Raw genomic sequence first — 230,686 nt, 5'->3', positions numbered from 1 at the left:
GTAAAAGTCGGTCTGTTACAACAAGTGGATACCCGTGTAAAAGGCTCCATTGTGGAAAAATACTATCAGCCAATTGCAAAAGTCATCAGGGCTAATTTGCACCTCGTTGTGGAGGAAAATGCTCAGCAATTAAGTGAAATCATGTTCTCTCCGTTACATGCGACTGAACAAGAGCTGCTTTATACCATGAATCATCTGGCTGCCTCTGACATCGATAAACGAAAGGACTATCAAGACACCTTTGCATACAACTTTGGGAATTTACATTTGACAAAGGAAGAACGTAATCAGCTTTTTAGTGAAATGAAGGATCTCTACCAGCGTTATAAAGACAACAAGCCGTCAGCCGATCGTCTAAACTTTCATTACCTAAATCTGCTTTTCCCGACTTCACCGCGTCAAGATGATCCAGATAACGCTGAATTCGTAGACGATGATGAATAAGTAGCCCACCCTATCCAGAAAGGAGCTGCTATGCATGCATAAGTCCGAAGTATATACCGTACTGTTTGATTTTGATGGAACGATTGCTGATACATTACCAGCCATTTTTACAGCCATTCGCCATACCTTTTATACGTTTCTGCAAGAGGAGTATTCTGATCAGCAGATTATGGAATTATTCGGGCCGCCGGAAGCTGGAATTATCAAAAACAAGATTCCGTCTGAGAGATATGAGGAAGCTCTTCAGTGCTTTTATGACAAATATGTAGATGAACACCGCGGGCTAGTAACCCCTGCACCGCTGCTCACTATGCTGGAAGCTTTAAAGCAAGCGGGTATTCAGATGGGAATTATTACGGGGAAAGGCAGAAGGAGTGCCGATCTTTCGCTTGAGGCATTAAAACTGACCGATTATTTTCAAATTGTCATAGCAGGCGACGAAGTCACAAATCATAAGCCGCATCCTGAAGGCATTCTTCATGCAATGCAACAGCTCCAAGCCTACCCGGAACATACTCTTTATGTAGGAGACAGCCAAGCTGATGTCACCGCGGCTAGAGCTGCCGGCATTTGTGCGGTTGGTGTAAATTGGTTCTCTGCATCGCAAAGCAATGGGATTTTTGATCCTTCTCCCGATGTATTATTTACAGAGCCTGCGATGATGATGGAATGGCTGTTAAAAAGATGGAATATAGGCAGTAACTAAGCTCAAAGAAAAAAGAGGCCTCCCTTATCTAGCTGGGTGGTATTATCCCCTTACGGTAGACAGTAAAAAAAGAGTTCATGATATCATGGATTCATTACTGTTAACCGGAGGGGTTTTTTCATGCCACCAAAAAAAGGACAAGTCTTTACTCGCTATAGCGAAGAAATTAAAAAGGAAGCTGTGCGCCTACGGGTCGAAGACCAGTGGAGCTATGCCATGATCAGAAAAAAACTGGGAATTAAAAGTGATGCCCAAATCATCGCGTGGGTTCAGAAGCACCAAAACGGAGAATCATTTGTGGACTATCGGGGGCGCTGGAATAAGAAGCATTTCAGCAGCGTAGAAGAGGAAAACGCCTACCTGAAAGCGCAGGTGGAATATCTAAAAAAGCTCAATCCAAATCTTCATGGGGAGGGAAGTTGGATAAGCAAGCCCGATTTAGGACCATCGAAAAAATGAGTCAGACCTACTCCATCACGACACTATGTAAAATTGCGGAAGTATCACGTGCTGGTTACTACAAGTGGAAATCGGCTTTAGGATATCGACAGATTCAATTTGAGCTGGAAGCCAATCTAAAAGAACATATTCTTGCTATTCATCGACTTCGTCCTATTTTCGGCTATAAACGCATGCGAACAGCCCTTCTCAAAGAAGGGTTCTTGGTTAACCACAAAAAGGTGCGTAGGCTTATGCGAGAGCTGGAGATTCGCTCTGTCATCCGTAAGAAACGCCCCTTTGCGGGGCGAAAACCATCCGTTGTCTTTCCGAATGTTCTCAACCGAGAATTTACAGCAGAAACGATTTTGAAGAAATTTGTAACAGACATTACCTATATTCGAGTTGGTCATGATTTTGTCTATTTATCAGTCGTTTTAGACCTTTATAACAACGAAGTTGTCGCATGGGACATGTCATCTCGCAACGATCTACAACTCGTTTTGGACACGATAAAGCATTTGAATGCACAAGGGGCCATTTTGCATTCTGATCAGGGATTCCAATACACAACAAAGTCTTACAAGATATTACTTGAAGAGAAACAGCTCATTGGAAGCCATTCAAGAAGGGGAAATTGTTTTGATAACGCCTGCGTGGAATCGTTCTTCTCACATTTGAAAACAGAGAAACTTTACCTTGAAAAACCAGCAAGTCAAATGGAGGCTCGAAAACTGATCACGGAATATATCAATTTTTATAACCAAGAACGTTTTCAGAAAAAACTTGGCGATCTCTCCCCGGTAGAGTACCGTGAAGCGATCGCCGCATAACGAACTTACTCTTTTTTCATTGTCTACTTGACGGGGCTACTACCAGGGAGCAACCTCTTTTTTTCTTTTTGTTTTATGCAAAATTCGTCTAAGCTTACGAAATAACTGGTTTACTTGGCGAAGCAGGATTGGTGACTAGTAAGCCAAGTCGTGCAGACATTTTGACAAATACCGGGTAAGCAATCAACGACAGCAAGACACCTTTGATAATGTTAAAAGGTACAATACCAAGCAAGATCATGCTCCACAGACTTTCCATATGGAACATCTGCAGTAATTGCTCTATCGAAATTGAGTAGAGTACCGCATAGAAAGGTAACAATAAAAAGTAGTTTGCCATAGCCATAATCACTGTCATAACAAGCGTACCTGCCGATAGCCCCAAAACAAAACCGACTTTATTTTTATATAAACGCTGTGTATAAACAGCCAAAAACACAAAGCTACCGCCTGCCAGCGTATTCGCAATTTCTCCAATAATAAAACCATCTGTGTTTTTTAGCAGAAGATGCAAGCCATTCTTTAAGACTTCAATGAGTACTCCCGCTGCTGGGCCAAAGACAAGCCCGCCAATAATGGCTGGCACCGTACTAAAATCAAGCTTTAAAAAAGTCGGCATCAACGGCACATGAAACTCCAGATAGTACAAAAGAAACGCAATGGCTGAAAGCATAGGGATTGTAACTAGCTTTCTCAGACGCTGTCTTTGAATCGTGTGACTTGTTTTTCCTTGCATGTTGACCATCCTCTCTTTTTCTTTCTCCTTCTTGAGAGATGGCAACAGCAATCCGCAACCACGTGTTATTTTTTCACTCTACTGCCAAACAAACTTACGACGACTGTTCCGCTCTTAGAAAAGAATAAAAAAGCCCCTAAAAAAGCATCATGCTTCTTCAGGGGCATACTGACGATCTTTACCATAATCCAGAGGGTATAGGGAAACAAAGGTCTGTTTATCGAGCAGTCCTCTCCCTCAGCCGACACAACAAAATAAGCACGTGTGCATCGTACTGTCGTCATCCTTCTCCCATCCAGACTGTACTGTCGGCTCTGGATTCTCACCAGATCCTGCACACTTCTGCCTCATTTCAGCAAAAGTGGCTCGCGGGCTAACGCTCGATATGCGCATCACCGCCGGTCGGGAATTTCACCCTGCCCCGAAGGAATTGTGAAATTTTTCTCACGCAATTATTATACTCTGAAATTCCACGTATGACAATATCATTTTATGAAGCTATTCCTCACGAGCCTGCACCGCTATATTTTTTAACCCCTTGGTTCCAGATTAAAATCCCTAAGGTAAAAAAGATGATTCCCATCACAGGCGTTAGCATTGTGTACCCATATAAATCCTCTTTTTTCAAAAAATAAGCTGAAGGATAGAAGCCTACAAATGCGAATGGCAAAATCCATTTCAATAAAATTGCGATTGCATTGTTGTAAATGTCTACTGGATATCGCCCATAGTTTTGAATATTCCAGATCATAGGAGCAATTCCCGTACGTGAGTCGCTATAAAAGCTCACGGATGCTATTGCAGTATAAACACCTCCGTAGATCAAGGTACTACTCAATACTAACAGGATAAAGATAATGGGATCGTACCAGGAGATTGTAAGCTGTAGCTTCCATCCTGCATACAGCATAATTAACAGCCCCGTCAGAACTCCAAATATACGATCTGGTGAAATGGATTCCAACGAAATTTGCGCCAAATGATTGACTGGCCGCGTCAAGATGCGATCCATCTCTCCTCTGATAATATAGCGCTCATTAAAATCCCAAAAACCAAAAAACATCGTAAACAAGGCATATGGAACTAAAAAGTATCCATAAATAAAAATAATCTCATACATCGTCCAGCCCTGAATGTTTGGAACATGTGTAAATACAACTAAAATGAATACCAGATTTAACAGTTCACTTACGATATTGGACAGCAATTCAACGATGAAGTTGGCCCGATACGACAGTTTTACTTTAAAATACTGGCTGAGATAATCTTGAAACAAACGTATAACTTGCCCCATCTGGCTATCCTCCTTGCACGACCAAATTTCGTTTTGCACGTTGCCACAACAGAATAATTGGTATAAATAATAACGCGATCCAAATAACCTGTGTGCTAATTGCTATCCAGGCTTTTTCACCATGGAGTGCCCCTGTAAAAATCATACTAGGCGTAAAATTGATAGCCTGAAACGGCAGATATTGTAAGATCGTTTGGGTGACTCCAGGAAAAAAGCTAATCGGAATAACAACACCTGACAGCAAATCTACCACCATGCGTTTTGCCATAATCATTCCTTCATTTCTCATGAAGAAAAATGTTAGTAGGCCTGTGAGCAAATTAATTTGGGTATTTACCACAAAACCAAGTAACAAACTTACACTGTACATCCCCCATATTTCCCCACTGTTTGGAAACTCGAACGGAATGAACAACCGAACAATGAGAAGTCCCGGAAAAGCAAAAAACACAAGGCGAAAAATCCCTTCTCCCAAGGCTTGTGCTGTTTTGACTGACAGGTAATTATAAGGACGAATTAGCTCAATAGCTACTTTCCCTTCTCTGACATCCTGACCTATTTCTTGGTCGATATTGTTAAAGTAGAATGCACGAGACATCCAAGCAATTGCTACATAAGAGGTCATTTGAACCAAAGACATACCAACGAGATTGTCCTGCCCGGAATAGATTGCCCCCCACAAGAAGTAATAAGCTCCGATATTAATCGCATAAATGATGATCCCGCTGTAGTAATTTACCCGGTAAGCAAGCAGGGTCAGAAAGCGAATTCGTATCAGCTCTTGATAAAGTTTCCACATGCTAAAATCCCCCGCTTGTCGTCGAGTAAATGTTACGTACAATCTCTTCCGTGGAGGTTTCTTTGATTGTTACATCGGTTAGTTCAAAGCTAGCCATCACTTGCGTCAAAATGGCCGGTAGCTTTTCATGTTGAAAAGAAACAGATAGGGAGTATGCATTAATCCCCTCAATACTGCATTCAAACTCAGATAAAGTAGCCCGCAGATTCTCGGTAGTCATTTTTTGTTTAAATTGGAATACTACTTCGGTTTTATTCCCCCAGCGTTCCTTCAAATCAGTTAAGAGTCCGTCAAAAATCAACTTGCCGCTGTCCATCACTAAGACACGTTTACACAATGCCTCAATATCAGATACATCGTGTGTAGTAAGCAAAACGGTGGTATTTTCCGTTTCGTTTAGACTTTTTAGGAAGTCACGAATCTTTTGTTTTACCAGTACATCTAAGCCTACTGTTGGCTCATCAAGGAACAGCAGCTTCGGTTTATGAATAAGAGCAGCAGCGATTTCACAGCGCATTCTCTGTCCAAGACTTAATTTACGAACAGGCTGCTGAATAAATGAGCCCATGTCTAATTCTTCTATTAACCGATCCTGCCACGCCTGTCCTGCTACCTCATCTACCTTATAGACCCGGCGCAATAGACGAAACGACTCTAATGGAGACAAGTCCCACCACAGTTGTGAACGTTGCCCAAAAACAACCCCGATGGACTCAACATATTTTTCTCGATCCCGGTGCGGATGATAACCATTAATTAAAATCTCTCCGCTAGAAGGGGTTAAAATGCCTGTCAGCATTTTGATAGTTGTTGATTTACCGGCTCCATTTTCACCAATTAAGGCAAACATCTCACCTGCTTGTACCTCGAAGCTAAGCTCATGAACAGCACGAACTGTTTTATATTCTCGTTGAAAGAGATCGCGAAAAGCACCAGACAAGCCATTGCGAGCTTGGTGAATGCGAAATACTTTCTCTAATTGCGTAACATTTATCATATTTCTCGCGTTCCTTCCTCTCCTGCTTTATGGTGTAACTGCCACGATAGATAGTGTATATGAGCCAAAGACAACTTGCAAAAAGAAACTTGCCCCAAATACACTTGGTATCCTATGTTATGATAAAAGGGTTGAAAAAGGAGTGAAAGAAATCATGAATCGTGAACAATCAACTAAACTGCATGAACAAGCTTACGGTGTTATTGTCGGGGGCGTAAACAGCCCTTCCCGTTCGTTTAAGGCCGTTGGTGGCGGTTCTCCTGTCGTCATGGCAAAAGCACAAGGAGCTTATTTTTGGGACGTAGATGGAAATAAATACATAGATTATCTGGCAGCGTACGGTCCCATCATTACTGGGCATGCTCATCCACACGTTACAAAGGCAATCGTGGACGCGGCACAAAATGGCACACTGTATGGTACGCCAACTCCTTGGGAGATTACCTTTGCTGAGATGATTCGGGAAGCAATTCCTTCCATGGAGCGTATTCGTTTTAATAACTCAGGTACAGAATCTGTTATGACGTGCATTCGTGTAGCTCGTGCCTATACCAATCGCACAAAAATCATTAAATTCGCTGGTTGCTACCACGGCCATTCTGATTTAGTCCTAGTAGCTGCCGGTTCTGGTCCTTCCACACTAGGTATTCCAGATAGCGCTGGTATCCCACAAAGCATTGCTAACGAGGTTATTACTGTTCCATTTAATAATGTTGACGCATATAAAGATGCGCTAGAAAAATGGGGACATGAAATTGCTGCTGTTTTAGTCGAGCCAATTGTTGGTAACTTCGGTATCGTAATGCCTCAAAAAGGCTTCCTGGAAGAAGTTAATCGCCTGACTCACGAGGCCGGAGCCCTTGTGGTGTATGACGAGGTAATCACTGCCTTCCGCTTCTGCTATGGTGGAGCACAGAACTTATTGGGAGTAGAGCCTGATTTGACTGCCTTAGGTAAAATTATTGGCGGCGGGTTGCCAATTGGGGCATATGGCGGTCGTCGTGAAATCATGGAACAAGTAGCACCTCTTGGACCTGCTTATCAAGCTGGTACACATGCAGGAAACCCTGCCTCCATTAAAGCGGGTATCGCATGCTTAGAAGTGCTCAAACAACCAGGCGTATACGACGAGCTCGATCGTCTCGGTATGCTCTTGGAAGCTGGGATTAGTAAAGCCGCAGAAAGCCACGGCATAACCATTCGCATTAATCGCGTAAAAGGTGCTTTAGCTGTTTATTTTACCGATGCAACCGTTACGGATTATGATGGAGCCCAAAGTGCTGATGGAGAACAGTTTGCCCAATTCTTCCGTTTGTTATTGGACGAAGGAATTTGTCTGGCTCCTTCTAAATATGAGGCTTGGTTTATCACAACAGCTCATACTGAGTCAGATATTAAACAAACCATCGAAGCAGTAGACCGTTGCTTTGCGAAAATGGCACAGAAATAAAAGATCAAAATGGCCTCCAAACGTGTAAAAGTATGGAGGCCTTTCTTATTTTCCATTTGGAAAAAAACGATCGGGCAAACTTCTGGCTTTCGGGGAAAACTACTGGTGTCTTCACTCAAAAAGCGTAATACAGGAGGGCTAGTCAATGTCCAGAGGTAAAAACGACTTTCCACAAGCACCAGAGCAAACCTTTACTGATCCCAAGATGAGTGCAAAACCACTGGAATTTTTAAGCTTCCAGAATCCACGTAAAACAGAACATCACAAAACGAAGCAGCACAAAACAGAAAATCGGGACGAATAGTCATGACAGCCCCCATTATAGGGGGTTGTTTATTTGTATAATTTATACAATTTTATACCAAAAAATTGCTTATCAATTCAATAAACACACAAATATCAGAAAAAAGTTTGCATAAAAACGCTTACATTTGTATAATTAATTGTTTTGATATTGTTTTGCTTGCCTCTTTCGTGTTATTCTCAATGGTAACTAACGATATGCTTCCCCTGTTTGCACAATGAGCATCCACATTGAGTCCAATCTTCTATAAAAAGGACTTATACTCAACTGTCTTAGAAGAACGAAGGAGGTGGAGGTCAGACCTACTGACCGTTACTATGCAAAAGAGAAATGAAAAGCATATGCACACTAGTAACTTTCGGAATTATCACACAACAGAACATGATAGCTGCGGAATTATCTGTATCATCGAAAAAACAGGAACACCTACAAGGAAAAATGTAGATGAAACAATTCGGACCCTAGTACAAATGGAGCATCGCTCTGGATTTATTGATGGAGAAGGTGACGGATGTGGTGTATTAACGGATATCCCTCGCTATCTTTGGGAGAAATATTTAGAAAACTCACTCTTCGAAAGTGATTTGGCTTATGATTCTTCCTTTGCAGTTGCTCATATTTTTGTTCCCCGCAAAGGACATGAGGTAAAAAAAGTCCAGGAAGAAATCGGCCTGCTTATAAAAAAACACGGCTTAACTATTTTAGCTGAGCGTGAAAATCAAGTTCATTCAAACGTGTTAGGAAAAAACGCACAGCAGGATGAACCACTCTTTTGGCAAATCGCTTTCATGCCAAACCAAGCCATCCACCCAACCACATTAACGCCTGAACAATACGCCAGATTATTATTTGAACTCCATGTTGAAATTGAAGATACCTATCATGTACATGTTGCTTCCCTCAGCAATCACACCGTTTCTTATAAATTGATGGGTGCAGCGAACATCTTACCCCGCTATTTCGTAGATTTAGCTGATCCATCCTTCGCCTCTACTGTTACAATCGGTCATAATCGCTACTCAACCAACACATTATCTAATTTTTTCCGAGTCCAGCCCTTTTCTTTATTAGGTCATAATGGAGAAATTAATACCATTAGTAAACTTGAAGAAGAGGCCCGCATGCTACACGTACCGTTAGTCGAAGGTGGCAGTGACTCTCAAAATCTAAATCGTACCATCGAAACCTTTATTCACCGCTATGGATTGACCCTATTTGAATCCTTAGAGGTTATTTTTCCACCTATCCACAATGAAATAAAATTATTTTCTCATGATTTACAGGATTTATACACGTATCTCCGACAGGCTTGGGGGCACTTTGCTCAAGGTCCCGCTGGTATCGTTTCTCGCTACGCCGATCAATGCGTCTTTAGTGTGGACTCCTTGGGATTGCGCCCCGTCTGGATGGTAGAAAGTGAAGAATCCCTTTATTTCTCCTCCGAGCAAGGCATTATTCCTGTGTCTGAAATGGTAAGCGAGCCAAAATCATTAGCCCCTGGCGAGAAAATTGGTGTTCAGCTAAGCCAACAAGGTATCAAAATCTTTAGTCATTCAAAGCTGCAAGAGCTTGTTAAGGCCAGCTTTCAGACGAAAATTTCCTGTCAACACTTCCGCCAGCATTTACATTACGCCTATCAAAGCGAAATGGTCGCTCCTTCTTATGATTATGAAGCGCCTACTGCTCAAGCATTTAGTGCATTTGGTTGGGATCGAGAGCAAATCCAGCTTATTGAGCAAATGGCTTCTAATGGTGCAGAGCCGATTCGTTCGCTTGGCTATGACGGACCACTCGCTGCCTTGTCCAAAGAACGCCAAAATATCAGCGATTACATTAAAGAAAGCGTGGCAGTCGTAACTAATCCAGCAATCGACAGAGATCGAGAAATTGAACATTTTTCAACGCGTGTAGTTTTAGGAAAAAGAACATTCCTATCACAAAAGGAAACTGAACCGCATACTCGCATGGAGATCGCTTCACCGCTGCTCGTGGAAGGACAATCGTTCCAAGAGCTTGCATCTCCTCAAAGTATGATGACTTTAGAACAAATTATTTCTTGCTTCCACACAAATCCGCATAGTGTAGTCGTCTTGCCAACCGTATTTCGAGAAACTGAACGTTTATCGGAAGCATTGGATCGCCTTGCTCAAGAGGCTTGTCAAGCTGTGGAAAAGGGAGCCGCTTTATTAATTCTTGATGACTCAATGGTTCATATTGAAAATCAATATTTTATCGATCCTTTGCTGATAACAGCCCATATTGACAGAGCGCTCAAGCAAGCTGAATCCCCTAGTCATAATCTACGCAGACAAGTAAGCATCATCGTTCGATCCGGTGCTATTCGTTCCTTGCATGATATCGCTCTTCTACTGGGAAGCGGTGCAGAGGCAGTGGCTCCACACTTATTGTTTGCCACTGTATTTGCAAAGGGAGGAACAGAAGCAGTTCACAATCTATTTACTGCTTTAACAAAAGGGCTCGAAAAAGTAACATCAACAATCGGTATTCATGAGCTACGTGGCTATGGGCGCCTTTTTTCTGCAATAGGTCTGCATGAGGAAGTAGCTAATATTCTACAAATCCCAACCTTCTGTGGTTCAGATAAGGCCGGCCTATCACTTGACCAGTTAGAAGAAGAAAGTCGTCAGCGCTACGAATTATATAAGGACGAAAAAGCACGTGAGGCACGAACCTTCCACCTATTCCCACGGTTATGGAAGGCCATCGGGCAAATTGCCAGCGCTGAAATTCCTTATGCAGATTACGCATTAAAATTAGAAGAAAATGAGCAGGAAAACCCGATCTCCATCCGTCACTTAACCGATATCGCCTATGAGAAAAGAGGCACTCAGCAGAATACGGCTCGAATGGAACCGGAGCAAGTGGACAACAGCGTAGGGGAGCATTCATTGCCGTTCATGATTTCTTCTATGTCATTTGGCTCACAGAACGAGACAGCCTTCCGTGCCTATGCAGAAGCCGCTGATCGCCTCAATATGATTTCCATGAACGGTGAAGGCGGAGAAATTAAAGATATGCTGGGCAAATACCCACGCACCCGCGGTCAGCAGATAGCGTCGGGACGATTTGGCGTAAATGTTGAGTTAGCTAACTCTTCAAACCTATTGGAAATCAAAATTGGTCAAGGGGCAAAACCAGGTGAGGGCGGACATTTACCCGGCTCGAAGGTTACAGAAAAGATTGCTGCTGCCCGAAATGCTACCGTAGGGTCCGACCTAATTTCACCTTCCAACAATCATGATATCTACTCCATTGAAGATTTGGCTCAAATGATTACAGAATTAAAAACAGCCAATCATCAAGCAAAAGTATGCGTTAAGGTGCCTATCGTGCCTAATATTGGAACCATTGCTGTGGGAATAGCCAAAGCTGGTGCTGATTATATTACCTTGTCAGGATTTGATGGTGGCACAGGAGCTGCCCGTGTGCATGCTCTACAACACGTCGGGCTTCCCGCTGAGATTGGTGTAAAGGCGGCTCATAATGCCTTACTGGAGGCCGGTCTACGCAATCAGGTAGAGATTTGGGCAGATGGTGGCGTCAAAAGCGCACTGGATGTGGCTAAATTAATGATGCTGGGGGCTAATCGCATTGGCTTTGCCACGTTAGCTATGATTGCCGTGGGATGTACTACCTGTCGCGGCTGCCACTTAGATACCTGTCATGTTGGAATAGCCACGCAAATTGATAATTTGGAAGAAGCCCACGAAAAGGGCTTACGCCGTTTTGTTCCCCGTCAATTTGATTTGGCCGTATCTGGGCTTACTAATCTGTTCACCCAATTGGGGCAAGAACTACAGCGAATTACTGCCAAACTTGGATTTACCCATTCGCAGGACCTCGTAGGTCGATCCGATTTGCTAGTGCAGGCTCGCGGCTTAAACCAAATGGATTTGGAGTCACTGCTCTGTGTCCATCCCTTATTTACTACTCCCAAGCATCGCGGGGCTAGTTATGAATCCACAGCCGCGAAAGTCTTGATAGCCGCAGGAGCAATAGAAAACGCAGAGCAAGTTCAAGAAAGGGATCACTATGTAAGCCTCGATCAACCGATTCAGCAAAATTTTTCAGCCATTTTATCAGGAGAGCGAGTATTGGGAAGTCGTTGGTCAGGATCACGTGTGAAGCCTTATTTAGACGGAAGCTATATGTCATTACCAGAGGTATCCTTGCATTTTGATCACGGCAGTGTTCCAGGAAACGGGCTTGCGGCCTACAATGCAGAGGGTGTGAGAATTCGCGTACAAGGCGGAGCACAAGATGGTGTTGGTAAAACGAGCTTTGGAGGTGTTGTCTCCATTCTCAAGTCTAAAGGAGCCCACGGGCACTATATCAATGGTTCTGTCGGAAAAAGCTTTTGCTACGGAGCACAGAAGGGACTATTTATTGTTCAAGGAAATGCTGATTCTCGTGCCTGCATTCGCCTCTCCGGTGCAGACGTTGTATTTGGCGGCGCTATTACAGAGCCACTTCAAGATCATTTAGGAGGACTAGGGGCCCGTGCCAATCTAAAAGGCTTCGCTTTTGAATACATGACAAATGGCCGCGCCGTCGTGCTTGGTGATCCAGGTCCATGGATTTGTGCTGGAATGACGGGTGGTACTGTATATGTTCGACTACAACCAGAACTAGGCTTTGATGAGGATGCCCTGAAACGTCGTATCGCCAAAGGGGCCAAAGTGTTCATTTACAAGCTTGATGCCAAAGGTATTTCTGATGTATCCGAGCTAGTAGCAAAATATAAAGAAGAGCTATTGGCCACAGAACAATATGAAGAAGCAGGGCTCATTCAAAAATTATTGGAGCATCCAGAAGCTCATTTTGTACAAATTACACCTAAAAGAGAGCAAGCCGATCCTTCTGTATCAACTGAGTAAGAACAGTAGCGAAGAAGAGAAGAAGAAAAGCAAGCCCCGGTGTGGGCTTGTTTTTTTATTTGAATTTTTTGTGGTAATATCAAAATAAATGAAACCTTTTTTAAGTTAATACGTATGTAAATTAACTGGCAAGCTGAAATAACGAGCTACCAACGATTTATTTTCATAATAAAGATGTATTTTTGTGTCTTCTCACCATTTTTCGTGCACAATGAACATAGGATGAGAAGAGGACAAGGAGAATCATCATAGATAGGAGTGATTTTACATGCTTTTTACCCCATGGACGATATTAATTTTGGCGGCATTCGGTCTAACGATGTGGGCACAATTCCGTGTAAAAGGAACGTTTAGCAAATACTCGGAGGTACCTGTTTCTTCTGGAATGACCGGGGCTGAGGCAGCTAGACATTTACTGGATTCTAACGGTTTATCCCATATTCCAGTCGAACATATACCAGGTACTCTTACAGACCACTACGACCCAATGTCTAAAACGGTACGCTTGTCAGATCCTGTGTATTTTAGCGACTCCATCTCAGCAGTATCTGTAGCCTGTCATGAAGTAGGTCACGCGATTCAGCACAAGGTTGATTATCCAATGCTAGTTGCTAGACATCGTATTTTCCCATTGGTCAACCTTACTTCGGGAGTAGCCCCTTTCTTGTTATTAGGTGGTCTGTTCTTGAAAATCAGTGGTCTCTTCCTGCTTGGGATCATTGCTTTTAGCGTAGCCGTGCTATTTCAAGTCATTACCTTGCCAGTCGAGTTCAACGCTAGTAGCCGTGCCAGAGATTTAATGATTAAAATGGGCTATATTCGCAACTCAGAAGAACGTGAGGTTAAAGCCGTACTTGGTGCTGCAGCCCTTACCTATGTAGCCGCAGCTCTCATGTCTGTACTACAGTTGCTTGAGTATATTTGGTTGTTTAAACGAGACAGCGACGACTAAAAATTCTTTTTATAAATCTAAAAAAAGGCGTCCCATCAGGGGCGCCTTTCCTTTATGGTTGATGCAACTTACTCCTTCACACCAGGAATGGTATCAAGCTTCCATGCCCCATCCTCTTGCTTCATACGAACAGAATAGCCTTTAAAATCAACTTCATTGCCTTCTCCGACAGGAACTTTAATTTCATACTCTCTGCCATTTTGATCTTCTGTAATCATTTCTGCCTGCCCACCTTCCCATTGAAGCACACTGCTTTTATCTACGGTTGGTTGAGCCAGCTTTCCTTCTTTTTCAATTAGCTTAAGATTGTCTATGACTTTATCTCTTGCAGCTTTGGTATAGATATTCTCCAGGTATTTCATCAGCTTTTCTTTCGTATCTATATCGCTACCTACAAAGCGATAGTCTTTTCCATCATGAGAAAAGCTCTTACTTTTATCTGGATCTATTTTTCCTCCGCGTAAGACATACTCATAAGCATTTGCTCCCTCGGCTGCCAACGCGACAGCTTCTTTTTCATCCATATTGGTATGCTTACTTCCAGCCGGTTTTGTTATCTCCGCAGCTGGTTGAGCAGTTTCTGTCGTTGGAGTTGTAGGCTTCTGTTCGGGCTGATTGCCTGTACAACCTGCCAATGCTACAACCAAAGCTGATAAAATCAGAAAGCCTGTCCATTTTTTCATATTGTTTCACTCCTTTTTCAGTATGACGCCAAAACATGGTGGCACGTTACGCTTATTCACTCGATACTGCCTCAAAACCATGTCGAACCGCATACAAGAACCATATAAAGTTTAAAAACAGGAGAATGCTCGTCATTAAGAATACACCGTTTAAGCCTACAAATCCAGCTAGAAAGCCTCCCGTCACCGGTCCAAGCATATTGCCAAGACATAAAAAGCTGTTATTATAGCCAAATACTCGACTTACCATATGACTTGGGGTAGCTTTTCGTAACAAGGAATTAACAGCCGGCAATAGTCCACCTACACATAATCCTGCCATGAAACGCAAAATAAGTAATTGCCAGAGCGTTTGCACCATCGCCGTTGGAATATAGATAATAGCAGATGCAAGCAAGCAGCCGAGCAATACTTTATGCGAACCAATCCTATCTCCCAATTTGCCTAACTGAGGGGAAGCAATAACATTAGCTATTCCTGTCATAGCTGTCACCAATCCTGCAAAAAAGGCCACTCTCTCGCTACTACCAATCAGCTCTTTCACAAAGATCGGGAGGATCGGAACAATTCCATTTAGGGCAAATTGAACAATTACCGTTACACCAAACAGAACCGGCAGTGTTTTGCTTGCAAACACCATTTTAAAGTCCTCTCGCAAACTTGTCTGTTCTGTTTTTGACAAAGGTGTAAAGTCTTCCTTTACGGTAAACGTAATGATAAGCGTTGCTATAAATAATAAACTGCCTGTTACCATAAACACAGCACGGTATCCAACTAAATCTGCAAGCAATCCTCCAAAGAAAGGCCCCATTATCGAGCCAGATACAACACAGGATTGCAAAATGCCTAAGGCCCATCCCGAACGCTCCTGAGGCACACTGGAGGCTACTAAAGCATTGCTGGCAGGAATGATTCCACTAATCGTTCCGTTTAATAAACGCAGAAATAATAAATGCCATACATTGCCTGCCAGTCCAGTTAGCCCAATCGTAATTGACATTAAAAAACCAGAGCGGAGTATCATTATTTTACGTCCATACTTATCTGCCAAGTTCCCCCAAACAGGTGACACTAATCCAGCCGTTAAAAAGTTGGCTCCAAATATGATCCCAGACCACAACGTTGCGTCGTGAGTGTTCGTGATATGTAATTCTTCCTGAATAAAGAGCGGGAGAAATGGCATTACCATACTCATTCCTACCATAACGATAAACAAAGCACCACAGAGAACAAATAAATTACGTTTCCAGGTCTCCATACCCTCACTCCTTATTTTAAGCCAGTGAAAAAGTCAGAGGCTGTTTTTCTAGGTTGGATGTTTATCTACTCATCCATTCGACGAAATAGCTTCTTGATCTATGTTCCCAAAGTCCTGAACGTTCCATAGGGTATGATAAGCCCCTTGCTGCAAAAGAAGCTCTTCATGTTTCCCCATTTCCACAATGCGTCCATCCTTTAACACAACAATCTTATCTGCATGTGTAATGGTAGACAGACGATGGGCTACAATAATAGTCGTTCTGCCCTTTGCCAGATGAGCTAAGGATTCTTGAATCATGTGCTCTGATTCCAAATCCAATGCGGAAGTGGCTTCATCCAAAATTAAAATGGCGGGGTCCTTCAAAAAGACGCGAGCAATAGCAATTCGTTGCTTCTGACCTCCCGAAAGCTTGACCCCTCGCTCACCTAATTCAGTATCGTAGCCCTCTGGCAGTTCACTAATGAATTCATGTGCATTCGCCGCCTTGGCTGCTGCTATTATCTCTTCTTCTGTCGCTTGCGGATTCCCCATTGAAATATTCATTCTGGCTGACTCGCTAAACAAAATGTTATCCTGCATGACAATTCCGATTTGCTCACGCAGGCTTTTTTGAGTAACGTCCCGTACATCGATGCCATCAATGAGGATTCGTCCATCCGTCACATCCCAAAATCGTGGAATTAAACTAATAAGAGAAGACTTTCCACCTCCTGACATACCGACTAATGCTACCGTTTCACCCGGTTCAATCCGTAATTGTACATCATGTAGAACTGGTTCATCTTTCTCGCTATAACCAAAAGTAACCTTATCAAATTCTACACGCCCGCTAATCCTTTTTGTTTCAGGATTCACGGGCAACGTACAAGCTCCCGGTCTATCCACGATATCATATTGCTCATCAATAAAATCAAACATACGATCCATAGAAGCGATCGCTTGCGTCAATGTAGTCGATGAATTAACCACCCGTCTGAGTGGCGTATATAGTCGCTCCAAATAAGCGTAAAAAGCCATGAGCGTTCCAATGGTTAGCATACCTTGGATGACTTGATAGCCTGCAAAGCCAATAACTAAAAGCGGTGCAATATCCGTAATCGTATTAACCACAGAAAAGGTATAGGCATTCCAGCTAGTTTGCTCTAAAGCCTTATGTAAGAATCTTTGATTTTTCTTTTCAAATTGCTTTGCCTCATACTCCTCTAAAGCAAAACTACGAGTAACGGAAATTCCATTAACTCGTTCGTGGAGATGACCTTGTAATTCAGCTAGCTTCTGCGATCGCTCCCTCATTAGTTGGCGCAATCTCTTATAAAAATACTTAATCGAAAATCCATACAAAGGAAACACAACAATAGCAATCAAAGTTAGCTTTACATCCATAAAAAGCATAATAGAAAGCGTAATAAAAATCGTCACTAAATCCAACCAAATATTCATAAGTCCCGTTTCAATAAAGCTTTTTGTCTGCTCTACATCATTTACAACCCGTGAAATAATTTCTCCTACCTTATGATTGTTGTAAAATCGCATGGATAATTTCTGTAGGTGGCTAAATAATTGGTTACGAATGTCAAATAGAACACGACTGGAAATCCATTGAGCATAATATTGGCGATAATACTCTACAGGGGCTCGCACGATTGTAAACAGAAAAAAAGCTGCAAACATTAACCAAAACAATTGATATAGCTTATCTTCCTTAGGCATTGTTCCTGTAACTAAGGTGTCTATCACATATTTGAGAATTAATGGCATTAATAATGGGATCCCAAATTTTACAATACCAATACCAATGGTTAAAATAATTTTCACTTTATAAGGTCCCACATAACGTAAGTATCTGCGTATGCTATTCATAGCACCACTCCTGCTGTTAGTATGAAAGATGAATGCGTCGCTTTCATTCCCTGAAGTCTAAGTCTCCGTGAAACCGATTTTACAACAGATAGACGGTTATGTCTTGTTGTCAAGTATACGGTAACAGCCCATTTACCTCCAATAAATTCACTTTTCTTTTTCTTTTTAGCTGGTTTTCTCTGTTTTCTAACGATTGAACGCGTATGGGATTCAAAAATACCCCTGTTATCGTTGCCAAATTTCGCTTGACCGATAACAGGGGTGTGTATCCGTGACATGTAATTGACTACTCTTCATCATTGTGCTTTAGCAGTTGGTACCGTTCATACCATCTTTGAACAAATCCACTTTGGAAAGGCCCACGTTTTGCTTTAATCCATTCCAAAACCTCGTCCAACGCCAAGTGAACCCGTTCCTTCACATATGGAGGGTAATTCATTTGCGCGCTATGTAGAGCATATTCTTCTTCATCTAATACCGTATACGTCATATCCGGATAGACTTTCACATCCAGATCATAATCGATATAGCTAAGTAAATTTCCTTTTAAACTGAAAGGAGAACCGATGTTACAGTAATAGTAAATCCCGTCATCACGGATCATGGCGAGTATATTAAACCATTGTCCTCGTCCAAATGTACAGATTGCAGGCTCTCTTGTACGCCATTCACGCCCATCAGACTCTGTGACTTTGACACGATCATTACCGGCTATCACTACTGTATCGCTCGTATGAATGAGCGTAGTGCGATCCCAAGTACGGTGTAAGGACTGATTATGTTTGAAGCTTTCAATGCGTATAATAGAACCTGGTACTTGCGACGACATGACTCTCTCCTTTCTTCCATTTTCATCTTTTAAAGAAATATTTCCTTAGGAGGAAATTTTTTTAGAAAGCGTAATATACTGTTGCAATTCATAACCCATGGCTTGGTAAAAAGGTAACACCTGTTCATTCGCCTGATTGACCATAATGAGAATTTGATTGACACCACGCTGGTGAAAACGATTCTCTAGGGCTTCTACTAAATTACGGCCGATGCCCCTGCCTTGGGAAGAACGTGAAACAGCTAACCGATAAAAATAAGCACGAGTTCCATCTATCGTGCCGACAATAACTCCTACAACTTCTCCATCTTCCTCAGCAACCATAACCAAGTCGCTGTCCCAAGCTAATTGTTTAGCAAGAGAATCCATCGTTTCCGTATCAGTTCGATTTAATTCTGTTTCTTGCCAAATACGAGTAATTGCCGCATAATCGCCCAGACGAAACGTCCGAATAATCATAATAGGCGCCTCCCTTAGACGGCTTCATTTTTCTATTGTACACTACTGAGGAAAGTTTGTCCCCTTAAACACAACTTACATTGTAGCAGTTTTCTAACAGGAACTAAACTAGTAAAGAAATACCGCCATCCACAATAATCGTTTGACCGCAAATCATTTTTGCTTGGTCAGATAACAAAAACATAACCGTATTAGCTAAATCCTCTTCTTCGACCATACGCCCTACCGGAGTTCGATTAGCAGATGCTTCCAATAATTCTTCGCGGTTTGGGAAATGCTTTAATGCTCCTGTATCAACAACGCCTCCAGACACAGCATTTACAGAGATGTTATACGGAGCTAATTCTACAGCAAGATAACGAGTTAAAGCTTCTACAGCAGCCTTAGATACTCCCACTGTTGTGTAATTTTCAATGACACGAATAGAGCCCAAACTGGACAAGCTTACGATTTTACCGCCATCATTGGTTTTTTGCATTAATTTTGCTGCTTCTTGCGCACAGAATAATAAAGCCTTGCTGTTAATTTCCATAGTCCAGTCCCAGTGACTCTCTTCTAACTCCATTAAAGGGCGTAGCACACCAGAAGCTGCATTGTTCACCAGTATATCTAAACGGCCGAATTCCTCATCAATCTCTTTAAACATCTCTTTAATTTTTGCAACATCTCCAACATTGGTTTTTACCAAATGAACGCGAACACCCTTCGCTTCTAATTCAGATGCTGCTTCTCTTGCTGCTGTACGATTACGCAGATAGTTAATGACTAAATCATAGCCTTGGTCAGCTAATTGGTGAGCAATCGCCTTCCCAATACCTCTGGTTCCACCTGTAACTAATGCTACTTTTCCATTTCTACTCATATATTTCTTCCCTTCCTTCCTAAAATGTAAAAAAGAAACGTTCCATCTACCAGCTATTAACATCTGGTACTAATTAACTTCTATATTATACAAGCTATAACATTGCATCGCTACGTGCAAATGTAGATCAGGTGCAGTCTTTATAACCAATTATTGCCTTCATATGAAAAAGACTTCAATCTTTTTATTTTCTTTTACAAATCATTAATTTTATACTTTACAAATTGAAAATAATACCATACTATTAAGGAATAATGCTAACACTTGGAAAGGAGGTTCAGAAAAATGATGGTTATGGGAATCTTTACTCAATTAGCTGGCAACAATAAGGCTATGCATAATTTCATAACATCTTCTCTCCTCGCTTCCAGACAGGTGATGGTTGTTTAGCTGTTCTTTATACCTGATAAGCAGATCGTAGGAGAGGTATCTCTTGCGGTGCATATTTTCTTTTACACGCTCAGACCGTGAGATATCCATATCTTACGGTCTTTTTATGCTCTTTTTTCATAGAAATTGAAAGGGGGTGACACAAGTCATGGTATTTCATTTTTTCATGTTTTCTGTTCAGATCAAGCGCAACAAACCGCCTGTTGAACAGCAAACACAGCTTTATTTCCAGGAGCAATGGATTAAAGAACGCGATGAAAAGCGCTACATGTTGGACGCGCAATCGCCGTATATTATGTAGGTATTCTTCATTTTGATGGGAGGAATGTTGAGATGAGAAGTGTTAAACGTAAGCAACGCATGAAGTATATAGGTGTAAAGGCGCTAGATGGGACCTGACTGAATGAACAAAAAATAAAAGGAGGATGTGCACTGTGCATATTCCAATGATCTTTTTTACCATTATTATTGAACGTAAAAAGAAATCACCAGAGAAAACATACCGAGATTATATACAGTATAAACGCATTGAAAAAATCCGTGAAGAAAACCAACAAAGATGCATGGAACATCATTATTTAATGAATCGTTTCTAAGTGTCTATCATAAAGCTGCAAAAAAGCCCCCTCTGTATGAAGGGGCTTTTTGCGTTACCATTTTTCTTCCTTCGCCGTTATTTCAGCAATGATTTTATTGTGTAAGACGGGGAATGTATATTGTGACATTTCCTCTGATGTGACAAACACAGCATTCTCCTTGAGTGGCTCACCTGAGATGTGCTGCATTACATACACATCAACATTCCAATGCAAATGCGAGAAGGTATGCTGTACATTCATCAGGTAATCCCCCAAATCGACTTGTAGTCCATATTCCTTTTCCAAAAGCCGGAGCAATTGTTCTTCGTCATCTTTCGTCCCTGCATCCTCTACCATGGGAAACTCCCATAAACTTGCTAATAATCCCTGTTCAGGACGCTTTTGAATCAGATATTGGTTTCCACGCTTTACTACCGCTGTCAGTAATTGAACGGGACGCGGCGGCTTTGCCTTTCCTTTAACAGGCAGCGTATCCTGCACGCCTTCCCTTCGAGCTAAACAGTAATCAAAGACGGGACAGGTTAGGCATTGCGGATTTTTAGGCAGACAAACAAGTGCCCCTAATTCCATAATGGCCTGATTAAAATCCCCTGCTCGTCCGATTGGGATCGTTTGTTTAACCAATTGTTCCATTTTGATCCGTGTAGCTGGTTTAGCAATATCATCATCCATCAGTAGAAGTCTGGAAAACACACGCATCACATTACCGTCTACTGCAGGTACAGGAACCTCGTAAGCAATGCTTAAAATAGCACCCGCTGTATAGGGTCCTACACCCTTTAGCTTGGAAATTTCTTCAGGAGTATCTGGAACCACGCCACCATACGATACCGTGACCTCGCGTGCTGCTGCTTGCAAGTTACGTGCTCGGGAATAATAACCTAGTCCTTCCCATGCTTTTAAAACCTCTTCCTCAGGAGCCGTTGCCAGCGCTTCCACTGTAGGGAACTTTTGCATAAAATTTTGATAGTAGGGTTTAACGGTTTCGACACGGGTCTGCTGTAGCATAATTTCTGAGACCCAGACACGATAAGGATCTCGATTTATTCGCCATGGTAAATCTCGCTTTTGGGCATCATACCAATATAAGAGATCCTGAGCAAAATCAAACGCTTGAAATTCATCGGGCAGTGTATAAATAGTTGGTTGTTTTTTTCTCGTCATGCTTTTCCTTTGTTTCCCCTTTGTTCTTTTCAGGTTTACATCCAATTTTATATAACAGTTCGTGCAAAGATCATCTACTTCCATCTTGCCAAAAAAAACAGGTTTGAACAAGTTTCTCCTACATTTACCGTCCTGATTTAATGGCTTGGCTACTTGTAAAAGAAAATGGTACCCAACGAAGCAATCTTTTTGAAGAATGCATACTTTTTTTTAGAAAGGATTGAAGAATTAAGTAAGTTGTGCCATAATTTTTCCACCATCCCCGTGCGAAAGGAGAAATCTTCTAGTGGATACTGCCACGCATTTTGCCATCGGTTTTGGTTTAGCTGCCCTTGCTCATCTAGATCCTGTAGTAGCAAACGATCCGGGTTTAGCTGAAGCGGTAATGATTGGAACAGTCATCGGTCAACAAGCACCCGATTTTGATGGATTTACTCGTCTACTGGGTAATGCAACATATATCCGCAACCATCGGGGAGCTTCTCATTCGATTCCCGCTATTTTCATTTGGACACTCTCCATTTGTGGACTTATCCAATATTTCATTCCGCAAGTGCACTGGGGGCATTTACTCGGTTGGACATTCTTCGCTGTCTTTTTACACGTTTTTGTCGATATATTTAACGCCTATGGAACACAAGCACTACGTCCCTTTAATCGAAAATGGGTAGCCCTTTGCACCATGTTTATCTTTGATCCGCTAATTTTTGCCTTGCACATCATCGGGTTGCTATTGTGGGCGGCTGGTGCTGAGCCTGGTAAGCTGTTCTTGGTTATCTATCTATTTATTGCCCTTTATTATGTAAAAAGGTATCGGGTACATGCTCGTGAGCTAGCCTATCTGCAATCCTCATTGGGGCTAAAAGGAGAGTATACGCTAATCCCTACTTATTCGTGGAGTAACTGGACATTTGTAGTTAAAACCACGCAGCAATGGTATGTAGGAGAGATGCATCAGGGCTCCGAACCATTGGTGCTTGATATCTTCCCGATTCCAAAAGAAGAACCTGAGCTGATTACCATCACGAGACAGGATAAAAAAGTGCAAGCATTTCTTTCCTTTACCCACCATGTTCATGCAGAAGTCATACAACGCTCTTTTGGCTATGAAGTCAAATGGAAAGATTTGCGTTATCGAGCCAAGCATATGGGCAAATCCCACTACATGCTGGTAGCTGTCGTCTATCTAGATCAAAATAAACAAATTCGTGATTCGTTCGTAGGCTGGATTCACCACAGTGAAGACCAGTTAACCAAAAAATTAAATCCCCAAAAAGAGATTCAAGTCAATTAAAAAGAAAAAAAGCTCCTTTTTCGTGAGGAGCTTTTTCCTTTTGACACATTTTATGTTCGAGATTTATTCGGTCTACACGAAGCTGGTTCTACATGAATCAGCATTCGTTCAATTCCATTAAAGCCTTTCAAATGCTCTTCAATTCTATCCGTAACATCATGACTTTCTTCTACAGTTAATGATGAAGGCACTTCAATAATGCAATCAACATGAACAGCGCTTCCATGATAACGGGCCCGTAAATCAGTCACACGGCTAACGCCATTCACTTCCATAATACGATCATGAATTTCCTGCCATTTCTCTTCTTCAAAGGCATCCATCAGGCTATCGACAGCCTGTTTTCCTACCACATATGCCGTCTTGATTATGAGTAAGCCGACGATGAGTGCCACTAAAGCATCTGCCCATAGCCAGCCCAACCGAGCTGTACCAATACCAATTAATGTTCCAATGCTGATAATCGCATCACTTCGATTATCATAAGCAGCAGCCATAACTGCCAGATTATCTGTTTCTTTACCAACCGCCATATTGTAAAGAGATAAGAGATATAGAATCAGGGCACCGCCAATAGCTACATACATTGATAAAGGATCGGGAGCCATTACTTGTGCTTCTGGTCTCCATAATTTCATAAAAGCACCCTTTAACACATCTATCCCTACCACTGCCATCATAAAAGCGGCTAATAGGGCTGCTGTCGTTTCTGCACGAAAATGTCCATATCGATGATTGTGATCAGCTGGTTTCTGGGAAATATACATACCGATCATCAGGGTAATAGACGCCAACACATCTGATACGTTATTCCATCCATCTGCTGTCAATGCCTCAGACTGAGCAAACATACCAGCCATAATCTTGCTTACAGACAGGATCAAATAAAGAAAGATGCTAATCTTAATGGCTCTGCTTCCCTTTTTGTATTTCAGGAGCTTGGAGCTCCCTTCTATACTTTCCACAGTAAATTTCCTCCTCATACCGAACTTTCTATTCTAATGGTAACGATCCAAAAGCGTGTTAGTCCAGAGAAACGTTTTTGCAAAAAGGCAGGATTGCATCTATAAGGAAAAAGATTTGCATGAAGGAAACCCTATGTAAGCTAAATACAATTGGGCTTGTAGGAATGCAAGGCTCTGATTTTTGGGAAAGCCTTTTAACCGTTTCTTTATTAAAATTTGTATGTCAGTTCTTTCTGAGGGTGTTACACACTACTTACATGCTATTGGATCACCTAAAAAATTCGTCATACTAGGACGAGGAAACAAAACCCAACCTCTAGATTTATTTATATCTTAAAGATACGAAAAATGTGAGCAGAACAAAGAATTTAATGGGTTTATGTGGAAATTTTTCAGTCAATGATTGACAATCCGCACATGCTTAATAACTAACGCGTAAGCCGTCTTTCTTTATAGCATCACAACAAAAAAGGGTAAGCATACCTATTAGATGTGACTAATAGGAGCCTACCCTTTGTCTTTATTCCATATATTAGCGAGCTGCTGCGAAACGTTTGTTTACTTCATCCCAGTTAATCAAGTTCCAGAAAGCATTGATGTAGTCTGGGCGTTTGTTTTGGTAGTTCAGGTAATAAGCATGCTCCCAAACGTCTAAGCCAAGAACAGGAGTTTTCCCTTCCATAATTGGGCTATCTTGGTTAGGGGTGGAAGTGATTGCTACTTTATCACCGTCTACAATTAGCCAAGCCCAACCAGAACCGAAACGGCCTGTAGCTGCTTTTGTAAACTCAGCTTTAAAGTTATCGTAGCTACCGAATGCAGCATTGATTGCATCAGCAATAGCACCTGTTGGGTTTCCACCGCCATTTGGGCTTAAGATTTCCCAGAATAAGCTATGGTTCGCATGTCCGCCACCATTGTTGCGTACGGCTGTGCGAATAGCTTCTGGAAGTGCATCCAGATTAGAAATTAATTCCTCTACGCTTTTACCTTGAAGATCAGCATTTCCTTCTAGGGCAGCATTTAAATTGTTAACGTAAGTAGCATGATGACGATCATGGTGGATTTCCATTGTTAATGCGTCAAAATGTGGTTCCAATGCATTGTTCGCATATGGTAGTGCAGGTAGTTGATGTGCCATTACAAAAACTCCTCCTTTATGTAAGTAAAAAGTCCTTTATGCTTGCTTTACTCCTTAATTATAGCGTAAACGACCGGATTAATGCAACTAAAATGTATTGAAAGTATAGTAAGGTATTTTACCCTACATTTACTGAACGCAGAACTCTTGCAAACCCGATCACTCATGATAAACTGTACATTATCAAATATTTCGCAATTAAATAAAGGAGTCTGACTTTCAAATGGAACTCGACATATCAACCATTGTTTTACTTGCTTTAATCGGATTTTTAGCTGCGTTTATTGATAGTTGCGTTGGTGGAGGCGGATTAATTTCTCTTCCTGCTTTACTGGGGTTAGGCCTTCCTCCTCATCTTGCGTTGGGAACAAATAAGCTCGCTGGCACCCTTTCATCCCTAACCAGCTCGATCACCTTCATTAGCATGGGGAAATTCGATAAGAAGCTAATGTTGATTCTCACACCCTTTTCCTTAATTGGTGCTTGGTTAGGTGCCCTAACGGTTCTAGATATTCCACAAGGCTTTCTCAACACGCTAGTTATTATTATGATGGGTCTTATCTTTGTTTATACTCTGCTAAACAAAAAGTTTGGCCATGAAGCAAATTTTAAAGGGTACACAACCTTTACGATTAGCTGGGGCATTTTATTTGCCTTTTTGATTGGTTTCTACGATGGTTTTTTCGGTCCCGGCACAGGCTCCTTCTTGATTTTCCTAATGGTGTTACTGTTCGGCTATGACTTTGTAATCGCTGCTGGCAACGGTCGTGTCCTCAATCTAGCCAGCAATATCTCGTCACTTGCTGTATTCATCTGGAATGGAAAGGTTCTTTTTTCTACTGGATTGGTTATGGGCTTGGCCATGATTTTAGGCGCAACTATTGGTGCCCGTGTGGCCGTTATGACTGGTGTTCGCTATGTGCGCCCGCTGTTTCTTCTCGTGTCAGTCTCTCTTATTACCAAAATGGTATATGAATTAATAATCAAATAAGAGCAAGCAAAACGGCGTGTACCACTCAGTGGTTACACGCCGTAATTTTTTACTAAAACAGGTTAACTTTCTCCTGTTTAATCGCTGAAGCATTTTTAGCTAATTGGGCACCAGTTCTCCCCGTTATTTTCCGTCCCTATGCTGCTTTATACGGGCAATGATTCCGTCTGTTAATAGGCCAATACCTGCACCGTAAAAAGGTGCTGCCATTCGAAATCCTGTCGGTAAATCTTTTAGAAAAAACAGTATGACTCCAATGATAAAGCCTAACATCATAAAGCGAATACGCGTGGAGCCCAAGCTACTTCCCTCCTATTTTGATTTAGGTTTAGGGAATTTGTTCGGCATCTTCATGTTTTTCATGTTGCGGCTCATTTGTTTTAGCTGCTTTTGATTTAAATTCATACCCATAGAACGTGCCATGGTTTGAATTTGCTTTTCATCCATTTGCATGTTGGCTACTTGCTTTTTAAGATAGTGAACTCCACCATAGAACCCACCAGCTAAACCTAAGAGTAGCGTAACAATTGGAATAACCCAGTTGTACCACATGTTCCATTACCATCCTTTTTTAATATCTTATCCCGTCCATTTTACCATAAGAAGCTTTCCTGTCCATGTAGATTTGTGTCGTATGGTATGAAATGAGGCTAACTTTTTATGATAGGACTTGCATATACTGTGCTGAGGTGAAGAAAAATGACTGCTTTCGTCGTGATCGATCCTGGACATGGTGGCATTGATCCAGGAGGGGGAACCAACAGCTTGTTTAAAGAAAAGGACCTCGTTTTAAAAATTTCCCTTTATCAGCACCAACGCTTTTTAGAATTAAATGTTCCAGCTTTACTTACTCGCTCTACAGATGTAACGCTTGAAAGCGACCAGCGTGCATCATCGGTTCGCAACAGCGGCGCACGTTATTGTCTTTGTAATCATATTAATTCAGGCGGCGGTCGAGGTGCAGAAGGAATCTATTCTATTCACGCCTCCTCAGCCATGTCGCGTACTCTTTTCGAGGAAATTGAGACAGCCGGCATGCCTGTAAGGCGTATCTATACGCGTACTCTTCCCAATAATCCCCAACTTGATTACTATTTTATGCATCGAGACACAGGAAATGTGGAAACGGTCATAATCGAATATGGATTCGCAGACAATCCAATAGATGCTGAGTTTTTAAATACGAAGTGGAAGGAGCTAGCAGAAGCCATTGTTCGTGGCTTTTGTGAGTTCACCAATCTACCTTATACTCCCCCATCGACCACTTCACCAAAGCCTGAACCACCTGATGACTGGAAACAAGAGGCCGTTAACTGGCTTTATCAGGAAGGTATTTTGACCAATGAGGAATGGCGGCAAAACATTGATAAACCTTTGCCGTTATGGGCAGAAGCCATCGTGCTGCGCCGTTTATACGAAAAGGTAATGAATAAATGATGATAGCTTTCACATGATCAAATAAAAGGAGACATTCCCATGAGCTTAGACATTGGTGCAATTATAGCCATCTCTATGGCGGCAACCTCTACGCTATCCGACTGGTTACGTATTCCTGTGAAGTTAAGAGCTTGGACAACGCTAGGTTTTATTTTGCTACTAAAACTGGGCTATGATTGGTTATACGGCCCTGTACCATTTATCTGGAAGGATTCACTCATGCATGGAATTACAGCTGGACTAGCTGCCGTAGGAATTTATTCCACCACGAAAAACACCCAACAGCATATGAAACAACTCAAAAATGATTGGAGCAATAATGAGCAAAACGCTAAAATGTTGTCGAATAATATTGATCTTACAAAGCCTGTCCTCGCGTCAGAAGATCAGGAAGCATTTCAGCCTTCTGTGCAGCCATTCACTCCATCCCAATCACAGGTTGCGCTCTTACAAGCACAGGGTCCAATAGATAAGCCTAGCACAGAACAGCAAACATCAGTAGAAATCGCATTGAACCAGCCTCTGCACTCCACCTCCGCCCCTTCTTCTAGCCTCTCCTCCGATCCAGACAGCCTGTCTTCTACTAGCTTCAAATCGTCCAGTGAAGCATCTTTTACCGTATCTGCTCAGCCATCTCATGATTCCTCCGATAAAAAATCTTCCTACGAAGACTATGTCTAAAAGCGAGCCAAAGTTGACTGGCTCGCTTTTAGATACAGCTATTCCTTTTTCACATACCGTGTAAGAGGAGTATCCTCCAACCCGGAATAATTGGTTTTGGCCAAAACGCTGACAAGCTCATCTTCTGGAAAACGATAAGCGGTTAATTTCCCTCCAAACACACATCCTTGATCAATATTAATCGCATTCTGCCTCTTACTTCGTTCTGGCTCTGGGCGAGGGTCATGCCCCCAAATAACTACCATATCCGATAAATGATCTACCGTCCAATCTTTGCGGATGGGCCTTCCATCTGGACCTAAGCCTGCAACATCTCCATATCGGCAAAAGTTCTGGATAGCAGGTGAATCCTCCCCAATATAACTGTCCTTAATACCGGCATGTACGGCAACCAGGGCCTTTTTACCTCGATATTTCACAATAATATGAGATGGTGCTGACATGAGTAATTGCAAGCTAGCATAGCGAAATTGAGCAGTGCGTCGGGCACCGTGCTCCACCTCGTAACGTGCAAATTGCTGTTCCACCAGCTCATCACCATGCGCCAGCGTGACCCTTCTCCCATCTAGCCAACGTGCAATTTTCCATCCATGATTGCTGTCTACCATCTCAGCTAGCCCTTCTTTAATATGCCTGATAAAAAAATCAAGCAGCTTAAGTGATTCAGGCCCTCTACTCGTAATATCCCCTAGTGACAATATCTTTCTTCCCATAGGATGTTTATATAGCTGATCCTTTGCATCGAACGTGTAACCGAGCACCGACAACAGTTCAATAAATTCTTCATAGCAACCATGTATATCTCCAATGACATCTACGCCGCTATTTGCTGTGAAGAATTTGGATCGCTTCGGTATAAACTTTTTCACGCGACCAACCCCACTATTTTCCATATTCTTATAGTATTACCCTAAGTAGTCCTTTTTGATAAGTAATATAAAGAAAAACCCGAAGACTCGCTCCGGATTTTGGTGGGTTGCTATTTTTATTATTGTAGTTGGTGCTTATGGACATATATTGCCGCTTGTGTTCGATCTTCTACACCTAGCTTTGATAAAACATTACTCACATGTGTCTTTACCGTTTTAATACCAATAATTAATTCATCCGCGATCTCTTGATTCGATTTTCCCTGCCCAATTAACAACAGTACCTCCAACTCACGGGGTGTCAATTGCTGATGAGCCGGCGTCTGCGCGCCTGTACGGAACCTTGCCATGATCTTACTGGCTACCCGTGACTCTAATACAGGCTCACCGTCTACTGCGGAACGAATAGCTTTTACGATTTCAGATGCACGGGAGGTTTTTAACAGATAACTAAATGCTCCTGCTTCAATAACCGGATATACCTTCTCATCGTCAATAAAGCTGGTAAGTACAATAACCTTCGTCTGCGGCAACACTTCCCGAACTTTCCTTGTTGCCTCAATGCCTCCCATGCCCTCCATAACTAAATCCATGAGTACGACATCCGGTTGCATTTCCTCAACCAGACGCACCCCTTCTTCCCCGCTTGAAGCCTCCCCTACTACTTCTATATCATCTTCTGTGGATAAATAAGAAGCGAGTCCCATACGCACCATCTCATGATCATCTACTAACAATACCCGGATCATTCTCTCCATCTACTCCTTTTGGGTGTACGTCCAGCAGTAACGGGACGCGTATTTCGATCTGTGTGCCATTGCCTGGGGATGAGTAAATCTCCATTGCACCACCAATTTCATCAACCCTCTCACGCATGGACACCAATCCATAGGAGGTCATTTTTTCTCCTTCTGGATCAAAGCCAATACCATCATCCGCAATGCGTAAACGTACATGCCCTTGCAGCGTGAATAATTTTACTGTAATGCTATGTGCCCTGGAATGACGCAAGGAGTTGGATAGTGCTTCCTGAAGAATGCGAAACAGTTGATCTTCAATACCATTCGGGATATTGGCAATGTTACTGATTTCCCAATTAATATCCAACGTATGCTTGATCTTCAGCTCTTCTAATAGCTCCTCAACCGCTTCACCCAGTGATTTGTTTTGTAATGTAGCCGGACGCAAATGCAACAGTAATGCTCTCATCTCTGCCTGAGCTCCTGCTGCCATTTCCTCTACCAGTTCAATCTGCTGTGCCGCTCGACTCGGATTTTTATCAATTAACCGTTTGATAGCAGCAGTGGTCATCGCAATAGCAAACAACTGCTGACTGACAGCATCATGCAATTCACGTGCAAGCCGCTGGCGCTCCTCTGTCACCGCGGCAGCTTTAACCTGATCATGCAATTCTGCATTATGCGTGGAGAGTCGCTGTAACGATGCCACTTGCCCCTCCCATTTAGCTGCAAGTCGATTTAACTGCCAGCCCAATTCGCCAATCTCATCCGAGCCTAATTCCGGTACCCGATAAGATAACATACCGCGTTCTAAATTCATCGTCGCCTCCCATAAGGAATGCAAACGCTTTTTTAACAGATTGCCAGCGATATAACCGCTGACTAGCCCAACAACTGTAGCCACTACTAATCCTACAATCAATTGAAAAAAGAAAATACGCCAGCTAAATTCAACGGTCACTGATACATGTAGATATTTAGCCAACCACTCATTGACCTCCGGACGATCCTTACTAAAATGACCGATCCATAGGAAAATACCAAACATCGTCAATACCGTGCTGTTTGTCCAGAACAGCGCTTGTTGAACCGCCTGCCACTGAATACTTTTTAATGTCGAATAGGATTGTTTCATATGTCTGTACACCCTCTCATCAGATGTACTTGACATCAATATCGCCCACCCAGAGCGAAATGATGATTTTTACTTTTTCAGTAGCTTCTGCGTAGTTATGAGTGGACAGCATCACCTTACGCGTAATCCCATTTTGACGATGGCCTAGTACTTCCAATTCTCCAATAGTCACCTCTGCCATCACCTGTACTGGCATATCGACCGGAACATAGATCGTGACATCTCCAATCCAGCCGTTGATGACTAGTGTGCCTTCCTTTTCAGGAATGACAGCACGGGACAGATCAATAACCACATCGCCGATCCCCTGCCAAATCCGCATATTTTTTAGCTCAAAACGACCAGAAATCAATTTATAATCACCAATTAACGAGCTACGTGTATCCTGTGGATTATGAATGTGAACGTGATCGTAAAACGTCTTATCAAAGCTTTTATGAAAGGATTTATCGCTAGATTTGTGCTGTTCTCTATGCGTGCCTTCTTGAGCCGAAATTGGTTCATCAGGCCCCGTATCAGAATAATAAGAACCAGAATAGCATTCGCCTTCAATTTTAGGCCCAAACTTTGAATAGGACTCCTTCTTTGTCTTTTGATCATTCTGCTCGCCTGTATAAAAGCTTTGACTCGTAGGCTGTGTCTGAATATCAGCCTGCATTTTTTCTTGTGCCTTTTTCCGCTGACTCTCCTTAAGTAACGCATCCATTTCAAGATCGAGATCATCTTGCTTAGCTGTTTCTGCTGATTGAGAATAAGCGGTTGTTTCTTGCAGCTTCTCTTCTGTATAAGTAAAGTCTTGGCCAAAATCATTCTGATTTCGACCTTTACGACGTATTAATCGAATGCCATAGTAAATAAAGAACATGGAAAAAATAAAGCCGAACAAATTATGAATGGCAATACCAAACCATTCCTGAAAAATATTAAGAATACCAATGGTTAATAAGATACCACCGGTAATTTTTCTTCCTCTTTTCCAAAATCGATACCCCCAAAAAATAAAGAGCAGAGGCCATAAGGAAAAAATGCTGAAAAAAATCAGCCCTAAATTATTGAGGAAGAGGCCTAAACCGACAAAGATGATAATGGTACCTGCCACCATTTTTTCTACGCGAGAAAATTTCAAACGAAGCCTACTCCTCTCTCAACTGATTTTTATCTTTTCTTACATACATATACAAAAGCTGGTGGGATATTAAACGGGGTAAATTTAATATCTACCGTAGAAAATCGCGATTCCAGTTCATTCTTCAGTTGCAAGGAGTACTGAAAGGTAACAAAAACCCCATCCGGTTCAAGGGATTCTACCACACAATCTAAGATATCACTGCGTAGCTTTTCAGGGAAAACAGCAAATGGCAGTCCAGAAACAATAGCATCCAGTGAAGGAATATTTAATTCATTCATATACTCTGATAATCTGACCGCTTCCGAGCAAATTGGTACCTGAGGAAAACGATGATGCAGCATTTGCTGGAATTGTGGATCACGCTCCACGATAAAAAACCGTGCATCCTTCTTCATCTGAGTAAGAATAGCACGTGTAAAAACACCGGTTCCTGGCCCCAATTCGGCAATATGTCCTACTTGCTCCCATGGAACATTTTTCATCATTAGACTACTTAAAAAACGCGAACTGGGGATCACGCTCCCTACTTGTCCCGGTCGCGAGACAAAGCGTCTCAGAAACACAAGTAAATCTGACATCTAGTAAACCCTCCTAGGGGAAAAGCAGCCCTAAACAGGGCTGCTGTGTGTAATAATATCTAGTTCTTTGTTGTTGACTCTATTTCTTCCCTATTTTCAGTGGATTTTCCTGCCAACTTCTCCTTTAATTTTGCTAATTCATAATCTAACTCGTCTTTTTTGTCCAGCTTTTTCAATGAACGGTGGTATTCAGAGTCCTCATACATACCACTCATGCTAGCTTCCGCTTCCATCTGCATTACTTTTTCCTCCATACGATGAAAACCGCGAGCCGCATTTTCAACACCTATGCCTGTTACATAAGAGTTTACTTGCTTTTGTGTACGGGCTACTTGAGCTCTGGACATTAACATATACTTTTTCGCACGCATTTTATAGAACTCTTCTTTTAGTTCAGCTAATTTTTCACGCATTTGCTGGGCAGCATTACTAGACGAATCCAATAATTCTTTTAATTCGAGTGCACGTGATTCGTATGTCTTCTGATCCAATAAAGCACGTCTAGCCAATTCGTCCTCGCCTTCAGTAAGAGCAAGCATCACTTGGCGCTCGCGTTTAGTTGCTAAAGTATTCGCCTCTTCATATTGTTGGCGGAATTTCTTCTCCTGAGCCACCTGACGAGCTACCGCTACTTCTACTCGACCAATCTCCGCTTCCATATCACGCATGTATTGTGTAAGCATAACAACCGGATCTTCTATGGAATCAATCGCATTATTTACGGAAGCCACCGTTACATCACGCAGTCTTTTAAAAATACTCATTTTAGAATTCCTCCTTAGAGTTTATCATTTTTTGGTTTTTGTAATCAAAACAAATCCTTATGTTGACGTTTCTTTAACTCGTTTTCCCAACAATCTAGCTTATCTTCACGCAATACACTTTGGGCCCATTCTCTCTCCCACATCGATGGAGTTGATTCATACGGAGCCGTATGTCGTTGGCCTTTCATAAGCTTACATCCAAAGTAGATGATCGCAATTGCTAGCAAGCAACCAAATAGCAAGCTCAATTTATTTAAGAGCATTAATAGCCCGAAGAGGAAAACAAATATTCCCCATCCTTTATTTCCTGTTGAGCCAGCGCTTAACACCTTTTTGCAACCATAGACCATTAACAGTCCTGCGATAAACATGGGGATTAACCTGTCGATTCCTAGCCCTAGTTTGTCAAGCAATACCAGTACCCCTACGACAATCAGCGTAAGCCCCAGAAATAATTTTCCGGATTGCCCTTGCAAGTGTTTTCCCTCCTTTTTTCATTCGCTTGTTGTTCATGACCTTATTGTAGTCGACCCTGAAATAATCTATAACGGGCGAGCGGATGGTTTTCGACTCAGCCCTGAGTCGGAGAGAATGTCCATCCTTGAAAGGAAAGATAGATTACCCTATTACATGGATAGGAAAATTAGATAAAGCAACAGGAAACGACAGAAATTTTCACCTTGTTTCTACTAATAGAAAATAGAAGAGAAATGTCACTCTTATCAAAAATAGATAAGACGGGTATTCTCCAAAAAGATTACTTAAAAATATGTCAAAATGGTGAACTTTAATATAAAAAAAAGGGAAATCGCGACGAAAGTAGAATTTAATCTCTCTGTGTAAAAAAAAATCGAAAATTAGCCGAATTCCAGACAATGGAAACGGGGGAACCAAACTTTGGGGTGAATAGCTGTTCTTTCAAAACAGCTTAGGGAAACCTTTCGACCGAACCCATCAGCTAACCTCGGAGGCTTAAAAGGAAGGGGCTCTTTCGTTGCGTAAGTTTGTGTGTTCCATACTAACGACTGCATTACTAGCCGTGGGTGGAGGTTCTGTATTCGCATCCTCCGACTCATTAGACAAGACCATCAATCCTTTGTATGGCGTACCTTACAAAGCAGCCGGTAAATCTACTTACGGTTTTGATTGCTCCGGATTTACTGGATACGTGTTTGGGGCTTTAGGTGCAAAACTTCCAGCTTCTTCTTCTGCCCAATTTGAAATCGGGGAATCAGTAGATCGAGAAGACCTGAAACCAGGAGATTTAGTGTTTTTTAACACGAATGGAAGAAGCATCTCACACGTAGGCATCTATATTGGAAACAATATGTTTGCTCACTCGGAAACAGGAATTGGAGTAACGAAGACAAGCCTTGATGATCCCTACTATTGGAGCAAAAAATACGTAGGCGCTAAACGTGTAGCAATTCCAGAAATGGAAGACTAAAATCTTTTTCACGGAAGCTGAAAAAGAAGCACAACCTTTTTATACAAAAGCCAGGGACATGAGTCTCTGGCTTTTTCTGACTATAATTAGTACCAGCTCACATGATAAGACTATATCTTTCCTTATATTTAATTGTGCCATACACCCTTATCCATGATATGATGAAATTAACTGCATTTCGTAGAAACTAGGAGGGTCTCCCTTGAAAGATCATATTTTTGTCGTGGACGATAACCAAGAGATTGTCGATCTGCTCCAAGATATTCTTGAGAATGAAGGTTTTGACGTTTCTCATGCTAATAGTGGAGAAGAAGCACTTGCAAAGCTAGATAGCGGGCTAACCCCCAACCTCATTTTACTTGATATCATGATGCCACATATGAGCGGATATGAACTATGCGCGCAAATTCGCCGTGAACGGGAAATGCCTATCATTTTCTTAAGTGCAAAAGGTAAACCAGTAGATAAAGTTGTAGGACTAGAAATCGGTGCTGATGACTATATCACCAAGCCTTTTGATACGGAAGAATTGTTGGCTCGCATCCGTGCTCATCTTCGCCGCTATGACCGTTTGAGAAAATTAACTGCCCAGAATGAACAACTAGACAAGGAAGCTGGAAATTCAGCTCTCACCATCTTAAAATTCAAAGGGTTGGAAATTCATAAGGAAACTTACTCTGTCTATGTAGGGGAAAATAAAATTGATTTATCTACAAAAGAATTTCAATTATTAACCTTTCTAGCAGAGAATCCAGGTATTGTTTTTACCCGAGAGCAAATCTATGATCGCGTATGGGGCTATGGTTATGGCTCACTTAATACTGTTACGGTACATATTAAGAACCTGCGCGAAAAGCTAGAAACTGAACGCACATTTATTAAAACACAATGGGGAACTGGTTACGTCTTTATTGGGGAGCGTATCTAATTCGTGAAAATCAGCAATAAAATACTGCTCGCCTTTTTAGCTGTCATCGTGATTCATATTTTGGCCTATCGCTTTGTTTTTCAAAACATTATTGTGGATCAGCTTAAAACAGATCGCCACGAGCAGTTTTTGCTGGGAAAAGAAGTGGCTGAGAGAGTCAGCTTTAATGAAGTGATTCGTCGTTCCTTGTTTAAAGATCCCAATGAATTAAAAGAATTAACGAAACAGTTACCAGAAGACCTGATGTATACGATTGTGGTAGAGGATGAGAATGGACATGCCATTACCACGAAAACCTCCGAAGCCTATAATGCAAAAGGCAAAGGATTAAAAAAGGTAATAGCAGAGTATTCCATTGATCGTAGTGCTCCTGTACAAGGTAGGACTGTTGTTCGATTTTATACAGATGATTATGATATTCTCTCTTCTAAAGGAGTTACCATGATCATTGTGTATATTTATGTCAGCTTAATTTTCATAGGTATTATTCTATTTATTGTGGTCATTCGTTGGATACTCCGCCCTGTTAATGAGCTTTCTCGTGTTACTCAGGAAATTAAGCTAGGCAAACGAGATGTTGCCTTTTCTTATCAATCTACCGATGAATTTGGGCAACTATTCCGCTATTTCGATGACATGGTGGAAGAGCTCAATTTTGTCGAGGAACGACAACAAGAATTGATGGCTGCAATTGCGCATGATTTTCGTACGCCTTTAACTACAATCAAGGGGTATGCCTCTTATATTGCTTCAGGTCGGGTTACCGATCTTGAGCGAATACAGAAGCAAATGGCAAAAATAGAAGACAAGGCTCTTGATTTGGAAAACCTATTGGATGAGCTACAGGATCATAATCAATTGATGGGTCGTTTTCCACTCAACCTAACTCGTATTCATATCCGAACATTCGCTAGCAACATCGCTGAGGAATACGCCACCCGTCTGGAGCAAAGCCCCATCAGCTTTTCCAGTAAATTCCGCGTTTCTGATTCCTTACATATGGAGGCGGATGAGCAAAAGCTACGACGTGTTTTAGAAAACCTACTAAATAACGCGATACATTATAATAAACCTGATGGAAGTATCCTGTTTACCTGTGATATGGGAAACAATGAGGTGAGCTTCTCTGTCATTGATAAAGGGGACGGTATCGCAGAAGAAGATTTATCGAAAATCTTCACCAAATTCTACCGTGCGGAAAAATCACGTAATCGCAATAGTGGTGGTACAGGATTAGGCTTAACAATTTGCCAGCGACTTGTTGAACGGCATTCTGGAAAAATCACGGTAAGCAGTCAGGTAGGTATAGGAAGCGCCTTTACCGTAACCATTCCGCTTAAACAGAAAAAAACAGCGCCTGATATACCTGTACCACAGGATTAGGAGAACCAACCGTTTTTCCCACAGGATAATCAACTAAGAAGGTCACTATAAAAAATACCGCATCCGAGCTACTTGGATGCGGTATTTTTTTATGGCCGTGTTATCGTTTCCTTACTGCCATACAGACGGTATCCCCGGATTATGCCTCTCGTTCCTCAAGTAATCGCAAGGATTCAATACAATACTCCACAATTTCATTTATATCAGGGATATTTCCTTCATCGATTTTCCGATGAAAATCCAGTTTAATTCGTACCTGAAATTGTTCAGGCGGCCATCTAAATTCCTGATGCTCATCTACAGTAAACATGACCTGTTGTGTGATATGCGGTCGATGTCCCCAAATTTCATTTAACAAATCAATTACTTGAACAGATTCGTAGCGTACATCCCTCATGGATACATCGAAATGAATGCATATCCGACAGCCCATCGGTACAGCAAGTGTTTGCTCTAACTGCTCACTTGCGATATCCGCTAGTTCTGTTGAGAGCTGAATTTCGGCAGTAACCTTATGCTTGCTATCGTCTTCCTTGGAAGACAATAAATGAAATTGAATATGAAAATAACGTCCAAATTTAGCCATATCAACAGCATCTACTCGATTTATTACCAAAATATCGCCATCCAAATCATGATCATAAACAGCGCCTTCTAATACAACCTTTATATTGTCATAAATAATTGGATGAAACATCAAATAGCTCCTCTCCATATTCTGTTCTTAGAATGCCCTGTTTTTTTGGCTGGTGCAAGTAAAACGAAAAGAAAAATGAATGACTTCAATCCTTTTCTCATTAACAGCTACATTCATACACAAAATGTATACCGATAAAAAAAAACCACTCTGCTTGACTGGCAGAATGGCTTAAGAAAGGGTGTGTATAGGGAGAAAAGAAAGGGTTCCATAAAAGAGTATTTTATTGCAAATTGATTAAGCTTCTACGATGATGTACTTCTTCTCGGAGCACTCCAAGCATTCGGACATATAGGATTCGGCTTGTTCTGCAATCGGTTGACCACAGCATTCACATTGTTTTGGTCCCAATGTAGCAAAGAAATGAGTCAATTTCTCCATGTTAATCGCCTCCGTATGTTTTCGTGCTTCAATTGTCATTTGTTGATCTTATTGTACTACAACAGTATCTAAATAAAAAATCTTGTTATATCACATTTTACAGCGATTATCTGGTATTTGGTTACCCTATCTCTCGAATACTCTTTATTTCTCTGTATTAATACTATTTTTACTAAATAACACTGTTATAATACAAGAAATAATATCCAGCGCTGAAAAGGACTGGGTAAACAACAGGTTACTACACCTAGAAGGAAAGGAAAAATGAATTCGTGTTTCTAATTTTTTGTGTAGCGTCTAAATGAAAACATGCTTGAACCTGCCCTCTTCTCCCGTCATGACGTAATAGATTAATATGGATGCCTTTGATTTTTTGACATTATAGTAAGGTTTCTATATAATGAATGATAGTCATTCATTTTTGAAAGGGAGGTAATCAACATAGCTAACACTTCTGATGATAAATACAATAAAATTTTAAAAGCTGCCATTGACGTCATTTCAGAAAAAGGACTCGATAAGACTTCCATTTCAAATATCGTACAAAAAGCAGGAGTTGCACAAGGAACCTTCTATTTATATTTTTCGTCTAAGAAAGCCTTAATTCCAGCCATTGCAGATAATCTTCTCACCACCACCTTAGAAAGAATTAAAGAAAAGATTCAAGGGAAAGAAAACTTTTGGGACGTCTTAGAGGTTGTGATTGACGAAACCTTTCACATAACCGATTCTTACAAAGACATTATTGTCCTTTGCTATTCCGGTCTTGCTATAGACCATTCAATGGAGAAATGGGAAGCGATATACCGTCCCTATTATCATTTGTTTGAAGTTATCTTAAACAAAGCCATAAACGATAACGAGATTATCAGTGATATTAATATCGAGCGAATGGCAAAAATGATTATTAACCTTGTTGAGAATGCGGCTGAACGATTTTATATAGGGCGTGATCAGGAAGATACTGTGGATATAGTTAAGGCTGAGACCTATAACTTCATCAAGAGATCACTGTTACAAAGTAAATAAAGCTATCAGGTATGTGCCATATTTTTTTTAAGACAAAAATGACTGACATTCATTCATTTCTTAGTGATAAAGCATAACCGTTACGCGACTCTACATTCTAAGTTTAATTTCATTAGAACCTACAGACAATAAAAGCAAAGAAGTACATGAAGAAGAGGCCGATTACGTAACTAATTCTTTGTGCTTATACCGAGCATTTTGAAATGAGTGATTTACCATTTTAAAAAAAGGAATGATTGTTTATGAATAGAGCTTGGATTTATGTCATGTTAACTTGTTTATTCGAATTGCTTTGGGTTTATGCTTTTAACGTGGCAGCAGCATGGTGGCATTGGGCTATTGTGGTTGTCATTATTATTGCAGATTTTTATCTACTCTCTAAAGCATGCGAGACATTACCAACGGGTACAGTTTATGCTATTTTCGCAGCAGCAGGTACAGTAGGCACTGCCCTTATGGATATTTTTATCTTTGAAGGGGTATTCAGCTTGGCAAAAGGTCTATTTATGGGGCTTCTAGTCATTGGCGTGATCTCATTAAAGCTTGCAGACAATAAAGGCGGAAACACACAAGGGAAAGGAGCTGCTTAATTATGGGTTGGTTATTTGTTTTTCTAGCGGCAATATTTGAATTAATGGGAGTAATAGGCTTAAAGAGATTTAGTACAAATAAAACTTTGATAAATACGGCTCTTTTCTTTGGAGGGTTCGGTGCATCTTTTGCCTTCCTTTACACAGCTCTTCAATATCTTCAGTTAAGTGTAGCCTATGCCGTTTGGATTGGTGTGGGAACAGCCGGTGCAGTACTAGTGAATATGATTTTTTTCAATGAGTCAAAGAGCATAGGACGTATTATAAGCCTCATCATCATTGTCATCGGTGTAACTGGACTCAAAGCAGTGTCTTAACCTACAGTCCTATCGAGTAAAAGCAACAATAGCCTTCCCATCATGGAAGGCTATTGTTTTATTTAAAATCAGATTTATTACCAGTGGGGACCTGACAGCTTAAGACTGCGAGGCGGCTCTGGAAAGTTCATTTCCTGTTGCTGGTACATTTATTTTTTGCTTCAAAAAATTCAGTTCCTGCTCTTCTGTGATATAACCTAGCTTTTTCATTCGGCTTAATACCACATGTTGCCGGGTCATTGCCTTATCAGGATATTTGATTGGTGAATAATTTTCTGGTGCTTTTGGTAAGGCTGCAAGCATTGCTGCTTCACTTTCATTAATTGTTTTTAGCTTTGGATCATGTAATCGTACCGTTTTACCAAAATAATATTGTGCTGCTGCTTCAATGCCATATTTTCCATGACCAAAGTAGATATTGTTTAAATACATCTCTAGGATTTCATCCTTAGAATATTGGCGTTCTAAATTCATCGCAATGAAGGCTTCTTTTAGCTTGCGTGTATAGGTTTTCTCATTTGTTAAAAATAAATTTCTAGCTAGTTGCATGCTAATCGTGCTTCCGCCTTGCCGCTTGCTTTCTGACATCGTATTAATCCATAAAGCTCGTCCAAATGCAATGTAATCAATTCCTTTATGGTAATAGTAGCGATGGTCTTCAATCGCAATAAAAGCGTCCTTCAGATAAGCAGGCATCTCATCTGTAGCAACATACGTCCCTTTGCCTCCTAAACTACTTCCTACCGTCTTACTTAAGATCTGTTGGTCTATTAAATAAGAACCGGCTATAGTTACAATAGAGTATGCAATAATCTGGAAAAAAAGCGCAGCAATCAATAATATTACTAACCACTTTGGTACACGTGTACGTCGGGCTTTAGGCTTGCTCTTTTTTAACGGTTGTGCAGTTCCTTGTAAGACATGATTCATGATTGCTGCCTCCTTTCTATTTATAGGACGTTGTTTTCTTTGACATGTTTCGACTTTTGCCTCGTTGTAACCTAATTGTAGTCCAACAATCTTCCCATTACCTATTGATAAGTCTTACAGAAACCTTAAATTTTTGTAAGGTTTCTTGGTTTATTGATGGGTACTATAACAGAAAAAAGCCTGACTCCCATAAGGAATCAGGCCTTAATAAACTACTCGGATAAAGCGCATACCTACACAGCTTCGTAAATTTCCTCGTAACGCTTACCGATTTCTTCGTCGTTTAAACCGAATTCTTTCATACGTTTAATCATTACTTGAGCCCAAATGTTTGTGCGTTCAGCAATTTTAGCGAATTTCTTTGCTTCTTTCCCTTTACGCTTAGAGCGCTCTTCGCTGTTTGCCTTTAAGTTATCAAGAATGAAGATCATACGCATGGTATCTTCTTCGCTCAAGTTTTTCCATTCACTATCTAAAAATACCAATACGTCTTTATAATACTTATCAAATTCAAGGAAAGAGATTTCTGTATCCATGTTTAGATATTCTTTCAATTGGTCAAACAATGCATCCATCTTTTTGTAACACTCCCTTAATTGGCTTAAGCACCATTATAACAAAAATGAAGAAGACAGGGAAAGAAAAAAGCACGAATGTTATCAAGTAGTAATTATTTCTAAACAAACGTTTTCGCAAGAATCCCTTTCCAAATATACCCTGTTACTCGCTAACTTTCTCTTCTCACTATCTCTCATTCCTCACCTGGAATACCTGCTCTGCTCGGTTCTGCTTGGTGGATTGTTTTTTATTTGTTAGTATAGAAGCTATCGGTTACAATTTCGTGTAGCGTGTATCGTAGTTTCTAAGAAAGAGGTTTGTCTCATGAATAATAGAAGGAACCACCCCAAACAGCACTTTACGAAAAACAACAGGAAATTTACCAGTAAAAATCAAGCTCCAGCCAAACAATATACGGTAAAAGAACCGTCTGAATTACTACCGTTTTTATTACAGCATATTACAAATCTCAGCCGTAACTCCATTAAGTCCCTGTTAACACGTGGTCAGGTATTAGTTAACGATAAAGTTGTGACAACCCATAACCATGTATTGCACCCTGGGCAAACGGTCTGTCTACAGAATAAGAAGGTTTCGGAAACGCCTCCGATGATTGGCATCAAAATTTTATATGAAGATGCTGATGTTATTGTTGTCCAAAAAGAAGCTGGCTTGCTATCAATTGCTTCACCGCAAGAGAAGGAATTAACTGTCTATCGTCAATTAATGGCCTATGTTCGTCTTGAGAATCCCCAAAATAGGATTTTCGTTGTGCACCGCCTAGATCGAGATACATCTGGCGTTATGATGTTAGCTAAAAGTGAACGGGTTCAACAGGCACTCCAAAATTCCTGGAAAGACAGTGTCAAGGAACGCTTGTATGTTGCCCTTGTGGAAGGTAACGTGAAAAAGCAAGAGGGAACGATTTCATCCTGGCTAAAAGAAAGTAGTACATTAAAAATGTATTCCAGTCACCGTCCAAATGATGGACAGCATGCTATTACTCACTATAAAGTGCTCCAGTCTGATCGGAATTTCTCCTTGCTGGAAGTCCAACTAGAGACAGGCCGGAAAAATCAAATCCGCGTCCACATGGAAGATATCGGACACCCTATAGTAGGTGACAAGAAATACGGCGCTAAATCTAAGCCAATCGGTCGATTAGGGCTACACGCACGAGTCTTAGCCTTTGTGCATCCTAGTACGGGCGAACTGCTGCGTTTTGAAACAGATATTCCTAAGACTTTTTTTCATCCATTTAAGAAGGAAGTCTAACACGAAAAGTAAGCAAAACCGGTCTAGTTGCTTGACATTCCAATAAGCATTTACATATACTGTAAGTGTATAAAAATCTAACATGATAATGAGGTGTAGAAAAGGATATGATGATTTTATCGACTGTTCTTCTAAGAGATTAGGCTTACTACGGGAGAAGTCTGCCCATTTTTCATAAGCCAATCTGAGGACAGTAGATAAAAAATCTTATTCCTTTCTTACTAACATTATTGGGTAGTGGGTAAGGTATATTCGCCTTACCCATTTTTATGTTCAGCTAATTGAATATTGTTTTTATCATGCTGTTCTCTCGTTGGCTTTCCATGTGAAAGAATAAGGAGAGAATACGTAATGAGCATATTAGCGGTTGAAAATGTTACACAGATGTATGGCGATAACATTATCTTTCAAAATATAAGCTTTCGACTACTTCAAGGAGAGCATGCAGGTCTAGTTGGCAGCAACGGAGCGGGAAAATCAACTCTCCTTCGCATTTTAGCAGGGGAACTCCTCCCTGATTCAGGGACAGTGAAGTGGCTCTCTCATCTCAAAATCGGTTACCTACAGCAGCATATTCATTTACAGGCTGGCACAACCATTTTGCAGTATTTACAAGGAGCTTTTGCCCATCTGTATGAGATAGAAAAAAAGCTGCTTCAAGTAACAGAGGAAATGGCTACCCCTAAAGATAATCTTGAACGATTGTTAGCTCGCTATGGTGAGTTGCAAAGTATTATGGATCACTCTGACTTTTATCAGATAGAAGCCAAAATAGAAGAAATTGCTTCTGGACTAGGCATTTATGAGCTTGGTATGGATCGCGATGTGGAAACGCTCAGCGGTGGCCAACGAACAAAGCTTTTGCTAGGAAAGCTTTTATTAGAAGAACCCCATGTTTTGTTACTGGACGAGCCAACAAACTATCTTGATGACGCACATATTGCATGGCTTATCAATTATGTAAAAAGCTATAAGCATGCCTTTCTTGTGGTCTCACATGATCAGCGGTTCCTCAACGAAATCACAACTGCCATCTATCATTTAGAGCATCAGACGATCAAACAATATACAGGTAACTATGATTTTTTCCTAACAAGCTATGCCCAAAATAAACAGCAACTACATGATGCATATGAACGGCAACAAAAAGAAATATCCAGGCTAGAGAATTTTATTGAAAAAAATCGTGTTCGCAAGGCTAAACAAGCAAAGAGTCGTGAAAAGGCATTAGAAAAAATAGCTCGAATGGAGAAACCCACCTCCTCCATGCAGCCACGCTTTATGTTTCACATTCATTCGGAGCCAGTTAGCCAGATTTTAGAAGCGCGCAATTTACAAATCGGCTATACAGAGCCTTTATTGGGGCCAATTGATTTACGAGTAACCCGCGGTGAAAAAATCGCAATTGTAGGCTATAACGGTATAGGTAAATCTACCATGCTTCGCACATTGCTAGGATATCTGCAACCGTTACGTGGTAATGTACGAATTGGAGAACGAGTAAAACCAGCATATTTTTCACAAGAAGGATCGGCTTCGAATCAAACACCTCTTGAGCAAGTGTGGTCATTACGGCCTGATTTAACACAAAAGGAAATAAGACAGGAGCTAGCAAGATCCGGTCTTAGTGAACAGCATATTCGGCAAAAGGTCTGCTCATTGAGCGGTGGAGAACAAGCAAAGGTCAGACTATGCGAGCTTATGCTAACAAACAGCAACGTACTCGTGTTAGATGAACCGACGAATCATTTGGATACTGGGGCAAAAGAGGCTTTTAAAGAGGCACTCAAACAATATGAGGGTACAATACTGCTTGTTTCTCATGAGCCTGCGTTTTATGAAGACTGGGTTACGCAAATCTGGCGAGTACAGAATTGGTCCTAAGCGTAAAAGAAAAGGTTTCAACGGGAGTATCCCCTCCGTTGAAACCTTTCTTATCATTAAGCTGAACATTGCCAATTATTTGACTTAGATCATTACACGAGACGTTTGCTTCGCTCCATAAAGTAAACGTTCACTACTACGTTAATTGCTGAAGAAGATACAGCACTGAGATTAGCTACGATGTACATCTTCAAGTGGCAAAATTTGTACGCTCGTTTGAAGCTTCCCGTTAGGACTTAACTCTCTACTCCCCCTTCTTGCTTTACTACTATCTCACTGGTATCTGCTTGTTGTTGCAACTGCATTTTAAATAAAGGAATCACTACACAGACGGCTATTATGAATAATAGTCCGGAAATTTGATAGCTTGCTTGTAAAGAAACGGCCTCTTTAACCACCCCTGCTAAGCTCATTGTTACGACCATCATTCCTGAAAATAAGGGGCTCAGAACTCCATTTACCCTTCCAACAAATTTTTGCTCAGAGGAAAACAAAATCATGGTATTAATCCCAATTTGAATACAGGGGAAAAATAACCCGTTTACGAATTGAAAGATCAACACAATCCAAAAGCTTTGCGTAAGGCTAATACCACATACGGAAAATGCACTGCTCAAAAGCCCCAATGCAAGTAGTTTTTGTGGTGCAATTTTTTTTGAAAGAGTCATTACCACCGCCCCTCCAAGGAGCATAGCTGCCCCCGTCGTTGTGAACAACCATTGCAAGTTCTCTTTCGGTAATCCTAATTGTTCTACAACTACAAAAATACCCAATGGCTGGATAAGACCTACAGCCAGACCCACTCCTATGAAACACATGCTTAACCGGCGTAAGACAAATTTAGACCATACATACCGTAACCCATCCCCCATTTCTTGGAGCAGGCTTGTTTGACCATGGTTCTGTTCTGGACGCTGATCTTTTGGCAATTGATACAGGACGGCTGCCGATAATAAAAAGGCAATCCCTGTTACTCCAATAGAAATTGTAATGCCGAAGCTTTGATATATCATTGTTCCAATCGCTGGACCAAGAATCATAAAAATTGCTACCAGGGTTTGAAATATAGCCATTCCGGCCTGCATTTGTTCAGCCGGTACATGCTGTTTAAACAGCTTCATGGCAGACGGCTGTGAGAATTGCGATAAAATCGCAGAAAACAATGTAACAAAAAAAATAGCCTTCCACGATCCAAACATCAGCGTTCCCAATACACAAAACACAGAAATGGCACTTAATATGTCGCACCATACCATTGTCCGCTTTGGTCTCCAGCGATCAGCAAATGTCCCGCCAATAAATGAAAAAATAAAGATGGGGGCAAACTCTGCCACTGAAATCAAAGAGACGATATACGGGTCATTATTTGTAATCTCCATGACGTAGAGAAGGACAGCAAAATTACGAACCCACGTACCAATCTGTAGAAAAATTCCTGATAAAAGAATAACGCGTATAAACGTATGTGAAAAAATATGCGGTTGTTTTATTGTTTCCACCATATTTCCCCCTATTTTTGAAAGAAAAAAGAGATAGTCACAGTTTGCTATCTCCATTCATCCCCTGTTGAAAATTTTTATTCGTAAAAAGCTACTGGTATAACTACAGAACGCCTTCTTCTCTGAAAAAACTTTAAGCAAAAATGTACCCCTATTACTACCTCAAGGGGGACTCCAATTAGCGAAAAACCACACTTCAGCTCCTATTGTGCTGTGCTATGATAACCCGCTTCCCCATAAGGTTGTAGCTTGACTAACCACTTTTCGTACATCTTGTTTAATTCATCAGCAGGGTCAAAATATCCCTCTTTCTTTTCCTTTAGCTCCTCCAAAACCTCAAAAATAAAAGCTTCCTCTCCATATTCATTCCATTCCTGCTGTAGCTGTTTATTTGGATGAGTACCTGTTTTTAATTGAAAGTACCGACCGTTCATCATCTTTAAATTAGGCGTACTTCCTACGAATATTTTTTGATTGCGGATGTTTTTAATTTGATATACTCCTCCCACTGGCTTGGTTTCTTTGTATTGGCGTTTTAATTCCGCTTTTCTGCTTGTAGACATCATAATTTTCCTTTCTGTGTAAGATATGGCTGTCAGAAATGCCTTCACCTAAAATCAAACAGGTTTTTTATTTGTTTATATAATAATAGACATTATATGTTTTTGTCTATAATTAAATGTGATTATTGATTTATGTTCCCCATTCTTTCTTTTCATTCATCTCCTTTTTCATTAGCTTACTGTTGTCATAGCAAGTTAATCGTCTACTAGCGGGGGAAAAACACTTTGCTTCTCCCTTTATTGGTAAATTTCGTTTTCTCCTTACCTACAGAGGAGCTATAATGGTGGGGATGGACAGAATATCACCTAATGGAACAGGAGGTAGCAAATGAAGCCGATTGTAGAAATTGCAAATCACGTAGGTATTACTGAGGATGATCTGGAGCTGTATGGGAAATACAAGGCTAAGCTATCATTAGATGCATGGGAAAAACGAAAGGATCAAGCAGATGGAAAATTAGTGTTAGTGACTGCCATGAACCCTACACCTGCTGGAGAAGGTAAAACACTGACAACTATTGGACTCTCTCAGGCACTAAATCATATTGGTAAAAAAACAATAGCCGCCTTACGCGAGCCTTCACTAGGGCCATGCATGGGGATGAAGGGCGGAGCTACAGGCAGTGGCAATGCTCAAATACTACCCGCAGAAGAAATCAATCTACATTTTACAGGCGATATTCATGCCATTACAGCAGCGCATAATTTATTATCCGCCCTTATTGATAATCACCTTTTTCAACATAATTCACTACGACTTAATCCAAGCAAAATCGTCTGGAAACGAGCACTCGATATGAACGATCGTTCACTTCGACATATTGTAGTTGGATTAGGCGATACGAATGGAGTAGTTCGTGAAGACGGCTTTATGATCACTACAGCATCAGAGATCATGGCCATCCTTTGTTTAAGCGAAAGTTTGGAAGATTTAAAAGAACGTCTGGGTCAGATCATTATCGGTTATGACCTGGATGATAACCCAGTAACAGCTAAGCAATTAGAAGCTATCGATGCTATGACTGTTCTTTTAAAAGAAGCAATCAAGCCTAACCTCGTACAAACCACTGAAGGAACTCCTGTCATTGTGCATGGTGGGCCTTTTGCCAATATCGCTCACGGCTGCAGCAGTGTAATTGGTACCAAACTTGCTCTAAAGCTAGCCGATTATGTAGTAACAGAAGCTGGATTTGGCGCTGATCTTGGTGCTGAAAAATTCTTTGATATCAAATGCAGGAAAGCGGGCCTCACACCTCAGGCTGCTGTACTAGTCATTACTGTAAAAGCAATTAAATATAACGGAGGTGTAACAAAAGACGAGCTGCAAAAAGTCAACCTGCCTGCTTTGGAAGCCGGTTTTGCTAACGTGCAACGTCACATCGAGAACTTACAAAAATTTGGTGTGCCTGTGGTAGCAGCGATTAATCATTTTGCAACAGATTTTCTTGAAGAGGTCGCTTTTGTCAAAGAAAAATGTCAGACTCTCGGTATCGAAGTGGCAGTTTCAAATGTGTGGGCAGATGGTGGTGCTGGCGGTGTGGAACTTGCTGAGAAGCTAGTTAGTGTGCTGGAGGAAGCTCCTTCTCACTATAAGCCACTGTACGACTTAAACAAACCCATAACAGATAAAATCAAAACGATTGTGACCGAAATCTATCGTGGCTCTGATGTTTCCTTCTCACCAGCAGCCATGAAAACGTTAGGTAAAATTGAAGAGTTAGGGTTGTCAGACTTGCCTATTTGCATGGCTAAAACACCTTATTCCTTCTCAGATCAAGCCAGCTTATTAGGAGCTCCTGCGGATTTCGTAGTGAATGTAAGTGAAATTCGTCTCTCGGCCGGCGCTGGATTTATCGTGGTTCTTACGGGAAATGTGTTGACCATGCCGGGATTGCCAAAAGTACCTGCTGCTCAGCATATTCGCTTAGATAAGAATGGACAAGTAACAGGACTAATGTAGAATGTAGATAAGCAATCCCCCTTTACGTAGACGATAAGAATAACCTATCTAGTTACGTAAAGGGGGATTTTCCTATAAAGAATCAAGAACACCCTAATTGATATTGATACTATTACTTTTCAAACATATCTTTTAGCTTCGATTTTGCCTTTACAAATTTGGGTGAATGGACCACATCGGTGTCCCCCTCCTGCTGATCTTGATGAGTCATAATAATATCCAATACATAAGAATATATGGTAAGCTCATCAGGGGTTAAATTATTAATCCCATATTTACCTATATAATCAAGAATAAACTGTGATTCTTCAGAGTTTGTGCCGGTATTGTAGCTGATCTTTTTATCTAGCATATTGTAAATCGCTATGGATTCATCCCAAAATAACCGACCTACACTAGCCGGCTTACTTGTACCATTTGCGGGTATGGTAAAATTAACTACAACAATTGTAGCTACTCCCATCACTCCTAAAATGAGAAGGACAATAAGACACCTCATCACTGGCGACATTTTAAGCCGTTTTCCACAATGCGGGCAAATCTCAGCCTTTACTGAAATCTGCTTTTGGCAAACCTTACAGCTAGTAAGTAGCTGTTTTTCTTCCGCTTTATGTAATTGATTTTGTCTAAACATCAAAAAAACAAGTAAGCCAATAAGTACAATAAAAACGGTTATAAATCCCATAATTACAGCAATAGACAAGCATAGCACTCCATTCCTAATAAGATGTCAAGATTGGCAAACAGTACTTTTCTCTCTTGTTAGCTGGCTGAAGCTATTAGTCTCGGGATAAAAATATCGTTTCCTGCTCTCGTTTCTTTTTTACTAGATAGGAATACAATCCAAGTTTATTAAAATGGATTATACATTTATTCTATATTTTCACAAAAATATGTATAAACAAGAAAATTATATCATGTCAGGTTAGGAGTTTCACTATTGCTTGTTGTAATTCATCATGAGAACTTCAGTAATAGGTCCAATTATAGTTAATAAGCTACTACACCATGTTATGGATACTGCAAACAGCTAGATCAGTTTGAAATTGGTGACGATACCATCTCATAGATTAAAAACAAGGGTTTTCTCGGCTCAATAGCTTGTAAAAGGACTATATACAATGGAAGCGGCCACTCTTACAATTGTGACCGCTAGTGTTGGTTTTATTCTCAAAAAACTCAGAAATTTATTAAGCTTCCAGTAGCACCTTTTGCTCAGGTTGCTCCAGTGTCGCTAGTAACACCTTTTGCTCCTGCACCAGTTTGTAATAATAATACGATGCCATCAACAACTATATCTAAAGTTGATGCAGAAGGAATCTTATTAATAAGAACCAATGCTTCAGTGCCGTTACAGGTACAACAGAAATTGTTTCGTAGATAGTAGTCCAGTTACGATGTTTGTAATAATGCGATGCTATCAACTACTATATCTGCAGTTGCTGGAGAAGGAACATTATTAATAAGAACCACTGCATCAATCGCCGTTAGAGGTACAATTGAAGTTGTTTCGTAAATGGTAGTCCAATTTTTATTATTCGTGTTATCAGGAAGATGATCAAACGGAATTGGCGTACTCAAACCGATACTAACAGGGAGAGCAACTATATTTAAATAAATGATTGTAATATCTACCTGAGGGCTTGGCAATCCCCCTGTTTTTGCGATTGATAGAAAAAATTCAAAACTCTCTCCGGGTACTACAGGTACTAATTGAGTCAAGAGACTACTAGTCGTACCTCCAAGTAATTGTGCAGAAAAATTACCTGTGTGACTGTGCAGGTTAGTAATGGATACATTTGAAGAACCCCATGGGGTAAGGGTTCCCGTTTCAAAATCTCCATTTACAATTCTATTGATAAAGGACATATAAATCACCACTTTCATAATAAATATTATTGGTGCTATTGCATTATATGGTGATTTTCTATTTTTGAAAGGGCATGTACCATCAGATAAAAACACATATTTTGAATGGAATAGATTATTATTGTCTGACGACGCACAAAAATTATGTAATAAATTATAAAGAATCAAATTTATGTCGTAAAAATAATAACGCAAACTTGATTCTTACCTGCATATTTAAAAGCAAGAAGGAAAAGGGTGAATAATTACAGAATTCCACATTAGAAAAGAGGACTTTTGGATCTTTTGGAATGAAACTGAATGGGGTGATCTTTCTTTACTATCAACATCACTCACTAAGTATCGCCATTAGTTGATTCTACCGTTTCAGCAAACCCTTGGTGATAGGTATAGAATCCACTCAAAATGTCTCTCTTAAAGAGAATGTAACAATCTGATAATGTTAGGAGTAGGAGATCACGCAGATGAAACCGATGTATGTCGCTCTATTACTTTTTACAAGCTTTCTCTGGAGTGGCAATTTTGTAGTGGGTAAATTTTTGGTAAACCATGCATCCTCCATGACCTTAACCAATTTACGCTATATGATTGCCGTCATTGTATTAATTCCTGTAGTCTACCTAGTGGAAAAACGCCTCCTACCACCTCGCAGGGCGATCTTACCGCTCATCCTGATGGGAGCTACTGGCGTGGTCTTATTTAATTTATTTATGTTCTGGGCCCTAGAGCGTACTGCTGCAACAAATGTCGGCTTACTCTCTACACTTAACCCCATCTCAATTGCTATCTTTTCTTTTCTTTTATTGCGTGAGAAAATAAAGGCTTTACAGATAGGCTCAATGATTCTGTGCTTTACAGGGGTCCTACTGGTACTATCTAAGGGAGATTGGCATGCCCTGTTGTCACTTCGCTTTAATTCTGGAGACCTTTTGATGTTAGCCGCTGTAGCTACCTGGGGGCTCTATTCTGTAGCGGGGAGATGGGCTATGCGCGATGTTTCTGCACTAATGTCCACTTTGTATTCTGGATTCTTCGGGGTCTTGATGCTGTTGCCCTTCAATTTCAGTAGCTTTACAATCACTAATCTTAATGCTGAGTTTATTTGGGGCACATTGTATATCAGTGTATTTGCGACTGTTATTAGCATGGTGCTTTGGAACATGGGGGTTAAGCAGCTTGGCGGGACCACAGCAGGGATGTTTCTTAATTTTAATCCCATTTTTACGGCGTTATTAGCCTTATTGCTGCTAGATGAGCAGATGACCTGGACTCAGGTATATGGGAGTTTAATTGTCATTCTAGGGTGTTTTTCCTTCACACGCTTTCAAAATATTTCCTTACCCTTAAAAAAGCTTACCAAATCTGAAAGGTAATTCACAAGATTGTATAGATCGCCGTCAGTAATCACATACTTCTGAGAAAAAAAGACCTTCCCTTTTTTAAAAAAAGGAAGGTCTTTTTTTACCTTGTCACTCAGGATTAGCATTATCGCTGGTGATGAAATTATTCATTATTCACCTGTGACAACGCAAAATCAACTGCTTTTTCCGCGTGTATCCGCGTAGTATCAAATAATGGAACAGTCGCATCCTCTGCGTTCACTAACAAGGTAATTTCCGTACATCCAAGGATAATCCCCTCTGCTCCCGCTTTCACTAGGGAATCCATAATTTCCCGATAAGCTTGACGTGATGCGCTGGTAATGATCCCTTTACAAAGCTCGTCAAAAATCACCTGATGAACAATATCTCGCTCTTTCTCCTCTGGTACAATAATTTCGATGCCGTGGTCTTTCATCTTTTCAATAAAAAAGTCCTGTTCCATCGTAAATTTCGTACCCAGCAATCCTATTTTCCGCAGCTTTTGTTCCCGAATCTTTTCTGCTGTGGCATCTGCGATATGTAAAAAGGGAATGGTAACGGAGGCAGAGATTTGTTTGGCAATTTTATGCATGGTATTGGTACAAACTAGCAAACATTCTGCTCCAGCCTTCTCAAGATGCTGTGCCGCTTGACCTAATATAGCCGTAGCATCGTCCCAACGTCCTTCTTTTTGACACTGAACAATCTCTTCAAAATTAACTGAGTATACAACACATTTGGCTGACGCAAGAGCTCCGACTCGTTGATTCACCATCTGATTGATGTTCTTATAGTATTCAGTAGTAGATTCCCAGCTCATACCGCCTAACAGACCGATTGTTTTCATGCTGTATCCTCCTTCTTCCCTGTTTTTGATAGATTTTGACAAGTTTATCATGAAGCCCTGAGACTGACAAGATAATGAAGACAGCACAAAGCACGAACTGTACCAAAACAAGCCTGTTTACATAAAAAAGCAAGATCATGAAAGGCAGGAATCGCCCTTTTATTGATCTTGCTTTTTTAGATTAGCGCTCTTCTTCTACTTGCTCTGCTTTTTTCGGCAGTAGAATCGTTACAAACATCCCAATAATCGCTGTTACAAATAGAGCATGGAAAACTTTGATTAAACCGGTTTCCATATGTCCTTGTAATAGATACATATTAAATACAGCACCAAACATCGTAATCCCTACAGTTTGTCCCATCGTTCTCATGAATTGTACGGAACTAGTCGCGACACCACGTTGGCGCCAGACGACGCTACTTTGTACTGCAATCGTGATAGCAGTCATTGTCAGCCCAAAGCCCAGTCCCAGAATAAACATTAAGAAGCCAATATAGAACACAGATGTTGCTGGCGTAAGGAATGATAGGAGAAGTTGACCAATCAAAAAGAAAACTCCACCAATTGCCACCAGCCATTTATATCCCAAGCGACTGTAATAACGTCCACCTACAGAAGCTGCTAATGGCCAGCCAAGCGACAATGGCAGAACGACAATCCCCGCAAGCGTTGCGGATAAGCCGACAATATTGATAAGCCAGTTGGGCATATAAACAGATACACCAATTAATAAAGCTCCATGTAAAACAGAAATAGCCTGCGAAGTTGCAATTAAACGACGCTTAAATAAGGGTAATGGAAGCATCGGTTCTGGTGTGCGTCTTTCAATAGCAAGAAAGATGCAAAATAGAACAAGGCTGACGATCAGTAAGGATATGGTTGTAGCATTAAAAGTAATCCCTTGTCCCTCACCCTCTGCTAAGAGTGTGTACAGGAACGAAACTAAACTGCCAGTGAAGAATAATGCTCCCCAATAATCGATATGAACCGTTTTAGGAGTAAGCTCTTCCTTGAAATATTTTGAAATCATAAAGATGCTAACAAGTCCAATTGGAATATTAATATAAAAAATCCATTCCCAAGCCACATAATCTACGAAAAAACCGCCAATTACAGGCCCTACGATTGCCGCTACTCCCCATACCGCACTAAATAATCCCATCAATTTAGCACGTTCTTCCTGTGTGAACAAATCGCCAATAATTGTCATAGTGATCGGTTGAACAGCTCCAGCTCCCAAGCCCTGAATACCTCGGTATAGCATGAGCTGTGTCATAGAGCCAGACAAGCCGCATAAAAATGAACCTGTTAAAAAAACAGTCGTACCAAATAAGAAGATTTTTTTTCGTCCAAACAAATCAGCTAGCTTTCCATAAATAGGTGTCGTAACAGCCGTTGTTAGCAAATAGATAGAAAACACCCAGGAAATGAGGGTTGTTTGTCCCAAATCATTTGCGATGGCAGGCATTGCCGTTGTTACTACAGTCGTATCAATGGCTGTTAAAAATGTCGTTACCATCAAAGCGGTCAGGATGCTTCTTTTAGAACGTACCATATTCGTACTCCTTTTTCTTCATAAACGTAATTGCTATTTTCTATACATAATAGTTGATTATGTTTCACAAAAAGACAATTGTCAATCGTTTCTTTCCAGCTCACTCCCCTCCTTTGTTTTCATATGAAAAGAAATAACCCCCCGATAGCGGAGGGTAAACAGCACACAAATATTATTCCCCAAAAGGAATCAAATTTGTAGCAGCAACTACTTAGGGTATCAATTCTTCTTTTTGTATAGAAAGAAATAACTCTTTTAACTCATTCGGCAATTCAACCGCACGCCGTTTAGTCTGATCAATCATCACCATTGTAACAAGGCCATCTGCGACCAAACCCTTCTTCTCATGATGCAATTCGTGCTTGATGACAAAGCTCCGTTTGCCTACGTTAACCAAGGTAGTGTGAATCGTAATCTCATCACCCATGACAAGCTCACTTCGATAATTGACATTCATATTCACAACTACCGGGAAAATATGCCGTCTCTGTAGCTCCTCTATAGTATATCCCTCAGTGATTAACCAGTCAAAGCGAGCCCATTCCATATATTCCAAATATTTGGCGTTGTTCACATGACCAATAAAATCAACTTCTGTAGAACGAACCGTAAAAGCAAAGGTATGTGCCATGTCTGTAGCCTCCTTATTTTCCCTTTTTTTGATTATATACGATTCTTGTAGAGCTTGAACATTTTTCTTTTTTGCTTGCGTGAAATTTCAAAAATTATCTCATATAATAAAGGACAAGGCTATGTATCCATACGTTAAGGAAGGGTGTGTCCCATGATTGTTCAAGAATTAGCACCACAATACCATGCTACTCATCAAAAGCGTTATCTAGCTTTATTGCAGGGAATCAGTGAGGAACATCTATCGTGGAAACTTCCTCCTGCCACTAATTCGATCGGGTTTCTTATCAGGCACATCGCTGAGGTAGAGTATGCTTTTTCTCAGATGTTTTTTAACCAAACACCTGCTAAGGAAGAAGGCATCTTTACCTTAGGCAAGGTTACAGACACAGGAGTCTGGGTTAACCTAAACGATTTGATGGATTACACGGAACGCGCTAGCCAATTCCTCTTGCAATCAATGGAATTATTACCGGAAGAAAGCTGGGATCAACCAGTCGAATCTCGCATTGGTGTCATGACCCCGCGTGATGCCTTTGGTCTATTACTTTATCATAAAGGATATCACGCTGGTCAAATTGGCTGGATAAAAAAATACGGAGCGCAAGCCTAATATGAGTCTATCCTTTTATCAGGATCAATTGCTGATCAATTCATTAGAGCAACAGGAACTGCCTCGTGCCGTTGAAATATATAACAGCAATCCGAACTATAATGTACTTACAAACGGAGAACCTACATTAACTCTCGCTGAACTAAGCCGAGAATATGAGGACGCAAACCAATATCCAACCGGTCATTGGCTAGCTATTCGGTATGAAGATAAAATCATTGGCATCTCGCATATTCTGTTGGAAAATCCAAACGACCAAAAACCTTGGATTGGTTTATTACTGATAGATTCCAGCTATCAGGGCAAGGGATACGGGAAAAAAGCCTATCTAATGTTAGAAGAGTATTTTCGTTCATTGGATAAAAAGACCGTACATATCGGTGTCATCACCTCCAATCAACGCGCATTAGATTTTTGGGGAAAATTAGGTTTCGAACAGTATCGGCAGGTGACTGCTTCAGTAGGGAAGCTGACGCAGCCGGTCTTATGCATGGCAAAATTTCTATAACAAAATGAAAAACCGACTTATCCTGTTTGAGGAGAGGCCGGTTTTTCATCTATGATTCATTTTCTAGCAAGGGGTATGCACATAGCCTACACATCCTATGCTGAAATAGAAATAGAAAGGATGCAACCTAAGCATCCTTCTTTTTATTTATTTACGAAGTTTGATTACCGTTTCACGTAATTGTTCCGTATCAATCGGTAATACTTCCACTTCATCTAAATTTTTCACTTTGTTAATTAATTCATTTACAGACTGATCCGGGATGTCACGTCCTCTAATTTGACGTAGAAAATCAAGTTGAGAAAAGGTTCTCCATAATACGAACAAGCGTTGACCAGTAAGCTCCATTTCGTTTCTCTCCCCACAACTAGAATAATTATAATTATACTACATTTATACCCCATTTTTCCTGCTTTAAAAAACTTCAATTTTCTTATAAAAAATTGGTTTATGTATCTTCTGATCATTTTACCTCAGAAGCTTATAAACCATATTAACCAATAGCGATTCAGCCATCGTGAACAACCAACCTTATTATATCGCACTCCTCCAGGATTTGTTAATAGCTTCCGATAATCCATCAAAAGATGTGATATAAGCATAGCAAAATTGATAACTGACTTCATGTGCCATCTACTGGAAGATAATATCTGCATGATTCAACACGCGAAGATAAAACAAGCCAAGCTTCCATGCATAGACACAGGTTAAATTGTACCCGCTTTCATCTCTATGCATAAACTTGGCTTTTACATCATATTACAACCCTATAGTTATCATGCCTTGCGTAATTAACGACTAAATAGACCCTTGATTACAAATGCTACATTGGCTGGACGCTCCGCCAAACGACGCATGAAATACCCATACCAATCATTACCATACGGAACGTACACACGCATTTTATAGCCCTCTTTTGCCAAATCTAGCTGGGACTGTGGACGGATACCATACAGCATTTGAAATTCAAATTGATCCCGCGAAAAACCCATCTCCTTTTCTAATTGCTTCACATAGGCAATAATGGCATCATCATGTGTGGCAATCGCTGCATAATTACCATTTTGGAGATGTTGCTTAATAATTTTCTTGTAATTCTCATCAACATCTATTTTTGCTGGATACGCTACCTCTGGTGATTCCTTGTAAGCACCCTTTACCAAACGTAGGTTACCTTTTTTATCTTTCACACTCTCCACATCATTCTCTGATTTATAGAGGTATGCTTGAATAACAGTACCAACATTATCATAATCCTCTAATAGTTCATGCAGGATTTCCAAGGTCACTTGATTATGAGCATAGTCCTCCATATCAATGCGCACAAAAATATTCCCACATCGCTTGGCTGTATCTAAAATTCGGCGCATGTTGCCAACACATAAGTCACGGCTAATATCCAAGCCCAGTTGTGTCATTTTAAGCGAAAGATTACAGTCCACTTTAGATTCATAAATGGCTTCTATCGTTTTCATGCAATAATCAGCGGATTCATTAGCCTCTTCTACGCTAAACACAAACTCTCCAAGATGATCCAGCGTGCAAACCAGCCCTTTTTGATTTAATTCACGGACACCACGAATGGCTTCTGCGATTGTTTCTCCCGCCACCACTCGTTTGGCGCCAAAACGAAGCCCCCATTTCTTTGCCGCTTTATTTAATCCCTGATTTTTAGAAAGGAATAAGAAAAAGTTCTTTAAGATTTGTTCCATCATTACATCCCCCTCAAGCTGCTTTACCAGTACATTTACTTTCTGCTTTATATACCAAGCAAGCATCGTGCCAATCGAGCGAATTCGGGAAAAATCTCATAAAATCGTCAATTTCTAACCTTTCTGGTGTCCCGTCGTATGAAAACACATAGTATTTTGACATTTATGTACACTTTTGTTCAAAATCATGTACACTAATGATTAAAGAGTGTCCTTTTTGTGAAAGTATCAATCATAATGTCAAACAGCACAGGTGATCTCATGAAATCCTTCTTCTCGTTACAAATGAAGGTAACCGCTTGTATGTTACCGCTTTCTTTCTCTGAGGATGTGACAAGTCAATCTAACACTGCTGGGGATGTCATGCATTCTTACTTGCCTGAATATTGTGCCATTCCTAGTTCACATACGCTATGGCAGGCCTTTTTATGTGCATCTAGCTTTCTTTCGCAATCAACAGCTCCAGCTTTCCACTCAAAGCTATTTGTGTTGGATTCCGCAGACGGCAAGCCTCTTGGCTATCTGCCCTTTAGGCAATTATTTGAGATCATTGGCACTGTCGCCAGCAATCAAGAAGCTCTCCTTCATACTTTATTGTCGACTATGAGCGAGGCGACCACCATTGTAGACTCTTTTAATCAGGTTGTTTATTGGAATCCAGCAGCAGAAAAGATGTATCAAATCAAAAAAGAAGATGTTGTGGGCACTTCGTTGGATAACCATTTTGCTAGCGAATCTATTCGCTTAAAGATTGCATTATCAGAGGGATCGGCTGTCCAAAGGCTCTACCATATCCCGCGTCCTAATCAACACGTTTTGATTAACTCAGCCCCAATCATTCAATCATCAGAGATTATTGGAGCCATCTCCATTGAGCAGGACATTACTGAATTAGTCAAACTGCATGAGGAATTAACTAATACAACAGAGCATTTACACAATTTGCAGCAGGAAATGACTCGCTACCAAGCTCCCACTGATCCATTTTTCCCTATCAAGGGACATTCGCCTGCTTTACAAACAGCTATGCAGACAGCCCGAAAGGTCGCCGTAACCGATGCTACTGTCCTTATATATGGAGAAAGCGGAGTGGGTAAGGAACTATTTGCTCAGGCTATTCATCAGGTAAGTAAACGCAGTAAAAAATCTTTTGTAGCCATTAACTGCGCAGCCATTCCTGCCGCCTTATTTGAAAGCGAGCTTTTTGGCTATCAGGGGGGAGCTTTTACGGGAGCCGAGCGAAAAGGGAAACCAGGAAAGATTGAGCTGGCTCATGAAGGTACGCTTTTTTTAGACGAGATTGGGGAATTACCGCTAGAATTGCAAGCGAAGTTATTACGTGCCCTACAGGAGCGACAATTCTATCGTGTCGGTGGAACAGAACCGATTTATGTGAATACACGAATCATTGCAGCTACAAACAAAAACCTAGAAAAAATGGTGGCAGAGGGACGTTTTCGTGAGGATTTATATTATCGATTAAATGTTTTTTCTCTAGAGCTTCCGTCGTTACGGGAACGTTCAGAGGATATCTTAGAATTGGTTCCGATTTTCCTGCATGAATATTCTCTTGCTAATAATCAAGCAGTGCCCCGCATTATGCCAGATGTGATGCAAGCACTCCTTGACTATCATTGGCCCGGAAACATTCGTCAGCTCCGCAACATCATTGAGCGTTTATCCATTTTACAAGAAAATGGAGTCATTACTTGGGAGCATCTTCCTGCCGCATTAAAGAACGCTCACGAACGTAATTCGGATCATCCGTCCAAATCCAGTAGCTCATCAGCTACAGAGCTGTCTTCAGCCTATATAGCAGCCACTGTATCTCCTTCTGCCATCAGCCAGACTACCTCTGAGATATATGGCTTACACAACGAATATGTACCAGCTCGGTTGGAAAAGGGGAGCGATATGGAAAAAACAAAAATATTACAAGCATTAGAACGCACTTATGGAAATAAAAAAGCGGCCGCGGAGCTACTAGGAATGTCACGCGGTACGCTTTATAACAAAATGAGAAGGTATGGACTTGTAGAGGAATCAATCAAACAATAACATTACACTTACACGAAGACACATTGATGTCTCGTATGTTTCGTTTCATACTTTTCCTGTTTTGTGGCAAAAGGTGACGTTGTAGGATCACAGCGCCTATCCTTGAAAAGGGCTAGCATGCTACCACAAAGTAAAAGCGAGGCTTGGCACCAACGCTACCAAGCCTCCTCCTAAAAGTGGAAGCAATTGTCCAAACGACGCTATTTATCGACCATAAGCTTTGATTCTGGTTGTAAAATAAAAATTTGCAGAATGGCAACAAGCTTACCCTTTTACATGTGGGCTACATACGAATCCGAGCATTTCGCAAAAAGTAAGACCCGATGGCTGCTAAAATCCCTAAAGAAATAAAACCGGCGTAATACGTAAATAAATCTTTTTCAATTACAGTTGAGGCAAAAAGTCCACCAAGTAAGGCAAAGCACAGAATAGCTCCCCCGTAAAACACAGGCTCTAACGCTGGAAACATAATAACCTTGCCATTATTCTCTAATCGATTGCGTTGATATAAGAAAATACCGAGTCCTAATGTAACAAGCAAATGCAAAAACGGAATCAAAAAAGGTGACGATAGCTTTCCAAACATGTTTACTACTACTAATGGACTTGTCAACAAGATAAGATTGATTGGAAATAAGTCAAAGTTTAATTCGATGCCAAAATTCATTTGTAAAAACCCGTTAGTTAAGAAGGCACTTCCAACAGGAAAGATACTAAAGATTAGGGACAGCATGGCTTGAACCATTGTTCCACCCGCTAAGGTTCCAATCATCAGGACAAAGCTATAAAAAGCGATGAGAGCTAATGATGACTGAAGTAAAGGATAAAGATGCTCCTTCAAAATGAAAAATTCTTGGAATGGAGAAACCAGGATAACGATCATATCAATTAAAGTATTCAATACTAAACTAATAACAATCGTTGATGCCCCTAGCATCCATTTGGTCAAATAAATATCTCTGCGTGAAAAAGGCATAGAGAAAGTAAAATCGTTTACTAGGCTTCTTCTCTCCGATCCCATCAATGTCAAAGCAATCAACAACAGTACTGGAAAGCTAGCAAATAGATAATTTGAATTATTAGTAGCAAAGTAAAAAAACTCTGCTCCTTCTTTTTTTAATCGAGCTACATTCATGATAACCTGGTTTTCAGTTAGAAATAAGGTATTCTGCATACGGGTGAAGCCCATACACAGAAAGGTAATAAACGGTAACAACCATATCATTGATTTACTCTGTTTCCATTCCTTTAGCCATAATGCTTTATGAAACATAATCGTCACCACCTAGCTTGGTAATAAATAAATCTTCTAAATCAACTGGTAATTTTTCTAATAAGAGTGGTTGTTCCTCTTGTAATCGAGCTAATGCTGAGCCTGTTGGATCCTCCAGTAATAAGGTATGTACACGCCCTACCTGCTGAAGAAGATATACCTGCGGCAGGTCAAGCAATGTCTGTGGAGCTTCTCCTTTAAAAACCACCTGAAACTTCTTAAATCTCTCTTCAGTATCTGTTTGCGAAGTCGTAGCTTCAACACTTCCTTTTTTAATCATGATAATCATGTCAGCTATTCTTTCTAGCTCTTCAAGTTGGTGCGAGGAAATGATAAAGCTTACTTCACGTTGGGCAACTTCTTCAACAATCATACCTAGTACCTGTTTTTTGACTATCGGATCAATTCCGTTTGTCGGTTCATCTAGTATAATCATGGATACCTTTGAGGAGAACGCTAAGATAAGTGACGCCAGAGCTTTCATTCCTTTAGAAAATTGACGAATTTTTTTTCGTCTTGGAAGCTTAAAGCGCTCCATCAGCGTTACATAGTAAGCATAATCAAAGTTAGGGTACATAGCTTTGTACAGCTTAGCGCATTCATCAGGTGTATAAAAATGCAACGCTTCTGGAGAATCTGGAACAAAAAGCATGTCTTTTTTACACTCCGGGTGCTGGTGGATGGAGCGACCATCCAGATCCACACTTCCCCCATCCGTATCCAAAATTCCCATGATCGTACGCAACAAGGTTGTTTTACCCGACCCATTACGACCTACAAGACCTACAATCACACCCCTAGGTATCTCAAAGCTAATGTTATGTAATATCTCTTCCTCATCAATTACTTTACTTACATTATATAAACTAAGCATTTGAATCACCTCGTAATTCTAACATGTACTTCTCAACCCACTCTTGTACTTGCTGTGTGCTAATCCCTAGGTAACTTGCTTCAATAACGATTTGTTTTAAGGATTCCTCGAATTTATCCAAACGCTCTGTTTCCATCCGAGGGACCTGTTGCTTAGCGACGAAAGTTCCTTTTCCACGCAACGTCTCGATAATTCCTTGCCTTTCCAATTCCTGATATGCCTTACTCACTGTATTTGGATTAACAACAATCATGCCGGACAGTTCTCGTACCGATGGCAATTTTTCTCCCTCCTGTAATATACCTTTTAGAATCAACTCTTTTATCTGCTGAATGATCTGTTCATAAATGGGCGAAGGACTTCGTTCATTAATCAGAATCATGATAATCAACCACCTCTTACAGTTCGGTGTGTACTATATCATGTAGTACACTTAATACACTACTTCTTTTTGTGTTTGGTGTCAATCCCTTTCACAACTACAGCCCAAAAGCACAGTCAAATCATACACCTCTTTTTTTCTTGCATGCAAAAAAAGCCCTTACCAACCTAATAAGATTGGCAAAGGCTTATGAAGATAAGTTGTGTTTGGAAAATACTACTGTTAACGACACTTCCAAATTCAGAAAATGTAAAACAAACCGAAAAAATAAGGTATAATAGGAACACCGTCAACAAAGGAGGTATTCCCTAATGAATCAATATAAATTGGTGACTTTTTTCCTTGCAGTGTTAGTTGCCTTCTGCTTGGTAGGAGTAGGTGTCTTTATTGGACTAAAAAGCGCACTTGGTATCATTGGCTGCTTGGTATTGGCAACCTGTTTGATGGGGTTCGGATTTTCTTATAAAAAGAAACATCTTCGTCCATAAATTATGTTTCCTTCCGGCGAATAAATAGGCTGTTTACGTAAAATAAAAAAGAAGTAAAACTGCTTGCCTTTTTTAATAAACGCTTGGAAATCGTATAAATTTGCGGCTGTTGCCGATTCACTTTCTGATCAGCCAAATAAAAGGCAAGTAGCCCGTCAACGATCATGCGGTGAAACGCAGGATGAGGCAATTGATCAATGCTTTGTTTGGCTCGTTCAATAAAGTATTGCAGCCGCTCATACGCTTCTTCATCAGATTGATAATAACTGACAAAGTTTAAATCCCCACCTTCTCGATCCTCTTCTAAATCAATCAGGTAATCTAGCAAAATATGTACGCCGCCTATCCAAGGAAAATAGGCATGATGTAATGCTTCTATTTCCTTAGGATCAACCGCAGGCTCTGTTGCCAAGCAAAACAAGGCAAAAATACCAATGGTCGAGCCAGTCGCCGCAGCAAACTCTTGCCATTCTATCTCTGGATAGCTTTCCTTATACTGATCCCACCATGTTAATAAGGCTTCTTCCCGTTTCTCTAAAGCGATATGTTTATATACCTGCAAATCGCTATACAACGTAGATAAATTCACAATATGCTGCTGAACATCTTTATAGGAAGGTAGATTTCGGACCATTTCTTGACATCGCAAAACTAATGCATTCAAAAAGCCGCCGTCATCCTTTTCCTCACGAAATTCATAGTAATCCCTTAGCGGTGCATCAGGAGTTAGTGCATCCTGCATGGAGTAATGTAGCTGACGAAAATCAATTGGATCAAGTGACGTACTACGATCACACAAATTATCTAGATAATCACTGATAGTCTGATAAGCTACGATTAGCTTGACCAGTGTTTCTTTATAGGCCATAACCTGAGAAGCATAAACAGAACCACCCTGACAATGAAATTTCTTGGTATCCATGCTAGCTATGGCTTGTTTTCGAAGCTCCCTATCCGGGATTTCTTTCGCTCGTTCATACCAATAAGCGAACTCTTGCTCAAGCAAGGGCAAAATATAGCGATAGACGCGATAAAGTAACTGCCAAGGCTTATGAATCGGTTTCGCTTGCAAGCTAAAGTTCCTCCTTTGGTTTTTTGCTATAAAACATCTTAACATATCTCTGGAGGAAAAATCTGCTTTATCCCCTTGTGTAACCAATTTGATATATCTTTAATACGAGGCTTCCTAAGATTTTACAGCCTTCAATCCATAGGCTCCTTGGCTATCCATCATTCGTATTTACTTACATATAGATGAAATGGTCTTCTTCATGTACTTGTGCATCACCTCAACCAGTGGATACTTTCCATTATGGATGCACCAATCAAAAATAATCCCCCTTGATAGCATAATTAAATATTCAAGTATTTCTTCCTCTTTTAAATCCATGGTTAATTCTTGTCTAGCTCGCCCCTGACTGATAATCTCCTGAAGCTTTGTCCAAGTAGAAGAAGGTTTCAAAGTAAACAGTCGATTATTTCCATGATAAAGCTGCTTATTAATGTGCAATCCCAGCTCAGATGTATGCTTGGCTAATTGAACAAAAAAATGTAAGAGCCGATCTTTTGTTGGCTCTTGTTTTTCGTCAGCTTGTATATCAAGAGCAAAGCGTTTATCGATTTCCTGAAATAAGCAAAGATAAATCTCTTCCTTGGAACTAAAGTAATAATAAAATGTTCCCACTGATACACTTGCTTTCTTACTAATTTCCTCGATAGAGATACTCTCATAATCTTTTTCTTTTATCAAATCCAGAGCTACATGATAAATAGTGCGTTTTGTTTCTATGGCTTTTTCTTGTCGCTTGGTTAATTTTCTTTCCGGCATCGTATTTATTCTCCTAATTAACATGTACGTATTGGAAGAGGACATATACTCCGCGTTGAAAAAGATGCGCCACTTCCTAGAGAATATTGTATCAATTTTTTCCAGTAGACAGCACACAATCTCTTAAAGTAAAAAATTTACATTTCTTCCTCCTTGATTTATACTTACTTTATAAACTGAATGATATTCAGTGAATGATATTCAGTTTAATTATTTTCGACATCTTTAAAGGAGGAAAGAGTATCATGAATGACATGAAACAATCTTTTATCATGATTCCTAGCAATTATTTTAGAGATGAAGAAGTTCAACTAGATCCTTATCATCCTTTTTTGTGGTACGAAAAAATGAGGCACCAATCCCCTGTTTTCTATAATGAAAAAGCAGACATGTGGAACGTCTTTCTCTATCACGATGTCAAACGGGTACTGGAAGACAAACAAAATTTTTCTAGCGTTTTGCCCCCAAAAAGAGCATCTCCATTTAATCGAAGTGTGATTGGCATGGATCAGCCTATGCACACAGATATTCGTTCTATTGTTATGCATTCTTTTACCCCGAAAATGATGAAAGCGTGGGCCCCACGTATTGAAGAAATCACGAAGCAGCTTCTAGAAAATGTGCAAGAGCAACAAGAATTTGATCTAGTACGAGATTTTTCTTACCCGCTACCTGTCATTGTAATTGCCGAGATGCTGGGGGTTCCTTCATCAGAGATGTCGAAGTTTAAGGAATGGTCAGATATTGTGGTAAGTTCCCCAGATAACGATGATCCAGATCATTTGACGCAATTCCTATCTGTTCGTACAAAAGCTGATCAGGAGTTAACAAGCTTTTTTACAGAAATTGTTGAACATAAACGAAAAAGCCCTCATCCAGAATCAGATATTATCTCTATTCTTATCCAGGCAGAAAGCGAAAAAAGCAAAATTTCCATTGATGAACTTGTCGCTTTTTGTAAATTGTTATTGGTAGCAGGAAATGAGACGACAACAAACTTTATTTCTAATACAATGTATAGTCTATTGGAGAGTCCCGGAGCTTATAGACAAATTCAGCAGGATTTATCCCTGATTCCCCAAGCTTTAGAGGAATCATTACGCTATCGTTCTCCAGCGCAACGAGTCGTCAGAAGAGTAGGGGCGGATGTGCAAATTGGGCCCCATCTGCTTAAAAAAGATCAGATTATCATTGCTTGGATAGGGTCAGCTAACCGGGATGAGACAGTATTCGAGCAAGCTTCTACTTTCGATATCAGTCGAAGGGTAAATCCTCATCTTGCCTTTGGACAGGGCATACATTTTTGCTTAGGTGCGCCTTTAGCAAGATTAGAAGCAAAAATTTCTTTGACAGAATTATTTAAAAATATCAAGCATATTTCCTTTCACGAGAACAATCAGCCGGTGCCTATTGCAAATAGCACTACCATATACGGTTTAAAAAGCTTTCCTGTTAGCGTTGACTGATCGCTCTATTTGTAGCTCCCCAAGCCTTTCAAACAGCTAAAACCCTCCACAGGGAGGGTTTTACTTGTTTATGATTCCATATTCTCTTCTAGCTCTCTTTGGTGATTCATATAAACTTCCTTTTTCAGATGCGTCCAGCCATCAGCTTGCTCAACCAGACCCTCTTTCATGAGTTTGCCCATAGCACGTTTAAAGGAAGCCTTGCTCATGTTAAAGCGATCCTTAATCTCTTCTGGTGTGGATTTATCTGTGTATGGCATCGCTCCACGTTCCTTTAGCACACCTAAAAGGATTTGAGCATCAATTCCATAGCGTACTTCTTTACGTTCCTGCATGGACCCATTCAAGCGGCCATCTTCACGTACATAGCTGACCCGAGCTCGTACTCTTTGTCCCATACGTAAGGATTCTGTCATTTCATCCTCATGAATAAATAAAATATGCTTATCGTCAGTAAATACGAATACACCTTCCATAAACACCCGGTAGACAATACCTTCTACCCATTTATTCTTCATTTCGCTAGTTGCATTCCGAGATAGGTCCCAAATGACATTTTCAGCGGCTGGCTCTCCTAAAAGACGACCGTGCTTGTCACGCTTTAAGGTCACCAATAGTTTATCCCCAACCTGTGGCCACTCTTCCCATTGCATAGGCAGATCATCTTTAAATACTAACAGGTCTTTTTGAATTCCATTATGTAAGAAAACACCCACGCGTGTGGAGACATCCACAACATCTAACCATTGATACTCGTCCTCTCTGACCAGAGGCATTTGCATCGTTGCTGCTAAGCGATTCTCATGGTCGTGATACAAAAAGACTTTTACAGTATCGCCTACCTCTAGCTGATCTGTCGCTTCATTTTGATGCAATAAAATTTCTACGTCGCCATCTGTTAAGAAATAGCCATACTCTTCCACTCTAGAAACAGGCAAAGAAACAATCGTCCCTGCCATGTATTTCGTAGATTGAGCTGGCATCGTCTTTTCAGAAAAGCTGGCGTTCCTGCTATCTCCTCTGTATCCGGCACGTGGTGAGCTAAAACGGCCGCCTTGCTGTCTGCCGCTGCCTCCGCCGCTTCTGACACCGCGTCCTCCTCTTCCCTGTCCGTCTCTATTACCAAACTGTCGTTTATCTCTCATTTCGTCACTTCCTACTCTATGTCACGCTCAATATATTCCGTAAGGTTATCCCTTCGTCCCCTCATTATACACAATCTGTTGGTACGTTCCACGTGAGACTTCACCGCTTGTACGGATTTTGTAAAAAATAAATACAAAATGTAGCTTTTTCGCTCCTTGAAGCTGTATCCAAAGAACAGCTTTCCTTACATCATTTACAATAAACATCTTTCTAAACTTTTATCCATAAAAACAGCAAGTCCGACTACTTATCTGCATACACTTGTCTTATCGAGTAGGAATCATGCTAAGAGGGGAGAAGAGCATGCTAGCATATATAGAATCGATTTTTCTTGGTATCATTCAAGGCTTTACTGAATTTTTGCCTATATCAAGTACAGGACATCTTGTCTTGTTTGGCAAATTATTCGGACTACGTGAAGCTGGTCTGCTATTTGATACATTACTGCATCTAGGTACATTGTTTGCCGTTGTCATTGTCTTTTGGGATGAACTTCTCTATGTGATTCGCAATCCATTCAGCAAATTAACTCGACTGTTGATCGTAGGTACCATTCCAACTGGCATTATTGGTCTGACTTTCAAAGATTATTTCGAGGAGATTTCACAGACGGGGCAAACCATCGGGGTAGAGTTCCTTGCTACAGGGCTAATTCTATGGGCCGTGGAATCCATGCGCAAGGGGACACGAGCTTTTGAACAAATCAATTATATAGATGCCTTATTCATTGGTGCTTTACAAGGAGCCGCTATTTTACCTGCTATTTCCCGTTCTGGCCTCACAATCGCTGGTGCATTGCTAAGAGGAATTGATCGTAATGATGCCGCGCGCTTTTCCTTTTTGCTATCTCTTCCCGCTATCTTAGGAGCATGCGTTTTACAGGCAAAGGATTTGGCTGAGATGTCTGTGCTACCAAACGGTATTATTCCTATGCTAGTTGGAGCTATCTTTGCAGGTATAACAGGATATATCGCTATTCGTTGGATGATTAAACTGATCAGTAGTGGGTCACTGAAGGTCTTTGCCTATTATGTATTCGCTTTAGGCGCTTGCATAATTGTATTACAATGGTTCGGAAAATGGTAACGTTCTTTTGTTATCTAGCAGACAAAAAGCGCACAGGAGCTTACTCTTCTGTACGCTTTTTTTGCTGTAGGTGCAAGCTTTTTCGTTTGTAAAGAGACTGGCCCTATCGGTTTCCTTCTCGTTGTTTCTCATGATAACGCTGGGCAACCATTTTCATTACCATGAACAGTACAGCATATACAGATACGGCTAATAACGAAGTAGCAAACCACGTCGGAGTCCCTAGGCTAAGATACATGACGATATGAGCAATAAACAATCCCACAATCCACGCTAATAAGTTAGCTCTCTGAAAAAAGTTCATTAGTGAACGCATATGACTCCTCCATCCTAGTGTTCCTAGGATTGGTATTGCCCAAATAATTAGCAAATATTCGTTGAAAAGCCTCCATACTGCAATAAATGCGCTGTTGCAAGCAAGCTGGCTTTTCACCATACGGCAAAGATACTCTAGGCTATCCTCTAGGAATTTCAACACGAACAAAGCTCTTTATTTTTCCTTCTCCGTCTATCCCAATCTGTATAGCATCATCTACCGCAGGCGAGCTTTTGGCATTTATACGCTGGTAGGTAATTACTCTGATGCCCTGTAAGATGTTATTTGGTTCAGCAGTGACTTGGCTAACGGATTGCTCATAAGGTAAATGAGATACTATCTGATACTCACTAGCTTCTCTGCCCAGCATACTCTCAAGAAAAGCCTGAGCTTGTTTTCCTGCTTCCCATTCGTTGGATAAGAGGGGGGCAGGCTGATTTTTTTCACTTATAGATAGGGCTCGCAATAAGCGCCCATTTTTACCGTTGATTGTAAGAGATAGCTTTTCATCTGTTCCTTTTGCCAATTGAACGTCCCAATATTCCCGACTTTCTTCTCGGCGAAATGTTCCTTTCACAATCTGATACTGGCTCCATGGCTCATAGCTATTTATCAGATGCTCAATTCTCTCGCGCCATTCTTTCGGCCAAGCCTTCTGAGGGTCCTGCTGCTTCAATGGTCTAACTATTGTTCTCTCTCCACTTTTTCCCGTATTGTTTGGAAATGAGAACGCTGGCTTTATCATTTCGGCTTGTGCCCAGCCTGAGGTTGGAATCAGCAAGGCCGTCAGACAAGTGACGTATAGCATTCCGATCATCTTCCGTCTCGATCCCTTTCGTTTCATACATACTTCCTCCTTCGCTATACCTAGGATGAATTTACTTTATTAGACAGTTTTTAAAATCATTTGTTACAATAAAGTAATAAATTGGATAACCTTTACCCTAATGCTTTTGCGTATGAAATCAAGGAATACCTCATGAAACAGCAAGCTATCCGGATATAAATTCCTTGCTCATTTTTATCTAAATATTTACAATTAAAATACTATTTGACACCTACCAGAAAATACTCTATTGATTTTAAAATGAAGGGGGTAATCGCTATGAAATTACCAACGTGGGCTGAGTCTTATTTGCATAAAATACACCTGAAACAAGAAAAGCCTTCCTACGAATTTCTCGAAAAAATTTGTCGTAATCACCTATCAACAATACCTTTCGAAAATATAAGCAAGCTGATTTACTATCGAGAATATAACCAAAACAACTTCTACATTCCCCCGCTGGATATTGTTACTCTGCACCTCTATACCATGCAATTTGGTGGAACATGCTACGTGCTTAATTCAACGTTGCAGCAGCTTTTATTAGAGCTTGGATTCTCAGCAAAATTACTTCCTGTTGGCCAAACACATATTGCTATTCTGGTTGATCATCCTGAGGAACCAGGCATACCTTTATATGTAGATTGTGCTTCTGCTGCTCCTTTTTTTACACCCGTTGATTTTACACGCAACCCGGACAATTGCAGTGAATACGCTGATATTGCCGTTCGTTTAGTTGCAGATACAAAAAATCCGGGACGCTATCTCTACAACCGGTACGTTAAAAATCAATTAACCGAACAGGACTGGACGTTTGACCCAACTGTCACGAAAAACCTGATCTACTTTAATAATACAGTGGCAAAATCATTTGATCTAGATAGAAAATTTATGTCTCTACTATTCATTCAATTATTCCAGCTAGATCAACATCGGAAGGTAACGATTTACAATAATGAATTTAGTATTGTAGATGAAAGTGGGAATGAACAGCTTAAACTTCTGTCTAATACGGAAGAGATAGAGAAGGTCTTACAGGAGGAATTCAAGCTCCCCAGATTACCTGTAAGAGAAGCTGTCGAGGTTCTTGCTGAATTAGGAATTAACATCTTTGAAAAAAAGATAAAAAAGCAACAAAATAATTTGGTTTAAACATAATTCACCGTGTCGTCATTGTCAAATGGAGGAAAAAATAGTAGGATCATTTTCCACACATATGCTTGTAGAAAAACATTTGAAAAGCTGTGACCAGAGGAGGATTTTATGGCTAAACCACAATTTATTGATTTAAGCGTTACCCTAAGTCCCAACATAAAAGAGCCGTTACCGGCAAAAATTGATTATTCCTCCCACGAGGAAGGTGCCATTCAGGCAGCTCAAATCCTAGGTCTTACTCCTGGAGACTTTCCAGAGAAAAAAGCTTGGGCAACGGAGACAGTGACCGCAAATACTCATTCAGGAACACATGTTGACGCCCCTTGGCATTACTGGCCGACTTCAGAAGGTCAACCTTCCAAAACCATTGATGAGCTACCACTAGAATGGTTTTTTGCAGACGGTGTTGTATTTGATTTTAGTGACAAGGAATCGGGTTATGAAATTACGACGAATGACCTAATTCAAAAGCTAAAGGAAATGGATTATCAGCTAAAACCATACGATATTGTGTTAATTCGTTCCGATGCTGATAAAAAAATGATGGATGACAACTATGCTTACATTCATGTTGGCGTATCTGCCGAAGCAACTCGCTGGCTTATTGAGCAAGGAATCAAGGTCATGGGTACTGACGGCTGGGGCTGGGACATCCCTCTTACTATTCAAGCTGCGAATTACAAGCAAAAGCCACGGGAAGGACTTCTCTGGGCAGCTCATTACGTTGGAAGAGATAAAGAATATTGCCAAATCGAAAAGCTTGCTAACCTAGATAAAATCCCGACACCTTATGGCTTCAAAATCAGTTGTTTTCCCATTAAAATCGACAAAGCAAGTGGAGCTTGGACAAGGCCTGTAGCGATTATTGAAACCCCGTAGATACGACAAAAGACCAAAGAATATGAAGGTACTCATTCCAAAAAATTGACTACTTAATCTCAAATAGCCTTAGTCCCATTTGCTGGACTGAGGTTTATTTATTCCCCATGAAAAATCCCCTTTACCGCTTACCGTTGTGCTACTCACACAGGTAATGTAAAGGGGATGCTTTTTTACTTTATCGAGATGCTCTTCTTAGTAAACATTCACGGTGATGTTTACGTTCTTGTTACCGAATTTCACCTTAACAATTGCTTTACCAGCCTTGCGCGGAATAATTTTTCCGTTTTTAACTGTTACGATATCCGTATTCGTGCTTGTCCATGTTGCTTTAGAGGTAACATCCTCGTTTGATCCTGCTTTGTAGATAGCAGTAGCTTTTATTTCAAAATCATCATCGTCTTTGAACAGGTGTAGCTGCTGTGTCGTAACCAACAATTTATTCATTTGGTCGACTTGTACGCTTACAGTTGCCTTTTTGTTACCAAAGCTTGCTGTTACCGTAGCCGAACCCGCTTCTTTTGGTTTAATTAATCCTTTATCAACAGTAACTGCATTACCTTTTACCTGCCAAGTTACTTTATCTGTAACATTTTCCTTGGAAGAATCCGTATAAACAGCCGTCACAGAAACTTTTTTCGAATCATTTCGAAGCAAATCCACTTTTTTCGAGCTTACTTCCAATATTTTTAGCTTTTTGGATACCGTTACAGACGTGGTAACTGATTTACCCATATAGCTGGCTGTAATTACCGCTGTTCCTGCTCCTACAGCTTTTACTCTACCGTTAGTAACAGTTGCTACCGAGCTGTTTGACGTACTCCAAGCTGCCTTGGAAGTGACAGAAACAGGTCTTCCTACTGTGTATTGTGCACTTAGAGTAAGTGATTTCGTGTTCCCTGCTTCAAGTGCCAGAGTATTGGCTGAAATCTTCAAAGAAGACAGAACCTTCTCGGCAGGCTTGGTTGCAGGCTTGGTTGCGGCTTCCAAAACGGAAGTAGTCGGCATACCAAAGGCCATACAAATAGCTAAACCCAATCCAAATATCTTATAAAACCTATTCTTTCTCATTCGTTCACCCATCCTCTAACTATCTTTAACGTAAATGAAATTGATATCTCATATAATTATATCGGCAAAGAAGGGGAACTTGTAAAGACCAAAAACCATTTTTTTGTAATATTAACCATGAATAAAAGCTTTACGCACACGATCCCAAAAGGTTAGACGCTTGTATCGAGCAAATTTGACCTTTTGAGGACCAACACGACAGGTGATTGAATCAACATTTTTCCAAACGCCCTGCTCTCGATCCATGCCAAGCATGATTTCAGGATTCATAATAATCAGCTCTACCTGATGGTGCTTAGGTAAAACTAGTGCGCTGTTTATCGTCCGATAGGATTGATTATTGATGGAAGCAATTTCTGCTAGCTGGATTGCCTCTAGGGAAGGATGCAGCAAGGCACCATCCACCGCTTTATTATAAGCAGTGCTACCTGAAGGCGATGAAATAATAAGACCGTCTCCGCGAAAATGTTCAAATTCTTGCTCATTAATAAAAACGGAGACTACCAAGGAAGAAAGGCTGGCATTACGAATGACTAGTTCATTTAGTGCCCACTTCTCCAATAGCTGTCCATCCTTGGTGCGAATTTGACAGGAAACAGTTGGGTATTCGGCTATTAAAGGGTCTACCTGTTCCAAGGCCTCAGCAAATTCATCCAATTGATCAGGATGCCAGTCCGCATAAAATCCCAAATGGCCCGTATGAATCCCAATATAATGCGGCTCGAATCCATATTGATGAACAGCTTCCAGCATGGTTCCGTCACCTCCAATAGACAAAACCATATCCGGTTTTTCTTGACTATTGGCATCTAAAAAACGATAGGAACGCGAAGTGGAAGCAGCCAGCTTTTCACGCAATCTTATATCCACCTGACGTGTATGATCATCATTACGTAAAACCGTTGCGATTTTCATTTCGTTAAAATCCTTTCTCTTTTGCGATAACCTTGATTTCATATTCATCATACTATTGCAAGTAGCTATCAGCAAATGAGTTAACAACTATTTTACAAAAGGTCGAGGATTTCTCTTTTCCTCATTCTCCCGCAAATATCGTCTGTTCTAATCTATTCAACAGTTCTTCAGCCTGTACTATGTATGTCGATTCTATATCCGCATCTTTATTAATGGGTTCTTGAAACTGATTAAACATAGAAGAAACGACCGAAGCGGCTGCGTAATCAGTATCATCATCAGAGCCGGTTTGGTAGATATGCTTCAGGACAAATGGTTGTTCAAAGCGTAAAACAGCTTGAGGCTGATCTAGCTCGCCGCTCACTACCTGTACAGGTAAACGTAAGAACACCATGCCTTTATCATCGAGCTTGCGATCCAAAAAGCCACTTCTATATTCCCAATTGGACAAAGTAAAGCCTTCTTTCCCCAACGTCTCCATAAGATCACCGTATGTCGCTTGTTTCCCTTCAATTTGACTTGCTATTTGTTTCATCGAAGCTACCCCTTTCCTTTCTTCTTATCCGTATAGCCTTCTCCAAATTACTTTGATTTAATTAGCATCCATCATTTACCACCAGTAGCTTTTAAAGGAATTCAATGCTCTGTGTCGAAAGGGAAGGACAAGAAGAAATCTATCAATTTACAACATGTACTTACTCGGAAAGGAATTTTATTTTTGTGAAACGAATCTTGCTAACACTATCGCTACTTTCAATTACACTCGGAGGAAGCCAGCTAGAAGCAGCCACTGGCTCAAATGTATCGGCAGCTCCAAAGGTAACGGCTACACAAAAGGTAGTTAGCTATTATGCCGAAAATTATCCAGGTGATTTAGCCGCCTATACCTCCCTGCATCATTACCAGGATAGAATCTCTGACGTCGCCTTCTTTAATTACAATGCTACCAAGGAAGGCAATTTGGTAGGAGTCCTGCCTAAAACAGCGTTACAGTTAACGAAAGATACAAAAAAGGGCAGCTTTTTAGTCATTACGAATCATGGGAAAAAATTATTTGATAAGGAAATCGTCCATTCGATCCTGGCCAACAAGGATTATAAAGCGCGTTTTATCCAACAAGTCCTTACCACCGTACAGCAAAATCAATTATCAGGTGCTAATCTTGATTTTGAAAATGTTCCGGCCGAAGATCGTCAGGCCTATTCCTCGTTCGTTGGAAGCTTAGCAGACCAGCTTCATGCGATTAAAAAGCAATTAATCGTCTCTGTGCCTGCCAAAACAAACGATGACCCTGCTATCTTCTGGGTATATGGCTTTGATTTAAAAGCACTGGGTGCCAAGGCCGACTATCTTCAACTAATGACGTATGATGAGCATGGAACATGGTCAGAGGAAGGTCCAGTTGCCTCCTACAATTGGGTGGAGGATGTTATACGCTATAGCGTCTCTCAAGTACCAGCCTATAAGCTATTAATGGGTATTCCAAGCTATGGCTACGAGTGGAGTACCGAGAAAAAAAGGGCAATCAGCTTCCGTAATATACCTGCCATCATTAAGGAAAATCAAGCCGTTCCAGCATGGCATGATACATATAAATCGCCCTATCTGCACTATATGAAAAACGGCGTTTGGCATACCCTTTGGTATGAGAATGAATATAGTATCGCCGCTAAACGTAGCTTGGCTCTAAAGTACAAGCTGGCTGGCTTTGCCGTTTGGCGCCTCGGATATGAGAACGACACTTTTTGGACGGCGCTTCTTCCTAAGTCATAAATGAAAACTGGTTTTTCCATTCCAAAAGCCGTCAGCATTTCAAGTTGCTGACGGCTTTTGAGCTATTCTAGACGAATGCCAAGCTGACTTTCGACACTTCCTTACTAGGTACATGCTTCATCTTATCCAGCTTCCAGGTCCCTAGCTCCTTAAGCAGGAAATAGACGATCTGCCGCCCATCTGGTCGCTTATACAAGATGTAGCCGTCCCGTTTACCAAGAAAGGTCATAGGCAATAGATAAACTTGCTTTTGAATCGCTTCTTTTTGGGAAAGCAATTCCTGATTCAGCAAGAGTAAGGCATTATCAGGCTCATCGCGATATTGGTGAGCAATTTGGTAATATCCGATTTGCTGATAGCCAGCCAGTTTTATTTGAAAGTAATCCTCAAATTCCTTTTGTACCTGTTGCTCCTCCACCTTGCGCTTTTCCTCCCACTCGTCGCCTTCATGAGAATATCCAGTCAATTGTACCCCGTTTGGGTGTACTGCAAGCTTAATCGTTTCAATTGCAAAAGGCGGTGAATGATTTCCCTCATAGGTTTTCACCTGAAAAACAGCTTCATAGGAATGAGGCTGATTGGTTAGACGAGAGACACCTACCACCTTGGCTGAGGATAGATCATAGGCTCGTGGATAACCATAGTAGTGAGTGATTGCTTTGATTACATGGGGATTCATCGTCAAAATAAGAGCTCCTTGTATCGGATCAGAAGGTACAGGAGATGGTAGTTGAGCCCATGCGATCTCTGAAGAGGTAGATACAGTAAACAGAAGCAAAGTAAAAGCAACTATCACCATATGCTGCCATCTATTTGCCCATTGCTTCATCTGCGATCATCTCCTTTTTCTGTTAACCTTCCTCAAACTCCCATGCTTTATGAAAAGGGTGAGCGCCTTCTCCTCATTTTTCCTCGGACGAAACAAGACTGAACCTATTAGGCAAGAAAGGATTCATATGCTCTGTTTCATCTGAACTGACATATTCGGCGATCAACTTCGCCGTAATCGGTGCTAACAGGATTCCATTCCGGTAATGTCCGCAGGCTAGGGTTAGCCCACTCCAGTTTGGCACTGGCCCTAAAATAGGATGTCCATCAGCCGTAGCAGGCCGTAATCCTGCCCAAGCCTGTAAAAATGGAGCTTCAGAAATCGCTGGTACAATTGACATTGCCCCCGTTAATACTTTCGAAACACCATAAACAGTGGAAGAGCGATCAAAGCCGGCTAAATCTTCTGTAGCTCCAACAATAATTCGTCTATCCTGCTTAGGCACTAGATAGCCGTTTTTTCCAAAGACTACATGGGAAAGAGGCAAATGATTCGAATCAACCGCCGCGATTTGTCCCCTTACTGGATAGACAGGTACATTCACTCCCACCTGACGTAAGATATCAGCAGTCCACGCCCCGGCTGCTACAATCACGTGATTAGCTTCCAGCTCCCCTTTCTCTGTTACAACGCCTGTCATTTTCCTTCCAGTATGCTTTAATTTGATTACAGCAGTATTTTGGAATAAACGAACATGTCGGTTTTTGGCCTGTATCACTAGGGCTTCTACTAACAGACGGTTATTGATGTCAGCCTCGTGTGGAGAATAGATGGCTTGGCGTACCATTTTTGATAGATGTGGCTCTTGTTTCTGCACTTCTTTTCCAGACAACAATCGGATATCATAACCTTCAGACTTTTGCCACTGGTAGCGCTCCTGCAACCACTCCTCCTCCATGTCGGTCATGGCTACTGTCAAAATACCTGCTGTAGATAGCTGGCAATCAATGCCGGTAGCCTCCTTCAGTTCAAGCACCCAATTCTTATAAAGATCCAATGAACATATTCCCATGTCAAGAAGTGGCCCTGGCTTCGTAAATTCCTTTAAAGGAGCAAGCATTCCCGCCGCTGCAACGGATGCCTCCCCTCCAAACACTCCCTTTTCGATGAGAGTAACCGTCATGCCTACAGGAGCAAGTTCCGTGGCAATCGCCAAACCAATAATTCCTCCGCCAATCACAATGATGTCTGAACAGCTTTTCATTGTCCTTCACCCTTTCTCGTATCTACTGAGTGGGGAATCGATTGGCTCTCTACACAAAGAAATGAAAAAACCCACTTCTCCGCGCAGGAAAAGTGGGAAAATCACCAACACCAAATCTAACCACTTCCCTTCGCCAGCATGACCTGGATCAGGTAAAAAGGGTCAACAGACACGCTCTGTCCTCTCAGCCCTGCAAGTTAGGACTCCCCCAGTAGATCAATGTGAAATTATTAATCTTCGTCCTTGTAATCATAGCTTTCGGGAATTGGCTCGAATTTTTCCGCCTCTTCAAAAGCCTTGAGTCTCTCTAGCTCCTCCATATGATAAGTAAACTGCTCCTTATTAATAAAGTAGTCCTCACCATTATGGACGGCACGGATACGTCTCTCCGCTATCTTTTCTCGTATAAACCATTCAGGCATATCCAGATAAGCAGCTGTTTCCTTTACAGTTAAATACATGGTTTACTGTCCTTTTAAGCGGGCCTCCAGCTCAGCCTTCTGCTTTTCAAAACCTGGCTTACCAAGAAGTGCGAACATGTTCGCTTTATAAGCCTCTACGCCAGGCTGATCAAATGGATTCACACCTAGCAGATAACCGCTGATGCCGCATGCTTTTTCAAAGAAATAAAGAAGCTCACCAATATGATACGCTGATAGCTCAGGCAATTCAACTACAAGGTTAGGAACGCCGCCGTCCATGTGCGCTAACATCGTGCCTTCCATTGCCTTTTTGTTAACAAAATCCATGCCTTTTCCACTAAGGAAGTTCAAGCCATCTAAATTAGCGGCATCCTGCATGATTTCAACGTCAGTAGCTGGTTGTGCAACGGAAAGCACCGTTTCAAACAAATTGCGCGAGCCGTCTTGAATAAATTGCCCCATAGAATGAAGGTCAGCAGAGAAATCAGCAGCAGCCGGGAAGATTCCGCGACCATCCTTGCCTTCAGACTCTCCAAACAACTGCTTCCACCATTCATTGAAATAATGGAATTGAGGTTCGTAGCTTACTAGCATCTCAATTTGCTTCCCTTTGCGTAATAAGCAATTGCGGATAGCAGCATATTGATAGCATTCATTTTCTTCAAGAGCTGGATTCATATAGCGCTGACGAGCCGTCTGTGCCCCACTCATCAAGGCATCGATATCTGCACCTGATACAGCGATAGGCAACAATCCTACTGCTGTTAAAACAGAGAAGCGTCCACCAACATTATCTGGAATAACGAAGCTCTCATAACCTTCTTCGTTCGCTACTTGCTTCAAAGCCCCGCGCGCTTTATCTGTTGTTGCGTAAATGCGTTTACGCGCTTCTTCCTTGCCATACTTTTTCTCCATGAACTCACGGAAAATACGGAAAGCGATAGCTGGCTCTGTAGTGGTTCCGGATTTAGAAATAATGTTGACCGAAACCTCCTTGCCTTCAATAACCTGCATAAGGTGAGTCAAATAGACAGGGCTAATATTATTACCCACGAAATAAATCTCAGGTGCTTTGCGCTGTTCTTTTGTTAAAGAGTTATAGAATGTATGCCCTAGTACATCAATTACTGCCTTAGCTCCAAGATAGGAGCCTCCGATACCAATAACGAGCAATACATCAGAATCAGCTTTGATTTTTTCTGCCGCCGCTTTAATACGTGCGTATTCTTCTTTATCGTATGTATCCGGTAGGTCTACCCAGCCTAGATAATCGCTACCTGCACCTGTACCCTCATGTAATTGTTGATGCGCTAGCCCTACAGCCGCTTCTAAATGCTTCATTTCATGCTCGGAAACGAATGGCAATGCTTTGTCATAACTAAAACGGATCGCTTTTGTCACGATAATACCCCCTGAATCGTAAGTTGCAAAACTAATAATAAACTGATGCTTATTATTGTACGCGATATCCTCTCTATTCTATCACGCAGAATTTAACGGAATCACGTCAATTTAAAAATCAGTCTCTTCTAAAGATTATTATAATACTGTTATTCCTTACGTTTTACTAATTTAACATAAATTTTTGTAACCATTTAGCAGTTGATGCGTAAATCCATTGTAAACAAATTTTTTAAGGAGGCTATTATGAAGAAACGTTGGTGGGGTGTTATTGCAGCTGGAGTACTAGTCGCCGGCGCCTATGGTTATTTGAAATTGACCGCTGTCGACGCAACAGGCCTTCCTGTTTCCGTCATTCCTGTTGTAAAAGGAAGCATTGAAAACAAAGTAATGGCATCAGGAATGGTTAAAGCAAAGCAAGAGGTTACGCTTTTCTCCCCAAATAATGGGACCTTGCTGCAATTTAACGTACAAGAAGGGGACAAGGTTACAGCAAATCAAGTCATTGCTCGTATAGATGTTACCGATCTATCAAGCGAAATGGCATCCATTGATGCGCAAATCGCTTCGCAGCATGCTGAACTAAATCGTGTTAAATCAGGCAAAGAACCTGAAACGATTGCCCAACAGGAAGAACGCGTTCGTCAAGAGAAAGAAAAGGTTGACTCTGCCGAGAAGGAATACAACCGTACCAAACAATTGGTAGAGGCTGGTGCTTCTCCTGCCACTGATTTGGACAAGGCTAAGGACTCATTATCCCAAGCGCAATCATCTCTTAAAATGTCCCAGAGCGAATTAGCCCTCAATAAAAAAGGTCCAAAAAGCACAGATATTGCTTCCGTTCAAGCACAGATTAACCAGCTACAGGTAAAAAAAGCGGAGCTAGCGAAGCAAAGCTCTCAATCCACCGTGGTGGCTCCTTTCTCCGGTACCGTTTTAAAGGTGGATGCTAAGAATGGTCAAGCCGTGACGAAGGGTACAGAAATCATTACGATGGGTGATGTGACAAAATTACAAGTAGTAGCAGATATTAACGAATCAGATGTAAAAGAGATTCAATTGGGACAAAAAGCACTTGTAAGCGGCACTTCTATGGGCAAAGAAAAAGCAGCAGCTACAGTAACCCGTATTTCGCCGCTGGCTACAAAGATTCAAAAAGGGGAAACGACAGGAAAAACAAAAGTGAATGTTACATTGGAATTGGATCAGGCTGTCTCTGTACTAAAACCTGGCTTTAATGTCGATGTCGATATTATGATCACCAATAAAAACAACATTCTTGTTGTCCCTTTCCAAGCGGTTGTGAATGATCCAAGCGGTTCCTTTGTCTGGGTTGTAGAAAACGGTCTGGCGAAAAAACGTCCCGTACAAACCGGTACAGAAAGTGACTTGAATGTAGAAATCACAAGCGGTCTAAATGAAGGAGACAGTGTCATTAGCAGCCCTTCCGCTGATTTGATGGAAGGCATGCCTGTAATGGCAATGGAAGCAGGCGTACCTGGAGCAGTATAAAAGGAGGGAAACAGATGCTAACCGTTACTGATATTCGTAAGACCTTTATGAACGGTGATTCTGAGCTACCCATCCTAAAAGGAGTTAATTTTACCGTTAATAAAGGGGAATTCGTCGCAATCATGGGGCCCTCTGGTTCTGGTAAATCCACCTTTATGAACATGCTGGGTTGCTTGGATCGCCCCTCTTCCGGTTCTTATGTACTGGACGGAGTAGAGGTCACTACCTTAAACGAAAATCAACAAGCTGATCTTCGAAACCAAAAAATTGGGTTCGTCTTTCAGGCATTTAATCTATTGCCCCGTATTTCTGCGATTCGCAATGTAGAATTGCCTATGCTTTATGCAGGCATCTCGGCAAGCGAACGCAAAAAACGTGCAGAAGAAGCGCTCATTAGCGTAGGTCTAAAAGAGCGTATGGAACACAAGCCGCCTATGATGTCCGGCGGTCAAAAGCAACGTGTAGCCATCGCCCGTTCTCTCGTGAATCGCCCGGCGATTTTGCTAGCGGATGAACCAACGGGAAACCTGGACAGCCGTTCTACTAGAGAGGTTATGGCCATTTTCCAAGAATTGCACGCACAGGGAGTTACCATTATTCTGGTCACGCATGAATTGGATACCGCTCAGCACGCAGAACGTATTGTTGTCTTTAAAGATGGTGTCATTATAAAGGATGAAAAAGTAAAAGAACGACTCTTTGCTGTCGCAGATGAAAACGAGGTGTTCGCTACATGAACCTCATCGAAAGCTTTCGCATTGCTATAGATGGTATTTGGTCCAATAAATTGCGCTCCATTTTAACCATGCTAGGAATTATTATCGGCATCGCTTCCGTCATTGCCATTATGACAATGGGTAAGGGCGGAAAAGAAATGATGACAAGTCAATTCGGAAATGTAGCCGATGCTAAGTTTACCGCGATGATAAGCTGGGAGACCGAAGAACCTGTCAAGGATGATGATTTGACCATCGATGATGCCGTTACCCTGGAAAGAATTAATCCTTACATTCAAAATGTTATGGCTCAAATCTACGGTGGCGGAACCATCAAGGATAAGAAAAAGGATATCAGTGCTCAAGTATATGGGACAACGGGTAACTTTTTAGAGGTAAATTCGAGCTATAAGATTGAGAAGGGTCGTTTTTACACCAGAGATGACGATAAAGAACAGCGAGATGTTGTGGTATTAGACAAGGGCTTAGCAGATAAATTGTTTCCGCAGGGAAATGCTGTAGGAAATCGGATTTACATGTCAGATGCCTCCTTTGTGGTCATTGGGGTTCTAAAAAATGATATGCAGGGCTTTATGGGCGGCGGCATGCAGGATCTGGTGTACATGCCGGCACGAACCTATTTGAACCATAACGAAAAAGCAACGGTAAACATGTTCCATATTCAAGCAAAATCAAATGCTACGATTCAAGCCGCGATGGACTTTACCAAGCAATATCTAAATCGTGTACATAAGCATACCGATCATTACATGGTAAAAAACAGCGCCGATGATCTAAAAGAGATCACGAAGATGCTTGACATGCTTACGATGGTCTTCTCGGTTATCGCCGGAATTTCTCTTTTAGTGGGCGGTATCGGGGTAATGAACATCATGCTCGTCTCCGTAACGGAGCGCACACGCGAAATCGGGATTCGAAAAGCCCTAGGTGCCAAAAAACGGGATATCCTGACCCAATTTTTGATCGAATCCATTATTGTCTGCTTAATTGGTGGTGGTGTAGGGGTCGGTCTTGGACTTGGGTTAGCTTCGATTATTATCTCATTTGCAGGCATGCCTCCTGTTACATCCTGGGATAGTATTCTGATCGCATTTGGCTTCTCTAGTGCAATCGGGATCTTCTTTGGAATCTATCCGGCAAACAAAGCAGCCAAGCTTGATCCAATTGAAGCATTGCGTTACGAATAATCGGAAGAGAAAGTACGAAATAAACTACTTAACAGGCTGGATCCCTTCAGGGTTTCAGCCTGTTTTTTTATATAAATTGACAGATTATTTTAATTTTTATAAAACCCCTTTACAAATTGGATAAATTAACTAAAATGAAAAATGTATAGATATTTATGCTGACCAGTCAAACTAAAAAGAGAGACATGAAAAGAGGGACTAACATGAAAAAAGCTATGTTGACTCTAGGAGTAGCTGCCGTAGGATCATTACTGATGGTAAGCTCTGCATTTGCTGCAGAAGCAAATTATTTGTTCAAACTACCTGCTAACACAGCTCAGACCGTAGCTGATCCCGTAGTGGACAAATCGATCGAAAAGTATTTTCCAGCAATTCTGCCAACTACTCAACAACAAAGCAACGTAACGGATTCAAACTTCAGCAAGTTTTTTCCTGCTATGTTACCTGTAGCACCTCAAGCCGATCAGCCAGCAGCAAATACTATTCAAAAGTTCTACCCAGCTATGTTGCCAACACAAGAAGTAGCTCCGGCATCTGGAAATGAAGCCATGAAAAAATTCTATCCAAACGTACTTCCAGAGACGACACAAGAAGCACCAACACAAAAACCAAGCCATATTATTTTTGGCTAATGCGAATATAATGAAAAGGCCCGCGAATGTGCGGGCCTTTTTCTTTCATCAAAACAGGTGCTATTTATTATGATCTTCTGCCCGCATTTTTCGAGCATTTAGTCTATCTACTATAGAGCGTCCTCGCTCACGTATCGATTCTTCCCGCACCTTTAGGGTATTTTTTTTCATCATCCCATTTTTAGAGGTGTCTGGTCGTCGGTCTTCTGGTTTCAAGAGTACTTACTGCCCCCCTTTTTTTCGTAATCCGCTAAAAGCTCACCGAAGCTTTTATTTTTCTCTCGTTCCTCTAATTCTTTGCGGCGTTTTTCCGCTTCTTCGCGTGCCTGCTTTTCTTTTCCTTCCTTCAATTCCTTTTCCATTTGCTTTAGCTTACTTAAAGCATTTTCGCCTAGCAAATCCTTGAAGCTATTTCCTGATTTATCCGAAGCCAAAGCATCCTGTGCCGGTTTCGTTTGATTTTGTGTGCGATTCCCACGTTTTTTTGCCATAGTGACTACCAACCTTTCCAACTTTATCTCTTATTTATTGTACCATTTTAGGTCATACTACAAGCGAGAAAATCATTGGAGGGATTCACATGGTGCGAAACAAATCAAAGGACTTCGGAAAAACCGCAGATATACAAGGTCCAAAATCACGATCCGAGGCTGTGCGCTCTAATGGTTCAATTAATGCTGAGCCCCAAGAACGGATGAAAGAAAACCGCTAATTTGCAGGGTACAATACGTTGTCATAAAGGAGGTTTTTTATGAAAAGCAAGCCTCCAGCAGATAGGAATCCACTTGCTGTTGATCAAACACTGCCGCATCAAATCAATGCGCCTGACTTTAAGCAGGCACACATTAGCATGCAGGCTCCCTTTGTTAACCAATACGGGATTATGATTGGGGATAGCGCCTATAATTCCGCCGATTCTCCGATAAACAATTGGTCCCGCGATGTCGACCCTGCTATCATGGCTGGTCCAGAATGGGTACATCCCACCAATGACATTGGCTGGAATACCCGAGAAAACCGTGAGCTACTGGAAAAACAACAGCTTCGAAAGAAAAAGGACATGTTTACCCATTTGGATAAAGACGTAAGCTATCACACCGATTAAGATAAAAGCCAGCATCTCCTTCTAACAAGGAAAGGTGCTGGTTTTTTATGCTACAATAACAAAAGCAACTGAAATGCCAGAAAGGAAACGATCTCAATGAAACTTCAATTAACAATAACGCCTGAATTTTCAAAGGCATATCAAAAATATGCTGGGTTTATCCCTGGTGAAACCATTCGTCTGTATGTTAGAACCTCTGGACCAGGTACTGGGGGGTTGTTTTATGCTGTAGAAAAGGATCAGCTTCAATCCGATGATGCCCTCTATGAAGTAGCAGGTCTGCGCTTCGTGATTCGCCCCAGTGATTTTTGGTATTTTGATGGAGGCACTTTATCATATGATGAGCAGTTAGGAGAATACGGCTTTATGTTTACGAATCCGGGTTTGCAACCTTAGGAAACCATTCTGTATGTTGAATCGTATTAGTAAAGAAACCACGTATTTCCAGGAGGAATTCAAATCATGTCCGCCAAATCAAAAAATGCAAATCGTTCGATTTTAGTAGCGATTGGGCTGTTTTTACTGACAAAGTTTAAATTTATTTTTCTCTTTTTGAAAGGATTTAAATTTACAGGAACCATTATCAGCATGGGAGTTGCTCTTTATTTTTATGCTGTTGTATTTGGATGGAAATTTGCAGTCGCCCTTATCTACTTGATTTTTATTCATGAATTAGGACACGTAATTGCCGCGCGGATCAAAGGAATTAATACAGGCTTGCCCATGTTTATTCCTTTTGTTGGAGCTTTCATTAATTTAAAAGAACTGCCGCGCGATGCAACAACAGAAGCATTTCTAGCCTATGGGGGTCCACTCGCTGGATTACTTTCGTTTTTGCCCGCCATCCCACTATATATCTATACAGAAGACCCATTATGGGCATTAGTCATTCATTTGGGAGCGATTCTTAACCTATTTAATTTACTTCCGGTTTCTCCACTTGATGGAGGTCGTATCGTAGGAGTTTTATCCCCTAATATTTGGTTTTTAGGTTTACTTATTTTAGGAGCTTTTATCTTCTTTTCACCAAGTCCTATGCTCGTGCTGATTTTCATCTTTGGGATGTTTTCGTGGTGGTCGCATCTTACCAGCGATTACAAACATAAACAGCTTCAATATGAACGTGATAAATGGGAGCAGCTTCATCAGGAACTTTCGCGTTGGATCGTTGAGCCTCCTACATCGCAGGAAAGATACGATCTGCAACGTTTATACCTGCAAACGCAAAAAGCTCAGCCAAAAAAGCCCTTTACTTTTCCTTTGTTTCAGGAAGAGAAAAAATTGGCTTATAAGAAGCTCCAGCTTGATCGCCAATTTATCATAAAACGCTGGGAGTTATTGGTCGCTCACGAGCAAGAGCAATATCGGAATGCGTGGAATCAATATTCCGATACTACTGCATCAGCTACAGAGGCTCAGGCCGTTTCTGAACACACTGCAAATGCTGCGGATCATATTCCCCCAACAGAGCAGGATACGTCCCAAGCTGAGCAGGGAATTTTACAACACACCATATCCAGTACGGAATTAAAGCTAGCTGACATGAATAAAGAACTGGAACACCAGGCTGGTTACTATGAAGCAAGCGCTGCTACGCGTTGGAAGGTGTTACTTGCTTATCTAGTGCTAGCCGGACTGTTAGCCGCTTTTTACTTCTATTCTGATCAAATGTTATTAGAATGGCGACAGGTAATGAAAACAGCATAGTTTGTAGAAAAAAAGACAAAATCACCGCTTGCTTGTAAGCAGAGATTTTGTCTTTTTGTTTGGAGAATGACCGAGAATAGCAATCGGTCTATTATTTCCTTTTAATGTGCGGTTGCATTTTTTTTACTAGTTCTTCTTCATTATTCCCAATAAACCAACGTCCATTTGCATAAATAAAAGCTCGCTTTAAGCAATGACCGCACATATTTTGACAGCCGATTTCTACCTTCGCATCCGGAACCATCTCTTTTAACCGTTCCGCGAATTCTTCGGCGTTGTATCCTTTGCACTCATCACAGATGCGTAGATCATTTGACATTCTACATGTTCCTTTCTACAGACGAAAGCCCAGTGTATCAGTAATCACTATAGCTGTTTTTTGTAATTGTCGCAACATCCTCGTGGGCATTCCACCAAGTTCCTGACGATTTGAGCCAACTGCTTCATCCCGAATTCCAATTGTTCGTAGCTAGCATACGAGTAAGAGAGCCGTAAATGGGTATCATCCAGGGGATCATATAGATTACCTGGATTTAATAGGATGGATTGCTGCTGGGCTCTTTTAAACAAGGAACGCATGGATATCTTCTCATGTAAAAAGCAAAGCCAGATATAAAACCCCCCTGCTGGAATAGACCATGTAGCTAGATCATTAAAATATCGTTCGAGTAAAGCTAGCATAAAATCTCTTCTAGCTCGAAGCTGCTCTCTCACATAAAGTAAATGCTGTTCGTACAATCCGCTTGCTAGCCACTCATACACAGTCCATTGTGAGAGGGAGCTGGCTCCATAATCCGTCTGCATCTTTAAGTCAGCCAAACGGTCTATCACTGTTTCTGGTGCCACCAGCCATCCGATGCGCAAACCGGGGCTGATCGTTTTAGACATACTGCCTACATACAGTACGGTCCCTTTTTGGTCTAACGCCTTAATCGGTAAAGGCGGCTCTTCATCCAACCACAAATCCGAATACACATCGTCTTCTATTAAAGCGATGCGCTCTTGTTGGCACAGCTTCAGCAACTGCTCTCTGCCACTCTCACTTAATACCTTACCAGTTGGATTTTGAAAAGTAGGAATCGTATACAGCATCTGCGCCGTCTGCTGCTGGATACCTGCTAGTAGAGCCCGCTGGGATATTCCTTGTGCATCCAGTTCAATCCCTTTCATTCGGATACCCGTAGATGGTAATAGATTTAATGAATATAAATATGAGGGCTTTTCCATCAACATGGTTGCTCCAGGGTTCATCAAGCCTAATGAAATTAATTGTAGCCCCTGTAAAGCCCCTGAGACGATCAAAATACATGAAGGTGGTACATTTATACCCTTTTTGGCTAAATGTCTGCTGACCTCCCTGCGGAGCTTGTACAGCCCTTTGGGTTCTTCATAGCCAAGGGAAGGGATTTTTTCAGCCACCTGAGCTAGTACCTGTTTCATGTTGGCATGAGGATATAGATCGCTAGATGGCTCTCCCGTTCCTAAGCGTATCATGTTCGGTACGAATTCTAGTCGATTAATCTCTTGAATGGTAGGAAGGTTAGGATGAAACATACCAGCATTCACATAGCTAGGCCAGTGAAGCGTAGGAAATGGATCTGGCTGTTGCACGACTATCGTGCCGCTTCCACTTCTCCCCTGAATTAAGCCCTCCGCAGTCAATTCCTGAACCGCTGCAACCACTGTGCTGCGATTCACTTTAAAGGTAACAGCTAGCGTACGCTCCGGCGGAATTTTATAACCCACTGGCCATTCACCAACACTAATTTTTTCGCGTATATACGACGCAATTTGGCGATAAAGAGGGATCGGGTCATCCCGTTTCGGTCTCCATTCTCCCAAGCCTATTACCATACTTGGTTTCCTTTTTTTCTTCACATGCTTCCTCCCTGCGTTCAAGTAGAAATCTAAACTTGGTTGGGTGATCAACCAACCAATTGGATGCAGACAGTAGAAATTCCTCCAGGTAAGATACAAATAAAGAAAAAGAGGTGATCATTATGGTACTCGCTTGGTTACATGGCATGGTGCTAGCATTTGGACTAATCTTACCCTTAGGCGTACAAAACATCTTTATTTTTAATCAAGGAGCCGCCCATAAGAAGTTTACCCGAGCCCTACCTTCGATTATTACAGCTAGTATTTGCGATACGATTCTGACCTTACTCGCAGTTTTGGGAGTATCCATGCTATTGTGGAAAATTGTATGGTTAAAAACGGCTTTAGTAGTAGTGGGAGCTTGCTTCTTGCTATACTTGGGGTATATGACTTGGAGATCAACGACCAACGCGGCGAACGTGACTACCCATGCTTCTTTTACGTGGCGAAAGCAGGTCATGTTCGCAGCATCTGTCTCACTTTTAAATCCGCATGCCATTATGGATACGATTGGTGTAATTGGAACCAGTTCAACAGCCTATACTGGTCATGAGAAAGTGGCCTTTACGGTGGCATGTATACTTATTTCGTGGATGTGGTTCTTATCTCTAGCGTGGGCAGGTAGGATGCTAGGCAAAGTAGATAATACTGGTCGAATCATGCTTGTTATTAATAAACTGGCAGCTATTCTTATCTGGCTGGCCTCTGCCTATCTCATTTACTCCGGGCTCTCTAGCTAGTGCAGCACAGCAAATAGAAGAAAGATCAATAGCTGCAACGAGCTTATTAAGTAAAATAGAAACAGGGCTTCTTTTGCAAATGTACTCTTCTTATCATGGCGTATCTGATAGAGATGATAAAGCATGCCAATTATGAATAGAATGAGTAGCAACCACCAAATACTGTTCATAACTCCTCCCCTATCAGTGGAACCATATTCATTACATCATTGAATGGTAAACTCTTCATGTTTTATAGAATAGCAGAAGATTGCTATCCGTATTCATAAAATTCCATAAAAGGTTATTCAAAAAGGTTTAGGGATACAAGTTTTTTTCCCCATCTAGCTTCCATCACATGACCAAATAAAAAAGGCCGTCATAAACCGGCCTTTTTTAACAAACTCATATTGAATTCCGATACGAGCTTATTTTGTTATTTGACTGTTTTTCTCGAAATTACGCAGAATCGCCACTTCTACACGACGGTTCGTTGCGCGACCGTCATTCGTCTTATTGGAAGCTACTGGCTGGAATTCACCAAATGCACGTGTGCTAAACTTACTTGGATCTAGCTTTTTGTTTTCCAATAGGATGGTCATAAAATTCATAGCACGCGCAGAACTGAGATGCCAGTTAGATTCGAATCGACTGTTTCTGATCGGTACATTATCCGTATGACCAGACACTGTTACTCGTCTTCCATCTGGCTCTAACAGCTTAGAAATCTCAGATGCCAAATTCCTTGCTTCCGGTTTCACCTTTGCACTGCCTGATGCAAAAAGGGCGTTGTCCATAATTGTAATTAGCAATCCTTCATCGGTGACCTTCGTGTGCAATTTGCCTGTAAGATTATTCTCTTTCAAATAACTATCCAACTGTTTTTTTAGCTGGTCAAGCTTCTCTGTTTCCTGTAGATATTTCATTTGTTGTTCATACTTGGTCTTGTCAACAACCTGCTCATTTCCCTCAGGCTTCATAAGGGATTGCTCTTCAGAGTTGATTGGCTCAACCGGTGAAGGAAAATCTAGTACACTGACTCCACCATTCAGAGCTGCATTAAATGATCCAGCTAATTGGCTAAACTTCTTAGCATCTACGGAACTAGCCGCAAACAATACGATAAAGAGGGCTAATAGCAAGGTTAGCAAATCCGAATAAGGAATGAGCCATGTTTCATCAATATGCTCTTCATGCTTCTTTTTGCGTTTAGCCATTAACGCCGACTCCCTCCTCGCTAGATCCCTCTTTCACTGCTTGGCGTTCAACAACTGGGATGTAAACCAGTAGTTTTTGCTCGATAGCAGTCGGAGAAACCCCCGCCTGAATGGATAGTAATCCTTCAATCATAATACGTTTTACTTCAACTTCTCGTTGTGATTTACGTTTCAATTTGTTAGCAAAAGGATGCCATATAACGTAACCTGTGAAAATACCTAGCAAGGTTGCTACGAAGGCAGCCGCGATAGAGTGTCCTAATGCCTCTACGTCAGCAAGATTCCCCAAGGCCGCGATCAAACCAATAACCGCACCTAGAACCCCTAGCGTTGGAGCATATGTACCTGCTTGGGTAAAGATAAGCGCACCGCTATGATGACGTTCTTCCATAGCACTGATTTCTTCATCAAGTACATCGCGAACAAATTCAGGCTCTCCACCATCAATAATCATCTTCATGCCATTGCGTAAAAACGGGTCCTGAATCTCATCAGCTGTATTTTCCAAAGCTAGCAACCCTTCACGTCTGGCAATACCTGCCCACGTCATGAATTGGCTTATCAGTTCACGCTTATCAGCTTCCAGTTGATTGGTAAAAAGGACTTTCATGATTTTGGGAATCCTTTTTACTTCTACCATAGGGAAGCCTACAAAAATAGTAGCAACCGTTCCAGCAATAATGATTAGAAAAGCAGCAGGGTTAACTAGAGAACTAATACTGGCTCCCTTTAAGACCATCCCAACAAAGACAGCCACAAACCCAAGAATAATTCCTATTACAGAAGACTTATCCATCAAGACACTCCCTATTCCCCGAAAATAATATCCCTATTTCTTATTTCGGTAAACAAGCCGGTAAGTATGAGTATAACTTGTTAGATAACCACATTTTTCCGTTATAAATACATTCATGTTCACGTTTCAGCCGTTTTTTTCCTTTTTAAAGATAGAAAAAACCTAGTGATGTTTCCACATCGATCCTAGGTTTTTTTCGGATGGTTTATTTTAAAAATTGAACGGTCTTACTTGTTGGTTGTAGAGCCTCGAATGTAAATCCTTGCTTCTTCAAATCAGCAATGACCTGTGGCAAAGCTTTCAATGTGCTTTCTTTTGCCTTGGTATCATGCATCAGGATAACCACCTCATGTTTGTTTGCACTGCCATTCTTCACATTTCTGATGACTTCTTGAGGGGTATAGCTATTCGATCTAGCATCACCGGAGCTAACATTCCAATCAAAGTAGGTATATCCTTGATTTTTCACTTCTTTCACAATATCATTCATGACCCATTTGTTGGCTCCGTAGATTGTGGTATCTTGCGCTTTCTTACTAACACCATTATTACTACCGCCAGGGAAACGAATCATGGTTGGTTTTTCCCCTGTGATTTTTTGGATTTCTGCTTCGGATTGTTTTAGATCAGTAAAGAATGCTTGCGGATTTTTATAAATTTTATTGTAATCATGGGAATGCGTATGATTACCAATGGTATGTCCTTCTGCTAGCATTCTGCGCAAGATTGCTTCATTTCCTTTAACATTGCGCCCTAAAACAAAGAATGTTGCCTTAATATTGTGTTGCTTCAAAACATCCAGAATTTGGACCGTAACATTAGATGGTCCATCATCAAAGGTAAGATGTGCTACCTTTTGAGAGGATACCGGTTTCGTTGCTGTCGTGTCCGGTTTTTGTCCTGATGTTGTTGGATTCGGATTTGGTTTTGTTTCTGTACCTGGTACTGGTGTCGTTACATCAGGTTTTGGGTTAGGCTTTGTCACCGGTTTCGTTGTATTCGGTTCTGGTTTTGGCTTTGGTTCTGGGGTTGGTTCTGGACTCGTTGTATCCGGTTTTGGTTCCACTGTTACCTTTTTACCTGAATCCACAATTGCTCCCATATACTCCTTGCCAATATCCTCGTAAATTAAATAAGGCAAGCGTTCCATTTTAAAGGAATTAACCATTGGAGCGTACAATGCTTCGAGTTCTTCTGGCGAAGCCTTACGCGCTAAAGCTTTTCGAAGTTCACTGCTTCCCATTATTTTGTCAAATTGTTCTGAATTGAACCGTTTATCTTGATTTTTCATAACAGATGAGGTTAGTTGGTTAGCGTATGCCAAGACATACATCCCTGTGCGTGCCGGATTAAAAGCATGGTAATCGATAATTTGCAAACGAACACCACCAGCAAACCCTTTGGTCTCAGGAACAAACACAACCCCCGGTAAATCTGCATCATTTAACATCTTAGCAAGCTGGTTAGCGTGTATCCCCTCTGCGCCTACCCATTTAAAGTTATCGCTATGCTGTAAGCCGATTCCCTCTCCAAGCCCTGTTGCTAGATAACCAAAGACAGAAGCTAGGTTAGGAACCTGCGGAGAGCTTTTCACCCATTTAAGGCCTGTATCCTGAAAAATCATCCCTCTTGCATAGTAATCCATGGGGATAATGGTAAGATGAACACCCATTTTTCTATTAAAAAACTGTGCTAGCTCCCCTATCGTCATTCCATGTGCCAATGGTAGCTCGTCCACACCAACAAAACTTAGATAAGGAGGTGTTTGGACTGGACCATCCACAATTTTTCCACCTAACGGATTAGGACGATCCAGAACAATTAGCGGCTTTTTATGTTCACGAGCCGCTTCCATCACATCATGTAACGTGGATATATACGTGTAGCTTCTCGCTCCGATGTCTTGCAAATCAAATACCAAAACATCAATATTTTTTAGCATATTGGCGGTTGGTTTTCTAGTTTTACCATATAAACTATAGACGGGAATATTCCAATCTTTATGTATATAAGATTCCACATAGGCACCAGCCCGAGCCTGCCCATCAATTCCATGCTCTGGACCATATAGAGCCGCTAAGGTGGCATTATGATATTTGGCCAGAACATCTATGATGCTTTGTCCCTGACTATTTATTCCCGTTTGGTTGGTAACCAACCCAATCCTTTTCCCATCAATAAGATGATGATATTTCGAGATTAGGACATCATCACCTAGCCTGATACTCGGTGGATTCGCGTAGGAATTTCGATCTGAGACGAACATCAGCATAATCAGACACGTGAGAAAAAGTATACCTTTGCGCATAATTTATAAATTCCTTCCTACGAAATAATTGCGAAATATATAAATAAATTTCTATATAAATGAGACTCTCTTTTTAACAAATAGTTTCATCTAGTATGAAAAAATAAGTCGATTGATGTAAAACTTGGGTAAAACGTATTATTTTGTTGAAAAATCTGATCAAAAACTAGTAACAAACGACTGATTTTGACATCATCATTCAGTCGTTTTTTGCTAGTTACAGTCCAACAAAGCAGCAAACAATCATTAAAACAATAATGGCAAACCTTTCATAACGCTCCTCTAACATTGTGAACACTCCTTTTTGGAATAAACCAGTTTTTTTAGGTAACGACAACAGTGTTTCCCTTGGTAAAATATATGAAAGCAATCGTCATATTGCTATTATTTTGGGCTAGCGTATTGAGAAGCGTATGCGCAGTACGACAAGCTTTCTCGATTCGTCTGCACGCTGGATATCACACGTATTGCGCTCTTTTTATTGTTAATCATTATGGATGAACGCTGATTCATCCGCTGTTACCTCCAGCAAAAAACCCGACTCCTGAACAAGCAGACGGGTCTTCATTCGGTTTAGGATTTTTCGATGATGGAAGATTCCCACTTACAAAATCATTTTTTGTAAATGTAGATCTCGCTTGTTTCTCAAATCGAAATATTCTGTTCCTTTCCGCACTAGTGGTCGCATGGGCTCGTCTGCATTTATGAGGACAATTTCTACCTCGTCACCATTACTAAGCAGGGCACGACTTCCGATATACATCGAGATAATCGACTGCATAAAGGTAGAGACAATTTTGGGATTTAATTTTCCTATGCATGCATCGTTCCATAGTAATTGGGCTGCTTCAAACGGTGATGTACGTTCTTTATAAATTCGATCAGAGCAAATTGCGTCAAACATATCAGCGATGGCTACGATCTGACAGGATAAGGGGATTTCATCGCCTATACGTTGCTCAGGATATCCACTGCCATCCATTCTTTCATGGTGCAGCAGAGCAATTTGGGCAAAAACGTCAGGAAATTCCCCGGATTTCTGGAATAAATCATGCCCGTACACCGTGTGAAGCTTCATGATTTCAAATTCGTCCTCCGTCAGCCGATCTGGCTTCATTACGATTTTTGACGGTACCAGCATTTTCCCAATATCATGTAATAAACCAGCAACCCCCATCATCTCTACTTCTTCTTGGGGCATGCCGACCAGATTAGCAATGATAGCCGATAAAATGCCAACATTAATAGAATGTCGATACGTGTAATTTTCTGACCCTTCTAGTAGATACAATGAGCGAAACAAATCCCTTTGGCTTATCACTTGGTCACGTAATGTTTCATATAGTTGTTCAAATTCATGGATGGGCGGCATGTACTGGTGTGTAACAGAGGTATATAAGCTCTTTAAGGTTTGCGTGGCATTCATATAGGTTTCAACCAAGTGATTATTAGCCGAAATTTGCTGAAATTGCTTACGTAGGTAACGATCGTCCTCTTGATTGTGAGGGATCTCTTTTACGTTAACCGACTGAAAGCCATTTCCTTTTAATTTAGCGATTTCTTTGGAGGTTAACACGGTGCCTTTGGATAAAAGAAGCACACCATATGCGTTATAGATATCCTCCGCCAGCACTCTTCCCTCTAAACTAAGATCCATATGTACTTGAACCAACGCCCTTTCCCCCCCTTTTTTGTATCCTCTTTACAAATATCGGCAAAATATAGTAACTAGTGAAATATTTTTCTGAGAAATAGAATAATAAAAACAACAAAAAGCTGGGCTCCTTGTAATGAGCTTCCAGCTTTTTTCTATAAAATCATCAAATTTTTTATGATCTATCTTGGAATATGCTTCTGTTGGGTTGAATCAGGCGAACAGCATGCGGATGAGCATTTTTTCTCCTGACTGCATCCAGCACATTTCCCCTTTTTACTCTTCTGAACATATCGCCACAAGGTCCACGCTGCATAACCAAAAATGAACGTTCCAATCACAATATTAAGTATCATGTTAAGCATCATTGTCCATCCCTTCTGTGGCTTCTTTCATTATCTAAAATCCGAGCAATGTCCCTACCTGATAGATAATGAACGATACTACATAGGCAATACCAAGTCCATAAAGCACAGAGAACCATGTCCATTTAGTAGAACCTGTTTCCTTTTTAATCACAGCTACTGTTGCCAAGCATGGAACATACAAGAGAACGAAAACCATAAAGCTATAAGCGCTTAAAGAGGAGTAATGTGTTTGAATGACAGCCTGTAGTGTATGATCATCTGGTGCTGCATAAATAATATTCATCGTAGACACTACTACTTCTTTTGCTAAGAAGCCCGTAATGAGGGCAGCCCCCGCTTGCCACGTTCCAAAGCCAAGCGGTATCAGCAGTGGCGCCAATCCTCCGCCAATCATCGCAAGGAAGCTATCGTTAAGCTCTACATCAAGCCCTGCTGGACCAGCATAGCTCAAGAACCAAATGACAATCGAGCCTCCAAAAATGAAGGTTCCCGCTTTTCGGATGAATCCCTTTCCTTTTTCCCACGTGCTACGAAATAAGGTACGTCCTTGTGGTATTCGATAAGGAGGCAACTCAATAATAAACATAGAGCCTTCCTGCTTTAATACAGTAGAAGAAAATAATTTTGCTAATAAGAGCGATAAAACAATACCTAATACATAGATAGACAAGACAATAGTGGCTTGATTAGCTGCAAAGAACGTTCCAACAAATAAACTATAGATCGGTAAGCGAGCCGAACACGACATAAGAGGTGTTAACAAAATGGTTAAAAGTCGTTCCTTGGGCTGTTCAATTGAACGCGCCGCCATGACTCCCGGTACATTACAGCCAAAACCGATAATCATGGGAATAAAAGCTTTTCCGTTTAACCCAATCATCTCCATAATTTTATCCATGACCATGGCAACCCGTGCCATATAGCCAGAGTCCTCGATAAGGGAGATAAGGAAAAATAATACAAAAATCTGCGGAATAAAAACAAGCACGCCTCCGACTCCGGCAACAACACCATCTAGTAGAGCCGCTTGCAAGAATTCAGAAACTCCGACTCTCTCCAAGGTAGCTCGCAGCCAATCTGTAAATGGCCCTCCCAGGAAATCATCGAAGGCATCAGATATCGGCGCCCCAATCCATTCAAATGTTAATTTAAAGGTGAGATACATAAACAATAAAAAGATAGGCAAGCCTAAAAATTTATGTGTTAAAAAGGAGTCAATGCGATCCGTCCAGGTTTTCTCCACCTGTCTTACCTGCTCCCTGCAACTAGAGATCATGTCATGAATAAGGGTACTGCGCACTTTGCGTATATATTGCTGGAGTGTACAGTTTTGGAAACTCTCCATTTTTTTGATGTTCGCTTCCGCTTGCTTGTAAATCTCTTCTAATCGGGCTCTTGATACATATTTCTCCAACAAATCAGACACTAATTGGTTGCCTTCTAAAAATTGCAGAGCTAACCAACGTTTCGGAGGTAGCTGTTCCAAGCTTGCCGGCAATAATTCCACAAGCGTAGTGATTGTTTCCTCAAGTACTTCTCCATAATTTACATGAAACGGACGATTTGGCTTTTGGACTACTTGACTAAAGCTATCAGCTAGCTGCTGGCATCCAGCCCCTGTACGGGCAACAATCGGCAGGACAGAGCATTGGAGCTTCTCAGCTAGCTTTGTCTCATCAATGGCAAAGCCTCTAGCTTTTGCAACATCTGTCATATTTAGTCCAATCACCATGGGTGCTCCGTATTCCAATAGCTGTACGGTTAAATACAGATTCCGTTCTAATTGCGAGGCATCTACAATATTTAAAAGCACGTCCGGATGGTGATCTATTAAATATTGAGTGGCCACACCCTCGTCCTTGGACAGAGGATTCAATGAATAGATTCCTGGTAAATCAATCAGCCGACCTTGTTTGTTACGGAGCAAGCCTATCTTTTTCTCAACAGTTACACCGGGCCAGTTTCCTACGTATTCATATGAGCCGGTCAGGATGTTAAATAGTGTGGTCTTCCCCGTATTTGGGTTACCTGCAAGAGCAATCGTAATCATTCACACACGACCTTTATCTGTTTGGCTTCATTTCGTCTAATCCCGATAATTTGACCTCCTGCTTCCAATGTATATGGACCGCCAAATGGCAGTATTTTTTTTATGCGGACAACCGTTCCTTCCATAATGTCCAAATCGATTAAGCGCCGCCTCACTAGAGCGCTCACTTGAGTAATATCTACGATTCTAGCGGAAATCCCCGCTTTAACATCTGCTAGTACCATTACCTATCACCTCGTTCTTAAAGCTGTGTTCCTATAAAGCTGTATTTCAATCCGAAACGATAATCATTATCAATCTAGTTGTATTATAGTTGACATCTAGTAGATTTAATGTGAAATAAATCACTACACCCAGCATAATTTACTTTCTTAACAACTGAGGTATCTTTTTTAGATAAAAGATAAAAGGTAGGATAAGATAGCATGAAGGCGGATTAAAAAAATAGGCTTTACCAGCCCATAGGAGCTAGCAAGCCTAAAATGTAGCGGAAAATAAGCTTAGGATTTCTCATGCTGTGCATAACGTTTTTGCAGTTTCTCACGATGAGATTGAAAAATATCTTCAAGGGCAATATCATACTTGTTCGCAATGACGATGAGGTTCCCAAGCACATCCCCTAGTTCTTCTGTTAACTCTTGTTTTTTTTCTATTATGGTTCCTATCTTTTCATCCGGCCGATCTCTCCCAATTTCCAGAGCTCTGATCGCCCTTGCTACCTCGCCCATTTCTTCTGCCAGAAAACCGATGCGAATAAAAATATCTAACTCCGACCATCCTCTTTGTTCATAATAATCCTTGACCCATTTTTGAAATTCTACGATGTTCAATTTAGCAGCCTCCTTACTCAAACGATTGCTTACGTTTATCTAAAAATTCTATATAATGTTACATGACAATACAACCCTACACAATTGGTACGAACTGAATGGAGGTACTTGCATTGAAACGTCTAGCTGTTTTCTGTGGTTCAAGTAATGGAGCACCATCGGCTTATCGGGAAGGGGCTGTCCAATTAGGCAAAGAATTGGCTAAACGAGGCATTTCATTGGTTTACGGCGGGGCAAGCGTTGGAATTATGGGCACAGTCGCTGACACAGTGTTAGAGGAGGGCGGCGAGGTAATCGGCGTCATGCCTAAGTTGCTCATAGAACGGGAAATCTCTCATCAGCATGTAACAAAGCTTTTCATTGTGGAATCCATGCATGAGAGAAAAGCCAAAATGGCAGAACTAGCAGATGGATTTATTGCGTTACCAGGGGGTCCTGGTACGTTAGAGGAATTTTTCGAGATCTTTACTTGGGCCCAAATTGGAATCCATCAAAAGCCTCTGGGTCTTCTCAATATTAATCACTACTATGATCCGCTACTCGCTCTATTTGACCACATGGTAACAGAGCAGTTCTTACAGGCAAAATATCGCTCCATGAGCATCGTGGATTCAGATGCCAAGGCTTTACTGGATAAGTTTGAAACGTATCAGGCCCCAACTGTTAAAACATATTAGTTGTAATTCTGTAATCTTTCAGCAATAAAAAAGGGAGGGCTACCATCGCCTTCCCTTCTCCCTTTATCTCTATTCTTGATTTCCTTCTAACACTGTCAGTCTTATTCCACTGTAATCTTCTTCATGACTGTTTCGTGCAGTTGGGGTGTATAGACATGGACAGTCACATCGTACGTGCCAGGTTTAGAGAACTTTTGCTTGGCCGCATATACCGCCTTCTCTCCCTGCTTAGCTTTCACTAGCTCGCGTGTACGTTGCCCCTCCAATTTTAATTCGATATCGACATACACCTCATCATAATTCTCCAGCCCACCCAATTTGGCAGTTAAAATCGTTTGCTCTCCTACCTTAGGAGGTGCTGGTTCACTGCTAAATTCTGCTGTTATATCTGGTTTAGGCCCTCTTGGTTCACACCCAACTAGCGCTAATACGCATAGGATGAGAATGAAGAGGGAAAGCAGGCTTCCTTTCCTGTTTTGGGGATTTCCCATCACTTTCAACCCTTTCATCCCTTCAGTACTCTTTTGCTGGCAAAGTGTGACTAGCTTAGCTTTATCTCCTGCCCCGCACGTTGTCCAAATGGAAAGATTTCTGCGAACGCTCCTTGTAAACCGAGAGTTCCGTATTTTTGTTGAAAGTGCTCTACACTTCCTTGCTGTATAATGCGTCCTTTTTGTAAAAAGATAGCTCGATCACACGCCAGTTCCGCAATATTAAGCTGATGCGTAGAAAAAATAACACTACTTCCTTCTCGCTTAATTTGTTGAACTAACTGGACAAACTCTTCCATCCAATAAGGATCAAGTCCGTTGGTAGGCTCGTCTAAGACCACCAAGGCTGGCTTTGCCAATATAGCCTGCGCAAATAACAAACGCTGCTGCATTCCTTTTGAGAACGTGCTGACACGTTTGTCTTGTACATCCGTAAGGCCAACTAATTCGAGCACTTCTTCGGTTCTTGTCACATTAATTTTACGCAAGGAAGCATAAAATTGTAAAGTCTCCCAAGCTGTCAGTCCATTACCGAAGTTGAACTGATCGGGCATATAGCCGATCTGGTTAGAATACTCAGTGCGATTTTCCTTCCAGCTCATGCCATTTACAGTAATGTTACCTTCAGACGGCTGTGTAATGCCTACGATCATCCGTAAAATAGTACTCTTCCCCGCTCCATTGCCGCCACATAATGCCACGATCTCACCAGCATCCATCGAAAGCTCAAATGGTTCAACTAATGTTTGCTGTTTGATTCGTTTACTCACACCCTTAATAAGTAAACGTTCCTTTTTCGATGCACTAGATTTTACATCATGCGTATCTACCACTTTATTTACTGCTTCAGATCTGCTACCCACGGTATCGCCTTCTTTCCCAGGCCAAGATAGATCCAGCCATCATCAATACCACCCAAAGCAGGCAAAAAACAGCGAACAAAGTCGTACCCATACTGGTCTTTAACCAGTCTACCCATTGGTAGTACTCGGGACCAAAAATAGAGCCGCCCCCCATTTTAATAACCATAAAAATACGAACTAATTCGGCTGGATTTAATATGGTTAAAATTTGCACCGCAGGCTTAATTGCTTGATAAGGCAACCAGCCCAGAACGGAGATCAATAGGGTAGGCCAAGCTAAAATAAACAAGAACCAAATGCTAACACCAACCGTTAAAGCCTGCCAACGATTCTGACAGAAGGTTCCGATCCATACGGCAATCCCTAAAAACAGCAAGATTAATAAGATAGAAAAAAGGAAGAAAAACACTAACAGTGAAAGCGTAAAGCCTTTGCCAAACAAAGCTCCTACCAATCCAGATAGGCCATATCCAAAACTGATAATCGCAATTAAAACAGCAGCTAGCCCCAGATATTTCCCACCAAGAAACGCGGATGTAGAGAGCGGATACGTAGAAAGTAACTGCCAGCTTCCTTCTTCCTTTTCCGAAGTAATAGAAAAGGAACCAAGCAGCAACGTCATCAGTGGTAATAAATATAAGATTAAATTAAGCATAGCTCCTGTCGTATGGGTATACCCCTCCATGTAGGCTTGGGCTTGAATCAACAACAAAGCTAGGCTAAATAGCGAGAAGAGGGCTAAGAATGAATAGGCCCACGGATTGCGAAATCCAATCTGTATTTCCCGCTTGGCGATATGGATAGCTTGCATATCAACACTTCCTCTATCTGTAGTCCCTCGGGCAAGTGCGCTTTAACAAATCGTCCTAGTGCCCTGCTCCACTAGCTGGTGTTTCAGTGGATGGAGTAGAGCCATTGTGTTCGCCTGCGCTTTTACCTGCATCGTGCTGTTGTGTTGAATGCCCCTCAGCTTTACCTGCATCATGTTGTTGTGAATGTTCGCCAGCCTTGTCTCCCTCTTTATGCTCCATATCACCATGATGCTTCTTATCACCGTGATGCTCCATTTGATCCATATTCATTTCCCAATTATGGCTGTTAAGCTGCTCTGCTGTCAGGATTTGGCCTTTACCTTGTTCTTTTACGAACGCTTCCGCAGATTGCTTATCTTTAAAAGAGTACACTCCGTAAGCCATTGGTGTTTTAAATTCTTTATCGTAAGCAAAAGTAGCATCGTTTAGATTCATCCACTCTTTCGTGTGGTAATCACGCACGAATTTCACGTCAATTTTTTCAGTTCCGTTCTTTTTAATCCAAGCAAACAGATCGCCGATGTCATCAAATTTTAGTGCTTTTCCATCCTTTAAAATGATTTCAGTTGCATTATGATCATCAGCGATTTGCATGTTGCAGATATCGCATTTATCAACGCTTTCATTAATCGCCACCGGCTGTGCTGACTGTCCTCCACAGCCTGTCATTAAAGCGGAAACCAATGTAATGCTTGCCCAAATCATATGTGTTTTTTTCATTTTGTACGAACCCCCATTAAGTAGATAAAATAAATGCTTCCTAAAAACATAATCGCACTAATCACAAGGATTATCGGCGAATGAGTTGTAGATGCTTGGTTTTGTTGCTCGATTGGCGTCATCAAAGGCTGTGGATCATGCAAAAATGCGCCAGAATGATCATCAAACATGCTCTCTAAAAATAATAGTCCCGGTGATTGAAAGAAAATCTGGAATGCCTCTACTTGATCTGTTAAAGCAAAGAAAAATGGATTAATACGGTAGGACAAATCGCTCTTACCATCCCCTTGCAAATCTACGCTTTGAGCACTGTCCCAATAATTCATCTGCAAAAGGTTATCTGTACTGCCTTGAGCCTCTGCCTGAGTTACGTTTCCAATAAAATGATTGCCTGTAAATGAATTGTCTTTCGATTCTTTCAATTGCAAACCGATGTAATTTTGCAATATTTGATTATAGGAAATTTCATTCTTTTCTGCCGCTTCTACATAAAGCCCAACGCGGTTTCCTTCCACGTAATTACGTTCCACTCTTGCCTTTTGCACATCAAACAGCAGGATACCTTGCGAGTTAACGCTCTCATTTTGCTTGGTGAATCGGTTATCTGTAACGATTGCATTGTCCGAGCCCATGACCATACCGCCAGTTACATTCCGATCGCCCTGATTGTGTATCAAGGTAACATCATTACTAAACATGAGATGATAGCCATAACGGGAATCGTAGACCATGTTTTTCTCCACACGGTTGTTGTGACTGGTCTCTACATAGATACCGTCAAACATATTTTCAACCAAATTCCCCATAATGGTATTGTTGTTGGCCTCTTTCAAGTCAATTCCATTTCCCTTTTTTCCTGGACTGCGTGTTTCATTTAAACCAGTAGGAATAGCTTTTCCCGCCAACAACCCTTTGATCTTGTTACCAATGATCTGGTTATGCTCACCGTTTCGTAGCTGAAGACCTGTTCCCTTTGTTTCAATCGTGAGCTCTTTTACTACATTTCGGCTGCCTTCCATTACTAGCGTAGCAGTCTCTGCACCTTGACGCTCATCTAATAAAGTAAGACCACGCAGACTTGCTTGGTTACTTTTCAAGGTGACTACAGGAGCATCCCCTTGGCTACGTACAGTTACGGTACCCTCTGCCGCTACATGAATCGGCTTAGTGATCAGGATAGGACCACTGTATTCTCCTGCTGGCACTTTGAGAATCGTATCCGTCTTAGCCTGATCAATCAGTTGTTGTAACTCATTTTTCATCTCCTTAGCTTGCGCCGGTCGTATGATGAAACCACTAGCTACCAAACAGGCCAGCATCAGAACCAAGCAAATATAACTACCTACCCTGAAAGCTGTATGTCGCCGCATAAGTCCCCTCCTTTTTGGGGTATGGTAAGCGCAGTCATCCAATCACGCCATTATTATGATAAATATGTCGCTATAACACAGCATGACTCGAAAGGGCTAGTGGGGTATGTCAAATGTGCTTCCTTTTGCAAAGATTTAATAAATTGGACAATATTTACTGAAAAGTAAGGAAACTCGTAAAAAAATAAGCCTGTCTCATTCCTTCAGACAGAGCTTATTTTATCAGAATTGGTTTATTTACCTTCTACTGCACGGTAAGCAGAATGGCATGTTGGTCCCACATGTTGGTTTAACGGGAATGCTTGGCGAATCGCTTCTGTAATGAAAGCCTTCGCTGTTTTAACAGCATCCTTCACTTCCGCTCCTTTTGCCAATTCAGCAGTAATTGCAGCAGAATATGTGCAGCCTGCCCCATGAGTAAATGTGGTATCGAATTTTTCTGTTTCTAAGATTTCGAATGACTCCCCGTCAAACAAAAGATCTACCGCTTGGCTATCCTCAAGACGACCGCCGCCTTTGATCAAGACATATTTGGCTCCCATCTCATGGATTTTCTTCGCCGCCGCTTTCATATCTTCAACCGTATTAATCTTTAAACCACTAAGAAATGCAGCTTCGGGCAAGTTAGGTGTTACCACCATTGCTCTTGGGATTAACTCTTCACGCATCGCTTTAATAGCTTGCTCATCTAAGAGAACAGTGTCTTCCCCTTTGCAAATCATTACCGGGTCAACAACAACCTTCGTTACATTATATTCAGCAATTTTGCGGGCAGCCAGCTCAATTACTTCTTTTGTTGCCAGCATCCCTGTCTTCAGGGCATCTACACCCACATAATGCATAGTTGTTTCCAATTGTGCCTCAATCGCTTCAAGAGGTTGCGGATAAACGAGATGGGCCCAGTTTTCATCCATAGCTACCAATGCTGTAATAGAAGTCATTCCATAAACATTGCGTTCCTGAAATGTTTTTAAGTCTGCCTGAATTCCTGCTCCACCGCTTGAATCTGAACCCGCGATAGTCAGAGCTTTATGCATAGTCATGTGCTTAAAATCCCCCTTGTACTATTCCTGCTTTATACCTGCTAGTATGATTGCTATTCTTCTTATATTGTAAACCTGATGCTCTCAACATAACAGAATAAATTTTAGAGAAGTATACTTTCCGATCATATTGTAAGAAGGTTCCTCTTAACCCCGATATTATTGTTTTATGTCATGATGGTCCAATTGCTACGCCTGAGGATGCCACTTATGTCTTAAAACATAAGACAGGTGTTGTCGGGTTCTTCGGGGCATCCAGTATGGAACGTCTCCCTACGGAAACTGCCATCACAGAGAATATGCGCCAATTTAAAAAGATAATAGAATAATCATATAAAAAAACTCTCCTGCACCTTCAACAAAGCGCTAGGAGAGTTTTTTCATTTTATATCTTATAGTTTAGCAAATTTCATTGTGTCGCGAGCAATCATTACCTCTTCGTTTGTAGGGATAATGAAAGCTTTAACTGGAGAATGATCGAAAGTAAGATCAGTTTCTTTACCACGTACGTTATTTTTAGAACGGTCGAAGTATACACCCATCCACTCTAATTTATCCAATACGCGACCACGGATGATATCACTGTTTTCACCAATACCGGCTGTGAAAATGATTGCATCTACACCGTTCATTTGCATAGCATAAGAACCGATGTAGTTACGGATTTTTTCTACAAAGATTTGTAGAGAAAGCTCGGCACGCTCGTCATTGTTCTCTGCTGCAGACTCGATATCGCGAAGATCGCTGGACAAGCCAGAAACAGCTAGAAGACCAGACTTTTTATTTAGAACATCTACTAATTGGTCAACAGAAAGACCTGTTTTTTGTTGTAGATAAGGAAGCAATGCTACGTCGATATCTCCAGAGCGAGTACCCATTGGCAAACCAGCAAGTGGTGTAAAGCCCATGGATGTATCAATGGATTTACCACGGTAGATAGCAGCCAAGGAAGCACCGTTACCCAAATGGCAGCTAATCAAACGTAGTTTTTCTACTGGACGATCCAATAATTCAGCAGCACGCTGCATTACATACTTGTGAGAAGTACCGTGGAAACCGTATTTACGGATACCGTACTTTTCATAGTACTCAGTTGGGATACTGTACAAGTAAGATTTAGCAGGCATAGTTTGGTGGAAAGCTGTATCAAAAACTGCAACCGCAGGAACGCTCGGTAGAATTTTTTGGAATGCAGTAATTCCCATGATGTTTGCTGGGTTGTGTAGAGGAGCTAGCTCAGAAAGCTCTTCTAGTTTTTTAATTACTTCATCTGTTACCAATATAGAATCTTTAAAAGTCTCGCCGCCGTGAACTACACGATGACCAACGCCATCTAATTCTGTAATATCTTTAATAGCGCCTTTTTCTGGATCAGTTAACAAAGCAATTAGTTTTTTTACAGCTACTTCATGGTCTTTCAGATCAAGCGTTTCTTTTAGCTTCTCTCCATCGCCTACTTGGAATGAAGACATGGAATCCTCCATGCCAATACGTTCCATTAGACCTTTTGCCAATACACGCTCAGAAGGCATGTCAAACAATTGGTATTTCAAAGAGGAGCTACCACAGTTTACGGATAGTACGATTGCCATATGATCACCTTTATCCTATCTTGTTGTTTGTCTTTCGTTGTCTCTCTCGATTAATGAAGAATCAGCATAGACCGATTTCATCACAATCTCTAGTAATCTACTTTAGCATGAATCCTCGTATCTGTGAATGTTATCACAAGAAATTCAGACTCTTTCAAAAAATGTTACTTTTAGTATGTCCAAAACGATACAATCGTACTCAGCGCTCGTTCATCATCCTTCTTCGCGTACCGCGGCTATGCTTTTCCCACTTCCTTTTGCATATGAATAATGAGCTGACGAACGAGTTCCCTCCCTCTAAATTTGGGTAGCATGGCAATATTTCCTAACATGGTCGTATCTTTATGCCCACTTGCTCTTTTCGTAATGGAAGGAACAGCAAATCCTTCTCTACATTTTTAACATAAAATCTAGGAATTAGGCCTCTTTGCTCGTAAAACATAATGACCTCAGAAATAACCGACTCCGGATTTTCGATGGGCAGTTCAACATATGCATTAGAAAAGGAATAGACAAGCTTAGAAATTGAATGTTAATTTTTTTAAAAGCCTCTATCATAACTCTTTACACTGCCTATACCTTTTTAATAATTCTCGTTACTTTTACCCCATTTGATCTTTCCTAAAATCCCGTCCATTAATAAGCTCCAGCCTTTTCCTCTCTTCCTATCACTATCATTCCTTTTGTAAAAAAACTCGTTTCTCTTTCATAGAATCTTCATCCCAGCTTAACCTCATCTCCTGACAAGCTCTTTACAATGAAAAGCGAAAACGAGCTTTTAACAAGGAAAAGGAGCGATTCAACCAATGGAAGTAAACCGTCGTCAGTTTTTAACATTTCTTGGAACCGGCACCGCTGCTCTCGCTTCATTGGCTACAGGGATTCCGACCCTTGCCAAAGGAGAGTCCATTTCTGGGAAAACAGCAGATCATCTATTTGGCCTTCAATCTCCTCCTAAAGCCTTTCATCCGAAATTCACCCCGATTAAACCAAGCACAAAGGATGACGTCATTCTTCCCCAAGGCTTCACTTACAATGTCATTGCCCTTTATGGTGATAAAATTAACGCTTCCGGCGATACTTTTGGTTTTAATGCTGATTTCAACTGTTTCCTGCCACTGAACGGAAAATCAGATCATGGTTTACTCTGGACGAATCATGAATATTGCGGTGAGCTAGAATACTATGTAAATGGCTATGATAACCTAAACGCTGATCCCCAAAATAATAAACGCACGCAAGAACAAATCAGTAAATACCTGTACGCATTAGGCGGGTCTGTCATTGAAATTAAAAAGGAGCAAGGTAAGTGGACATTGGTTCCTACCTCCAACTATGGTCGCCGTGTTAGCGGATTAACCAAACACCTCATGACAGGCCCTGCCACTAGCCTGGCGAAAGAAGTAGTCGGTACATTTGCCAACTGCTCTGGGGGTGTCACCCTGTGGAATTCTATTTTATCCTGTGAAGAGAATTTTCAGGATGTGGTCACCGATTGCAAGCTTGCTGACGAGCGCCACTATGGCTGGGTAGTGGAGGTGGACCCATTCGATCCAAACTCTACTCCTAAAAAGCATACGGCACTTGGACGCTTTTCGCACGAAAATACCGCTATGACACTAGCTCCTGGTGGTCAATTAGTGGTATACATGGGCGATGACGCGACTGATCAGTACGTGTATAAATATGTATCTAAAAATAAGTACGATAAGGCTAAAGGTAAAGCCAACAGCAAGCTGCTAGAGGAAGGCACGCTGTATGTGGCCAATTTTGCAAAGGGGAAATGGATAGCTCTCGATTACCACAAGACCGAAGCCTTGCAAAAAGCTGTGGACAAAGACAAAAAACCGCAATTTACTTCCCAAGCAGATGTGTTGATTAACTGTCGCATCGCTGCAAAAGTAGCTGGTGGGACACCAATGGATCGTCCCGAAGATGTGGAGGTTCATCCGATTGATGGTTCCATCTTTATTTCCCTAACAAACAATAAAAATCATAGTAACTTTTATGGTCATATCATGCGCCTGTTTGAAAAGAATAACGATCACGCTGGCGTAGAGTTTGATTTTGAAATCTTTGCGACAGGTGGTCCGCAAAGTGGCTTTGCGGCTCCAGATAATCTGACCTTTGATAGTGCAGGCAATCTGTGGGTCGTGACTGACATCTCCTCTGGTTCTATGAATACGGGAATCTACCGTGCCTTTGGGAATAATGGAGTCTATTTTATTCCTACTTCTGGTGATCATAAAGGCGTAGCTAGTCAGTTTGCTTCAGCCCCAGTTGGTGCGGAGATGACAGGACCTTGGTTTACACCCGATGAAAAAACTTTATTTTTATCCGTTCAGCATCCTGGTGAAAATTTAGAGTCTTACGATAAGCCAACCAGTCACTGGCCTCGCGGGGCATCCTCTCTCGCTTTGCCAGGAGTAATTGCTATTCATGGATTTTAGCCGCTACACCTGCCTTTGAAGATAGATAGACACTCTATATTAAGGAAGGGAGATAAATCCACATGCTATCATCTATTGGGATTCCAGGTCTTATCCTGATTTTAATTATTGCATTGGTTATCTTTGGCCCTAGCAAGCTGCCTGAGATTGGTCGTGCCTTTGGACGTACCCTAAGTGAATTTAAAACAGCAGCCAAGGATTTAACCAAGGACGAGGAACCGGACCAGTCCTCAGAACCAGCGAAAACGCCAGAAGCAACAAAAGCTATGGAGCCAGCTAAAAAAGAGGTTTCCTAAATTGGTTTGTTCGAATCTAGTTGAAAGAGGTAGAATTTCATTGGACCCTTCCAACACTTCAAGTCATATCTTCGACCATCTAAGCGATATGCGAAAACGGATTATTATTGTCATTGCCACATTTTTGATCAGCTTTGTTATCTGCTTTTTATATGTAGATTTTATTTATCAATTCCTCACGAATCGTTCTGGAGAAAAGCTGACCATCTTAGGCCCTACCGATGTACTAACCATTTATATGAGGCTATCTGCATGGGCCGCCGTCGCGATTACGATTCCGTTTGCAGCTTTTCAGATATGGGGCTTTGTTTCTCCAGCTCTAACCACTAGAGAACGTCAGGTAACATTGATGTATATTCCCGCTCTGTTTCTGTTGTTTATCAGCGGGGCAATGTTTGCCTATTTTATCTTGTTCCCTATGGTGTATCAATTCGTGCTTGGATTGTCCAACAATAACTTTCAGCTCTTAATTACGGCTAGCGACTATTTCAGCTTTATGCTCGCTTTTTGCTTACCCTTCTCGGTACTATTCGAGCTTCCACTGGTGGTTTTATTTCTCAGTCATTTGGGTATTGTGAATCCGTATCGGTTAGCAAAATTACGCAAGCCCGCTTATTTTCTACTATCCATCATTTCTATCTCGGTAACTCCACCAGACATCATATCGGACATCTTGGTACTTGTACCGCTGATTGGGTTATACGAATTAAGCATTGGAATCTCAAGAATAGTGTATCGTAAAAAGCTAGAGAGAGAGCAGATTACCCCAGGGTAGTCGAATTGTTAAAAGAGGCGGCCCATCTCCGATCAAAATCGGGATGAAGACCGCCTCTTTTGCTATATAATGCTCATTCTATCGATTATCCACTTTCTCCGGATACATGTCATGATTCATCATGCGATGCTCTGCCATCTCTTCAAATTTAGTGTCTGGCTTCCCGTAATTGCAATAGGGATCAATCGAAATACCTCCGCGTGGAGTGAATTTCCCCCATACCTCAATATATTTTGGGTCCATTAGCTTGATTAAATCGTTCATAATAATATTCATGCAATCCTCATGGAAATCACCATGATTGCGGAAACTAAATAGATACAGTTTTAAGGATTTGCTTTCAACCATTTTCTTATCAGGTATATAACTGATATAAATGGTTGCAAAATCTGGCTGACCTGTCATCGGACAGAGGCTGGTGAATTCGGGGCAATTAAATTTTACCCAATAATCGCGATATGGGTGCTTATTGTCAAATGCTTCCAAAACATTTGGATTATATTCATAATGATACGCTGTCTGTTGATTGCCAAGCAGCGTTAAATCTTTTAATTGCGGGTTGGTAGATTGATTATTATGGGTCATCTTCATGAAACTCCTTTAGCTCTTTTTCTCACATCTGGAAGGCACATTTCGGTCAGACGATATTACACGCCTCGTTTATTGCCCCACAGCAGGGTGTGTAGCTGTGGTAGAACTTTGGCATTGTTAAACTCTTTGGTCATGGCTACCTTGTCCACCAACCATTCCAATGATTGTAGTAACTGATCACGCAAGTCTTCTCGTTCACCTTCAATATCAGCCAATTCAGGATTCCCTACTTGCAAATAAAACGGCACCTGCGGATAACGCTGATGTAATTCTTTTGCATACTGGAAATCCTCATTGTCAAATACAACCACTTTCATGCTAACCTGTTGATCAGTTGATAGAAGAGGGTTGTCAGTAAGCTTGGCAACTATTTCATCCAGTCGGTCTATATTTGTCGTCATCCCGGAGCTAGGCGGTTTCGGGGATAAGGTGATATCATCCACTTCAGCTAACCATTCCTGCCATCTGCTCCCCTGGGTTTCTACACCAATGCGAATGTTGTGAGAATGTAGCAACTGGACTAGTTCTCCAAGCGGGGCCAGCAATAGCGGATTTCCCCCTGAGATCGTGACATGCGAGAAGCAGTCTTTGCCAAGCTCCTGTAGCTGATTCCAAATTTCCTCCGCTGTCATCATGCTGATTTGCTCTTTAGCCGAGCCATCCCATGTAAAGGCAGAATCACACCAACTGCACCGATAATCGCAGCCAGCCGTACGTACAAACATGGTTTTTTGCCCAATAACCATTCCTTCTCCTTGGATTGTCGGACCAAAAATTTCTAGCACAGGAATGCTACTCATGATACATCCACTCCCGGCGCATTTCGGCGTAGCTAGTCGGTGTCTCGAATAGCCGTACAAATTCCACACGTACATCCTGTTCGAGATAAATAGAGCTATTGGTAAGCGACTCTTCCATTTTTTCAAAAATCCACACTACCATATTTTCTGCTGTTGTATTCATTGGTGGTAACGTTTCATTTAAATAACGATGATCTAAATAAACCTCGATCTGTTCCTTCCAGATCGTTTTAATGTCTCCGAAGTCTACGGTAATCCCAATTTCATTGGGACGACCACTAATGCCAAACACAACCTTATAGGTGTGTCCATGTAAATTCTTACATTTCCCTTCGTAAGCATGCAGATGATGAGCGGCATCAAAAGTGAATTCTTTACTTACCAGCACTCGCTTTTGATGATAACGCAGCTCTTTTTTCTGGATATCCTGTTCATATCGCTGCAAGCGTTCGACAATGCGAAAATCATAGAAGTTTCCCATTGTTCGCTCGCTCCTCTTCGTACGCTTCCAGGCCTGCGGCACGCAACTGGCAAGCAGGGCATTCCCCACATCCATCGCCAATCACTCCGTTGTAGCAGGTCAAGGTTTTTTCACGGATATACTCAAACGCACCCAGTTCATCGGATAGCTTCCACGTCTGCGCTTTGTTTAGCCACATAAGTGGTGTATGGATCACAAATGGATAATCCATCGCTAACTGCAACGTGACATTGAGTGATTTGATAAAGGAATCTCGACAATCTGGATACCCGCTAAAATCGGTTTCACAAACACCCGTGATGATATGTCGAGCGCCAATTTGCTTAGCGTAGACCGCTGCAAACGACAAAAAGAGCAGATTGCGTCCATCCACAAATGTATTGGGGATTTCACCTTCTACTTGTTCAATCGCGACATCATCGCGTGTCAACGCATTAGGAGCCAATTGGTTTAACAGACTCATATCCATAATCGTCTGCCCTACACCTTGTTCCTTGGCAATTCGCTGCGCACATTCAATTTCTTGCTTGTGACGCTGGCCGTAATCAAATGTGACTACTTCCACCTCACCAAACTGTTTTAATGCCCAAAACAAACACGTTGTGCTATCTTGGCCACCACTAAATACAACCACCGCTTTGTCTTTTTTCATCTCGCTTCATCCCTTTCGTGTTCTTGAAGAATCGTTGTCTTCAAGGGTCTACGAAGAAAGAGCGTTCTTGAACTTTCATATGAAACTTGTCCCCAGGTAGTTTTTTATAGAGGGAGTTCGCGAACCTCTCCCATGCACCAAGGCATGGAATTCTTCTGGTTGTCTGGTTGCGGTAAACAGACTTCTCCATTATACGCTGTTTTGATAGAAAGCATAAGGTTGTTTTATAAATTACAAATTTTTACTCAGTTGATCCTAATAGATTTAATATAACAAGATAGGAACACCACATTCCTACCTTGTCTAATCCGAAAGACTTGTTATTTTCCATCTATGACCCCTACAAGCCTTCTTATTGGTCTATTTCCCCTTGTTTCTTAACCAATACAAGAATCGCTTCTACAGCTTCTTCAATTGAACAATGGGCGGTTTCTAAAATGAAATCAGGATTAACCGGCGGCTCATAGGGCGCACTAATTCCTGTAAACTGGCTTATTTCTCCCGTTCTCGCTTTTTTGTACAAGCCCTTCGGATCTCTTTGCTCACAGACCTCTAACGGACACTTTATATAGATTTCATAAAAAACCTGATCAGCAAACAGCATTCGAGCCATTTGCCGGTCTTCTTCATAGGGGGAAATAAACGAAACGATAGTCATAAGCCCCGCATCCACAAACAGCTTGGCTACCTCTGCTACCCTGCGAATATTTTCTTGCCGATCTTCTTTGCTAAATCCTAAATTTTTATTCAAACCATGCCGGATATTATCGCCATCTAGCACATAGGAGCGAATTTTTTGAGCCAACAGTGCCCGCTCAACAGCAAATGCAATCGTTGACTTCCCTGATCCGGATAATCCAGTTAGCCATAGCACACAGCTTTTATGACCGTTTAGTCCAAAGCGTTCCTGTTGTGTTACTGTTGACGTTTGCCACACAATCTGTTGCGTATGATCAGTCGGTTGATTACCCACTTCCTCACTCTCTCCCTCTTTTTTTATTACATTATGCACAGTTGCTTGTACCATTGTTAGGCTTGTTCCACTCGGTTTGACGGGCCGCTTACTTCTGTCTCAATAATGTGTCGGCTCCTACATATTTGAATATAGTAGTAAGGAAAATGAGCAAGATAGCTGGCGGTCCATTACAAGCAAAATTCCGGTGTAGAAAAGAGGGATTTGACATGTTATCTTTATCTGAAGCCCTTTTAATAAGCGCCCCTAACGGTGGTGGTTTGGCTTGTTATGAAAACAGAGTAATGCACGTATTTGATAACTTCTCATCAACGGGACTTGCCCTACACAACTCATCTGTCATACGTTCTTTTCACCTTGCTGATTCAGCTTTACTCATGTTCTATCACCCTGATGGTACTCAAAAAAAGTTGATTAATCATGATCTGGCCGATATCCATGATCTGCTGGTACGAGATGATGTGTTATATGCTGTATCTACTGGCACAAATGAAATTGTTTCGCTTTGTACGGATACTGGGAAAATTACGCAACGATGGTCATTTCCTGGTGAAGGAGATTCTTGGCATGTAAACTGTATTGATTTCTGGAATGGACGTTTGGTGGTATCTGCCTTTTGTGAGGGAATGAAACACGGAGATTATTATAACGATCCTCTTTACAATGGCTTTATCATGGATGTGGAAACGAAGGAAAAGCTCTGGTTGGAGCTGACTCATCCCCATACTCCGAAAGCAGAAGGGAATCGTCGGTATGTATGCGATTCAGGACTACAACGTCTTTTAATACAAGAGGATGATCAGACTCATTCATTACTCCATCCCGGATATCCACGCGGGCTCTGCTTTACAGATGATTACATTCTGCTGGGGGTTAGTCAGCCGCGTAATTTGACCACGGAAAAGAACGCCAGTATTAAGATCATTGATAAAAAATCTTTCATCCAGGTCGATGAGATCGAGCTACCATTCACAGAAGTCTATGACATAAAAATTCTGCCTGCCCAGCTCGTTCACAGCTATCGTTTTGATCAAATGATACTGTAAACAAAAAACATTCCACGTTCCTACTTCATGGACACGTGAAATGTTTTTTCTTTTTTTATCTATTCATAATCAAAGTGATCGGGATCGGGGCCGAAACGTTGATCTCGATTCAATCCGTCTAACAGCGCCATGTCTGCATCCGTAAGCTCAAAATCAAACAGACCCGCATTCTCAATAATCCGTTCTTTTTTCACAGATTTAGGTATAACCAGAACATTATGCTGTAAATCCCAGCGTAACACGATTTGAGCAGGAGTTTTCTGATAGCGCTCTGCCATTTCTTGCAGCAGAGGAACCTCCAGATTACCTCGCATCAGAGGACGCCAAGCCTCTACATAAATTCCGTTCTGCTCGCAGTACTGACGCAATTCCTTCTGTATTAAATAGGGATGCATCTCTATCTGGTTCAGCATCGGTTTCACTTCACATACTGACAACAAATCTTCCAAATGATGAATATGAAAATTACTTACACCAATCGAACGGACAAGCCCTTTTTTATAAAGAGTCTCCAACGCTCTCCACGTCTCTTTATATTTACCAGGAACCGGCCAGTGCACCAAATATAAATCAATATAATCCAAGCCTAATTTTTGAAGACTAGCCTCAAAGGCTTGTAAGGTTGACTCATAGCCTTGCTCCGTGTTCCACACCTTTGTCGTGACAAAAATCTCGTCACGTGGAATTTTACTATCTCGGATCGCTTTGCCGACTCCAGCTTCATTTTCATAAATTGCCGCTGTATCGATGCTCCGATAGCCAGCCTCCAGCGCCATATGAATGGCTTTCTCCACCTCAGCGCCGTCTTCTGCCTTATAGACTCCAAGCCCTAGCCACGGCTTTACTACTCCGTTTGCCAATGTTGCTCCATCTGTCATACGTAACGTCATATCTATCCCTCCGCTCACAAAAGTCTCAACGCTATGATAGCATACAACAATCTATTTCGTAATTTTTTAGGCAGGAACGTTGTGAATACAACGATGCAAAGAGCAATCGATGAAACCGGTAAATCCTATCGTATCTATCGATCTTCTGATAACACGTTAACTATTCACGAGCTAACTACAATGCCAAAAGAGCTGACTATCAAATATCACTTTGCTAAAAAGGAATATAGAAATGTCGATTGGGAAGTAAATCTCACGGATAAAAAGTAGAAATAGGTTAGAAAAAATAGAAAGAGCCAGACATTCTGGCTCTTTTCCTTATAAGTAACTAGCTCTTCTTTCGCTTTACGCCAATACTTGCTTAATTCGTTCAATCGCCCAATCCAGCTCTTCTTTCGTGATAACAAGCGGCGGTGCAAAACGAATCGTCGTATCATGCGTTTCCTTACACAGCAAGCCTAATGCTTTTAAGCTTTCACAATACGGACGTGCTTCTGTATCCAGCTCTAATCCGATAAACAACCCTTTACCGCGAATCTCTTTTATATGCGGGTTCTTGATCTCTTTTATTTTTTCCATAAAATAAGCACCAAGCTCTAGGGAGCGTTCCACTAATCCTTCTTCTTCCAATACTTCCAGCGCGGCCACTGCTACTGCACAGCCTAGTGGATTTCCACCAAAGGTAGACCCGTGGGAGCCTGGTTCGAATACGCCTAATACCTCGCTGTCAGCGGCTACAGCAGAGATTGGGAAAACTCCGCCGCCTAACGCTTTACCCATAATGTACATATCTGCTTTTATACCTTCCCAATCTGTGGCAAACATTTTTCCTGTACGTCCAAAGCCAGTTTGGATTTCATCTGCTAGTAGCAAAACATTATGCTCGTCACAGAGACGTCGCGCTTCACGTAAAAAGCCCTCCTCTGGGATGACAATCCCAGCTTCTCCTTGAATCGGCTCTACTAAAAAAGCGGCCGTATTAGGAGTAATCGCTTCTGCTAATGCCTTGCTGTCACCGTACGGAATAACCTTGAAGCCAGGGGTGAATGGTCCAAAGCCGCGTTTATATTCATCTGCGGAAGAGAAGGAGGTGATGGTTACTGTGCGTCCATGGAAGTTCCCTTCACACACAATAATTTCCGCTTGATTAGCCGGCACTTTTTTACTATCATACGCCCAACGACGTACTGCTTTAACTGCTGTTTCCACCGCTTCTGCTCCCGAGTTCATTGGTATGACCATATCTTTGCCTGTCAAGGTAGCCACTTTTTCATAAAAATGACCAAGCTGATCGTTGTAAAAGGCTCGCGAGGTTAAGGTTACTCTATCCGCTTGATCCTTCAGCGCTTGAATGATTTTTGGGTGGCGATGTCCTTGATTCAAGGCAGAATAGGCACTTAACATATCTAAATAGCGAGTGCCCTCAGGGTCTTCTACCCAGACGCCCTCTGCTTTGGAAATAACAATCGGCAATGGATGATAATTATGTGCTCCGAACCGTTCTGTCTGATCAATAATTTGTTTTGTCGTTGTCATCAATAAACCTCCCTATATCTGTCTGATTATAGTTTTATGCATTTTCTATGCCAGCAAAAAATTGTAAAAAACCAAGCGTTTCTTGCACGAAATGAGCTTACTACGCAAAAAAAATTTGCACAAACAATTGCAAAAGGTCTTCACTAGCAAAAATATTTTGCACCTCCCTCTATCTATGTTAGAATGACTACACCAAATTGATAAAATGACGAATTGAGGTGAGCTGCTATGTCCACTTCTCGATTGATGGACGGAACAACCTTTCTTGCAATGGTTGCTCATATTTTGGACGAAATGAATGAAGGTGTGCACGTGATCGACGCGGATGGCACCTCTATTTTATATAATCGTAAAATGGCAGAACTAGAAGGCATGCAAAAAGAGGATGTTCTTGGCAAAAAACTGCTAGACGTTTTTCAATTTTCTCCTGGTCAGGAAAGCACCTTACTTCAAGCTCTACATAAGGGAGAGAGCCTGCGCCAGATCAGACAAACCTATTTAAACGGAAAGGGACAAGAGATTACTACCATTAGCAACACTCTCCCCTTGCAGCAACATGGGAAAAATATTGGAGCAGTAGAAATCGCTAATGATGTAACCAAAATGGAGCGGATGATACGTGAAAATTATTTTGTAAAAAAAGAGATGGGTAACACTCGTTATACCTTTGCCAGCATTATTGGAAATAGTCCTGCCATTCGTGAAATGATTGAACATGCAAATCGAGTAGCACGCACCTCCTCCTCCGTTCTGATTGTCGGAGAAACTGGAACTGGCAAAGAGTTGTTTGTGCAAAGCATTCATAATGCAAGCATGCGAGCCAAGTCCCCTTTTATTTCGCAAAATTGTGCAGCTCTCCCTGACAGCTTAATCGAGGGACTATTATTCGGCACAACAAAGGGTGCCTTTACGGGAGCCATACAAAGACCTGGTTTATTTGAGCAAGCAGAAGGTGGAACCCTGTTTTTAGATGAACTAAATTCGCTTAACCTATCCCTTCAAGCCAAATTGTTGCGCGCCTTGCAGGAGAAAACCATCCGACGCATCGGTGATACCAAGGATCGTACCATTAACGTACGCATTATCGCCGCCATTAATGAGGACCCAATCGAAGCAATCTCAGCAAACAAATTGCGCAAGGATTTATATTATCGTCTAGGTGTGGTCACCCTGCTCATTCCGCCGCTACGTGAACGTCGTGAGGATATTCCTCCTTTAGTTACCCATTTCATCGAAAAATATAACCGCCTGTTTCAAATGGATGTAGTAGGTATAACCGAAGATGTACAACGTTTTTTTGGAGATTATGATTGGCCTGGAAATGTTCGTGAATTAGAACACTTCATTGAAGGTGCGATGAATTTAATGCTAACCGATGAAACCAGCATTGCACTTGACCATCTACCTCTCCACCATATTCGGCGTAAACTACCTGGATCAACATCCATTCCTTCTTCGCCAGCCTTCGAGGGTCAGGAACAAAAGGGGATAGATCATAAAGAAGCCCCTTTGTCATCTATTCCGTCTAGTAGAGCCTATTCGACAGGAACCACCAATACTCAACCAATTTTGCACGAGTCTTATATGAAAGATACCCTACACCTCTTACAGCAGGATTCTTTATCACTAAAAGAAGTGCTACAATCCTTTGAAGCGATCTATCTTCAAAAAAAATTAGATCAGTTTGCAGGAAATATATCCCATACCGCAGAACATATAGGGATGAGTCGACAAAGTTTGCAATATCGCTTACGCCGTTTACAACAAGAAAATCAATAAGTATCAACATGCAAAAAAAATTGGCAGCAAAGTTTTTCAAACAAAAACCGACAATTTTTTTTGCACCCCTTTTTATTTATCTTTATAATTCGGAAAATTTCAATTGGTACGAATGTTGCATAATATTTTCTCTGTAAACGCATACATCTCACTGTGAGATCATAGAAAGGAGAGAAGGACATGTCCACACAACGTTCCTCTCATGAATTGCAACGCACGCTGAAAAGTAGACACTTATTTATGATCTCACTCGGCGGAATTATTGGCACAGGACTCTTTCTAGGCTCCGGCTATACCATTAGCCAAGCAGGTCCGATCGGAGCCATCATTTCCTACCTTGTAGGTGGGTTTATCATGTATCTCACCATGCTCTGCCTCGGTGAATTATCGGTTGCTATGCCTGTATCTGGCTCGTTCCAGACGTATACAACTAAATTTATTAGTCCAGCAATGGGTTTTACTATTGGATGGATATACTGGTTGGGCTGGGCTGTAACAGTAGCTCTGGAGCTTTTATCTTCTGGTCTACTCATGCAACGTTGGTTTCCAGATTCACCCGTCTGGATGTGGTGCGCTATTTTTGGCGTCATCCTCTTTTTACTTAATGCCCTGTCAGCTAAAGCTTTTGGTGAGACTGAATTCTGGTTCTCCAGTTTCAAGGTAGCGGCTATTTTAGCCTTTATCGTGCTCGGCGGTGGTGCAATGTTTGGTATCATTCCCTTCCGAGGTGGCGAAGCTGCTCCCCTGCTAAGCAATTTTGCCGAAACCTCCTGGCTGCCTAATGGAATTACTGGTCTGTTGCTTACGATGATTACGGTGAATTTCTCCTTTCAGGGAACCGAGCTCATTGGCATTGCTGCTGGTGAAAGTGACAATCCAGAGCAAAACATTCCAAAATCAATTCGAGCTACCGTTTGGCGAACACTCATCTTTTTTGTGCTGGCGATTACGATTTTAGCCGGCCAGATTCCCCATCAACAAGCAGGAGTGATTGAAAGCCCATTCGTCATGGTGTTCGACAAAATTGGTATCCCATATGCCGCCGATATTATGAATTTTGTTATCCTAACAGCATTACTATCTGTAGCTAATTCCGGTTTATATGCGGCCACTCGAATGCTGTGGTCTTTATCTAAAACAGAAATGGCCAGTCCAACACTCGGCAAAGTAAACAAAAAAGGCGTCCCCATGAACGCCCTATTACTCACATTTTCCATTTCCCTGCTATCCTTGCTTTCCAGCGTGTATGCTGAAAATACCGTATATCTCTGGTTGATCTCCCTTGCAGGATTAGGAGCACAGGTAGGCTGGATTTCAATTTCTGCCTCTCAATTAGCATTCCGTAAGCATTATCTAAAAAATGGTGGGAAGCTAAAAGATCTCAAATTCCGGACTCCGTTTTATCCAATCCTGCCCTTAATTAGTTTGACACTCAACCTAGTTGTACTTATCAGCCTAGCCTTTGATAAAGATCAGCGGGTTGCCTTATATTGCGGCGGAGTGTTCGCTCTATTCTGTTTACTCTATTACTTCCTGCGGATTAAAAGAAAGCCCATGAGTAATGGATCTCCAGAGGATAATAAAACGTACCACATCATCTAGCTCCCTAATAGAAGCGGCCCTCTGATGTTATGTCGGGGGCTCATTTTTCTTTCTAATAAGAAAATTCTGCACCCATTTCTACTAAATGAGTAGGTTAAACAAAGTAGGATGATGATTGATTTCCATGAAAGGGAAGTTCTTTTGCTTCATTCGTTCCATTAATGCCTCATAATCATCCTTTTGCTTTAATTCAATGCCAACTAATGCAGGTCCGTTATCCTTATTATTTTTCTTAGTATATTCGAATCTAGTAATATCATCTGTAGGCCCTAGCACCTCATCAAGAAACTCCCGCAAGGCCCCCGCACGCTGAGGAAAGTTAATGATGAAGTAATGCTTGAGTCCCTCATAGATTAAAGACCGTTCCTTAATATCTTGCATGCGATCAATATCGTTATTTCCTCCACTAACGATACAGACCACATTTTTCCCTTTAATTTTATGCTTGTACTCATCCAGTGCCGCGATGGTAAGTGCCCCGGCAGGCTCAGCTACAATTGCATTTTGATTATATAAATCAAGAATTGTACTGCATACCTTTCCCTCTGGTACCGTGACAATATCGTCAAGCACCTCTTTACATAGCTCGTATGAGAGCTGCCCTACCTGCTTAACCGCAGCCCCATCCACAAATGTATCAATCTCTTGCAAAGCGATCACTTGATTCTCTCTAAAGGACTGCTTCATAGAAGCCGCTCCTTGGGGCTCTACTCCAATGACATCGGTTAGAGGGCTAATCCCCTTGACACAAGTTCCAACACCTGCCGCCAGGCCTCCTCCTCCGATACCTACAAACAGGTAATCCAACGCTTCTGTCATATCATTTAGGATTTCCATGCCTACCGTGCCTTGACCCGCAATAATTTTTTCATGATCAAATGGATGAATGAACGTCATGTCATGTTCCTTACCATATTTGATCGCCTCAGAAAAAGAATCATCGAAGGTATCACCCACTAATACAATCTCAACCTGATCACCGCCGAATAACTTCACCTGAGACACCTTTTGACGAGGTGTTGTGCTGGGCATAAAGATCGTACCGCGAGCTCCTAAAGCTTTACAGGAATAAGCAACCCCTTGTGCATGATTACCTGCGGAAGCACAAACGACACCACGTTTCATTTGCTCATCCGATAATGTACGCATGAGATAATACGCACCGCGCAATTTAAAGGAACGAACAACCTGTAAGTCCTCCCGCTTTAAGAATACATTGCATTGGTATTTATCTGACAAAACGGCATTGTACTGTAGCGGTGTTTTGACAATAACTTCTCGCAATAGATGACTCGCCACCAGAATATCTTCTATGGTTAGCTTGCTGGTTGTTACATTCATCAGTTTCTCCGCCTCTCTATTTTTTTCGATAACAAAAAAACTCGCCCAGCATGAAAGAATTTTACTTCCATTGCTTAGGCGAGAGTCGCGATACCACTGAGCATTCTCCGTTTCTTCACAAAAACGGACTCCACAAGTCTAATTCCCCCTTCCTTCATGACTCGCATGTAAAGCGATCCATACACCACATACGTTCAAGAAGGTTCAAATAGACTTAGTCCGATAACGTGGACAATTCGTTGTCATGTACTAATGATCGCAGAGATTGAGAGTTTCGGTAAGCTCTGACTCTCCCCTGCTTCTGCTCTGCACTGATCTGTTCCACAACAAAGCTCTGAGGTGATTTTCAAGGAAAGATAGCGACCATCTTCGCAGCACATTGAGACGGCTCTCTGACACTAGAGCTTTCTTTTACTCTTCCTCTTCACGGCTTCATGCATATTTTTTCATAACATTCCAATACTTATTGTTCAGAATTATAGTGAGATGTTACTGGCTTGTCAACCTTACAAAAAAAGTGCCGCCACGAACAAAGGAATTGTTTCGTGCGACACTTGAAAAAGAAGCAAAGCGAAAAGACTGTAAGTAAACAATCCGATGGTCTTACGCTTCTACATGTTTTTGCGTTTGTTCATTGTAAATATTGGTGTCTAACTCTTTCGTTACACGGCTAGTGATCACACCGGCTACCATACTGCCGCTCACGTTTAGAGCTGTACGTCCCATATCAATTAATGGCTCTACAGAAATTAACAAACCAGCTAATGCAATTGGCATGTTCATTGTAGAGAGGACCAGAAGAGCAGCAAAAGTGGCTCCACCACCTACGCCTGCAACTCCGAAGGAACTAATCGCAACGACAGCAATAAGAGATACGATGAAAGAAGGCGTCAATGGATCAATCCCAATTGTAGGGGCAATCATCACAGCTAACATGGCTGGATAAATACCTGCGCAACCGTTTTGACCAATGGATAAACCAAAAGATCCAGCAAAGTTAGCTATTCCTTCCGGTACTCCCAATTTATCACGCTGCGTTTCTACGTTTAAAGGCAATGCTCCTGCACTTGAACGTGAAGTAAATGCAAAAGTTAAAACAGGAAACGTCTTTTTCAAATAAGAAATAGGGTTAAGTCCAGTAACAGCAAGTAAAATCAGATGGATAGCAAACATAATGAGAATCGCGACATAGGAGGCAAGCACAAACTTTCCTAATTTAAGAATTGCTAAGTAATCGCTAGTAGCCGTTACCTTGGTCATGAGAGCTAGTACCCCATAAGGAGTTAAGCGTAAAATAATGCTCACTACCCGCATAATTATCGTATAAAATGTATCGACAATTTTGGCAAAGAATGTAGCGTGTTCCGGTTGTTTCCCCTTTACACCTAAGAACGCCATGCCAAGCAAGGCAGCAAAAATAACAACTGCAATCGTAGAAGTAGAACGTTGGCCTGTTAGATCAAGAAACGGGTTGGCCGGTAATAATTCCACGATTTTCTGAGGAAGAGATAAATCTTGAATTTGACCAAACGTCTTTTCTAGTTGAGCAGCTCGATTTGTTTCCTGGTCGCCTTGCTGAATTTGAACAGCTTCTAAATGAAAGGCGAGTGTTGTTCCAATCCCAATAGCGGCAGATACCGCAGTGGTTGCAATTAGGATACCAATAATTAAGGAACTAATTTTTCCGATATTATTCGTTAGCTTAACCTTTGTAAAAGCAGCTAAAATGGATATAAATACCAGAGGCATTACAATCATCTGTAAAAGCTTAATGTAGCCTTTACCTACAATGTTAAACCATTCTATCGAATCCTTTATAATGTCTGTTTTTGCCCCATAGGTAAGCTGTAAGCCCACTCCGAAGACAATCCCAACAGCCAGTGCGGTAAACACACGCTTCGAAAAGGAGATATGTTTCTTTTGCATGGTATATAGTCCAAAAATAATGAGTAACATGATAGCAATATTAAGTAAAATCCAAACTGTTGACAATGGATTCCCTCCGTTCTGTGTGATAAATTCTCATGAAGGTAACTAAAGCATATTCAAGTTATAATACATTAATTCCTATATGTAAAGTAGGATTTAAACTTTACCATATTTTTTTAAAAAATGCCACATAAATAAGCATGGTTTCTATCTTTACATTAAGATAGAAACCATGCCCCTATGATCTAGGCGCCCACAAAATAACACCCACACCAACTATACAAATCGCTGCTCCTAGCCAGTCATACATATCTGGAGTCTTTTTATCTACTAACCACCCCCACATAATCGCTAGGATAATAAATACTCCTCCATAAGCTGCATATACTCGTCCAAATGTAGGAAATCTCTGCAAAGTTGGAATAATCCCATAAGCGATAAGAATGATGCTCCCTACAAGACCATACCAGGCTGGTTTTGCCTCTCGTAACCATAGCCAAACCAGATAGCCGCCACCAATCTCAGCTAGACCGGCTGTGATAAATAAGAAAATTGATGCTAACAATGACTTTCTCCTTCTGGGCATATCCGTTATTTGGTTATGCTGTATAATTGTATCGTTTTATTCCATTTACTTATTTCTTTTTTCCATGTCATACCGACATTCTCCGCAACACGTCTGGACGCTACGTTCCTTTTATCAATAAGTGAAATCAAACGGTCATGGCCAAGCTTATGGAAACCATATTCTCTACAAGCAACTGCACATTCTGTAGCTAATCCTTGTCCCCAATATTTACGGACAATCAAATAACCAATTTCAATTTCTTGTTGAAGATTAATTTCTTGAGGTACCAAGCCGCATTGCCCTATAAATTCCCCATCCTGTTTATTCTCAGCAATCCAAAATCCTATTCCGTATTTTTCATAATTCCCCTGATTCCACTTGATCCATGCAACCGTCTCTTCTTCATTTTTCGTAGATGGATAGAACTGCATAGCAATAGGGTCAGTAAATATCCTGCGTAATTTTTCCACATCTGACAACTTCATTTTTCGCAAGATCATTCTGTTTGTTTCTAATTGAAACATAGCCTGTCACCTCTTTTCAATAGTTTCCATTCCTTATGTAATACATAGCAAAATCAAGCAAAGACACCTCTTCAATACTTATATATCTATTTATTATAATTGGCACTATATTATAATTATTCAGGATATTCAACTCTCCCATACAATTATATGTGTAAATAATCATATATTTATTTATGCAGATATAATATAGATAAATTCTAATAAAAATGACATGATAAAAATAACAATTAGTTTATTTATAAACATTAGAGGACTTCTTTAAAAATTTGGGATGATATCTATTCATAAAAATATAGCTATGTGCATACCCTTTCTTGGTTGGCTTTACACGTTGAGAAGCTGTTGATAGTAAGATAATAGGAGTAAAAACAAAAGAGGTATATGGTATTGTGGTATATACTTATTATTTCCTAATTTTGGACAAAATGGCAACATGAAATTTATAGGAAATTCGTAACTGTTCATTAAGTATTATTCACATGAAGGTATGTCTAAAGAAAAAGCTGCTCTCCTATTTCAGAAGAGCAGCTTTTTTAACATATTGATCTGATTTAGCTTAAACGAATAATCGTGATACTTGTTGGTATAGTGGCGGCTAAAGTGGCTATCGCTGCTACACCAAATAGTTGTACCTGAATGGTTCCTCCAGCTGGTACAGGAACAATTACCTGTGCTTCGAATGAGGTTACACCAACTATTGGTGAAACGACACTACCCGGTACTGGAACACCATTTACTAAAATACGCGAGCTTACAAGAAGGGAAACAGAAAGGTTAATAGTGTAAGAAATGAAATAGTTACCAGCGGCTGCTACAGTAAAGGTATCACTAGTTGCATTGACTGTAATTCCTGGTCCAATATCCTGAGCGTCAGGGAATGGAACAAGTGTACCACCTATCAATACAGCGATAAGTCCACCAGTTAAATTCGCTGCAAAGGCAAAAGTACTCGTAGCAAGAGCTCCGGTTGGACCTGTTGGGCCGGTTGGACCTGTTGGGCCGGTTGCTCCGGTTGCCCCGGTCGCTCCGGTCGCTCCGGTTGCCCCGGTCGCTCCGGTCGCTCCGGTTGCCCCGGTCGCTCCGGTCGCTCCGGTTGCTCCGGTTGCTCCGGTCGCTCCGGTCGCTCCGGTTGCCCCGGTCGCTCCGGTTGCTCCTGTCGCTCCGGTTGCTCCGGTCGCTCCGGTTGCTCCGGTTGCTCCGGTCGCTCCGGTTGCTCCGGTTGCCCCGGTCGCTCCGGTTGCTCCGGTCGCTCCGATTGCTCCGGTCGCTCCGGTTGCTCCTGTTTCTCCGGTCGCTCCGGTTGCTCCGGTTGCTCCGGTCGCTCCGGTTGCTCCGGTCGCTCCGGTCGCTCCGGTTGCTCCTGTTTCTCCGGTCGCTCCGGTCGCTCCGGTTGCTCCGGTTGCTCCGGTTGCTCCGGTTGCTCCGGTCGCTCCGGTTGCTCCGGTTGCTCCGGTTGCTCCCGTTGCTCCTGTTTCTCCGGTCGCTCCTGTTGCTCCGGTTGCTCCGGTCGCTCCTGTTGCTCCGGTTGCTCCGGTCGCTCCGGTTGCTCCGGTTGCTCCGGTCGCTCCGGTTGCTCCGGTTGCTCCGGTCGCTCCTGTTGCTCCGGTTGCTCCGGTCGCTCCTGTTGCTCCGGTTGCTCCGGTCGCTCCTGTTGCTCCGGTCGCTCCGGTCGCTCCTGTTGCTCCGGTCGCCCCGGTCGCTCCTGTTGGACCGGTTGGACCAGTTGGACCTGTTGGGCCGGTCGGGCCGGTCGCTCCAGTTGCTCCAGTTGCTCCGGTTGGACCAGTTGGACCGGTCGGGCATTCAATAAAGGTAATAAACGTAGATCTGCAAGTGGTAGAAGAACTGTGGCTACAATGTCTATGCGCAAACAGTGGATCTTTTCTTAAATAAAGATTTAACTCCGATTGAATAATGCTGTTGTAAATCTTGTCAATTTCAAAACGATTATCCAACGCAATAACACCTTCCTTTCTCCTTTACAGTATTCAAATTATTAATAAGGGTATGGTGTAAATAAACTATTTTTTGGAAAAATGTGCCTCTTTTGTTGCACATGTACCGGTATGTTCATCACCCTTTAGCCAAAAAAAGAAGCATCCAAATTCATCATTTAGACGCTTCTTCCCTTATGTATTTAACTCTGTAGCAAATCGTAATGAGGTAATTTAATTTCTATCCTGTAATTTTTAAAGTACAATCTCTTTACTAATCAGACATAAAAAAATCCATCCCTTCAATGTGAGGGATGGATTTAGCGATTATATATGCCATGTGATAAAAGGATGTACCGTTACATCGCTACAGCCTTTTTCATTTCTAAATAAGTAGGCTCTCCAATTAATCCTAATCGCCATAGAGAAACACCTTTTAAACCGTATCGTTTAGCTAGACCAATTTTACTGTTAATGGTGCCAGCATTTTCACTGCCCATAGAGATACCTAGGATCAGCTTCTCTTTTGGCACCTGCTTTAACGCAAGCTGGATAGCCTCATTTACTTTGTCCAAATTCTCCGGCTGTCCCTTTTGTCCATAGTCATACGCCATGATAATCAAATCGTCTGCCATAGCACTTAATTGTGCATAATCGTAGCCTTTATAGGAACCGTTTGGCGGATGCAAGATTAGTGACAGCTTTTTACCTTCCTGATGTAACACAGGAGCTAACTGTCCAATAAATTCCGTGTATAGACGTTTCTCAAGCTCGATATCTCCGCTCAAGCCCAATCCTTCAAAATCTAAGGCAACTCCTTCAAACGGCTGATTGCGCACAGTTTGTAAAATTCCATCAATCGTTTGTTGACGTAGCTGCGCGGTTTGAAGCATTTTCATTAGCTCACCTTTGCGATCTGAAGCAAAAACCATGAAGTATGGCTGTGTTCCGCCTGCCTTTGCTTCACTTACAATCCCCTCTGGCGTTACATCTCCTGCTGATTTAGGCCAATAAAAATCTTTTCCTTGAAGTGTAAACTCACCATTTTCGTTGATTCTTGCCCAACCAAAGGCAACCGCATCAAAGGAAGAGATAAGTTGTCGCTCACTAAATGAAGAAATGGCATAGAAAGCCATCGTATATATATCTTTTGGTGGAGATTGCAATAATACAGTTTGGTTAGCACCGTCCCAGTTAACCGTAGCCCCAAATTGCTCACTGAAAACCCGCAACGGGATTAATGCGCTCCCCTTGTAAAGCGTAGGGCTTACAGCCAATTTGATTGGTTGATTATTCACATAAGCAGTAGCATTGTTGATTTGTAGGCGAAGCTGTGTTCCAGCAGTTCCATTTGGATTGGTAGCAACGATCGTCCGCGTTGCATTATCCCATTGCACCTGAATTCCCATCGCTTCTGCAATCGCTCGGAATGGCACTAAAGTCGTTCCTTTTACTACTTGAGGCTGTACCGGAAAGCTTAGTGGATAACCATCTAGTAAAATTTTTGCATTTCCACTTGCTAGGGATTGGGAAGGCTGTAAACCGAATAGCAACAGCAGTAACCCAGATAGCAAGAAAGTCTTTAACCATATTTTCATCTCTATTTTCTCCCTGTCCTTATCCTTTTTTCTTTTGTCTCTCTTGCGTCATCATTCGTACATACAAAACTGAATAGAAAGAGGTTTTCCTGATACGAATGCTGACATCAACCTGCTCATGATCAGTTGTCATGAACTATGCTCCAGTCAAACCTATCTGTATGAAGGCTTTTTGGGAATCTCAGAACCGTTTCAGCTTATTTAACAAGAACCCTGTAGTTTTAGAAGAGCGGAGTCTTGTAGACAATTCATCATCAATCTTTATGGATAGACGGAAGAGCTTTCGTCTGGTATAGAGCGCATTAGAGGGAATACCTTCATTAAAAGATATCTAGCTCCTTGGGTTTCGTTGTCTCTATACGCAGCTTGATATGATACCGATACATTCAATGAGCCATGCTTTGTGTTTCATCTATCGCGAAATGATTCATGTTTTTGTCCAAACGTAGCCGATTTTGTGCATCCAATCGTTTCGCACTGCTAATACATCATTAGCTATGCTTACGATTACATGAAATTCACCAATGCCTTGCAGTCACAAAGTAGGTTGATCTGGATCGTCAATAAAGACACAATATATGGAGGATTACCTGTAATCACTGCTTAAAGAAACAGGCTAGCTTTTCCCTTCAAAATCAATTGAAGCTTTAGAAAATCCTTTTTCTCCAGCTCCGTAATCATAGGTCGGCTTCTCCATCGTCTTTATTAGCTTATAGTAAATAATATCAAAAAATCATAAATGTTACCTGTAAAATTACACATTTCTAAAATTTTTTTTATTTTTTTAATAGAATTTGCTTTTTATTTATCAACATGTTACAATTATCCTTGTGTTTTTCATATTAAGATGATTTTTTACCTTCACCCAACCAATTCTTTTTTCCTCGAAATGAATTACTCTCACCTGTTTTTCAAATCTCACGTCCAAAAACTATTTTCCAAAGAAGCAATTCATTTTCAGGCAAGCGTTTTGATTTACCCGATTCACACTGGCGCGGTCATCGGAGCCGTAAGGACGGAAGAGAGGTAGGGCTTTCGTTGTTTTGAGGTTCAAAAATGCTATATCTATCTTTTTCCAGATACTATGTCGTAAGGGAAAAAGAATTCGAATAAGGTTATAAAACACCGACATGAAGTCATGTGGGACAGCTTACAATATGGAAACCATAAAGCTACCTATAATTGGTGGCTTTTTCTTTTTTTCCACTATTCTCCCTCTCTTGAAAAAAATAAGCTTTTTTTGGAAATATACTTGCTGTTACACCTCTATGATTTTAAAATAGAGTTCCACGACACATTAAGCTGGCGATTCTCACTACCATTGATATGAATATGGGAATGTGGGTCATACTAACTGGCAGTGCCCCTGTCTTGGTATGTTATTCAAGTTATTTTTAATATGAAAGGGGAGCATCTGAGATGAGCCCAAGTATCTTGGCACCGTCAGAAACAGAACAGCATCAGCAAGTATCTGCTCAATTGTTACATTGGATTGATCAATTTAAGGATGCAGCTTCTCAAGGGAAGTGTGCTGACTATATACCTGCCCTAGGCAAGATGAATCCTCATCAGCTAGGAGTTACTGTAATAGGTACAGATGGAACGATGATTACCGCTGGCGATTGTGAGGCTCCATTCACATTGCAAAGTATTTCTAAAGTACTCAGCCTAGTCGCGGTATGTATGGAATATGGCATTCCGCATGTTTTGCAGCGAGTTGATGCAGAGCCTACTGGTGATGCTTTTAATTCGATTATTCGATTAGAAATGAGCAAACCTGGTCGTCCCTACAATCCGATGATTAACGCGGGGGCCATTACAGTTTCATCTATGCTCGCTGGTGATTCTGTTACCCAAAAAATGGATTCACTTAACAAGCTATTTATCCAACTAATCGGGACCGCTCCCGTGCTAAATGAAGAGGTATTCCAGTCAGAGTGGAATACTGCTCACCGCAATCGCGCCTTAGCTTATTATCTGAAGGATATTGGTTTCTTAGACGGAGATGTGGAGAGTGCTCTGGAGGTTTATTTAAAACAGTGCGCGCTTGAGGTAACGACAAAGGATACGGCCCTAATCGGCTTAATCCTGGCCCTAGACGGCTACCACCCGATTCGTCAGGAACAAGTACTTCCTAAGGACGTAGCTCGTTTCACTAAATCTCTAATGCTGACATGCGGAATGTATAACGCGTCTGGTAAATTCGCTGCCTTTGTGGGCGTTCCAACGAAAAGCGGGGTCTCTGGAGGTATCCTCTCCGCTGTACCACCTCGCTATCGCTCCCGTGACTTACCTTTTGCCGATGGTTGCGGAATTGGGATTTTTAGTCCTTCAATTGATGAGGTTGGCAATAGCGTGGCTGGCTCCCTGTTGCTAAAAGAAATGGCTCAGCAATGGGATTTAAGTATTTTTTAGCTAAAAAGATAAGTGCATGAGACTCCGATAGACAAGATCGGAGTCTTTTTTATTATGTCTTCATCCTTATATACAGATAGCCAAAACAGTAGTCGACAACGCATAACTCAAACTTGAACGCCTTATAAAGTGTTTCACTCAACGGCTCAACTTTGTATAATTGGAGGCAGAAGCTTTTATATTCCGCTTTCTTCTTTATTATAGAGAGGATTCGTTTTATATAGTCTTTCAAGAGCTCACGTTATGGTTTACACGAAAAGGAGATTGTTCACATGAATCAAGCTAAACAAGCAGAAATCTCTTCGGGTACATTTGTAAACTCGAACAATCCATCCTCACGATCACTAAAACGTATACTTATCGTCACCTCTGTAGAAGCCGAACAAGAAGCGGTAATCCGCGGCTTAAACGGTGCAGAAGGCTTCAACGTTCTAGTGGGTGGTGTTGGTGCAGTCTGTGCCGCAGCAAGTACAGCACGCACGTTGGCGGCGACTGCATATGATGTAGTCATTTGCGCTGGTATTGCTGGTGGATTTAAAGAGAAAGCTGATATAGCTTCAGTGGTGGTAGCAGATGAAATCTTGGCCGCCGATCTCGGTGCCGAAACCTCTGATGGATTTCTAAGCTTGGACGAACTAGGATTTGGTTCCGCTCGAATCCCTGTAGACATTACGCTGGCAAAGCGTGTAGCAGAAGCCCTGCGCATTGCCGGTTTACCTACCCATACCGGCTCAATTCTCACGGTTTCCACAGTAACAGGCCGTGCCGAAACAGCCACAGCCATAGCCAGCAGAATAGTGGGAGCGACTGCTGAAGCGATGGAGGGATATGGAGTAGCAACCGCCGCACAGCAATTCGAGATTCCCGTATTGGAAATTCGCACTATTTCTAATCCTGTAGGTCCGCGCGACCGTTCCGCTTGGCGTATAAAAGAAGCATTAGAAGCTCTTGAAAAAGTAAGCTCAGTACTTGTGGAGGTGTTACGATGAAAATTGCCTTTTCCCCTTGCCCTAATGATACATTTGTTTTTCATGCTTGGGTTCATGGACTCATTCCCCAAGCTCCAGCCCTAGATGTTATGTACGCAGATATTGATATCACGAATGGACTTGCAGCTAGTTTAACTGGTCCAGAAGTACTCAAAATTTCCTACGCTGCACTTCCTTGGGTATTGTCGGAATACGCCCTGCTGCCATGTGGCGGAGCGTTGGGTAGAGGGTGCGGTCCCTTAGTCTTAACGAAAAACTCGTCTGCTATTGATCAGCCATCCCAACAACAAGCTGAGCCTTCCGCTTTATCTGGCAAACGCGTAGCTGTTCCTAGCGAACGCTCCACCGCTTATCTATTATTCCGTCTATGGGCTGCCCAAAATGTGCCCGGCGGAGTAGGAGAAATTATTGTAATGCCTTTCCACGAAATTATGCCTGCTGTACGCGATGGTAAAATTGATGCCGGTTTAGTAATCCACGAAGCACGTTTTACTTATCCTTCCTATGGTCTTTCTTTGATGACTGACTTAGGTAATTGGTGGGAAACGGATACAGGGCTACCGATTCCACTAGGTGCCATTATCGCTCGACGCTCGTTGGATTTGGATGCTATTGCTAGCTGGACCCGTGCCTCCGTAGAATATGCTTGGGCACATCCGGAAGCGTCCAGAGAATATATCATGCACCATGCTCAGGAAATGGACCCAGCAGTAACCCAAGCTCATATTAATTTGTATGTAAACAAATTTACTGCGGATCTAGGGGAAGATGGATATGCGGCCGTAACTGCTCTTTTAAGTCGCGCTGCACAAGAAGGACTTGTTCCGGAGTTTGATCTGAAATTATTGCGATAATCGAGTTTCTTTTTAAAGTAACAAACGCTTCCAGGCATAGAATGTCAATAAATAAGCCGCCATTTTGAGAATGTAGTCATTTTCTTCTGGCAGTGTTTTTTGGCACACTACTCCTTTACGCGTCTTTTATTTGAAGCGGTATGGTTTCCCACTAAAAAGTAAATTATTTCAAGAAAGACTGCCCACCTGCAAAGAAATATGGTAGTATAAAAAAGAGAACAAAAGTTCTCTTTTTTATCAGAAGCTATTCAAAGAGCGGTATCATCTGTAGTACGGAATTATTCCCTCTTTGTTTACAGCAAAAAGAGGGGGAGCATCTTGAAGTATAAAACGCATATTGCTTTTTCAACACTGGCTGGGGTATGTGTAGCGAAGTTTTTGGATATCCCATTCCAAACAGACTATGTAATGGGAGTAGCTGTGGGAAGCTTATTGCCCGATATTGATCATCCTAAATCTTACATAGGTAAAAAACTATCCAAAACATCGAGGGTAATGAGTAAAACATTAGGACACCGTGGCCTAACACATGCTCTGCCTTTTTGGCTTTGTTTATTTCCCCTTGGATTCTTTATGAAGGAGAACGTATTTTTAGGCTTGTGGATTGGATATCTCTTTCATATCGTAGGGGATTTATTAACGGTTGCCGGTGTACCCCTGTTCTATCCTTTTAGTAAAGCAAGAATAAAATTGCCTCTTGCTTTTAAAACAGGAAGTTCCGTAGAAAAAGGCGTATTTATCGCCTGCCTTCTGCTCATTATTGTATCAATGGACGCTAACATGTTTGCTGAGCTAAGCAGTTCATTAGCGATTCAACTGCAAGCCTTATTGAAAATGGCATCAGAGCTGATCAATTCGTTGCTGATACGTTAATAACAATGCCTGCCGCTCCGATATGATTGCGGCAGTACAAGAATGACTAAAAAAGAGCGTCTCCTTTATTGCGGACGCTCTTTTTATTCATTTCTTATCGAAAGCTCATTGATTCCCTGCTTATTTTTTATAAAATTCAACTCCCCCAAGGCTATTCGACTGTTAATAACTGCTCAAAAAACCCTCCGATTTCACGCTCACGATCAACAAAATGCACCTCTAAGATCCAATCTCGCGGTCTCCCATCCTTATCAGGCTCTCGCATGTCAATGTTATTATCAGCATGGATGTAATTCTCTACCTCATCCCCTTGAATTCGCTCATGAGGGAATTCCCCTATTAGATGACCTGCGTGCGGTCCTCCATATTCCCATCCATACTGCTCTGCGAGACGACACATATATTCGAATAGCTCACTTCCCGTTATATTGGGTTTTGATCGGAAAAAGTCCTTCCCATCCTGCCAAGCTTTCTCGATATCATCACGTAGCTTTAGCTTATATGGATCAGTTCCAAGCACGTATGTCCGTCCAAAATCCGCTTCCCATTCTTCAAAAATGGGGCCGAAATCAAGAAAAATAATATCCTCCTCAGAGATCGTTAAGTCTGGGGGATTCTCACGGTAAGGATACAGTGTATTTTTACCCGCTCTTACAATCCGTTTATGCCAATATTTTTTGATACCATACATTTGAAAAGCCAATTCATATATTTCTTTATTCACCTGCTTTTCCGTTACTCCACTGCGCAATATTCCCTTCTCTTCAACCTGTTTGAATAACTCTTCTGCTTTTCTTTCCGCTTCACGTAATCCTGCACGTCTCTCTTCTAATGATCGTTGCAAAGCTAATACACCTCTTTCTATCAATTCTACATTGATCGTATAAGTATTTTTGGCTATTTCACTTCAGCAAATCGGAAGCATAGCTCCTGTAATGTAGTGATCATATTTTGTTCTATTTGATCATCAAATGCCATGTTCCCTACGCGCAAAGCCTGAAAGGTTCACACTTGCCAATCAATACAGAGTAGTAACCTATTGAAACATCGGGAGGTCATACAGATCGTTTCCAAAGCAAACCATTTGATCCTTTTGAATCCCCCATTGCTGCAAAGCTGTCCATTTATTAACACCTTTATATGTAATATCCAGAATCCCCTCTGTTGAATGATAATGCTATGTCGTCACATCAAGTTTTTCCAATCTAGCAGACAGAACATAAGCTGATCACAGGATAATGCAAAATTTTCAAAATAGATTGTCAAATAAGAGTCTGAAGCAGCCAAATATCAAATCAGATATAATGATTGTAAAAGATTGCTTCTTCTTTTTCCATAGCATTATACTGTTTTCTTATTTATTACAATATGAAAAGGAAGATGATAATGATCGTTCGAATGTATACTGAATCGGATACAGAGCATCTGGTCTCACTCTTTTATGATACAGTTCATTCTATTGCGGCACATGACTACTCACCAGAACAGCTCAATGCTTGGGCTCCAGCGGACGAACAAATGAACAAGCTGATCAGTTGGCCTGAGTCACTACGCCTTAATAGAACATATGTCGCTGAAATAAACCGTACAATCGTTGGGTTTTGTGATATGACGATTCAAGGCTATTTAGATAGGCTTTACGTCCATAAGGATTTTCAGAGGCAAGGAATTGCTTCCCGATTATTACGTTGTATGGAAAAAGAAGCTAAAAAACTTGGTCTTACTACAATCACTACACATGCAAGCATTACGGCTAAGCCCTTTTTCGAATCCCATGGATATGAATCAATTCAGGCTCAAACTGTCGTGCGCCGAGGGATTTTGTTAGGTAATTATCAGATGCAAAAAAGTCTAACCACATCCTAAAATATAAATCCATGATTACATTTTTTCATCTTTATATAACTTTTTTCAAACGAAAAATAAAACAAACCCCACTTTATGTCATTAACATAAAAGAGGTTTGTCGATAGATAGTCTGAAACTACATGTCTCCTTTATTGACGTCCTATTACTTACAGGTGGCTACGCGAAACTTTCTTGACCAAATCGGACTTCAGCTATCGCTTTCAGTTGATTTCGATCTGTCTTTCCGTTAGCAAGTACCGGTAGATGGGGGATTATTTCATAAAAACTTGGTCGGGAAGGCTCGTCTACCTTATCCTTTATAAATAGGTCAATATCTCTTTTTGTAAGAGAAGCATCCCCCACTACAAAAGCACACAATCGATTTCCACGTGTTGGATGAGGGACCCCTACAACAGCTACGTCTCTTATTCCGTGATGTTCTCTGATCGTTCTTTCCACATATTCCGGGCTGACATTATATCCATTGACAATAATGATATTCTTTTTTCTTCCCAAAATAGTCACGTATCCATGTTCATCTCTCGTTGCCATATCACCAGTAGACAGCCATCCATTATGAAGCATCGAAGCATCTACTTGTCCATTGGCATAATAACCTAGCATTACTGAAGGGCTTCGAACCCACAACTCTCTATCCTCAGAAAAATTGATTTCTGTTCCGCTAAGAGGTTTGCCGACGGTTCCATAACAATAATCATAAGGACGATTCAGTGATACATTAGGACCCGCTTCCGTTAATCCATAACCATCCAATATGGGAACCCCTGTCATTTTCACCCATTGTTGAACAAAAGTATGGGTAAGCAGGTCGCCTCCACAGCCCCATCCCTTTACTCCAATTTCTTCAATCCCTCTCTGCTCTTTTAATAGATAAGGAAGCATAGTTTGATAAAAAAAAGGAGCGCTTTCTACCCAGCAGACGTTTTGCTTTTCCAGAACGGTAATTATGGAGCGCGGACGTAAATTAGCAGGAATAACCAAATCCATACTGTTGTGTTCCAAAACTCCCACAATACTTAATCCATAAGCTCCCCAAAGTGGCAATGTAAAAAGAAGCCGTTCTCCCTCTTTGTATCCGAATACTCGTGTCGTCTCCTGTTTCTGATACGTAATCCCTTCTTTACTCCAGGCTACATATTTAGGCATTCCTACAGTTGAGCCTGAGGTTCTGCAGATGAGCCCTGTATTGCTAGGTATATTTCTTTCCTTTACCACAGATAGGCTCTCAATTTGTATCTTATAATGATCGCTTGTATAGCACACATAGTCAGCTCGGACTATCTCCAGTTGTTTATCTAATTCGGCCACCTTTCCGATCACAACAGGAACTGCCTCCAGTTCTTTGCAGGCATAATAGGCAACCAACCAAGAGATGGGTTCGTGAATAGCAATCGCAACCAGATTACCTGCTGAAACTCCCTGATGATTCATACAAAGCGTAAGCTGTTGTATTTCTTGTTTAATAAGTGCTGTATAGGATGTATTACCAACAAAAACCTCATAATTTATCAAGCCGCTTCTTCCCTTCTCTGGGAGATCATATTTGGATTGTTTTTATGGGCTCTACTAAGGAAATATGAGAGTGTCTGTGAAGAAACTCAATAAAAAATTGATTCTCCTGCATCCCCACTTGCTCTATTGACTCAATTGTTGTTTTTAAAAACTTTTTAAGTGGTGACTGTCGTAAAATATGCTTCATCAGACCAATGTTGATGACTTCCCATCGTTTCACAATCTTCTCAAACTGGGCCAAGTCCTCCTCATAAACAAAACCGTATAACATTACCAAATCTTTAAGCAAATCCAGATAATAGTAGCGCATCAGTTTTATTTCCAAAACAGCTTGACCATAATCAGAAAGGTGTTCCCCGCCTAGTTGATCATCCTGTAAATAGGAGCCCAAATCCTCTACTAACTGATGAATTGCACTTCTTCCAAAGTAATGTGTTTCGTTATTTTCTCGAATGATCAACCCCCGAGTATATTCAAAAGCAACTGTAGTGGCTACACTCTCCATTAGTTTCATAACATCACTTTGTTCTATTTTTGAAACTTCATATAGCTGTAGCATTTGAAACTCTTTTTTCCCCTGTACTTTCGAATTGTTTTCTAATTGTTTTATAGCTCGATCTCCACGCCAGCACGCTTCAAAGTCCTGAAGTTGTATACTCCCAACGTAATCTCCCGGAACACCATCATAGATCAGTGCTTTCTGCTCATCTATCCCATATACAGATATCCAATGCTTCGTAATTCCGGGGTGGAGACTACTGTAATTTATTAGATACTTATCACTATGATAAAATTCGCTATAAGGCAGGTGAAAATATGAAGCACCAATCAACGAAAGTTTTCCGTTTTGAATATTATGCATAATAGCTTGTTTTCCTTCCTCATAGGAAGCAAACGAGATATTCTCTACTTCATAACCCATATGCTCTGGGCTGATTCCGTAACCCAGCTTACCTAAACGGAAAGAATCTATATATTCATCCCATAAACCATACTGCATGTTGATTGTGTCTTGTTTCTTAGAATAAACTGTTACACTATACATCTCTAGATTAGGATGTAAGCTAAGAAAACTAGTCATTCCCTCATTCCTTAATCGCTCATGCAAGATGACATGAAGACAAATAGAGTAGTAAGGAGCTTTTCTTTCTGGTAGAAATGGTATTTTCATTGCTGTAACGCTTCCTTTCCAACCTGTAGGCTCTATACGTTACACAGGGTAAGAGCAATTACAATCAAATATGGATTTCTTGGCAGTATAACTTGCTTGATGTGCCCCGAATGCTGAAGAGTTACTTTTTGCAGCCAAACGGTTCTTGGAAGTTCAGTAAGGATCATGTTCTCTACATAATAGGGGAGAGACATCGCTATCTGCTCTCCAAATAGTGGCGTTCCAGTTTTATACTGTTTCCAGTTAGTTAAACCAAATCGCACTTCTTCTTCCACCCCATCCGCATAATGAATTGTAAATTTATCCTGATAATCGCCAAATAATGAAAAACCGAGGAAAGCTAAGGTTTGAAAGGACCTTTGAGCGTTTACTTCAACGATTTGGCCATCACAACTTATAACATCGTTATCAACCGCTTCAGTTAATGGAAAGGCAAAAGGGATTCCTTGGTATGAAATTACTTCATCGCTTGGAAATATCTCTCCTGGAATGCTGCTGTGTATATGATCCAGCTGAGCAACCAGCTTTGGGTCTTGGATTGATACTCCTTTTGTATTATAAATGGATGCCAAATCAATTATATGTGCCTCTCTCATATCCATTGTTCAAGCACCTCAATTACTTTTCTATCAATTTAGAAATATTTGATTATTTTTTCATAAACTTCTTTTTCTTTTTCAATGATTTTATTCACCCAATCAATCTGTTTTTGAAAATTAGTGCTTCCTGTAACCTTTGCCTTAATTAAGTAATTTCGAAAGACAGCCCAAACATTTACCGTCTCTTCTACTAAAATAATTAGTGCCGGGTCTATTTCCTTGTAAACTGGGCTTGTTTGATCCTGATCTGCATATAAAATGAATTCAAGAAATCCATCTCGATAGTTTATTACTCGTTTTAACATGTCAAATATTTTATCCAGATGAGCTCCTAAGTCTTTCCCATGTAATATCATATCTTGCTGACACGCAAGGAGTGCTTTTTGTCCGCTGAGATAGCCCACATATCCGGTATCAGTACCATTAATTTTGTTACACACGGACCTAAATTGCTGTCGAAGCAGTTCGTCATTGATTTGTAGGGATGGTTCGGTCAATGTAAAGCTATACCTACCTTCTACTTCATAAGCTTGTTTGGTAGGTTCAATCGGGAACCAGTCAGAAAATTCATACGGCCATAAATCTGTTATATAAAAAAGCTTGGATACAGGATCATAGTCTTGAATTAAAACAAAATGAGAGAAAATTTCCATATCTGTATACCATGGAAAGAATCTACCGTCCACAACAGTGAAAAGATGTCGATTTTGATTAATGGTTTCCTTCACTACATCCAATAGCTCTCGTTTTTCATAATGAAGGAACTCTGCCTTGTAAATTTTTTGTAATGTATCTGGAAAAGGTATTAATACCTCTTCCTTGGCTGCTGTAAAATCATCGATGCTTCGATAATAAAATCCCCATCTGTCGGACAAAAGCCAGTGATACGGCACTCCAAATCCTTGAATATAAGAACAAATAAGATACTCTAAGCAATCTAAAAATTCCTTTCGCTTGTTATACATGACAGGGTGGTGTGTGGGAATAGCCAGATTCATGGGATTCCTCCTAGCTTATTTAGACATCTACATACCTTTTTTAATCGAATGTTCCCATGAGACATACTTACTGTTCTTTGTCTCCATATTGCATCATCACCGTAATTGGTAAATCCTGGTCCCAACTAACTATTAATTCTAGCAAAGCAATCTTATTTTGTTCTGTATACAGCCTTGCTTCTTTTAATGCATTTTGGTACTCATTTAGGTCAGTCAGTTTAGCATAATAGCCGCCAACCGATTTAGCTAAAGCTGCATAGTCTAGCTCTATTTGAAAAGAGCAGCCTATTTCTATTTCGCTCATGCTTTGCTGAAATCTTGGCCAAGAAAATCCACCATTATTTATGACAATAAAAGTGATACCTAATTGATGCTCAGCGGCACTCCCCACAGCTGAATATCCCATTTCAAACGAACCGTCTCCAAGTAAAGCAATAACATTCGCTTTTCTAGCAGCAATCTTAGCTCCTAAGGATATACCCATCGGTAAACCTAGGGCTGTTTGTTCACCGGGAACCACTGTGCGGCTGGGCGGAGCCACCGTATAAACAGGATACGAATATCCCCACATATCATGTAGCCCATTATCTTGAACCAAGATGACATGCTCTCCAAATTCATGTTCGATTCCCTTAAGCATCCTTCTCACAGGTGCTTTTATATCTTCTACTTCTGCCCATACTGACAGAGCTTCTTTTTTTACCTCCTGCATTCTTTTTATCCACTCATTTTTGTTAGTCGTAATCCAATTCAGATTCTCGCTTGACATTTTCCACAAGAGTTGCAAAGACAGTTGGGCATCTCCAAGCAACCTGTAATTGGCATGAACAGAACGTTCCAGCGACTCATAATGGCAATCAATATGTACAAAGAATGAATGTAATAAGGCCTCCTTCCATCCCATTAAAGCTGTCTCCTCTAACTGAGTTCCAATCGCTATAATCAAATCTGCCTCAAAAAGGAGCTTCTTGATTTGCGGTAACGTATACAAGCCTACATTTCCAAAAGCATTGGGATGCCTCTCATCTACGATTCCTCTTCCAGATGCTGTAGTAAAGATAGCTAATCCGTGTGCCTCTGCTAAAGAGATTGTTAATTCAGACACAAATGGCCGATGTTGACACCCCCCGCCTAATAGGAGGATAGGACGCTTTGCTTTCGTTAGTTGAGCGAATAAATTACGTATACTCTCTTCTTCAGGCTGCGAAAAAATCGGTCCTTGTTCATCAAGGTTTCTTTTATCAGCATCAGAGAACGATTCACTGCTTAGCTCCATCCATGTTAGATCATCTGGAATCTCAAGATAGACTGGCCCCGGTTTTCCATTAACAGCTAAAAAAATAGCACGTCGCAAAGCCCAAATGGCTTTCTCTGGATGCTCTACACGATAACACCATTTAGTCACGGGTTGCATCATGGCAATGGAATTGGTTTCTTGAAATGCCCCTTCACCGCGCATGTTCCGTGCAGTAGCATTGGAGATAATAATTAAAGGTACAGCGGCCGAATATGCCTCTAAAACACCCATTATGCAGTTTGCAATTCCAGGTCCTGGGCTAGTAACAAGCACGGCTGGACTCCCTGATACCTGAGCATGCCCCATTGCCATTCCAACCGCTATTCGTTGGTCACGTGCCGTGAAAATGCCTATTCCTTCTTTTTTATAAGCGGATTCAATTAACCCCCCACCATCTCCCACCATACCAAACAGCTTTGTTATGCCCTGTTCTGCAAGTACTCTCGCATAAGCATCCCAGATCGTCAGACTTTCTACTGCTTCCATTATTTCACATCCTTCTTTAGTTATGAATGATGTAGTTCCTTATTGTTGAATGCGACTGATACTTCTTTGGAGATTAAAAGAGGACGACTAGTAAAACTTCCCTGATAACACACATAATTTGCCTGTAAACCATAACCACCAAACGGGCTATTTCCGTTTTCAATATCGTACAGGCTTACATTTTCTGACACGATGTGGGTAGAGCGTAATTTTTCAGCTAATTCTGGTATTCCAAAAACAGAAGCACCAAGAGTACTCTCTATACGCTCAGGAGCATGTAACCAATCTATTACCTCTTGTTCATCTCGATAGGTTACAACATGAAAGATCGGACAGAAAAACTCAATTACCTCACCAATTTTTTCAAGAGAGGACACGACAACAGTAGGCTCTACATAATTACTGGACACATCCACCGATCCACCGTAAACAATACGATCTTTTATTGGTGTGAAATACTCCTGTGCCTGCTCTGACAACCCCTCATAAAATAACGGAGCTATTACATTTCCTGGTTCATTTCGCTTACCAATGCGTAATTCTTTAATGTCCTGAATCAGTGTAGATAGAAAATTCTCTTTAATATTCTCGTGGACAAAATAAACGTTGGGGCACATACAATCCTGTCCCGAATTATAGACGCGTGCAGCCACAGCTCGCTTAGAAGCATCTGCTAGATTTGCTTTTTGTCCAACGATAAATGGATTAATTCCCGCTCCGAAATACAAGAACAAAGAGTGTGGATAGGTTTTTTGCACCTTCAAACTATTCTCATAATTTCCAGTAAAGACAACTACATCTGGCTGTCCTGCCTGTTCTTTAAATTTCCGTTGAGAAATAGGAAGTAGCTGAGATGGCATGTCCGCCTGTTTCATTATGAAATCATGAAGCTTTACCATTGTAGATAAAGCTTTTGTAGAGGGTCTAATCAAGATTTCCTTGCAAAATAAACTTGGAATAGCAGCATATAAGACATAGGAGTACAACAAAACGTTTGATGAATGATAAACTGCAATCCGATTAATAGAAGGAGGATTGTAGCGCTCCACTTCCTGTTCAGCTCCAAGTAGAGTAGAGAGGGAAGATTCTATCTCAGCCTCAGCACTATCATAAGTAGCAATCTCCGTTAAAATTTCTAACAGTTCTGCTTTATTCGTTCGGATTCCTGAAATAAGCTTGTCCAATCGTTTTAATTGCACGTCTCTTTCGTTTGTAGCAAAAATCATTAGTAATAAGCCTCCTTCTATTTATCTAAAGGTAAGAATTTATAAATCCAAGATTTCTCTTATCTGAGCAGGCCATTCATGAAGCTGTGTACCATATACAGCCAGCAAGGCATATACCCACCGATCAATCCCAAAAGCCACACATCCTGAATGCAATATTGAACCGTTTGGTTCAGTAATGCCAAACTCTTTACATAGCGTGTCTTTTACATTATTAAATGACGCAATTGAAAAATTCCCCATGTCAGTTGAGATAATTAGCTCATATTTCATGTGAGCCATTAGCTGATACTGACTTTTCTCAGCATGATGAGGAAAATAAAAGGGATCATGTGCCGTCTCTATGTAACCATTAAATCCTAAATCAACAAATAATTTCCATATCAAATCTAAAAAAAAGGACCTTGTTTCTTCGACAAAGGACTCATTCCCCATAAAAACAAACTCTCTCATTCGAAAATTATGAAGTCGATGTTTTCCCAAACGCCATGGTGCCTCATGACGGAAACAAATCCCTTCTGTACTAAGTAATAATGGTTCATGCAATGTCTGATTAGAATACTCCTCATAGCAATGAAAACATAGAGCTGGTGAAAGAAGATACTCACTGCAACGAGTATATTTTTCATAATTATCAGTTTGACCAACCTGATTAAGCACTTCATACTCATGAGGAAATTCGGCAACTACATAAAGGTTTTGTGGGAAGTTTTTCACATACTGGCATTTTTCCATTGTCTGTCTTGGAATTAAGGACGAATATATTCTCGCCCTCGCTTGTTTAGATTCTGCGTATTCCGCAAAAAGACGTTGTAATGCCTCATATAAAGTAACAGCAGACTCCTTTCGAATAAGCTCTGAAAACTCTGCTAGCATTTCTTCCTCATTGATTCGTATTTTTGTGATGTCTCCATCGGTCTTTCGTATGATCCGATTAGGAAAAGAACGTATACCCTTTTGCTCCTCAATCATGGTCTGAATAACCTGGTCAATCTGTGTTTCTTTGCTTTTATCAACGATGTCAATTTCAATTTGCTTTGTTTCAGGATAGAAGGAGCAATGAGAAATCCCCTCAAGACTATACACCAATTTCGAAGTAATCGCTTCTGCCTGCGATTGAGAAAGTGTTCCGGCTACATGATACTGTTTTTTCATTAACACTCACTCTTTTCTGTATAAACTAATTTCTCTGATTGTCTTACATTGATTAAACCACTTATTTTCTCAACAGTTCGAAAATTATCCAACAAGAGATCTTCCTCACTAAATTCCAGATCAAATGCTTGCTCTAGTGCTACAATTAAACGAATTGTAGTCATAGAGTCTAACCCCATTTTTGTTAAGTCGTCACATTCAGTAATAGGTTCCTTGATTTCAAGCAGGTCTTGTAGGATTTTACGTATCTTCGCTTGTTTCATTTTTTCCATTCCCTTTCATCAAATAGTCTGGGCATTCTCCTCTTTTACAAGTAGCTGCAATCGTTCCAAGCTCTCCATGATTTTCTGTCTTTGTAATCCAAAGTCTATCAGAGCAGCAACTTGCGTAACCCCGATCTCCTCTAGCTTCCTCAATACAGTTGAACAAGTCTCTGGAGTACCTAGCAAGGAATAATGAGGAGAATATTTCCTAAGCATCATTGTTTTTGCAATCTCTTCTTCTCGTTTACTTTCATAATGGGGGATCATCTCTGCCAATGACAGGAATGCATGCTGATACTCAAAAAAAGCATTCTTTACAGTCTTTTCTACCATTTCAAGATCATGATCAAGATAGGTGTGAAGCAAGATAGTTACATCTTTGTCTTCTATGCTATGACCTCCCTCACGTAATCCAGCATGATACAACTCAATCTTTTGCTTTACATCATTCATATCATTAAAAATAAAATGGGTTAACAAATGGTATCCATGTTTTCCAGCCTCATAACAGGTTTCTTTAGAAGAAGCTACTGTTACATAAATCGGGATTTGTTGTTGATAGGGTTTTGGAAATATAGTTACATCTGTTTCTTTGTCATTCCAAAGGTTTTCAATCCTTTCTATTCCCTGCCACATTCGTATTTTCCGCTGATCGAAATGCTCTGGATTTTCTTTAAAATCGTTGGGGTTCCAGCCAGAAGCAAAGGAAATACTTACTCGCCCTTTTGACAATTGATCCACCATTGCCCATTCTTCTGCAATTCGAATGGGCGAATGGAGAGGCAATATGACGCTTCCAACTTGAATACGAAGTTTCTTTGTTTCCCTTGCTACAGCCGCTGCAAAAACGGATGGACTAGGAAATAACCCACCAAAGGTATGATAATGCCTCTCAGGAAACCAGACACCATACCAGCCATTCTTCTCCGCATATTGGATTACTTCGAATAGAAATTCATAGTGATCCTGCATGTTTTGGGCTGTGGTATCATTTACGTTCGAAAAAAAGCTAACTGAGAATTTCATTCATTTTTCACCTCTCTTATAAAAACTCAACTGCTTGCACTAGAATAATTCCGAACCGCTGCCTTCCACAGTAATCGAGTCAAAAGCAACAATGCTAGCGGAGCAAGAATACCCCACATCATATTTACCACGCTTAATTGATTTAGGAGATACAATGGTCCAAAGTTGCTCGCTAAAAATAACGGAATAATGTAAATACCGATGGTCTGGATTGTTTTACCATAGATTCTTGCTGGCATGTGCCCAAATTCCCAAATATCATTGCTCAAATCATTTACAGCGGATGTTTTAATAAACCAAAACGAAAAGAGGTGCGGAATCAACATGACTGTGTAACTAATTACAATTCCTCCAATTAAAAATAGGGTGTAGCCTGCGATATTAGCCAAGCTAACCTCAATTCCTAATCGACTCCATCCCATTACCAACAGCACACTTCCGACAATCAGATTGGGAATCGCCAAGCCAAAATCTATATATCTCATTGTGGTAAGAAATTGTAGGGATATTGGTTTTGTAATGTATAAATCTAGTTTTCCTTCGTGTATATAATCCTCTGAGATTTTAAAAAAATTAACAACGAAAAGACTAACATATACCCCTGTAACCAGCATAAATGTACCTGAGAACAATAGAATAGAGTCTCTGCTTAATCCTTCAATAATCAAACCTGACTGGTATATCACAAAGATATAAATCAACTTGGATAATACAAAACCGCTCTCCACAATGACTCCGACAAAAAAATTAAAACGATATTCCATCTGCGCCATTAAGCAGTTTTTACAAAATAGATAGTAAATTTTTACCATTTTTTTCACTTCTTTAACCCATGCCATGTTTATCCACCTATAGCTATATATTTTTTAATACCGATGCCCCATAACAATTTGGAGAGAACAGCAAAAGCGATAATCCAGAATACTTGTAGCCCCATACCTGTCACCAGTTCTATCCCCTGGTACTTCCCAATAAGCACATCTACTGGATAATTGACCGTATATTTAAATGGCAAATAGTTTAGAAAGGAGAGAATTGTATCATCGAAGACATCTAGCGGAAAAATCCCTCCACTTAATATTACAAGCAAAATTTTCGGAGCTTCAAAAATATAAGAAACATTTTCAAGCCAAAAAGCTATGGTAGTAATGCTAAAGAAGATAAAGAAGTTTAATACGAGAGCAAGTAAGAGTGTAATCAGAAAATAACCGATATTAACGAGGTTAATCTCTACTTGGATCAGTCTATTTAAGACAAATAAAATGAGAAAGATTAAACAAAAGCTGACCACAATATAAATTAGCTTAGAGCCAAGAAACGAATAAATTTTGTAAGGAAGATATCCAATCGGTCTAATGATAAATTTGTTAAGCCCACCCTCCTTTATATCTTCCGCTACATCATACTCAAAACCAGCTTGAATAATCTTGGCAGTTACTGCCGCAATCAGTGTATACGTGATCATCTCCTGAAAGGTATATCCAAAAACGGTAGACCCGGGACTTTGGCTATCAAAAATAGCTGTCCATAAGTAGGTTAATATGGTGATGGAGAATACACTTCCCACAATTCCCAACACAAAATTAGCTCGATATTCCACTGCTGTCTGTATCCCTAATTGAAAGGTATGAATGTATTTCCTAAAACTGCGCAACCTTCTCATTTTTCTCATCCTTCTTATACAAAATCGTAATGCTATCTTCGATGGGGATATCCTCTACATTAATGTCACTTACAGGCAAATGCTCCAATATCAGCTTAGAGTTTTGCTTTAAAAATTCACGATCAAGCTCGATAAGACTTTCAAATTCGTTGTGCTCCCTCACAATTCCGTAAGCTTCTACAGCTGATTGTGGAACAGGGGTAGAAAATTGAATTTTAACGAGCTTCTTCTGATTCAGCAATTCGTTTACTTTATTTAAGTTGCCATCATACACAATCTTTCCCTGATTGATAATAATAGCCCTTTTGCAAAGGTCTTCTACATCTTTCATATAATGTGTTGTCAAAATGATCGTAGCCTTCGTCTCTTCATTGTAATACTTTAGAAATTTACGGATGCTCTTCTGTGAGATAAGGTCTAATCCAATTGTAGGCTCGTCCAAGAAGATAACCTTAGGTCGATGAATTAATGCGGCCACCAATTCTAGCTTCATTCGTTCTCCCAAGGAAAGCCTTCTCACTTGTACATCTAAAATATCCTTGACATCAAGTAATTCTGTTAGCTCATCCAACGTCTTCTGATACTCTCGATCTTCTACTTCGTAAATGAATTTATTTAAAAATAGGGATTCATTAGCGGGCAAATCCCACCATAGCTGACTTTTCTGTCCCATAACAATCGAAAATTTCATTTTAAATTCCTTTTTACGTTCCCATGGAACATACCCCATCACAGTTGCTTCTCCACTAGTGGGATGCAAGATGCCGGATAAAATTTTCAAAGTTGTTGTTTTTCCTGCTCCATTTGGTCCAAGAAAAGCCATCATCTCTCCCTCATCGATATCAAATGAAATTTTTTGTACCGCTTCCTTGACCAGCTTTTCCCGATGGAATAGGTTTTTAATAGAGTTAAGCAACCCAACCTCCTTTCTGTAATAAGCATATTCTTTCTGTAGATTAGAAACGTGTATCAAACTCATATTTCATCCTACTTTCCGACACGATCTTATAAATTTTTTATATCGCAATGCATTGCTAATGCTTATGTTTCTCACTATTTAGGTGAGGTAACTACCATAGACACATAATTTCCGCAGAAGCCAAAACTGTTGATAAGCACAGACTCTACTGTTGCCTTCATACTATGTCCGATTACCGCCTGAACCGGACAAGCCGGGTCGAGATTTATCAAACCAAGAGTTGCTGGAATAACGTTCGTTTGCAAAGAAAGGACCCCTGCGGCTAATCCCATTACTCCTGAACAGCGTAGCAAATGTCCAATTGCCCCTTTATGTGAGCTTACCGGGATCATACTCCCCTCCTCTATAGCCTCCACAATGCCTACTGCCTCAACGAGATCACCTTGAGGGGTACCTGTTGCATGAGCCTGAATACAATCGATTTTTTTACGTTTTGCATCCTCTAACGCCTCACACATCGTATGTATCACACTGTCTTTATCTAGCTCAACCATATTTGTTTCATACCCACTAACGATATGACTAATTCCATCTATCCAGGCTAGTGGCTTTTTCCCACGATCTCGCAGGCATTCCTCTGACTCAAGTAAAATGACCCCCGCCCCTTCTCCTATTAAAATCCCACTACGATTTTGATCAAAGGGACGCGCTGTCTCAGTTGAAATAGCCTTAACAATATCGAGCGAAGCATATTCATATTCATTAAGAAGTTCTGCTCGTGCAATCATTACCATATCTAGTTGTCCTTGTGAGACAAGACTTTTTGCCATTGCGATTGCAGAACTGATAGAAGAACATGCTGCTGACAAACGTAGTACGGGTGTTTGCTCACGCCATTCAAAAGGGAGGAACTCTAGAGGGTCTTTCACCCATACCTCTGCCCTTTCTCCAAATCCAGACATAGAATCCCCGCAGACAACTGGTAAGATAATAGCTTTTTTGCAATCACGCCATATCTCTAGCTTGTACTCTGCCTGCTCTATTGCCTCCTGTAAGGCCTTGTTCAACCAAATTTGCGCTATAGATTCTTCCAATTTATCACTTTGAAAGTCAACTTGTCCGCCTATTTGAGATCGAAACCCTTGGGCGTCAAATCTTGTTAAGGAGGCAAGGGCATTTTTCCCGGCAAGCAGACCTTTGGCAAATAGCTCAAAACCGAATCCATAAGGAGAAACGATACCTAAACCAGCGATACCCACTCTCATTCCGTGCTCCCCCCTATGATTTCGTAAAGCAAATTGCCCAGTTGTCAGGATCGACATAACCAAACCATGGCGATGAGTTTTCCGATTCCAGCCAGATCATTACCTGTTCTAGTTTATTGCCGTATAAACTGTCTTTTCTCGGATATTCAAATGTCCAATCCGTTAGTTTTCCAACTGGTGCTATTTCTCCCGTGGAAGACTCCTTTATTAACGCCGCAACGCTGATACTTCCAACAAAATCATCTGTTAAGGAGGACTCTCGGTCTATATCAACTACTATCATTAAATCAGAACGATTCTCCCTTAACAGATTGTATGCCCAACCTAAACCACTCAAGCCGCCATACCGATCAGTTAATGTGGCAGAGGGTCCTTTAAAATTGAATTGAAGTGTAACAAGTGCGGTTGGAGAACTTGAATCGATAGCTAAGCTCTGATGAGGTCTAATTCTTCTGCGCGGTTGATGAAAAGCATTGAGGTAAGAGTCAATTTCTGCAGAGACAGCATTAGGCACATTCATAATGACTCCTCTTCGATCTGGCCTGGGTAAAAGATTTTTCTGCTTTAATACAGAAACAACGTAAGCAACGGATTGCAGAAGAAACGGTGTCAATTTTTGATGAATTTTAAACGGTTTTTGTGTATATGTTGAGGTGAATACCATATCATTTATTTTGCCAAACCATTTATTCGAGCTCATTCGTTCTTTATTTATACAAAAATGATATCCGGTCACAACTGTAATCGATTCCTTACCCATCGACTTATCCTCTCATTTTTTAAATAATTGGTATTATTTGCTATTTTTTCTACATGTTATCATTATGTAATTCAAAAAACAAGTTACTACAATTGAATTTTTTGTATTATATATACAATTTTAATAATCAATAAAAAATAAATTAACTTATTTTTACTAAATTAATCTCTCTAGTAACTAATGCCCTCATATATAATAAAGAAGGTTTCATAAATTTGAATATTTTACAGATTTTATGCAACCCAAAAAAAGAACACCTAATTTTATAGGTGTTCTTTTTTTGGTTACTTCTATGCTAATAATCTCCATAATCCACACTAAGCTCCAAACCGCTTTCGATATCCACACTTTCTGCATAATTCCTCAACAGCCTCGCGTCTTGAGAATCCGTCAAAAAGATTGTTTGCTCTCTCGCTCTCTACGATTTCAGAGAAAGGTGTAGTTTGGACATTGCCCAAATTAATCACACCTTCCCCATCCAAACAGCACGGCACAACCGTTCCATCCACGAGGATTCCTGCTTGAGTACGAAGGGCATGGCAAAAGCCTTTTCCATCATCCTCGGGCGCGTGTAAGCTCGGCCATTCAAATTCATGATCCTGATTGAGATAAATTCGTTCAGCAATCTTAACCCCGCTACCCGGAATTACTTTTTCTTCAATCTTATAGTCCAGATTAAATTCTTTTTCCAGCATCTCTAAGGTCTCTCTGTTCCTATTTCTTTGAAGATTCGTTGCGTTATCTTTATCCAGATTCCAGAGACGAAAGGATATGATTACATTATGCTCCGCCGCCTCTCGAACAAAGGATAGAATGTTGGATAAATATTTATCACGATCAACAGAGCCTTCATGACCATCAAAGCTATGCAACGAGAAGTTCATTTGACGCAGGGCTGGCTTACCCAGTAGCTTGGCACGATTCTTTTGAATAAGGGTTCCGTTTGTCGTAATGTTGACCTTAAATCCCTTTTCATGGCTTACATCTAGCAATTGATCAATTTTAGGATGCAGGAGCGGTTCGCCCTTCACATGAAGATAGATGTGCTTTGTATGTGGTTTAATTTGATCCAAAATATTGGTAAACGTGTCTAGCTTAATAAACCTAGCTTGTCGACCTGTTTGTGGACAGAAGCTACAGGCAAGATTGCAAACACTAGTAATTTCAATGTACATCTTTTTAAATGTCTTCAAAACTCGTTCCTCATTCCCTATATTCTGTAAAGAGTTGATTTATTTTTTGCCATTCATCCTAATTGCCGCATGGACAAATCTATAGCTGATCCCTTCATACCTTACTTTCGCTTATTATACATGAAAAAATACGAGGATGATTGCAACTTGAGTTTTTGGAAGCATCTGCTGGTCATGTAATGTGCTAGGTGTATCAGGATACACAAAAATGACCGCCTTAGCTGATCCTTGGCGGTCATTTTCATCTATAGCGGCTGAATATGATAGGCATTTCTGACATCCTCTTTACTTTAAAGCATTCTTGCCATATTCACTTGGGTTAACACCATATGTTTTGCGAAATAAAGAGGCAAAATGACTAAAATTATGATAGCCCACGAGCGAGGAAGCTTCGCTGACACTAATCTTATTATTCTCCAATAGCATTCTCGCTTTTTCCATCCGTTGTTGTCTAACAAATTCAAATACAGTCATACCAAACACTTCTTTAAAGCCGATCTTGAGCTTGTAATCATTCAGATGAATCAATTTCGATAGAGCAAGCAGGCTGGGTGGCTGGCCTAGCATTTTTATCAAAATATCACGAGCTAAATAAATTCGATCAATATCGTCTTTTTTTAACCTGCTGCGCCCTTTGACCTGCCCCATTTCCATTTCATAGATAAATAATGCCAAAAGCTCTAAGGTTTTTCCTTCCATATAAAGGCGCTTGGCTGACCCGCTATAAGAACAATTGCGCAGTTGCTGTAGTAGAACCTGCATTTTCGGACGAATCGTATCCTGAAGATAGAGGAAGGACTGATTATTCCCAAGCTTTATATTTGGAAACAGGCTGCCCCAAAGCCTCGCATCCATGCGCAGCTCCATGTGAACAATTGGTCTTTCTTTGATTTGCTCGGCATGAAATCTTATATCATGTAAATAAACGAGTTGGGCACTACCTGCTTCTGTTACAATATCCTTGTTTTGTCCCTCAACAGAGAAATACCCACCCCCATCTAGCGTAAACGCAAGCTCAAGATGCGGATAGCGAATGCCTACATCAAACGAAACGTTCTCATATAAAATCATATCGCTCATCTGCAATTCCATGCCGTCCCGAAGCTGCATGCAACTGAAATGACCTTCGCCAAGATGGGACGGTATCCTGCCGCAATGCTCATAGGGCTCTACAGAGGAATGACCTAGGATTTGATGTAGAACATTTGCATTGAAATCTGTAAGCTCTGTATTTTCTGCTTGAACAATCATTTTCTCCCCTCCTATCTGCGCACACAAAGGTTGTGATATATGCTGCATCTAATGATAATTATTCTCATTTATAAGCAGTTTATCATATCCTAGCTGCTTATGTATGCGATAAAATGATATTCCAGCACATGTTGTACAAAAAATAAAACCTGAGGGTACGATACCTCAGGCCTTGGCTTTACTCTTTACAATTTATTGATATAGAAAACCAATCTACTTAATTAGATACACCCCATCCACGAGCTTCTTGTTGCAATCTCCACATGCGTGCATACAGCCCGCCTAACGCGAGGAGTTCGTCATGTTTCCCCTGCTCTTTGATCTGTCCGTTCTCCAACACAACGATTTGGCTTGCTGCCTTCACTGTTTTTAGCCGATGAGCAATCGCAATGACAGTTCTCCCTCGCACAAGCTGGTCAATAGCCTTTTGAATCTCCGCCTCATTCTCAGGATCCAGTGATGCAGTTGCTTCATCCAATAAAACAATGGGAGCGTTTTTTAAAATAGCTCGTGCAATCGAGATTCGTTGCTTTTCGCCTCCTGAAAGCGTACTTCCGCCCTCTCCCACCAACGTATCATATCCCTGTGGTAGCTTTGCGATAAAATCATGGCAGCAGGCGAGTCTAGCCGCCTCCTCAATCTCATGCTGGGATGCATCACTTTTGCCAAATCTAATGTTATTTGCAATGGTATCTTGAAACAGATACACATCCTGAAAAACCATAGATACCTTGCGTAATAGCTCCTCAGGGTTCATACGGCGGATATCCTCGCCTCCCAGGGTAACTGTCCCCTGATCAGGATCATAAAAGCGAGCAATCAAGCGAAGAACCGTACTTTTCCCGCTTCCTGACGGTCCGACCAATGCGGTAAAAGAGTCTGCCTGCAAACGTAAGCTCACCTCACGCAGCACAGCTTTATCCTGATAGCCAAAGGTAACGTTGTTTAATTCAATATCGTGGCACTCTGGGGGCAAAAGCTCTCCAGACATAATTGGCTCATGTAACAATTGCACAATTCGTTCCCCTGCCTGCTCGTGATAACGAAATTCTGCATAATTGATAAGCGCAACTGTTAAGGGCTCGAAAATTCGTGTACCAACAAGTAAGAAAGTAACAAATGTCATGAGATCAAGACTGCCTCCAAGCAATAAATGAACACCTACAATCACCATGACAGTAAGTCCTGCTCGTAAGCATGCAATTGCGCTCAATACAATCGGTCCAAGCAGACCCTCGATTAGGAGACTGCGCTTCATCAACTCTTTACATGAGTTCTCCAAACGTATAAATTTTTCACCAGTCAAATTATAGGCCTTAATCACTCGAATTCCGTGTAAATATTCCTGCAAACGATTACCCGCATCTATCTTGGCTCGCATATGCTGACTGCCAAGCTTGCGTTGTAATTTAGAAGTCATGAGCACTAGGGCGATCGCTATTGGAAATACCAAAAACATAGCCGACGCCATGCGCCAGTCTAATATAGACAGCCCGATCAGAGCAAGAAAAGGCATAATGAGTGCGCCGATCATCTGTGGAACAACATGAGAAATCCCATGCTCTACTAATGAGATATCTCCCATCATCATGTTGGCAAGGTCCCCTGGGTCACGTTTGTTTAAAAATCCCAGCGAAAGCTTTCTTACATGTTCTGCCAACCTTGTTCTTCCATCCACCGCTGCGTTATAAGCTCCACGAAATTGTGCTCGGTATGCCGGAAGCTCACACAGATATAAGAAGACCATGGACACCCCCAGACCTGCGCATACCCACCATAGCCTTGCAAAATCCATTTCCACACCTGAGCTGGTGAAAGGCTGGAAGATCAGACGTGCTACTTCTACCAATAGTATAAATGGCAGAATTCCTACGAGGTTAGCCAATGTGGTATAGACGACTGGTTTAATCAGCATTTTAGGATTACCCACTGTGATGTTGTGCAACATGCTCATAACCTATGCTTCCCTCCTCATCCATTCCGATCTGCCATTGCTCTGCGTCTATATACGTGCGCCACATTCGATTGTACAACCCTTTAGAAGCCAATAATTCCTCATGTTTTCCCTGTTCTGAAATACGCCCCTCATGAAGCACGATGATTTGATCAGCATCTCGGATGGTGGACAGTCGATGGGCGATAACAATAACCGTTTTTCCCTTAATCAGTTCTTTAAGAGCAAGCTGCATTTCGTATTCATTCTCCGGATCAGCAAAAGCCGTTGCCTCATCTAGCACAAGCACAGGAGCGTTTTTTAGGATCGCTCTAGCCACAGCAATACGTTGTTCTTCTCCTCCAGATAAATACACGCCACCTTCTCCGATCAAGGTATCGTAACCACTGGGAAGCTTGCTGATAAAATCATGACACTGCGCCGCCCGGGCTGCCGCCATCACCAGCTCTAAAGAGGCATGAGGACTTCCGACTGCAATATTATGAAATACGGTATCGTAGAACAAAAAGGTCTCCTGAAAGACAAACGCCACCGTATTCATCAGATCCTTACCTGCAATTTCTCTAATATCCACTCCCCCAATTCTGATCGCTCCCTCCCCTACATCCCAAAAGCGCGGTACCAGATTGGCAACCGTTGACTTACCAGCACCCGAGGGTCCCACTAAAGCCGTCACTTGATTCTGCTTTGCTGTAAAGGAAATCTGTGAGAGTATTTCGTCACCAGTAGAGATGTCAGAAGAGCTGTTAGTAAATTTTTCACTGGATGGATACGAAAAGCAAACATGATCAAATTGAATATCAAACCTACGCGGCTTCTGCGGATTTTCAGGCTCTGGGATTGGCTTTTCTGCTACTATCTGATCAATTCGCTCTACCCCCTCACTTATTTCCCGCAAGGTTGACGTCAAATACATTATTTTAAACATAGAAGAAGAAATCCCAGGGGCCATCACTAAAAAAAACAACAGTGTGGAAGCAAATGCGATGCTTTCTGGCTGACTACTCAGCAGGAAAACTCCGACAGGCAAAAAAAATGCCGCAAAAGAGCCCAGTGTCACCTTGAAAATCAAGAATCCCTTTTCCACCTGATTTGTAACATTCACACAATAATCACGATAAAGAATCATATCGACATGAAACTTGCGGAACGAATGCACAGTCTGTCCAAAAACCTTGATAGCTGGCATCCCTCTCACATATTGGACGGCGGAGCCATTCATCCTCTCCAGTGAGTCATAATAAAGCTTGATACTATCTTTCATTTTTGGGCCAGTCATGAGAAATAACTGAGCACCAAATCCAATTAAAATAGGTATCATGCAAGCAACCGCAAGCCAAATATTGAGGTAAAACATGACAATAATCATCAGAATCGTGGTAACCAGCACGTGGACTAAGTCAGGTAGCTGATGAGCGATAAATGTCTCTACCTTTTCTACATTTTGCTCCAGCGTTTTTTTGACAGCACCTGTAGAGGTTCCGCTCAACCAGCCCAGTGGTAATTTTCCAATATGGGAAGCGAGACGAACACGCAAACCGTACAAAATACGAAATGCCGCAAGATGCGAAGCCATTCCCCCTGCATACATTGTTACTAGACTCACGAGAAGGCCAAGCAAGGCGATAACACCCCAACGAATCATTAAATCCCCATTGGCCAAGACAGGATTGGAAGCATACTCCAATAATTCCTTTAAAATAAAGTAAACCGACGCATACGGCACCAGCATACTGATTGCACTCACTGTAGAGAGCAAAGCCGAGACGATTAATAATCCACGCTTTTCGCCCGCGATTTCAAGCAGTCGAGGAACTCCTGTTTTTTGCTTCATCCGATTCCCTCCCTTCTTTTTTTTGCCAAAATGAAATAAATCGTGTACCGTTACATAACAATGATAGCTGTTTGATTACATTTTCTCTGCCACTTGCCGGTGAAAGGCAACCACTTCACGGATTTTTTTCCATTGTAAAAAATTAGTCTGGAAACAACACAAAAAACCCGCCCCTATTTAGGCGGGTTTTCTTGCTGAGTAGGCACGAAGGGAGCCTGCTCTTGTCTTAAAATCACCTATTGGTCGAACATTCTCAAACCCGGTGTCTTTAAAAAGTTCAGGAAGAACGTCTGTAACATGATCTGCTGTAGTTTCAAAGCCATCTAATAGCTGCACGGTAAAAAACGCTGCCCTCATTACTACATTATGAGGCTTACCAAAGTCAATGATGTGCACTTCTCCACCCGGACGCAGGGTTCGCCATAATTCTTGCAGCGTACTACGCTTCATCTCCCGAGACAGATGATGGAAGAACAGACTAGAAAAAACATGATCGAGGTGATTATCCTCAAAGGGAAGCTCATACGACATTCCTTGTCGAAAGGTAAGAGCTACCTGTTGTTCCTCTGCCTTATTTCTAGCTATGGATAGTATGTTAGGATCGGCATCTAGTCCAATTACTTCTGCATGTGGCTGTGCCTGCTTGAGCATAAGAGTCAAGGTACCTGTTCCGCAAGCCAAATCCAAGATGCGTTGCTCTGGCATCAAATTCGCTTGACTCACAAGATGCCCTTTGAAGGCTATTTCCTTCATTCCCCACAACGAAGGGTCATACAATCGGGTCAACCAATGAAATTTTAAAGCCGGAATATAGTCTTGATTTCCTGTGCTTTTCATCTATTCTCTTCCCCTTCAACCTGAAATTTCCATTCCAATGCTTACAAGCAAGTTGCGAAAAACACATAGTAGCAAACCGACAACTTATTACTTAAAAGTATGGTAGAAACCCAACGGAGCGAATGATACATAACCTGGAAAGCGACTACTCTTTTGGAAATATTTCCATAATTAAATGATAGTGATAATCATTATCCTTGTCAATATTCTATTCCGTCCTATAATTCCAAATGACTATCATTCGTAAAAAAATGCAGATTACAAAAAGTAATCATGTATGCTATGAAATTCCTTGTTTCTCGCGCTCTCTTTATTCTGGAAGAAAAATACGATGGTTCATTTTTTCTGTTACGAATTCTCAAGGTTTCTCTAAGAAGTAGGTGCCAGTCAGAGGGCAGCGCTTGAAGTGCATGCTCTACTGCTTTATTCTTTGGAATAATTTCTTGATCCTTTAAGGTGTAATAAATGCGGCACAAGGTTACTACAGCGTCTTCAATCCACTCATCAAACAAGAAAAAAATCCGGCTTTTCCCCTTTTTGGCCCAATATTCATTTATGTTATAATGCATTGTCGCATGAACATCCTGCCACTCTGTAGCAATTCCTAATTCATTTATCCTTTTACCCGCAATCGTTATTCCATAATGCTTTAATGTCCACCACGTCACATGATTGCTATCCCAGTGCCCCTCTTTTTTAAAAACTCCACTAGCGCAGCATGGGTAAGGCTGTAAGGATTTATTATCTCGTCCAATGTCATCAAGGCTGATATACATACCGTCTAATTTTTGGGCAAGTGGATTATCCTTCTTTAGCTTATGATGTAGCTTGCTTACTCTTTCAAGCTCTTCGTGCGTTAATCTTCTTTTTACAATTGTCATGAAATCTATATCACTTTTATGCTCATCAAATGCTTGCAAAGCGATCGAACCATATAAATAAATCCCTTCTATCACATCAGTTAATTCAGACAGTAATACGTCACTATACTCTTGTAATAAAGGTCTAATCTTTTTTGGTATCTTTTCATCCATAGCTAGAATCCTCATTTCTTTATTAAGTACCTACCAAATAATACACCAAATATTTGCACTATTCATCTTTATTATGCTATATTTGATAAAATAATAAATTCATTTCAAAAGGAGTTTCATATGAAGCCGAATAAGAAGTAACGTGTTGTCAATTTCTTAAAAAAAGCACGAGCACCACCTCCATATCCACTCATTTTAGGGTTATGAAAATGAAATTATGGAGGAATCAATGATGAGTAAACCAGAAATGCATGTTGCTTTAGTCTGCGGGCCTGATTCTGATATGGATACACAAGCAATCCGAGCTACTTTGGAGTATTTTGGCGCAAGAGTCTTTACGTATTGGATAGGTAGACCAAATGATTTCACTGCCATCTTATCGGGTGAGGACTTATATCCCAATACTGACATGATTATTCTCAACTTCCACGGAGATGAAGGGAAATTCATCATGCCGGAGCTAGGAGAAGACGTGTATGATGCAGATGAGGTGCCGGGCAACTTTGGACCAGAGGAAATTTCTCGTTTTGCCAGATTGGAAGGGAAAATCGTTGTTGCTAACGGATGTTCTTTAGGTGATCCTGAACTGGCAAAAGCATTCCTACATTGTGGATGCCAAACGTATATTGGTCCAAACGACTATCCAGATGGAAATGCCGCGCTACTATTTGTTTCGCGATTTTTCTACGAGATCATCCAAAATAAGAAAAGCATTCAAGAGGCCTTCCAAGTAAGCAAGGCGATGGATGATGAAAACATGTCGATGTATCAAATCTATGAAAACCAGTAATAGATAGCTCATTATCACAAAACAAATGAATCTAGCATGTAAAAAGCCCTGATCTGCTTCAGGGCTTTTTTACGTCCTACAAATTATCTTGTCGAGATAAAAAAATCTGGGGATGTAATGGCAAATAGACAAGTTCAGGAGCTTGATGACCGTTCGGCCAAATGCCAACAAACGTAACTGGATGGTTCTTCAGGTACTCTTGTGCAGAGCTCGGTACAGATATCTCCGCTTTCCCAGATTTGGGGTCTATCTTTCTTATAAATGATTCTGCGCACAACGAGACCAAACGTAATGAGAATCACGAAAAGACCTATGAATGTTACATAGAAGCTGAATCTAGTTTGAATCCGCCCACCCTTTACATACATCAATCCACTCTATATATTGCGAGTACTCTTCCAACTCTTCTATCGTTAATTCAATGGCACTATTTGCACTACCGCAGGCAGGAAAAACCGTTGTAAAGCGTTTCAGTGATTGATCTAAATAAACATCAACGCCTTTATTGACTGCAAATGGGCATACACCGCCTACCGCATGACCAATTTGGGTTTCTACTTCACTTGCGTCAAGCATTTTCGCTTTTTCTCCAAACTGGCGTTTATATTTCTGATTATCAATTTTACCGTCACCTGCTGCAACAATCAGTATAACCTTGCTCTCTAATGTAAAAGAAAGTGTTTTTGCGATTCTCTGTGGCTCACAGTGTAAGGCTTGTGCTGCCAGTTCTACTGTTGCACTAGATTTTGGAACCTCTATAATTCTATCTTCCATACCATATTGTGCAAAATATGATTTGACTCTTTCTAGCGACATCTTTCTTTCCCATCCTTTTTACAGATTTTATTCCTTGCTAGGCAACAATTTCAACTCTTACTTTTTATTTGTACTGATTATAACACCCAAATCGTATGGTTAAAATGTTGAAATTGTATGCAAGACAATTATCAGGAGGCTCAATCAACATGCTAGTTAATTCATTTATAATTATCCTATGTCATGGAAACCAGATAAAAGGAATTTGAGTTCCCCATTATATCTCTCAATCGCAAGCTTATTGGAATACACCTGATAACAAAATTGCAGTGGACAGCTATGCTTATCCAAATCTCATTGAGCTAGCCATCATGCTGAATATTCAGCTCATCCCCGTTGTGGGAGATGCATTAGGAATGCTGCCAGATCAGTTAGATTTTGCAACACCTCTAAAATACGCCATACGTAAGCTCGTTCACCGCTTCAAAAGCAGGAACAGCAAAAAATCGATTATCCTTAGCATACAGGAAATCGACTTTTTGCTGTTTTATGATTTATTTAACGTGTTTTTAAAATGCTGGCTGTACCCCTCTCCTATTTTAAGGAAAGATTTAGAAAAATATATAACGCCAGAATTTTACTGAATATTTAAACTCTTAAAACTGAATAATACCAACCGCATTCAAAAAAACAATAATAATCGCAATTGGAGCAACAAATCGAAGCAAGAATGCCCAGCAAGTAAACAGAGTCTTTCCGTAGTTTCCACCTACGAAGAATTCAGCTTCTAGTATCTTTTTCTCCATTTTAAATGAAACGAAAATACTAATTAGCAAAGCTCCAAGTGGCATTAAAATATTAAGTGAGAAAAAGTCTACTGCATCAAAAATGTTTTTACCAAAGATGGTAATATCACTCCATATACCAAATGAAAGTGCTGACGGAATACCAACTAAGAAAATGCAAAGCCCCATTACCCATGCTAATTTTTTTCTTCTTTCTTGCTGTCCATTCGCTAGCGCTGAAACAACTGTTTCAAGTAAAGAAAATGCAGATGTTAAAGTTGCAAAGGTGAATAGTGCAAGAAATACGGTTAAGAAGAAGCTTCCAAATGGAATCTGGCTAAACACGGATGGCAAAATGATAAATAGCAATCCCGGTCCCTCTGTTGGTTCCATTCCCAATGAAAATACTGCTGGAAAAATAGCAAGGCCGGCAAAAAGAGAAACAAATAAATTCAATCCAACAATCGTTATGGCTGATCGTGGCAAGCTTTCTTTTTTATTTAAATAAGAGCTATACGTAATCATAATGGAAATCCCAATACTAATCGCAAAGAATGATTGACCCATTGCGAATAAAATACTTTCTGAAGTAATTTTTGAGAAATCAGGTTGTAAGAAAAACGTAACACCCTTCATTGCACCATCAAGTGTTAATGAACGAATAATAAGAGCCAAAAATAGAATGAACAATGCTGGTAGCATGTATTTACTTGCTTTTTCAATTCCATTTTGTACACCTTTTGATACAACAAATATCGTAATAAACATAAAGGCAAAATGCCCGACAATGGCCCAAACTGGGTTCCCAATTGTTTCTGTAAATAGCGCCGCATAATTTTGCTGTGGTGCAATAATCTGTCCTGTAATTCCTCTGAATAAATAGATTAATATCCAACCGCCAACAACACTGTAGAATGATAGCAAAATAAAGCAAGTACCTACCCCAAGACGTCCAATCCAGTGCCATCCTGTATTTGGTGCAATATTTTTAAAAGCTTGAATTGCTTGTTTTTGTGTACTACGCCCTATCATAAATTCAGCTATCAATAGCGGAAGGCCTATTAATACAGTAAACAAGATAAAGATTAAAAAGAATGCTCCTCCCCCGCTCTTTCCAGCAATATATGGGAACTTCCATATTGCGCCAAGGCCAATCGCAGAGCCTGCTGCTGCCATGATAAATCCTAATTTCGACGTCCATTGCTCCGTCTGTTTCATTACATTTCCCCCTAATTAAATTACTTTATATGAATAAACATATTATTGATCAAGCAAAAAACCTCCATTTCTTCCTGTATAAAATAAAAAAGGCCCAGCATCTCTTTTTATAAAGAGACGCTAAGCCATTTACTTAACGCGGTACCACTCTTATTGATTCCATAATGAATCCACTTAGTAGTAATCGTTTGATTACAAACCTGATATCGAAGGTTAGTCGTTAAGATTTACTAAGAAGTATACTTCCGTTCCACCTTACTGCTCCTAGGCGAGTTCAAGATGTTATTTGACTATGTCGCACCAACCCATAGCTCTCTGCACAAATACATGTCTTTACTATTCCTATTCATAGCATTCAATATTCCGAATATATTTCCGTTTGAAATTACTACGAATTATACTAAGGTATATGAACGACTGTCAAGCAAGATATTGATTTTTTTGTCGAAAAAAAATTTACCAAAAAAGAATTTCTCATTCATGAGAGATTAATTGATCGTCTCCTTTTCAAAGGGACATCCGATGAAAAAACTAGAATTCATTGATGTTCAAGCTGTCTAGCGTAACCATTCAACCTGACAGAAGGAATCTATCAGGTACAGGTAGAAGTTATTTTTAAGCAAGCAAAGACCCCACCAGAGCATAGCTCTACAAGTGGGGTGATAATCCGCTCGCTACTTTTTAGTTTCCTTGCTTCTTTCCAACAGCATGTCAACGATTAGATCTATCTGTCCAGTAATAGCGATTGGATCATAGCGATAAAACGTATCAAAATCGTTATAGAATAACGTATTGTTTTTAGACGCTTTTAGATTTTTCCAAACGGCTGAGGATTTTAATTGCTTTAATGCTTCTCCCTTTTTCTCAGGATCATAGGTTGTCAAGAACATGTAATCGGCAGCATACTGCGGTAGCATTTCCATAGATAGCTGTAGCGTCTGTTCCTCCGCTTTATTCTTGGCATGCGGCATTTTAAGCTTCAGTGCGTTATAGATTGCCTGTCCGCCTCGACCAGCGTTATCTCCGAAAATCCACAGCTCTCCCTTATCGGTCAGCTCATAAAGTCCAAAGGTAGCATTCTCGTCAATAACACCCTTTAGCTTCTGGCGACCCTCCGCCGCCTTTTTATCAAATGCAGCGATAAATTCCTCTGCCTTTTCCTTTTCCCCAGCAATGTCACCAAACAATCTAACTGTTTCATAGATGTTAGTGGCCGTCCCATATGGGATGTGCAGGGTAGGAGCAATTTTGGATAATGCTTCATAGTTTTCATCCTTCATAACAACAATCAAATCAGGCTTTAGCTGCAATGTTTTCTCTGTACTAATAGGCTCTCCGATATCAGTAGCCCCTTTGAGAAGATCGGTTAAGAACGGATTTTTGAAAGCAGTTGGCTCAACACCGACAACATTTGCTCCCACAGAAAGCAATTCCCCACCGTAAAAATCAGTAACGATTCGTTTTGGCTTTACAGGAATGTTTACAACTCCCTTTTTCGTTTCAAAGCTGCGCATTCCCTCAGCAGTTGTTTCCTTTTCCTTTGCTGTAGAAGCACTATTGCTTGTCGTACTACTCGTGTTGCCACAAGCAGTCATCAGAACCAACAGCATGATAAGCATCGCTGTAATGAAGAAGAATGACTTTTTCCTTAACATGGAATCTCTCCCCAATATGTACTAACAAGGTTTTTTTGATAATGATTCTCATTTTCGTAGTAAATGTATCAGACAACGATATCTAGTGTCAATATGCAGATACTACTGAATCACACAACCACACAACCCAAAATCATATTCCTCGTATTAGCTTTTCCGCCCTTTTATCCTTTTTCATTTCTCGACTTGAATCTGTATAATCAGTCCATGAGTCCAAAATTACTCTCGGCTCTGCTTCAATTATATTTTTTGCCTTTTCTAAATCCCCTTGTTTGAAAGCTACGATAATGGAGATTAAATCCGTACGATCTAACAATTTTACATGGTTAATCCCTGCCAGAGTCTCACATGAATCCGTATAGGTAGATGTTGCAATCAAAATGGACTTCTTCGCTTTATAAAATCTCATCGAGGAATATACCTCTTGCACACCACTAATTCCTACTAAATTATCAATCTTATAACGTTTCGCTTGCACAACATTGCGAACCCCAGAGCGATCTGTAAATACTAAGTCAGCCCCAAAGTCTCTGCTCCCGACTGTTTTATACACCTCTTTATAGCCTAATGCATGAAACAGTCTATACAAATAGATCTCAAATTCTGAGCCATCCAGCATGTTATCTATATCATGGATATCGATAGACAATGGATCAATATCATTCGTTATTTGTCTCGTATTTGGGGATTTTTTGAGGAAACTCCCGAATTTCAGAAATATTACAACACCTATAATCAGAATCAAAAGCAAGAAAAACATCCATTCCATCTTGTATTCTCCTATCAATGAATTTTCATAGCTACATATAAAAAAGTAACTATGATCTGCTTTGAGGACTAGTTTGCATCTACCAATAACCCCCATTTTAATCCTTGATTATTATATAACAAATGTAAAAATAAGTAACTTAAAAAAGAAAAGCACCTCAATGAGATGCTTTTCATCGTATATACATACCTACAGCCCTGCCACAGCAACTACTACCTTACTGTCACAAACAACCTAATAGTGTTTTGTGGCTCTTAATCCATGTAGGTAGTTTAATTCTTTATTATTATTCATTCTCCGTAACTTTAGAAATATAGTCTCCTGAAGCAAATGTTACATTATTTGGTCCGATTTTTTTATGCTCCCATTTTGACTTATTCGTTACTTTCACTTTATCTCCAACTTTATAGGAGTGAGCTTCCGTAAAGAGAACATCTACTGTCTCCGTTTTTCCTTCGTTGCTTTTGTATTCCACTGTAGCATAACCATAATCACTATCTGAATCTATGACCGTTCCGATTATAAAGTCTTCCGCTTCTTTCTCAGCACCTTTAGAAATAGAGTCTTCGGAGTCATTCTTCGTAACGTTGAAAATAGAGTTTTCGGAAGCAAACTTCACATGATGCAACCCGATTTTTTTATGCTCCCATTTTTCCTTATTTGTTACTTTTACTTTATCTCCTACTTTAAAGAAATGACCTTTTGGAAGAAGAACATCTACATTTTCTGTTTTTCCTTCGTTGCTTTTGTACTCAACAATCACATAATCACTGTCTGTTTCTGTGATCGAACCAATTATAAAGTCTTCTCCTTCCTTCTCAGCAACTTTAGAAATAGAATCTCCTGAAGCAAACATTGCATTATTTGGTCCAATTTTTTTATGCTCCCATTTTGACTTATTCGTTACTCTCACTTTATCCCCGGCTTTATAGGAGTGAGCTTCCGTAAAGATAACATCTACTATCTCCGTTTTTCCTTCGTTGCTTTTGTATTCCACTGTAGCATAACCATAATCACTATCTGAATCTATGACCGTTCCGATTATAAAGTCTTCCGCTTTATTCTCAGCACCTTTAGAACTATATGAAGAATATATATCAACTGAATCGCCTATATTTATATTTGTAAGCACATTAGCAGGCACATTTTCAGTAAAGATTGTAAGCCCCTGATTTGTTTTTCCAGTAACAATTCCTGTATATTTCTCCCTTTGCTGTTCGAAAAGAGTTTGTTGTGAATTACCTTCTGCAATAGAAAGACTCGAAGGGATAGCTGCACTCGCTGTTATAACCTCTAATCCTGGAAGGTTCGCCCCCAATAAGGTTCCGACACTTAATACGCCTGTTAAAACTAGCTTTTTCATAGTTGCATCTTCTCCATTCCTTATTTTTTTGCTAGATCTAGTCAAATTTTCATCTAATTCCCTTAAGGTTGTAATAATTATAGTTACACATTGTTTTTTAAGTCAACAAAAAAAACCTTACACTTTTGTAAGGGAGAAATGAATATAAAGACACAGATATATATAGTTCATTCTTATTGATACATCACTTTCGCTTCTTCTTTTCCTCCCTATTTCTGCAAAAAACCCCCTAAAAATATGTTCCATTTCCCTATAAAAAATCCCCTCCTAGTCAATACAGCAAGGTGTGTTGCTTCTTCCTGTCTACTAAGAGGGGAAAATATCAGAAACGATCTATTACTACTGCTCCACCCTCATAGGGTGATAGCTACAAATGACTGGCTTTCTCCATTTTGTATTTCCCTAGATCGTTCCCCTAAATTTTAAACTTTGCCAATAACCCCTGAAGCTCCTCAGCCATGTCTGCCAAGGAAGCAGCGGCATGGGTGATTTCCTCCATTGTCGCGAGCTGTTCCTCTGTGGATGCAGAAACCTCCTGCGTGCTTGATGCCGCTGTTTCTGCTACCTCCGTAATCATTTCCATGGAACTGACCATTTCCTTTGATCCCTCTGACAATTGTTTAATCGCTGCTGTAACCTCCTGAATTTGGGCTGTTACCTGTTCTACCGTTACTTGAATCAGTTCAAAGGAATTTCCAGCCGTATTAATCAGGTTGATCCCCTCTTCCGCTTCTTGGGTGGCCAAATCCATCGAATGGACAGCTTGATTCGTCTCTTCCTGAATGCTCATAATCAGCTTATCCACTTGTTCAGCCGAGTGGGTCGATTGCTCTGCTAATAATCGGACTTCATTTGCAACAACAGCGAATCCCCGACCATGCTCGCCTGCTCGTGCTGCTTCAATCGCTGCATTTAATGCTAACAAATTGGTTTGAGTAGCGATATTTGCGATAACGTCAACAATTTTACCGATTTCCTCGGAACGCTCACCCAAGCCCTTAATGACACTTGCCACTTTTTTAACTGTATGATTAATGGAACTCATCTGTTCTACTGCTGTCTGAATCGAATGACTGCCTTCTGTTGCTTTAACAGATGCTTCAATCGCTTTAGCTGTTACCTCTTCAGAATGGGAGGCCATTTGCTCTACACCCAGTGACATGCGCTGTACGGTTTCCGATGTTTCTTCTACGCTATGAAATTGCTTTTCTACCCCGGCGGCTAATAACTGGATTGTCGTGCTGATTTGCTCTGTAGCTTTGCTTGTCTGATCTGCATTTGCAGTTAACTCTTCAGCCGAAGCGGCTACCTGATCTGCACTAAAACCTACTTGCCCAATCAGATTGCGAAGATTAGCCTGCATCTGCTGGAACGATTGAGACAGTAATCCAATCTCGTCCTCCCCGTTCACGCTAATCGTTTCAGTTAAATCCCCTTCACTAATTGTACGGGAGGCCTTAATTAATCTTTTCAACGGTTTGGTAATGGAAAGTATGACGAAGATCATCAAAATTGTACCTGCAAGTAAAGCCACTGCAATAACAACTAGAGTTTGAGTAAAGATAGGCTGAGCTGCCTCTTGAATCTCGGAGGTGAACATATTTCCGGCTATCTTCCAGCCCGTTACTTTATTTGTTTCAAATGCGATAAACTCATTTGACTCATCTAGTTTTATCTGACCTGACTTCTTGGAAAATAATTCATCTTCCCACTTCTCCTTAAAATCAGTTCCGCTTTTTGTCGTGGGATGAACCAAATATTTGCCTGTTTGATCGATGATAAATGCGTAGCCCTGTTTCCCGATTTTAACCTGTTGAACGATCTCGGACAGATTATCTAAATTCAAATTTATTGCTATTACCCCGGAATTATCCTCAAGTGTTTTCGCAATGGTTACGACCACCTTGCCCGTGGATGCTGATACGTAGGGCTCCGTAATAATAACTTGTCCTTTTTTCGCGATAGCTTCCTGGTACCAAGGTCTATTTCTTGGATCATAGTCGGCAGCCATTTTCTGAATAGGCTCTTGTATCATTACTCCATCTTTGGTTCCTACGAAAACACTAACCAATTCGGAATGCAGAGCGTAATATTCCTTCAATCTTTCTCTTATGGGAGCTTGTAGGCCACCCTGTAAAAGTGGTTCGGTGATTTGCTTGGAAAAGTACGTGATATCATGGATTTTGGGATCAATCGTATCGTTGATAATTTGATCCAGCATATTAACACTTCTAATACCGAAATTGTTAATTTCCTCCTCCATTTTGTCTGCTGCAACTTGATAAGACATCAAACCAATTACGATACTTGGAATGATTAAAATAAGTGCAAAGGAGAAAATTAATTTTCTTCTAATCGTCAAAGTAAATGTAAATTTCCGTGCCATATTTTTAGGTTTCCTCTCCATGCATTTTTTTCGTCGTTTTAATGTTTATCGGAAAAAAAATTCACGGAGAATATAGCTATTTCACATTCTTGTTGTGGTAATAAATGACAGGCAAAAAACAGGATACCTACGGGCCTTAATGGAGTTCCTAGATGATCAAAATAAGGAAAAAAATGACACGTCCTTTTCCTCCTGAAGCTTAGAGAAAACAGCGTCGACCACACATCGAAAGTAAACCTAGTTCCTTACTTTTTAAAGTAAAAGATATTTTGAACTATTTTCACTCTCAATCTTGATAAACGATAGTTAAAAAATTATAATTTAACTTAAAATTCAAAATAAAGGCAGGGTACGTACATGGAGATATTAGATAAATATATAGAAGCAACCAACACCCACAACTTCAGTGAAGTGAAAAAATTACTGCATCCAACTGCCATTTATTACTTTTCCAATCACACCTGTACTACTCACCAAGAAATACAAGCATATTTTGAAACCGCTTGGTCCATCATCCAAAACGAGATTTATAAAGCCCAAGATATTCAATGGCTACATGTAGGTAATGACTCTGCAACCTGCACGTATACATATTGCTATGAAGGCTATATGAATGGCGAGTATACCAGCGGGCAAGGAAGAGCGACAAATGTATTCGTCAAAGAATCTACTGAATGGTTGCTTATTCATGAACATTTAAGTCCTTTACCTGCAAAAAAGCTCTAGAAATCTAGACCTTTTGCGTAGCTTTCGCCTATTCACTAACAGCGGCATTTGTAGCAATATACTCTCTTTGGAGTATCCCCATGTGAAAAATGTCGCTCCATTTTCCATCTCGAAAAATGTATTCTCGTGAAATTCCTTCGTGCTTAAATCCCACTCTTTCATATAAGGCAATGGCTTTTTTGTTAAAAGAAAACACTCGTAATGATACGCGGTGCAGGTTTAATTCCAAAAAGGCATAATCCAGTAGCAGCTTCATTGCTTCTGCTCCATAGCCTTTTCCCCAATACGCCTTCTCTCCAATGTCGATAATGCACTCAGCATTCCGATTCTTATAATCAATTTGAATGAGTGAGACGATCCCAATAGGGGTTTCCGACTCCTTTTCGATAATCATATAGCTTTTTGATGTACTTGCTCCCAAAATGACCTGATTCACAAATTCTTCTGTGCTATCAAATGTAAACAGATCAAGTGATGGATTGGTAGTTTGCATGACTTCCATATCATTTCTCCATCTATGATAGATAGCTACATCGTCAGCAGTCATTTTTCTAAAATACATTCTTGTGGATTGAAACAGCATCGCCTTACTCCCCCTTTTGCATATTGTCTGCTTATTTTTCTGCAATCGGACAAAGCATTTCCCTTAATGAAAACAGCAAAACCTCCAATTGCTCCTTCACCTTTGTTTTTTCTGGCCCCAAATGAGCGGTATCTAGCATTAAACCATCCATAAATGAAATGAGATAAAGCGAAATAGACTCAACTGGAATACGCGGACAAATATCCCCCTGCTCGATTCCTTTGCGAAAAAAAGCGATTATTACCTCAGTTAGCCGTTGATAGCGTGCGGTGACATAAGGATAGCTATCTCGATTCTTGCGGTAATTCGTTGATAAAAAAAACTCCGAATTAGCCAGCAGAAGAGATTGATCAAGCCTTTGCATTTCCTGCTGCTGCCGATTAACCCACTTGGTTATCTGTTGCCAGGATGTGCCGTTCTCATCTAGACGAAAAAACATCGCATCCTTTTCATCCTCAGCATGAAGCAGTTCAAGATACACATGCTCGATGTTATCGAAGTACGAATACAAAGCTCCTCTCGAAACATCTGCCTCGTCCATGATGTCTTGCATCGTCGCTCGTGTATAACCCTTTTCCACAAACACCCGTTTTGCCGCCTGTAACAAATCCATTTTCTTTTGTTTTTTGTATTCCTCGCTTACTCTTGGAGCCATAGTGGTTCAAGCCTCCTATAAAATATACACTGTTGTCGTTTTTGTTGGTAAGTTTATTATAAAAGACATTAATGTCGTTTTCAATAAAAAGAAGGAAAAAGCTCCCATTCAATTTTGCTCTATAAAAAGAAAAAAGAGCAGCTATATCATCGCCGCTCCAATATCCTATATTTTATTCTAGATGGATGCTTAAGGTTGTCCCATAAATTCTGTAAGCTTTGCAAAATTACCTTGCTTTCTCATACCTTCTATCATTTTATTGATTGAAGCTTTCGAAAACTGGAAATTTAACTCTAAGGTAGAATAGACTAACTCCTGAGTTATAGTGGATGCATCCAAAATATGCGCAAACTCTGGAACTGAGTCTCGTATTTTTCGGTCATACTCAGCGGTAATAAGGTCGCCTGTTAGCTTATCAGAAAGTAAATAAAGAAGAATATGAAGCTTAGATTGCTGGTCAGGTGATACGTTCTGTTCGATTAGCCAATCATAGTAGGTATGTTTTTCGTGCAATAGGGTTCCCCCTCAGCTATTCTCTAGGCTACGAACCAGAGAAGCCACTCTATAGCAACAACAATCTCCTGGATTGTTCCATCAGAAAGATTGGAGTTGGCCTTCAAAAAGTTCCTTAGCTGATCTTTTAGATAAACAATAGCGTATTCTTCCTTTTGTTCCCATCCTTTGATGATTCCCTCCAGATGATCTGCTATTTTATTAGACCATCTTTTAAAGGATTGAGCCGCCGTAGGAGATAGCTGACTAATCGCTCTTTCTAACGTAGCGCCCCCTTTTCTAATGTGTTTAATGACTATTTGTACACCTTCTTTTGTAATATGAGTCTTCCATCCATAGGTCCCTACCTGTTGTGCCCCGACCTCACTGTTCGGTACTACTACAGCCTGCTGTACGGAGGATGTGGTTGATGCTGAAACAGGAACTGCTAGAGATACAGCCAATAGTGACGTAGACAAAAGACTTACAATCATTTTTTTAGATTGTTTACGCATAAATCTACCTCCATCCCAATGTAACTTACACCATTATCATAATTAGGTAATAATTGTAAGTAAATGGGTCTTATCTACCAAATGTTAACCTTTTACTATTCGAGATTAACATTTAGTATATGTAATTTATATATAGTATTCGTTAACTGGTGCAATGTGACTAGATTGAGAGAAATCCACCTTGTTTTTTTAGTCATGCAAAAAAACATGAATGTTTGATTCATGCTTGGTTTTCCTGTTTTTATGCCAATTTATGATTACTACTCCTATCACCATAATCTAGTAGATGAAAGCTAAATACCCTTATAGGAAAAGGTGACATTTTATCCACATTCATATACTTATACTAAACAAATAGCAATTTTTCCATCGTCGTTTTTTTGCTTAATCCAAATAGAACAAATATACTTCACTACCTATAAATACGATTACATTCCTTTAGAGTTAGTTTGTAAATAAATGATAGAGGTGACCAAATACATATGAATCTGATCCATTATACCCAGTGAAATTAGTAGCGGGATATTTTCCTGTTTTCAGTTACTATTTTGGTGTTTTATGCTTCACATTGTCGATGTAAAAACTCCGTTTGCAACAAGTATATGAGGATACTTGCGCAGCTTATCGCTGTCATGTGTTATAGCAACACTTCAAAAAAGCTATCGCATTCTTTTTTATCGGTGAAAGTATGTCATATTTTGTTTAAAACGAAACAGGGTTTCTCCTTTTTTATTTTGAAGGAAAACTTCAAGACATCAGGCAAAATACCATATAGGAGGCAATAAGCGGTTTTATCACATATAGTGGATTTTCTGGAAATAACGCATCTTGAATTGGTTATTTTTGTAATATTTGTTATAATAAAACAAAAAGGAGGGTGATTCTTTTGATGAAAAGATTTTCGTTAGGCTTATTGGCACTTCTTACTACCTTAAGCATGACAACATCCGCTTTTGCATCAATTGAGAGCACGACGACTTCTCCTATTGAACAAAGCACGGAATATACCTACACCTGCCATGGAGTTACCTTTGCTGGCCCCAATCCATTGAGTGAGCATCAATTGGAGAGTATGTATGAGAGCATGATGAATGAAATTCGAACATCAATCATCGACGGGCCTGGTGGAAGTGCAGAAATTGTCTATGGTCCAAAATACGATTATTACGACCATAGTGCCCACAGAGAAATGGCTGACATTATTGTTTCTTGGGTGGCAGAAAAGATTCCGATTCCAACAAAAAAATTAAAAAAGGCACTATTAGGTTGGACTATTGCGAAGCTTTCCGCATGGAGTAAAAAAGCATTAGCTGATACTTATGTTGGATATTGGGTTTGGAAGGTACAGGATTCTGACATACAATCTGATATTTACTACGAAACTGTTGTTCATTACAAAGATGAGAATTTTAAGAAGCCGAAAAAAGTAGAGTATTACGAAATAGACCGAAAAAAGTGGTAATCCATATCTAAAAATGGGAGTATCTCTTTCGTTTTTAGGAATTGGGAGGAACACATATGAACCATGAAAAAAGATACTCCATGTTTATCTTTTTTGTTTTTATTAGTATATGTATAAAGCTGAATTATTGGATCGATTTCCTATTTACTAACTTTTATCTTGCATCAATAATTGAGCTATCCATCTTTTTTCTTATCCTTACATTCTTCGATTCGTTTCTGACCAACGCAGTTAAGCGGTTTTGTGAAAGGTTTAACATCAGACTTGTTTATCTTTATCTAGTCTACATTGTCTTATATTTGGTTGTGTTTGGAGTAATCATTCCTTTACCCACCTGATTCATTCCTAGGCAAAATATAATTCATTCCACCCATTGCTTTCAACAACGGGTCAGCTTATCCCTCTGCTGATCATAAGATGAACTAAATGATAATAGTCCAATCCTACTCCTTCCTTAGGTTGTCCTCCTGTTTGTACTTTTTCCATGTAGCATCAACAAGCCTCGTGCCTTCTGCTTTTTCATGATAAAATCCTTGCAATACCTCCAATCTCTTATTTCACTCAATAGTCCCTTACATCTAAGGTAGCTATGAGTGATAAAATGAAAAAAATGCGTGCAGAAAGGAGCTTATCATGGAAAAAGCCACACTGGAAGCCTATTGTCTGAAGCACCCAGGAGCAATTCATGATTACAAAGCAGAATGGGAAGCAGATCGTTATCAGGTAGGAGGAAAAATGTTTGCAATGCTTGGTGGAGATTCTAACGCAAAGCCTATCCTATCCTTAAAATGCGATCCAGCTCGAGCCGAACAGCTACGAGAAACATATGAGGGGATTATTCCTGGTTACTACTTGAATAAAAGTCATTGGAATTCTATTTATTTAGATGCCGATATTCCTGCTGAATTGTGGGAGAAGCTGATTACTCATTCTTATGAATTGGTTTTTCATAAGCTACCTAAAAACATTCAAAAGAAATTAGTAACATAGTGCTGTCAAAAGGACAAAAAAGCTACTGACAAAGTATGCTAGTCAGTAGCTTTTGCTTATTTACCGAACGTGGACTTGGATACCACTAACATTACCACCGTCCGCTCTATCAATCGCTCTATCAGTAAATATAGATACGGCCGGTTTCCCTGGACTCTGAAATACATAGCCTCCCCAATGATCACCGCCATCAACCTTATACCCAGTAACATCTATTCCAGTTATGTTTTTGATGAGCGGTTTGCCCACTGACATTGCTTCGTCTATTGATTTGATACTATAACGATCAGTATCATAATGTACATTATACACTTGACCTGTTTTTGCTCCAATCTCAACAGAATATTTGTCGTGATACTCATCTTCCTTATTGGAGAGCGTCCACCTATCTTCTTTTTCATCGGAGGCCTTGTTTGCATGATTAAATGAGAAATCATTTTTATTTGAAAGTTTCATTAACGCTTTTTGAGCTATGGTCACATACTTTTTATCCACATTATCCAGATTGTAATCTAAAGAGTAACGGATCACTTTATTTGTATTCAGATCGACACTAACCCTCTGGTTTTTAACTTCTGACTTAAGAGTCATGCCTGTTCCTGAATTGTTTTTATAAAGACGGACCGTTTGAAAATTATCATGAAGATTCGTTTCCTTAATCCGATTTCGTGCTGTCTCTACATATTGTTGATAGATATTCGGCAGCTCATCTATATTATATTCAGTCGTGACGCTTATAACCTCTGTAGTTCCAGCTTTAAACCACACGATTGCCTTTCGATCCTCTGTCTTTAAAGTATAGGAATCAGTGTGTTTATCCAACTTTTCAAAATGAAAATCCTTATTAATCCCAAACGCTTTTTTTATTTCTGTTTGAGCAGCCGTAATATACTTTTGCTCTATTACATCCTTATTTCCTGTTGTGCCTATTGAAGAAGAGGTTTCTACTGAAGAAGAGAATGGCTTCATCCAGATAAAAGCAAATAACGCTACACATGTGATAAGTCCTTTTGCCGCCCATCCCAAATATGCGTTCCGTCTTTTTTGTTTTTGCATCATTCTTCTCTCCTTTCGTATGTTTTCTACTATCACTTGCTTGCGCTCCCAAGAAAGGTTCTGATTGGGGAAATGATTTAACTCTTCCAATATCATTTGTTCATCTTGTGACGGCATCTTGAATCACCTCCGAAACAGGAACATTCCGTTTTTTTTGAACAGCTTTTATCGCCCTATGTAAAGTGAGATTTACTTTGGCTTCGCTCCAGCCCAATACCTCCGCAGTCTCCCTACTAGATAATCCCTTGATACCACGCAATATCAGCACGTCCCTATAAGATCGTTTCAACTGATTGATGATGTTATAGAGAAAACGTTTATTCTCGCTTAATTCTAAAGATTCTTCAGGTGTTTTATCAGGTGAAACGAGATGCTGCAGGAATATATCCGGCAGCCAGCTTATTAATTTTGTCTTACGCTTTTCATCAATGGCGACATTTCTAGCAATGGCAAACAGCCATGTTTTGGGATTTGCAATCTCGGTATAATGGATAGCCTTTAGGGCACGAATAAAGGTCTCTTGTACAAGATCGTCTATATCCGTCCGACCCGTATAATAGACGAGAAAACGATATATATCAGTGCTGTATGCTAGAAACCATTGTTCAATACGTGCTCCAGCATTGTCATCCAATTGTGTTCCACCTCCTTATCACTGTATAGACGGAAGAGCTTCTGCTAATCTTTCACTTTTATTATAAAATTTTTTTCGGCTCCTCTTCTCTTGCCGGGGTATAGGGTATAGGCTATAGCGCTGTACGATAAATCTGGAAAATCATTTTTTCACCAAGTCATTCATGTGAAACTTTACAATGAATTTCCTCATTTTACTTGCTATTTTATAAAGCATTTACTTAAATATAAATGTGTGGGCAAACATGTGATGTAAAGCAAGTCCGCTTTGTTCTTGTAATATTTTCATAATCTTCATTTAACATGCACAAATGAAATACATAGGTAAAGAAGGAATAGAACAGCATACGCTTCTCTAGTTTACAAAACAAGATGAGAAGCACAAGAAGACTTCTTGTTGAAGACAAATAATAAAAAAGGGGAAAAGGTTAGATGAATTTTTTAAAAAAGATATTCGGCGGCAAGAACAACGGAGAAAAATCAAAGGATGGCACTACGATTTACAAATATGAAGAATCAGCTAGCTATTCTCCTCCAGCTCCAATGGAATATGTAGAGGAAATCGTGGAACATTTTGAAGCAGTTTTTCCCGGAAGAGAAAGCAGTGTTTTTCATGAAATTATATCTGATACCATACATATTGATGTGAATATATTGAAGCCCACAGAGGAAGAGCCCTTTTGGGTCCTATATACTACCGGTATGAGTGATTTACCAATGACAATACCAGACGAGGTGCAGGAGCAGCTTGATGATCAAATCGATCGAGCAGAGGTTATGATGTTTCTGCCAGCTTCTTGGGAATTAACACAGGAATCGATGCAGGATGAAAGTAATTATTGGCCGATCAGATTGATGAAGCAGATGGCTCGTTTTCCTCATCAGTATAATACCTGGTTGGGATATGGACATACCATCCCCAATTATCAGGACTATGAACCATATGCAGATTCAACTGGGTTAAACGGAGTGGTTATCTTCCAGTTAAAAGAGGAAATCAGCGTCATTCCAACAAAGGATGGCAATAAGGTTACTGCCTATTTCCTGCTGCCTTTATATAAAGAGGAAATGGAATATAAATTAGAGCATGGCATGGATGCGTTGATGGAAAAATTATCGGAGTTAGGAGATGGAGTGCTGGTTTTGCAGCCGAATAGAAGGAATACTTGTGGGTAGTTTAGTTAGGTATCAAGAGCAAGGTCTTTTTCGATTTTGATTTACATGCGGAAAACTACTCAAGTTATGTTTGGCAGTCATATGTTATTTCTGGTTTATAAAAATAGGCAACACGAAAAGCCCTTGGGATTCAGCGAACCATTAAACTCCTGATTAACTCACGTTTTGTATTTGTCTTTTCTGCCTTATGCAATTGCTCCGTCAACAGCAGAATTGAAGATTTTTTTAAGCCCTGAACATTTGCATAGCGTTCTAGTTTCTTAAGTGATGGCTGCTTCTTGTTATTTTTTTCGGTTAGATAACTAACAGAAAGATCAAGTTCCCTACTCATTTCGGTAGCTGTATATCATGGTGTCAGGAGACTATTCACCACAGAAATTCAGGGATACTTCCCTATTCTAACACCCGCTAATTTTTTTAATATCATTGCTAGCCGGAGCGACCGCCCCCGAAAAATTGAATAAAAAGGTGTGAAGTGAATACCACATTAGAATCATTACGGTCGTTAACCAACGTTAGTAATAAAACCGGTTACACCCTTAACGTGGTGAAAACCGGTTTCTTATAACTTCCTATTTGTTTCTATTGTTCTCTAGTAACCTTTGTAATTAACCATTCTTCGTTATATTTAGTCATAGTTAAGTTTTCGGTGTAATTTGTTGGTTGCTCGTTTTCTTTTGGAGATGAGCTAACGGTTACAACCAAACTATATTCAGTATCGGAAATTTTTTCGATTTTCGTATCTACGATATGATCAAGATGTTGATCTTTAAAGATGTTGAGGTGATCTTCTTCAACATCTTTCTTTGCTTCTTCCCCGGTTACTTTCATGAGTAACTCTTTATCACCTTTATACTCTGCTTCAATGTATTGAACAGCTAAATTCTTTAGAGTGGATTCGACATTTTGATTCATAGTAGATTGATTTCCACATGCTGCAAGTAACAAAAAAGAAAGCAATAAGGTAATAAACGGAATTAGCTTCATTTTAAATTCCTCCTTTAATCAAACCACCAGTCTTTTACTCCTCTGTAAATCTTATTAGCAATCTCATCCTGTCCTGAGTTTGACTTCAAATATTTCAAATCAGAGCTATTGGATATAAAACCTGTTTCAGTCAAAATTGCGGGCATTTTAGTTCCACGTAAAACGGCCAAGTTACGGTTGTCTTCGTATGGAGATTTATAGTCGCGTAGGACATCGATAACTCTGTTGTGGACAAAATCGGCAGCCTCTCTACTTAATTTAATATGATGATTGTTAGGATATATTACAGTGGTTCCTTTAACACTGGAATTTGAACTGGAATTGATATGTACACTAATGAAAATATCTGCTTTTTTTTCATTAGCAAGTGCATATCGTTTATCAAGATCAATATACTTATCTGTTGTGCGAGTCATATATACGGTGGCATTTAATCTATCTTCGAGATAATCTCTGAGTTTTTTTGCGATCTCAAGATTCAAATCAGCCTCTTCCGTTCCGTCGCTTCCTATTGATCCAGGGTCTTTTCCACCATGACCGGGATCAATAACTATGACTGGATCAGCATCTGGCTCATTTCTCATAGGAGACACTTTTTGTTTCTTATTTTTTTCTTTAACCTCAGGATTTGGACGTTCAAAAGGAACTGAGAAATCGTACATATCAAGATATCCTATTGGTGCACCATCAATTAAAAATTCTACTTCTTTGATATCGTCAAACTGATAAGCAGTTCCCAATAATGAGTCAAGAATAAACCCAACATTGTGGTTGTTTGTCAAGTTATCCTGAAACTCTTGATGCAGATCAATCGTGAGAAGAATGACTTCCTCATTTCAAAATCTTTACATCTGATACATAATAATTATATTCAAACTGTTTATCTTACCTTTAGGTTTATTTAACTTCCTGTTTGTTCGTTCCGTCTGTTTTTACACGGTGAAGATTTGCTTTTTGCCTACCTTCCCAATAAAAAACCCATCCTTTTGCGATATTTAGTCGTTCTACTGTATCATCCAAAATCTTTGTTTTGTTGGTACCATCTATCTTAATTTTATATAATTTGTCGTGGTCCGAGTAATTGCTGTAATAGATCCAATCATTGTAAACAATAACTGAATTAATTTGATCATCAGTTAGTTTCGTACTTTGTGTACCATCGATCTTCATTTTATAGAGCTTGAAATCGTCCAAACTGTTTGCGTAATACAACCAACCATTTGAGTAGTTTAGAAAGTTAACATTATCATCACTTATTTTCTTTTTATCTGTTCCATCATTCTTAATTCGATAGAAGGCACTATCATCGTTCCCATTCCGATAATAAATATATGGCTCCAATACCAATAGCTGCTCTGAATAGTCATCTGTGATTCGTTGCTTAACAGACCCATCTGTTTTCATCTTATACATCACAGGCGTATACCCGGAATAGTCCGAGTAATAGATCCAGTCATTAACTACATTAATATAGCCTGAGGGTTCCTGGGTTAATTGGGTTTTGGAAGTGCCGTCCGTCTTAATCTTATACATTAGAGCGCTTTTATCTAGCGCTCGATAATATATCCAATCACCCACAACATTTATATCATAGGCTTGATCATCTGTTATTTTTGTAGGAGTTGCTCCATCCCTCATCTTGTACAACTTATTTTGATCGGATGTGTTAGCATAATAAATCCAATCATCTTTTGAACTAATGAACCCCATGTTTGTGATATTACCAACAGTGTTTCCCAGCGAATTGTTACTTACCACGCTTTTACTGGTACATCCCAAAAGACTCACAGCAACTAGAGTTATCGCAAAGAATGAACTTATTAATCTCATGGTTCCCTCCTAAAAATAAGTTCCCCTTGAGCTGAGAATCCAAGGGGAATTTGTATTACTTATTGATCGGACGTTTCTTCGCTGTACCGTTCATTGTACGGGTTAGGTACAAAGCTTTCTTCATCGACAGTTGATCTTACATCTAGATTTCTTAGTGGTTCAACATAGTTAAGAGGATCTACAGGTTCTGATTTATTTGAAGACGCAACTGCAAGGATACTTGTAATAAGTTTTTTCTTTTTCATATTCAGAACAACCTCTTCTAATAAATATTACCAACAGTGATATTTATTGTAAATATTTTGCGGAAATTATTATCTAAATCAAATTGAGACAACTACACAAAGAAACACACTTCTGACTACCACCCCAGAACTCTGTGAAAATAAGCTATTTCCTCTTTAGGGGTGGTAGTCACAACTAATTTTTTTGAGTAAAGGTTCTCTCTCCTGTTGGTGTGATGTTTGACTTTTGTTTTGAGACTTGACTGCTGACTTTTGAAAGTCACGATATTTCTGATTATTGTTTTTGTTCCGTAAACAATCTATAGGGTCTGAGTCACTCCACGCTAGCATATTATTTCCTCCTATTCAGATTTTTTCATCGTCTCTCTGAATATCTTTACTTAGTTTGACTGAGTGCATAATCAAGGAAGGGAATAGCTGAAAAATGGCTATTTCAAAAGGGTTTTGTAGTTTTCTGTAGAGCTTATTCTACGTTGACAGCTAATTGCAACGAGATATTCATCCAGTTTCTAACTCAATTGCAGCACTTCTGGACTTGAAAAATATCCTTCTTGGATAAATAATTCTACTAACTTCTGGCGCACGACTTCAAGATCGTCATTCTGTGATACAGTGGTAGCACAATGTAGTGATTGGAAAGAGGACGCGTTCCTGTACTGTGGGAATGAGGATTGTCCTTTTCGATTTCAAGCTCGTTATCAATTCCCCTTCCTTATTAACCAATATTTACTAATTAAACTATACATCAGCTTTCATCAAAACCCTGACTGAGAAAAATGTATAAAAAGTTAACGCGGTAAAAATGGTTTAATACTTATATTAATCTTTTATCGGAACTAGACATCAAAATAACATAAAAAAACGTTTATACGGAGGTCTCTAAACATCCGTATAAACGTCATAACAGGTGCAAGCGCTATATGATTAAGGGACATATATTATGTTTAACCAAAAATCGGAAGGTGAATAAGAATAACTTGGCTCCTTCCACACTTAATACGATTACCCACCTACACCATGTTGATAAGCTATAATTGCCATGATAGCTACATGAAATCCACTAATTAATCTGGTTGACACGGCTAACGAAAGTAAAGGTTTCTTCATCCTCACAACCTCCATCCATAATTTTTTTAAAGTAATCTATTTGTTGATCTGATGCATAATCTTTATATTTCCAAAACAATTTCAAAGAACGTTTATACTCCTCATGATGATTGGCGATATCAGCTAAAGCTATACACCTTCATATATCATCTATCCCTGTTCCAATGCGAGAATTTTCAAATTCATACTTAGATTTGTGATACAGATATCTACTAACATTTATAGGATCTCTGTAGGAATCAAAACTAATGATTGAGTCAGAAAAACGCTCAAGAATGTCATCTATTGAAAATTTAAATATATTAGCAGATTGCACAATAGTTATTAGTGCAGGTAATATTTCTTCTGAATGATTTTCAAGAAAATCTACATAGTCGGTCAAAATATTTATATTCCCTGAAAACAAATCTAAAGTGTATACATTTGCTTTAGTCCCTTCAATATTAGTTGTTACTAGCATTGAAGGAACAACACAAACAAAAATCCTTCATTATTTTTTATGAAATACTAAAATTGGACATAGCTTCGCTAGAGTACTGTATCATCCTCTACCGGTTTTCGAACCAGTTTGAGAAAGTTCATACCGTGGTGGTACGTCTTGTCTTAACTGTACGCTCTAAGGAGTCGTTAAGTGATAGGGTCTGATATTACTGTCAGTTGGGCTTATTCTCTTCTCTAGACTATTATGAGAGTTTAGGAAGTCTATAAACATGAGTCTGATGTGTTTCCACTTTTAGTTATATCATTTGACTTTGTCAATTACGGCATGCCTCTTTAGAGACCCCGATCCGGTTAAGCAACTCACGAAAGGTGATTTCGAGTAATTCCATACGTTTAAAGGTGGTATCAGCGACGCTGGTACTACCCCAAAGTAGAGATAAACGTTGTGATATAAAAAACGCTCGAATGTGGGGATTCGAACGCTTACTTACTTAATGCCTATGTTCAAACTGTTAATCCTACATTTGCATCTATTTAACTTCTTGCTTATTAGTTCCATATTACATTGAGCTCGGTCAGCAGAGCTTCCTGATGAAATGTTTCGCTCTTCAAAAGACACAGACATGAGCCTGCCTTCTCTCTCGGGGTATCGATATGGTGTCCAATCGTAATCGAATCATGTTTGCCCCATCGCTTCCAGACTCTCTGGAATAATCTGACCGCCATCAACGATGATGGTTTGGCCCGTAATATAACCTGCCTCCTTCGACGCTAAAAAAAGAGCGGCATAAGCGATATCTTCGACGCTTCCGAGCCGCTTGAGCGGGATGGACGCCGTCATCGACTGCAAATAATGATCTCCAAGGCCATCCAAGCCTTCCGTCATTATGTTGCCGGGCATGACGGCGTTAATGGTAATGCTGTAACGCGCGAGCTCGAGCGCCGCACTGCGCATGAATCCAAGCTGAGCGGCTTTGCTTGCGCCGTAGTGCGACCATCCAGCATAGCCGGTGGCCGGCCCCGTAATCGAAGAGGTAACAATGATCCGACCATATTCCGCCTTCTTCAGAAAGGGTAGGCAGGCTTGAACGGAAAACAGAGTCCCGCGAGCATTCGTGTTCATCACCTGATCCCACTGCTCGCCGGTCATCTCCTCGATCGGCGCATTCGGAAAAATACCAGCATTGGCGCACAGCACGTCGATCCCCCCGAAAGTACCGGCCGTCTCGCTCGCAACGCACTTCATCGAGTCCAAATCGGCGACATTGCCCTGGAAGGCATGAGCAATGCCTCCGTTCTTCCGGATTTCCGCCGCGGTTTCCTCCGCTTTCGTCAGGCTGCGTGCGACGACCGCGACTTTCGCCCCCTGTGCGGCGAAGGTTCTCGCAATTCCTTTGCCGATTCCTTTGCTGGCTCCGGTCACTACGACCGTCTTATCCTTCAGTGGTGTCAGCATTCAGTAACACTCCCATCATGTGTTAAATAAGTTATATTTTCCTATTTATTGGATTTCTTATCATCGTACTACAAATCCAAACGTGGAGGCAACTTGCTGAGCAGCCTTTTTTCATCTAGCGAAGGAACTGCACTGTATCACGGATTTGACTTAAAATAAGGTTTGGGTCACTAATGTCGAGATCCCTTGTAAGTGTTTTGTACCCTTGTTTACCGCTCAAATAAAGCCGTACGACTGAGCGATATCATATCTTTAGTATTGAAAAAACGCCCGGATTTGAAGTTTCGAACGCACAGCACGATTCTCAATCCATTTTCCCATCAGTGAAATCTCCTCCTCTGACGGGAATGAATAATCTAAATGACTCATTCATCATGCTGAAGATAATGCCAAGGGATTTTATAGGTGGCCAAACCAAATAAGCCTTTCCCTATTTTTATTGGAAGGCTTATTTGTAAATCAGCGATTTTAGTTTTATTATACCTGAGCTGCTTTATTACCATTAAATCGAAAAACATATCCCAAATGATAATCATACCCAATCCCCAACAGCATGATCTTTATCTACTCTCCTGCCCTTTTTCGAATTGATAATTGTCACTGAATAGATTGTCATCATGGCAAGCAATGATAAGGATATCGTATTTCTCATTAGCCAAAATCTTTTTCAAGCTGAAATCCGAATAGTAGCGATTGTCTAAAACGGTTAGTTTGTTAAAATGCTGTGCCAGATACGGCGTAATTGGATTCATGTAAGAATCTTTTATCAGCAGGACCTTTAATTGATTATTGGCTTTTGGATTTTCATAAGCGATTTTTCGTTTGTCCCCACCATATAGGATCTTATAAGAATAATCGCTTTGACCATGTTTGAAACGATAAAAATCATGAAAGTTCGTGATAACTTCTTTGCCGTCCGTGCTAATAGCCTCAAAATTCTTAAATGTAAACGGCATTTTTGGTTCATAAATCGGCGTTCTATCTGCATTTTTCGGATTTACAGCATAATTGATTTGAGTATTGTAACTACCTTTGAAGTTACCTGTTGTTAATGTAGAAACATTGAACTCATGTAAGGACATTGGCTTGCCTTCGAATTTGGAGGACTTCTTAGATAGCTGCGTAATCATTTCCTGATAAGCTATGAAAGCGCCTTTGATATTCCAATGATGGTCGGTTTCGAAGTAAAGCTCTTCCAACTGCGCCTTTGTAAAGGTATCGAACTTTTCTCCCACGTTAATCACATTTACATCTTTATCGAGTTTAGACAAGAAATACTCTTTCGATTGAGCATAAGCGTCAGTTTGAAAATATTTCGGATATAAATGCATCAACGCTTTGGTCCTTGACGGATTAAAGACAAAGTATGCTTCTGTTTTTTGATTTTTGGCGAATGTAACCGCGTCGTTCAATTTTGCCGTCGCAGCGTCGATTTCACTCTTATGAACGACCTTGTTGGGAATTGGCAAAATCCATTTATTGTTTGTCACTACAAGCTTGGACACGATGCGTGAATTTTTTATTTTTGTTCCGTCTTCGGGTTTCCGCGGCTTGTTGGCCTCAAACAAGTTTTCGAACAGCATGGAATTAAAGATCTCTGAATTTTGCTGATTTTGGTAGATTCTAATCATTTCGTTGCGAAAAACAATTTGGTCATTCCAATACTGATTTATTTTTTCGAAAAAACTGCCTGTTGTAACGGCTGCGAGGCTGATCTCCGGAAATTTACTCAACGTCCGATTTTCGATGTCGGAAATCTCTTTATCCGGAGAAATGAAGGTAACAATTGCGAAACCATAAATAATAGCTAAAAATATGACCATATAAACGATTGAAATATGTTTATTCACTTCGATACTCCTTTTGAAAAATTAAAATCTAAAATATAAGAAAGGGTTATACGTAGAATTAATAAGATACAAAATCACTTCTGTAAAAAGGAAAAAGTTGAACAGCATTCCAAAAACGGTTTGTACTTTTGTCATCGACTTACTCCATTGCAATTTTTGTAGCTTTGGATATATCGGCGTGGCAACAATCATCGCAATGACAAAGTAGAACCAATTGGAAGATAACAACGAAAGCGCCAGAGAATCGAATATTTCGTTGCCCCGGGTATAGAACAGGGAAGCAATGAATTCTGTTGCATATCCAAAATTGTCAGCGCGGAAGAACACCCATCCAATCATGACAAGCAGCAACACAACAACATGGTTTAACGGATAAATCTTGGAAAGCATCTTTTCAAGACCAGCTTTTTCTAAAGCGATTAGGATTCCGTAGTATGTCCCCCATGCAATGAAAGTCCAACTGGCTCCGTGCCAGAACCCGGTTAGTGCCCACACGATAAATAAATTGCGATAGATTTTCCAAGGAGCAACTTTGTTTCCGCCAAGCGGGATATAAACATAATCTCTGAACCAACTGCCAAGAGAGATATGCCAGCGTCTCCAGAACTCAGAAATGCTCTTTGAAATGTACGGATAATGAAAGTTCTCTGCGAACTCGAATCCAAACATTTTACCTAAACCGATAGCCATGTCGCTGTAGCCTGAGAAGTCAAAATAGATTTGTAAGGTATAAGCGATAATACCAATCCAAGCGCTTCCAGTTGAAAGGTCCATTGCAGAAGTGGTGAACACGGTGTCTGCTACGGACCCAAGGGGGTTGGCTAAGAGTACTTTTTTAGACAGGCCTAGAATGAAACGCTTAATTCCCTCGGCGAATTGTATGGAAGAAAAAACGCGTTTGCTAAGTTGTTCAGCGACGGCATTATAGCGAATAATGGGACCTGCTACAAGCTGCGGGAAAAATGTAATGTACAGCGCCAAGCTGAAGAGATTTCGTTGCGCTCTTTCTTTTTTTCTGTATATATCAATCAAATAACTGAGAGCATGGAACGTATAAAAAGAAATTCCTATAGGCAAAGGTACAGGGTCCAAATGAAGATTGGTTTGAAATGCGGCATTGATTACATCAACAAAGAAGTTGGCGTATTTAAAGTAGCCGAGAAGTCCGATATTAACAACGATTGCAAACGTTAAAATCCAGACTCGCTTTTTCGCGTGATTTTCCGATTTATCAATCCAAATCCCATACCCATAGTTAATGAGAATGGATAATACCATGAGAAGCACATACCTCGGTTCGCCCCAGGCATAGAAGACTAAACTGAATAGTAAAAGAATCGTATTTTTTAATTTGAACGGAACAGAGAAATACAGCATAAGAACAAGCGGTAAAAAGCAAAACAAAAATATGACTGAACTAAAGACCAAAACAAACTTCCTCTCTATGTTGTTATTTTGTGTAATGTAATCAGAATTAACAGAGTAAAATGTCTACGGATAAGTAACCCCTCTCTTTCTGCTCATTCTATAATAGGTCATTCCTAGATGTTTGCAAACCTGAGACAAATTTGTCCACGATAGCATGTCTTTTGTGAAAGTTCATCACCAGTTCCATATCTTGTTTTACCTGTGATCGTTGGGAGTAAGGTTAGCGAATTGGACTTAGAGATTAAAGGAAAAAAGCTGATCCTGAAAATAAGCATTATAAAATAAACGCCCGAATCTTCAAATTCGGGCGTTTGTTGATATTAAACATTATTTATTACTTTTATCTAACTCAATTATTTATGCTACGGCTTCTGTCCGCTTCCCTTTGAAAAAATGGGTTATACCGATCCAAGCAAAACTTTTTTCCTTACCACTTCGTTAAACCATTATGGAGAAATCCCTTTACTACTTTCGAGATGATGTTGTGGTTTTTAACCAAAATACACGCACATTTCGTTTGCAGGTTTTATTCTTCTATATTTAACATCCATACCCTTTTTAAAGGTATTTCAGTTTTAATATCTTCACTCAATTTATCGTAATTTTCAAAGAGTTGTTCTATAATTTTCTTTGAATCCCATAGTCTTACCTTAAAAAACTGTTTTGGAATTTCTTTTATCACAGAGGTTTTGAATCCAGTCCAGGAAACCAACAATCCATAGTCGGCATTAAAGTTACTCATTGTTCCTATTAATTGATCCATCGTAGGTCTATCAATAGGTGAATCAGCGGTTTTTACTTGAACACAAATTTTTGTTGAACCAAATCCTAAAATATCAGAAGCTGCTAAGATATCTACCCCATTATCTGCACCTTCTGGACCTCGATAGGTTGTAAATCCCTTGGCTTTTAATATTTCTTCAACCAAAATCTCCATTTTATGGCCTTTAAATTTCTTGATTATATAATCAGAAATTCTATCAAATATGTACTCATCTAAATCAAATCGTATCTCATCATCTGATTCATCAATTTTTTGAGGTATAGTTTTATCCTTTATATTCCAATTATTCTCATACATTATCTTAATTCTTTCTTCTGCATTATTTTTATGTATCCTACATACAGTCATAAAAGCACCCATTGAATATAAGATATCTTGTTCAAATTTATCTCTTGGAATATCGACTGCAAACCATTCTACTTCTCTGTAATGGTAATATGGACTTCCTAAGCTTTTATCATAATTATAATCTCCTACAATCTTCCCAAAATGTATCGTTCTATTAATCTTACTTGGAAGTACAATCCAATCTCCTATTTCCATTCTATGGGCTATGGGATAGATTTGAGAGGCCCAATTTATCGCTGTTTTTTCTTTTTCTAGATCATATTTGTCTACAAGAAACATGTAGAGATCTTCTTTTTTGTTGAGATTTTTTAAATTTATATCTAAGTCATCCCAAGTTAGATATATTCTCTTGTCATTCAAAAACTTACTTTCATATTCTCCATTTGATCCAGCTCTAAATAACCAAATACTCAACCTTAGTTCCCCCTATTGCTAAATCTTTATATATTATATAGTAAAACTTACCATTTGATAGGTTCCCATGCAAAAAGACTTGTTATTATTTTTTGATTAGTTAACCACCGTCTCAGTCCTAAGTCTAAAAAACTTCATTACCACTATGCTGACCAACTTATCAATTATTGTCTCTAAGTCCCCTCCCCTCCCATTACAAAATTTTATTCATATTTACATAATTATACATTCGAGTTCGAATGTTAAGAAAAATCATGTTTTATTAATTCGGGAAGGGGATTTATATGTCTGATATTTTAGCTTCCACAACATTAGGGGAACTGATAAAAGAAACAAGAGAAGAATTTGGAATTACTTTGTCAGAATTATCAAGAAGAACAGGGGTTAGCAAAGGAATCATTTCCAAAATAGAATCAGGTGAAACAAAGCGTCCAGAACTAAGAAATCTCAAACTAATTGCAGATACTATAAACATACCTTACGAAGAAATTATTGATCGTTACGTTGATGTCGAACTACGTACTGATATCTTAGAGACATTTTTAGCAGAGGCCGTTGAAATTGCAAATATCTCATTACTTACAAAAGTAGCTTTAAAATTTCTTGGAAATCCTAAAAAAGATACTTACACAATGTTAGAACATCTGTATAACCTTACCTCTACGCTTGAAGACACTGAAGCAAGGTTAACTCTTTACAATGTCATTGTAAAATACGCAAGACAGCATGGAGTACCGAAGTATATAGCCAAGGGACTATATCAAAAATACATGATTGAAATTCAGAATATCAAAAGAGTAGAGAATACATTTAGAGACGGAGAAGAGATTTTATATTACACAAATTTTTTGAGCAAAGAAGAACGGATAAGTTTTTATTATCAAATGGCATTTCATGCACATGGTATCGAAAAGTATGAAAAGTGTATTGAACTCGGTAAAATGGGACATGCCGAAGACACAACAAGCAATGAGATAAAAGAACGTGTTGCTCTAGCAATTTGTAATTCTTATTTCTATATGGATAAATTTTTTGAGTTAGAGGAACATCTTCAAGAATATGAGAGGTTGGGTTATGTTTTTATATCTGAACGTTCTAAATATTTACGTGCAATTATACTCGCAAAAACTGGACAACATCAGGAGGCCGTTCCTTTGTTAAAAGAATGTGTGGAAGAAGCTCCTGATAACCATCGATTACATAGGGTTAATCAATTATTAGAAGTATTACATAAAATAAAAGATCTAAGTTCTCTACAGCAGGTTTTAGAACATGAAGAGAAGAATACCTTTGTCAAAATTATTACACCTTATAAGTATTTAGAGTTGGGTAAATATTTCAGGCACAAAGGGAAGTACCTTTTAAAATGTGGCAAGTCTGATGAAGGAATAAACGCGTATCTTGAAGGAATACAATTTCTTAGCAATATTAACGCTATAAATGGCATCTTAGATTTTTCTAAAGAAATTTTTAAGCATTATTGTGAACAAGGAAAAGATTTAGATTTATCTCTTCTGAAAAAACTAATGGAAGTATATAATATGGTAAATAAAGGTGAAAAGGAGGGGGATAATTGATGAAGAAATATTTAGCTCTTATCACAACTGTTTCGCTTGTATTATTAAGCTCTCTTTTTACCATGGAAATTACAGGCAAATTCGAAGTTAATAATGTAGCAAGTAGCATGAAACCATATACTGATGACCCACAGGGCTGATAGTAAGAGAACATTATAAGCTTATTTTCTTTAAAAACGCTATTATCTTAGCGTTTTTTTGTTTGTAATTATGTGATTATTTGTCGAAATTTGAAGAACGTTTCATTTTTTTTATTCTCCATTATTTATCAAAACGGTGTAGTAAATTAATACATAGGAGGAAGAAAGGAGGAATTGAAATTAGCCCATAGTCTTTGAAAATCACAAAGGAGTGTTCCCTCTATCGCTAAACTTACGGGAACACCCCACCTTGAGGCAACCAAAAATGTCACTGTGGAATATTTTACCATCCGGTTACAGATTATGATAACAGAAAATTAACAATTAGAGAATAATTTACTAATGTTTATAGAAATCCTCCGCACAGAATTAGAACAGTTGTATATAAGAAAAGGTTCATTTTCACATCCATCCTACAGCAAATGAGTCATCAACTAGACGAGTATATCGTTACTTTTGAGAGATATAAACGCTAGTTGTTAAATATGAATAAGTTGTATGGAAACCTATGACCCTTTTTTTGGGATATACAATGCCGTTTTTCAACTATTCTAATATGACAACTAGAACATTTCGGTGTGAATAGGGAATAGCTCTTATCAAGAAGTCAAAATTGAAAGAATAACCTAAGCAGCAACTTGATAATGAAGCTAAAATATTTTGCTAGAAAAAGCAATCTAGCAAGGTTGCCAACGGTAAAAAAAGTATTAATGCATTCACTAAAATAAGGTGATACCTATTATTATTTTGTAATCACCCTTAGCAACTGATCAATCTTTTCTTTATCGGTTGGATTTTCGGATAACACTTCTAAACAAGCTATAAGAGTCTTATTATCCTCTGTATTCAATTGGATACCTAACTTTTGCTGATTCAAAAAGAAATTTACCAATATGTATGAATAGCTACCTACTAATGAACTTTTTTTAGAGTAAGAAGTGTACTCTACTAAACTTTGTAGTTTACTGGAAAAAGATATAGCAAGAATATATCTTGTATTCCAATCAGAGTCACGTTTAAGAGACTTTGCAATGTCAGCCAAATTGGATCTAAAGTTAGTGTCAATTGAAGATTCTATTTTTGTTATTTCAGTGTAATTTTTCGTATAAAAATAGACATTTGAAATGACTAATACCACAAGAATTGTGAATAGAATCATTTTATTTCTTTTCAAATGAAAAACCCCTTTACAAAAAAATATCCCTTTAAGGAGGATTATGATGAATATTGCTAAACCCTTACTGGCAATAACAATAGGTTTATCTTTTCTTATACCAAATTCATCCGTATTTGCAAATAATAGCAAAAATATTACAGAAGATCAAAGGAAAGTGTTTAAAGAAACCTTCCAGTTTTCAGACAAACATATAAATGATCTTAGTGATGAAGCTATTAAAAAATATCTTTCCTATGAAGACCCTATTGTCTCTAAAAAAGAAGAATACTTTGAGATTACTTATAATAAACACTCCAATCCAAAAGTAGAAGAACTTTCACAAACAGAAGCAGAAGAGAAGGCTAATTTACTCACACGAAAAGAGGAAAAAAACGCTCCAAATAAAGTAGATGCTCTAGGTTCAGATGTCGAAAAAAATGATATTTTGAAACTAGAAACGTGGCTTATTAAAAATAAAGGTGATAAAGAAGCCCAGGCATCCGCAAGATTTGAGTTTTTAAGTACTCCTGACTATAGTGATTTTCACCAGGATATTTTGGCAATCGGAACTAGTCAGAACCTCGCTATCGTAAAAGGATCAGAAGATTTCGTTTTTAAATATGACGAATTTAAGTTTACTAGAGAATATGATAGATATGGCCATCCAATATATGATTGGGTCCCAGAAAAAGAAAAAAGCAAACGTGCAGATCAACGCGATTCAGGAGGATATGCTTTTAAATTTGATCTTCCTGATACAGGAAACCGTATTCGTGACATGAGAGGATATATGAAAGTAGATGTTACCCCGAGAAGTAAGAAATGGAGGGGCGAAGTTTATGACATATATAGTCATTATCTTCATTCCACCTCCTCTGTGAAAATAGGATTTTCTATTCCATTAGGTGGGTCGTTCGAAATAGATAAAGGAGACGCTATAAAACTAACTGGCCATGTGCAAGAAGAGTATGATAAGTAATTAGGTTACAATCGAATCATTAAGTTAGTAACATTATGTTAAGAAAACGCCCGAATTTGAGATTCGGGCGTTCATTAAAGTTATTATTATAACCATCTCTTTTTGTCTTAAACTAAATTACTTGTTCAACGCCCCCTGTCCGCTAGAAACCCATATCAGTGTTCAAACCCTCTCTATAGAGAGCCTTTTGTACTTTATATATTCGCGTCATATTCGTACACCATTTTCCATGAATAATCAGGTTACGTTTATTAAAACTGGCGATGCTACATTTTATACTTTAGAAAACAAAGCCATAATACGACTTGCGGCTTCTTTGTACCCGCCAGCATTACGTAAGGAATCACCTAACCGCTCGGCATGCTGTTTATAAGTAGATTCGTTCATCACTTGCAACAATGCGGACTTTAAAGCTTCAGGGGTAAGCTGACTCTTATCTAAAGTAATACCAGCTCCGAACTCCTCTACCTGCTTAGCAACTAGTGGTTGATCTGAGCTTAACGGAATCATCACAAGTGGTACATTATAATAGAGAGCCTCACTTGCACTATTCATGCCGGCATGTGTAATAAAAGCATCCGCTTGTTGGAGCACTTCCAACTGGGGAACATACGGCTCAATGATAAAATTATGTGGAATCCTGTCCTCTAGCGAACTCATATCCGTGCCTTGACCGCTCGCTAACACAAATTGAGCCGGGATATCGTGAAGGGCTTCAAAGCAAAATTTATAAAATTCGATATCTTTGTTTAAGATACTGCCCATTGAAATGTAGACAACTTTGTCATATTGAGCTCGAAGCCGGTCAAGCGGAAATGAAGGAACATCAAGACGCGGTGTAATGGAGGGGCCAGTAAATATATAGCTATCATCAAGCTTATCAGCATCTGGTTGGAAATCACGGCTTGTAAATACAATCTTAATTTGACCATATTGGCGAGTGATATCTTCAATAGCAGGAACAGCTACGTTGCATGCACTCGCGATGCTTTGCGCTGTATTCGTTAGTCTTTCATAAAGAGCTTCTACATCTAAATCTCCTGCATCAATCTCTTCTATAATTTTGCTTAGAGGCCCAGCGAAAGCGAAGTTTGTAACGGAGCAAATCGTCGGAATACCTAACCTTTTCCCTAAAATTTCTCCTCCCCAACCAAATAAGGAGTCAAAAATTAAGTAGTCAAAAGAATCATTCTCTACCTGCCTTAAGATTTCCGGAATATGTGGTTCAATAATGCCTCGCAGCATAAAATCGGTGAATTGAAGCGGATGTCTAATTTCGGTTGGATTAAAACCAAGCTCTCTAAATATCTGTTCGTCCAATTGATAGGCCAAAAATTGTGCCCCAGTCTGGGCAAGCCTAGCCCGATATTCTTCTGAGCACATATAGACGACTTCTTCTCCATTGTCGACGAGCTGCTTTACTAATCCTAATGTAGGATTCACGTGACCTTCTGCTGGAATCGTTACATACAATACGCGTGCCACTTACTACACCTCCCCAAAAATATCGAAATAGAAGATATTACTATAAATAGAAGATGTTACAATTTGATTATAGATGAGGGAAAATATTGGATCAAGTCTGACGTTAAAACCCAGCACATTGCATAGTGGTGGCCGGGTTTATGGGTAATCCATCAATTTCTATGCTTGTTAAAATGCTAGATAAATATTTGGTAATACCATCCTCTGCATAATGCGAATATTTCCAAGGCATGGCACCAGCCAAGTTTTTTCCTTAACGTAGCTGACTTTTGCCTGCAATGCTTGCTTATCCTCATACGTTATAACTGTATCTCCATCATACAAGTAAGCCACCTTCGCCTTTCGTCTGTCAGTACTCTTTTGGGGATGGGGGGATAGCTTTCTTAAAAATATGAGATGTCCATTTTCAAAACTAAAGTTAATGAAAAGTAAAATAAGGATGTTCCCATAAGCTATCCATGCCTAGGTACACCCTTTAGAAAGATTACAGCAATGCTTCATATACTCTCAAAAACGCTAGTGAGATTGCAAATTTTGCTTATTACAGGCTCCTTTGCAATGACCGGATGACTAATACACCACTTAGAAAGACAAAAAGGGAAGCGCATAAAATAAGCAAATGCGACTCAAATGGTGTAACTAATAAGATACTAAAGAGAATAATGAGTATGGATGATAAAATGGGCAACATTTTCCCCTTTTTTGAACATTTAAACTTCCAACTTCCTTTATTCCCTAAGTTAGACAAAAGCGAAGCAAGATTAATTTCGGAACATGTTGTACATGGTAATATTAATAAAACAATGAATAATTATAGACAGCATTGCAATCTGCTGACCAATCCGTTGCCGATAAGTTTGATAGCATCATATCAAACAAAAAGGGCCAAAAATATATTTCATCCCCAATTCGCCCCCAACGATATATTAACTCTCTTAAAAACCCTTATATATCAAGTTTGCCACTCTCTCCACATATCTAGATTAATCAAAATTGACAAGTAAGACACGCTAACCCGCTAGTTAATTCCTCCACTAATTAGCCCAGAATGATCAAACTTAAGCACTATTTATACCATGCATGAGTATGGTTCTTTTGGCTTTTATTCTTCATTTTGACACTTCTTTTATATAATTTAACATTATATTACTAACAAGTTGATTCTATGGAACTATACAAAATGTTAATAATAGAAGGTATGATTTACCAAAAGGAGTTGATGTTTCTTGAGAATTCTAAACCATTTAAAAGTAACAAAATTACTCATTTGCTTAAGCACAAGTTTATGCATTCTTTCTTATCCTTTTATTTCCTTTGCTGAAAAATCTAATACTAGTGTAGCTAGTGAAACAAGCGAGCCTAATGATATTGATACTGGAATAGCTAACTTAAACTATAATGTTCACGATATTTTAGCAGTAAATGGTGATCAAGTAGATAGTTATGTCCCAACAGAAGGTGTTAAATCAAATGGTAAATTTATAGTGGTGAAACGAGAGAAAAAATCACTTACAACTTCACCAGTGGATATTTCTATTATTGATTCTGTGGCGAATCGTACCTATCCAGGCGCAATACAACTTGCAAACGACTCTTTTGTGGCAAATCAACCTACTTTGTTAATGGCAAAGAGAAAACCTTTGAATATTAGTATAGATTTACCTGGGATGAAAAGAGAAAATACAACAACTGTTGAAAACCCAACATATGGTAATGTGTCTGGAGCAATCGATGAATTAGTATCTACTTGGAGTGAAAAGTATTCAACATCAAATACTTTACCTGCAAGACTACAATATGCAGAATCCATGGTTTATAGCAAAAATCAAATAGCAAGTGCTCTTAATGTTAACTCTAAAATTCTTAACAATTCACTAGGAATTGACTTTAATGCTATTGCTAGCGGAGAAAAGAAAGTGATGGTTGCTGCGTATAAGCAAATATTTTATACGGTAAATGCAGAGCTACCAGACAATCCATCAGAGCTCTTTGATGATAGTGTTACTTTTAAGGAACTGACCCGTAAAGGGGTAAGTGATGAAGCTCCACCTGTTATGGTGTCAAATGTAGCTTATGGCCGAACCATTTATGTAAAATTAGAAACAACCTCTAAGAGCAAAGATGTACAAGCTGCATTTAAAGCCTTACTCAAGAATACCAATGTAGAAGCTAGTGGACAGTACAAAGACATTTTTGAAGATAGCTCCTTTACTGCTGTCGTATTAGGGGGAGATTCAAAAGAGCATAACAAAGTTGTCACAAAAGACTTTGATGAAATACGAAATATTATTAAAGATAATGCAGAATTTAGTCTAAAAAATCCAGCATACCCTATTTCATATACTAGTGTTTTCTTAAAAGATAATTCAATTGCTGCTATTCATAACAATACAGACTATATTGAGACTACCTCTACAGAATATTCTAAAGGTAAAATCATTCTTGATCATCATGGTGCATACGTTGCTCAATTTGAAGTATCCTGGGATGAATTTTCATATGATGAAGATGGAAATGAGGTACTTACCCACAAAACTTGGGATGGAAACTACAAAAACAGAACAGCTCATTTCTCGACCGTAATACCACTTCCACCTAATTCTAAAAATATAAGAATTTTGGCCAAAGAATGCACAGGTCTAGCATGGGAATGGTGGAGAACAATTATTGATGAATACAATGTTCCATTAACTAATGAAATAAAAGTTTCCATTGGAGGAACTACATTGAATCCATCAGCTAGTATTAATCATTAGAAAAGAGAAGTATCGATTGGAAAAACAGTACCTCTCCTACTTTCAGAGGCTAGCTAGACATAAAAAAGGATTACATGATTATGATGTAAACCTAAAGCATACCAAGGCAATGAATCGGATTAGCGTAATGTAAATCGGTCACACTCTCCTTACGTTTAATCATTTATCAGATTGAAGGATTGAAAACGGCTAAAATTCTTGCTACACAAGGACTTTAGCCGTTTTCTTTATTCTTATTTTCTCTCCAATCAGCAAACCTACTCCACATGTACGGAGTAAGTAATTTGGACAAAAAGAAAATACTACTGATGTGATGGTATTCGCTAACTATCAACTCGTTGTTGTATATCTAATCTGCAATATTTCATTGATGCACACACTATCCTTGATGTGAAACAAAGAGATTCCAAAAAATTATGATTTGCCATAAAGTTTTTGATTAACTTGTTCTATAAAAATTGCAACTCTTTCTTCATCAATGAATCTACTAAAAATAGGTTTTAATCTGTTTCTATACTTTGTTCTTAGGTGTTTTTCAATTTCATTCAAAAGTCTTGGGTCTGAGTGGATATGTTCTAACGAAATACTTTCTCCTAATGTCTTTTCCAAAGATAAAGCTATATCTCCATCTTGAATTAAGTCATTAATTCTAATAAATTGCATAATTGATGGTTCGAGATAAATAACAGGAAGTTGGGGGAACTTTTCTTCTACATATTTCTTTATTCCCCTACTTCCTGTATAAAATAGTTCGTCATTTTCAAATAAAAATAAGTTCTTCTCACCCAAATCAGATAATATCTTTATTAGTTTTTCAGAAAAAAATGCCCCTCCTAGAGAAATAACATTTAGTTTTTCTACTTTTAAACGTTCAGCAAGACCATATTCTTCAGTTAACACATTAAAGAAATCTTCGTCTGTTTTTCCCTCTACATACAAATTCAAATTAGTAGGTTCAGCTTCCTGACCAATTACTTGTGGTTTTTCTTGATTAACTTTTGTTTCAATTGCCTTATCCATTTGTTTATAGTACGATGAAATACCATTAACTCTTCTTACTCTTTTAAAGAGTGGAATCCAACCATTCCTATCGCTCCAAATAATCGGTAATGTAGAGTTTGGTGTATTGTATGGAAATACAATAAGTCCCCCAATCCCCCCATACCCCATTCCGTTATTGCTATTCGAACTTATTTTACCGTAATATTCTATTCGTTCACGTAATTCTTTTCGGCTATCATGCAATACTCCGTCATAGAATTTGGAATCCAAGGATTCTACTGTATCTTCCTTCCCATATTCAAATGCAGAGAACGTTAGAGCTTTTGTTTCATCAGTGATTTTAGTTATTCCATCTCGCATCCCACACACAGTAAGTAAAAAGATATTTTTAACTTTGAAAGGAGTGACTTTTTCAGTCAAAACATTTATTTCCCTTGTAGCTTGATTTCCTGTTGAAATAACATCATCTAGCAAAACAATGTTATTTACCCTCTCCTTCTCAAGATGATGAAATGAATCTTCGTCCAAAAAGTTTTCTTCTGAAACATCATTAATAAGTCTGAAATGATAACTAATCATCGACCCGCTTTTTCCTGCATCCCCAATTCCAGCAAATAACGTATTATCGCCTTTAATTACTGTATTTTTATCCTTAGCCATTCTAAGAAGTCTACTATATGCAACTTGCAGAGCACTATTCATATCATCATAACCAATTACATTTAGATTATTAATCACTCTTAAAGCTATATAATAATCATTTGGATCGAATTGTAATATCCACTTAATAACATGGTCGATCTCTATGTTCACAGGCCAAGAAGCAATTACGTTCTCAAGTTCATTAAGCTTATCATGAATAAACAATGGATATTTCATACCTTCTTAACCTCACTATGGTGAAATATATTATTATGATCAAAATCAAAATTAATTAAACTTATCTAATTACTCGTTCTAATAAAGCCGTACCTACCCCTAGAGTGACTCTTGGTAAACTCAATAAAATTAATCTCCTTTATGACTTCTTCTGAAGGTTTTTTATTTTCGAGAATAATAACTTGGTTATTCAGAGTTACCTCTGCCAAAAACTCAAAAAATCTTGATTGCAAATCATCTGAGGTTTTATCTTCATCACCATCTTCCTCTTTATACGAAGTTATTGGCGAGTCGAGAATTACGATCCCTGGGTGGGGAAGGTCTTTTAAATTACAATATTTCATTACCCCTAATACAAAAGCGCTGTAAGAAATAGAACGATATCCTTTACCGAATAATCTTCTCGCTTTTCCAGATATGAGAATATCTTTTTGTTTAACATCAAATTTCACACTCTCGAAACCCGGATATTTCCAACCAGTCAAAAAATACTTAATGCTTTCACAAAGATCATCGTAGAATTTAGTATAATCTAGTAGTTGTTCAGAAGTTGCACCTGTATCAGGCTCAGATTCTATTAAATCTAATATATTCCTTTTCTCATCAAGCAGTTTATTTAATGTATGTTTCTTTTGTTCCACTTCATTAATTGTTTTCTGATTTTTTAGTATACCCTGAAGTTCTTCTTCTATTATCAGAATTTCAGGTTCTAATTGTTCGTCTAATACTTTACTTAATTTACTATACTCTTCTTTGTCATCTACTAATTTAGTATTTATCGAAGATACTTCCTCATTCATTGATTCAATAGTGCTGTTTAAATCCTCTAAATGAAATAATAACTTTTGTAATTCGATTTTATATGATTCTTTCTTCTGTTCTATTTCCAGATGTGAACAAGCTAGTTCCCCATTATTTAAAATAAGAGTTTGATTACAATGTGGGCATTTTTCATAATTTAGTAAAGAAAAAAAGTGATCTCCCTCTATTAAAAAGTTTATCCTTTGCATGTCAGTTTCGTACTGGTCTTTCAACAATAGGAATCTTTTCAATAATTCATATGTAGATAACAACTTCGATTCAGCTTGTTGGATGTTCTTCCACAATTTTTTTCTAGAATCAGTTAATTTTTCAATCTCCGAACTAATTCCACTTCTTTTTAAGGTTAACCCTTTAATAATCGCATCTAAATCAACTTCAGATTGCAATGGGGTTAAATTGGAAATGTTCAATTCCAAATCGTTAATCAACCTATCAATCAATCCAACTTGGGCAGTATACACAGACCCGGAATTGCTTGCTACTACATTTTCTGATAATTCACTATCGTCTTTATTTGTTAAGATAAGTCTAAATGCCGCTTCCTCCGCGGTCTTGGTCTTGTTATTGTCTGAATGTACCGGTGATTCTTTTGCTATTATTTTTACTTCATCTATTAAAATGAAATCATTATAATTTCTATACGTAAATCGTCTCAATTTATTATTCTTGTTGGTTTTGATAAATAAATTAGTGTTTTTATACCCCGTTAGTGACATTAAGAATTTCGAAATACTTTCTTTCTTCTCACAATGTTTCTGCGATAGGTTTTGAAACTTTGATTCAGTGGTCAACTCATTTATAGGGCAGTTATATTTTTTAAAGTTCCCTCCAGAAAGTTGCCTTTCAAATGTAAACTTCAGACCATCATTACTTTCTAATTCCAAGAAGATAGTATGGTATTCATAGTCAACAATCTCATCAATTTGTTCAGGAGCGTCTTTCCCACCTAACATGAAATTAATACATTCAAACAGAAACGATTTACCTGTATTTGTTGGCCCCATAATGACATTAAGACCCTTTTTGAGCTCTATTTCAGTCATTAATTCATTTTTGCCCAATAAACATAATTTTGTTAGAAAGAAACCTTTTGTTGTCACTCAATCCCCCCCCTAACAAACGCTTCATACATGAACTCTCCGCCCCAGTTATCTATGTTTCTTTCAATGAAAAATTTCATTTCCTCTTCTGAGTATCCGGAAAAATATCCTACAACCCATAAAGCGTTGTTTTGTAGTTTTTTACTATAAGTTGATTCAAATAAATCTAGAAAGGGTTTTGTTAATTCAGAAGCGGAATAACTAATACCTTTTTCATCAAAAATAATATTTATAAGGCTCTTGCTATACATTAGTTCTAAACCTTTTTGCATAGCTTTTCTTCTTACTATTATGCCACCAGACCTGTGAGGAGTATCTGGATGTAACGAAGGTGGACTATCTACCGCTCCAACATCCTTAGTATGTATAACTAAGTAATCGTAATAAATAAGTCGTTGTAAATCTAAACTTTCAGGGGATGCTTCGGCTAGTATCGTAAGGGCTCTCAAACCAATTTCAAATGATGAATTAATGCTACTAGATTCAGTAGTTTCATTGTTAATGGTCATTATTGTTCCACCCAACTTATCTTATCTTCATTAGCTAAATGATGACATAAACCATTTAAATCATTTCCTTTTATTGAATTATACAATGGGTAACTAGGCATATTTAGGCTTCGCGCGGCTTTACAAACTTCCTTTACTCGCTCAAATCCATCAGTATGTTCTGATTCTATGATGTCGATCACCCCATCATATACTTCCTGTTTTAAATCCTCAAAAGCATTTACACCTGGAGGGAGGGTATCTCTCTCAAATTTCATTAGAGACTCAGCGGAATAGAAGCATTTTCTTTGTCTGTTAAAGTGTGAATTGTATTTATAATGCTCTGAGAGTTCTGTGATATCCCTTATTGTAGATTTGTGGTTATCTGAATACGCTTCAAGCAATTTTCTAACATAAAGCAATTCACTTGCACTTATATTCTCAGGTGGATTAACAGGTTCAGGACGTGTTTTATGAATCCCACCGAATCTATAATAAAAGTACTTTGTCTGTGAATGTTGTTCTATTAATTCTTGCGGATCAATATCATCAATGATTGAAAAGTCAAAGTCCTTTACATATTCAAGGAAATCTTCAGTCAATTCTATATTTGCTCCCGAAGTAATTTTACTTCGACATTTATCGTTCCATTCTGAAATTAATTGCTTCTTTAGTTTGTGAGGATCGTCGATTAAATTAGAAAGGGTAGTTGAAATACCTTTTGGTGTTACAAAATAGTATTTCCTTGGTACTGAGTATTCTTTTTTGTAAGTGTAGTAGCATAACTTTCCAAGCTCGATCCATATCTTACTTGGAGATAAAGGGGAGTTGTAATGTTTGCATTGATAATTATCCCAAACTAATTTTTTGCCTTTTTCATATTCGACATATGCGATAACATCTCTGCCCATGTCCCCTGCCGCGCCGCATCTTCTTACTTTTACGTACTTATCTTTTAAATAGTCGCATGACCATTCTCTAACAAGGTCTTCAAAATCTTTGTCAGAGATAACCTGCAATCTTTTAATCGGCTCTATAGCTTTTCCTAATAGTAAATCTGTATTTGACAACTTAGTTTTGACTTCTGGCTCATTGATATCTATCATATTATTCTCTAGCTCTATCATAATGACCACCCGAACATAATCTATTTGATATCCAAATAATAACATAAAATCCCTCTCTATCTTATTAGAGATTATGAAATATTAAAGTTCTTAGGGAGGTAAGAGAGTCGGGTTGTCTATAAAATAGATTCTGTACGTACAACAATATTCAAGAAAATTTGGTGTGCGTTTGACGAAGACAAACTCTATCTCAATAACTAAAACGAAATTATTCGTTACCGGGTGGCATCTAATAAACTGCCGGGAAGATCTAAAACATAAAAAGTGCTACCCTCTAAAAGGTAGCACAAAATAAATTATTCATTGTACAGACCCTCAATGGCTTTTAGCTTGTCTTCCTCAGTGGGCTTGGAGTAACGCAGTATCATGTCTGCTGAACTATGACCGCTCAGGGATTGTATGACCGCTATATCTTCATTCGCCCTAACAAGCCCTGTGATGAACGTGTGGCGTAGTTGATGAGCGTGTAGGTCATGTTGCTCTAAAAGATGCTGAACGCTTCTGACGCTAATTCGCTTGTCTCTGTTGCTAATGAACAGGGCTTCGTTATCGTCTGACCGTTCCTCAAGGTATTTTCTAATAGCCCACCTTGTATCAACGTCAAGGGGCAATGTACGGGCTTTATTGCCTTTTCCTGCCCTAACCCTCAACTCTCCTTTACGTTCGCTTAGGTCAACGTCTGACCTGTCTAGGGCTACTATTTCAGATACCCTCAAACCCGTATGAAGTAAAGTCTTGATTATGGCATAATTACGTTTGTTTCCGCTTCTGTCTACTTCTCGTTCAAGCCGCTTCCGCCCAAGCCTGTCAAGGGCTTTCGGGGCGGTCTGCTTGTAGTCGGGGGCTTTTATGATATGGATTTCCTCAATACAATCTAATTTTTTTGCCCACCGACAGAACTTCTTAATGGCGTTATAGACCTTGTTAATGGTGGCGGCTGTCTTCTTTTTGCTTGCCATGTATGTTACGTACTGTTGAACGTCAGTACGGCTGAAATGCTCTAACGTAGTGCCACATCCGTTAAGCCACTGGCTGAACTGTTGCAGAGCATGGCGGTAGGTCTTCACGGTGCTTCGCTCTTACCTCGTAAACCCTCATTGATGAATTGGTCTAACATAGTCATCTCTCCCCATAAAAAGGGTATAAATAATTCCACGCAATATTTTCAGCCCGTTATTTGTCCGATTCGCCCCGATTTGGGGCAATTTTTAAACTGATAATAAATTCTACGTTTAGTTTATGACAAATTGTAATAATTCGTTATAACCCCTAGCTTTTTCCCTATTGAAAATTGCAGATTGTTTATTTATTTTATAGATATTCTTAAACAACTATCACATATATTATTAGTATCTGCTTTAAAAATGTAACAATGGGACAATACGCATTGATAAGTAGAGTCTACTCCCTCCTCCAACAAACAGGAAGCCATGGGTACTTAATATTTTTAAAAACAATACTAATTTCCTTTTATTTTTATTTACAATAATATCTAGTTAAAGTATGATGTGGTAAATAAAATTCCTTATTTTTACAAAAACTAAAGGAGGATAGATTTAATGCACGTCTTGGAATACAATTATCAAGTTTCACAGATAGAATTGCGACAACGTTTACAAGAAACACTTGATCTCAAAGGATGGAAACGAAAAGATCTTGGACGAGCTACTGGACTTGATTCAGTCCTTATCAGTAATGTAATGAAGAACAAACGCCGATTGGTATTACCTCAATTAGACATTATTACAGAAGCTTTGGGGTTATCTAAGGATACCTTCTATGAGTATTTTATTGGGGAATGCTTTAACGAATCGGGAAAATTGTCGCCTGTAAAAACTGCTGATTTTTTCATAAGTTGTATCACCGTAGAACGCTACGATATTACAAAGAGAATCATAGAATTGATCAAAGAGGATACAGACAGAAAAAGGCTTCTCGATAACACCTTTAAGATGGCAGAGCATATTTTTTCTTCCGATCTAAGAAATTACAGTCTGCCCTTATATGACATTGTAATTGCTAACAGTACAACAAGGAATGAACGAACAGCCATTTCTTACTTTAGAAGATTTTTAATAGCTAGAGATGTGGATATCACTATATCTGGATATGAAACCCTTTATCAGCTTTTAGAGTACCTTCCTATACTGCCAAAAAAATATAAACTAGAAGCGTATTACAAAATATTAACGTTCTATAACACGGTAGAAAAGTGGAATGAATTACTAAAATTTTCTACCGAATTAAAAGCCCTAGCAATGAAGGAAGAAAGCAGAGAATACATTGCTGCTGCTCTGTTATATGAATTTTCAAGCTATAAAGGGATGAATGATCTGATTAATGGAATCCGTGTTATTCGGGAATATGCCTTCTATGGTGATGCTAAACTGGCTCAAATAAACGAAACTCTACTTCTCATTGAAATGGGGCATGTAGAGTTTATTAACGAACATTTAAAACTACTTTCCTCTGACTCTCAAAAATTATTTACATTTTTACCTGTAGCTATAGAGGTCTATCTTCAAAAAGAAATGCTGAAAGATATTCAGATGCTCTTACAAAAGTACAAAAAGGAAATCGAACAATTATCCTGCAAAACAGATAAACTTAGTCAAAAATATAAATTAAGGTTATTTCAAGCGTTAGCGACATATTATCTTATGAAAGGAGAAACTTACTTAGGGTTTAATTATAATATTGAGGCGTTAGAATTGGCACTCATGTTCAAAAATGTTGAACGATTAAAAAGCATTATGCTAATGCATTATGAGTATAACCCTTCTGAAGAGCATAAAGAAAAATTTATTAACATTATGGCAAGGGGGAACAACCATTATGAAAAGAATTTTAACGTCTTCACTCATGATTCTGTTCTTATTAAGTTTTATCGCAATGAATTTTGAAATACCAGCCTCATTCGGAACGGATCAAAGTTTGTCAAGCACTTACACATACGGTGAAGGCTGGTAATCAGAGAGGGCATCCTCTCTTTTTTTGATTGAATTAGGAAAAGAATCTATATTAATTAACAGAAATTTCTGTTAGGAAAATTTGTTCCTACTGATATATAATTAATTTCAATGACTGGTAATCAATGTAAAAAATAGAATTTTATATTTTTTATCGTTGTTGTGGTTGCCAGAGAAAGGAGGTTAACTAAAAAGGAATACTCATAGAAAGGAGCTGAAAGATGTTAGCATGGAGCGATGATAGATGACGAACGCAGGAATCTAAAAAAGCAATAAATACGGGATGTTCCCTATATGCCCTCAGAAAGCTTTGGAACACCCCATAACAAGCATTTAAAAAATGCTCCATTCAAGTTTATCATGCCCTTGCGTTCAAAAGGGAAAAAATATTTTTTAATGGAAAAATAGTTGTCTCACATTTGAATAATCTGTACAGAAAATCTTGTAGCAAAATAAAGCCGTGTTTCAACTATTAGTTGAAGACAGCTAGGATGCTTCATCATATTGATAACCATTGGTAGCTATTGGAAGGGGCCTATTTTTGTTTAGTATGCATTTGGATGAGGATAAAAATTAACGCCCAGAATATTCCTCCTAATATGATGCTACTCTCTCCTCCGAATATTATCCCTGTAAAATAACCTAATACAACAATAAGCAGGAGTTCCAAAAATATAACCATAAAAAATACCCCCTATTCCTCTTATAGTTTTTGGTTTTATTAGATTAATGAAAAAAACAAAGGTGGAGTTAAAATGAAGAAATTTGCAATGCTTTTTTCTGTTGGCGCTATGACTATTTTATCATTAACCCCAATTACAAATTCAAGTGTACTAGCAAAAAATAAAGCAAAGGAATTAAAGATTATTGAGATATCATTGAACGAAAAATCTTCAAAACCATTAAAATTCTTAAGCAGTGATAAAAACAACTATTATTTTATTCATAATGAGGGGAAAGAAATAGACACTGAAGAAATTGAAGAATATACCAAGGCAGAGCTAAAAATTGATCGCTCCAACACAGATAAAGGTATAGCACCAACTTTAATAGGTGTAGGAGTATACGAATCAGACAGTTCTATTCGTGTAGATTACATTTTTGATCAGGTAGAAGAAGTACCTTTAGATGAAATTCGTACACATATTAAAGACAAAGTTGAAGAAACTGAAAATCAAAATTCAATCTCATCTGATGAGGATACTCGCTCTGAATCTTACACGTATCGAATTAGAGATGAAAGACGAGATGAATTAGCTGGAGTATACACGAGCAACGTTGACTATAACAAAAAAGGAACTTCCACATTAGATAAAAAAAAGTTTCCGTGTGGGATGTTAAGTATTTTAATCAGTCAGAGCCAAGAAACGATTATCAAACACGTCAATTGTCAATGCGTTATAAACATACTGGATTAGCCGATGATACACAGACCATTCGTTCTTATGGACCATACACTACTGATACCGAATCGTCTGCATCAGTTGGGCTTTCTGGTTTGGTTCCCTCAGTAAGTTGGACATTTAATACGAAATCAGCAAATATTACAGACCAATCCAGTCTATCAGATAACTATGCTAAATGGAATGTGGATATAGCTTTGGGAACCAACACCTCAAAAAATAATTTTGTATGGGAACCTGGAGTCCGTGTAACAAATAGCAAAGGAAGAATACTGTTTCAACATAACCATTATGTATACTATTACAGAAACCTTGATTCCGCTGTTCCTTTCAATACTGGAACAATTAAAGAAACCTTTAAAGATTTATAAAAAACAATCCGAAAACCAAAGCAATAAAACAAACGTCCGAACCTCAAGTTCGGACGTTTATACTGTTATTTGTAGTCATTCCCTTTTCCATGTTAGAAGAACTAAGAAAATACTATCTACAAAGAAAAAGACTTGATAGATTAGGAGATAACTACAAGACAGTAATTATTTCTTCATATTTTGGCATCCTGTTATCAAAGCTTTTCATCAGGAGTGCTCTTACCTAGGGTTTAGGAATTTTATTAAGTAAAGTAATTTAAGATATATCGGATTCGTGATCTTCATTATACATCGGCTACATTACTAATTAATCAAGGGGTTCATACAAATTAATTTTGGAACATCTTGGATATGTTAATATTAATACGACTTTTAATATATATGGACCTGCAATACATCTGCTAACCAACTTGTTGCCATTAAGTTTGAATTCATCCCCCAACGATATATTGACTCTCTTAAAAATTCTTATACAACAAGAGGGCCACACTCTCCACATGCCCCGTATGAGGAAACATATCCACCGGCTGCACTTCCACAACCTCATACTTCTCCGCTAACACCTTCAAATCCCGCGCCAACGTTGACGGGTTACAGGACACATATACCACTTTTTTCGGTTGCATTTGCAAAATGGTTGTTAATAAGGCCTCGTCGCAGCCTTTGCGCGGCGGGTCAACGACGATCACATCAGCGACAATCCCTTGCTTGCGCCAGTTCGGAATCACGACCTCGGCAGGTCCCACTTCAAAGCTGACGTTTTCCAAACCATTTAGCTCCGCATTTTTTTTCGCATCAGCAATGGCCTCTGGTACAATTTCTACACCGTACACGCGCTTGGCCTTCTGAGCTAGGAACAGCGAGATTGTTCCGATACCGCAATAGGCATCAATTACGGTCTCATTTCCTTCTAGCCCTGCGTATTCCAGTGTTTTGCTGTACAACACATCTGTCTGTTCGGGGTTCACCTGATAAAAGGAGCGGGCCGAGATCGCGAACTTAATTGGTCCAATATAGTCATAAATAACGTCATCGCCCCACAACGTGAAGGTTTGGTCTCCGAAAATCACGTTGGTTCTGCGCTCGTTAATGTTTTGGACGATGCTTTTTACTCCTGGCAATTCTGCACGGATGAGCTGGATGAGCTGTTCTCTTTCTGGCAGAAACGCCTCTGTCGTGATAAGCACTACCATGAGGTCTCCTGTTTTGGCACCTACTTTTGCTACGACATGGCGCAATAAGCCTGTGTGCTTTACCTCGTTGTATGGCTCAATACCTAGTCGTTCTGCGATCCGCTTTATCGTAGCTACCACTTCATCGTTGGCTTGATGCTGGATCAGGCATTCGTTGATATCAATAATATCATGCGATTTTTCAGCATAGAAGCCACCGATTAGCGCACCGTTTTCCTCTCCAATCGGCACCTGTGCCTTGTTACGATAGCGCCACGGGTCTGTCATTCCGAGGGTAGGAAGTACCTTCACAGTCTTTGCTGGTTCATCGCTATGTGATGTAGCCACGGCTGAATTAAAGGCGGCTTTTTCAGAAGACGAAGCTTCATCATTCGTCATTCCTGCTGCTGTTGCCGCTTTACTAGATACTGTATTTGTTGCCACGCTTTGTCCACTAGCCACAGCGTCTACGTCTGCTTTTCCTTTCCCTGCCAAGCTCTTCTGCTGCTCACCCTCGATAGAGAACCCGCCAATTCGGCGCAGGTTATCCATGACGATCTGCTGCTTGTGTCGCAGTTGCTCACTATATACGAGGTGCTGTAAGGAACAGCCGCCACAACGATCGTAGACCGGACAGGGTGGCTTTGCTCGATGCTGGCTTGTAGCCGTTATTTCGAGCAACTGAGCATAACCAAAGTTCTTTTTGGCATGAATGACCTTTGCCTTGACAGTTTCACCAGGCAATGCGCCTTTCACAAATAGGGTGTAGCCATTATATCTGCCGACCCCTTCCGCTTCATGATTCAGACCGGTTATCTCTATGTCCACCACCTGCTCTAGCTGCACAGGGTAATTCTTAGACTGTTGCTCCTTTGATCGATTCGTTTCTTTTCTCTGTTTATTGCCGCGTTGCGATTTTCCTGTTCCTGATTTTCTCACTCTGTCTAGCTCCTTTAATATTGCATAAAATCTATGTCATGGTACAAAAATCTCAAAATGATTAGCAAGGGTGTAGCACTCACAAGGTAATTCTCCACCCAATTCTCCATCCAGATTTAGAAGTACCTGTTGTTTGTCCCTGGTTGTTGCTTTGATATAATCCGCTTGAAAATATAATACATGGGAGTCTTTAATGTGGTCCCCTTTGATTGCCATGGTAACGATACGTACGATTTCTGGCAATGTTGCCTTCTTTAAGACGATGCAATCGAGCTTTCCATCTGAAAGACTGGCCGCAGGGGCTATCTTCTCAAAGCCACCCACAGAATTGCTATTCGAAATAAGAAACAGCATAACTTCCTCATCGACCATGACCTGATTACGTGTTTCGATGCGAATATGTGTCGGCGTGATAAATGGAAGCTTTTCTATTCCTTTTAAATAGTAGGCAAGCTGTCCCACCACAGTTTTTAATTTGCTTGGCACTTCGTAGGTTAGTTCGGTTAGTGTTCCACCGCCAGCTATATTAATGAAATAACGGTCGTTCATTTTGCCAACGTCTATTTTTTGCGTGTGACCGGCCGCGATGATTTGACTTGCTTTTTTTAACGATCTTGGTATACCTAAGGCTCTGGCAAAATCGTTGGTTGTACCAGCAGGAATAATCCCCAGCTTGGGTCTATTTTTCTTTTCCGCCATGCCATTGATTACTTCATAAATAGTACCGTCTCCACCGGCTGCGATAACAAGGTCAAACTGTCTGGATACGGCTCGGGCAGCCTCTCTAGTAGCGTCCCCTTCCCCCTTGGTAGCATGACAAGAAGTTTCGTATCCGGCCCTTTCCAGCGTCTCTAAAATCTCTGGCAACTGACGGCGAACAGCTTCACGCCCTGAGGTCGGATTATAGATTAGACGTGCTCTCTTCACTCGCGTCCCCTTCTTCCGTTTACGTATATATTTTTGAATTTTATCATGATACCATACCCATCATATCCTGTATGACCATTTTTGGGAATCATTATGCGGCTTGTCACATGATTTTGCCTATTTTATCCGCTCTGCTCATGGTACTATTAGTGAATAGATGACTTGTACGAGGGGTGTATGCAGTTTGACGAAGCGTATGATTGTAGGAGTAGATATCGGGGGAACCACGATTAAAATAGCTTTACTAGATCCGAATGGGGAAATTATTACAAAAACACAAATCCCTACTCCTGTTTCTGAGGGAGAAGATGCTATTATTGGGAAGATGACAAACACGATTGACCAACTGATGGCCGAGCAGGGCTTCACCAAAGAAGAAGCCTATGGAATTGGCATCGGTGTGCCTGGGCCGGTAGATACGGACACGGGCTTTGTATATGAAGCGGTGAATCTGGGTATTAAGGATACTGCGTTGAAGGCTAAAACAGAAGCTTTAACTGGTTTGCCCACATATGTAGAAAACGACGCCAACGCAGCCGCTCTCGGTGAAATGTGGCGCGGCGCGGGACAAGGGACCGATAACCTGGTTGCTATTACACTTGGTACAGGTATTGGCGGTGGAATCATTATTGACGGCAAGATCGTCCATGGTGTAAAAGGAGTAGGCGGCGAAATCGGTCACGTAACCGTTAACCCAGATGGCCCACTATGCAATTGCGGTAAAAAGGGTTGCATGGAGCGATATGGTTCAGCCACAGCCATTATTTTAGGGATAGAGACAGCAGCGAAGGAAGGTCGCAGTGCGTATTTAGCTAAACAGCTAGCAGAGAAAGGCTCCTTAACTGCCAAAGATGCATTTGATGCAGCCGCAGAAGGAGATTTAGTAGCTCAGGAGGTCATTGACCAGGCTGCGTTTTATACCGGATTTGGCCTTTCACACATAGCCAATCTACTGAACCCTGCCAAAATTGTAATCGGTGGCGGTGTTTCTGCAGCAGGTGATGCTCTATTCTCGCTGATCCGTAAGTCATTTGATACCTACACATGGAAAATTGCAGCGGATTCATGCGAAATCCTGCCTGCTACACTGGGTAATGACGCCGGTGTGATTGGGGCTGGCTGGCTAGTAAAGCAAGGGGAATCCAAGTAAATCCAGTAATGATTTCTATCAATAGCTATTAGATAAAGATGACTGTTAGAATCGTTATTCCTGATTCTGCGATTTATGTCAGTTCTGCTGATCGGATATAATTATTATACAAGCTTGGCTCCTACTAAGAGCCAAGCTATTTTTTATTTCACTAATAAGTTCTCCCGTTTAAAGAACTTCGCTGCCACTTTAATCGCAATGATTACATAGAGAAGCGAGGTGAACATTACTAGAAGAGCATGCATGGGTTGAAGCTCACCATAGAAAATTTCTTTAAAAATCGCCACTCCATTAAAGATCGGCAGTAAATAGTACGCAAATGGAATATCAATCGGATTAAGAGGCATCATCAGGTAAGCCGGTACTAATCCGACCAAAACGAGTGGTGTCATGTATGTCTGTGCTTCCTTAAAGGATTTAGCAAAGGAACTAATGCTTAGCATGACGCCGGCAAACATAGCTGCCAGCAAGATTAGCACCACAAACAACACGATAAGCGAGCTAGCGGTGAAAAATTGCAAGGAGAGTCCTCCCGCATCGTGATTAATGGGGATGAACGAAAAAATTACCGATACGCTAATCACCGACGCCAACGAACTGACGCCACTCATAATCATGACGGTAAATAGCTTGGCTGTTAATACGCTATTAGCTGTTATCGGGGCACTTATCAATGTCTCCAGAGTACCTCGTTCCTTCTCTCCTGCAACTAAATCTGTCGCGGCTGGCAATCCTCCAGAGATGAGCGAAGCAATCATCAGGATAATCAGAACCCCAGATAAAATACTCCCAGACACCTTCTCATCGCTTGCTACGCTTTCAAATGTAGTTTGCATTGGCTCAATCGCCCCAATCGTCAAGCCCACACGCTGTAAACGCTTGGAGACAACCTCTTTTTCATATTCCTTTATGGATTTTTCAATTAACGTTTTCGCATAAGTAGACTTTTGGTTAGACGGATCGTACCAGACTGTAATATCAACAGACTCACCAGCTTGCAGCTTACTCTGCAAATGCTCCGGCAATTTAATGAACGCTCTTGCATCGCCATCCTTAATTGCTGCTAAAGGGTCTTCTACCTGAATCATTTTTACACTAACATTCTTTTGTAAGATTTTCACAAAGGGATGCTGACTGTCTGCATTAACAATCAGCGGCACGAAGGATTGCGCCTCTTTGACTACCCCATTCATAGAAAAAGACATTAGAAATACAAGTAATGGAACGACCGCCAAAGGTATGACTAACGCTCCAATCCACGTTTTGCGGTCCCGAATGAGGTCGGTCATTTCCTTTTGAAAGACAATCCAGATATGCTGCCTATTCATTTTCTTTCTCACCTCCGACCGCTCGCATAAAGATGTCGTCCATATCCTGTAGATCATAGCGTTTGCGCAAATCCGGGATGCTGCCCTCCACAATCATCTTTCCTTTATGCATGATCGTTACTCTTGAGCATAGCTTCTCTACTTCCCCCATGTTATGTGTGGAAAATAAAATCGTTTTGTTCTGCTGCTGTAATTCTTTAATTAATCGTCGAAATACACTAGCTGCTGTAATATCTAATCCTGTAGTAGGCTCGTCAAACAAAATTACCTTAGGATCATGCACTAACGATCTGGCAATCGCTACCTTTTGTCGCATTCCACGGGAAAAAGGCCCCACACGACGATCCAAGAATTCACTCATGTCCAATTGCTTACTAACCTGTTCAATCCGTTGATCTAATAGCTTCTGATCCAGCCCATGCAACTTTCCTATGTATTGAATATTTTCCCTTGCTGTCAGCCTAGCGTACAGCTCCACATCTCCGCCAAATAATAATCCAATGCGTTTGCGGACTTCCATCGGATGCGTTTTAACCGAATAACCATCCATGATAATATCGCCGCTGGTAGGGGTCAAAATTGTTGCCATCATACGCATCGTAGTAGTCTTACCCGCTCCATTTTCTCCTAAAAGACCTAGTACCTCTCCCGGTCGACACAGAAGCGATAGCTGATCGACAGCAACGACATCTTTAAATGCTTTTGTCACATTCTGCACTTCAATCATAGATACCCTCTCTTTCTTGAAAAAAACGCGGTTCGCCCTAATTTTACTCGTTTCCCCAACTTTTTTATGTTATGTATGCATCCCTTTGCTTTGTGACTATACATTTTTTTCATAAATAGATACAATAAAAGCCTGCAGGGATTATTGTTGCACTTCTCCTATTGTACCGCAAGTTTCTCCGCCTGCCTTACACAAGAAAAAAGAAGGCCTCGATTGATGAGCCTTCTTGTAGATTATTCTAACCGTTACGCATTATGCACCTGTTCATCTACAACTTCTTGCAACCACTTCGCTACAAAAGGATGTGGCAGGTATGTTTTACCACTATAGGCATAATTTAATCCATTCAGATTGGAGGGGATGACCTTCTTAGTGAAATACCCCTCGCTTAAGAATAACGGAATCACAATCGTTCTGCCTTGATTGATTGCTTCCTCCGCCCGAGAACGAAGATTGTCCGGATGCAAAGTTCCATAGGTAGCCTCAGAGAATTTTAAGCGCTCCTTCAGAGTCTTGGTCATGCTTTGTAATACTTCTTCCCACTTCCGATGATTTTCACCTTCGTTTGCTCCGTGTCCAACTAGGAACAGGATCTCTTCTTGTGGGTCTGAGGAAAGCTCGCGAATCCGATCTTCTAAAATATCTAGAATAAACGGGTGATCGTTCATTGGTGGGCAATAAATCATCTCCATGGTTGTGTGCAATCTTTCCCACCCATCATCCAATTTATTATCGGTAGCACCTAACAAATAGCCGATCTCATCAATATGTGTACTGCCTTCTGCAACAAAAAGGGGAATCGCAATGACTTTTTCTACACCGCGAGCCTCAAGTTCTCGTAGACCATCCTCAACGAGGCGTCCTTCTACCATTTCCAGAAAACAGGTGGTGTAAGGTACCTGGATGTCTAAACTAGCAACTGCTTGATCCACGAGCTCTACCCATGCTGCACTGCTGGAACCATGACCTATTATGAGTACTCCGACTTGTTTCATTCCGTGCTTCGCCCCTCTATCTATGTCGTTTCTTGTTTGCGATTGTAATCGTGTAATCGCCAAATAAGAATAGTTATCAAATAATACAAATTCTATTATGCAAAAATTCGAGGGGAACTGCAATCATTCAAGTGTCATAAATACGTGTTGTCACAAAAATGTGATATTTTGGTCAAAAATATGTCTATTTCTACTCTGTTTCGACGAAATTTTGACATCTCATACCAATGATGAGTATTTTTCTTTCCACTTTTCTATAGAAAACGTTGTAAATAGCTTAGTGAATGATTCAGCATCATTAAAATAGTGGCGTGATTCTTTGGCCTGGGGATTTTGTTCTAAAAAAAGAGTAGCTGCTACTTGATTGACAGGCACTCCTTCCTTCTCCTGATCGTACACTCCTTGTTGGGCTAGAAGTTTCTCGAAATAGCGGACATAGGTAACAGTAAGCGTTTTCGTTTCTGCCCCTACTTGATAAGTGACAACTGATCGTTCAAAGGTATCAGCAGGTGAGCCTCCTTTTCCAGCAGGCACACTTTCCCCTATAACTGACAGAATTTTCATTATCTCTTCCCCTTTTATTCGCATACTCGCAGACCTATATCCTTTATTATAGAATAGAGTGACTATTTCCACAAACTAGTTCATTCCTTTTTAACCCATTACAAACGTCTTTTCATCTCATAATATCCAGTTTGAGCAATTTTTTAGCAGGAAGTGTATGACATCCAAATTCAATCACTTACATTCTCACCTTGCTAAGCAGTAGCAGTGTTGATTCTTGTCGTCCTATACACTCGATTTCAGAGTAAACGATCACACAGGTGACTCCTTAGCAAAGCGTGTCATTTCTTGGGAAATAAATCCCGACATTTTAGATGACAGTCAATGGTCTCTCATATACCTTCCGAATTAGCTCCTCCACCTCAGCTTCATGCATGGATATATCTCCAACCTCTCCCCATCTGCCAACACTAGTAATTAAATCTATGGCAGTAACCAAACGTTTGTCGTAAAGAAACGTTACTTGTTTATCAATCAGCTCGTAGGTAACACCTGCTGGTAATGGGAATGGTTGAGGAGTTGTCTTATACTCAACCTGTAACATGCTAGGTAATCCAATCTGTTCACGCAATTGATCGATACTACCATCTGAAATGATCGTACCATGGTTGATAATCATTACTCTGGAACAAATAGATTCTATATCATCCATATCATGTGTGGTGAGGAGAATCGTTTTTTTCTCTTGTTTATTGATCTGCTGTAAAAAAGTCCGAATATTGGTTTTCGCAACCACATCCAGCCCGATTGTCGGTTCATCTAAAAATAATACATCCGGATTATGTAGCAAGGCAGCCACCAGATCAGCTCTCATGCGTTGTCCCAATGATAGTTTACGTACAGGTGTATCAATAAACTCTTCTATATGTAAAAGATCATCATACTGCAATAAGCGCGAACGATACTGCGCCTCCCCAACCTTGTACATTTCCTTGATAATTTCAAAGGAATCACGGACAGGCAAGTCCCACCATAGCTGGGTACGTTGCCCAAATACTACGCCAATCTGATGAGCTAGCTTTCTACGCTGACGTTCTGGATGCAGACCGCTGACCGTGATTTCACCGGAAGAAGGATGCAGAATGCCGCAAAGCATTTTAATGGTTGTAGATTTTCCTGCTCCGTTAGGGCCAATGTAGCCGACCGCTTCTCCTTTGCCAATCTCAAAAGAAATATCATGAACGGCATGTACAATTCGTTTTTCCCGTGAAAAAAGACTGCGAATCGAGGAAAAACGACCCGTTTTCGGCTTTGCCAGCTCAAAGTGCTTATGTATTCCTCGTGCTATGATCATCGTAATTCCTCCACTCCTTCCTCTATTAATTGCCTGTACTGTGATAATGCCGGATACCAAAATTCCAAAAGGAAATAGCCGCTCCAAGGAAAGCAAGGGCAACAAGCGGGCTAACCAGTAGTAGTATCCAGCTTCCTCCCTTGTCTAGTAAATAAGAAAGAGCAGTATAGTTAACAAACGCAATCGGCATCAATGTAAAGAACAATGTTTTTAACCATCCGGTATACAAGCTGATCGGATATTTAGAAGCATTCATGGGAGCATAAAATAAGAAAACCTGTAAATCACTGATTCTCCCCATCCAAAAGCTGAATGTAGCTACGATCAGCGACAAAGAAAAACAGATAAGCGCTCCTCCTATAATGATAATAGGCATCCACATCAGGATACCTGTAATATCCTGTCCATGCCTCATCAGTTGAAAAAAAGAGTAGCCACAAACAAGCATACCCTGTCCTAATTGTCCTAGTCTTCCAATATCAATATTGCGACTTAAAAGCAACACCAATGGAGAGATGGGACGAATTAATACCTGGTCGAATTCTCCCTGTAAAATGTATTTTTCAAACTCATGAATTTCGGAAGCAAACATTCGAAACAACGCTTCTGAAATACTAGCAAAACCAAAAATTAACCCTAATTCATAGAGAGTCCACCCTTGAATGTCAGTAAACTTCCATAATAACACGGTGATTCCCAGAAAATCGACTACAAGCAAGAGCCCTATCATCACATTCGAAATAATGAAATTCCATTTATATTGCATCCGTGAGCGGATACTTGCCCGCAGTAAACGTCCGTAAATTCTCAGCATCGCTCGCTCTCCCCTCCTAACCACCTTGGACTTCCAAGCGTTTTTGTGCGAATCTAGCCAAGATCATATTACATACGGTCAGCAAAATAACCCAGCCTACCTGGATAAAGATAGCTTGTGGAGCCTGTTTTTCTAGTAGAATCATGCTTGGATAATAGAGGATACCTGCATAGGGCAAGTAAGATAGGATCATCTCAAAAGAACGAGGGAAAAATTCCAAGGGTAACATTTGACCACCTAGTAATAGCATGAAGGACTGATTTAAATAGTGAGCCCATTTTACTTCGGTACTCCAAAAAGCGAAAATACCTACCATAAAATATAAATTAAGACCAATCCACACCGCACAGCAAACCGATAGGAAAAACCATACTAAGGTTATGAAATTCGTAGGCACATAAAAGCCAACAACACAGGAAAGAATCAAATAAATCGGAAGAAATCGGTGGAAAAAATTATAAATAACCCGGCCTATTTCCTGACTCACTGTATAAAAATAAAAATGAATGGGTTTCATGATATGTAGGGAGATTTGTCCCGTACGAACCCATTCAGGTATAGAAAGTCCTGGAGTAAGAAAAGTAGTGATCCATAGCATACATTGGGTGAGAACCAAATAAAAGAGAACATCATGTAAAGCAAGAGGACTGAGTGCTTCTTTTCCATTCATGACACCTGTCCAAATCGCCATCATGACAAAGCTGAAAATACAGCTTCCTAACGTGTTAATAAAATGCGCCATGCGATACTGAATGCTTGCTTTGTAGGTTTTAATAGCCAATACATAATAAACCATAGCCTCCCTCCTTTATCTACCTACATCCTTATTCTGAAAAATCAGTCAAGAGTTCCATACTAGCAAAATCTACTTTTATTGTAAAGAAAAAAGTTCAGAAACTTACAGCGGAAATTCCTTTCCTCATCCATTTCGTTGAAACAACAGAAATGCCTACCTCGTTCTATGACGAAGCAGGCATTTGTTTCCATACATTCATATAACAACTTCCAATCACAAATACTAGATTAAATAGCGGAAGTAAATATACAGCGTTGAAATCACAATGGATAGAATCATAAGTGGAAAACCAATTTTCAGGAAGCCAAGGAAAGTTATCTTTTCGCCTTCCTTAGCCGCAATGCCGGCAACGATCAGGTTAGCACTCGCTCCAACTAGAGAACCATTGCCACCCAAGCATGCTCCTAGCGCCAGACTCCACCATAGGGGCTCCAGGTTATCTATACCCATTCGCCCCATCTCCTGAATCATTGGGATCATAGTTGCAACAAACGGAATATTATCCACGAAAGCAGATGCAATGGCACTCAGCCACAGAATTAGCAAAGCTGTTGCGGTAACGTTTCCTTTTGTTAAATTAACCGCTTCCTGTGCAAGAGATGCAATAATTCCTGTCTCGACAAGTCCTGAAACAAGTACAAATAACCCTACGAAAAAGAAGATGGTTGTCCACTCGACCTTAGTCAAGGCTTCCTCTAAATAATGCTCGCCCGTAATTAATAACAATAAAAAGGCACCGACTAAAGCTACTGTTGCTGATTCAAGATGAAGTACTTGATGTACAAAAAAGCCAATGATCGTCAGTGTTAAAATGATCAATGATTTTACTAATAACGTCCGGTCTGTAATTTCAGCAGCGGCATCCAGCTTCATAAGCTTTTGGCGCAGCTCTTCTTTTGTATGCAGTTGCTTACGGAACATAAAAGCAAGCACTACAATCGTAACCACAGCGATAAACATAGAGATAAGGGTCAAATTATTGATAAAGGCCACGAAGGAAAGCTCCTTGACAGCACTTCCAATCATGATGTTAGGTGGATCACCGATCATTGTTGCTGTCCCTCCGATATTTGACATCAGAATTTCTGACATCAGATACGGAAACGCAGATACCTCTAATTTTCGTGTAATGCTAAACGTAACAGGTACCATCAATAAGACGGTAGTTACGTTATCTAAAAAGGCAGAACCTACAGCTGTAATAAGCGATAACGCAATTAAAATATACAGCGGGTTACCCTTTGCCTTTTTAGCTGCCCAGATCGCAATAGCTTTAAACAATCCTGTCTTGGCAGTAATCGCAACAATAATCATCATTCCGATCAATAACCCAAGCGTATTAAAATCAATATGGTGTAATGCGGTTTCTTGGCTAACAATTCCTAGCATAACCATACATACCGCTCCCACCATCGCAATAATGGTGCGGTGAATTTTCTCTGAAATGATAATGGCATACGTAACCAAGAAGATTACAAGTGCAATGATTGCCTGTTGTTCCATATCTGCCTCCCCTAAGCATTCTTGTACCTTCTGTTAAATGACTTGTCCATTTTTCTAATACGTCATCCATTTTACCTAATATCAACTATAATCTCTAGGTTTTATAGGTAAAAAAATCCTGCAAAGTACCGTTTTTTTCTTTCCAAGTCAGGAAAAAACGGACTTTGCAGGCTAGTTTGGCATTCTATAGAATCATTCTAAATGGAGGGCTACTTCTCTACATACCCTCTCCATTTGTAAGAACTACTTCATCTCCCTCTTTCAAACCACTCACAATCTCCACGTATTCGGCCCCCTCAATGCCTATTCCCACGTCTTTTGGCATCGGGTTTCCACTTGGGTCCTTAACCATAACCGTAGCTTTGCCTTCCTCCATTACTTCTACAGCATTAACCGGCAAACGCAGGGCATTGTCTTTCTTATGAATATAGATATCACAATCACCGCTCATGCCATGCTTCAGTTGACTGCTATCCTCAACGGCGATTTTCACTTCGAAACGCACCGATTTATCCTGCTTGCTTCCCTCTTTCGGCAGTTCTGTTACCGTACCCTTAAATGCTTTTGTTCCAAAGGCTGTGATAAATACATCCACATTTTGTCCGACTTTCACTTGTGGGAAATCTAGTTCATCCACGGCTGCTTTAAAGGTGACAGAGGAGGTATCCATGATGATTGCCGCAGGATCACTGCCAAGCGCTTCTCCCACCTTCACATTCAATTTCGTGATCTCTCCGCTAATGGGAGCAACTACTCTTCGCTTGGATAGGTCACGCATCTTTTGGTCCATCCCAAGCTGGGCTTCCTTCCAATTTAATTCCTTCTCTTCGATCTCTGATTTATCTGCTTCTCTATCCATTTTTGCTAGGAGCTGATTCTTCTTAATGGTGTCTCCTTTTTTAAACAAAACCTCGCCAACTTTACCTGTAGTGCCTGCTAAAATTTCGATATCAACCGCTTTGGTAAAAGGAGTATTTCCCTGGCTTGCGTATTTCAAGCCTTTCGCATCTGTATACTCAACAGAACCAAGGTCATTTACATACAAGGCTCCAGAATTTTTGACCAAAACGTCTACAGCATGCTGTGCCATCTTTCCGTCTTGCTTGGTACCTTCCATATCAATACGGTCAATTTCACCATCTACATACGTCATTGAGCTTGGTAAAAATACCTTTACCTTTTGCCCTTCCCGTAACAATTCAGCTTCGTAAGGGGAGAAGTAGCCTGTAATTTTTAAATAACTGGGGTCATTTACCTTTGCAATGACTGTCTCAGGTGATACGCTGTCCCCACGTTTAACCAATATCTCTTTGACAACCCCACCGGCATTCGCTTCAATTCTATCTTTTCTAGCTTTCAAATCCTTTATCTCTTTCTCCATACGAGACATCGATAATTTTTGTTTCTCAATTTCGAAGCCAGTATCTGTAGCCTCCATGGTAAATAACAAATCGCCCTTTTTAACATGCTGGCCTTCCTTAACCACTAGACTCTCTACTTTACCGCTGACATCCGGCTTCACTTCCTGACGAGCTGTAGCCTCAACTGTACCTGTCGAATACACCGTTTTCTTAACTTCACCCATATCTACCCCTACAGTCTGAAGCGCAGGTGGTTCAACAACCTCCTGTGATGCATCTGTAGCTGGAGCAAAATATTTATACCCTCCATAACCGCCACCCGCTAGTACGAGCACGGTGATGGCTGAAATAATCACTTTTTTCTTCATAGCCATGCGTTAATTCCCCACATTTCTTCCGTTTATATTTAAAAAACCTTTCTTTGCCAAAGCAGTCACCTAAGCAAAAATCACTGTAACGTTACTGAGAGCGAATAGCCTCCAATGGACTTAGACGGGATGCACGGATGGCAGGAAGAATCCCCGCTAATAACCCGATTACAACTGAGAAAATGATGGCGAATATAGCAAGAGAAGGTGGTACCAATGCAATTTGTGCTGCTACCTCTTCTTCTGCTCCCATTCCTCCTCCCATGCCCATGCCAAAGTTATCTAAAAACTCGCTGTTTTTACCCAGATAATTAATCACCGCTACAGCTCCATAAGCAAGACCCAAGCCAGTCAGCCCACCTATTAAACCGATTGAACCCGATTCAATCAAAAAGAGCCAACGAATATTATACACGGTAGCACCAATAACCTTCATAATCCCTATTTCCTTGGTTCGCTCCAGAATGGACATGATCATGGTGTTTACGATACCAATCGTGGCAACTAATAAAGAGATAGCTGCTATACCACCAAGCACTAATTGAATAACAAAGAAAAACTTATTTAGTTCTGCAAGACGACGTGCTGGCGAATAGTTGTCATAGCCGATTTGCTGTAAATCCTTAACGACCTGCTCTACTGCTTCTCTTGATCCTACCTTTACATTGATGGAATCATATTCCACAGCTGGCTTCTGATTGCGATTCTTAGAACGGTTCGGTTTGTTTATCCCCATTTCCATTTCATAATCGCTTTGTTCCCTCTTTTGTTCCAACCAGGTATTTAGTTCATTAGCCATCTTCATCGGAACATAGATAGTGGCACCACGATAGCCCTTTTCATCCTTTTGCATCTGACCGACGACACGAACACGTATTTCCTTCTTTTCATACTTCGTTTCGTTATCAATGGTGTATTCACGTCTCAGCTCTAATATCGCCGTTTTTCCAACCATTTCTATGATTCCCGGTTCCTTAGAGTCCTCCATATCGAATCTGGGTTTATTTCCGCTCTGGTTAGCATTGCGTTTTCGAGCTTCTCGACGATCCTTCTCCACATCTCTCATTTGTCTGGGTACTTCGTAGGAAATGACAATTTCATTGTTTGCCCCAGTGAGATACTCACCCTTTTCCAACTCCTTGGTTCTCACAGGTCCTTCTTGTTGTGGATCGACCCCAACAATTTCCATATATCTTGCCTCTCTACGACCTAGCTTTAAAATGGCATCTCCCCTAAAAGTTTTATGTGGCATAACCGCCTCAATTCCAGGAATAGCCTTTATTTCCGGTATACTTTTACTATCTAAGCGTTTCATTTGATCTGGCGTTCTCTCAGTGGTTCCATCTGGCATCAAATAAGCTGGATACACTTCAAGTTCAGTTAAGTTACCGAAGTTCTCTAAGCTTTTAACCGCATTCTCTTTTAAACCAATACTAAGCGATAGCATGGTCACAATAGCAGCGGTACCAATCATAACCCCAACCGATGTCAGTACCGTCCGTAGCTTCATACGCCAAAGATTGCGCCAGACGATACGTAGCGAATCAAGCAGTTTCACAAATTACACCTCATTTTTCCCCTTGCCTTTTTAACGGATAAGAGCATATAAATTCTTGTCTTACTACATGAAAGCTCAGGCTAGTCATCGCTGTAGGCCTGAGTATAGCCACTTTCCTTTATTGCTGAATGTAGCCATCCCGCAGAAAAATGGTGCGATCAGATTGACTTGCAACCTCCTGATCATGTGTGACAATCACAAAGGTTGTACCACTTTCCCGATTCATTTGACGCATGAGCTGTAAAATCTCTTCCTCTGTTGCTGTATCCAGATTCCCGGTTGGCTCATCCGCAAGTACAATTCCTGGTTCATTGACCAGCGCCCTCGCAATACTGACACGCTGCTGCTGACCACCACTTAGTTCATTTGGCTTGTGGTGCTCTCGATTTTCCAGTCCTACTCGGTTTAAAATCTCTAGCGCTTTTTTTCGTCGCATACGCGGACTGACTCCAGAAAAGACAAGCGGCAGTTCCACATTTTCAACTGCTGTCAAGTTAGGCAAGAGATTAAACGATTGAAAGACAAATCCTAAGCAACGCCGTCTAAACAAACATAGCTGATTCTCGTTAAACTTAGAGATTTCTTCCCCATTTACATGAATGGTTCCTTGCTCGGGACGTGTTAACCCCGCCATCAGGTTCAACAGCGTTGATTTCCCAGAACCTGATGTTCCGCATAACGAAATAAATTCGCTTTTTCCAATATGCAGGTTGATATCATGCAAAACGGGAACCTGAAGCTTACCTGCCCTATAAAAATGATTGACATCTCGTACGGTTAATTCACCAATACTATTACTCACTTTCTCTTCACCTCATAGCTTCCCTCTTCCTAAAATTTTAGATAATTTTTCCTTTATTCAAAAAAACATCATCCTCCATACAGAAAGATTGTTGTTTTGCCTACGTATGTACAGGAAAAAGTTTCTCTTTGAAAAGACGCTTTAGTAGGCCAAAAAGTAACATTATTTTCTTGCACTCTACTAAATTTTGTTGAGAAATGCTGGAATTTATTGCTCATACAAAATTAGCCATAAAATAGGACGAAGCTCTTAGTCGTTCGTTACAAACTATCTATTTTATTCTTTGACATGCTTGCTTTTTATTGCTACGCTGTATGAAATGCTTGAAAATTCATGATACGGAGTCGATTCCATTGTAAAGCCCTTTTCAAGAAAAAGAAAAAACAAATGGAAACATGGTTTGTTGAAGGCAGAATAGCTCTGTCTATCTTTCTCATGAAAAGAGGTTTTTTTGACATGCTTACCAAACAAGTACGCTTTCTTTGGGTTGGCCAAATGCTTGCCAACGCAGGAGACGTTTTTTACATTATTTCTCTACTTACCCTCGTTTTTGAAAAGACACATTCCGCTGTCTATACCGGCTTCGTACCGCTTACTATTATTCTAGCGCAAACCGTAAGCGGCTTTCTCGCGCCCCTTATGCAACGCCGCTTTTCCCTATCTACCCTGCTGTTTTTATCTCAATTTGCCAAAACAATCTTGTTGGGTCTGCTTGTTTTTGTAACACAATGGTCGGCCTTACCCTTGCTTTTCAGTTTAGGGCTTGCGTCTTTCATTTCCTTTTTGGACGGTTGGGCTACTCCTGCACGAAATGCCCTGTTGCCACGGATCGCACAGCCTGTTCATCTGATGCGATTAAATAGTTTGTTTGCGACCACCGATCAAGTCATCCAATTTGTGGGCTGGGCTTTAGGCGGCATGCTCGTAGCTTTTTTAGGAATCACATACCTTTTTGCTGTTAGCCTTGGATTATTCATTCTTTCAACAGTCTGTATGGCTTATTTACATGATCCAATCTTTCAAGCAACAACGCGTACGGATAGCTCCTCCAACAAAGAAGCGCTACTTCGCGGCTGGAACTATATTCTGCGTTCCCGCGCGCTCTTCACACTTACTTGTATGGATGTTCTTGAATCCTTGGCAGGGGCCATCTATGTAGCTGCTATCATGCTGTTTTATGTGTCTGATGTTCTAGGAAAAGGTCAGGAATGGTGGGGATACCTCAATGCCAGTTACTTTGTTGGAATGATTGCAGGAGGCCTGCTACTAGTCGTTATTGCGACTCATGTATCTCGTTATTTTCTTTCGTTTTTGTTAGGAGCTGGGCTATTTTCTGCCCTCGTAACTTTAGGCTTAGGAATTACTCATAGCGCCTGGGTTGCCTTATTCCTATCATTTCTTTCGGGACCTGCCACACAAATTCAATATGTTAGCAAGCAAACCTACTTTCAAAGAAACGTAGACTCTCTTTATTTGCCTAACGTTCTATCGGCCAAAAGCACAGTGGAATACGTAGGCTACGGCTTATCCGTACTTATCCTAACCAATGTGGTAGCGGTCTATGGTGCGGCTATGGCATATATAGTAGCTTCGGGAATACTTCTTACAAGCCTGTTACTTGGATTTATCATGCGTCGAGCATTTAAGATGGAGCTAGGAAAGTTGAAGGGGTAAGATAAGATATAAGTAAAGCATAGAACAATCAAATAAAAAAGCTCCTCCTGCCAATTTCAGATGCAAAGAGGAGCTTTTGTTGTTTACAATGCTTCTAGTGATTCTACCAATAATTTATTGACCACACCTGGATTAGCTTTTCCTTTGGTCTGTTTCATAACTTGCCCTACTAAGAAGCCAATTGCCTGCTTCTTACCCGCGTTGTAGTCTTCTACCGATTGCTGATTAGCTGCAATGATTTCATCGACAATGCGTTTTAATTCGCCCTCATCGCTAATTTGCACCAATCCTTTTTCTTCCACAATCGTTGCTGGGGCCTTGCCTGTTTCCAGCATTTCTGTAAAGACTGTCTTGGCAATTTTAATGGAAATGGTTCCTTTTTCGATCAGCTTCACCATTTCTCCTAAACCCTCAGGCGTCATTTTCACGTCTGAGAAGTCTAGATTGTTTGCATTCAAATATCCAAACAGATCTACCATTAAAAAGTTAGCAACCGTCTTTGGATCAGCACCTGTTGCTACTGCGGCATCAAAGAAGTCGGCTGAATCACGTGTCATCGTGATAACTTCAGCGTCAGATGCAGGTAGTCCATATTGCTCAACATAGCGTACCCGACGAGCATCTGGCAATTCAGGGATAGAGGCTTTTATGCGGTCAATCCATTCGTCAGTAATCGTAGCATTCACCAGATCAGGGTCCGGGAAATAACGGTAATCATGCGCTTCTTCTTTAGAACGCATGACGATGGTTTTCTTATTCGCATCATCCCAGCGTAGCGTTACCTGCTTAATTTCTCCGCCGCTTTCGATTACTTCTTCCTGACGTTCCACTTCATATTCCAAAGCAGCCTGTACATTACGGAAGGAGTTCATATTCTTCAATTCCGTTTTTGTACCTAATTTGGTCTCTCCTACAGGACGAATTGATACGTTGGCATCACAACGAAGGGAGCCCTGCTCCATTTTTACATCAGATACTTCCGTATATTGAATGATTGCTTTTAATTTCTCCAAATAAGCTTTTGCTTCTTCTGGTGAACTAATGTCTGGCTCTGTAACAATCTCTACTAACGGCACACCTACACGGTTGTAGTCCATCATCGTACCGCTTCCGTATTCGCAGTGTGTCAATTTACCAGCATCTTCTTCTAAATGAAGACGATTGATGCGAATGCGCTTGGTTTTGCCATTCACTTCAATATCAATCCAACCGTTCTTACCCACTGGTTGGTCAAACTGCGAGATTTGATATGCTTTAGGAAGATCAGGATAAAAATAATTTTTACGATCGAATTTTGTATCACGAGAAATTTCGCAGTTAATTGCTAAGGAAGCCTTGATCGCAAACTCTAATGCTTGTTGATTCAATACAGGCAATACACCTGGATGTCCTAAACAAATAGGGCATGTGTGCGTATTAGGCGGCGCACCAAATTCCGTTTTGCAACCGCAGAAGATTTTACTATTAGTCGATAGTTCAGCGTGAACCTCCAAACCAATGACCGTTTCGAATTTTTGGCTCATGTTACACTTCCTCCCTTCCCAATTGTGGCTTGCTTGGGAACAGATTAGTTGATTGCTCGTACGCATGTGCCGCACGTAGAATCGTGGATTCGTCGAAGGCTTTCCCAATCATTTGCAAACCAATTGGCAGCCCGTTATCAGAGAATCCGCATGGAACTGAAATAGCCGGAAGACCAGCTAAGTTAACCGTTACCGTACAAATATCCTCTAGGAACATTTGCACTGGATCGCTCATTTTCTCGCCAAGTTTAAAAGCTGGGCAAGGAGTAGTCGGATGTAACACAATATCAAAGTTCGCAAAGATTTCTTCAAAGTCTTGGATAATCAAAGTGCGCACTTGTTGTGCCTTTTTATAAAAAGCATCATAGTAACCAGAAGACAAGGCATATGTCCCTAGCATAATGCGGCGTTTGACCTCTGCACCAAAGCCTTGGCTGCGAGATTCCATATATAAATCCAATAGATTTTCTGCGTTATCAGCGCGTACACCATAACGAACACCATCAAAGCGCGCTAAGTTGGAAGAAGCCTCTGAGGAAGCTAATAGGTAATAAGCTGGTACAGCATATTTGGTGTGCGGCATTGATACCTCGCTCCAAACAGCACCCATGCTTTCCAATTGCTTCAAGGCTGCTAATACCGCGTCGCGAACCTGTGGATCAATTCCTTCTCCAAGCAACTCTTTTGGTACCGCAATGCGCAAGCCTTTGACATCACCTGTCAGCGCAGATAGATAATCAGGAACTTCAACATCAGCCGATGTGGAGTCGTATGAATCATGTCCTGCAATGGCCTGTAACACAAACGCTGAATCCTCTACGTTCTTCGTCAACGGTCCGATCTGATCTAGTGACGATGCATATGATACCAAGCCATAACGGGATACACGTCCATAAGTTGGCTTCAGACCAACTACTCCGCAGAAAGCAGCCGGTTGACGAATAGAGCCACCTGTATCCGATCCAAGTGTAAAGAAAAATTGGCGAGCAGCCATCGCAGCAGCAGACCCACCGCTAGAACCGCCTGGTACATATTCTACATTCCACGGATTGCGAGTTGGGTAAAAGCCAGAGTTTTCATTGGAACCACCCATCGCGAATTCATCCATGTTTAGTTTAGCAAATACGAGTGCGTCAGCTTCCTTTAGCTTTTGACTAACAGTTCCATCATAGATGGGATCATAGTTAGACAACAGCTTGCTTGCGCATGTTGTTTGTAAGCCTTTTGTTACGATATTATCCTTCACACCAGCCGGTAGACCGAACAAGAGGCCGAGATCCTCCGTTCCTTTAGCTAGCTTTTCATCCAACGCTCTTGCTTGGCTAAGAGCAGCTTCCTCGTCAACGAGCAAAGTCGCTTGTACATCCTTGTCCACTTCACGGATACGTGCAAGCGATTCATTAGCTAAATCTGTAACAGATAGCTCTTTCTTTTTTAGCTCGCTATGTATATCAGCTAAGCGTTTATCAAATAGGGACACAATGTCTCCCCCTTTCTCTCCTATTCAAAAACAGCCGGTACCTTGAACTGTCCGTCTTCTTGATCTGGTGCATTGCGCAGTGCTTCTGCATTGGATACGGAAGGACGGTTTACGTCAGGGCGCATAACGTTACGAACGTCAAATGCATGACTAGTCGGCTTCACATTGGTCGTATCCAATTCGTTTAATTGTGCAGCAAAGTCTAAAATCGCATCTAATTCACGCGTGTAGCGCTCTGCTTCTTCCTCTGTTAAACGTAGTCGAGCCAGTTTAGCCACGTGCTCAACTTCTTGTCGGGAAATCCTACTCATCTATTGTCCACCTCCAAATGTCCTAGTTGTACGTTTCTACATAACATTGATATTACTTGAAAAATCCAAGGTTAGTCAATTTGACCTCCCATTTTTTCTTTTTATCAGTAAAGCATGAAAGAGGTTCCCATTATCCTTGAGCATTTCCGAACTGTTAAAAAAACGCCGTTTGCTCTCCTTTCAGCAAAACGGCATTATGGCATCCTTATTTATTATACCAAGTTAATCCAATGGCTCCAGGACCCACATGAGTGGCAATAACTGGTCCAAAATGACTGATTGTCACCGTTACATGTGGATAGGTCGCTTCAATGTAAGCCTTCCATTCCTCTGCCTCTTCTTGAACCTGCGCTTGGATGATGGAAAGCTGTATAGGTTTGCCTGCTTTGGCCTCTGCCTCAAATAATTCCATAATCCCGGCCTTGGCTTTGGCACGTGTTCTGACTTTTTGATAGGGAACAATCTTTTTATTCTCAAACGTTAGAATCGGTTTGATTTTAAGCATATTGCCCAGCATTAATTGAGCCGCTGACAAGCGACCTCCGCGGTACAAGAAATCTAAATCCTCAACTAAAAAGTACGTTTTCATTTGCGTACGTATGTATTCGATACGCTCAAGAATCTCTTCTCGTGATTTACCAGCCTGTGCCATTCTAGCTGCTTCCACGACAACAGCACCCATTGCATATGTAGTAATCTCAGAATCAATGACATCAATAGGAAAATCATCAACCATCGTGGTCGCTGTTACCGCTCCCTGATAGGTACCACTAATACCACTAGACATATGGATAGCAATTGCTCGCTTATGATTTTTAGATAATTTCATATAGGCTTCCACAAACTCGCCTACAGGTGGCTGAGATGTCGTCGGCAACTGATCATTCGTTTTTAGCTTGGAGTAAAAATCAGCCTCCGTTAATTCTACTTCTTCGCGATACGCTTTGTTTCCATAAACCACTTGCAGAGGCACTACTGTAATTTGTAATTCATCTTGGAGCTCTTTTGGAATATAACTGGTGCTATCTGTTATAATTGCAATTTCTGACAAAGATAGTCCCTCCACTTTCTTCATTCATATATGATGCTTAGAGAGGCACTCCCTATTCATCTTTTAGTAACGTTTATCGCTAGAAGCCGGATTTTATTTATATTTAATTATTGTAACATAAAATAGGGCCTCATGATAAAGCCGATAGTCCCTAGAACTTCTCTATGAAAAGTTTTACCCAAGCCAAGCAAAATTGATAAAAAAAATAGAAGACCCTACCTATGAGTCTCCTATTTCAGCTTTTTTCCTGTATATAATTTACGTAACTCTTTTAATCCACGGTGGGAAATTGTTTTAACGCTTGCTTCTGTTTTTCCTAGGATGTCAGCCACTTGTGCAATGCGAAGATCGCCGAAATAACGCAAGGACAAAACATCACGTTGGTCGCGTGTCAGCTTTTCTAATGTTTCACGAAGAAGAAGCGTCTCTTCATTTGAGAGAGCATGTTCTTCCGGATTCCATGTATTATCAATACTGCTCTCAAAGAACTCCGTGTGATCCATCGGTAATTCTTTCTTTTTACGACAAAAATCAATAAATGTATGATGAGCTATACTAAAAATCCATCCGGCGAACGGACTTGTACGGCTATATTGTTGGAATTTTTCCAAAGCCTTAATAAATACAACAGTCGTCAAATCGTCGGCATCCCAGGTATTATGTACGCGGCAACGCAAATAACGATTTACACGGTCAAAAAACTCATCATACAATTCATGGAATTCGCGATCCTCATAGTATTCAGTTGTCTGACTTTTAGCGTGCATCGGTACACCCATGTTCAACACCACTTCACCTAATTGTTGTTGAGGAGGCACGTAAGATAATGCAATCTCTTACCTAATCTCTCGTGCCGTCCCTACATGTACAATGATACATGGTTACTCTTTCATCAATCTTACACAAACCTTAAGATTATCTTAATTTAATGGTAGCATTTTGCTAAACTTGAAGATTAGCAAGTAATTCAGCTTCCATTTTATGCAAAATTTCGGCTTTTACGTTATTTATTTTTCCATACTTTTCCTTATATACATCTTGAACAAAACGATACCATTCTTTTTGTAAGAATCCATCTGTTTCCTTTGTCCATTTTACTAGTAAATGCAGTGGAACCTCTTGCGTATTCTCCCATAACGGTGGTTGCTTGTAAGGAACGCCTTTCACAGGCACCAAGCCATTTCGGCTGAAGAATCGCAATCGGCGCTGAGTCAGGATCTGTTCTTCCTCATCATGTGCATCCTCTTCACGCTCTGTCTCCAGTATAAAACCAGTCAGTTCCACACCATGCTTACGGGCATCCTCTTGCAGAATTTTCTCAATTTTATCCATCATTTTACTACCTACACCACCGCTTTGAATAGCAGGGTTCACCATCATATATACAATAAATCCGAGATTCCATGCTGCCAGGTAATGGAATGTGCTAACAGCCACCACTTGTTGATTCTCATTGGTTCCTACTAATAGATGAAAAGCATCTGGTGCTGTTGGTCCTTTATCCGTAATCCCTTTTAACAATATCTCATTAGGCTCACGTAAATCTTCGGTAAACATTTGCTCGTACAATTCTAGTGCTTGAGGGATTAATGGTGACGTAATGTCCTTGATATCATGCCAAATGATCTCCATAGCTTATTAACTCTCCTTTTCTCGATGTGTAATCTTATTTGGTCGATTCCGTCTCTGAAATCTGTTCCTGCCATATTATGTTGTTACTCGAAAGCCAAAACGATATATGTATCTTCCAGTATATCGATTGACACTCCCCATGCCTAAAGGCAGGGGATTCTTGGGTAGTCACTCCTAACGGAGTGAAATTTACCAAGCTATCCCTGTGTGTCCCACAGTTCAGTTGGTTATGCCAACAATCGAAGTCCTTCTTGCTCAATATTGATGGCAGCGTTTTTGTCACGATCATGTTGTCCCCCGCAGTTCGGGCATGTCCAATTACGCAAATTGAGATTCTTTACCTCTTTATTTTGGTATCCACAACCAGAACACAACTGCGAAGACGGAAATTGTTTCCCCACAATGGAAATTGTTCTTCCATACCAAGCTGCTTTGTATTCCAGCATGGTTCTGAATGCCGACCATGACGCATCTGCAATACTTTTCGCAAGCTTGTGGTTCTTGATCATGTTTTCCACACGTAAGTCTTCCAAGCAGATCGTTTGGTTTTCACGAATCAGTTGAGTTGACAGTTTATGTAGAAAATCGTTTCGTGTGTTCGATATTCTTTCATGTAGACGAGCTACTTGTTTTCGTGATTTTTCTCGGTTCTGACCACCTTTTTTACGTCTGGACAGTTTCTGTTGCCAAGTAGCAAGCTTCTTTTCGTAGTAGCGAAGAACCTTGGGATTGGCTATTTTCTCACCTGTCGAAAGAATGGCAAAGTCTTTGATGCCAAGATCAACTCCAACAGTCTTTTCTGCTTGTAATAGGGGTTGAATCTCTGTTTCGCACAAAACAGATACAAAGTATGTGCCTGAAGGATTTTTTCTAACGGTAGCCGAGAGAATGCGTCCTTCGACTTCTCTTGACTTCGCAAATGTAACCCATCCAAGTTTAGGTAGTTTAATGCGATCCCCTTCCACTTTGATGTTCATCTTGCATGTGTAGGATTGCTTTGGATTCTTCTTGCTCTTGAATTTAGGATATCCTTTCTTTTCCTTGAAAAACTTTTTGTACGAAGAATCCAAAGCTTTCAAAGTAGACTGCAGGGCAGTGGAATCTACTTCTTTCAGCCACTCTATCTCTTTTTTGAGTTGTGTGAGCAGGGTAGAGCAATCGTTGTAGTTGAGTGTTTTCTGTTCTTGTTCGTAAGCATCCTTTCGCTTCGCAAGAAAGTGATTGAATACAAAGCGAGTGCATCCGATAGTTTTGTTGATGAGTGTCGCTTGTTCTCTGTTTGGATACAAACGAAATTTGTAAGCTCTGTGCATGCTCAATCACTCCTTTCTTTTTGAGACTCAATGTATTTTTTAATCACATCCAGTTGAACAGTCCCAACTGTGGCAACAAAGTAGGAGTTTGTCCAAAGTGAGGGGAGTCTACTTTTGAGATGTCTAAATTCCATCCGCAAAACTCTGGATGTATAGCCCTTCAAATGTTTCACTATTCGGTGGATTCCGAATTGAGGATCGCATGTGATGAGCAAATGAACGTGATCGGGCATGATTTCCATCTCAACCACTTCAGCACGCAATTCCTGTGCTTTTTCAAGAAACAATTCCTTTAATCGAACATCTACTGGTTCAATCAAAACCTTTTTGCGATACTTTGGACAAAAGACAACGTGGTATTTACAATCAAATACGATATTGTGGTTACTTTCCACTGATCTACTCAAAGCCATCACCTATGGCTAATTATACCACATGTCGTTAGATATATTTAGCATATCTAACGTAAATCAGCGAAAAAAAGTACTCAGAGTGTTGAAAAAGCCCCCTGTCGCAAAAAAGAGGGCTTTTCATCTGTTTTTATGGGGTACAAATATGGCTCCTCACCATCGAAAAACGCCTTAGAAACGATTCTGGAAGGCCAAATTTTTTCTACCCAATCAGCGAAATTCGTAGAGGGGGTTTCTCGACAGCCTGAAGTACTTTTTTTGTTTGCTCTTAGCACCCTCTTTTGAGGATGCAGAGCAAAGTACCTTATATCCCCATAGCTAAAGCAAGGGGTTTTACGGCACGGTTGATAAAAATTGCCTCAGCAAATTATGGAACAATTTCGCTTAGTAAGAATCTCGCTCCTCGTCCTATTACAAACTATGCTTAGGCTAACTGTATGCTACAAACGAAAAGGGACTCCCACTCTATCACCTCTATATCTATAGAAAACACAAAAAATCCCTTTTGCCCCCACCTATCATGGGACTGACCCCCGTTTGTAGGACAGGGATCAAAACACCTTACACGTTTAAGCAGCCAGTCGTCGGAATTCAACCGGCGACTGGTTGTTTAGTTTTGTTTGAATGCGAATTGAGTTATAGTAAGAGATATATTCTCGAACGGTCTGTTCAACGATTGCCGTCGTTGTACAGGTTAATCCTTCGAGGATGAACGTTTCCGACTTGAGGCAGGCGTGAAACGATTCAATCG

General features: G+C 40.3%; 224 protein-coding genes, 2 pseudogenes, 3 riboswitches and 1 other annotated feature (2 of these 230 cut by a window edge). Of the genes and pseudogenes, 69 read left to right on the top strand and 157 right to left on the bottom strand.

What is annotated here, in order from left to right; all coding sequences use genetic code 11:
* The 3 genes from BRLA_RS03675 to BRLA_RS03660 form a co-directional block, all read left to right on the top strand.
* A protein-coding gene (locus tag BRLA_RS03675) for a winged helix-turn-helix domain-containing protein (RefSeq protein WP_003335400.1) crosses the window boundary here: on the top strand, positions 1-444 show its 3' portion. 183 nt of this gene lie to the left of the window's left edge; the window shows 444 of its 627 coding nt (coding positions 184-627); its start codon lies beyond the left edge, outside the window; it ends in the stop codon at positions 442-444.
* A gap of 34 nt (positions 445-478) precedes the next feature.
* Positions 479-1,150 carry an HAD family hydrolase gene (locus BRLA_RS03670; RefSeq protein ID WP_003335401.1) on the top strand — a complete coding sequence of 224 codons (672 nt, stop codon included), beginning with the start codon at positions 479-481 and terminating at the stop codon, positions 1,148-1,150.
* A 120-nt stretch (positions 1,151-1,270) separates the two neighbouring features.
* Positions 1,271-2,421 (top strand): IS3 family transposase gene (locus BRLA_RS03660; RefSeq protein WP_148305476.1). Its coding sequence is split into 2 segments (ribosomal slippage): positions 1,271-1,532 and positions 1,532-2,421, totalling 1,152 coding nucleotides; the frame shifts between segments, so codons are not numbered across the junction.
* Between the two features lie 94 nt (positions 2,422-2,515).
* On the opposite strand, the gene BRLA_RS03655 is transcribed toward BRLA_RS03660, so the two are convergent.
* The 4 genes from BRLA_RS03655 to BRLA_RS03635 form a co-directional block, all read right to left on the bottom strand.
* Complete coding sequence (locus tag BRLA_RS03655) at positions 2,516-3,157, bottom strand: ECF transporter S component (protein WP_003335404.1); 642 nt, start codon at positions 3,155-3,157, stop codon at positions 2,516-2,518.
* A gap of 279 nt (positions 3,158-3,436) precedes the next feature.
* Positions 3,437-3,590, bottom strand: a riboswitch (FMN riboswitch).
* Positions 3,591-3,662: 72 nt separating this feature from the next.
* Positions 3,663-4,451, bottom strand: a complete 789-nt coding sequence (locus tag BRLA_RS03645; RefSeq protein ID WP_003335406.1) for an ABC transporter permease — start codon at positions 4,449-4,451, stop codon at positions 3,663-3,665.
* A gap of 4 nt (positions 4,452-4,455) precedes the next feature.
* Positions 4,456-5,250, bottom strand: a complete 795-nt coding sequence (locus tag BRLA_RS03640; RefSeq protein ID WP_003335407.1) for an ABC transporter permease — start codon at positions 5,248-5,250, stop codon at positions 4,456-4,458.
* Between the two features lies 1 nt (position 5,251).
* Positions 5,252-6,247 carry an ABC transporter ATP-binding protein gene (locus BRLA_RS03635; RefSeq protein ID WP_003335409.1) on the bottom strand — a complete coding sequence of 332 codons (996 nt, stop codon included), beginning with the start codon at positions 6,245-6,247 and terminating at the stop codon, positions 5,252-5,254.
* A 154-nt stretch (positions 6,248-6,401) separates the two neighbouring features.
* Here BRLA_RS03635 and BRLA_RS03630 point away from each other — a divergent pair, with 154 nt between their 5' ends.
* The 4 genes from BRLA_RS03630 (at position 6,402) to BRLA_RS03620 (ending at position 13,851) form a co-directional block, all read left to right on the top strand.
* Positions 6,402-7,697, top strand: coding sequence for a glutamate-1-semialdehyde 2,1-aminomutase (locus BRLA_RS03630; RefSeq protein WP_041751941.1), 1,296 nt, complete (start codon positions 6,402-6,404; stop codon positions 7,695-7,697).
* 145 nt (positions 7,698-7,842) lie between these two features.
* Positions 7,843-8,001 carry a hypothetical protein gene (locus BRLA_RS24155; protein ID WP_003335410.1) on the top strand — a complete coding sequence of 53 codons (159 nt, stop codon included), beginning with the start codon at positions 7,843-7,845 and terminating at the stop codon, positions 7,999-8,001.
* Between the two features lie 317 nt (positions 8,002-8,318).
* Complete coding sequence (locus BRLA_RS03625; RefSeq protein WP_003335411.1) at positions 8,319-12,899, top strand: glutamate synthase-related protein; 4,581 nt, start codon at positions 8,319-8,321, stop codon at positions 12,897-12,899.
* Positions 12,900-13,167: 268 nt separating this feature from the next.
* Positions 13,168-13,851 carry a zinc metallopeptidase gene (locus tag BRLA_RS03620; protein WP_003335413.1) on the top strand — a complete coding sequence of 228 codons (684 nt, stop codon included), beginning with the start codon at positions 13,168-13,170 and terminating at the stop codon, positions 13,849-13,851.
* Positions 13,852-13,919: 68 nt separating this feature from the next.
* Here the strand turns inward: BRLA_RS03620 and BRLA_RS03615 are convergent, their stop codons facing one another.
* The 7 genes from BRLA_RS03615 to fabL all read right to left on the bottom strand — a co-directional run bounded on the left by BRLA_RS03615 (position 13,920) and on the right by fabL (position 19,805).
* A complete protein-coding gene (locus tag BRLA_RS03615; protein WP_003335414.1) occupies positions 13,920-14,534 on the bottom strand; it encodes a DL-endopeptidase inhibitor IseA family protein in 615 nt (204 codons plus the stop codon).
* Between the two features lie 52 nt (positions 14,535-14,586).
* Positions 14,587-15,792 (bottom strand): MFS transporter, encoded by a 1,206-nt coding sequence (locus BRLA_RS03610; protein ID WP_003335416.1) that lies wholly within the window; start codon positions 15,790-15,792, stop codon positions 14,587-14,589.
* 69 nt (positions 15,793-15,861) lie between these two features.
* Positions 15,862-17,655: an ABC transporter ATP-binding protein gene (locus tag BRLA_RS03605; protein ID WP_003335417.1), complete on the bottom strand. Its 1,794-nt coding sequence runs from the start codon at positions 17,653-17,655 to the stop codon at positions 15,862-15,864.
* A complete protein-coding gene (locus BRLA_RS03600; RefSeq protein WP_003335418.1) occupies positions 17,652-17,933 on the bottom strand; it encodes a hypothetical protein in 282 nt (93 codons plus the stop codon). The genes BRLA_RS03605 and BRLA_RS03600 overlap by 4 nt, the downstream gene beginning before the upstream one ends.
* A gap of 8 nt (positions 17,934-17,941) precedes the next feature.
* Positions 17,942-18,484 (bottom strand): DUF402 domain-containing protein, encoded by a 543-nt coding sequence (locus BRLA_RS03595; RefSeq protein ID WP_003335419.1) that lies wholly within the window; start codon positions 18,482-18,484, stop codon positions 17,942-17,944.
* A gap of 45 nt (positions 18,485-18,529) precedes the next feature.
* A complete protein-coding gene (locus BRLA_RS03590) occupies positions 18,530-18,943 on the bottom strand; it encodes a GNAT family N-acetyltransferase (RefSeq protein WP_003335420.1) in 414 nt (137 codons plus the stop codon).
* Positions 18,944-19,046: 103 nt separating this feature from the next.
* The gene (fabL, locus tag BRLA_RS03585; RefSeq protein ID WP_003335421.1) at positions 19,047-19,805 is read right to left on the bottom strand and encodes an enoyl-[acyl-carrier-protein] reductase FabL; all 759 of its coding nucleotides are present in this window, start codon (positions 19,803-19,805) and stop codon (positions 19,047-19,049) included.
* 538 nt (positions 19,806-20,343) lie between these two features.
* Here fabL and BRLA_RS24150 point away from each other — a divergent pair.
* Both BRLA_RS24150 and BRLA_RS24145 read left to right on the top strand, forming a co-directional pair.
* Complete coding sequence (locus tag BRLA_RS24150) at positions 20,344-20,496, top strand: hypothetical protein (protein ID WP_003335423.1); 153 nt, start codon at positions 20,344-20,346, stop codon at positions 20,494-20,496.
* A 133-nt stretch (positions 20,497-20,629) separates the two neighbouring features.
* Entirely contained in the window at positions 20,630-20,791 is a 162-nt protein-coding gene (locus BRLA_RS24145; RefSeq protein WP_003335424.1) for a hypothetical protein, read from the top strand.
* A gap of 54 nt (positions 20,792-20,845) precedes the next feature.
* On the opposite strand, the gene mutY is transcribed toward BRLA_RS24145, so the two are convergent.
* Entirely contained in the window at positions 20,846-21,958 is a 1,113-nt protein-coding gene (gene mutY / locus BRLA_RS03580) for an A/G-specific adenine glycosylase (protein ID WP_003335425.1), read from the bottom strand.
* Between the two features lie 286 nt (positions 21,959-22,244).
* On the opposite strand from mutY, the gene BRLA_RS03575 reads away from it, so the two are divergent.
* The gene (locus tag BRLA_RS03575) at positions 22,245-23,252 is read left to right on the top strand and encodes a metal-dependent hydrolase (protein ID WP_003335426.1); all 1,008 of its coding nucleotides are present in this window, start codon (positions 22,245-22,247) and stop codon (positions 23,250-23,252) included.
* A 50-nt stretch (positions 23,253-23,302) separates the two neighbouring features.
* Here BRLA_RS03575 and BRLA_RS03570 read toward each other — a convergent pair whose 3' ends face one another.
* Together BRLA_RS03570 and BRLA_RS03565 are read right to left on the bottom strand one after the other, a co-directional pair.
* Positions 23,303-24,217 carry a cation diffusion facilitator family transporter gene (locus BRLA_RS03570; protein ID WP_003335427.1) on the bottom strand — a complete coding sequence of 305 codons (915 nt, stop codon included), beginning with the start codon at positions 24,215-24,217 and terminating at the stop codon, positions 23,303-23,305.
* Positions 24,218-24,749: 532 nt separating this feature from the next.
* Complete coding sequence (locus BRLA_RS03565) at positions 24,750-25,358, bottom strand: superoxide dismutase (protein WP_003335428.1); 609 nt, start codon at positions 25,356-25,358, stop codon at positions 24,750-24,752.
* Positions 25,359-25,581: 223 nt separating this feature from the next.
* Between BRLA_RS03565 and BRLA_RS03560 the strand changes: the two genes are divergently transcribed.
* A complete protein-coding gene (locus BRLA_RS03560) occupies positions 25,582-26,349 on the top strand; it encodes a TSUP family transporter (RefSeq protein ID WP_003335429.1) in 768 nt (255 codons plus the stop codon).
* A 123-nt stretch (positions 26,350-26,472) separates the two neighbouring features.
* Here BRLA_RS03560 and BRLA_RS24140 read toward each other — a convergent pair whose 3' ends face one another.
* Positions 26,473-26,649, bottom strand: a complete 177-nt coding sequence (locus BRLA_RS24140) for a hypothetical protein (RefSeq protein WP_022585652.1) — start codon at positions 26,647-26,649, stop codon at positions 26,473-26,475.
* Positions 26,650-26,661: 12 nt separating this feature from the next.
* Complete coding sequence (locus BRLA_RS03555) at positions 26,662-26,901, bottom strand: YneF family protein (protein WP_003335431.1); 240 nt, start codon at positions 26,899-26,901, stop codon at positions 26,662-26,664.
* A gap of 147 nt (positions 26,902-27,048) precedes the next feature.
* Between BRLA_RS03555 and BRLA_RS03550 the strand changes: the two genes are divergently transcribed.
* Complete coding sequence (locus BRLA_RS03550) at positions 27,049-27,786, top strand: N-acetylmuramoyl-L-alanine amidase (protein WP_003335432.1); 738 nt, start codon at positions 27,049-27,051, stop codon at positions 27,784-27,786.
* 39 nt (positions 27,787-27,825) lie between these two features.
* Positions 27,826-28,467, top strand: coding sequence for a hypothetical protein (locus BRLA_RS03545; RefSeq protein WP_003335433.1), 642 nt, complete (start codon positions 27,826-27,828; stop codon positions 28,465-28,467).
* Between the two features lie 38 nt (positions 28,468-28,505).
* Here the strand turns inward: BRLA_RS03545 and BRLA_RS03540 are convergent, their stop codons facing one another.
* The 7 genes from BRLA_RS03540 to BRLA_RS03510 all read right to left on the bottom strand — a co-directional run bounded on the left by BRLA_RS03540 (position 28,506) and on the right by BRLA_RS03510 (position 34,158).
* Complete coding sequence (locus BRLA_RS03540) at positions 28,506-29,360, bottom strand: bis(5'-nucleosyl)-tetraphosphatase PrpE (RefSeq protein WP_022585655.1); 855 nt, start codon at positions 29,358-29,360, stop codon at positions 28,506-28,508.
* A 95-nt stretch (positions 29,361-29,455) separates the two neighbouring features.
* Positions 29,456-30,085 carry a response regulator gene (locus tag BRLA_RS03535; protein WP_003335435.1) on the bottom strand — a complete coding sequence of 210 codons (630 nt, stop codon included), beginning with the start codon at positions 30,083-30,085 and terminating at the stop codon, positions 29,456-29,458.
* Complete coding sequence (locus tag BRLA_RS03530; protein ID WP_041752474.1) at positions 30,060-31,211, bottom strand: HAMP domain-containing sensor histidine kinase; 1,152 nt, start codon at positions 31,209-31,211, stop codon at positions 30,060-30,062. Before BRLA_RS03530 ends, BRLA_RS03535 begins: the two co-directional genes overlap by 26 nt.
* A 19-nt stretch (positions 31,212-31,230) precedes the next feature.
* A complete protein-coding gene (gene liaF / locus BRLA_RS03525; RefSeq protein ID WP_003335438.1) occupies positions 31,231-32,337 on the bottom strand; it encodes a cell wall-active antibiotics response protein LiaF in 1,107 nt (368 codons plus the stop codon).
* A 29-nt stretch (positions 32,338-32,366) separates the two neighbouring features.
* Complete coding sequence (locus tag BRLA_RS03520; RefSeq protein WP_003335439.1) at positions 32,367-32,918, bottom strand: class I SAM-dependent methyltransferase; 552 nt, start codon at positions 32,916-32,918, stop codon at positions 32,367-32,369.
* A 59-nt stretch (positions 32,919-32,977) separates the two neighbouring features.
* Positions 32,978-33,682 (bottom strand): PspA/IM30 family protein, encoded by a 705-nt coding sequence (locus BRLA_RS03515; RefSeq protein ID WP_003335440.1) that lies wholly within the window; start codon positions 33,680-33,682, stop codon positions 32,978-32,980.
* Positions 33,683-33,726: 44 nt separating this feature from the next.
* The gene (locus BRLA_RS03510) at positions 33,727-34,158 is read right to left on the bottom strand and encodes a LiaF transmembrane domain-containing protein (RefSeq protein ID WP_003335441.1); all 432 of its coding nucleotides are present in this window, start codon (positions 34,156-34,158) and stop codon (positions 33,727-33,729) included.
* 373 nt (positions 34,159-34,531) lie between these two features.
* Positions 34,532-34,670, top strand: a riboswitch (cyclic di-AMP (ydaO/yuaA leader).
* A gap of 6 nt (positions 34,671-34,676) precedes the next feature.
* On the opposite strand from BRLA_RS03510, the gene BRLA_RS03505 reads away from it, so the two are divergent.
* The 3 genes from BRLA_RS03505 (at position 34,677) to BRLA_RS03495 (ending at position 37,440) form a co-directional block, all read left to right on the top strand.
* Entirely contained in the window at positions 34,677-35,129 is a 453-nt protein-coding gene (locus tag BRLA_RS03505) for a C40 family peptidase (RefSeq protein WP_003335442.1), read from the top strand.
* Positions 35,130-35,331: 202 nt separating this feature from the next.
* The gene (locus tag BRLA_RS03500) at positions 35,332-36,057 is read left to right on the top strand and encodes a response regulator transcription factor (RefSeq protein ID WP_003335443.1); all 726 of its coding nucleotides are present in this window, start codon (positions 35,332-35,334) and stop codon (positions 36,055-36,057) included.
* 3 nt (positions 36,058-36,060) lie between these two features.
* Positions 36,061-37,440: a sensor histidine kinase gene (locus BRLA_RS03495; RefSeq protein WP_003335444.1), complete on the top strand. Its 1,380-nt coding sequence runs from the start codon at positions 36,061-36,063 to the stop codon at positions 37,438-37,440.
* A gap of 139 nt (positions 37,441-37,579) precedes the next feature.
* Here the strand turns inward: BRLA_RS03495 and BRLA_RS03490 are convergent, their stop codons facing one another.
* Positions 37,580-38,137, bottom strand: a complete 558-nt coding sequence (locus tag BRLA_RS03490) for a hypothetical protein (RefSeq protein ID WP_003335446.1) — start codon at positions 38,135-38,137, stop codon at positions 37,580-37,582.
* Between the two features lie 237 nt (positions 38,138-38,374).
* Positions 38,375-38,518 (bottom strand): protein YhfH, encoded by a 144-nt coding sequence (yhfH, locus tag BRLA_RS22975; protein ID WP_003344066.1) that lies wholly within the window; start codon positions 38,516-38,518, stop codon positions 38,375-38,377.
* Between the two features lie 441 nt (positions 38,519-38,959).
* Here yhfH and BRLA_RS03485 point away from each other — a divergent pair, with 441 nt between their 5' ends.
* From BRLA_RS03485 to BRLA_RS03475, 3 genes are all read left to right on the top strand, one after another.
* Positions 38,960-39,547 (top strand): TetR/AcrR family transcriptional regulator, encoded by a 588-nt coding sequence (locus BRLA_RS03485; protein WP_031309442.1) that lies wholly within the window; start codon positions 38,960-38,962, stop codon positions 39,545-39,547.
* Between the two features lie 242 nt (positions 39,548-39,789).
* Positions 39,790-40,137, top strand: a complete 348-nt coding sequence (locus BRLA_RS03480; RefSeq protein WP_003335450.1) for a DMT family transporter — start codon at positions 39,790-39,792, stop codon at positions 40,135-40,137.
* Between the two features lie 2 nt (positions 40,138-40,139).
* Complete coding sequence (locus BRLA_RS03475; protein WP_003335451.1) at positions 40,140-40,454, top strand: DMT family transporter; 315 nt, start codon at positions 40,140-40,142, stop codon at positions 40,452-40,454.
* 99 nt (positions 40,455-40,553) lie between these two features.
* Here BRLA_RS03475 and BRLA_RS03470 read toward each other — a convergent pair whose 3' ends face one another.
* Positions 40,554-41,384 carry a transglycosylase domain-containing protein gene (locus tag BRLA_RS03470; protein WP_003335452.1) on the bottom strand — a complete coding sequence of 277 codons (831 nt, stop codon included), beginning with the start codon at positions 41,382-41,384 and terminating at the stop codon, positions 40,554-40,556.
* 233 nt (positions 41,385-41,617) lie between these two features.
* Entirely contained in the window at positions 41,618-41,959 is a 342-nt protein-coding gene (locus BRLA_RS03465; RefSeq protein WP_003335453.1) for a hypothetical protein, read from the bottom strand.
* A 307-nt stretch (positions 41,960-42,266) separates the two neighbouring features.
* On the opposite strand from BRLA_RS03465, the gene BRLA_RS03460 reads away from it, so the two are divergent.
* On the top strand, positions 42,267-43,217 hold the full coding sequence (locus BRLA_RS03460) for an RluA family pseudouridine synthase (protein ID WP_003335454.1): 951 nt from the start codon (positions 42,267-42,269) through the stop codon (positions 43,215-43,217).
* Positions 43,218-43,568: 351 nt separating this feature from the next.
* Entirely contained in the window at positions 43,569-45,101 is a 1,533-nt protein-coding gene (locus BRLA_RS03455) for an ABC-F family ATP-binding cassette domain-containing protein (RefSeq protein ID WP_003335455.1), read from the top strand.
* Between the two features lie 236 nt (positions 45,102-45,337).
* Here BRLA_RS03455 and BRLA_RS03450 read toward each other — a convergent pair whose 3' ends face one another.
* Both BRLA_RS03450 and BRLA_RS03445 read right to left on the bottom strand, forming a co-directional pair.
* Positions 45,338-46,603, bottom strand: coding sequence for an MFS transporter (locus tag BRLA_RS03450; RefSeq protein WP_003335456.1), 1,266 nt, complete (start codon positions 46,601-46,603; stop codon positions 45,338-45,340).
* Between the two features lie 200 nt (positions 46,604-46,803).
* A complete protein-coding gene (locus BRLA_RS03445) occupies positions 46,804-47,166 on the bottom strand; it encodes a GIY-YIG nuclease family protein (protein ID WP_003335457.1) in 363 nt (120 codons plus the stop codon).
* Between the two features lie 325 nt (positions 47,167-47,491).
* Here BRLA_RS03445 and BRLA_RS03440 point away from each other — a divergent pair, with 325 nt between their 5' ends.
* Positions 47,492-49,123 carry a formate--tetrahydrofolate ligase gene (locus BRLA_RS03440; protein ID WP_003335458.1) on the top strand — a complete coding sequence of 544 codons (1,632 nt, stop codon included), beginning with the start codon at positions 47,492-47,494 and terminating at the stop codon, positions 49,121-49,123.
* 112 nt (positions 49,124-49,235) lie between these two features.
* Here the strand turns inward: BRLA_RS03440 and BRLA_RS03435 are convergent, their stop codons facing one another.
* Together BRLA_RS03435 and BRLA_RS03430 are read right to left on the bottom strand one after the other, a co-directional pair.
* Entirely contained in the window at positions 49,236-49,835 is a 600-nt protein-coding gene (locus BRLA_RS03435; protein ID WP_003335459.1) for a transmembrane domain-containing protein, read from the bottom strand.
* Positions 49,836-50,515: 680 nt separating this feature from the next.
* Positions 50,516-50,992 (bottom strand): NTTRR-F1 domain, encoded by a 477-nt coding sequence (locus BRLA_RS03430; RefSeq protein WP_003335461.1) that lies wholly within the window; start codon positions 50,990-50,992, stop codon positions 50,516-50,518.
* Positions 50,993-51,456: 464 nt separating this feature from the next.
* Between BRLA_RS03430 and BRLA_RS03425 the strand changes: the two genes are divergently transcribed.
* On the top strand, positions 51,457-52,365 hold the full coding sequence (locus BRLA_RS03425) for a DMT family transporter (RefSeq protein ID WP_003335463.1): 909 nt from the start codon (positions 51,457-51,459) through the stop codon (positions 52,363-52,365).
* Between the two features lie 130 nt (positions 52,366-52,495).
* Here BRLA_RS03425 and BRLA_RS03420 read toward each other — a convergent pair whose 3' ends face one another.
* The 3 genes from BRLA_RS03420 to BRLA_RS03410 all read right to left on the bottom strand — a co-directional run bounded on the left by BRLA_RS03420 (position 52,496) and on the right by BRLA_RS03410 (position 55,386).
* On the bottom strand, positions 52,496-53,200 hold the full coding sequence (locus BRLA_RS03420) for an aspartate/glutamate racemase family protein (protein ID WP_041751936.1): 705 nt from the start codon (positions 53,198-53,200) through the stop codon (positions 52,496-52,498).
* A gap of 181 nt (positions 53,201-53,381) precedes the next feature.
* A complete protein-coding gene (locus tag BRLA_RS03415; RefSeq protein ID WP_003335465.1) occupies positions 53,382-54,755 on the bottom strand; it encodes an MDR family MFS transporter in 1,374 nt (457 codons plus the stop codon).
* Between the two features lie 211 nt (positions 54,756-54,966).
* Complete coding sequence (locus BRLA_RS03410; RefSeq protein ID WP_003335466.1) at positions 54,967-55,386, bottom strand: acyl-CoA thioesterase; 420 nt, start codon at positions 55,384-55,386, stop codon at positions 54,967-54,969.
* Between the two features lie 153 nt (positions 55,387-55,539).
* On the opposite strand from BRLA_RS03410, the gene BRLA_RS03405 reads away from it, so the two are divergent.
* Together BRLA_RS03405 and BRLA_RS03400 are read left to right on the top strand one after the other, a co-directional pair.
* A complete protein-coding gene (locus BRLA_RS03405; RefSeq protein ID WP_003335467.1) occupies positions 55,540-55,998 on the top strand; it encodes a DinB family protein in 459 nt (152 codons plus the stop codon).
* A 1-nt stretch (position 55,999) separates the two neighbouring features.
* Entirely contained in the window at positions 56,000-56,506 is a 507-nt protein-coding gene (locus tag BRLA_RS03400; protein WP_003335468.1) for a GNAT family N-acetyltransferase, read from the top strand.
* A 147-nt stretch (positions 56,507-56,653) separates the two neighbouring features.
* Here the strand turns inward: BRLA_RS03400 and BRLA_RS03395 are convergent, their stop codons facing one another.
* Both BRLA_RS03395 and BRLA_RS03390 read right to left on the bottom strand, forming a co-directional pair.
* Positions 56,654-56,854 carry a hypothetical protein gene (locus BRLA_RS03395; protein ID WP_003335469.1) on the bottom strand — a complete coding sequence of 67 codons (201 nt, stop codon included), beginning with the start codon at positions 56,852-56,854 and terminating at the stop codon, positions 56,654-56,656.
* A 443-nt stretch (positions 56,855-57,297) separates the two neighbouring features.
* Positions 57,298-58,218 carry a proline dehydrogenase family protein gene (locus tag BRLA_RS03390; RefSeq protein WP_041751935.1) on the bottom strand — a complete coding sequence of 307 codons (921 nt, stop codon included), beginning with the start codon at positions 58,216-58,218 and terminating at the stop codon, positions 57,298-57,300.
* A 261-nt stretch (positions 58,219-58,479) separates the two neighbouring features.
* Between BRLA_RS03390 and BRLA_RS22740 the strand changes: the two genes are divergently transcribed.
* Positions 58,480-60,276 (top strand): sigma-54 interaction domain-containing protein, encoded by a 1,797-nt coding sequence (locus BRLA_RS22740; protein WP_003335471.1) that lies wholly within the window; start codon positions 58,480-58,482, stop codon positions 60,274-60,276.
* 283 nt (positions 60,277-60,559) lie between these two features.
* On the opposite strand, the gene BRLA_RS03380 is transcribed toward BRLA_RS22740, so the two are convergent.
* Genes BRLA_RS03380 through BRLA_RS03370 form a run of 3 tightly spaced genes read right to left on the bottom strand, consistent with a single transcriptional unit; the run spans position 60,560 to position 62,805 of the window.
* A complete protein-coding gene (locus BRLA_RS03380; RefSeq protein WP_003335472.1) occupies positions 60,560-61,549 on the bottom strand; it encodes an ABC-2 transporter permease in 990 nt (329 codons plus the stop codon).
* Positions 61,539-62,423 carry an ATP-binding cassette domain-containing protein gene (locus BRLA_RS03375; RefSeq protein ID WP_003335473.1) on the bottom strand — a complete coding sequence of 295 codons (885 nt, stop codon included), beginning with the start codon at positions 62,421-62,423 and terminating at the stop codon, positions 61,539-61,541. The genes BRLA_RS03380 and BRLA_RS03375 overlap by 11 nt, the downstream gene beginning before the upstream one ends.
* The gene (locus BRLA_RS03370) at positions 62,416-62,805 is read right to left on the bottom strand and encodes a GntR family transcriptional regulator (protein ID WP_003335474.1); all 390 of its coding nucleotides are present in this window, start codon (positions 62,803-62,805) and stop codon (positions 62,416-62,418) included. The genes BRLA_RS03375 and BRLA_RS03370 overlap by 8 nt, the downstream gene beginning before the upstream one ends.
* Positions 62,806-63,116: 311 nt before the next feature.
* On the opposite strand from BRLA_RS03370, the gene BRLA_RS23920 reads away from it, so the two are divergent.
* Positions 63,117-63,293, top strand: coding sequence for a DUF5325 family protein (locus BRLA_RS23920; protein WP_003335475.1), 177 nt, complete (start codon positions 63,117-63,119; stop codon positions 63,291-63,293).
* A gap of 1 nt (position 63,294) precedes the next feature.
* Here BRLA_RS23920 and BRLA_RS03360 read toward each other — a convergent pair whose 3' ends face one another.
* Positions 63,295-64,365, bottom strand: coding sequence for a tetraprenyl-beta-curcumene synthase family protein (locus BRLA_RS03360; protein ID WP_003335476.1), 1,071 nt, complete (start codon positions 64,363-64,365; stop codon positions 63,295-63,297).
* A gap of 168 nt (positions 64,366-64,533) precedes the next feature.
* Positions 64,534-65,121: a TetR/AcrR family transcriptional regulator gene (locus BRLA_RS03355; protein ID WP_003335477.1), complete on the bottom strand. Its 588-nt coding sequence runs from the start codon at positions 65,119-65,121 to the stop codon at positions 64,534-64,536.
* A 245-nt stretch (positions 65,122-65,366) separates the two neighbouring features.
* On the opposite strand from BRLA_RS03355, the gene BRLA_RS03350 reads away from it, so the two are divergent.
* Positions 65,367-66,587: a cytochrome P450 gene (locus BRLA_RS03350; RefSeq protein WP_003335478.1), complete on the top strand. Its 1,221-nt coding sequence runs from the start codon at positions 65,367-65,369 to the stop codon at positions 66,585-66,587.
* A gap of 68 nt (positions 66,588-66,655) precedes the next feature.
* On the opposite strand, the gene BRLA_RS03345 is transcribed toward BRLA_RS03350, so the two are convergent.
* Entirely contained in the window at positions 66,656-67,732 is a 1,077-nt protein-coding gene (locus BRLA_RS03345) for a CvfB family protein (protein ID WP_003335480.1), read from the bottom strand.
* Positions 67,733-68,036: 304 nt separating this feature from the next.
* Here BRLA_RS03345 and BRLA_RS03340 point away from each other — a divergent pair, with 304 nt between their 5' ends.
* Positions 68,037-68,819 carry an undecaprenyl-diphosphate phosphatase gene (locus tag BRLA_RS03340; protein ID WP_003335482.1) on the top strand — a complete coding sequence of 261 codons (783 nt, stop codon included), beginning with the start codon at positions 68,037-68,039 and terminating at the stop codon, positions 68,817-68,819.
* 103 nt (positions 68,820-68,922) lie between these two features.
* On the opposite strand, the gene BRLA_RS03335 is transcribed toward BRLA_RS03340, so the two are convergent.
* Together BRLA_RS03335 and BRLA_RS03330 are read right to left on the bottom strand one after the other, a co-directional pair.
* Complete coding sequence (locus BRLA_RS03335; protein WP_022585681.1) at positions 68,923-69,135, bottom strand: hypothetical protein; 213 nt, start codon at positions 69,133-69,135, stop codon at positions 68,923-68,925.
* 139 nt (positions 69,136-69,274) lie between these two features.
* Entirely contained in the window at positions 69,275-69,979 is a 705-nt protein-coding gene (locus BRLA_RS03330) for a hypothetical protein (protein WP_041751933.1), read from the bottom strand.
* Between the two features lie 261 nt (positions 69,980-70,240).
* On the opposite strand from BRLA_RS03330, the gene BRLA_RS03325 reads away from it, so the two are divergent.
* Both BRLA_RS03325 and BRLA_RS03320 read left to right on the top strand, forming a co-directional pair.
* Positions 70,241-71,113, top strand: coding sequence for an arylamine N-acetyltransferase (locus BRLA_RS03325; RefSeq protein WP_003335485.1), 873 nt, complete (start codon positions 70,241-70,243; stop codon positions 71,111-71,113).
* 111 nt (positions 71,114-71,224) lie between these two features.
* The gene (locus BRLA_RS03320) at positions 71,225-71,995 is read left to right on the top strand and encodes a cyclase family protein (protein WP_003335486.1); all 771 of its coding nucleotides are present in this window, start codon (positions 71,225-71,227) and stop codon (positions 71,993-71,995) included.
* A gap of 195 nt (positions 71,996-72,190) precedes the next feature.
* Here BRLA_RS03320 and BRLA_RS03315 read toward each other — a convergent pair whose 3' ends face one another.
* The 3 genes from BRLA_RS03315 to BRLA_RS03305 form a co-directional block, all read right to left on the bottom strand.
* Entirely contained in the window at positions 72,191-73,066 is an 876-nt protein-coding gene (locus tag BRLA_RS03315) for an Ig-like domain-containing protein (protein WP_003335487.1), read from the bottom strand.
* A gap of 111 nt (positions 73,067-73,177) precedes the next feature.
* Positions 73,178-73,981 carry an NAD kinase gene (locus BRLA_RS03310; protein ID WP_003335488.1) on the bottom strand — a complete coding sequence of 268 codons (804 nt, stop codon included), beginning with the start codon at positions 73,979-73,981 and terminating at the stop codon, positions 73,178-73,180.
* A gap of 121 nt (positions 73,982-74,102) precedes the next feature.
* Complete coding sequence (locus BRLA_RS03305; protein ID WP_003335489.1) at positions 74,103-74,516, bottom strand: YugN family protein; 414 nt, start codon at positions 74,514-74,516, stop codon at positions 74,103-74,105.
* A 185-nt stretch (positions 74,517-74,701) separates the two neighbouring features.
* Between BRLA_RS03305 and BRLA_RS03300 the strand changes: the two genes are divergently transcribed.
* Positions 74,702-75,754 (top strand): glycosyl hydrolase family 18 protein, encoded by a 1,053-nt coding sequence (locus tag BRLA_RS03300; protein WP_041752472.1) that lies wholly within the window; start codon positions 74,702-74,704, stop codon positions 75,752-75,754.
* A gap of 67 nt (positions 75,755-75,821) precedes the next feature.
* Here BRLA_RS03300 and BRLA_RS03295 read toward each other — a convergent pair whose 3' ends face one another.
* From BRLA_RS03295 to BRLA_RS03280, 4 genes are all read right to left on the bottom strand, one after another.
* Positions 75,822-76,583, bottom strand: a complete 762-nt coding sequence (locus BRLA_RS03295; RefSeq protein ID WP_003335492.1) for a DUF3888 domain-containing protein — start codon at positions 76,581-76,583, stop codon at positions 75,822-75,824.
* 73 nt (positions 76,584-76,656) lie between these two features.
* Positions 76,657-77,787 (bottom strand): glycine oxidase ThiO, encoded by a 1,131-nt coding sequence (thiO, locus tag BRLA_RS03290; protein WP_003335493.1) that lies wholly within the window; start codon positions 77,785-77,787, stop codon positions 76,657-76,659.
* A gap of 108 nt (positions 77,788-77,895) precedes the next feature.
* Positions 77,896-78,007: riboswitch (TPP riboswitch) on the bottom strand.
* A 10-nt stretch (positions 78,008-78,017) separates the two neighbouring features.
* The gene (locus BRLA_RS03285) at positions 78,018-78,248 is read right to left on the bottom strand and encodes an excisionase family DNA-binding protein (RefSeq protein WP_003335494.1); all 231 of its coding nucleotides are present in this window, start codon (positions 78,246-78,248) and stop codon (positions 78,018-78,020) included.
* A 3-nt stretch (positions 78,249-78,251) separates the two neighbouring features.
* Entirely contained in the window at positions 78,252-79,610 is a 1,359-nt protein-coding gene (locus BRLA_RS03280; RefSeq protein WP_003335495.1) for a glucose-6-phosphate isomerase, read from the bottom strand.
* A 246-nt stretch (positions 79,611-79,856) separates the two neighbouring features.
* On the opposite strand from BRLA_RS03280, the gene BRLA_RS03275 reads away from it, so the two are divergent.
* The 4 genes from BRLA_RS03275 to BRLA_RS03260 all read left to right on the top strand — a co-directional run bounded on the left by BRLA_RS03275 (position 79,857) and on the right by BRLA_RS03260 (position 83,678).
* On the top strand, positions 79,857-81,122 hold the full coding sequence (locus BRLA_RS03275; protein ID WP_003335496.1) for an efflux RND transporter periplasmic adaptor subunit: 1,266 nt from the start codon (positions 79,857-79,859) through the stop codon (positions 81,120-81,122).
* Positions 81,123-81,136: 14 nt separating this feature from the next.
* Complete coding sequence (locus BRLA_RS03270; protein ID WP_003335497.1) at positions 81,137-81,859, top strand: ABC transporter ATP-binding protein; 723 nt, start codon at positions 81,137-81,139, stop codon at positions 81,857-81,859.
* Complete coding sequence (locus tag BRLA_RS03265; protein WP_003335499.1) at positions 81,856-83,046, top strand: ABC transporter permease; 1,191 nt, start codon at positions 81,856-81,858, stop codon at positions 83,044-83,046. The genes BRLA_RS03270 and BRLA_RS03265 overlap by 4 nt, the downstream gene beginning before the upstream one ends.
* Positions 83,047-83,249: 203 nt before the next feature.
* Entirely contained in the window at positions 83,250-83,678 is a 429-nt protein-coding gene (locus BRLA_RS03260; protein ID WP_003335500.1) for a hypothetical protein, read from the top strand.
* A gap of 60 nt (positions 83,679-83,738) precedes the next feature.
* Here BRLA_RS03260 and BRLA_RS23915 read toward each other — a convergent pair whose 3' ends face one another.
* Both BRLA_RS23915 and BRLA_RS03255 read right to left on the bottom strand, forming a co-directional pair.
* Positions 83,739-83,894, bottom strand: coding sequence for a hypothetical protein (locus tag BRLA_RS23915; protein ID WP_022586276.1), 156 nt, complete (start codon positions 83,892-83,894; stop codon positions 83,739-83,741).
* The gene (locus BRLA_RS03255) at positions 83,891-84,169 is read right to left on the bottom strand and encodes a DUF3886 domain-containing protein (RefSeq protein ID WP_003335502.1); all 279 of its coding nucleotides are present in this window, start codon (positions 84,167-84,169) and stop codon (positions 83,891-83,893) included. The genes BRLA_RS23915 and BRLA_RS03255 overlap by 4 nt, the downstream gene beginning before the upstream one ends.
* A gap of 89 nt (positions 84,170-84,258) precedes the next feature.
* On the opposite strand from BRLA_RS03255, the gene sspK reads away from it, so the two are divergent.
* The 4 genes from sspK (at position 84,259) to BRLA_RS03235 (ending at position 86,490) form a co-directional block, all read left to right on the top strand.
* On the top strand, positions 84,259-84,390 hold the full coding sequence (sspK, locus tag BRLA_RS03250) for a small acid-soluble spore protein K (RefSeq protein ID WP_022586277.1): 132 nt from the start codon (positions 84,259-84,261) through the stop codon (positions 84,388-84,390).
* Between the two features lie 39 nt (positions 84,391-84,429).
* A complete protein-coding gene (locus BRLA_RS03245; protein WP_003335503.1) occupies positions 84,430-84,783 on the top strand; it encodes a DUF3905 domain-containing protein in 354 nt (117 codons plus the stop codon).
* A gap of 96 nt (positions 84,784-84,879) precedes the next feature.
* Positions 84,880-85,179 (top strand): iron-sulfur cluster biosynthesis family protein, encoded by a 300-nt coding sequence (locus BRLA_RS03240; protein WP_003335504.1) that lies wholly within the window; start codon positions 84,880-84,882, stop codon positions 85,177-85,179.
* Positions 85,180-85,245: 66 nt separating this feature from the next.
* Positions 85,246-86,490 carry a site-2 protease family protein gene (locus BRLA_RS03235; protein ID WP_003335505.1) on the top strand — a complete coding sequence of 415 codons (1,245 nt, stop codon included), beginning with the start codon at positions 85,246-85,248 and terminating at the stop codon, positions 86,488-86,490.
* A 91-nt stretch (positions 86,491-86,581) separates the two neighbouring features.
* Here the strand turns inward: BRLA_RS03235 and BRLA_RS03230 are convergent, their stop codons facing one another.
* Both BRLA_RS03230 and BRLA_RS03225 read right to left on the bottom strand, forming a co-directional pair.
* Positions 86,582-86,809: a DUF1450 domain-containing protein gene (locus BRLA_RS03230; protein WP_003335506.1), complete on the bottom strand. Its 228-nt coding sequence runs from the start codon at positions 86,807-86,809 to the stop codon at positions 86,582-86,584.
* Positions 86,810-86,856: 47 nt separating this feature from the next.
* The gene (locus BRLA_RS03225) at positions 86,857-88,368 is read right to left on the bottom strand and encodes an aminotransferase-like domain-containing protein (protein WP_003335507.1); all 1,512 of its coding nucleotides are present in this window, start codon (positions 88,366-88,368) and stop codon (positions 86,857-86,859) included.
* 122 nt (positions 88,369-88,490) lie between these two features.
* Here BRLA_RS03225 and BRLA_RS03220 point away from each other — a divergent pair, with 122 nt between their 5' ends.
* Positions 88,491-89,108 carry a LysE/ArgO family amino acid transporter gene (locus tag BRLA_RS03220; protein WP_003335508.1) on the top strand — a complete coding sequence of 206 codons (618 nt, stop codon included), beginning with the start codon at positions 88,491-88,493 and terminating at the stop codon, positions 89,106-89,108.
* On the opposite strand, the gene BRLA_RS23910 is transcribed toward BRLA_RS03220, so the two are convergent.
* From BRLA_RS23910 to BRLA_RS03180, 9 genes are all read right to left on the bottom strand, one after another.
* The gene (locus BRLA_RS23910; protein WP_022586282.1) at positions 89,105-89,278 is read right to left on the bottom strand and encodes a hypothetical protein; all 174 of its coding nucleotides are present in this window, start codon (positions 89,276-89,278) and stop codon (positions 89,105-89,107) included. The genes BRLA_RS03220 and BRLA_RS23910 overlap by 4 nt on opposite strands.
* Before the next feature lie 237 nt (positions 89,279-89,515).
* Positions 89,516-90,304, bottom strand: coding sequence for a flagellar motor protein MotB (gene motB / locus BRLA_RS03215; RefSeq protein WP_003335510.1), 789 nt, complete (start codon positions 90,302-90,304; stop codon positions 89,516-89,518).
* A complete protein-coding gene (gene motA / locus BRLA_RS03210) occupies positions 90,297-91,100 on the bottom strand; it encodes a flagellar motor stator protein MotA (protein WP_003335511.1) in 804 nt (267 codons plus the stop codon). Before motA ends, motB begins: the two co-directional genes overlap by 8 nt.
* A gap of 205 nt (positions 91,101-91,305) precedes the next feature.
* Positions 91,306-93,408, bottom strand: coding sequence for an exo-beta-N-acetylmuramidase NamZ domain-containing protein (locus BRLA_RS03205; protein WP_003335512.1), 2,103 nt, complete (start codon positions 93,406-93,408; stop codon positions 91,306-91,308).
* A 604-nt stretch (positions 93,409-94,012) separates the two neighbouring features.
* A complete protein-coding gene (locus tag BRLA_RS03200; RefSeq protein ID WP_003335515.1) occupies positions 94,013-95,080 on the bottom strand; it encodes an HD-GYP domain-containing protein in 1,068 nt (355 codons plus the stop codon).
* 164 nt (positions 95,081-95,244) lie between these two features.
* A complete protein-coding gene (locus tag BRLA_RS03195; protein ID WP_081870837.1) occupies positions 95,245-95,418 on the bottom strand; it encodes a FeoB-associated Cys-rich membrane protein in 174 nt (57 codons plus the stop codon).
* Positions 95,419-95,461: 43 nt separating this feature from the next.
* The gene (gene feoB / locus BRLA_RS03190; protein WP_003335517.1) at positions 95,462-97,480 is read right to left on the bottom strand and encodes a ferrous iron transport protein B; all 2,019 of its coding nucleotides are present in this window, start codon (positions 97,478-97,480) and stop codon (positions 95,462-95,464) included.
* Complete coding sequence (locus BRLA_RS03185; RefSeq protein ID WP_003335518.1) at positions 97,477-97,704, bottom strand: FeoA family protein; 228 nt, start codon at positions 97,702-97,704, stop codon at positions 97,477-97,479. The genes feoB and BRLA_RS03185 overlap by 4 nt, the downstream gene beginning before the upstream one ends.
* Positions 97,705-97,980: 276 nt before the next feature.
* The gene (locus tag BRLA_RS03180) at positions 97,981-98,310 is read right to left on the bottom strand and encodes a MazG nucleotide pyrophosphohydrolase domain-containing protein (RefSeq protein WP_003335519.1); all 330 of its coding nucleotides are present in this window, start codon (positions 98,308-98,310) and stop codon (positions 97,981-97,983) included.
* A 113-nt stretch (positions 98,311-98,423) separates the two neighbouring features.
* Here BRLA_RS03180 and BRLA_RS03175 point away from each other — a divergent pair, with 113 nt between their 5' ends.
* Positions 98,424-98,987 carry an LOG family protein gene (locus tag BRLA_RS03175; protein ID WP_003335520.1) on the top strand — a complete coding sequence of 188 codons (564 nt, stop codon included), beginning with the start codon at positions 98,424-98,426 and terminating at the stop codon, positions 98,985-98,987.
* A gap of 101 nt (positions 98,988-99,088) precedes the next feature.
* On the opposite strand, the gene BRLA_RS03170 is transcribed toward BRLA_RS03175, so the two are convergent.
* The 6 genes from BRLA_RS03170 to pdxK form a co-directional block, all read right to left on the bottom strand.
* Positions 99,089-99,496 carry a FixH family protein gene (locus BRLA_RS03170; RefSeq protein ID WP_233882622.1) on the bottom strand — a complete coding sequence of 136 codons (408 nt, stop codon included), beginning with the start codon at positions 99,494-99,496 and terminating at the stop codon, positions 99,089-99,091.
* A gap of 32 nt (positions 99,497-99,528) precedes the next feature.
* Positions 99,529-100,341 (bottom strand): ABC transporter ATP-binding protein, encoded by an 813-nt coding sequence (locus BRLA_RS03165; protein WP_003335523.1) that lies wholly within the window; start codon positions 100,339-100,341, stop codon positions 99,529-99,531.
* Positions 100,334-101,152: an ABC transporter permease gene (locus BRLA_RS03160; RefSeq protein ID WP_003335524.1), complete on the bottom strand. Its 819-nt coding sequence runs from the start codon at positions 101,150-101,152 to the stop codon at positions 100,334-100,336. The genes BRLA_RS03165 and BRLA_RS03160 overlap by 8 nt, the downstream gene beginning before the upstream one ends.
* A gap of 55 nt (positions 101,153-101,207) precedes the next feature.
* Positions 101,208-101,873 (bottom strand): nitrous oxide reductase accessory protein NosL, encoded by a 666-nt coding sequence (locus BRLA_RS03155; protein WP_003335525.1) that lies wholly within the window; start codon positions 101,871-101,873, stop codon positions 101,208-101,210.
* Positions 101,870-103,243, bottom strand: coding sequence for a right-handed parallel beta-helix repeat-containing protein (locus BRLA_RS03150; protein WP_003335526.1), 1,374 nt, complete (start codon positions 103,241-103,243; stop codon positions 101,870-101,872). Before BRLA_RS03150 ends, BRLA_RS03155 begins: the two co-directional genes overlap by 4 nt.
* Positions 103,244-103,476: 233 nt before the next feature.
* Positions 103,477-104,286: a pyridoxine/pyridoxal/pyridoxamine kinase gene (pdxK, locus tag BRLA_RS03145; RefSeq protein ID WP_003335527.1), complete on the bottom strand. Its 810-nt coding sequence runs from the start codon at positions 104,284-104,286 to the stop codon at positions 103,477-103,479.
* A gap of 101 nt (positions 104,287-104,387) precedes the next feature.
* On the opposite strand from pdxK, the gene BRLA_RS22970 reads away from it, so the two are divergent.
* Positions 104,388-104,615 (top strand): phosphoenolpyruvate hydrolase family protein, encoded by a 228-nt coding sequence (locus tag BRLA_RS22970; RefSeq protein ID WP_423752632.1) that lies wholly within the window; start codon positions 104,388-104,390, stop codon positions 104,613-104,615.
* A 63-nt stretch (positions 104,616-104,678) separates the two neighbouring features.
* Here BRLA_RS22970 and BRLA_RS03140 read toward each other — a convergent pair whose 3' ends face one another.
* The gene (locus BRLA_RS03140) at positions 104,679-105,878 is read right to left on the bottom strand and encodes an acetate kinase (RefSeq protein WP_003335528.1); all 1,200 of its coding nucleotides are present in this window, start codon (positions 105,876-105,878) and stop codon (positions 104,679-104,681) included.
* Positions 105,879-106,684: 806 nt separating this feature from the next.
* On the opposite strand from BRLA_RS03140, the gene BRLA_RS03135 reads away from it, so the two are divergent.
* From BRLA_RS03135 to tatC, 3 genes are all read left to right on the top strand, one after another.
* A complete protein-coding gene (locus BRLA_RS03135) occupies positions 106,685-108,328 on the top strand; it encodes a PhoX family protein (RefSeq protein WP_003335529.1) in 1,644 nt (547 codons plus the stop codon).
* A gap of 62 nt (positions 108,329-108,390) precedes the next feature.
* Positions 108,391-108,624 (top strand): twin-arginine translocase TatA/TatE family subunit, encoded by a 234-nt coding sequence (tatA, locus tag BRLA_RS03130; protein ID WP_003335530.1) that lies wholly within the window; start codon positions 108,391-108,393, stop codon positions 108,622-108,624.
* Between the two features lie 40 nt (positions 108,625-108,664).
* A complete protein-coding gene (gene tatC / locus BRLA_RS03125) occupies positions 108,665-109,399 on the top strand; it encodes a twin-arginine translocase subunit TatC (protein ID WP_041752468.1) in 735 nt (244 codons plus the stop codon).
* 78 nt (positions 109,400-109,477) lie between these two features.
* Here the strand turns inward: tatC and queF are convergent, their stop codons facing one another.
* From queF to cysC, 5 genes are all read right to left on the bottom strand, one after another.
* Positions 109,478-109,984, bottom strand: coding sequence for a preQ(1) synthase (queF, locus tag BRLA_RS03120; RefSeq protein WP_041751932.1), 507 nt, complete (start codon positions 109,982-109,984; stop codon positions 109,478-109,480).
* Between the two features lie 62 nt (positions 109,985-110,046).
* A complete protein-coding gene (gene queE, locus BRLA_RS03115; RefSeq protein WP_003335534.1) occupies positions 110,047-110,790 on the bottom strand; it encodes a 7-carboxy-7-deazaguanine synthase QueE in 744 nt (247 codons plus the stop codon).
* Positions 110,783-111,271, bottom strand: coding sequence for a 6-carboxytetrahydropterin synthase QueD (queD, locus tag BRLA_RS03110; protein ID WP_003335535.1), 489 nt, complete (start codon positions 111,269-111,271; stop codon positions 110,783-110,785). Before queD ends, queE begins: the two co-directional genes overlap by 8 nt.
* Positions 111,255-111,923: a 7-cyano-7-deazaguanine synthase QueC gene (queC, locus tag BRLA_RS03105; RefSeq protein WP_003335536.1), complete on the bottom strand. Its 669-nt coding sequence runs from the start codon at positions 111,921-111,923 to the stop codon at positions 111,255-111,257. Before queC ends, queD begins: the two co-directional genes overlap by 17 nt.
* Before the next feature lie 352 nt (positions 111,924-112,275).
* A complete protein-coding gene (cysC, locus tag BRLA_RS03100) occupies positions 112,276-112,950 on the bottom strand; it encodes an adenylyl-sulfate kinase (protein WP_003335537.1) in 675 nt (224 codons plus the stop codon).
* 155 nt (positions 112,951-113,105) lie between these two features.
* On the opposite strand from cysC, the gene BRLA_RS03095 reads away from it, so the two are divergent.
* Positions 113,106-113,942, top strand: a complete 837-nt coding sequence (locus tag BRLA_RS03095) for a DUF4915 domain-containing protein (RefSeq protein WP_003335538.1) — start codon at positions 113,106-113,108, stop codon at positions 113,940-113,942.
* 59 nt (positions 113,943-114,001) lie between these two features.
* Here BRLA_RS03095 and BRLA_RS03090 read toward each other — a convergent pair whose 3' ends face one another.
* Positions 114,002-114,832, bottom strand: coding sequence for an aldo/keto reductase (locus tag BRLA_RS03090; RefSeq protein WP_003335539.1), 831 nt, complete (start codon positions 114,830-114,832; stop codon positions 114,002-114,004).
* A gap of 81 nt (positions 114,833-114,913) precedes the next feature.
* Here BRLA_RS03090 and BRLA_RS03085 point away from each other — a divergent pair, with 81 nt between their 5' ends.
* Complete coding sequence (locus BRLA_RS03085) at positions 114,914-115,102, top strand: hypothetical protein (protein WP_003335540.1); 189 nt, start codon at positions 114,914-114,916, stop codon at positions 115,100-115,102.
* A gap of 75 nt (positions 115,103-115,177) precedes the next feature.
* On the opposite strand, the gene BRLA_RS03080 is transcribed toward BRLA_RS03085, so the two are convergent.
* Positions 115,178-116,368 (bottom strand): ornithine--oxo-acid transaminase, encoded by a 1,191-nt coding sequence (locus BRLA_RS03080; protein WP_003335541.1) that lies wholly within the window; start codon positions 116,366-116,368, stop codon positions 115,178-115,180.
* Positions 116,369-116,596: 228 nt separating this feature from the next.
* Between BRLA_RS03080 and BRLA_RS03075 the strand changes: the two genes are divergently transcribed.
* Positions 116,597-118,147 (top strand): sigma-54 interaction domain-containing protein, encoded by a 1,551-nt coding sequence (locus tag BRLA_RS03075; protein WP_003335543.1) that lies wholly within the window; start codon positions 116,597-116,599, stop codon positions 118,145-118,147.
* A 180-nt stretch (positions 118,148-118,327) separates the two neighbouring features.
* Positions 118,328-119,749, top strand: coding sequence for an amino acid permease (locus BRLA_RS03070; protein WP_003335544.1), 1,422 nt, complete (start codon positions 118,328-118,330; stop codon positions 119,747-119,749).
* 81 nt (positions 119,750-119,830) lie between these two features.
* On the opposite strand, the gene ilvA is transcribed toward BRLA_RS03070, so the two are convergent.
* From ilvA to BRLA_RS03040, 6 genes are all read right to left on the bottom strand, one after another.
* Positions 119,831-121,090 (bottom strand): threonine ammonia-lyase IlvA, encoded by a 1,260-nt coding sequence (gene ilvA, locus BRLA_RS03065; protein WP_003335545.1) that lies wholly within the window; start codon positions 121,088-121,090, stop codon positions 119,831-119,833.
* A gap of 603 nt (positions 121,091-121,693) precedes the next feature.
* Entirely contained in the window at positions 121,694-123,082 is a 1,389-nt protein-coding gene (locus BRLA_RS03060; RefSeq protein ID WP_003335547.1) for an L-cystine transporter, read from the bottom strand.
* A 175-nt stretch (positions 123,083-123,257) separates the two neighbouring features.
* On the bottom strand, positions 123,258-123,584 hold the full coding sequence (locus BRLA_RS03055; RefSeq protein ID WP_003335548.1) for a YnfA family protein: 327 nt from the start codon (positions 123,582-123,584) through the stop codon (positions 123,258-123,260).
* Between the two features lie 26 nt (positions 123,585-123,610).
* Complete coding sequence (locus tag BRLA_RS03050; protein ID WP_003335549.1) at positions 123,611-124,111, bottom strand: GNAT family N-acetyltransferase; 501 nt, start codon at positions 124,109-124,111, stop codon at positions 123,611-123,613.
* Between the two features lie 554 nt (positions 124,112-124,665).
* Complete coding sequence (locus BRLA_RS03045) at positions 124,666-126,069, bottom strand: BclA C-terminal domain-containing protein (RefSeq protein WP_003335550.1); 1,404 nt, start codon at positions 126,067-126,069, stop codon at positions 124,666-124,668.
* Positions 126,070-126,407: 338 nt separating this feature from the next.
* A complete protein-coding gene (locus tag BRLA_RS03040; RefSeq protein ID WP_003335551.1) occupies positions 126,408-127,646 on the bottom strand; it encodes a stalk domain-containing protein in 1,239 nt (412 codons plus the stop codon).
* 1,431 nt (positions 127,647-129,077) lie between these two features.
* On the opposite strand from BRLA_RS03040, the gene BRLA_RS03035 reads away from it, so the two are divergent.
* The 4 genes from BRLA_RS03035 to BRLA_RS03020 all read left to right on the top strand — a co-directional run bounded on the left by BRLA_RS03035 (position 129,078) and on the right by BRLA_RS03020 (position 132,777).
* Positions 129,078-130,061 carry a glutaminase gene (locus BRLA_RS03035; protein ID WP_031309526.1) on the top strand — a complete coding sequence of 328 codons (984 nt, stop codon included), beginning with the start codon at positions 129,078-129,080 and terminating at the stop codon, positions 130,059-130,061.
* 272 nt (positions 130,062-130,333) lie between these two features.
* Positions 130,334-131,050 carry a futalosine hydrolase gene (locus BRLA_RS03030; protein ID WP_003335555.1) on the top strand — a complete coding sequence of 239 codons (717 nt, stop codon included), beginning with the start codon at positions 130,334-130,336 and terminating at the stop codon, positions 131,048-131,050.
* The gene (locus BRLA_RS03025; RefSeq protein ID WP_003335556.1) at positions 131,047-131,904 is read left to right on the top strand and encodes a 1,4-dihydroxy-6-naphtoate synthase; all 858 of its coding nucleotides are present in this window, start codon (positions 131,047-131,049) and stop codon (positions 131,902-131,904) included. Before BRLA_RS03030 ends, BRLA_RS03025 begins: the two co-directional genes overlap by 4 nt.
* A 318-nt stretch (positions 131,905-132,222) precedes the next feature.
* Positions 132,223-132,777: a metal-dependent hydrolase gene (locus BRLA_RS03020; RefSeq protein WP_003335557.1), complete on the top strand. Its 555-nt coding sequence runs from the start codon at positions 132,223-132,225 to the stop codon at positions 132,775-132,777.
* Between the two features lie 151 nt (positions 132,778-132,928).
* Here the strand turns inward: BRLA_RS03020 and BRLA_RS03015 are convergent, their stop codons facing one another.
* Together BRLA_RS03015 and BRLA_RS25195 are read right to left on the bottom strand one after the other, a co-directional pair.
* On the bottom strand, positions 132,929-133,621 hold the full coding sequence (locus BRLA_RS03015) for a M24 family metallopeptidase (protein ID WP_003335558.1): 693 nt from the start codon (positions 133,619-133,621) through the stop codon (positions 132,929-132,931).
* 192 nt (positions 133,622-133,813) lie between these two features.
* Positions 133,814-133,936, bottom strand: a pseudogene (locus tag BRLA_RS25195) (HAD family hydrolase); the annotation flags it as partial.
* 227 nt (positions 133,937-134,163) lie between these two features.
* Here BRLA_RS25195 and BRLA_RS03010 point away from each other — a divergent pair.
* Positions 134,164-134,643 (top strand): GNAT family N-acetyltransferase, encoded by a 480-nt coding sequence (locus BRLA_RS03010; protein ID WP_003335560.1) that lies wholly within the window; start codon positions 134,164-134,166, stop codon positions 134,641-134,643.
* A 159-nt stretch (positions 134,644-134,802) separates the two neighbouring features.
* Here the strand turns inward: BRLA_RS03010 and BRLA_RS03005 are convergent, their stop codons facing one another.
* The 20 genes from BRLA_RS03005 to BRLA_RS02910 all read right to left on the bottom strand — a co-directional run bounded on the left by BRLA_RS03005 (position 134,803) and on the right by BRLA_RS02910 (position 157,089).
* Complete coding sequence (locus BRLA_RS03005; protein ID WP_003335561.1) at positions 134,803-136,158, bottom strand: class I adenylate-forming enzyme family protein; 1,356 nt, start codon at positions 136,156-136,158, stop codon at positions 134,803-134,805.
* A 25-nt stretch (positions 136,159-136,183) separates the two neighbouring features.
* The gene (locus BRLA_RS03000) at positions 136,184-137,329 is read right to left on the bottom strand and encodes a cysteine peptidase family C39 domain-containing protein (protein ID WP_003335562.1); all 1,146 of its coding nucleotides are present in this window, start codon (positions 137,327-137,329) and stop codon (positions 136,184-136,186) included.
* Between the two features lie 32 nt (positions 137,330-137,361).
* Positions 137,362-137,931, bottom strand: coding sequence for a hypothetical protein (locus BRLA_RS02995; RefSeq protein WP_003335564.1), 570 nt, complete (start codon positions 137,929-137,931; stop codon positions 137,362-137,364).
* 32 nt (positions 137,932-137,963) lie between these two features.
* Complete coding sequence (locus BRLA_RS02990) at positions 137,964-138,926, bottom strand: hypothetical protein (RefSeq protein WP_003335565.1); 963 nt, start codon at positions 138,924-138,926, stop codon at positions 137,964-137,966.
* Between the two features lie 67 nt (positions 138,927-138,993).
* On the bottom strand, positions 138,994-140,709 hold the full coding sequence (locus tag BRLA_RS02985; protein ID WP_003335566.1) for a thiamine pyrophosphate-binding protein: 1,716 nt from the start codon (positions 140,707-140,709) through the stop codon (positions 138,994-138,996).
* A 20-nt stretch (positions 140,710-140,729) separates the two neighbouring features.
* Positions 140,730-141,935: an aldehyde dehydrogenase family protein gene (locus tag BRLA_RS02980; protein ID WP_003335567.1), complete on the bottom strand. Its 1,206-nt coding sequence runs from the start codon at positions 141,933-141,935 to the stop codon at positions 140,730-140,732.
* 39 nt (positions 141,936-141,974) lie between these two features.
* Positions 141,975-143,090 (bottom strand): aminoacyl--tRNA ligase-related protein, encoded by a 1,116-nt coding sequence (locus tag BRLA_RS02975; RefSeq protein ID WP_003335568.1) that lies wholly within the window; start codon positions 143,088-143,090, stop codon positions 141,975-141,977.
* Positions 143,090-143,353 carry an acyl carrier protein gene (locus BRLA_RS02970; protein WP_003335569.1) on the bottom strand — a complete coding sequence of 88 codons (264 nt, stop codon included), beginning with the start codon at positions 143,351-143,353 and terminating at the stop codon, positions 143,090-143,092. Before BRLA_RS02970 ends, BRLA_RS02975 begins: the two co-directional genes overlap by 1 nt.
* 18 nt (positions 143,354-143,371) lie before the next feature.
* Positions 143,372-144,379 carry a MupA/Atu3671 family FMN-dependent luciferase-like monooxygenase gene (locus BRLA_RS02965; protein ID WP_003335570.1) on the bottom strand — a complete coding sequence of 336 codons (1,008 nt, stop codon included), beginning with the start codon at positions 144,377-144,379 and terminating at the stop codon, positions 143,372-143,374.
* A gap of 26 nt (positions 144,380-144,405) precedes the next feature.
* Positions 144,406-145,218 (bottom strand): ABC transporter permease, encoded by an 813-nt coding sequence (locus tag BRLA_RS02960; protein ID WP_003335571.1) that lies wholly within the window; start codon positions 145,216-145,218, stop codon positions 144,406-144,408.
* A 2-nt stretch (positions 145,219-145,220) separates the two neighbouring features.
* Complete coding sequence (locus tag BRLA_RS02955; protein ID WP_003335572.1) at positions 145,221-146,042, bottom strand: ABC transporter permease; 822 nt, start codon at positions 146,040-146,042, stop codon at positions 145,221-145,223.
* The gene (locus BRLA_RS02950; RefSeq protein WP_003335573.1) at positions 146,020-147,021 is read right to left on the bottom strand and encodes an ABC transporter ATP-binding protein; all 1,002 of its coding nucleotides are present in this window, start codon (positions 147,019-147,021) and stop codon (positions 146,020-146,022) included. The genes BRLA_RS02955 and BRLA_RS02950 overlap by 23 nt, the downstream gene beginning before the upstream one ends.
* Before the next feature lie 74 nt (positions 147,022-147,095).
* Positions 147,096-148,226 (bottom strand): beta-ketoacyl synthase N-terminal-like domain-containing protein, encoded by a 1,131-nt coding sequence (locus tag BRLA_RS02945; protein WP_003335574.1) that lies wholly within the window; start codon positions 148,224-148,226, stop codon positions 147,096-147,098.
* A gap of 13 nt (positions 148,227-148,239) precedes the next feature.
* Positions 148,240-148,986: a beta-ketoacyl-[acyl-carrier-protein] synthase family protein gene (locus tag BRLA_RS02940; RefSeq protein ID WP_003335575.1), complete on the bottom strand. Its 747-nt coding sequence runs from the start codon at positions 148,984-148,986 to the stop codon at positions 148,240-148,242.
* A 317-nt stretch (positions 148,987-149,303) separates the two neighbouring features.
* The gene (locus tag BRLA_RS02935; protein WP_003335577.1) at positions 149,304-150,179 is read right to left on the bottom strand and encodes a radical SAM/SPASM domain-containing protein; all 876 of its coding nucleotides are present in this window, start codon (positions 150,177-150,179) and stop codon (positions 149,304-149,306) included.
* 285 nt (positions 150,180-150,464) lie between these two features.
* Entirely contained in the window at positions 150,465-151,430 is a 966-nt protein-coding gene (locus BRLA_RS02930; RefSeq protein WP_003335578.1) for an AraC family transcriptional regulator, read from the bottom strand.
* A 217-nt stretch (positions 151,431-151,647) separates the two neighbouring features.
* Positions 151,648-153,384, bottom strand: coding sequence for an ABC transporter ATP-binding protein (locus tag BRLA_RS02925; RefSeq protein ID WP_003335579.1), 1,737 nt, complete (start codon positions 153,382-153,384; stop codon positions 151,648-151,650).
* Positions 153,353-155,218, bottom strand: coding sequence for an ABC transporter ATP-binding protein (locus tag BRLA_RS02920; RefSeq protein WP_003335580.1), 1,866 nt, complete (start codon positions 155,216-155,218; stop codon positions 153,353-153,355). Before BRLA_RS02920 ends, BRLA_RS02925 begins: the two co-directional genes overlap by 32 nt.
* A gap of 177 nt (positions 155,219-155,395) precedes the next feature.
* Positions 155,396-156,055, bottom strand: coding sequence for a class I SAM-dependent methyltransferase (locus BRLA_RS02915; RefSeq protein ID WP_003335581.1), 660 nt, complete (start codon positions 156,053-156,055; stop codon positions 155,396-155,398).
* Positions 156,056-156,273: 218 nt separating this feature from the next.
* Positions 156,274-157,089, bottom strand: coding sequence for a nucleotidyltransferase domain-containing protein (locus BRLA_RS02910; RefSeq protein WP_003335582.1), 816 nt, complete (start codon positions 157,087-157,089; stop codon positions 156,274-156,276).
* A 232-nt stretch (positions 157,090-157,321) separates the two neighbouring features.
* Between BRLA_RS02910 and BRLA_RS02905 the strand changes: the two genes are divergently transcribed.
* Positions 157,322-157,879 (top strand): hypothetical protein, encoded by a 558-nt coding sequence (locus tag BRLA_RS02905; RefSeq protein WP_022586332.1) that lies wholly within the window; start codon positions 157,322-157,324, stop codon positions 157,877-157,879.
* A 336-nt stretch (positions 157,880-158,215) separates the two neighbouring features.
* Here the strand turns inward: BRLA_RS02905 and BRLA_RS02900 are convergent, their stop codons facing one another.
* The 6 genes from BRLA_RS02900 to BRLA_RS02870 all read right to left on the bottom strand — a co-directional run bounded on the left by BRLA_RS02900 (position 158,216) and on the right by BRLA_RS02870 (position 166,811).
* Positions 158,216-158,695, bottom strand: coding sequence for a YbaK/EbsC family protein (locus BRLA_RS02900; RefSeq protein ID WP_003335584.1), 480 nt, complete (start codon positions 158,693-158,695; stop codon positions 158,216-158,218).
* 596 nt (positions 158,696-159,291) lie between these two features.
* Positions 159,292-160,638, bottom strand: coding sequence for a sodium-dependent transporter (locus tag BRLA_RS02890; protein ID WP_003335586.1), 1,347 nt, complete (start codon positions 160,636-160,638; stop codon positions 159,292-159,294).
* 110 nt (positions 160,639-160,748) lie between these two features.
* Positions 160,749-160,997 (bottom strand) — a binding site (T-box leader).
* A 315-nt stretch (positions 160,998-161,312) separates the two neighbouring features.
* Positions 161,313-162,293, bottom strand: coding sequence for an ABC transporter substrate-binding protein (locus BRLA_RS02885; protein ID WP_003335587.1), 981 nt, complete (start codon positions 162,291-162,293; stop codon positions 161,313-161,315).
* A 133-nt stretch (positions 162,294-162,426) separates the two neighbouring features.
* Complete coding sequence (locus BRLA_RS02880) at positions 162,427-163,062, bottom strand: restriction endonuclease (protein WP_003335588.1); 636 nt, start codon at positions 163,060-163,062, stop codon at positions 162,427-162,429.
* Positions 163,063-163,348: 286 nt separating this feature from the next.
* On the bottom strand, positions 163,349-164,425 hold the full coding sequence (locus BRLA_RS02875; protein ID WP_003335590.1) for a hypothetical protein: 1,077 nt from the start codon (positions 164,423-164,425) through the stop codon (positions 163,349-163,351).
* 415 nt (positions 164,426-164,840) lie between these two features.
* On the bottom strand, positions 164,841-166,811 hold the full coding sequence (locus BRLA_RS02870; RefSeq protein WP_003335591.1) for a methyl-accepting chemotaxis protein: 1,971 nt from the start codon (positions 166,809-166,811) through the stop codon (positions 164,841-164,843).
* A 357-nt stretch (positions 166,812-167,168) separates the two neighbouring features.
* On the opposite strand from BRLA_RS02870, the gene BRLA_RS02865 reads away from it, so the two are divergent.
* Positions 167,169-167,537, top strand: coding sequence for a YybH family protein (locus BRLA_RS02865; protein ID WP_003335592.1), 369 nt, complete (start codon positions 167,169-167,171; stop codon positions 167,535-167,537).
* A 28-nt stretch (positions 167,538-167,565) separates the two neighbouring features.
* Here the strand turns inward: BRLA_RS02865 and BRLA_RS02860 are convergent, their stop codons facing one another.
* The 4 genes from BRLA_RS02860 to BRLA_RS02840 all read right to left on the bottom strand — a co-directional run bounded on the left by BRLA_RS02860 (position 167,566) and on the right by BRLA_RS02840 (position 169,782).
* The gene (locus BRLA_RS02860; protein ID WP_003335593.1) at positions 167,566-168,120 is read right to left on the bottom strand and encodes a GNAT family N-acetyltransferase; all 555 of its coding nucleotides are present in this window, start codon (positions 168,118-168,120) and stop codon (positions 167,566-167,568) included.
* A gap of 31 nt (positions 168,121-168,151) precedes the next feature.
* Positions 168,152-168,775 carry a TetR/AcrR family transcriptional regulator gene (locus BRLA_RS02855; protein WP_003335594.1) on the bottom strand — a complete coding sequence of 208 codons (624 nt, stop codon included), beginning with the start codon at positions 168,773-168,775 and terminating at the stop codon, positions 168,152-168,154.
* Between the two features lie 189 nt (positions 168,776-168,964).
* On the bottom strand, positions 168,965-169,288 hold the full coding sequence (locus BRLA_RS02845) for a hypothetical protein (protein WP_003335595.1): 324 nt from the start codon (positions 169,286-169,288) through the stop codon (positions 168,965-168,967).
* Between the two features lie 23 nt (positions 169,289-169,311).
* Complete coding sequence (locus tag BRLA_RS02840) at positions 169,312-169,782, bottom strand: hypothetical protein (protein WP_003335596.1); 471 nt, start codon at positions 169,780-169,782, stop codon at positions 169,312-169,314.
* An 889-nt stretch (positions 169,783-170,671) separates the two neighbouring features.
* Here BRLA_RS02840 and BRLA_RS02835 point away from each other — a divergent pair.
* Both BRLA_RS02835 and BRLA_RS02825 read left to right on the top strand, forming a co-directional pair.
* Positions 170,672-171,244, top strand: a complete 573-nt coding sequence (locus BRLA_RS02835; RefSeq protein WP_003335597.1) for a hypothetical protein — start codon at positions 170,672-170,674, stop codon at positions 171,242-171,244.
* 633 nt (positions 171,245-171,877) lie between these two features.
* Positions 171,878-172,234 (top strand): MmcQ/YjbR family DNA-binding protein, encoded by a 357-nt coding sequence (locus BRLA_RS02825; RefSeq protein ID WP_003335598.1) that lies wholly within the window; start codon positions 171,878-171,880, stop codon positions 172,232-172,234.
* A gap of 60 nt (positions 172,235-172,294) precedes the next feature.
* On the opposite strand, the gene BRLA_RS02820 is transcribed toward BRLA_RS02825, so the two are convergent.
* Positions 172,295-173,407 carry a hypothetical protein gene (locus BRLA_RS02820; protein WP_003335599.1) on the bottom strand — a complete coding sequence of 371 codons (1,113 nt, stop codon included), beginning with the start codon at positions 173,405-173,407 and terminating at the stop codon, positions 172,295-172,297.
* Positions 173,391-173,924, bottom strand: a complete 534-nt coding sequence (locus tag BRLA_RS02815; RefSeq protein ID WP_003335600.1) for an RNA polymerase sigma factor — start codon at positions 173,922-173,924, stop codon at positions 173,391-173,393. Before BRLA_RS02815 ends, BRLA_RS02820 begins: the two co-directional genes overlap by 17 nt.
* A gap of 431 nt (positions 173,925-174,355) precedes the next feature.
* Here BRLA_RS02815 and BRLA_RS02810 point away from each other — a divergent pair, with 431 nt between their 5' ends.
* Entirely contained in the window at positions 174,356-175,099 is a 744-nt protein-coding gene (locus BRLA_RS02810) for a suppressor of fused domain protein (RefSeq protein ID WP_003335601.1), read from the top strand.
* 582 nt (positions 175,100-175,681) lie between these two features.
* Here BRLA_RS02810 and BRLA_RS02805 read toward each other — a convergent pair.
* The 10 genes from BRLA_RS02805 to BRLA_RS02765 all read right to left on the bottom strand — a co-directional run bounded on the left by BRLA_RS02805 (position 175,682) and on the right by BRLA_RS02765 (position 185,989).
* Positions 175,682-176,086, bottom strand: a complete 405-nt coding sequence (locus BRLA_RS02805) for a hypothetical protein (RefSeq protein ID WP_003335603.1) — start codon at positions 176,084-176,086, stop codon at positions 175,682-175,684.
* 14 nt (positions 176,087-176,100) lie between these two features.
* Complete coding sequence (locus BRLA_RS02800) at positions 176,101-176,892, bottom strand: N-acetylmuramoyl-L-alanine amidase family protein (protein WP_272898007.1); 792 nt, start codon at positions 176,890-176,892, stop codon at positions 176,101-176,103.
* Between the two features lie 91 nt (positions 176,893-176,983).
* Entirely contained in the window at positions 176,984-177,916 is a 933-nt protein-coding gene (locus BRLA_RS02795) for a DUF5050 domain-containing protein (protein ID WP_003335606.1), read from the bottom strand.
* Between the two features lie 59 nt (positions 177,917-177,975).
* Complete coding sequence (locus tag BRLA_RS02790; protein ID WP_041751924.1) at positions 177,976-178,161, bottom strand: hypothetical protein; 186 nt, start codon at positions 178,159-178,161, stop codon at positions 177,976-177,978.
* A 1,246-nt stretch (positions 178,162-179,407) separates the two neighbouring features.
* Positions 179,408-179,728 carry a hypothetical protein gene (locus tag BRLA_RS02785; protein WP_003335608.1) on the bottom strand — a complete coding sequence of 107 codons (321 nt, stop codon included), beginning with the start codon at positions 179,726-179,728 and terminating at the stop codon, positions 179,408-179,410.
* A gap of 657 nt (positions 179,729-180,385) precedes the next feature.
* Complete coding sequence (gene fabG / locus BRLA_RS02780) at positions 180,386-181,165, bottom strand: 3-oxoacyl-ACP reductase FabG (protein WP_003335609.1); 780 nt, start codon at positions 181,163-181,165, stop codon at positions 180,386-180,388.
* 365 nt (positions 181,166-181,530) lie between these two features.
* Positions 181,531-181,701 carry a hypothetical protein gene (locus BRLA_RS23905; protein ID WP_003335611.1) on the bottom strand — a complete coding sequence of 57 codons (171 nt, stop codon included), beginning with the start codon at positions 181,699-181,701 and terminating at the stop codon, positions 181,531-181,533.
* Positions 181,702-181,725: 24 nt separating this feature from the next.
* Positions 181,726-183,015, bottom strand: a complete 1,290-nt coding sequence (locus BRLA_RS02775) for a DHHW family protein (protein WP_003335612.1) — start codon at positions 183,013-183,015, stop codon at positions 181,726-181,728.
* Between the two features lie 21 nt (positions 183,016-183,036).
* Complete coding sequence (locus tag BRLA_RS02770) at positions 183,037-184,443, bottom strand: MBOAT family O-acyltransferase (RefSeq protein ID WP_041751923.1); 1,407 nt, start codon at positions 184,441-184,443, stop codon at positions 183,037-183,039.
* A 526-nt stretch (positions 184,444-184,969) separates the two neighbouring features.
* Positions 184,970-185,989, bottom strand: a complete 1,020-nt coding sequence (locus BRLA_RS02765; RefSeq protein WP_003335615.1) for a restriction endonuclease — start codon at positions 185,987-185,989, stop codon at positions 184,970-184,972.
* Positions 185,990-186,273: 284 nt separating this feature from the next.
* Between BRLA_RS02765 and BRLA_RS02760 the strand changes: the two genes are divergently transcribed.
* Together BRLA_RS02760 and BRLA_RS24135 are read left to right on the top strand one after the other, a co-directional pair.
* Positions 186,274-187,566 (top strand): helix-turn-helix domain-containing protein, encoded by a 1,293-nt coding sequence (locus BRLA_RS02760; protein ID WP_003335616.1) that lies wholly within the window; start codon positions 186,274-186,276, stop codon positions 187,564-187,566.
* Positions 187,566-187,706 (top strand): hypothetical protein, encoded by a 141-nt coding sequence (locus tag BRLA_RS24135; protein ID WP_003335617.1) that lies wholly within the window; start codon positions 187,566-187,568, stop codon positions 187,704-187,706. Before BRLA_RS02760 ends, BRLA_RS24135 begins: the two co-directional genes overlap by 1 nt.
* A gap of 742 nt (positions 187,707-188,448) precedes the next feature.
* On the opposite strand, the gene BRLA_RS02755 is transcribed toward BRLA_RS24135, so the two are convergent.
* Entirely contained in the window at positions 188,449-188,880 is a 432-nt protein-coding gene (locus BRLA_RS02755) for a hypothetical protein (RefSeq protein WP_003335618.1), read from the bottom strand.
* 43 nt (positions 188,881-188,923) lie between these two features.
* Between BRLA_RS02755 and BRLA_RS02750 the strand changes: the two genes are divergently transcribed.
* Positions 188,924-189,841 carry a hypothetical protein gene (locus BRLA_RS02750; protein ID WP_004432684.1) on the top strand — a complete coding sequence of 306 codons (918 nt, stop codon included), beginning with the start codon at positions 188,924-188,926 and terminating at the stop codon, positions 189,839-189,841.
* 273 nt (positions 189,842-190,114) lie between these two features.
* Here the strand turns inward: BRLA_RS02750 and BRLA_RS02745 are convergent, their stop codons facing one another.
* A complete protein-coding gene (locus BRLA_RS02745; RefSeq protein ID WP_003335620.1) occupies positions 190,115-191,326 on the bottom strand; it encodes a macrolide family glycosyltransferase in 1,212 nt (403 codons plus the stop codon).
* 1,226 nt (positions 191,327-192,552) lie between these two features.
* On the opposite strand from BRLA_RS02745, the gene BRLA_RS02735 reads away from it, so the two are divergent.
* Entirely contained in the window at positions 192,553-194,082 is a 1,530-nt protein-coding gene (locus BRLA_RS02735; RefSeq protein WP_003335622.1) for a thiol-activated cytolysin family protein, read from the top strand.
* A gap of 414 nt (positions 194,083-194,496) precedes the next feature.
* On the opposite strand, the gene BRLA_RS02730 is transcribed toward BRLA_RS02735, so the two are convergent.
* The 5 genes from BRLA_RS02730 to BRLA_RS02710 form a co-directional block, all read right to left on the bottom strand.
* Complete coding sequence (locus BRLA_RS02730; RefSeq protein WP_003335624.1) at positions 194,497-195,963, bottom strand: phosphoribosyltransferase-like protein; 1,467 nt, start codon at positions 195,961-195,963, stop codon at positions 194,497-194,499.
* Positions 195,964-196,028: 65 nt separating this feature from the next.
* Positions 196,029-197,885 (bottom strand): SMC family protein, encoded by a 1,857-nt coding sequence (locus BRLA_RS02725; protein WP_003335625.1) that lies wholly within the window; start codon positions 197,883-197,885, stop codon positions 196,029-196,031.
* Positions 197,882-198,394 (bottom strand): ABC-three component system middle component 2, encoded by a 513-nt coding sequence (locus BRLA_RS02720; RefSeq protein WP_003335626.1) that lies wholly within the window; start codon positions 198,392-198,394, stop codon positions 197,882-197,884. Before BRLA_RS02720 ends, BRLA_RS02725 begins: the two co-directional genes overlap by 4 nt.
* Entirely contained in the window at positions 198,394-199,500 is a 1,107-nt protein-coding gene (locus tag BRLA_RS02715) for an ABC-three component system protein (protein ID WP_119912760.1), read from the bottom strand. The genes BRLA_RS02720 and BRLA_RS02715 overlap by 1 nt, the downstream gene beginning before the upstream one ends.
* A 296-nt stretch (positions 199,501-199,796) precedes the next feature.
* A complete protein-coding gene (locus BRLA_RS02710) occupies positions 199,797-200,567 on the bottom strand; it encodes a tyrosine-type recombinase/integrase (protein WP_003335629.1) in 771 nt (256 codons plus the stop codon).
* Positions 200,568-201,059: 492 nt separating this feature from the next.
* Between BRLA_RS02710 and BRLA_RS02705 the strand changes: the two genes are divergently transcribed.
* The 3 genes from BRLA_RS02705 (at position 201,060) to BRLA_RS24470 (ending at position 204,243) form a co-directional block, all read left to right on the top strand.
* The gene (locus BRLA_RS02705; RefSeq protein ID WP_003335630.1) at positions 201,060-202,403 is read left to right on the top strand and encodes a helix-turn-helix domain-containing protein; all 1,344 of its coding nucleotides are present in this window, start codon (positions 201,060-201,062) and stop codon (positions 202,401-202,403) included.
* 821 nt (positions 202,404-203,224) lie between these two features.
* A complete protein-coding gene (locus tag BRLA_RS02690; RefSeq protein ID WP_238547458.1) occupies positions 203,225-203,887 on the top strand; it encodes a hypothetical protein in 663 nt (220 codons plus the stop codon).
* A complete protein-coding gene (locus tag BRLA_RS24470; protein ID WP_238547457.1) occupies positions 203,863-204,243 on the top strand; it encodes a hypothetical protein in 381 nt (126 codons plus the stop codon). The genes BRLA_RS02690 and BRLA_RS24470 overlap by 25 nt, the downstream gene beginning before the upstream one ends.
* 458 nt (positions 204,244-204,701) lie before the next feature.
* Here BRLA_RS24470 and rlmD read toward each other — a convergent pair whose 3' ends face one another.
* A complete protein-coding gene (gene rlmD, locus BRLA_RS02685) occupies positions 204,702-206,354 on the bottom strand; it encodes a 23S rRNA (uracil(1939)-C(5))-methyltransferase RlmD (protein ID WP_003335634.1) in 1,653 nt (550 codons plus the stop codon).
* Between the two features lie 36 nt (positions 206,355-206,390).
* Positions 206,391-207,281: a diacylglycerol kinase gene (locus BRLA_RS02680; protein ID WP_003335635.1), complete on the bottom strand. Its 891-nt coding sequence runs from the start codon at positions 207,279-207,281 to the stop codon at positions 206,391-206,393.
* Between the two features lie 184 nt (positions 207,282-207,465).
* Here BRLA_RS02680 and BRLA_RS02675 point away from each other — a divergent pair, with 184 nt between their 5' ends.
* On the top strand, positions 207,466-208,431 hold the full coding sequence (locus BRLA_RS02675) for an ROK family glucokinase (protein WP_119912757.1): 966 nt from the start codon (positions 207,466-207,468) through the stop codon (positions 208,429-208,431).
* A 143-nt stretch (positions 208,432-208,574) separates the two neighbouring features.
* On the opposite strand, the gene BRLA_RS02670 is transcribed toward BRLA_RS02675, so the two are convergent.
* The 11 genes from BRLA_RS02670 to BRLA_RS02620 all read right to left on the bottom strand — a co-directional run bounded on the left by BRLA_RS02670 (position 208,575) and on the right by BRLA_RS02620 (position 220,541).
* Positions 208,575-209,759 (bottom strand): ABC transporter permease, encoded by a 1,185-nt coding sequence (locus tag BRLA_RS02670; RefSeq protein WP_003335637.1) that lies wholly within the window; start codon positions 209,757-209,759, stop codon positions 208,575-208,577.
* Positions 209,752-210,486, bottom strand: a complete 735-nt coding sequence (locus BRLA_RS02665; RefSeq protein ID WP_003335639.1) for an ABC transporter ATP-binding protein — start codon at positions 210,484-210,486, stop codon at positions 209,752-209,754. Before BRLA_RS02665 ends, BRLA_RS02670 begins: the two co-directional genes overlap by 8 nt.
* 245 nt (positions 210,487-210,731) lie before the next feature.
* The gene (locus BRLA_RS02660) at positions 210,732-211,481 is read right to left on the bottom strand and encodes a sirohydrochlorin chelatase (protein ID WP_003335640.1); all 750 of its coding nucleotides are present in this window, start codon (positions 211,479-211,481) and stop codon (positions 210,732-210,734) included.
* 219 nt (positions 211,482-211,700) lie between these two features.
* Positions 211,701-212,045 (bottom strand): hypothetical protein, encoded by a 345-nt coding sequence (locus BRLA_RS02655; RefSeq protein WP_003335641.1) that lies wholly within the window; start codon positions 212,043-212,045, stop codon positions 211,701-211,703.
* A 310-nt stretch (positions 212,046-212,355) separates the two neighbouring features.
* Positions 212,356-213,339, bottom strand: coding sequence for an ABC transporter ATP-binding protein (locus tag BRLA_RS02650; protein ID WP_003335642.1), 984 nt, complete (start codon positions 213,337-213,339; stop codon positions 212,356-212,358).
* Between the two features lie 25 nt (positions 213,340-213,364).
* On the bottom strand, positions 213,365-214,153 hold the full coding sequence (locus tag BRLA_RS02645) for an ABC transporter permease (protein WP_003335643.1): 789 nt from the start codon (positions 214,151-214,153) through the stop codon (positions 213,365-213,367).
* Between the two features lie 16 nt (positions 214,154-214,169).
* A complete protein-coding gene (locus BRLA_RS02640) occupies positions 214,170-214,949 on the bottom strand; it encodes an ABC transporter permease (RefSeq protein WP_003335644.1) in 780 nt (259 codons plus the stop codon).
* Between the two features lie 222 nt (positions 214,950-215,171).
* Positions 215,172-216,452 (bottom strand): ArsB/NhaD family transporter, encoded by a 1,281-nt coding sequence (locus BRLA_RS02635; RefSeq protein ID WP_003335645.1) that lies wholly within the window; start codon positions 216,450-216,452, stop codon positions 215,172-215,174.
* 217 nt (positions 216,453-216,669) lie between these two features.
* Complete coding sequence (locus tag BRLA_RS02630; RefSeq protein ID WP_003335646.1) at positions 216,670-218,187, bottom strand: permuted SH3 domain-containing protein; 1,518 nt, start codon at positions 218,185-218,187, stop codon at positions 216,670-216,672.
* Positions 218,188-218,272: 85 nt separating this feature from the next.
* A complete protein-coding gene (locus tag BRLA_RS02625) occupies positions 218,273-219,739 on the bottom strand; it encodes an ABC transporter permease (protein WP_003335647.1) in 1,467 nt (488 codons plus the stop codon).
* A 118-nt stretch (positions 219,740-219,857) separates the two neighbouring features.
* Positions 219,858-220,541 (bottom strand): ABC transporter ATP-binding protein, encoded by a 684-nt coding sequence (locus BRLA_RS02620; protein ID WP_003335648.1) that lies wholly within the window; start codon positions 220,539-220,541, stop codon positions 219,858-219,860.
* Positions 220,542-220,997: 456 nt separating this feature from the next.
* Here BRLA_RS02620 and BRLA_RS02610 point away from each other — a divergent pair, with 456 nt between their 5' ends.
* A complete protein-coding gene (locus BRLA_RS02610; RefSeq protein WP_003335650.1) occupies positions 220,998-222,215 on the top strand; it encodes an MFS transporter in 1,218 nt (405 codons plus the stop codon).
* 83 nt (positions 222,216-222,298) lie between these two features.
* Here BRLA_RS02610 and gatB read toward each other — a convergent pair whose 3' ends face one another.
* The 9 genes and pseudogenes from gatB to BRLA_RS22955 all read right to left on the bottom strand — a co-directional run.
* Complete coding sequence (gatB, locus tag BRLA_RS02605) at positions 222,299-223,738, bottom strand: Asp-tRNA(Asn)/Glu-tRNA(Gln) amidotransferase subunit GatB (RefSeq protein ID WP_003335651.1); 1,440 nt, start codon at positions 223,736-223,738, stop codon at positions 222,299-222,301.
* Between the two features lies 1 nt (position 223,739).
* Entirely contained in the window at positions 223,740-225,218 is a 1,479-nt protein-coding gene (gene gatA, locus BRLA_RS02600; protein WP_003335652.1) for an Asp-tRNA(Asn)/Glu-tRNA(Gln) amidotransferase subunit GatA, read from the bottom strand.
* A gap of 20 nt (positions 225,219-225,238) precedes the next feature.
* Positions 225,239-225,529: an Asp-tRNA(Asn)/Glu-tRNA(Gln) amidotransferase subunit GatC gene (gatC, locus tag BRLA_RS02595; protein ID WP_003335653.1), complete on the bottom strand. Its 291-nt coding sequence runs from the start codon at positions 225,527-225,529 to the stop codon at positions 225,239-225,241.
* 205 nt (positions 225,530-225,734) lie between these two features.
* The gene (locus BRLA_RS02590; protein WP_041751918.1) at positions 225,735-226,604 is read right to left on the bottom strand and encodes a DegV family protein; all 870 of its coding nucleotides are present in this window, start codon (positions 226,602-226,604) and stop codon (positions 225,735-225,737) included.
* Positions 226,605-226,810: 206 nt separating this feature from the next.
* Positions 226,811-227,359: an RNA polymerase sigma factor gene (locus BRLA_RS02585; protein ID WP_022584205.1), complete on the bottom strand. Its 549-nt coding sequence runs from the start codon at positions 227,357-227,359 to the stop codon at positions 226,811-226,813.
* A gap of 163 nt (positions 227,360-227,522) precedes the next feature.
* Complete coding sequence (locus BRLA_RS02580) at positions 227,523-228,212, bottom strand: GNAT family N-acetyltransferase (protein WP_003335656.1); 690 nt, start codon at positions 228,210-228,212, stop codon at positions 227,523-227,525.
* Positions 228,213-228,439: 227 nt separating this feature from the next.
* Entirely contained in the window at positions 228,440-229,525 is a 1,086-nt protein-coding gene (tnpB, locus tag BRLA_RS02575) for an IS200/IS605 family element RNA-guided endonuclease TnpB (protein WP_003335657.1), read from the bottom strand.
* Positions 229,526-229,527: 2 nt separating this feature from the next.
* Positions 229,528-229,932, bottom strand: a complete 405-nt coding sequence (tnpA, locus tag BRLA_RS02570; protein ID WP_372486563.1) for an IS200/IS605 family transposase — start codon at positions 229,930-229,932, stop codon at positions 229,528-229,530.
* A 572-nt stretch (positions 229,933-230,504) separates the two neighbouring features.
* Positions 230,505-230,686, bottom strand: a pseudogene (locus tag BRLA_RS22955) (IS3 family transposase); it runs 964 nt beyond the window's last position.

Source organism: Brevibacillus laterosporus LMG 15441, from assembly GCF_000219535.2.
Classification (GTDB): domain Bacteria; phylum Bacillota; class Bacilli; order Brevibacillales; family Brevibacillaceae; genus Brevibacillus_B; species Brevibacillus_B halotolerans.
Note: the sequence above shows the minus strand (reverse complement) of the source record. Positions and strands in the feature narration are given on the sequence as shown.

Excerpts from the sequence above, each read along its gene's own strand:
- BRLA_RS02980 (WP_003335567.1), bottom strand. The coding sequence starts at position 141,935 with ATGATTTTTGCTACAAACGAAAGAGACGTGCAATTAAAACGATTGGAC.
- BRLA_RS02960 (WP_003335571.1), bottom strand. The coding sequence starts at position 145,218 with ATGGCATGGGTTAAAGAAGTGAAAAAAATGGTAAAAATTTACTATCTA.
- BRLA_RS02915 (WP_003335581.1), bottom strand. The coding sequence starts at position 156,055 with ATGAAAAGCACAGGAAATCAAGACTATATTCCGGCTTTAAAATTTCAT.
- BRLA_RS03325 (WP_003335485.1), top strand. The coding sequence starts at position 70,241 with ATGAAATTACCAACGTGGGCTGAGTCTTATTTGCATAAAATACACCTG.
- BRLA_RS02760 (WP_003335616.1), top strand. The coding sequence starts at position 186,274 with ATGTCTGATATTTTAGCTTCCACAACATTAGGGGAACTGATAAAAGAA.
- BRLA_RS03205 (WP_003335512.1), bottom strand. The coding sequence starts at position 93,408 with ATGCGCAAAGGTATACTTTTTCTCACGTGTCTGATTATGCTGATGTTC.
- BRLA_RS03640 (WP_003335407.1), bottom strand. The coding sequence starts at position 5,250 with ATGTGGAAACTTTATCAAGAGCTGATACGAATTCGCTTTCTGACCCTG.
- BRLA_RS03600 (WP_003335418.1), bottom strand. The coding sequence starts at position 17,933 with ATGTCACGGATACACACCCCTGTTATCGGTCAAGCGAAATTTGGCAAC.
- BRLA_RS03000 (WP_003335562.1), bottom strand. The coding sequence starts at position 137,329 with ATGAAAATACCATTTCTACCAGAAAGAAAAGCTCCTTACTACTCTATT.
- BRLA_RS03195 (WP_081870837.1), bottom strand. The coding sequence starts at position 95,418 with ATGATACTTAATATTGTGATTGGAACGTTCATTTTTGGTTATGCAGCG.
- BRLA_RS02835 (WP_003335597.1), top strand. The coding sequence starts at position 170,672 with ATGAAAAGATTTTCGTTAGGCTTATTGGCACTTCTTACTACCTTAAGC.
- BRLA_RS02955 (WP_003335572.1), bottom strand. The coding sequence starts at position 146,042 with ATGAGAAGGTTGCGCAGTTTTAGGAAATACATTCATACCTTTCAATTA.
- BRLA_RS03240 (WP_003335504.1), top strand. The coding sequence starts at position 84,880 with ATGAAACTTCAATTAACAATAACGCCTGAATTTTCAAAGGCATATCAA.
- BRLA_RS03450 (WP_003335456.1), bottom strand. The coding sequence starts at position 46,603 with ATGGTGGAAACAATAAAACAACCGCATATTTTTTCACATACGTTTATA.
- BRLA_RS03150 (WP_003335526.1), bottom strand. The coding sequence starts at position 103,243 with ATGCGGCGACATACAGCTTTCAGGGTAGGTAGTTATATTTGCTTGGTT.
- BRLA_RS02635 (WP_003335645.1), bottom strand. The coding sequence starts at position 216,452 with ATGGAACAACAGGCAATCATTGCACTTGTAATCTTCTTGGTTACGTAT.
- BRLA_RS03635 (WP_003335409.1), bottom strand. The coding sequence starts at position 6,247 with ATGATAAATGTTACGCAATTAGAGAAAGTATTTCGCATTCACCAAGCT.
- BRLA_RS03490 (WP_003335446.1), bottom strand. The coding sequence starts at position 38,137 with ATGTTTCATCCAATTATTTATGACAATATAAAGGTTGTATTAGAAGGC.
- BRLA_RS02920 (WP_003335580.1), bottom strand. The coding sequence starts at position 155,218 with ATGAAGCAAAAAACAGGAGTTCCTCGACTGCTTGAAATCGCGGGCGAA.
- BRLA_RS03155 (WP_003335525.1), bottom strand. The coding sequence starts at position 101,873 with ATGAAAAAAACACATATGATTTGGGCAAGCATTACATTGGTTTCCGCT.
- BRLA_RS03230 (WP_003335506.1), bottom strand. The coding sequence starts at position 86,809 with ATGTCAAATGATCTACGCATCTGTGATGAGTGCAAAGGATACAACGCC.
- BRLA_RS02580 (WP_003335656.1), bottom strand. The coding sequence starts at position 228,212 with ATGGAGATCATTTGGCATGATATCAAGGACATTACGTCACCATTAATC.
- feoB (WP_003335517.1), bottom strand. The coding sequence starts at position 97,480 with ATGATTACGATTGCTCTTGCAGGTAACCCAAATACGGGGAAGACCACA.
- BRLA_RS03220 (WP_003335508.1), top strand. The coding sequence starts at position 88,491 with ATGGTACTCGCTTGGTTACATGGCATGGTGCTAGCATTTGGACTAATC.
- fabG (WP_003335609.1), bottom strand. The coding sequence starts at position 181,165 with ATGCTGACACCACTGAAGGATAAGACGGTCGTAGTGACCGGAGCCAGC.
- BRLA_RS03420 (WP_041751936.1), bottom strand. The coding sequence starts at position 53,200 with ATGAAAACAATCGGTCTGTTAGGCGGTATGAGCTGGGAATCTACTACT.
- BRLA_RS03070 (WP_003335544.1), top strand. The coding sequence starts at position 118,328 with ATGTCCACACAACGTTCCTCTCATGAATTGCAACGCACGCTGAAAAGT.
- BRLA_RS03405 (WP_003335467.1), top strand. The coding sequence starts at position 55,540 with ATGATTGTTCAAGAATTAGCACCACAATACCATGCTACTCATCAAAAG.
- BRLA_RS02825 (WP_003335598.1), top strand. The coding sequence starts at position 171,878 with ATGGAAAAAGCCACACTGGAAGCCTATTGTCTGAAGCACCCAGGAGCA.
- BRLA_RS02995 (WP_003335564.1), bottom strand. The coding sequence starts at position 137,931 with ATGGATATGAGAGAGGCACATATAATTGATTTGGCATCCATTTATAAT.
- BRLA_RS03670 (WP_003335401.1), top strand. The coding sequence starts at position 479 with ATGCATAAGTCCGAAGTATATACCGTACTGTTTGATTTTGATGGAACG.
- BRLA_RS24470 (WP_238547457.1), top strand. The coding sequence starts at position 203,863 with ATGCGTTATAAACATACTGGATTAGCCGATGATACACAGACCATTCGT.
- BRLA_RS03645 (WP_003335406.1), bottom strand. The coding sequence starts at position 4,451 with ATGGGGCAAGTTATACGTTTGTTTCAAGATTATCTCAGCCAGTATTTT.
- thiO (WP_003335493.1), bottom strand. The coding sequence starts at position 77,787 with ATGAAAAGCTGTTCAGACATCATTGTGATTGGCGGAGGAATTATTGGT.
- BRLA_RS24155 (WP_003335410.1), top strand. The coding sequence starts at position 7,843 with ATGTCCAGAGGTAAAAACGACTTTCCACAAGCACCAGAGCAAACCTTT.
- BRLA_RS03305 (WP_003335489.1), bottom strand. The coding sequence starts at position 74,516 with ATGAAACAAATAGCAAGTCAAATTGAAGGGAAACAAGCGACATACGGT.
- BRLA_RS03245 (WP_003335503.1), top strand. The coding sequence starts at position 84,430 with ATGAAAAGCAAGCCTCCAGCAGATAGGAATCCACTTGCTGTTGATCAA.
- BRLA_RS03185 (WP_003335518.1), bottom strand. The coding sequence starts at position 97,704 with ATGGTACTAGCAGATGTTAAAGCGGGGATTTCCGCTAGAATCGTAGAT.
- BRLA_RS03380 (WP_003335472.1), bottom strand. The coding sequence starts at position 61,549 with ATGTTTCATAAAGCATTATGGCTAAAGGAATGGAAACAGAGTAAATCA.
- BRLA_RS02610 (WP_003335650.1), top strand. The coding sequence starts at position 220,998 with ATGCTTACCAAACAAGTACGCTTTCTTTGGGTTGGCCAAATGCTTGCC.
- BRLA_RS03615 (WP_003335414.1), bottom strand. The coding sequence starts at position 14,534 with ATGAAAAAATGGACAGGCTTTCTGATTTTATCAGCTTTGGTTGTAGCA.
- BRLA_RS03260 (WP_003335500.1), top strand. The coding sequence starts at position 83,250 with ATGAAAAAAGCTATGTTGACTCTAGGAGTAGCTGCCGTAGGATCATTA.
- BRLA_RS03315 (WP_003335487.1), bottom strand. The coding sequence starts at position 73,066 with ATGAGAAAGAATAGGTTTTATAAGATATTTGGATTGGGTTTAGCTATT.
- BRLA_RS03010 (WP_003335560.1), top strand. The coding sequence starts at position 134,164 with ATGATCGTTCGAATGTATACTGAATCGGATACAGAGCATCTGGTCTCA.
- BRLA_RS03565 (WP_003335428.1), bottom strand. The coding sequence starts at position 25,358 with ATGGCACATCAACTACCTGCACTACCATATGCGAACAATGCATTGGAA.
- BRLA_RS24150 (WP_003335423.1), top strand. The coding sequence starts at position 20,344 with ATGGTATTTCATTTTTTCATGTTTTCTGTTCAGATCAAGCGCAACAAA.
- ilvA (WP_003335545.1), bottom strand. The coding sequence starts at position 121,090 with ATGAATGTAACAACCAGCAAGCTAACCATAGAAGATATTCTGGTGGCG.
- BRLA_RS02795 (WP_003335606.1), bottom strand. The coding sequence starts at position 177,916 with ATGAGATTAATAAGTTCATTCTTTGCGATAACTCTAGTTGCTGTGAGT.
- BRLA_RS03310 (WP_003335488.1), bottom strand. The coding sequence starts at position 73,981 with ATGAAAATCGCAACGGTTTTACGTAATGATGATCATACACGTCAGGTG.
- BRLA_RS03535 (WP_003335435.1), bottom strand. The coding sequence starts at position 30,085 with ATGATCCGGGTATTGTTAGTAGATGATCATGAGATGGTGCGTATGGGA.
- BRLA_RS02900 (WP_003335584.1), bottom strand. The coding sequence starts at position 158,695 with ATGTCGCTAGAAAGAGTCAAATCATATTTTGCACAATATGGTATGGAA.
- BRLA_RS03345 (WP_003335480.1), bottom strand. The coding sequence starts at position 67,732 with ATGAGAGATAAACGACAGTTTGGTAATAGAGACGGACAGGGAAGAGGA.
- BRLA_RS03080 (WP_003335541.1), bottom strand. The coding sequence starts at position 116,368 with ATGACAACGACAAAACAAATTATTGATCAGACAGAACGGTTCGGAGCA.
- BRLA_RS23920 (WP_003335475.1), top strand. The coding sequence starts at position 63,117 with ATGAATCAATATAAATTGGTGACTTTTTTCCTTGCAGTGTTAGTTGCC.
- BRLA_RS02705 (WP_003335630.1), top strand. The coding sequence starts at position 201,060 with ATGCACGTCTTGGAATACAATTATCAAGTTTCACAGATAGAATTGCGA.
- BRLA_RS03170 (WP_233882622.1), bottom strand. The coding sequence starts at position 99,496 with ATGAAAGGGTTGAAAGTGATGGGAAATCCCCAAAACAGGAAAGGAAGC.
- BRLA_RS03040 (WP_003335551.1), bottom strand. The coding sequence starts at position 127,646 with ATGAAAATATGGTTAAAGACTTTCTTGCTATCTGGGTTACTGCTGTTG.
- motB (WP_003335510.1), bottom strand. The coding sequence starts at position 90,304 with ATGGCTAAACGCAAAAAGAAGCATGAAGAGCATATTGATGAAACATGG.
- BRLA_RS23910 (WP_022586282.1), bottom strand. The coding sequence starts at position 89,278 with ATGAACAGTATTTGGTGGTTGCTACTCATTCTATTCATAATTGGCATG.
- BRLA_RS02880 (WP_003335588.1), bottom strand. The coding sequence starts at position 163,062 with ATGGAATGGATGTTTTTCTTGCTTTTGATTCTGATTATAGGTGTTGTA.
- BRLA_RS03355 (WP_003335477.1), bottom strand. The coding sequence starts at position 65,121 with ATGCCGGAAAGAAAATTAACCAAGCGACAAGAAAAAGCCATAGAAACA.
- BRLA_RS03555 (WP_003335431.1), bottom strand. The coding sequence starts at position 26,901 with ATGTGGTACAACTGGGTTATTCCAATTGTTACGCTACTCTTAGGTTTA.
- BRLA_RS03530 (WP_041752474.1), bottom strand. The coding sequence starts at position 31,211 with ATGAAACAATCCTATTCGACATTAAAAAGTATTCAGTGGCAGGCGGTT.
- BRLA_RS03390 (WP_041751935.1), bottom strand. The coding sequence starts at position 58,218 with ATGGAACAAATCTTAAAGAACTTTTTCTTATTCCTTTCTAAAAATCAG.
- BRLA_RS02655 (WP_003335641.1), bottom strand. The coding sequence starts at position 212,045 with ATGAAAATTCTGTCAGTTATAGGGGAAAGTGTGCCTGCTGGAAAAGGA.
- BRLA_RS03550 (WP_003335432.1), top strand. The coding sequence starts at position 27,049 with ATGACTGCTTTCGTCGTGATCGATCCTGGACATGGTGGCATTGATCCA.
- BRLA_RS02975 (WP_003335568.1), bottom strand. The coding sequence starts at position 143,090 with ATGAAAAAACAGTATCATGTAGCCGGAACACTTTCTCAATCGCAGGCA.
- yhfH (WP_003344066.1), bottom strand. The coding sequence starts at position 38,518 with ATGGAGAAATTGACTCATTTCTTTGCTACATTGGGACCAAAACAATGT.
- BRLA_RS02940 (WP_003335575.1), bottom strand. The coding sequence starts at position 148,986 with ATGGGTAAGGAATCGATTACAGTTGTGACCGGATATCATTTTTGTATA.
- BRLA_RS03605 (WP_003335417.1), bottom strand. The coding sequence starts at position 17,655 with ATGAATAGCATACGCAGATACTTACGTTATGTGGGACCTTATAAAGTG.
- BRLA_RS03410 (WP_003335466.1), bottom strand. The coding sequence starts at position 55,386 with ATGGCACATACCTTTGCTTTTACGGTTCGTTCTACAGAAGTTGATTTT.
- BRLA_RS03595 (WP_003335419.1), bottom strand. The coding sequence starts at position 18,484 with ATGTCGTCGCAAGTACCAGGTTCTATTATACGCATTGAAAGCTTCAAA.
- BRLA_RS02690 (WP_238547458.1), top strand. The coding sequence starts at position 203,225 with ATGAAGAAATTTGCAATGCTTTTTTCTGTTGGCGCTATGACTATTTTA.
- BRLA_RS03610 (WP_003335416.1), bottom strand. The coding sequence starts at position 15,792 with ATGGAGACCTGGAAACGTAATTTATTTGTTCTCTGTGGTGCTTTGTTT.
- motA (WP_003335511.1), bottom strand. The coding sequence starts at position 91,100 with ATGGATAAGTCTTCTGTAATAGGAATTATTCTTGGGTTTGTGGCTGTC.
- pdxK (WP_003335527.1), bottom strand. The coding sequence starts at position 104,286 with ATGACTATGCATAAAGCTCTGACTATCGCGGGTTCAGATTCAAGCGGT.
- BRLA_RS02855 (WP_003335594.1), bottom strand. The coding sequence starts at position 168,775 with ATGGCTCCAAGAGTAAGCGAGGAATACAAAAAACAAAAGAAAATGGAT.
- BRLA_RS03590 (WP_003335420.1), bottom strand. The coding sequence starts at position 18,943 with ATGATTATTCGGACGTTTCGTCTGGGCGATTATGCGGCAATTACTCGT.
- sspK (WP_022586277.1), top strand. The coding sequence starts at position 84,259 with ATGGTGCGAAACAAATCAAAGGACTTCGGAAAAACCGCAGATATACAA.
- BRLA_RS03630 (WP_041751941.1), top strand. The coding sequence starts at position 6,402 with ATGAATCGTGAACAATCAACTAAACTGCATGAACAAGCTTACGGTGTT.
- BRLA_RS03425 (WP_003335463.1), top strand. The coding sequence starts at position 51,457 with ATGAAACCGATGTATGTCGCTCTATTACTTTTTACAAGCTTTCTCTGG.
- mutY (WP_003335425.1), bottom strand. The coding sequence starts at position 21,958 with ATGACGAGAAAAAAACAACCAACTATTTATACACTGCCCGATGAATTT.
- BRLA_RS03655 (WP_003335404.1), bottom strand. The coding sequence starts at position 3,157 with ATGCAAGGAAAAACAAGTCACACGATTCAAAGACAGCGTCTGAGAAAG.
- BRLA_RS03520 (WP_003335439.1), bottom strand. The coding sequence starts at position 32,918 with ATGTCAGATTTACTTGTGTTTCTGAGACGCTTTGTCTCGCGACCGGGA.
- BRLA_RS02715 (WP_119912760.1), bottom strand. The coding sequence starts at position 199,500 with ATGATAGAGCTAGAGAATAATATGATAGATATCAATGAGCCAGAAGTC.
- queF (WP_041751932.1), bottom strand. The coding sequence starts at position 109,984 with ATGACCCATAATAATCAATCTACCAACCCGCAATTAAAAGATTTAACG.
- BRLA_RS02650 (WP_003335642.1), bottom strand. The coding sequence starts at position 213,339 with ATGATCATAGCACGAGGAATACATAAGCACTTTGAGCTGGCAAAGCCG.
- BRLA_RS02785 (WP_003335608.1), bottom strand. The coding sequence starts at position 179,728 with ATGCTAGTAACAACTAATATTGAAGGGACTAAAGCAAATGTATACACT.
- BRLA_RS02660 (WP_003335640.1), bottom strand. The coding sequence starts at position 211,481 with ATGAAACAAGTCGGAGTACTCATAATAGGTCATGGTTCCAGCAGTGCA.
- BRLA_RS02645 (WP_003335643.1), bottom strand. The coding sequence starts at position 214,153 with ATGCTGAGAATTTACGGACGTTTACTGCGGGCAAGTATCCGCTCACGG.
- BRLA_RS02640 (WP_003335644.1), bottom strand. The coding sequence starts at position 214,949 with ATGGTTTATTATGTATTGGCTATTAAAACCTACAAAGCAAGCATTCAG.
- BRLA_RS02805 (WP_003335603.1), bottom strand. The coding sequence starts at position 176,086 with ATGAAGCTAATTCCGTTTATTACCTTATTGCTTTCTTTTTTGTTACTT.
- BRLA_RS03350 (WP_003335478.1), top strand. The coding sequence starts at position 65,367 with ATGAATGACATGAAACAATCTTTTATCATGATTCCTAGCAATTATTTT.
- BRLA_RS03135 (WP_003335529.1), top strand. The coding sequence starts at position 106,685 with ATGGAAGTAAACCGTCGTCAGTTTTTAACATTTCTTGGAACCGGCACC.
- BRLA_RS02810 (WP_003335601.1), top strand. The coding sequence starts at position 174,356 with ATGAATTTTTTAAAAAAGATATTCGGCGGCAAGAACAACGGAGAAAAA.
- BRLA_RS03465 (WP_003335453.1), bottom strand. The coding sequence starts at position 41,959 with ATGGATGCATTGTTTGACCAATTGAAAGAATATCTAAACATGGATACA.
- gatB (WP_003335651.1), bottom strand. The coding sequence starts at position 223,738 with ATGAGCCAAAAATTCGAAACGGTCATTGGTTTGGAGGTTCACGCTGAA.
- BRLA_RS03415 (WP_003335465.1), bottom strand. The coding sequence starts at position 54,755 with ATGGTACGTTCTAAAAGAAGCATCCTGACCGCTTTGATGGTAACGACA.
- BRLA_RS02905 (WP_022586332.1), top strand. The coding sequence starts at position 157,322 with ATGAGTAAACCAGAAATGCATGTTGCTTTAGTCTGCGGGCCTGATTCT.
- BRLA_RS02890 (WP_003335586.1), bottom strand. The coding sequence starts at position 160,638 with ATGAAACAGACGGAGCAATGGACGTCGAAATTAGGATTTATCATGGCA.
- BRLA_RS02590 (WP_041751918.1), bottom strand. The coding sequence starts at position 226,604 with ATGAAGAAAGTGGAGGGACTATCTTTGTCAGAAATTGCAATTATAACA.
- BRLA_RS02630 (WP_003335646.1), bottom strand. The coding sequence starts at position 218,187 with ATGGCTATGAAGAAAAAAGTGATTATTTCAGCCATCACCGTGCTCGTA.
- BRLA_RS03460 (WP_003335454.1), top strand. The coding sequence starts at position 42,267 with ATGAATAATAGAAGGAACCACCCCAAACAGCACTTTACGAAAAACAAC.
- tatA (WP_003335530.1), top strand. The coding sequence starts at position 108,391 with ATGCTATCATCTATTGGGATTCCAGGTCTTATCCTGATTTTAATTATT.
- BRLA_RS02965 (WP_003335570.1), bottom strand. The coding sequence starts at position 144,379 with ATGAAATTCTCAGTTAGCTTTTTTTCGAACGTAAATGATACCACAGCC.
- BRLA_RS03475 (WP_003335451.1), top strand. The coding sequence starts at position 40,140 with ATGGGTTGGTTATTTGTTTTTCTAGCGGCAATATTTGAATTAATGGGA.
- BRLA_RS03540 (WP_022585655.1), bottom strand. The coding sequence starts at position 29,360 with ATGGAAAATAGTGGGGTTGGTCGCGTGAAAAAGTTTATACCGAAGCGA.
- BRLA_RS03140 (WP_003335528.1), bottom strand. The coding sequence starts at position 105,878 with ATGGCAATCGTACTATCCGTAAACTGTGGTAGCTCCTCTTTGAAATAC.
- queC (WP_003335536.1), bottom strand. The coding sequence starts at position 111,923 with ATGAAAAAAGACAAAGCGGTGGTTGTATTTAGTGGTGGCCAAGATAGC.
- BRLA_RS03265 (WP_003335499.1), top strand. The coding sequence starts at position 81,856 with ATGAACCTCATCGAAAGCTTTCGCATTGCTATAGATGGTATTTGGTCC.
- BRLA_RS03330 (WP_041751933.1), bottom strand. The coding sequence starts at position 69,979 with ATGAAACGAAAGGGATCGAGACGGAAGATGATCGGAATGCTATACGTC.
- BRLA_RS03455 (WP_003335455.1), top strand. The coding sequence starts at position 43,569 with ATGAGCATATTAGCGGTTGAAAATGTTACACAGATGTATGGCGATAAC.
- BRLA_RS02730 (WP_003335624.1), bottom strand. The coding sequence starts at position 195,963 with ATGAAATATCCATTGTTTATTCATGATAAGCTTAATGAACTTGAGAAC.
- BRLA_RS02970 (WP_003335569.1), bottom strand. The coding sequence starts at position 143,353 with ATGAAACAAGCGAAGATACGTAAAATCCTACAAGACCTGCTTGAAATC.
- BRLA_RS02665 (WP_003335639.1), bottom strand. The coding sequence starts at position 210,486 with ATGATTGAAGTGCAGAATGTGACAAAAGCATTTAAAGATGTCGTTGCT.
- BRLA_RS03375 (WP_003335473.1), bottom strand. The coding sequence starts at position 62,423 with ATGCTTAGTTTATATAATGTAAGTAAAGTAATTGATGAGGAAGAGATA.
- BRLA_RS02750 (WP_004432684.1), top strand. The coding sequence starts at position 188,924 with ATGATGAATATTGCTAAACCCTTACTGGCAATAACAATAGGTTTATCT.
- BRLA_RS03515 (WP_003335440.1), bottom strand. The coding sequence starts at position 33,682 with ATGAGTATTTTTAAAAGACTGCGTGATGTAACGGTGGCTTCCGTAAAT.
- gatC (WP_003335653.1), bottom strand. The coding sequence starts at position 225,529 with ATGAGTAGGATTTCCCGACAAGAAGTTGAGCACGTGGCTAAACTGGCT.
- BRLA_RS02870 (WP_003335591.1), bottom strand. The coding sequence starts at position 166,811 with ATGGCACGGAAATTTACATTTACTTTGACGATTAGAAGAAAATTAATT.
- BRLA_RS24135 (WP_003335617.1), top strand. The coding sequence starts at position 187,566 with ATGAAGAAATATTTAGCTCTTATCACAACTGTTTCGCTTGTATTATTA.
- BRLA_RS02720 (WP_003335626.1), bottom strand. The coding sequence starts at position 198,394 with ATGACCATTAACAATGAAACTACTGAATCTAGTAGCATTAATTCATCA.
- BRLA_RS03480 (WP_003335450.1), top strand. The coding sequence starts at position 39,790 with ATGAATAGAGCTTGGATTTATGTCATGTTAACTTGTTTATTCGAATTG.
- BRLA_RS22740 (WP_003335471.1), top strand. The coding sequence starts at position 58,480 with ATGAAATCCTTCTTCTCGTTACAAATGAAGGTAACCGCTTGTATGTTA.
- BRLA_RS02860 (WP_003335593.1), bottom strand. The coding sequence starts at position 168,120 with ATGCTGTTTCAATCCACAAGAATGTATTTTAGAAAAATGACTGCTGAC.
- BRLA_RS02840 (WP_003335596.1), bottom strand. The coding sequence starts at position 169,782 with ATGCGTAAACAATCTAAAAAAATGATTGTAAGTCTTTTGTCTACGTCA.
- BRLA_RS03440 (WP_003335458.1), top strand. The coding sequence starts at position 47,492 with ATGAAGCCGATTGTAGAAATTGCAAATCACGTAGGTATTACTGAGGAT.
- BRLA_RS03560 (WP_003335429.1), top strand. The coding sequence starts at position 25,582 with ATGGAACTCGACATATCAACCATTGTTTTACTTGCTTTAATCGGATTT.
- BRLA_RS03025 (WP_003335556.1), top strand. The coding sequence starts at position 131,047 with ATGAAAATTGCCTTTTCCCCTTGCCCTAATGATACATTTGTTTTTCAT.
- BRLA_RS02990 (WP_003335565.1), bottom strand. The coding sequence starts at position 138,926 with ATGAATCTGGCTATTCCCACACACCACCCTGTCATGTATAACAAGCGA.
- fabL (WP_003335421.1), bottom strand. The coding sequence starts at position 19,805 with ATGAGTAGAAATGGAAAAGTAGCATTAGTTACAGGTGGAACCAGAGGT.
- BRLA_RS02585 (WP_022584205.1), bottom strand. The coding sequence starts at position 227,359 with ATGGGTGTACCGATGCACGCTAAAAGTCAGACAACTGAATACTATGAG.
- BRLA_RS03400 (WP_003335468.1), top strand. The coding sequence starts at position 56,000 with ATGAGTCTATCCTTTTATCAGGATCAATTGCTGATCAATTCATTAGAG.
- BRLA_RS03235 (WP_003335505.1), top strand. The coding sequence starts at position 85,246 with ATGTCCGCCAAATCAAAAAATGCAAATCGTTCGATTTTAGTAGCGATT.
- BRLA_RS03095 (WP_003335538.1), top strand. The coding sequence starts at position 113,106 with ATGTTATCTTTATCTGAAGCCCTTTTAATAAGCGCCCCTAACGGTGGT.
- queE (WP_003335534.1), bottom strand. The coding sequence starts at position 110,790 with ATGAGTAGCATTCCTGTGCTAGAAATTTTTGGTCCGACAATCCAAGGA.
- BRLA_RS03395 (WP_003335469.1), bottom strand. The coding sequence starts at position 56,854 with ATGGAGCTTACTGGTCAACGCTTGTTCGTATTATGGAGAACCTTTTCT.
- BRLA_RS03285 (WP_003335494.1), bottom strand. The coding sequence starts at position 78,248 with ATGTATTTAACTGTAAAGGAAACAGCTGCTTATCTGGATATGCCTGAA.
- BRLA_RS02945 (WP_003335574.1), bottom strand. The coding sequence starts at position 148,226 with ATGAGAGTGGGTATCGCTGGTTTAGGTATCGTTTCTCCTTATGGATTC.
- BRLA_RS23905 (WP_003335611.1), bottom strand. The coding sequence starts at position 181,701 with ATGATTATCATTTGGGATATGTTTTTCGATTTAATGGTAATAAAGCAG.
- BRLA_RS03470 (WP_003335452.1), bottom strand. The coding sequence starts at position 41,384 with ATGAATCATGTCTTACAAGGAACTGCACAACCGTTAAAAAAGAGCAAG.
- BRLA_RS02985 (WP_003335566.1), bottom strand. The coding sequence starts at position 140,709 with ATGGAAGCAGTAGAAAGTCTGACGATCTGGGATGCTTATGCGAGAGTA.
- BRLA_RS03090 (WP_003335539.1), bottom strand. The coding sequence starts at position 114,832 with ATGACGTTACGTATGACAGATGGAGCAACATTGGCAAACGGAGTAGTA.
- BRLA_RS03160 (WP_003335524.1), bottom strand. The coding sequence starts at position 101,152 with ATGCAAGCTATCCATATCGCCAAGCGGGAAATACAGATTGGATTTCGC.
- BRLA_RS02885 (WP_003335587.1), bottom strand. The coding sequence starts at position 162,293 with ATGTTAAGGAAAAAGTCATTCTTCTTCATTACAGCGATGCTTATCATG.
- BRLA_RS03340 (WP_003335482.1), top strand. The coding sequence starts at position 68,037 with ATGCTAGCATATATAGAATCGATTTTTCTTGGTATCATTCAAGGCTTT.
- BRLA_RS03625 (WP_003335411.1), top strand. The coding sequence starts at position 8,319 with ATGCAAAAGAGAAATGAAAAGCATATGCACACTAGTAACTTTCGGAAT.
- BRLA_RS02925 (WP_003335579.1), bottom strand. The coding sequence starts at position 153,384 with ATGAGCATGTTGCACAACATCACAGTGGGTAATCCTAAAATGCTGATT.
- BRLA_RS03335 (WP_022585681.1), bottom strand. The coding sequence starts at position 69,135 with ATGCGTTCACTAATGAACTTTTTTCAGAGAGCTAACTTATTAGCGTGG.
- BRLA_RS03270 (WP_003335497.1), top strand. The coding sequence starts at position 81,137 with ATGCTAACCGTTACTGATATTCGTAAGACCTTTATGAACGGTGATTCT.
- BRLA_RS02910 (WP_003335582.1), bottom strand. The coding sequence starts at position 157,089 with ATGGATGAAAAGATACCAAAAAAGATTAGACCTTTATTACAAGAGTAT.
- queD (WP_003335535.1), bottom strand. The coding sequence starts at position 111,271 with ATGGGAAACTTCTATGATTTTCGCATTGTCGAACGCTTGCAGCGATAT.
- BRLA_RS03430 (WP_003335461.1), bottom strand. The coding sequence starts at position 50,992 with ATGTCCTTTATCAATAGAATTGTAAATGGAGATTTTGAAACGGGAACC.
- BRLA_RS02950 (WP_003335573.1), bottom strand. The coding sequence starts at position 147,021 with ATGAGTTTGATACACGTTTCTAATCTACAGAAAGAATATGCTTATTAC.
- BRLA_RS02670 (WP_003335637.1), bottom strand. The coding sequence starts at position 209,759 with ATGAATAGGCAGCATATCTGGATTGTCTTTCAAAAGGAAATGACCGAC.
- BRLA_RS02820 (WP_003335599.1), bottom strand. The coding sequence starts at position 173,407 with ATGCCGTCACAAGATGAACAAATGATATTGGAAGAGTTAAATCATTTC.
- BRLA_RS02865 (WP_003335592.1), top strand. The coding sequence starts at position 167,169 with ATGGAGATATTAGATAAATATATAGAAGCAACCAACACCCACAACTTC.
- BRLA_RS03370 (WP_003335474.1), bottom strand. The coding sequence starts at position 62,805 with ATGATTCTGATTAATGAACGAAGTCCTTCGCCCATTTATGAACAGATC.
- BRLA_RS03620 (WP_003335413.1), top strand. The coding sequence starts at position 13,168 with ATGCTTTTTACCCCATGGACGATATTAATTTTGGCGGCATTCGGTCTA.
- cysC (WP_003335537.1), bottom strand. The coding sequence starts at position 112,950 with ATGGTACAAGCAACTGTGCATAATGTAATAAAAAAAGAGGGAGAGAGT.
- BRLA_RS03445 (WP_003335457.1), bottom strand. The coding sequence starts at position 47,166 with ATGATGTCTACAAGCAGAAAAGCGGAATTAAAACGCCAATACAAAGAA.
- BRLA_RS03545 (WP_003335433.1), top strand. The coding sequence starts at position 27,826 with ATGAGCTTAGACATTGGTGCAATTATAGCCATCTCTATGGCGGCAACC.
- BRLA_RS03275 (WP_003335496.1), top strand. The coding sequence starts at position 79,857 with ATGAAGAAACGTTGGTGGGGTGTTATTGCAGCTGGAGTACTAGTCGCC.
- BRLA_RS02930 (WP_003335578.1), bottom strand. The coding sequence starts at position 151,430 with ATGATTGTTCAAGCAGAAAATACAGAGCTTACAGATTTCAATGCAAAT.
- BRLA_RS03050 (WP_003335549.1), bottom strand. The coding sequence starts at position 124,111 with ATGTTTCAATTAGAAACAAACAGAATGATCTTGCGAAAAATGAAGTTG.
- tnpB (WP_003335657.1), bottom strand. The coding sequence starts at position 229,525 with ATGCACAGAGCTTACAAATTTCGTTTGTATCCAAACAGAGAACAAGCG.
- BRLA_RS02790 (WP_041751924.1), bottom strand. The coding sequence starts at position 178,161 with ATGAAAAAGAAAAAACTTATTACAAGTATCCTTGCAGTTGCGTCTTCA.
- BRLA_RS02875 (WP_003335590.1), bottom strand. The coding sequence starts at position 164,425 with ATGAAAAAGCTAGTTTTAACAGGCGTATTAAGTGTCGGAACCTTATTG.
- BRLA_RS03320 (WP_003335486.1), top strand. The coding sequence starts at position 71,225 with ATGGCTAAACCACAATTTATTGATTTAAGCGTTACCCTAAGTCCCAAC.
- BRLA_RS03295 (WP_003335492.1), bottom strand. The coding sequence starts at position 76,583 with ATGAAGCAATGGGCAAATAGATGGCAGCATATGGTGATAGTTGCTTTT.
- BRLA_RS03075 (WP_003335543.1), top strand. The coding sequence starts at position 116,597 with ATGTCCACTTCTCGATTGATGGACGGAACAACCTTTCTTGCAATGGTT.
- BRLA_RS03030 (WP_003335555.1), top strand. The coding sequence starts at position 130,334 with ATGAATCAAGCTAAACAAGCAGAAATCTCTTCGGGTACATTTGTAAAC.
- BRLA_RS03255 (WP_003335502.1), bottom strand. The coding sequence starts at position 84,169 with ATGGCAAAAAAACGTGGGAATCGCACACAAAATCAAACGAAACCGGCA.